The sequence below is a fragment of the Nonomuraea sp. NPDC003707 genome (assembly GCF_053587055.1).
This window is the reverse complement of record NZ_JBSFNK010000004.1, coordinates 223,929-447,584: the sequence shown is the minus strand read 5'-3', so window position 1 is coordinate 447,584 and position 223,656 is coordinate 223,929. Positions and strand designations below refer to the sequence as shown.

Here is a 223,656-nt window from a genome sequence, read left to right as displayed (position 1 = left end):
GTTGGCCGCGAGTGTAGAGATGCTCCGCGATGTGCTCCACATCGAGAACCTCGACGAGGTCCTCGATGCTTGCCCCTTTGCTCGCTTGCTCCTGGAGGAGTGAGCGCACCGCATCGGCAATCTCACGCCTTCCTCCATACCCAACTGCAACGTTCACAATCAGGCCTGGACGGTGTGATGATGCTTCCTTTGCGTTTTTCAGGACATTCGCCGTCCGGTCCGGCAGCAGATCCAGCGCGCCGACCGGGCTGATCCGCCAGCCCTCGTCCACCAGCTCCTGCGTCACGTCCTCGATGATGCGCAGCAGCGGCTCCAGCTCCTCCTTCGGCCGGTTGAGGTTGTCATTGGACAGCATCCAGACGGTGACGACCTCGACGCCCGTCTCACGGCACCAGTTGAGCAGCTCCGAGATCTTGTCCGCGCCCTTGCGGTGGCCGCTGGCGACGTCACGCATGCCCATCGCGCGTGCCCAGCGGCGGTTGCCGTCGATGATCACCCCGACGTGCCGGGGGATGATGTCCTTCGACAGCTTGGACTCCAGCCTGTGCTCATACAGCCGGTAGACCAGATCGCGCAGGCCCACGGAGTGCCTCCCCAGCGGTTGCCTTCGGTCGCATGACCCAACAGGCAATTATCACCGCGAATCGCCCGTGCCTGCTCCGTCTAGCGGATTCCTCGCCAGATCTCTACCTTCCAGACATCCTTCCGCCTCATCCACGAGGCTCCGGACGAACACCGACAGCTCCGACGACGTCAGCACCGCCCGCATGCCCACGCCCGTCGAGCCCCACGCCTCCACGTACGCCCTTCTGGTCAACCGCCACTCGCCCTCGGTGGCCTGCCACACGGGGATGGTCCTGAGCTGGCAGCGCAGCTCCCCACCGCCCACCAGGCCCGCTCTGGTGCGGTAGCGGAAGGAGAACAGCTCGCTGTCCGGGTCCTCGTCAGGGAACCTGTCGTCGGGGTCGGTCCACCGCCTGGCCGCTCCGCGTCCCTGCCGGGCCTCGTCCACGCCGCGTGCCAGGCGCGCGAGCAGCCAGCCGCACCGCTCCCCGACGCTCCCGTACGGCGTGCCGTCGCGACGCAGTTCGAGGGTGACCTCGTACGGCGTGCCGATGCTGTCCTTGCATGCCACTGGCGTGACGGTCAGATAAGAGCCGTCGACACAACGCAATCCCCCCATTCTCTGACGGTTTCCGGACGAATGCCTGCTAAACCGGCTATCCCTGATCCAACCCTGGCCGGTTGCGGCCACGCTCAGGGCAGGAATCGCGACCACCAGCGGGGTTTGGGCGGCGGATCGGGCATGCGGCCGCGCTCGCGCAGCCAGGCGGCGAAGTCGTCCGCGTCGGTGCGGTAGTTGGGCGGCGGCGCGCTGCGGGACCGCGCGTAGGCGGCGAACTCCGCGGGCAGGTCGGAGCCGGCCGCGGCGGCGGCGTCGGGCCGGATCCTGGCCACGATGCCGCGCCGCTTGGCGACCAGGCTCGACGCCTGCACCCGCATCCGCTCCGGGTCGAACCCCTGGGGCAGCTCCGCGCCGGCGACGAGCGCCGCCACGACCTGCCCCTGCGCCTCGGCCAGCCGCCGCCGCGCCGCCCCCAGCCCCTCGGCGCCCGCCACCGCCGAGGGGACGTCAGCCGTCACCGCGGCCGGGGCTTCGGGGGCCGGGGAGCGGCGCCGGTCCGTCATCCGGGCTCCCCGGCCGCGGACATCGCCGTGCGGATCCTGGCCAGCTCGTTCCCCAGGGCGGCGTCGCTCGGGTACTCGTCGTCCCACTCCAGCAGCACTCCCGGCGGGGTGGCGCGGGCGCACAGCTCCGTGAGCAGGTCGAGCACCGCCTCCGGCGCGGAGGTGGTGTGCGTGTCGTGCCAGATGCCGTGGTGCTCGTACCCGCCGGCCACGTGGACGTACGCGAGGTGCTCCAGCGGCAGCGCGTCGAGCGCGTCCGTGGCCGACAACCCCAGGTTGAACTGATTGGTGTAAAGGTTGGCCACGTCGATCAGCAGCCCGACCCCGGTGCGCTCGACCAGTTCGGCGAGGAACTGGGCCTCGGTCAGCTCGTCGTCCGGCCAGCCGAAGATGGCGGCGACGTTCTCCAGGGCGAGCGGCACCGGCAGCGCGTCCTGGGCCCTGCGCACGTTCGCGGTGATGACCCGCAGGGATTCGCGGGTGCGCGGCACGGGCAGCAGGTGCCCGGCCTCGATGCCGCCGCCCCGTACGAACGCCAGATGCTCGCTGACCAGCGGCGCGTCCAGCGCCTCCGCGCAGGCGGCCAGGTGGGCGAGCCGGGCCGGGGAGGGCGGCTCGGCGCCGCCGACGCCGAGCGACACCCCGTGCGGGACCACCGGCAGCCCCCTGGCGCGCAGCACGCGTAACGACTCGGGGAGGTCGGCGGGCTTGAGGTTCTCGGCGACGACCTCGAGGAAGTCGACGCCGGGCATCCGCTCGATGGACAGGTCCAGCTCGGCCCGCCAGCCGATCCCCACCCCCAGCTCGACCCCGGTACGCTGCCGTGCTCCCGGCTCGGCCATGTCAGCTCCCTCCTCCCCCGCAACCGCCGCCGCCGCAGCCGCTCGCGCCACCGCAGCTCGACGAGCCGCCGCCGCAGCCTCCTCCACTGCTACTGCATCCACTGGATCCGCTGTATCCGCTGTATCCGCCACCGTACGTCGCCCGCCGCCTGGGCCGGCGGGCCGCCCTGGCCGCGCGCAGGTCGGCCTTCACCTGCGCGCCCGGACCGTACAGCGCGGTGTGCACCCGCCCGCCGCCCGAGCCCAGCGGGTGCGTCTTCCTGGCGTTGCCGAGCCGCTCCACCCCGTGGGCGGTCAGCTTGTGCCGACGGGACTTCCGGCGGTTGGCGATCACGGCGGCCGCGCCGGCGCCGGTGATCGCCAGGGCGATCAGCGAGAACGCCAGGAGCGGCTTCGTGCCCTCGGTGAGCACGGTGACCACGGCCGCCACGACCCCCGCGAAGGCCAGCGCCGACACCACCTGAAGGCCGGCGGCCAGCCGGTCGAGCCGCCTGGCGCGGTCGCCGGGCAGGACCAGGCCGGCGTCCGTGAGGTGGCGCTTGAGCTCGTCCATCGCCAGGCTCCTGCGCACCTCGGTCTTGAGCGCGGACGCCGGGAGCCCGGAACGGTCGGCGACGGTGGCCAGCACCACCTGCTCGACGGGGTCCCGCGACACCGACCGCGCGTGGACGCTGTGCACGTGCCCCCCGCGTGCCACGCGCAGATCTCCCGAGCCGGTCAGGAGAGCGATGGCCGTGCCGGCCACCTGCTCCGGGCCGCCCGCCAGATAGGCGATCTCGTAGTGGCTCAGTTTCCGGCCCATGGCGCGAGTACGGGACGTCGTCGGGACGGCGCGCTCGCGTTTGAATGCGGAGGCGGTGGTTAAGGCAGTCGCGGCCAGAGCCACCGAAAGGATCAGCAGGAACAGGTCCATTTAGGCCTCCCTCCGTACAGCCGAATAAGGCTGGTTATCGGAAGGACGCGTAAGGCAGCGGTAAAGGTTTCGTTCTGCTCATTTAGATTATTCGAATTTCGTCGGCGGCTCCGTCGGGTCGGACGGAGCCGCCGTACCGCACGAGGGGATCAGCCGAGGCGGTCCAGCAGGGCGTTGTACTCGTCCCACAGCTCCTTCGGCAGATGCGAGCCGAACTTGTCGAAGTGGGCCGGGATCAGCGACGCCTCCTCGCGCCACACTTCCTTGTCGACCGACAGGAGCGTGCGCAGGTCCTCCTCGGTCAGGTCCAGGCCCTTGGTGTCGAGGTCGGCCGGCAGCAGGCCGATCGCCGTCGGCACGGCCTTGGCCTCGCCGTTGAGCCGGTCGACGATCCACTTGAGCACGCGGCTGTTCTCGCCGAAGCCCGGCCAGATGAACTTGCCCTCGGCGTTCTTGCGGAACCAGTTGACGTAGTAGATCCGCGGCAGCTTGGCGCCCTTGCGGCGGCCGATCTCCAGCCAGTGGTCGAAGTAGTCGCCCATGTTGTAGCCGCAGAACGGCAGCATGGCGAACGGGTCGTGGCGCAGCTCGCCGACCTTGCCCTCGGCCGCGGCGGTCTTCTCGGAGGCGACGTTGGCTCCGAGGAAGACGCCGTGCTCCCAGCTCAGCGACTCTGTGACCAGAGGCACGGCGGTGGCGCGGCGACCGCCGAACAAGATCGCTGAGATGGGCACACCCTTGGGGTCCTGCCATTCGGGTGCGATGGTCGGACACTGGGCGGCGGGAGTGGTGAAGCGGGCGTTCGGGTGGGCGGCCGGCTCGTCGCCGCCGGGCGTCCAGGAACGGCCCTTCCAGTCGGTCAGGTGCGCCGGCGGCTCCTCGGTCAGCCCCTCCCACCACACGTCGCCGTCGTCGGTGAGCGCGACGTTGGTGAAGATGCTGTTGCCCCAGAGCGTCTTGACCGCGTTGGCGTTGGTCACCTGGCCGGTGCCGGGCGCGACGCCGAAGAAGCCGGCCTCCGGGTTGATCGCGTAGAGGCGGCCGTCGTCGCCGAAGCGCATCCAGGCGATGTCGTCGCCGATCGTCTCGACCTTCCAGCCCGGGATCGTGGGCTGGAGCATGGCGAGGTTGGTCTTGCCGCAGGCGCTCGGGAAGGCGGCCGCGACGTAGCGGGTCTCGCCGGACGGCGGCGTGAGCTTGAGGATCAGCATGTGCTCGGCCATCCAGCCCTCGTCGCGGGCCATGGCGCTGGCGATGCGCAGGGCGTAGCACTTCTTGCCGAGCAGGGCGTTGCCGCCGTAGCCGGACCCGTACGACCAGATCTCGCGGGTCTCGGGGAAGTGGCTGATGTACTTCGTCGAGCTGCACGGCCAGGGCACGTCCTGCTGGCCGTGCTCCAGCGGCGCCCCGACGGAGTGGACCGCCTTGACGAACTCGCCCCTCTGCTCGATCAGGCGGAGCGCCCTGTCCCCCATCCTGGTCATGATCCGCATGGAGACGGCGACGTACGGAGAGTCGGTGATCTCGACGCCGAGCTGCGAGATCTCGCCGCCGAGCGGGCCCATGCAGAACGGCACGACGTACATCGTCCGGCCGCGCATGGAGCCCTTGAAGAGCTGCCGGAACGTCCGGCGCATCTCGTCGGGCGCGATCCAGTTGTTGGTCGGGCCCGCGTCCTCCTCGCGCTCGGAGCAGATGAAGGTACGGTCCTCGACCCTGGCCACGTCGCTGGGGTCGGACTTGGCGTAGAAGCTGTTGGGCCGGGCGGCGAGTCGCGTGAACGTCCCCTGATCCACGAGCAGGTTGGTCAGGCGCGTCCACTCCTCTTCGGACCCGTCGCACCACTCGATCCGGTCTGGCTGGGTCAGGGCGGCGATCTCGTTCACCCACGCGGCCAATTCGCCATTGCTGGTCGGTGCGGGCACTTCCACGGAAACGGACACGACTGCGACTCCTCCACTGTCTCAGGGCCCAGTCATCATTAACGACGAAGCGGCATGAAAGCCAATTGGCATAGACCTGTTGGCTTGACCGTCGCCGCAGGCAGCGGCCCTGACGATTGGTGGAGCCTACCCAGCCCGAGCAGATTTAAAAGAGAATTAACATGCAGTGGTCCAGTCCAATTCCGATGGTCTAAACCAATTTCCTCAGTGGTTTAGTCCATTTCCGCGCCCGTTTCCGCTGCGTGGTCTCAGGAATTGACGTCGGGTCCCTCGGAGCGAACGCGGTCGACGTGCTGGAGCGCGTCCCGCAGGTCGGCGAGCCATGTGTCAGTGTGCCTGCCGACCAGACGTACGCACCAGGCGAGCGCGTCGCTGCGACTCCTGGCCACTCCCGCGGCCACGAGCGTGTCCAGAACCTGCCGCTCCGTCTGACGCAGCCGGGTCATCACGGGCACGGAGAGTGTGGTGAACATCACAGTCTCGCCGCCGCAGACCACCCCCCAGGACACCTTCTGCCGGAACTTGCGCTCGGCCTCCCGGGCGATCTCGATCCGCCGCTCGCGCGTCTCCTCCCTGAACCTCCTGGCCAGCCCTTCGACCAGAGCGGCCCGCTCGGCCTCCGGCACGTCGTCCGGGGGGTCGGGGAGGGTGCCGAGCACCGCGATCTCCTCGCGGTCCCTGACGATCTCGGGCGCACCGGTGAACCAGCCCTCGGGCAGCCGTCCGGTGAACCAGCCGTGAATCTGCGCGGTGTCGTCGTCTGTTGCCATGTAATCACCATTACACAGTTGCACGCGAAATGCACGCCTCCGGGACCGCGTTTACGCACCCCACCGCCCCCTCCCCCCTCATGCCCACCCCCCGCCCCACTCGCCCCGGAAGGGCTACGCCGCGAGGTGCTCACGGGGGCCTGATCATGCGCACCCCACCCACCCATAGAGCGACAGGCGCGGGGGCGGGGGCACGACGCGGGCGGACCGTCGTCTTGCGGGCCTCGCGGGTGGGCCTAGGGATGCACGGCGCGGCGCGGCACGGGTGCGCGCACCGGGGCGGGCCCGTCGGTCGCTGGCCGAGCGCGTCATGCCACCACCCGCCCGCAGCATCGTGGCGCGGCCTCACGTGGTGCGACGCCGTGCGCGCGTCGGCGGCGTGCGGCGCCGGGCGGCCGGGGCCGGGCTGGTCGGGGCCGGGCTGGTCAGGGACGGGGGCGGGCTGGCCGGAGCCGGGCTGGTCGGGGGAGGGGCGGGGTTAGCGGACCTTGGCGGCGGCGACTGGGCTTACGCGGACGACGCCTGCCAGGTTGCGGGTGTGCACGGGCGAGATCTTGACGACATCACCGGTGCGCGGCGCCTGGATCATCTTCCCGTTACCCCAATAAATCGCTACATGGGAGATGTAGTCGGGATTGGTCGGGTCAAGGCGCCAGAAGATCAGATCGCCCGGCTGCGCCTGCGACAGCGGAACCTGCGGCCCGGTCACCCACTGCTGGTGCGTCACCCGGGGCATCCGTACCCCCGCCTGGGCGAAGGCCCACTGGACCAGGCCGGAGCAGTCGAAGGTGTCTGGCCCCTCGGCGCCCCACACGTACGGCCGGCCGAGCTTGGAGGCGGCGGCCTTCAGCGCCACGGTGATCTGCTCGCCCGTCATGAACGACCCGGAAGGCCAGGTACGGGTCGGGGTCTGCGGCTGCGGGAGGACCGGGTTGACCATGGCCACCTGCGTGCCCTTGGGCAGCCGCTTGAGGATGGCCCTGCGCAGCGTCTCGGAGTTGGTGTCGGGGGCGCTCACGATGAGGGCGTTGTCGCGCGGGAGTCCTAAGGTCCGCCCCACGTTCTTGGACACGACGGCGTCCACCGCGCCGAACCCGGTGGTGGCGTACGCGCCGATCCGCAGCGTCCCGGCCGGGCTCGCCACGCGCCGGTGCAGCGCGAGCCCGCCGTCGTTGCCGAGCACGAACGAGACCGCCACGTCACCCGCCGCGACGTTCTGCCAGAGCGCGTCGGACGAAGCGGTCACCTTGGGCGTGTACGAGCGGAACGTGGACGGATTGACCGCCAGCGTCTGCACCCGCTTGTCGTCGAGCATGACGGACGCCGCGTCGGCCAGCTCCAGGGCCCGCACCCCGCGCAGCTTGGCCACCTTCCGTAACAGCTCGTTGGTGAACGGCTTGCTGGTCAGCACGAACAGGTTGGGCTTGTGCAGCTTCTTCAGCGGCTCCACCGGCTGGACGGTGGTGACTGGTGGCGGTTGCTGCTGCCCCTGCTGCTGTTGCGGCCGGCGCTGCGCCAGCGGCGTCTGCTTGAGCGTGGCCTGCGCGCGTACGGGACCGACGTCCTGCCCGGATCGCGCGAGCAGCAGCACGTCGGCGGTCAGCACCGCGACCAGCGCCACCACGATGAACGGCACCAGCTTGTACGTGTTGCTCCGCTTACGAGAGTTGACCAGGAAGCTGAGATCCTGCCGGATCCCTGACGCACGCGAAAAATCCGCCGGGCCAGCGTGGGCCCGGCGGTCGTCCTGCGGGGGTGTCAGTTGCCGATGTACGGCACTGCCTCAAGGATCTCGACCGTGTTCTGGCGGCCGTTGGGCATGGAGTAGGTCGCCTTCTCCCCGATCTTCTTGCCGTTGATCGCCGCCCCCAGCGGGGACTTCGGCGAGTAGACGTCGATCGGCGCTCCGCTCTCTTCGCGGGAGGCGAGCAGGAAGGTGACCTCGTCGTCGTCGCCGACGAAGCGGATGGTCACGGTCATGCCGGGGCCCACCACGCCCTCGGCCTTGGGGGCCTCTCCCACCTGGGCGTTGTCGAGGATCTGCCGGAGGTGGAAGATCCGGGCTTCCATCTTGCCCTGCTCGTCCTTGGCGGCGTGGTAGCCACCGTTCTCACGCAGGTCGCCCTCTTCGCGGGCGGCTTCGATCTTCTTGGCGATGTCGACGCGCCCGGGGCCAGAGAGATATTCGTACTCCGCCTTCAGGCGGTCGTACGCCTCCTGCGTCAGCCATGTGACGTTCTCATCGCGAGAGTCGGCCACGGGTTCTCCTTGCTTGCCTAGGGGGCCCTGAGATCACTTGAGGTTACGTGTGGTTGAATTGCGAAAGGCTAACAAGTCAACCGCTCCACCGCTTCCCCAAACGTCTCACTATACGAGATTGCAGTACTGGATGTGGACGGAAGTGGCCTCACCACTGGTGTCGAGGCTTTCCTTGATCTGCTTACTACCCCCGCCAGCCGGGATTCTTACTTCCTTGCTGCCCACTTCCGCGTGATAGACGTCCAGCGCCCTGATCCGGCAGACAGCCACCCTATCGTCTGGCTTGTACACCTCAAAGGTGATCTCCGCGCGATTCGCGCTGACGACGTTGAACGTCACCACCTGCGACGGCGCCTCCGAACCGCCCGCCGTCATCGACCACATCACGTAACCCCAGCCACCCGCGATGATGGCCACCAGCACGCCGATCACGACGTGGACGACCAGCCGCCCGCCTCGTTTGGGGCGGTCGGGGAAGTCGTCGGGTGTGCCGAGAACTGGTTGGTTCTCGACATCTCTGGTCGCCATGGCGGAATCTCCCTGCACTCCCTGAGCGTTATCCGAGACAATTGTCGCCCGCGGGGGGTGTGCCCTCGCGACCGCCCAGCAGAAACTAACCTCTCTGGGTGAGTGACCGGTCCCTACTGAGGAGACATCGAGCCCGTGAGTGCACCGCTGAGGCTGATGGCCGTCCACGCCCACCCCGATGACGAGTCGAGCAAGGGCGCCGCCACGATGGCGCGTTACGTGCGCGAAGGTGTGGAAGTGCTGGTCTGTACGCTCACGGGCGGTGAGCGGGGCTCCGTGCTCAATCCGAAGATGGATCGGCCCGAGATCGTGGCGAACATCGCCGCGGTGCGCAAGGCCGAGATGGACCGGGCCCGCGAGATCCTTGGCGTGCAGCAGCGTTTCATGGGCTTCGTCGACTCCGGGCTGCCGGAGAACGAGGACGAGGCGCTGCCCGAGGGCTCCTTCGCCACGCAGAAGCTGGAGGACGCCTCGGCGCCGCTGGTGGCGGCCGTGCGGGAGTTCAGGCCGCACGTGATCATCACGTACGACGACGACGGCGGCTACCCCCACCCCGACCACATCATGACCAACAAGGTCTCGGTGGAGGCCTTCGAGGCCGCCGGCGACCCCGACCGCTACCCGGGCACGGGCGACCCGTGGCAGCCGCTGAAGCTCTACTACCAGATGGGCTTCACCAAGGAGCGGTTCGAGGCGCTGCACGAGGCGATGACCGAGCGTGGCCTCGGCTCCCCGTACGCCGACTGGATCTCCCGCTGGGAGGACCGCCCGGCCAAGTGGCCGGTCACCACGCGGGTGCCGTGCGGCGACTACTTCGAGATCCGCGACCAGGCCCTGATCGCCCACGCCACCCAGATCGACCCCGACAGCTGGTGGTTCGTCTGCCCGCGCGAGCTGCAGCAGGAGATCTGGCCGACCGAGGACTACCACCTGGCGCGCTCGCTGGTGGACACGGAGCTGCCGGAGGACGACCTGTTCGCGGGCATCCACGCCGAGGACGTCTCCCCCGCCTGCCACTGACGGGACCACGCTCCCCCAGTGGCAGACTGGAACTGTGAACGTTCTAGCAGCAGGTGATGTGAGTCCGGGCCTGCTCGGCTTCCTCGTCGTGGCTTTCCTCGGCTTTGCCCTGTACTTCCTGGTCAAGTCGATGAACAAGCAGATGTCGAAGATCCAGGTCCCCCACGAGGGCGACGTGGACGACAAGAAGGCCGAGTAGATGCCGATCGAAGTTGTCGACAACTCGACGGAGAGCCGGTTCGAGGTGCTCGTGGACGGCAAGGTCGCCGGGTTCGCCGACTACCGCCTGCTGCCCACCAAGATCGTCTTCACGCACACCGAGGTCCTGCCCGCGTACGAGGGGCAGGGGCTGGCGAGCAGGCTGGTCGCGTTCGCGCTCCAGGCGAGCGCCGACACCGGCCTGCGCGTCGTGCCGCTCTGCCCCTACGTGGCGAAGTACATCAAGCGTCACCCCGAGTTCCAGCACCTGGTCGACAGCTCATTCGGCAGCGCGTGACCAGGCCCGTTCCAGCGCCTTGGGCAGACCCCACCAGCCCAGCGGAGTGAGCACCTCGTCCTTGTCCACGATGCCGAGATAGCCCCACAGGCTCACCACCGAGCCGAACAGGCTCTCGGTCGCGTTGAGATCGTCGACGTCCTGCTCGTCGACGTCGATGTCCTCCGACTCGGCGATGAGCCGCGCCATCCGCTCGGGCGAGGCCAGCACCCCCGGGCCCAGCCTCGCCAGCGCCGCCACCCCGGCCAGCCAGTCGGCGTGCTGGATCGCGCAGAGGTTGGCCAGCGTCGCGTCCTCCAGGGTGAGCTCCCCGTCCAGGTCGACGAACTCCTCCAGCAGGTCCCCGCTCTCCGACAGGTCCGAGATCGGCCCCGCGATGCCCGCCGCCACCGCCAGCCACAGCTCACCGTCGTCGTCCGGCATTGGGCCTTCCTCGAACCCGGCGCAGGCCCGCAGCACGTTGGCGGGGTAGCCGGGCAGGGTGAGGAGCGTGCGCAGGCGCGCCGCCGCCGCGTCCAGCTCGCCGGCGGGCAGCTCGGGCTGCGCGGGCAGGCCGGCGACGATCCGCCGCAGCTCCGACAGCGCGAACGCCTCCTCCTCGTCCCAGATCGCGAACGACTCCTCGTCCAGCTCGTCGCTCACCGCGAACCCGGGCACCCTGCCGTCGGCCAGCGGCGTGCCGAGCCAGCGCTCCTGCAGCTCCTCGTACGCGCCGCGGGCCGCCCGATCGCCTTCCGCCAGCGCGTCGGGGTCGATCTCACCGGCCTCGACCCGTTCCTCCAGGTACGCGACCAGCCGGCCGAACATCTCCACCGCCACGGGCCCGCGCTCGTCCTCCTCCGGCCAGACGAAGTAGCTGGGCGTCATGAGGATCGGCTCGGTGCCGGTGGACTCGACCCAGCGCTGCACGTCGCCGACCGTGGCGACACCCGCCTCGATCGAGCTGAGCGTGGCCTTGGCGGACTCCCAGAACGGGCGGGAGAGCGGATTGCCCGCCGCCATCATCGCGCGCCGCAGGTCGGGCAGCGCCACCAGCGCCACCCCTGAGGGAACGGCCAGCAGGGCGCGTGCCACGTCCCTGCGGGTGACGGCGCCGACCGGGCGGCCGGCGTGTGCGCAGACGAAGTCCATATCCACGCCCCGTAACCTAGCCCGTCCCGGCCTCCCCAGTCAGCCGCCCCCGGCTCTCGTTCGGCGAGCGCCCCCTCCGAGCACCGGAGCAGCGGGCGGGCCGTGCGGCGGGAGAGGCCCGGGGCGGGGGCGGACTAGGCTGATCAGTGGAGGTCCTGATGAACCGCTTGAAAGACGCCACGAGCCCCTACCTGCTGCAGCACGCGGACAACCCCGTGGACTGGCACCCCTGGGGTGAGGAGGCGTTCGCGGAGGCCAGACGGCGGGACGTGCCGCTGCTGATCAGCGTCGGTTACTCAGCGTGTCACTGGTGTCACGTGATGGCACACGAGAGTTTCGAGGACCCCGGCACCGCGCGCCTGATGAACGAGCACTTCGTCAACATCAAGGTCGACCGCGAGGAGCGGCCGGACGTGGACGCTGTCTACATGGGCGCCACCCAGGCCATGACGCGCCAGGGCGGCTGGCCGATGACGGTGTTCGCCACTCCCGAGGGCCACCCGTTCTACTGCGGCACCTACTTCCCGCGCCCCCACTTCCAGCGCCTGCTCACCGAGGTCCACAACGTGTGGGTCGGCGACCGGCAGTCCGTGCTGCAGCAGGGCGCCAAGGTGGTGGAGGCGCTCACCACGAACACCGCGCTGCCCAGCGGGGCCGTGCCCAAGGAGGAGACGCTGGCGCTCGCCATGCGCAACCTGGGCCAGGAGTTCGACGGCGTCAACGGCGGCTTCGGCAGGGCGCCGAAGTTCCCGCCGTCCATGGTGCTGGAGTTCCTGCTGCGCTCGGGCGAGCGCGAGATGAGCGGCGAGACGCTCGGGTCGATGGCCCGCGGCGGCCTGTACGACCAGCTCGGCGGCGGGTTCGCCCGCTACAGCGTCGACGCGGAATGGGTCGTGCCGCACTTCGAGAAGATGCTCTACGACAACGCGCTCCTGCTGCGCGTCTACACGCACTGGTGGAAGGCGGGCGGCGGCGAGCTCGCGCGGCGGGTGGCGCTGGAGACGGCCGACTGGCTGCTGCGGGAGATGCGCACCGAGGAGGGCGGGTTCGCCTCCGCGCTCGACGCCGACAGCGAGGGCGTGGAGGGCAAGTTCTACGTCTGGACGCCCGAGGAGCTGCGTGAGGTGCTCGGCGAGGACGACGGGCGCTGGGCGCAGGAGCTCTTCGAGGTGACCGGCACGTTCGAGCACGGCACGTCCGTCCTGCAGCTCCCGCGCGATCCCGACGACCCGGCGCGCTACGCGAGCGTCCGCGAGCGGCTGCTGGCCGCCAGGGAGCAGCGCGTACGCCCGGGGCGCGACGACAAGGTCGTGGCCTCGTGGAACGGCCTGGCCATCGCGGCCCTGGCGGAGACCGGCGTGGTGTTCGAGCGCCCCGACCTCGTGGCGGCGGCCACGGCCGCGGCCGGCCTGCTCGCGAGCACCCACGTGGCGGACGGCAGGCTGCTCCGGACGTCCAAGGACGGCCGGGCGGGCACCAACGCCGGGGTGCTCGAGGACTACGCCAACCTGGCCGAGGGCCTGATCTCCCTGTACGGCGTGACCGGCGAGGCCAGGTGGCTCCGGCTGGCGGGCTCGCTGCTGGACACGGTGCTCGACAGGTTCGCCGACGACACGGGCGGCTTCTACGACACGGCCGACGACTCCGAACGCCTCTTCCAGCGGCCGCAGGACCCCACGGACAACGCCACCCCGTCGGGCCAGTTCGCGGCCGCGGGCGCGCTGCTCTCCTACGGCGCCCTGACCGGCTCCACGCGGCACAGGGAGGCCGCCCAGGCCGCGCTCGGCGCGGTGTCCGTGCTGGCCACGGGGCACGCCAGGTTCGCGGGCTGGGGCCTCGCCGTGGCGCGGGCGGCGCTGGACGGGCCCGTGGAGGTGGCCGTGATCGGCCCGGCCGACGACCCGCGCACGGCGGAGCTGCACAGAGAGGCGCTGCTGGCCGACGTGCCGGGGCTGGTGGTCGCCCGCGGCCCCGGCGACTTCCCCGAGCTGCTGGAGGGGCGCGGGCTGGTCGGCGGGGCGCCTGCCGCGTACGTGTGCAAGGGGTTCACCTGCCGCCTGCCCGTGACGACGGTCGATGACCTGCGGGCGGAGCTGGGCGCGGCGCGCTAACCCGACTGGGGGCGGCCCGTGGTGGCGTCGTTGATCGTGTCGCCCCCGGTCGTGGGCTGGTCGGGCGTCTGCTGCTGCGTGGACGGCGGGCCGGTCTGCTCGTCGGGCTGCTGCTGGTCCTGCTGCGGCCCGTTGTCGCTCGGCTGATCCGTCACCGGCGGGCCGTCCGTGGACGGGGGCGCGGTGATGTCGGGCTCGGGCGTGTTGTCGAACCAGTCGTTCGGGTCGGACGGCGGCGTGTACTCCTGCTGGGGACCGTCCTGGTTCTGGTCGGGCGACGAGTAGTCGGGGCCCCAGCCGTAGTCGGACGGCTCGGGGAACTCCTCGACCGGCTTGCCCGCCATCGCCTCGGTCATGAACGCCCGCCAGATCTGCGCCGGGAGCTGGCCGCCGAACTGCGTGCCGTACCCGGGGATCGTGACGGTGGCGTTGTCCTCCCTGAACATGTCGACGGCGACGGCCAGTTGCGGCGTGAACCCGTTGAACCAGACGCTCTTCGACTTGTCCGTGGTGCCCGTCTTGCCGGCCACCGGGCGGTCGTAGAGCCGGGCGCCGGTGCCGGTGCCGTACTTGACGACCTGCTGCATCGCGTACGTGGCGTCCCCGGCGGCCTGCTCGCCGACCACTCGCGTCGAGACCGGCTCGACGGTCTTCTTCTTGCCCTCGGCGTCTGTGACCGACATCACCACGTGGGCCTCCATGTGCACGCCCTTGTTGGCGAACGTGGAGAAGCCCGAGGCGTTCTGGACGGCGCTGACCGAGGAGACGCCGAGCGGGAAGGACGCGTAGCTCTGCTGCTTCTCGAGCTGCGTCTTGGGGATGCCCGCCTTCTCGGCGACGGCGGCGACCTTGTCCAGGCCGACCTTCTGGCCGAGGTCCACGAACGCGGTGTTGACCGAGTTCTGGGTGGCCTGCACCAGGTCGATCTCGCCGTAGGAGCGGTCGCTGTCGTTGGGGATCGGCTTCGGGTCGGACGCCACGCGCATCGGCGAGTTGCCGTCGACCCTGGTGGACAGGTCGAGGCCGTTTTCGAGCGCCGCCGCCAGCGTGTACGGCTTGAACGTCGAGCCGGCCTGGACCTTGGCCGAGAACGCGCTGTCGTACTGGGACTGCGCGGGGCTGCCGCCGTAGAACGCGACGATCTCACCGGTGGCCGGATCGACGGCCGCCAGCCCCGTGTGGACCTTCTTGGGCGTGGCGTCGGGCAGCACGTCCTTGACGGCCCGCTGGGCGGCCTGCATGAGCTTCTTGTCGAACGTCGTGACGATCTTCAGCCCGCCGCCGTTGATGTCCTCGTCGGAGTAGCCGCGCCGGTTGAGCTCGGCCGTGACCTGTTCCAGCATGTACTGGGCCTGCCCCTTGAGCTCGAACGGCTTCTTCGGCGCCGTGAGCTTGGGGAAGCGCTGGGCGGCGACCTGGGCGGGCGTCAGCATGCCGGTCTGGCCCATCGCGTCGATCACGGACTTCCAGCGCTCCTGGGCCGCCGCCAGGTCGGGGCCCTTGGGGTCGGCGAAGCGGCTGGGCTGCTGGATCACCGTCGCGAGGTAGGCGCCCTCGGCCACGCTGAGCTGGCCGACGTCCTTGCCGAAGTAGGCGCGGGCGGCCGACTGGACGCCGTTGGCGCCACGGCCGAAGTAGATCGTGTTGAGGTACTGCTCGAGCACCCAGTCCTTCGACTTGGACTGGTCCACCTTGATCGCGATGAGGATCTCTTTGAACTTCCGGGTGACGGAACGTTCCTGGCTGAGGCCGCTGTAGTAGTTGCGCACGAGCTGCTGGGTGATCGTCGAACCGCCCTGGAGCTGCTGCCCGGTGACGGTGGACCAGACGGCCCGCGCGGTGCCCTTGACCGAGACGCCGCCGTCCTCGTAGAAGGAGCGGTTCTCGGCCGCGATGACCGCCTCTTGCACGTGCTTGGGCACCTTGGCCAGCTCGACGCTCTTGCGGTCGATGCCCTGGCGGGCGAGCACGGTCTTGCCGTCGCGGTAATAGATCACCGAACCCTGCGCGGTGGCCTGCTTCTGCGTGGAATCGGGAATAGGCGTCAGCGCCCATGCGACGGCGAAAAGCCCGACGAGTACGAGGATTCCCGCGCCAAATGAAATCAGTAGAAGTCGGAGTACTCGTCGTTTTCGCATCCCGTTGCCACCGCCGCTCCGCACCCTCGACCCCCCTTGTCACCCCTCATGCGCTGGGCGAATGTCAAGGCTAAACGATCGATAACGGTGCCTCGTCCCCTAGCGATAGTACGGCTACCGGTCACCGCGGCGCGGAACATCGGCGACCAACGGCAGCACTCGATAGGGAACCGGGGTGTCCAGGGCGATGATCGAATTAGTCCGGAGCACACCCTGTACATCAACGATTCGGTCGATAACCCGCTGCAAATCGGCATTTGTCCGCGCCACCACGCGGCAGAGAAGATCGCTGTCGCCGGTGATCGTGTACACCTCCAGCACCTCCGGGATGGCGGCCAGCCGGTCGGCCACCGGGTCGTGCCCGGCGACCTGTCTAATCTCCATGCTGACAAACGCGGTGACGTCATAGCCGAGCGCCTCCGGCGACACGTCCGGCCCGAACCCGGTGATCACGCCCCTGGCGATCAACCGGTCCATCCGGGCCTGTACGGTGCCGCGGGCCACGCCGAGCCGGCGCGAGAACTCGAGCACCCCCAGGCGGGGCTCCTCCGTCATGAGGGCGATCAACCTGGCGTCCAGCTCATCGATCGTCATACTGTACAGATTTACCGGATATCTCGGAGCGCCGCTAGGCAGGTTGTCCACCGATTGAAGTAACTCTTGCGCACTGAGCTCAGGGATATCGAGAGTTGCCAGTATGAATGATGTCTTTCCGGTCAACGGCATGGACGCCGTCGTGTTCGCCGTGGGCAATGCCAAGCAGGCCGCCCACTACTACTCGACCGCGTTCGGCATGAGGTTGGTGGCCTACCGCGGGCCCGAGAACGGCAGCCGGGACGAGGTCGCGTACGTGCTGGTCTCGGGCGGTGCCACGTTCGAGTTCCGGGCCGCGGTCCGCCCGGGCACGGACCTGGCCAGGCACGTGGCCGAGCACGGCGACGGGGTGATCGACCTGGCGATCCAGGTGCCCGACGTGGAGGCGGCGTACGCGTACGCGGTCGCCCACGGGGCCGAGGGGCTGGCGGAGCCGTACACGATGGAGGACGAGCACGGCAAGGTGCAGGTCGCGGCCATCGCCACCTACGGTGAGACGCGCCACACGCTGATCGACAGGTCCAACTACGGCGGCCCCCACCTGCCCGGTTACGTGGCCGCCGAGCCGCTGGTGGCGCCGCCGGCGACGAAGGGCGGGCGGCTCTTCCAGGCGATCGACCACTGCGTCGGCAACGTCGAGCTGGGCAAGATGGACGAGTGGGTGGAGTTCTACCGGAAGGTGATGGGCTTCACGAACATGGCGGAGTTCGTCGGTGACGACATCGCCACCGAGTACTCGGCGCTCATGTCCAAGGTCGTCGCCGACGGCACGCGCAAGGTCAAGTTCCCGCTGAACGAGCCGGCCGTCAGCCGCAGGAAGTCGCAGATCGACGAGTTCCTGGAGTTCTACGGCGGCCCCGGGGTGCAGCACATCGCCCTGGCCACCAACGACATCCTGACCACGGTCGACCACATGCGGGCGGCCGGCGTGCAGTTCCTGGACACGCCCGACTCGTACTACGACGACCCCGAGCTGCGGGAGCGCATCGGCAAGGTGCGGGCGCCGATCGAGGAGCTGAAGCGGCGGAAGATCCTCGTGGACCGCGACGAGGACGGCTACCTGCTGCAGATCTTCACCAAGCCGGTGCAGGACAGGCCCACGGTCTTCTTCGAGTTGATCGAACGGCACGGCTCGCTGGGATTCGGTAAGGGCAACTTCAAGGCGCTGTTCGAAGCGATCGAGCGGGAACAGGAACGAAGGGGCAACCTTTAGTTTGTCCCGACTTAGTGGTGGTCATCAGGACATCATGGGATCACCACCGGGGCTGGCGGGACGCTGGCGACGGTTGTTCGCCGGCGTCCTCGACTGGCTCATAGTCAACGTCATCTCCGCCCCCTTCACCTGGTCGAGCTGGGAGTACGTCTGGGACCGGAGCAGAGGGGCCTGGGACCGCTACCCGGTGGAGCACACCTTCCTGGCCGGACTCGTGGCCTTCCTGTACTTCTGGCTCCTGCACGCCTTCTGGAACGGCCAGACCCTCGGCAAAAGGCTGTTCGGCATGCGGGTCGTGCAGGAGAACGGCGCGCGGATCACCGTGGCGCAGGCCGCGGTGAGACAGATCGTCGAGACCGCGCTCGCCTGGGTCTGCTGCGTAGGCTCGCTCATAGACCTCGGCTGGATTCTCTTCGACGCTCGCAAACAGGCGGTACATGACAAGGCCGCCAGGACGGTCGTGGTGAATGCCTGACTCAGCGTAAGATTTTGGTCACGATCCGAAGGGGCGTGTTGCCAATGCGTTTCGACAGACGCGGGGTGGCACTGCTGGCCACGCTGAGTGTGCTGGCCTGTGCGCCCACCGACGGCCGAGCGGCGAGCGCGGACGACCCGCCCGCCGTCACCGACTACCGACCGGGCGCCGCCGGCATCGGCGACCCCGACTTCCCCGAGGACGGCAACGGCGGCTACGACGTGTCCCACTACGACCTGGCCGTCGACTACACCCCGAAGACCAAACAGCTCGAAGGGCGGACCACCATCCAGGCCGCCGCCACTCAAAACCTGTCGAGCTTCAACCTCGACCTGGCCGGCTACGACGTGCGCCAGGTCACCGTCGACAACGCGGCGGCGAGGTTCAGGCGGAAGGGCGACGAGCTCACCGTGACCCCCTCCCGCCCGCTCGGCAACCGGTCCCGCTTCACCGTCAAGGTCGTCTACGCGGGGCGTCCCAAGGCCGCCGAGGACAGCGACAACCTGGGCACGTACGGGTTCATCCCGACCCCGGACGGCGCCTTCGTGGCCTCCGAGCCCAACGGCTCCAAGACCTGGTTCCCCAACAACGACCACCCTGCCGACAAGGCCACGTTCGACTTCGCGATCACCGTGCCCGCCGGGCTGACCGCCGTGTCCAACGGGGAGCTCCAGGGCCGGCCCACGACCGCCGGCGGCAAGACCACCTACCGGTGGCGCGAGCTCCACCCGATGGCGACCTACCTGGCGACCGCCACGCTCGGCAAGTTCGACCTGCGCCAGGGCCGCACCCCCGGCGGCATCCCGGAGTTCGCCGCCGTCGATCCCAAGTTCAAGAGCTCGCTCGGCAAGCTCTACCAGCTCTCCGGCGAGATCACCGACTACTGGTCGACGGTCTTCGGCCCCTACCCGTTCTCCTCGACCGGCGGCGTCATCGACGACTACATGGCCGGCTACGCGCTGGAAAACCAGACCAAGCCGCTCTACGGAGGCTTCGAGCCCGACGCGACCATCATCGCGCACGAGCTGGCCCACCAGTGGTTCGGCGACAGCCTCACCCTCAAGCGCTGGAAGGACCTCTGGCTCAACGAGGGCTTCGCCACGTACGCGGAGTGGCTGTGGCAGGAGCACAAGGGCACGAAGACCGCGGAAGCCATCTTCAAGGACCTCCACGCCCGCCCGGCCGACGACCCGATGTGGACCTACCCGCCGGGGCGGGCCAAGCCCTCCGACCTGTTCAACGCGTCGGTCTACACGCGCGGCGCCATGACGCTGCAGGCCCTGCGCGACGCGATCGGCGACGACACCTTCTTCAGGCTGCTCAAGACGTGGACCGCCGACCACCGCTACGGTCACGTCACGACGGAGGAGTTCATCGCCCTCTCCGAGCAGTTGTCGGGCAAAAACCTCCGCCCGCTCTTCGACGCCTGGCTCTTCCAGCCCCGCCGCCCCAGCTGACCTGCGGGGAAACGCTTCTCGTCGCTCGGTCCAAGTACGGATGTAAGGCGAACGACGAAGGGAGCGAGGCCAGTGCGCCTCAACGAAGACCCTGCGGCCTTTGAGGCCTTCTATCGCCGCCACGTGGATGCCGTCATGCGTTTCGTGGTCCGGCGGGTGAGCGACCCTCACCTCGCCGCCGACCTGACGGCGGACATCTTCCTGGCGGTGCTTGACTCGGCGCACACCTACGCGCCCGGCCGGGGCACCGAGATCGCCTGGCTGTACGGCGTCGCGCGCAACGTCGTGTCGGCCCGGCATCGGCAGGCCGCCCGGGAGGCGCGGGCGACCGGCCGCGTCGCCGGCCGGCGGCTGATGGACGACGACGACCTCGTGCGGATGGAGGAGCGGATCGACGCCGAGCGCCGGATGCGCGGCTCCCTGGAGGCCATGCGCGGCCTGCCGGAGGGCGAGCGCGCGGTGCTGGAGCTCGTCGCGATCGACCAGCTCACCGTCGCCGAGGTCGCCGAGGTCCTGGGCATCCGGCAGGTGACCGTACGAGTCAGGTTGCACCGGGCAAGACGGGCTCTTGAACGCGTCGCTTCGCCGTCGGCACCTGTGTACGTGGAGGGACAGGCATGAGCAATTTCGAGGAGCGCCTTCTCAGTGCACTCAAGGAAGAGATCACGACGAGAACGGCGGAGGACGACGTGACGACGACTGTGACACCGGCCAGGCGTGGCGGCTCCCGGCGGCGCTACGTGGGGCTGTCCGCCGCGCTGGCGGGGGTCGCGGCGGCCGCCACCGCGACGGTGGTGGTGCTGTCCGGGCTCGGCGGCAGCCCGGCGTACGCGGTGACCACGGGGGCCAACGGGGTGATCACCGTGCGGATCAACAAGTTCAACGACCCGGAGGGGCTGCAGGCCGACCTGGCCGACGCCGGGGTCAAGGCGATCGTCGACTACCTGCCCGAGGGGCAGACCTGCAAGATGCCGCGTGGCGCGAACGGGAACGGTCCGGGCGAGTTCGCGGTGAGCTTCGGCCGGTCGGACAACGTGACCTCGTTCATGATCGAGAAGGGGGAGGTGCCGGAGGGTTCGACGCTGGTGATGGCCGTCTCGAAGAGCAAGGCCGGCGACGACCAGCCGCCGTTCGGGATGTCGCTCACCATAGTGAAGGGGCCGGTCTCGCCCTGCGAGCCGACCGCGATGCCCGATCCCGACGCCCAGGACGGCGGGGGCGGCTTCCACACCGGCACCGGGGACGAGGGCCAGGGGCCCAGCACCGACTCGGCGACCGAGTAACCCACCCGCGCCAGGGGCCGGCCCTGTCCAGGCCCGGCGCCTCCTGGAGGCCGCCCCGGGCGGCTTGAGGCCCGGTGGCCCTCCCGAGCAGACGGGGCCGCCGGGCCTTCAGGCGTGTGTCACGGGCCTGGGCTGGAGAAAACCAGGACGGACGCCGTGAACCCGTGCACATGGTTGTGACCCGCTACCGGCCCGACCTCGCCGGCGGCGAAGAAGCCGGCCATGCCGATGGGCCCCAGCGTGTCACGCAGGGCGACCGGGTCGTGGTCGGCCGTGCCGAACATGGCCGAGCCCCGTCCGTTGCACGAGAACAGCAGCGCCCCGTCCACCTTGCCGAGCTGCTCCCGATGGGCGTCCAGCAGGTCGTACAGGTCCTCGTCGGCGGTGGCCGCGTCGCGTACCTGGAAGCGCACGGTCCTGCCGATCTCCACGATGTCGCCGATGGCCACGGCCTCGCGTTCGGGATCGATGCCGATGACTCCCCTGATGAGGAAGTCGCCGCGTTCGTGGCGCTCGGCGTACTCGTCCATGGCCACGCCGATCTGCAGGCCGGAGGCGACCAGCTCGCGGTCGTCCTCGTCCAGCTCGCTGACGATGTCCTCCAGCCGGGCCAGCGCGGGCTGTCCGGCCAGCTCCAGCAGCAGGTTGTCCTCCGACGCGGTGACGACCATGCTGGGCCCGATCGGGCGGCAGCCCTGGCTGACAACGGTGCTGATCCTGACCGGGCCGCTGATCAGCACGCCGATCGCGCCCTCGGTGTAGACCTCGCCGTCGGCGAACAGCCGTACGGAGCCCCGTCCCTGCAACCCGTTGGCCAGCCCGCCGATCAACGGCAGGTCGCCGAGCACATCGACGGAGCGCTCGACGAAGGCGTCGGTCGGAAACGTGTACGGGTCGGCCAGCAGGATCGCCACATGATCATCGGCGCCCCGCTCGGGCAGCCCGACCACCACGAACCTGTCCTCGGCCGCCAGCGTCTCCAGCTGGAAGGTCGTCAGCCGGGCGCCGTCCAAGGTCGCCGCCCACGCGCTCACCGCGGGCAGCAGTTCGACCCCTTGTCCGTCGCCGATCACCCCCGTGGCACTGCATCCGACCACGTGCGCGTCGGGCGCGAGCCTCATAGCGGCCTCACCGGCCCGCGCGACGTCCTCGGGATCATCGCCGCAGATGAAGAAACAGACCAGGTCGGCCCGGCCACTGAGCCTCGACAGGGCCTGGCCCACGGCGGTCTCCGCGGCCCCCACCAGGTCGGAACCCACGGCGAGGCCGTCGGCGAAGCGGCTAGTCATAACGGCCACGAGTCTCGCCTCCCTCGACATGTCAAAGTTCCCTAGGCCCGATTCTCCCCACTAAAAGGACAAGCACGCGCACGAAACGTCACGCAATGGTCGAGATCCGAAATCTGCGCCAGATGCGAAACTCTCTGCCGCATTGCTCGCGGGGGACGTAGTCTCGTTCCCGTGCATCAGCCACGTATTCTCCGCGAGTTGCGAGAGAGCGGCCACGTTCATCGCACCGTCAAAGCCGAAGTCCGGGAGAACCTGCTGGCCAAGCTGCGGGCAGGCGAGCCACGATTCCCCGGCATCGTGGGCTTCGACGACTCCGTCCTGCCACACCTGGAGCGGGCCCTGCTCGCCGGGCACGACCTGGTCCTCCTCGGTGAGCGCGGCCAGGGCAAGACCCGGCTCATCCGCACCATCACCGGTCTGCTGGACGAATGGACCCCAGTCGTCGAAGGTTGCGAGATCAACGACCATCCGTACGCGCCGGCCTGCACGCGCTGTCAGGCCCTCGCGCGGGAGCTGGGGGACGAGCTGCCGGTCGCGTGGAAGCACCGCGACGAGCGCTACGGCGAGAAACTCGCCACGCCCGACACCTCCGTGGGCGACCTGATCGGCGACGTCGACCCGATCAAGATCGCCGAGGGTCGCACCCTGGGTGACCCCGAGACCGTCCACTACGGCCTCGTCCCCCGTACCAACCGCGGTGTCTTCTCCGTCAACGAGCTGCCCGACCTGGCCGAGCGCATCCAGGTGTCACTGCTCAACGTGCTGGAGGAGCGCGACATCCAGGTACGCGGCTACAACCTGCGGCTCCCGCTCGACATCCTGCTCATCGCCAGCGCCAACCCCGAGGACTACACCAACAGGGGCCGGATCATCACCCCGCTGAAGGACCGCTTCGGCGCCGAGATCCGCACCCACTACCCGCTGACCGTCGAGGACGAGCTGACGCTCATCCGCCAGGAGTCCGTGCCGGACATCGGGGCCGACGTCCCCGAACACCTGATCGAGGTCATCGCCAGGTTCACCCGGCTCGTACGCGAGTCCACGGCGGTGGACGCCCGTTCCGGCGTGTCGGCGCGCTTCTCGATCGCCGCCGCCGAGACCGCCGCGGCCTCGGCCGTGCGCAGGGCGGCGCTGCAGGGCGAGGAGCAGGCCGTCACGCGCGTGGTCGACCTGGCCTCGGTGGTCCACAGCCTGCGGGGCAAGGTGGAGTTCGAGGTGAGCGAGGAGGGCAGGGAGACCGAGATCCTCGCCCACCTGCTGCGCCGGGCCACGGCGGAGACGTTCAGGACCCGGCTGGGCGGCATGGACCTGTCGGCGATCATCGACAAGTTCTCCGAGGGCACCCAGGTGGAGTCGGGCGAGCTGGTCCCCGCCGGCGAGCTGCTCCACCGGATGGGCCCGGTCACGGGCCTGGCGAAGGTCATGTCCAGGCTCGGCATGGGCGCGGGCGAGGAGTCGCCGGGGCACGCGGCAGCAGCCCTGGAGTTCGCGCTGGAGGGTCTTTACCTCATGCGGCGCCTGTCCAAGGAAGACCTTGACGGAGTGAGCGTCTACCGCACATGAACATATCGGCGGTCTTCCGCGTCATAGTGGATAGCTGATCACGCCGACCGGGAGGCCGCCCATGCGCCTGCTTGCCTGTGCCACCGCTCTTGCCATGGGTTTCATCGCCGTGCCCGCCTCCGCCGAGGCCACGGCGGCCAAGGTCGTGTACGGGTACGCCTGGGCCGACGGGAAGGGGCACCTGCGGATCGTCCCCAAGTCAGCCACTTTCGTGCGGAAGGGCGAGTTCCGGAGCTACCGGCTCAAGCCGGTGGCCGGGGCACAGGAGGTGCGGCTCGACTACACCGGCGCCTCCTTCGGCCGGGTCACGGTGGCGTGCGACCTGAAGGAGACCGAGGGCCAGGTGGCCCTCGACGCCAAGGGGCTGGGCCGGACGGCCTGCGAACCCGGGGATCTGACCGACGGGCTGGCCCGCGGGCCCGTTCCGCTCCGCGTCGAATACCGGGGCACGGACGCCGTCAAGATCAACGAGTTCCTGGTCACCGAGTGGCCGGGCACGCGTACCGCCCGCGGCACGCTCAAGCGCGTCAACGACACGACGGTCCTGTTCACGACCGGCGGAAAGACCGTCAAGCTCGGGTACACGCACGCCACGAGCTTCTACCGGGCCACCGCGCGCTGCCGGGACGGGTGGCTGGCGGGCAAGCCGGTCAACGCCGACAAGCAGGGGCTCGGCAAGAAGTCGTGCACCTCGGCGGACCTGACCAAGGCGCTCAAGACGGTCGAGCACCCCGTACTGGTGAAGATCGACTACACGCCCGAGGCGGGCGGCGTCAACGAGGTGTGGGAGGTCTTCGGGGACGCGTAAACGGGCGGATCGGGTTAGCGTGGGTGCGTGATGGCCTTTCGCTATGGTGAGTACCACGACGGCCCCGATCCCCTCGCCCCGCCCTACGACGTGCGGGCGGCCCTCGACGAGATGGGCGACGCGATCCTGTCCGGTTCGACGCCGGTCCACGCCCTGCGCGACCTGCTCAAGCGCGGCCTGCCCGGCGCGCAGGACCGCCGCGGGCTGGACGACATGCTCAGGGAGGTGCGCCGGCGCCGGCGCGACCTGCGCGAGCGCGGACGGCTCGACGGCACGCTGGAGAAGGCGCGGGCGCTGCTCGACAAGGCCATCGGGCAGGAGCGGGCCGAGCTGTTCCCCGACCCGTCCGACGACGCGCGGCTGCGGGAGGCCGAGCTCGACGCGCTGCCCGAGGACACGGCCAGCGCGATCCAGGAGCTGAGCACGTACGAGTGGCGCTCTTCGGCGGCGCGCCAGACGTTCGAGGAGCTGCGCGACCTGCTGCGGCGCGAGGTCCTGGACAGCCAGTTCAGGGGCCTGCGGGACGCTCTCGCCAACCCCGACCCCGAGGCGATGGAACGCGTCCGCCAGATGATGGCGGACCTGAACGAGATGCTGGACAAGGACTCCCGCGGCCAGCACACCCAGGCCGATTTTGACGACTTTATGGGGAAATATGGCGATTTGTTCCCCGAAAAGCCGCGCAACCTCGAGGAGCTCGTCGACATCCTGGCCCGCCGCGCCGCCGCCACGCAGCGCATGCTGGCCTCGATGACCCCGCGCCAGCGCGAGGAGCTCGCCGGCCTGATCAACCAGACCCTCGACCAGGCCGGGCTCTCCGATGAGATGCGCCGCCTCGGCGAGGCCCTCTACGCCCGCCGCCCCGACCTGGCGTGGAACGCCCCCGAACGCCTCACCGGCGAGGAACCCCTGGGCATGGGCGACGCGGTCACGGCCCTGGAGGAGCTGGCCGACCTCACCCAGCTGGAGACCGCCCTGCGGCAGGACTACCCGGGCGCCAGGCTGGACGACATCGACGAGTCCGCCGTACGCCGTGCGCTCGGCCGCTCGGCCGTGGACGACCTGGAGGCGCTCAAGCGCATCGAACGCGAACTGGAGGAGCAGGGCTACCTCCTGCGCCGCCGGGGCAAGCTGGAGCTCACCCCCAAGGCGGTCCGCCGCCTGGGCGAGACGGCGCTGCGCCGCGTGTTCTCCTCCCTCGACGCGGGCCGCCGCGGCGACCACGACCAGCACGACGCGGGTTCGGCCGGGGAGCTGACGGGTTCGACCCGGCCGTGGCGCTTCGGCGACGAACAGCCCATCGACGTGGTCCGCACGCTGGTGAACGGCGTGCGCAGCGGCGGCGTCGCCACCCCGGGCACCGGCCGTTCCGGTGGGCGCGTCGGGGTCCGCCTCTCGGTGGACGACTTCGAGGTGGCCGAGACCGAGCGCCGCACCGCCGCGGCCGTCTGCCTCCTCGTGGACCTGTCGTACTCGATGGCCCTGCGGGGCACCTGGGCCGCCGCCAAGCAGACGGCGCTGGCGCTCCAGGCCCTGGTGGCGTCCAAGTTCCCGCAGGACGCGGTCCAGATCATCGGCTTCTCCAACTACGCCAGGGTGCTGCAGCCCGACGAGCTGGCGGGCCTCGACTGGGACATGGTCCAGGGCACCAACCTGCACCACGCCCTCCTGATCGCCGGCCGCCACCTCGACCGCCACCCCGACTTCGAGCCGGTGGTGCTGGTGGTCACGGACGGCGAGCCCACGGCCCACCTCATGCGCAACGGCAGGTCGGCGTTCGAGTGGCCGCCGTCGCACGAGACGCTGGAGCTCACGCTGGCCGAGGTCGACAAGATGACCCGGCGGCGGGCGACGATCAACGTCTTCATGCTGGCCGCCGACGACCGGCTGAAGGAGTTCGTGGACGAGGTGGCCCGCAGGAACGGCGGCCGCGTCTTCTCGCCGAGTGCCGAGCGCCTGGGCGAGTACGTGGTCAGCGACTTCCTCCGCCTGCGCCGCGCCCGCTGAGTTTGTCGGTGCCGTATGCCAGACTCGCTCGCCATGAGCGATGATGTGCGGTTGCGGGACGTGGTGGAGGCCGATCTGGAGGTCTTCCTGGCACAGGAGCACGACCCGGAGGCGGCCCGGAGGTCCAGGTTCCCGCCCCGCCCCCGGGAGCGCTTCCTCCACCACTGGGCCACCCGGATCCTGGCCGACCCCACCGTCTTCGTGCAGGCGGTCCTCGTCGACGGCGAGCTGGCCGGAAACATCGTGGCCTGGTGGGAGGAGGAGCGGCGCTTCATCGGCTACTGGTTCGGCCGCGAGTTCTGGGGCCGCGGCGTCGGCACCCGGGCCCTGACGCTCTTCCTCCAGCAGGAGAAGGCCCGTCCCCTCTACGCCGACCCGTACGAAGGCAACACCGGCTCGGTCCGGCTCCTGGAGAAGGTCGGCTTCCAGCGGTCCGGCACGGTGCGGCACGGCGAGGACCAGCACATCCTGCTGACCCTCCACGCCCCGGCCCCACCCTCTCCCACGACCTGAGGGGCGCCGGCGTGCCCGTGCCGACCGCCTCGTCACGTCGTGCAGTACGCGTGAAGCACACCTCGCCTGTAGAAGAGGGCGTCATCGTTGCGCCAGCTGGCGGAGGCACCAGGACTTCCCGGAGTGTCCGAGAGTCCCACATTCACCAGCCCGGGCTCATGGATCTCTATGGCGTTCCTGAGCTTGGGATGACTCGGCGGGCACAGGATGAAGGTTCCCAGTGTTCCGAGGGGGTTCACATCCACCCGCTGCTTGACCATCGGCACAGGCGGCTGCGCCGGTTTCTCGTTCGAGCAGGCCAGGGTGACCGTGAGCGAGACATCGATCGGGTGGTGGGCCGCATCCTCGAATGACTGCGTATTGGAGAAGTAGACCTTCACCGACCGATTGGCGTCGTCGATTTCGAATTTGTTGAGGCTCGTGTGCTGCGCGTCCACCTCTGAGCTGATCGTCGTCTCGCCGGCGACACCGACGATGTACGGCAGCGTGGACGGGCACTTCACCGGCACGTACCCACTGGTCTGCGCGCCGAGGCTCTTACCGCTCTGGAACTCTCCGTAGGCCGCGCCGGCCCAGGCCGGACCGGTGACGCTCACCAATCCCGCCGTGGCCAGCGTGACCGCCGCGACGATCTGCGCGGATTTAGCGATTCGCATGTTTCTCCTTGCCGTGGTCGAGTCTCTGCGCCGAGTTGCCGGCGCGACGCGTTCCGTTCGAAACGGCACGTCGTCCGTCGTGGTCGCATGGACGAACCTAGGAATTCGTTCTTGGAGAGCGCTTGACCCCGGCCTTGGTGAGGGCTTGGTGGCAGCTTGGCCCCGCACCACGGCCATGGCCCTGGCCGGCTGATCTCCAGCGGGGCGATCCCCGGCTGCTGATTGACGCCCGCGGCGCCGCCACCGTCGCAAGCCGTCCAAGGCAGGCGATGCGCCGACCGCCCGAGGTACGCCCGCCGGGCTCGCTACGAATGATCCGCCCGCAGGCGGACTTTCGGCACCGGCTGGGCGCGGCGGGCGGCCTCGGCCCGGAGCCGGCGCCGCAGCTGCTTGCCGCGGCCGAGAAAGGAGCGGGTCCGCAGGCGGCGGTCCTCGGGCAGGCTCCAGTCGGGCAGCGCGCGGTCGATCGCGACGGTGAGCCGGCCGTCGCCGTGGACGGCGGCGGTGCCGAGCAGCACGACGTTCTCCTGCCAGCGCATGCCGAGATCGTGCCGGTGGAAGGTCAGGCAGACCGGCCCGGGCACGGCGGCCACGCCGGCGGGCAGATCCAGCTCGTACCCGGTCGTGGTGCGGGAGAAGGCACGCGCGGGCACGGTCACGGGCCGGCCGTCCGCCACCGTGGACACGATCGGCCGGCCCAGGTCGCGGGCCCGGCGGGCATACGGGCGCCAGTCGGCGGGCGACGCGGAGCGGCCGGGCAGGCGGGAACCCGACGGGGCCGGGTCCGAGGCGGGGGCCGTGGTGCCGGGCGGGCAGGTCCAGGTCAGCGGGTCGCGGGTCAGGTCGCCGCCCGGCCACCAGGTGATCCGCTCAGGGGTCACCTCGATGTAGATCCGCGCGAAGTACCAGGTCAGGCGCTTGACCAGGAACCACGGCAGCCCAGCGAAGGCGTCCGGGATCTTGGCCTGGGACTCGCGGACGTACCGGTCGGTGTTGGCCTGCAGGTCGGCGTCGCGGACGGTGGCGCGGCCCTGCACCAGCACCACCGGATCGCCCTCGAACAGCAGCGCGACACGCGGATCGCAGCGCGCCCGCTCGGCTTTGTCGGGATAGGTCAGGCCGGTGCTGACGTCGATGGTGCCGCGGGACCCGGTGTACGGGGTGACGGGCCAGGTGATGGGCCGCCCGTCGCGGGTGAGCGAGGTGTAGGCGCACACCACGGAGCTCCGGAACGTCGTGGTGGGGAGCGTGAGGGTCATGCCCGCGCACGCTAATGACGGTGTCTTGGGCCGTTCTTGGAGTCGGTTCTCAAGAACCGCCCAAGACCGGGAGGCCACGATGACGGCACCCTGACAAACCAGAAGGAGCACGACAATGCGCACCGCCGCACACCCGAACGTGCCGCAGATCACGCTGCCCGGTCAGGCCGCCGCCGCGCCGGGGCCGCTCGACATGACCAACATGTACCTGGCGCACTACGGCTTCCGCCGCGACCTCGGCCACCTGATCACCGCGATCGGCCGGGTCCGCCTCGGCGACCGCCGGCGCATCACCGCCCTGCGCGAGCACCACGCGTGGGTGCTGTTCGTGCTGCACCACCACCACACCGCCGAGGACGAGACGGTCTGGCCGCGGCTGCGGGAGCGGGCGCCGCAGGCGGTCGGCACGATCGACGCGCTGGAGGCCGAGCACGAGGCCTGCGACCACTGGATCCGCGAGAGCACCGACGCCTTCCAGGCGTTCGACGCCGACCCGTCCGAGGAGCGGCGCGAGCGGCTCATGACCGTTCTGCGCGCGCTGGCCGACACGCTCGGCGCGCACCTGGCGCACGAGGAGACCGACGGGATCCCGCTGATGATGGCCCACATCACCCCGGAGGAGGACGCGGAGGGGCACAAGACGATCATGAAGCAGTACGGTTTCCGCAAGCTGATCACGCTGGTCGGCTGGATCACCTCCGAGCTGCCGCCCGATGTCGAGGCCCATCTGCGCAGGACCTCGCCCCGGCCGATGGTGCTGCTCAACACCCTGGCCGGCGGTAGCTACCGGCGGCGCACGGCCTACCTGTGGGGGTGAGCCAGCTCGCGCTCCACGCTCTCGGCGTGCTCGGCATGCCGCCGCGCCGCCTCAGCATCGCCCAGTGCCTCGGCCAGTTGCGCCAGCGACCGGCTGACCGGCCACATCAGCAGGCTCAGCCCGGCGATCCCCATGCGGTCGGCGTACGGGGACGCCTCCTCGTACAGGTCGGCGCAGGCCTGCCGGTCGCCCAGCCCCGCCCAGGTCTCGCAGCGGATGACCAGCCAGAACAGGTAGACGAACGTGCGTGGGATCGGCGCTTGCCGCTCCCACGGCCCGAGCACCCGCCGCGCCTCCTCCAGGCGGCCGCTGACCACCAGGTAGTGGGCGTACCCGTCCAGGTTGAACTGGTCGAGCTGGTCGTGTGAGATCTCCTGCGGCGGCTGCATCGCATCCGCCTCCCCGCGGCGCAGGCGCATGAGCGCGACCTGGTAGGTGGCGCCGGCCGCGGTGCTCTCCGGACCCCACATCGAGGTGGCGCGCTGCTCGGCGGCGGTGGCCGCGAGCAGCGACTCGGCCGCCTCCAGGTCACCGCGGTGGACGATGGCGCCGAGCCGCAGCCAGTCGAGGATGATCCGCAGGTACGGCATGTGCGTACGGCCGATCAGCCGCTCCGCCTCGGCCAGCACGTCCAGGGCCTCCGGCACCCGGCACAGCTCCAGCAGCGTGCCGCCCTGGCAGGTGAGCCCGATCGTGCGCAGCTCGTCGTCGCCCGCCTCCAGCCCGGCGCGGGCCATCTCCTCCCCCGCCTCCAGCCGCTGACGCACCGAATCCGGGTCGAGCAGCGCGTAGTAGCGGGCGAACAGCACCCGGCCCAGCAGCGTCGCGTCGTTCTCCTGGCGGGCCAGCCGCGCCGCCTCGGCGCTCAACCGGTCCCGCTCCACGGGGTCGCACCCCGGCTGGTAGTACGCCTGGAGCGCCAGGCAGGCCAGCACCCGGGCCCGGGCCGACGGTTCCAGCCCTTCGTCGGCGGCCAGCTCCGTCAGGTCCGCCAGCAGATCGGCGTCGTAGTCGCCGTAGACCTTCCAGGGTTGCAGGATGCGGCCGCCGTACCCGGTCGCGGCCTCGATCCAGCGCCGCCGGTCGCCCTCCTGCTTGGCCAGGCGGCGCAGCCGCGTCAGCTCGGCCTCCTGCCCCATCGAGTCGCCCGCCCCGAACCTGGCCTCGGCCAGCGCGAACAGCAGGTCCATCCGCTCGGCCGGGCCCAGCTCGGGGTCGTCCTCGGCCACCTGGCCGGCCCGCTCCAGCAGCTCGACGGCCACGTCGTACGCGCGCAGCCGTTTGGCCTCCTCCGCCGCCCGCCACGCCGCCCGCCAGGCACGCGCGGTGTGGCCCGCGGGAATCGCCTGGAACCAGTGGTGGGCGGCGGCGGCCAGCCGGTCGGAGGCGGAGCCGCCGGTACGCGACTCGATCGCGGCGGCCACGGCGGCGTGCAGCCGGGCCCGCCGCAGCACCGGCACCACCTCGGTGAGCGCCTCCTGCACCAGCGCGTGCACGAACCGGAACCGGCCGGGCCGCCCCTCCGCGACCAGGGCGGCGGCCATGGCGGGCTCCAGCCGGTCCAGCGCCGCGTCCAGGTCGAGCCCGGCGGCCTCGGCCACGATCGTCACGTCGAACTCCCGCCCGGCCACCGCCGCCACCCGCAACAACTCGGCGGACGGCTCGGGCAGCCGGTTCACCCGGCCGAGCACGACGTCCCGCACGCCCAGCGGCAGCGTGCCGCGGCCCGGCGATCCGGCTTCCAGGTAACGCATCAGCTCCGTGACGAAGAACGGGTTGCCGTTCGTACGGTCCCTGATCGCCCACACGTCCGTGCCCGCCGGGGTCAGCTCGGCCAGGTCGGACGGCGAAAGGCCGGACAGCGGCAGCCGTACCGCCTGCCGGCGCGACAGCGCCTCGAACGCCTCGGCCAGCGCGCCCTCCGGCGGCGGCCAGTCGCGTACCGTGCCCACCACGGCCAGCCTGCCGTCCAGCACGTACTCGGCCAGGTAGCTCAGCAGCCGCAGCGAGGACCGGTCCGCCCAGTGCAGGTCGTCCAGCACCACCAGCACCGGCCGCCGGCCCGCGGTCAGCGCCTGTGCCGCCGCTCCGTAGGTGCGGAACCTCGCGCCCTCGGGATCGGTCCCGGTCGCGGAGCCGACTCCGGGCAGGTTCGCGCGTACGTCGGCGGGCAGTGGCGGCAGCGTGTCGGCCAGCCGCTCCAGCACCGTCACCCACGGCCAGAACGCCGGCGCGCCCTCCGTCGCCGCGCACCGCCCCACCGCGACCGTGAAACCCCTGGCACGGGCCCGGCTCACCAGCTCTTCGGCCAGCCGCGTCTTGCCGATCCCCGGCTCCCCGGTGATCAGCGAGAACCCCGTCCGGCCCGCCGCCGCCGCTTCCAGCAGCCCGTCCAGCGCGGCCAGCTCCTCCTGCCGGCCTGTGATCCCTCTCTCGGCCACCTGCGGCTCGGGCGGCTGCGGCGGCCGGTGGGGGAACAGGGCCGGGGCTTGGTCGAGGATGTCGCGTTCCAGAGCGCGCAACTCCTCGCCCGGGTCGATGCCGAGCTCCTCGGCCAGGATCCGGCGGGCCGTGCGCAGCGTCTCCAGTGCCTCGCCCTGGCGGCGGCTCCGGTAGAGCGCCAGCGCCCGCAACGCCCACAGCCGTTCGCGCAGCGGGTGCTCGTAGGTCAGGGCCTCCAGCTCGCCCAGCAACTCGCCGTGGCGGTCCTGCTGGATGACCGCGCTCACCCGCAGCTCGCGGGCCCGCTCCCGGGCCTCGGTGAGCCGCGCCCTGACGGCGGTCACATACGCCTGGTCGTCCAGCTCCTGGTACGGCTCGCCGCGCCACAGCGCCAGCGCCTCGCCCGCCAGCCGCTCCGCCTCGGCGGGCTCGGCCGCCTGCTCGGCCTGCCCGACCAGGCGCAGGAACCGCGTCGAGTCCACCTGCTCCGGATCGATCGCCAGCGTGTAACCCACCGGCCCGAACGTCAGCAACCGGCTCTGCGCCCTGGCCCGGCGTCCGGGCTCCAGCAGGCGGCGCAGGTTGGACACGTACGAGTGCAGCGACGCCATCGCCTCGGCCGGCGGCTCCTCGCCCCACAACCGGTCGATCAACGCACTCGGGGCCACCGGCCGGCCCTCCGCCAGCACCAGCCCGCACACCAGCGCCCGCATCTTCAGCGAGCCGATCTGACACGACCGCCCGTCGTCGCCGACGACCTCCAGCGGGCCCAGCACACGGATGTCCACAGCCCTACCACCCTCATGAAGTCGCCTGATCTTACGACAAGGAGGGCTGGTGTGGTTCACCACGGCGCTGCCTCGGGCCCCGGGGGCGGCTCCGTCGTGGCGTGCCCAGGCCCGGGAACGGCACGGGTCCTTGGCATCCGATCCGGCACGGTGGCGATGCCGATGCCGATCGTGGTGCGGGCGTTGGCTACGACCTGGGCGATCTGCCTGCGCGCCCACCCTAACCGGGCAATCGCCTCGACCCGCTCGTGAAGCTCACCCTCGGCGGCCCGCCGACCTGGCCTGGCCCGACCTTGCACGGATGGACGACCTGGTCCGCAGTCCGCCCTCGCCGTTGTCCAGACGGCCGGCGACGTGCCTGCTCAGCCGCTAGGGCGGGCTCCAGCAGGTCAACCACCCAATCGGTCAACGGGTGGGACAGCCCACCGGACGGTAACCGGCCGACCGCCGGGGGTCCGGGGTCGGGAAACCCCCGGCAAGGGGGCCCGGGGGAGCTTGGCTCCCCCGTAAGAGGAGCCCGCATCCGCGCGAAGCGCGCCACCTGGCGAAGGCCCGTGCAGTTGGGGGTCAGGCGTCGATGAGGCGGGAGTAGAAGTCGAGGGCCACGTCGAAGCCGTCGTGGCAGTTGCGGTGGGATCGGTAGCAGGGCCGCCAGGCCGAGCTGGCGCCGACTCCCGCCCTGGCGTCGCTGAGGGCCGAGGGGACGCGTTCCGGTTTGGGGAGGAGGCCGTGGCCCAGGTAGCGGATGCCGGTCAGCTCGGTGTGGGCCCCACGGCCGCCCGAGACGAACGTGCCCAGCCGCCAGCCGCTCTCCTCGTCCCAGACCAGGACGGCCCCGTCCGCGAGCTTCAGCGTCGCGTCACGCGGATCGCAGGGGCCCTCCCACCAGTCCGCCACCTCAGGTCCCAGTACGCCGATGACCTGCCGCACATAGCTCGTCGGCTGCTGCAGCCACTCGTCGGAGTACGGCTTGACGTGCCTGATGGCCACGGACGGCACCCCCTTGTGCCCTAACAGTAAGAAAAAATGACAGTGACCAACCATACCCGCGCCGAACTTATTCCGTTGCACAGCCGTCTAGTCATTACGGACGATATTTACGTCGGATACGGGGAAGGAGGGGTGCCCATGATAGCCACGGTTCTGCTCATCGTCCTGATGGTCGTCGCCGTCGCGGCCACAGAAATGATCATGTGGTGCTCCGAAAAGAGCAAAGAGAGTGTCGAGTCCGCTGCCGAGATCACCGGGGACTAGTCTCTCGGGCATGTCGTCCCTGCTTCTCTGGCTGCACATCGCCTTCGCGATCTTCACCATCGGCCCGGTCACCGCCGCGACGATGACCGCGCCGCGCGTCATCCGCAACAAGAACGTGCCCGCGCTGCAGATCATCCAGCGCATGACGAGGATCTACAGCCTCGGCACCCTGGGCGTGTTCGCGTTCGGGGTGGCGCTCGGCGCGGTGCTCGGCGGCGGACTGCTCGGCAAGTGGTACATGACGGCCTCGATGACGCTGTTCATCGTGGCCGCCGTGCTGCTCGTCATCATCGACCGCGACCTGCGCACCGCCCTGCGGGCGCTCTCCAGCGAGAGCCCCGAGGACGACGCGAAGGTGCAGATCGGGAGGATCGCCGCGATCAGCGGGCTCGTGTCCGTGATCTGGCTGGTGATCCTTTTCCTGATGGTGGTGCCTGGCTAGAGGCCGGGCAGCCGTTCAGGCGAGCGGGTGCCTGGCCAGAGGCCCGGGCAGCCGCTCAGGCGAGCGCCTGGGTGAGGTCGGCGAGCAGGTCGTCGATGGTCTCGATGCCGACCGACAGCCGCACCAGGTCGGCGGGCACCTCCAGCGGTGATCCGGCCACCGAGGCGTGCGTCATCCTGCCCGGGTGCTCGATCAGCGACTCCACCCCGCCCAGGGACTCCCCCAGCGTGAAGAGCTTCGCCCGGTTGCACACCTCCACGGCCTCCGCCTCGCCCCCGGCGACGCGGAACGACACCATGCCCCCGAACCGCCGCATCTGCTTGGCCGCCACCTCGTGCCCCGTGTGCTCGGACAGCCCCGGGTAGAGGACCTGGGTCACCCGCGGGTGCGCGAGCAGCAGGTCGACGACGCGTTCGGCGTTGTCGCAGTGGCGGTCCATGCGTACGCCCAGGGTCTTGAGCCCGCGCAGCGTCAGCCACGCGTCGAACGGCCCGGCCACCGCGCCCATCGCGTTCTGGTGGTAGGCCAGCTCCTCCCCGAGGCCGCGGTCGACGGTCACCAGCGCCCCGCCGACCACGTCGGAGTGGCCGCCCACGTACTTGGTGGTCGAGTGCACGACGACGTCCGCGCCCAGCTGGAGCGGCTGCTGCAGGTACGGCGACGCGAACGTGTTGTCCACCACCAGCAGCGCCCCGTTGTCGTGGGCCAGCTGCGCCAGCCCGGCGATGTCGGCGATGCCGAGCAGCGGGTTGGTGGGCGTCTCGACCCATACGATCTTGGTCTTCTGCGTCATCGCCGCGGCGACGGCGTCGAGGTCGTGCAGCGGGACCGGGTCGTAGTGCAGGTCCCAGCGCTGGTGAACCTTGGCGAACAGCCGGTACGTCCCGCCGTACGCGTCGTTCGGGATGACGACGTGATCCTGCGGCTTGCACACCGTGCGCAGCAGGGTGTCCTCGGCGGCCAGCCCAGAGGCGAACGCGAGCCCGCGCACGCCGCTCTCCACCGCCGCCAGCGCCTCTTCGAGCGCGGTCCTGGTGGGGTTGGCCGAACGGCTGTACTCATATCCGGAACGCAGACCGCCCACGCCGTCCTGCTTGTAGGTGGAGGTCGCGTAAATCGGCGGCACCACCGCACCCGTCGTGGGGTCGGGCTCCTGACCTGCGTGGATGGCCAGCGTCTCAAAACCGTTGCTCATACCCGCCACGTTAATGGAAGTCGGCCCGCGATCCGTCCCCTCCGGATCGCGGGCCGCTCGCGGGCACCGTCCCCCAACGGCCCCGCGATGGCTCGCGCACCATGCCCGCGCGAGCCAGGTCCTCAGGCCGCCCTGGACTCGTGGCCCTCTGAGCGAGGCCGGAGCCGTACGACATCCGCCTCGATGAACCGGCCGCTGCCGCCTTCCGCGGGCTCCCCGTTGATGCGGGAGAGCAGCACCGGGTCGGCCAGCGCGAGCAGCACCCCCACCAGCAGCCCGAGACCCAGCAGCACGAATCCGATGGCAACCATTTCCTGTCCCCTTCCGACATCTCCCAGCATCGGCGACACCCCATGGCTCCCGCCTCCGCTGAAGGACTGGTCTCCGGCCACCCGTCTCGGCCGAACGGCTGATACGAGATGTCCGACTTCCGGCCTAGGCTCGAGGCCGTGGTGGAGAGCAAGCGCATCGTGTACTGGATCCGGCGGCTGAGCGAGATCGCGATGATCGGCTGGCTGGGCATGATGCTGCTGCTCGACCTCGTGCTGGCCGGCGTCACCGGAGGCGTCCAGTGGCTCGTGCCGTTCTGCGGCGCGGCCGGCATCGCGGCCGTGGTGCTGCGGCGCCGCTACCGGATCGAGGGGTTCAGCATCATGCTGGCCCTGTCGTTCAGCGTGTCGATCGTCATCGGCAGCACCGAACTGCGGGGTGTGCCCGGCATGGCGGAGACGGGATCGCTGCTCATCCTGATCATCGGCGTGCTGCGGCACGTGGAGCCGGTGCGGCGGGCGGCCGTGCTCGCGTGCGTGGGCCTGATCGTGCTGCTGGCCGAGGCCGTCGGGCGCAAGTACAACGACTCGGGGCTGGCGTTCTCGTTCCTGCTGTTCGCGGGGTGGTCGACGGCGGCCGGGGTCGGCGGTTACCTCCGCTTCCAGCAGGAGCGCCGCACGGAGGCCGTCTATTCGGTACGGCGGGCCGAACGCCTCGAACTCGCCAGGGAGCTGCACGACCTGGTCGCCCACTACATCACGGGCATCGTGGTCCAGGCCCAGGCCGCGCGCACGGTCGCCGAGACCAAGCCCGAGGCGGTGGCGCCCGCGCTCGACGCGATCGCCACGGCCGGGTCGGAGGCGCTGACCTCGATGCGGCGCATGGTCACGGTGCTGCGCACCGAGGACGACGCGGCCCGCAAACCCGGCGTCACTCTGGCCGACCTGCGGATGCTGACCGAGCGGTTCTCCGCCGAAGGGCCGAAGGTGGCGTTCGAGATCGGGCAGGGGCTGGACGATCGCACGCTGCCGCCCGAGGTCATGACGACCCTGCACCGGGTGCTCCAGGAGTCGCTGACCAACATCCGCAAGCACGCCTCCCGTACCGCCTGGGTCGAGGCGGGTCTGCGGCGCTTCGAGAGGGTGGTGGTGCTGCGGGTGCGGAACTTCGGGTCGGGGTCAGATCCGAAGGTGTCGCGCCTCGGCGGCGGGTTCGGGCTGGTCGGGATGGCCGAGCGGGTGGAGGCGCTGGGCGGCAGGCTCTACGCGGGCCCGTCCGCCGAGGGCGCCTGGGAGGTGGTCGCCGAGTTCCCCCTCCCGTAGGGCCCGCTCGAACGCCTCGCCGCCCAGGACGGCCCGCAGCCGCCCGCCGATCCGCTCCACGTCCAGCCGCTCGCCCACCGGCAGGGGCGCCCCCGCCGCCGCCCGCATGGCCGTGGCCGCCCCGATCAGCCTGGCCGCCTCCACGGGCCTGCCCCCTTGGTCGAGCGACAGGTCGAGCGACAGGGCTCCCGCCAGGCCCTCGAGCGCCAGCGCGACCGCCCGGGGATCGCCGCTCGCCCGCGCGGCCTCGTACCCCTCGCGATGCCTGGCCAGCGCGAGCGCGGCGGCTCCGCGCTGCTCGGCCGCGAAGCCCAGCTCCGCCATGACGAACGCGATCCCGGGCGTCCCCCGCACCTGCCGCAGCCAGTCGAGCAGGGACAGCAGGTACGACTCCGCCTCCTCGTACCTGCCCTGCCGCCGGGCGCTCAGGGCCAGGCCGAGCACGGCGTTCTCCTCGGCGGACTTGTACGACTGCTCGACCGCCAGCCGCCTGGCGCGCTCGTGGTGGTCGTCGGCCCGCCCGTAGTCGCCGGACAACATCGCGATCCGGCCCAGCGCGGCCACCCTGAACGACACCTCGAACCCCAGCTCCTCCGCCAGCCGCAGCGCCTCCTCCCGCAGCCGGGCGGCCCTGGCGTAGTCGCCGCGGATCTCCGCCGCCCGGTCGAGCACGTCCATGGCCTCGATCTGCCCCCACTCGTCCCCGAGTTCCCTGAAGAGCGCCAGGCCCCGCTCGCCGTCGCGTTCCATCGCCGCCAGGTCGGCCCGGCCGACGGCGAGCTTCCCGCGCAGGCAGAGCGCCGCCGCCACACCCCACTGATCGCCCAGCTCCCGGTAGGCCGCCAGCGCTCGCTCCGCCGCCACCTCGTGCGCCCGCCGGTCGCCGTAGGCCCACCGGACGTGGCTCAGGAACCAGTCGGCCAGCGCCGCCCCCGCCGGGTCGAGCTCGGCCCGCCGGACCGGGGAGGCGGGCTCGCCGATCAGCAGCTCGATCCCGGCCAGCCAGACCGACGCCCGCGCCGCCTCCGCCCCGGAGGCGGCGTGCGTCCCCAGGGCCGCCGACAGGGAGCGGCGGGCCTCGCGCAGGCGGCCGCGCAGGAACCAGTACCAGGCCAGGGCGTTGGCCAGGCGCAGCGGCTCCGGTCCCGCGAGGGCGAGCCGGAGGTTGGCGCTCTCGGCGTCGAGCCGGGCGAGCCATTCCCGCTGCCCGGGGCCCTTGAGGTCCGCCCGTTCGGCCAAGGCCGTGTAGTGGCGGGCGTGGCGCTCCCTGATCGCGTCGTACTCGCCCGCCTCGCGCAGCCGCTCCACGCAGTACGCCGTCACGGACTCCAGCAGGCGGTAGCGCGGCCCGGCCACGCGCACCACCAGCGACCGGTCGACCAGCCTAGCCACCGTGTCGAGCACGTCCACGCCGGGCTCGGCGCACACTTCCTCGGCCGCGTCCAGCGTGCACCCGTCGGCGTGCACGGCCAGGCGCCGCAGCACGACGCGCTCGGGTTCGCTCAGCAGCTCCCAGCTCCAGTCGATCATCGCCCGGAGCGTGCGCTGCCGCGCCGGCGCGTCCCGCATGCCCGCGCTGAGCAGCCTGAACCGGTCGTCCAGCCGGTCGGCCAGCTCCCGCACCCCGAGGGCGCGTACGCGGGTGGCGGCCAGTTCGAGCGCCAGCGGGATGCCGTCGAGGCGCCGGCAGATGGTGGCCACGGTCTCGCTCGGCGGGACGTTCGCCCGGGCCGTGAAGAGCCGTACGGCCTCGGGTTCGGGCAGGGGCGGCACCACCCGTACGGACTCGCCCGTCACGCCCAGCGGCTCCTGGCTCGTGGCCAGCACGCGCAGCCCCGGGGCGGTGCGCAGGAGGGCGGCGGCCAGCTCGGCCGCCTGCTCCACCAGGTGCTCGCAGTTGTCGAGGACGAGCAGCATGCGCTTGCCCGCCAGCGCTCCTGCCAGCCTGGGCGCGAGCGGGGCGGCGTCGTCGTCCCGCACGCCGAGCACGGCCGCGACCGCCTCGGCGGGCTCGGCCGCCCCCGCCAGCTCGGCCAGCCACACTCCGTCGGGGAAGTCGGGCCCCGCGTCGGCGGCGGCGGCCAGGGCGAGCCTGGTCTTGCCGACGCCGCCCGGCCCGGTGAGGGTCACCAGGCGGGAGGCGGCGAGCAGCGCACGGACGTCGGCCAGCTCCCCCTCCCGGCCGACCAGGTCGGTGAGCGGCGCGGGCAGGTTGGTGGCGGGCGCCACCGAGGAGGCCGGCGTCAGGCCGGGGTCCTGGCGCAGGATGGCCTGGTGGAGGTCGGCCAGCGCGGGTGACGGGTCGAGCCCCAGGTCCTCCCCCAGCCGCCTGCGCAGGCCCTCGTAGGCGGCCAGGGCCTCGCTCTGCCGCCCGCCCCGGTAGAGCGCCGTCATGTGGGCGGCGACCAGCCGTTCGCGCAGCGGGTGGCGGGCCACCAGGTCGCCCAGGTCCACGGGCCGGCCCAGCTCCAGGCGTACCTCCGCCTGCTCCTCCAGGGCCGCGAGGCGCGTCTCCTCCAGGCGCGCGGCCTCCGGGAGCGCGAAGGCGGCGTCGGCGAAGTCGGCGTACGCGGGCCCGCGCCACAGCGCCAGCGCCTGCTCCAGCTCGGCCGCGCGCGTGCGCGGATCAGGGGACCGGCGCTCCACGAGGGAGCGGAATCGCCCGGCGTCGCAATCGTGGGCGGCCAGCCGGTATCCGGCGGGCCCGTGCACGACCAGGCCGGGGTCGCCGAGGGCCCGGCGCAGCTGGGAGACGCGGGCCTGGAGGGTGCCGACCGGGTTGCGGCCGGTCGCGGCGCCCCAGAGGTCGTCGATCAGCCGGTCCGCCGAGACCGGCCCGCCCCCGTGCGCCAGCAGGTCGGCCAGGAGCGCGCGTACTTTGGGCTCGGCCACCGGGACGGGCCTGCCGTCCTCGGCCCGGACCTCCAGCGGTCCCAGCACCCCGAATCGCACCACGTCAGTACTCAACCCGTGGCGGGGCCGAAGGATTTCCGTAGCGGCGTGTCCGAGGGTGTCGGGCATGAGTCAAGTGACAGTCGTGGGAATGGGCCCGATGGGCTCGAAGATGGCCGAGACGTTCCTGGCCGCCGGACACGAGGTGGCGGTCTGGAACCGTACGGCGAGCAGGACGGCACCGCTGGTCGCCCAGGGCGCCAGGCAGGCGGCGAGCGCGGCGGACGGCGAGCTGCTGGTGGTCAGCCAAATCAGCTACCAGGCGATGTACGACAGCTTCGGCGACGCCAGGCTGGACGGGAAGGTGGTGGTCAACCTCAGCTCCGACACTCCGGAGGCGCTGCGCCGAGCGGCCCGGTGGGTGGAGGAGCGCGGCGGCACGCTGATCACGGCGGGCATCATGGTGCCGCCGCCGGGGATCGGACAGCCGGGCGCGTACACCTTCTACAGCGGCCCCAAGGACGTCCTCGACCGGCACGCCGGGACGCTGGAGGCGCTGAGCGAGGTCACCTACGTCGGGGCGGACCGGGCGCTGGCGATGATGTACTACCAGGCCCAGCTCCTGATCTTCTGGTCGAGCCTGACCAGCTTCATGCACGCCATGGCGATGCTGCGCACGGCGGGGACCGCGCCGGCGGAGTTCCTGCCGTTCGCCCGGGACCTGTTCACCCAGCTGGGCGGCGACGGACCCATGGGGTACGCCAAGATCCTGGCCGAGGAGTTCGCGGCCGGGAAGTATCCGGGCGAGCTGAACTCCCTGCACATGCAGGCCGTCGGCATCGGCCACGCCGTGGAGGCGCTGGCCGACGCCGGGCTGGAGACCACGGTCCCGGGCGCGCTCAAGGCGTTGTTCGAGCGCGCCGACGCCGAGGGCCGGGGCCACGAAGGGCTCGGCACCGTGATCGAGTCGATCAGAAAGCCCTAGTGGTTCGCGAGGAAGGCGAGCAGGTCCTGGCGGGTGATCATGCCCGAGGGCTTGCCGTCTTCCAGCACAACGGCCGCATCGGCCTTCTCCAGCGCTTCGACCGCACGGGCCACAGGTTCACCACTGCCGATCATGGGTAGTGGCGCCGACATGTGATCACCGATCTGGTCGTCGGAGGAGAGTCTGCCGTGGTAGAGGGCTTCGAGGAGGTCGCGTTCGACGATGGAGCCGACCACCTCGGCCGCCATGACCGGCGGCTCCTCCTTCATCACCGGGAGCTGGGACACCGAGTATTCCCGCATGATCGAGATGGCCGTGCCCACCGACTCGTGCGGATGCGCGTGCACGAACTCCGGCAGCCCCGCTCCCTTCCGCGCCAGCACGTCGGCGACCAGCCCCTCCTCGGACGACGTGGTCAGGAAGCCGTAGTCGGCCATCCAGTCGTCGTTGAAGATCTTGGACAGGTAGCCGCGCCCGCCGTCGGGAAGCAGCACGACGATCACGTCGTCGGGCGCGGCCGTGGCCGCCACCCGCAGCGCCGCCACGACCGCCATCCCGCAGGAGCCGCCGACCAGCAGCCCCTCCTCGCGGGCGAGCCTGCGGGTCATGGTGAAGGAGTCCTTGTCGGACACCGCGATGATCTCGTCGCAGATCTTGGTGTCGTACGTGGCGGGCCAGATGTCCTCGCCCACCCCTTCCACCAGGTACGGCCGGCCGGTGCCGCCGGAGTAGACCGAGCCCTCCGGGTCGGCTCCGATGATCTTCACGCGGCCGCCGGAGACCTCCTTGAGATAGCGGCCGGTGCCGCTGATGGTGCCGCCGGTGCCGATGCCCGCGACGAAGTGGGTGATCCGGCCCTCGGTCTGCTCCCAGATCTCCGGACCCGTCGAGTGGTAGTGGGAGTCGGGGTTGTTGACGTTGGAGTACTGGTCGGGCTTCCAGGCGTTCGGCACCTCGCGGGCCAGCCGGTCGGAGACCGAGTAGTACGAGTCGGGATGGTCGGGCGAGACGGCGGTCGGGCAGACCACGACCTCGGCCCCATAGGCCCGCAGGACCGAGATCTTGTCCTGGGCCACCTTGTCCGGCACCACGAACAGGCACCGGTAACCCTTCTGCTGGGCCACGATCGCCAGGCCCACCCCCGTGTTGCCGGAGGTCGGCTCGACGATCACGCCTCCCGGACGCAGCGCGCCGGACGCCTCCGCGGCCTCGATCATCCGTACGGCGATGCGGTCCTTGACCGAGCCGCCCGGGTTGAAGTACTCGACCTTGGCCAGCACCTGTGCGGACAACCCCGCGTTGACTTTGTGCAGCCGGACGAGCGGAGTGTTCCCCATGAGATCAACCAGGGAATCGTAAACGCGCACCGCGGTGTTCACCTTCTTTACCGAAGCTTGGTCAGCTTGCCAGTGGCCGAGATCCAGTGGGGGTGGCCGGCACTCGGCTAGTTTTCAAGCAAACGCTACCGCTGAGTTCGACTAGGAGGGCACGTACGGTGGTCTGGCCAGCTGGTATGGCGCGCGCGGCACGCAAGATCGCCACGGCCGCGGCGCTCGGAGGTGGCGGGCTTACGGCCCTCGGCGCGACGGCGTACGGGCTGCTGGTCGCCGAAGGGCTGCTCGCGCGCCGGGCCATCGGGCAGCCGCACGGCCTGGACGGGCCGCCTTCCGACGGCACGTACGGCGACTTTCCCGGCGAGCCGCTCAAGATCGCCATGCTCGGCGACTCCACGTCGGTCGGGCTCGGCATGACCGACCCCACGCAGACCCCCGGCGCGCTGCTCGCGCACGGCCTGGCCTCGGTCGCCGAACGCCCGGTACACCTGCTCGTCGTCGGCAAGTCGGGCTCGCCCTCGTCCGAGCTGGGCGACCAGGTGGACAAGGCCCTGGCCATGGAGACCGACATCGCGGTGATCTTCGTGGGGGCCAACGACATCATCACGCAGACGCCGCCCGCCGTCGCCGTACGCCATCTGGCCAAAGCCGTGCGGCGGTTGCGGGACGCGGGGGTTGAGGTGGTCGTGGGCACCTGTCCCGACCTCGGCACGGTGCGGCCGATCGGGCAGCCGCTGCGCTGGGTGGCGCGGCGGTGGAGCCGCCAGCTCGCCGCGGCGCAGACGGTGGCGGTGGTGGACGCGGGCGGCCGTACGGTGGCGTTCGCCGACCTCCTGGGCCCCGAGTTCGCAACAAATCCGGCAGAAATGTTCGGACCGGATCGTTTCCATCCATCTGCCCGAGGTTACGCGCAGGCCGCTTACGCGGTGCTACCGTCAGTGTGCGCTGCGTTGGGGCTGTGGCCTGAGCCGCGCCCCGCACGCGGCGAAGCACTACAACCGATCTACCTTGCGGCGGCTACGGCCGCGGAGGAGCCCGGCACCGAGGTCACCGCGACCCGGGTCGACGGACGGGCGACGGGCCTGCACGGAAAGTGGGCGACGTTGTTCCGCCGACGGCTCGGCGAGACGTTCAACGACGCCCGGCGTCTGACGTCCCGGCTCGGCGAGACGCTCGACGACGCCTGACGTCCCCCGTCAAGGCCCGCCGAGTGCCAGTGTCGGTTACTCTGCGCGCCCGCGTCGCCACTCCTCGTCCCCTTTGGAGTGGATTGCCCGTGCAGCGACCCCTCTGGAAACCGACCGTAGCCCTCGCCGGAACCCTCGTCGGAGTCCTCTCCGCGGCCGCCTGCTCCGGCAGCGACGCGGCCACCACCCCGAACTTCCCGACCTGGCAGAACACCCAGGTCAACGCCGTCAGCCGGATGGCGGTGGCGGGCGGGGTCGTCGCCGCCACCTCCATGAAGCCCGACGGCTCGCTGGAGACCGTCGCCGTCGGCCTGCGGGACGGCAAGCGGCTGTGGTCCTACCCGGCCACGATCGCCGGCCGCCTGCCCGGCATGGGCGTCTCGGCCCCGGCGGTCGTCGAGACGTCCCCGGGCCAGGGCGTGGTCGTCGCGCTCGACCCGGCCAAGAGCGGCCACTGGAACGCCACGCTCATCGCCCGCGACGCCCGCTCGGGGGCGCAGAAGTGGAGCAGGCCGGTGCACTCGACGTTCGGGCCGCAGCGGTGCGGGCCGTACGTCTGCGTGTCGGAGCACACGGCCCTGGCCAAGGCCCGCATGGTGGTGCTCGATCCGGCCACCGGGAAGACCCTGTGGAAGCTGCCGGGGATCTCCGAGGTGGAGTGGTCGGACCCGAGCCGGGTCCTGCTGCTCAGGCTGGCCGCCAGCCCCATGATCGAGTCGTACGAGCTCAAGACCGGCAAGCTGCAGTGGCAGCAGCCGATCGAGCAGGCGCTCGGCCCGGGGATCGACATGTCGGGCGGGTGGGCGTTCGGGGCGACCGGCGACAATCTGGTCGGCTACGTCGCCCCCTACACGAACCCCCAGACGAAGAAGGTCTCCGCCTTCGGCCTCTTCTCCGTCAAGATCGCCAACGGGACGATCAACTGGATGCGGCCCTCGGTCGTACGCGTCTATCCGAGCGGCAGCCCCGGCTACGCCCCCGTCGTACGCCCCGTCGACCGCCAGGGGGCCTACGGCGGCTTCGCCCGGCTGGACTCGGAGAGCGGCCGGGTGGTCGGGCAGGTCACCGCGGCCGACGTGCCCGGGTCCGGCTGGTGGCTGGCCTTCCCCGACCGGATGGACAAGCTGGGCTTCCTCAAGCACGACGCCAAGGGCACGGCGTTCGACCTGGTCTCGGGCAAGCCGGTGCCGGTGGAGGAGCAGCACGGCTGGTCCTTCTGCGTCACCGACCCCAAGCCGCTGCCGCTGCGCGGGCAGGCGCCGGGCTTCTACTCGACGGCCGCCGTCTGCGAGTACGACCTCGCCACCGGCAAGCAGGTCAAGGGCCCGGTCGTGCCGCCTCCCTGGTTCACCGGCAGCCAGGACGGGTGGCGGCTGTGGCGCGACGAGAAGGGTGCCATCCACGCCATCAACGACCAAACCTCCACCGCACCCGGCATGTACGGATAGGACCGGAATATAGTTCTATCTGTAGCACCCGACAAAGGAGGGGCCATGCCCGAGGCAGTCATCGTCGCGACCGCGCGTTCCCCGATCGGCCGGGCCTTCAAGGGCTCGCTCCAGGAGATCCGCCCCGACGACCTGACCGTGCAGATGATCCAGGCGGCGCTGGCCAAGGTGCCCCAGCTCGATCCCTCGTCGATCGACGACATCATGCTGGGGTGCGGGCTGCCCGGGGGCGAGCAGGGGTTCAACATGGCCCGGGTGGTGTCGGTGATGCTCGGGCTGGACAACGTGCCCGGCACGACCGTGACGCGCTACTGCTCCTCGTCGCTGCAGACCACGCGGATGGCCTTCCACGCGATCAAGGCGGGCGAGGGGGACGTGTTCGTGTCGGCCGGGGTGGAGACCGTGTCCCGGTTCACGAAGGGCAACTCCGACTCGCTGCCCGACACGCACAACCCCGTCTTCCTGGACGCCCTGGCGCGTACCAAGTCCTTCGCCGAGGGCGGGAAGGTGTGGCACGACCCGCGCGAGGACGGCGTCGTCCCTGACATCTACATCGCGATGGGGCAGACCGCCGAGAACCTCGCCCAGCTCAAGGGGGTCACCCGCCAGGAGCAGGACGAGTTCGGGGTGCGCTCGCAGAACCTGGCCGAGAAGGCGCTGGCCGACGGGTTCTGGGCCAAGGACATCACGCCGGTGACGCTGCCGGACGGGACGGTGGTGGAGAAGGACGACGGGCCTCGGGCGGGGACGACGTACGAGAAGGTCTCCACCCTCCAACCGGTCTTCCGGCCCGACGGGACCGTGACCGCCGGCAACTGCTGCCCGCTGAACGACGGGGCGGCGGCCGTGATCGTGATGAGCGACGTCAAGGCCGCCGAGCTCGGGATCACGCCGCTGGCCCGGATCGTCTCGACCGGGGTCACCGGGCTGTCCCCGGAGATCATGGGGCTGGGGCCGGTGGAGGCCTCGAAGCAGGCGCTCTCGCGGGCGGGGATGGCGATCGAGGACGTCGACCTCGTGGAGATCAACGAGGCGTTCGCCGCCCAGGTGATCCCGTCCTACCGGGATCTGGGGATCCCGCTGGACCGGCTCAACGTCAACGGCGGGGCGATCGCGGTGGGGCACCCGTTCGGGATGACGGGGGCGCGGATCACGTCCACGCTGATCAACAGCCTGCAGCACCACGACAAGAGCATCGGGCTCGAGACGATGTGCGTGGGCGGCGGCCAGGGCATGGCCATGATCCTCGAACGCCTCTGACCACTTCCCATCCATTCTTTACGCGCTGCCCGGGCAACCACCCGCCGTACTCCGGCTGACGGAGCGGCGAGCCTGGGGCGGAGAACGGCAGCTTGCGTGACCAGCGGAGCCCCGTGCGAGCGCGACCATGAGCAGGGCCCTCCAGGAAACGGCCTCTGACCCTTCACCGGCTGAGCGCCGCTACGCGAGCCCATGGTTGCCCGGTTACGTTCCCCCGCCTTGCCCACCGCCCGTCTTACGCCGAGCACCACCGCACCCCGCTCCGCCGACCGGGTGCCCGATCGGCCGCGTCCCCGTCGCCGGGGAGATGGTCAGCCGTGGGTGTCCGGGCCGGCGTGGTGGGGGGTGATGCGGAGGAGGACGCGGCGTTCGCGGGTCATGGCGGCGCGGTAGTCGTCCCAGTCCGGGTGCTCGCCGGAGATGTCGCGATAGTACGAGACCAAGCCCTCCATGGCGTCCGGGAGCGACTGGATGTCGGCCGTCCCGTCCACCTGGATCCATTCGCCGTAGAAGCCGTCCGTGAAGACGCACAGCGAGACGTGCGGGTCGCGGCGGGCGTTGCGGACCTTGGCGGCCGTTTCGCGGGTGCTGACGATGACCTGGCCGCCCGAGACGCCGGCGGTCACCGGGGACATCTGCGGGCGCCCGTCGCGATGCTTGGTGAGCAGGACGGCGCGGTGGTGGGTGCGGAGGAAGGCGAGTGCCTTGTCGAGGTCCATCTCCTCATGATGACGCCCATGAGGACGCGCCCGCGCCTGGGGCACGGGCGCGAGGATGGATGGGCTTAGATGAAGCCCATGCGGTTACGGCGGTGCCGCTCGTGTTCGTGCACGATCGCGGCGGCGTAGCCGTGGGATAGCCCGTGCTCGTCGGCAAGCCAGTTGGCCCGCTCGTCACACCTCAGGAAAGCCGGGCCGTTGTCGATGGCTTGGAACCACTCTGGGAGTTCGCGCCCCGTTATGGACGGGACTCTTGCGATCAGCTTCGTCTGCGTCTCCGGTGAGTGGTTCAAGGACATGGGCACCTCCGCGAATAAGGGTCCTTTGCTCGACCCTGCAACACCAGCGTCCGAATGGCAAGCCCCCAACCAGGCATCATTTTGTGACGGCACGTAGATTTTCGGTCACACAAGGAGAGGGCCCCGCCTGAACGGCGGAGCCCTCGGGGGTGACGCAGGCGTTAACGATCAGTCACTACTGGTGAAATAGCTGACGAACCGCAGCACCTCGAGGTAGATCCAGACCAGGCTCAGCGTCAGACCGAACGCGCACTGCCAGGCGAACTTCTCCGGCGCCCCCTCCCGCACGCCCTGCTCGATCGAGTCGAAGTCGAGCAGCAGGAAGAAGCAGCCGATCAGGATCATGACGATGCTGAACGCCCAGCCGATCGGGCTGTCGGTGCGCAGGCCGAGGCCGCCGTCGACGAAGAAGCCGAGGATCAGGTTGACGAGCAGCAGCCCGAGCGCCGCGATGCCGGCCGCGAGGCCGAACTTCACGAGCTTGGGTGTGACCCGGATGATCCGCAACGAGTAGACCGTCAGCACCGCGCCGAACGCGAACGCCGTGCCGAGCACGGCCTGCAGCACGATGCCGCTGATCATGCCCTCGAAGACGGAGCTGATCTTGCCCAGGAACACGCCCTCGAAGACGGCGTACCCCAGGATGAGCGCCGGGTTGGTGCTCTGCGTGAACGAGGCGATCAGCCCGAGGATCAGCGCGACGACCGCGGCGCCGATGGCGACCCCTGGCGGGACGTTGAGGACCCAGGCCGCGGCGGCGGCCGCGACGAGAGCCCCAAGGGTGAGAAACCCGCGCACGACGACGTCGTCTAGCGTCATGGTGCGGTACGCGGGCCGAGTGGGTTGCGCGTACGACGGCGCGTCGTACATGTTCTGCAGCTGGTCGGGGCTCGGGGACGGTCCGGCCCAGCCCGCGGACTGCTGCCGCGACCTGCTGAAAACGGGGTTCTTGCTCTCCATCGCTGCCTCCTGTGACGCCGAGCCTACGGGGCGCGGCGACACCTTGGTCAACTGACGTGTTAGATCGATGTTCATTCGGGACTTCGGCAGCTTCCCAACGAACATGACCGGCCGAGAGTTCCCAAGGTCATCGAGCTCGTCCTTCAAGATCATCCGCAGCCCCGGGCCCAGGGCCTCGGCACGTCCTATTTACTGTGCGTCCACGAGAAAAGACCGGCAGTAATGGCGTAGTCAAGCATTCACAGAAAGAAACGTTCGGGAGAAGCCGGGAGAGGCAGAAAGACAGCCCGTTGTCAATATGCCGAAGGCGAAAAGTAAACGACGCCCACCTGAGCTTACTCGGCCGCTCCACGTCGGCCTCAACCGGTCCGGCGTCGGCGCCCACAGGCCCTTCCAGCAGGGGCGAAGCGCCCGGAGGCGGCGCGACACCGTAACAACTCGACATCGGCCGCAACAGGCCCGTCCGACGATCGCGGTAAACCTCCAGGTCAGGAACCCAAAGGCGATGAAGACGGCAAGTGCCCCCGGCGGGATTCGAACCCGCACGTCAACCCTTTTAAGGGGTTTGCCTCTGCCATTGGGCTACGGGGGCGCCGCAATCATACGAAACAGACCATGGTTAAGAGGAGCACAACTTCGCATCAGGCGTCACAACTGTGAAGTCTGCGGTGAAGTGAGAGGGCTCCAGGCACTCTGTCCAAGAAGAGTAGACCGTCCAGATGGTCCAGTTGGTGCTGAATGCAGCGGGCTTCGAAGGCGTCCGCTTCGATGGTGACGGGCTCCCCCGTACCTGGCAAATGCCCACGTACGGTGATACGGGTGGCGCGGAGGACATCTGCCGTGAGTCCCGTGATGGACGTGCAGCCCTCGCGCCCCGGGTCCCAGTGGGACGCTCTGGCGAGGCGTGGATTGGCCAGAACGAGCTCTCCGGCCCACGAACGGCTCCTGGGGTGGAGCCCGGCGTCAAAGGCGATCAGGCGCCAGCTCAGGCCGATCTGGGGGGCGGCCAGCCCGGTCGTGGCGGTCTCCCGGCGGAGGGTGGCCAGGAGATCGGCGGCGGCGGCCACGATCTCGGGAGCGGTGGGGTCGACCGGTTCGGCGGCGGCGGACAGCAGCGGGTGCGGGGCGCCGAGGACCTCGCGCGGGATTCCCACGCGGCCGCCGAGCACATCACTGCCGCCGGGCGCCCTCCAAGGCTCGCCGCCCCATCCGTTCATCTGTCCTCCTGCCCGTTCACAGCAGGTCCGGTTCGACGGGGCGGAAGGTGATCTCCGAGTCGAGTCCGGCGCCGACGGCCGCCAGCCTGCGCATGAGCGCCGCCACGTCCACCTCCTTCGGTAGCTCGACGTCCGCGATCAGAACGTAGAGACGGCCGGTGAGCCTGGTGCTCATCCCGGTGATGTTGCCTCGGTCAGCGGCGAGCACGGCGCTGATGGCCGAGATGATCCCGGGCCGGTCGGGCCCGTGCACGGTCAGTACGTAACCGAGACCGCCGCCCTCCTCGCAGAAGTGCCGCTGGGCCTCGATGGCGGAGGCGGTCACCACGAGATCGGGCGCGCACAGACGCTTCAGCAGCTCGGCCGAGTCCAGATCGCCCGACACCAGCAGCATCATCGCCACGTGACCGCCGAGCAACGTCATCGTCGAGTCCTGGATGTTCGCTCCGCAATCGGCGAGCGAACCGGTGACCGCGGCGATCACGCCGGGCCGGTCGACGCCGAGCACGGTCACCGCTGAGAGCCCCATCCGTGCTACCCCTTCCGCTTGCGACCAGGGGTGCCGAATACGCCCCGGCGAGGTTCGCCGGGGCGCTTGCCGTTCCTGGGCTAGCGACGGGTCGTCGCGACTGCGGCCCTGAAGTCCTCACGTGGGTGCTCCATCTCACCCAGCGAGATCGTCTCGCGCTTGAAGAACAGGGCCAGGGTCCAGTCGACGACGACACGGACCTTGCGGTTCAGCGTCGGCACCCGCGACAGATGGTAGGTCCGGTGCATGAACCACGCAGGGAATCCGCGAAGCTTGACGCCATAGACATTGGCGACGCCCTGATGCAGGCCCAAACCGGCAACCGATCCGACATACTTGTGGCGGTATTCGACCAGTTGCTGGCCACGCAGGTGGCGGACGATGTTGTCGGCCAGCACCTTGGCCTGGCGGACGGCGTGCTGGGCGTTCGGGGCGCAGTACTGGCCGGGGTTCGTGACGTCGGGCACCCCCGCGGCGTCTCCCGCCGCGAAGGCGTCGTTCGTGCCGGCGATGGTGAGCATGGCGGTGCACTTGATCCGGCCGCGCTCGTCGAGCGGCAGGCCGCTGTCGTTGACCACGGGGCTGGGCTTGACGCCCGCGGTCCACACGAGGGTCTCCGCGTCGAACTCCGAGCCGTCCGAGAGGATCACGTGCCCGTCGGTGCAGGACTCCAGGCGGGTCTCGAGCTTGACGTCGATGCCGCGCTCGCGCAGCTGCTCCAGGGTCCACTTGCCCATCTCGGGGCCGACCTCGGGCAGCACCCGGTTCGAGGCCTCCACGAGCACCCAGCGGAGGTCCGACGGCTTGATGTTGCGGTAGTAGCGCGTCGAGTCCTTGGCCATGTCCTCGAGCTCCGCGAGCGCCTCGACGCCTGCGAACCCGGCGCCGACCACGACGAACGTGAGCGCCTTGCGCCGCACCTCCGGGTCGTCGGTCGACTCGGCCACGTCGAGCAGGTGCAGCACGCGGTTGCGCAGGGCGATGGCCTCGCCCACGGCCTTGAAGCCGATGCCGATGTCGGTGAGGCCGGGGATGGGCAGCGTGCGCGAGATCGATCCGGCGGCCATCACGATCACGTCGTAGGCCACCTGGCGCGGCGCGCCCTCGGGCGGCTGGAACGTGACGGTGCGCTCGGCGTGGTCGACCTCGGTGACCCTGCCGTTGAGGATCCGCACCTTGGGCAGGATCCGCCGCAGCGGCGCCACCACGTGCCGGGGCGAGAGGTTACCCGCCGCCGCCTCAGGCAAGAAGGGCTGGTAGGTCATGTAGGACTGGGGGTCGATGATCGTGATGCGTGCCTCGCCGCCGCGCAGCTCCCGCTGGAGTCTGCGCTGCAGCCGAAGCGCTGTGTACAGGCCGACGTATCCACCGCCGACGATCAAGATGTGCTTGTTCATCCTGAGGCCCCATCCCTCGTGGAGTGCTTGTGAAAGCATTCACAAGCTTACGTCAAGCGCACTCGATGAATCCAATCCGGGGGTGGTGGAACGCGTCACACAGCCAGTGACCTGGCCCTGGTGAAGACGTCGTCGAGCATCTGGGCGGTCACCCGGCCGGTGAACGTGTTCTGCTGGCTGGGGTGGTAGCAGCCGATCAGCGTGACGGGGGCGCCGGCGTGGCGGACCTCCACCTCGGCCCCGTGGCCGAACGGCGGCCTGGCGCGCGGCAGCTCGTATCCGGCGTCCTTGAGCGCGGGCCACACGGCCTGCCAGGCGTACCCGCCGAGCGCCACGACCACCCGTACGTACGGCGCCACCAGCGCCACCTCCCTGGCCATCCACGGGAAGCAGGCGGCCTTCTCCGAGGGCAGCGGCTTGTTCGCGGGCGGCGCGCAGCGCACCGAGGCCACCACCCGCGTGTCGATGAGCCGCTGCCCGTCCCCGGCGTGGGTGCTGGTCTCCTGCGCGGCCAGGCCGGTGCGGTGCAGCGAGGCGAACAGCCAGTCGCCGCTGCGGTCGCCGGTGAAGATCCGCCCGGTGCGGTTGCCCCCGTGGGCCGCCGGGGCCAGGCCGACCAGCAGGATCCGCGGGCGCTCGGCGCCCCAGCCGGGGACCGGGCGGCCCCAGTACGTCTCGTCCGCGAACGCGCGCCGCTTCGCCTCGGCGACCTGCTCGCGCCACTCCACCAGGCGGGGACAGGCACGGCAGACGGACTGTCCGGCCGTGAGCTCCGCGAGGGTGTCACTGGTGGCGGCGAGGCGGCGCACGTCCGCGGGGTCGTGGGCGACCGGGGTGTCAGCGGTCGCCGGGTCTTCCGGCCAGCCGGTGCCAGGAGGTACGAAGCTCATGACACCGATGGTGCCCGATCACTTGGCGGGCTTCGGCGTGGGAGTGGGCGGCGGGGTCGGGCAGGCGGACCTCGTCGTGGTGGCGGCGTCCGGATCGGCCATCCCGTCCTGCTGGATCAGCGGCAGCGGGTAGCGGTTGAGTATGGGCTCCCCGCACGACCTGTCGACCGTGTATCCGAAGTCCTCGGGGTTGGTGGTCAGCGGCTTGCCGTCCTGGTCGTAGAGGTAGACGTCGCTCAGCGGGGTGCCGTCCTTGGCGTACGGCTTGATGTTGTAGACGTCGTTGTTGGACGACGCCGCGTCCACCCACACCGGCTCCGGGTTCGCCATGGCGATGCGCGCCCCTTCGGAACCGTACGACGCGGCCTCCACCATCCCGGCGAACAACGCCAGTGCCGCGACCAGGTTGAGCGCCCCGACGAGCCCCGCGGCCAGCCGTCCCCTGCGCCGCCTGCCGATCCAGACCGAGATCCAGACGCCCGCCGCGACCAGCGCCCAGCCGGCCAGGTCGGACGGGACGATGCCGCCCTCGCCGGTCAGCGCCAGCAGCAGCAGGGCCAGCAGGTAACCGCGCAGCACCCACCACCCGGGGCGCAGCTCCGGTAGGAAGCCCACGAAGCTCCGGTACGGCCCCTGGTCCATCAGCCGGGTGTGCGCGCCCAGCGCCCACGCCCGCGGGTCGATGCGGCGCTTCCCGCCGCTCTCGGGGCGGTCGCCGTACGCGGCCGCCAGCTCCTCGGCGTAGACCTCGGGCGGGCCCAGCCGGTCCTCCAGCGGCAGCTCCGACTCTGCCGCGATCTCGGCCAGGTGGTCGTCGAGGTCTTCGAGTAACTCGCCGCGCTCGGGATGGTCTGCCAGGGCATCCCGTACGGCCTGTGCGTACTGTTCGGGGGTCATGCTTGTCCCTCCTTGAGCAGGGATGCCATGGTCGCCGAGAACGAGGTCCAGGTCTTGGCCGAGGTGGCGTACATGGTCCGGCCGACCTCGTTGAGTCCGTAGTACTTGCGGTGCGGCCCTTCGTCCGAGGCGACCACGTACGACGTCAGCGCCCCGGCCTTGAACAGGCGGCGCAGCGTGCCGTAGACCGAGGCGTCGCCCACCTCCTCCAGGCCGGCCTCTCTCAGCCGGCGCACGACGTCGTAGCCGTAGCCGTCGCGCTCGTTGAGCACGGCGAGCACGGCCAGGTCGAGCACGCCCTTGAGGAGCTGGCTGCTATCCACGTAATGCACACTACTGTGCAAAGCGCAGTAGTGGCAACGAGAAAACCGGGTGGCGCCCACGAGGGCTGCCACCCGGTCCGGTCAGCCTAGGCTGCGGCCTTTGGCGGGCAGGTCGCCGAGTAGGAGGCGACGCCCGAGGACGCGGCGTTCGGGCTGGTGACGACGAGCTCTACGGTGCCCTCCGTCTTGGTGGAGTTCTGCGCTCCGCCGATGCCCCAGGTCACGTCGAGGCTGCCGTTGACCGTACGCTCGAGCGTGTTGTGGTCACGGACGCCGTTGACGACCCAGTAGTACTGCACGGTGGTGGGGCCGGTGCTGGTCAGCGTGGCCTTGAAGTCCACCCCGGGGCCACGGCCGTCGTTGCACATGTCAAGCCGGGTACCGGAGACCGTCGCGCTCGAAACCGAGACCTTGGGGGCGGGGGCCGGAGCCTCCGCGTCCTTGCACCAGACCTTGTAGTAGGCCCGGTTGGAGGAGGCGCCCTCGGGGCTCAGGATCTCGAGCTGCGCCCAGCCGCGCTGGCTGTGACGCGGGGAGATGCCGAAGCCGACCTTGCGCGTGTCGTAGACCTTGACCCTGCCGTAGTCGGCCACTTCACCGTTGAGAATCCAGCGGTAGCGAACCCACGTCGGGCGGTTGGCCTCGATCAGGCCGACAAAGTCGATCTTGTCGCCGGGGGTGCAGACGCCGGAGTACGAGTCGGGGCTGGCCCATGCGCGGGCGGACACCGCCACGTCGAGCTGCGTACGCCCCACGTCCTTCGGCTCCTGGCAGGAGACGGAGAAGTAGCCCTTCTTCGAGGTGACCTTCTTCGGACCGAGGACCTGAACGGCCTCCCAGCCCTTGACGTTCTCCTTGAAGGTGATGGACTGCCTGACCGTCACCGACTTGGTGCCCTTGCCCGAGAGCTTGAGCACCTTGACCTTGCCCTTGGACCCGTCGCCGTGGAGCCAGCGGTAGGCCAGCTCCGTCTTGCCCCGGACGGGGACCTTGATCTTGGCCGAGAAGTTGACCTTGACCGGGCAGGCTCCCTCGTAGTCGCCCGCGGACACCGCGGGCGTCGACACCGAGACCTTGGGAGCGGCCTTGGTGGCGGCCGTCGCCGCCTGGGCGGGGCTGGCGACCAGGCCCGCGGCCAGGGCGGCCAGCACCGCGGCGGACGCGCCGAACGCCGCCGCCTTACGTGCTAACCCAACAGACTTCATGTGAGAGTGCTCCATTCCTTTGAGGGAAGAGACGCGCTCGGGAACGGTCGCCACGCCGGCACCTTCCGTGCACAGCAATATGGCAAAGCCCCCGTAATGCCCCTTTACCTAACCACAATACTGATTGCACGCTCAACACAGGCCATAGACCTGAAATGTCCGGATTTCTTCAGCTATCGGGCGATAGACCAGGCGATACCGTCAAGGATGTCGTGTTCACTGACCACGACCTGCGAAAACGCGAAACGACGGACGATCCGGTCAAGAATTAGCGCGCCGGCGCCAATCACGTCGACCCTTCCCGGGTGCATCACCGGAACCTCGGCACGCTCACCATGGGTCATCGCCAGCAGCCGCCGCGTCACTTCATGTACCTGCCCGGCCGAAATCCGCGAGTGGTGAATTCTGGCCGAGTCGTAAGCGGGCAGATCGAGCACCATCCCCGCGACCGTCGTCACCGAACCCGCCAGCCCCACCAGCGTGCGGGCCCGCTGCACGGGCACCTCCGCCTCGACCCTGTCGAGCGCCGCCTCGATGTCGGCCACCACGGCCTCCAGCGCGGGCGCGGAGGGCGGGTCGCCGGCGTCCTTCAGGTGCCGCTCGGTCAGGCGCACGCAGCCGATGTCCACCGACAGCGCCGCCTCGGCGTGCTCGGAGCCGACCACGAACTCGGTGGACCCGCCGCCGATGTCCACCACCAGGTACGGCGGCAGCGGCCCCTGCGGCATCTCGGTCTCCGGCGACAGCCGGACCAGCCCCTTGGTCGCCCCCACGAACGAGAGCTCGGCCTCCTCCGCCCCCGACACGACCTCCGGCTCCACCCCGAAGATCTCGCGGACCCCGTCCACGAACTCCTGCCTGTTGGCAGCGTCCCGGGTCGCGCTGGTGGCCACCACACGGGTCCTGACGGCGCCGTGCCGGTCGATCAGCTCCCGGTAGACCCTCATGGCCTTGAACGTGCGCTCAAGGGCGTCAGGGGCCAGCCTGCCGGTCCTGTCGACGCCCTGGCCGAGGCGGACGATCTCCATCCGCCGCTCGACGTCGTCGATGAGATCGTCGCCCACGTCGGCGATGAGCAGGCGTACGGAATTGGTGCCGCAGTCGACGGCGGCTACACGCATGGTCCGTCACTCCACCAGTCGGGGAGGGCGTCGAGCGCCTCCCTGCCGAACGGGTTGCTCCCCGGTGCCGCCAGCTCGTGCGCGACGAGCGCGTGCAGGCACTTGACCCGCAGCGGCATGCCGCCCGTGCTCTGCATGTCGCGCGGGAGCGGCTCCATGCCCTCCTCCTTCGCCGCCTCGTCGCGCCTGGCGACGTAGTCGTCGTGCGCGGCGCGGTAGGCGGCGGCCAGCTCGGGATCGGTGGCCAGCCGGGCCTGCATCTCCCGCATCAGCCCCGAGCCTTCGAGCGTGCCGATGGCCGAGGCCGCCTTGGGGCAGGTCAGGTAGTAGAGAGTCGGGAAGGGCGAGCCGTCGGGCAGCCTCGGCGCGGTCTCCACCACGTCGGGGTTGCCGCACGGGCAGCGGTGCGCCACCCCGCGCAGCCCTCTGGGCGGCCGCCCGAGCTGCAGTCGCACCGTCTCGACGTCTTTACCGTCCAACACTTTCCTTCCCCGTCACGGCCCGGCGGCCGGTGCCCTTGTCGGCGGCCTCCACCGACTCCCAGAGCGTCTGGTACCACGGCGGCGGCGCCGGCGCCTGCTGCACGGTCGCCGGCTCCTTGATCTGCTGCTGGTCCATCACCACGTAGCACTTCTCGCCGGGCCCGCAGTAGTGCAGCCGTTCCTTGGCCGTCTTCTTGATCCAGTTGGGATCGTCGCTCTGCCGGTCGCGCTCCAGCAGCGTCTGCTTCTCCGCCTCGACCCTGGCCTTCTCCGCCCGATGCTCGGCGATGCTGCGGCGCAGGCTGATGTACTCGCGGACAGGGTAGGCCAGGCTCATCGCGATCGCGCACACCACGACGGCCAGGATGGCGGCCCGCCCGGTCAACTGCGGCCTTTTCGCCATTTTGGACACCCCCCTGCTTATGGCCTATACGGCGCGGAGGCGGCGTGGTCGCTTTGGAGCCGCCGCCTCGCGGCCGTATTCGAAACTAGCGCCGGAAGCGCGGGAAGGCGGCGCGACCCGCGTAGCGGGCGGCGTCGTCGAGGAGCTCCTCGATGCGCAGCAGCTGGTTGTACTTGGCCACCCGGTCCGAACGGGCCGGGGCGCCGGTCTTGATCTGGCCGCAGTTGACCGCGACCGCGAGGTCGGCGATCGTCGTGTCCTCGGTCTCGCCGGAGCGGTGGCTCATCATGCACTTGTAGCCGTTGCGGTGGGCCAGGTCCACGGCGTCGAGGGTCTCCGACAGCGTGCCGATCTGGTTGACCTTGACCAGCAGGGCGTTGGCGGTGCCCTCCTTGATGCCGCGCTCCAGCCGCTCGGGGTTGGTGACGAACAGGTCGTCGCCCACGAGCTGCACCTTGTCGCCGAGCGCCTCGGTGATGGCCTTCCAGCCGGCCCAGTCCTCCTCGTCGAGCGGGTCCTCGATGGAGACGAGCGGGTAGTTGGCGACCAGGTCCGCGTAGAACTCGATCAGCTCCTGCGCCGACAGTCCCTTGCCGTCGATCGTGTAGACGCCGTCCTTGTGGAACTCGGAGGCGGCCACGTCGAGCGCCAGCGCCACGTCCTCGCCCGGCACGTAGCCGGCCCGCTCGATGGCGACCAGGATCAGGTCGAGCGCGTCGCGGTTGGACGGCAGGTTGGGCGCGAAGCCGCCCTCGTCGCCCAGGCCCGTGGCGTAGCCCTTCTCCTTGAGCACGCCCTTGAGCGCGTGGTAGACCTCCGTGCCCATGCGCACGGCCTCGCGGAACGTCTCCGCCCCGATCGGCGCGATCATGAACTCCTGGATGTCCACGTTGGTGTCGGCGTGGGCGCCGCCGTTGAGGATGTTCATCATCGGCACGGGCAGCACATGGGCGTTGGGGCCGCCGACGTAGCGGAAGAGCGGCAGGTCGGCGCTGTCGGCGGCGGCCTTCGCGACGGCCAGCGAGACGCCCAGGATGGCGTTGGCGCCGAGCTTGGCCTTGTTGGGCGTGCGGTCCAGGTCGATCATGATCTGGTCGATGATGCGCTGGTCCTCGGCCTCGATGCCGTTGATCTCCTCGAAGATCTCGTCGGTCACGGCGAGGACGGCCTTCTCCACGCCCTTGCCGCCGTAACGCTTGCCGCCGTCACGCAGCTCGACCGCCTCGAACTGGCCGGTGGACGCCCCGCTCGGCACGGCCGCGCGGCCGGTGCTGCCGTCGTCGAGCACGATCTCGACCTCGACCGTGGGGTTGCCTCGGGAGTCGAGGATCTCGCGGGCGTATACGACCTCGATGGTAGCCACGGGATTGCGCTCCTAAGTGAAAGGCGATATGCCATCAGAGCCTATCGGTACACCCGGACGCGGGACCGCACGGTCACCGGACACCGAACCGGGCACCGCAGGGTCAGGCCGATTCCCAGGCGCGCACCCGGTCCCGGTACGTACGGGCGGCCGCCCGCAGCTCGGCCTCGGCGTCGAGACCGGCCTCCGCGGCCCGGCGGACCAGGTCGAACAGCTCCCGGGCCACCCCCTGCCCGACGGCCGCCGCGAGCGCGTCGGGCGCCCCGGCCCGCTCGGCCCGGCGCACCAGCTGGGCGGCCAGCGACAGCGCGGGCTGGCCCATGGGAACGCCGTCGAGCACCGACTCCCGGCCCTTGGCGGCCCGCTCGGCCGCCTTGATCGCGTCCCAGTTGTCGTTGACCTCGTCGGCGCTCTCCGCGCGTACCGAGCCGAAGACGTGCGGATGGCGGCGCACCAGCTTCTCGACGATCCCGGCCGCCACGTCGTCCATGTCGAAGTCCGCGGCCACCCGCGCGTGGAAGACCACCTGGAGCAGCAGGTCGCCCAGCTCCTCGCGGAGCGCCGGGTAGTCGCCCTGCTCGATGGTCTCCAGCACCTCGTACGCCTCTTCGAGCAGGTACGGCACCAGCGACTCGTGCGTCTGCTTGCGGTCCCACGGGCACTCGGTCCGCAGCCGGTCCATCACGGCGACCAGGTCGAGCACCCGCGCCCCCGGCAGGTCGTACGAGCCCGGCACCACCTCGATCAGCGGCGGCTCCTCGAGCGCGATCGCGGCGTGCCCGACCGCGCGCATGAACTCCTCGTCCTCCTTCTCGGAGGCCGAGGCGAGCCACACCACGCTCTCGCCGACGGCCCGCGCGGCCAGCCCGCGCGGGTCGGGCTCCACGACCTCGACCGTCACCCCCGCCTCCGCCAGGTAGGGCAGCTGCGGATGCGCGGCGGACCCGGTCAGCACCGGGCCCGAGCGCAGCACCTGCCAGGCCTGATGGCTCAGCAGGCCCGGCGGGACCCTGGGCGAGGTGGTGACGACGGTCAGCGGCACGGCTCAGCCCTGCGGCTGCTGCTGCTGAGGCGCCTGCTGCGGGGTGGCCTTGCCGAACCTGCCGGCGTCCACGAACAGCGACGGGTTCTCCTGCGACGGGTTGGCGTTGACCACACCGAAGCGGGGGTTGAAGATCGTCTTGATCGAGGCGAAGTCCTGGCGGAGCTTGTCGAGCCCGCCCTGGCCGGCCTGCTGCTGCAGCTTGGCCATCCCGACCGCCGTACGCGCGTACTCGCGGGCGTAGCTGGGCGCGACGCCCAGGGCCAGCAGGTTGATCTGGGGCGACTGGTACTGGCCGGGGTCCTGGAGCTTGGCGTCGATCTCCTTGTCGGTCACCTGGACGTTGTTGCGCGCCATCAGCTGCTTGGCGGCGCTGATGTCGGCCAGCCGCTGGAGCACGTACTGGCTGACCGGGACGCCGAGCGCCGTCTCGTCCAGCTTGTTCTGCTTCAGCGCGGCCTTGTAGGCCTCCGCGTCCCTGTTGAGCTGACCCGTCGAGATGCGCTCCTTGCCCACCACGGCCGCGGCGCCGGCCTGCATGGGGGAAGAGCAGGCGGTAAGCGCGATGCCCACCGCGGCAGCGGCCACAGCCACTCGTATCGACTTCACGTGCGTCCCTTTCCGACCGAAAACCGCCGCTAGCTTACCCGCGCTGGCTCGAGGAACATCGCCTCGACCAGGTCACCGCACCATTTGAGCAGGTCGAGATCCCGGAGCGGCTGCCCACCGAGCGGCTTGGTCTTGGGCACCGGCACCAGCAGCGTCTCGGCCGCCTGCTTGTATATCGCCTTCTTGTACAGCCGGTCGAGCCGGACCTGCTGCGACTCCCTCAGCCTGGCCGGGCCGAACTTGATGTTCTGGCCCTGCAGCGTCACGTCCGTGAGCCCGGCCTGGCGCGCCTTGATCCGGAACTTGGCCACCTCCAGCAGGTTGTCCACCTCCGCGGGCGGCTTGCCGTAGCGGTCGGTCAGCTCGGCGCGCACCTCGTCGATGTCGGCGGGGGCGGCGATGGCCGCGATCCGCTTGTACGCCTCCAGCCGCAGGCGCTCGGAGGTGACGTAGTCGTGCGGGATGTGGGCGTTGATCGGCAGCTCGACCTTGACGTCCTGCTGCTCCTCCTGCGCCTCGCCGCCTTCGAGCTTGGCCTTCTGCTCCTGCACGGCCTCGGCCATCAGCCGTACGTACAGGTCGAAGCCGACGCCCGCGATGAACCCGGACTGCTCGGCCCCGAGCACGTTGCCCGCGCCGCGGATCTCCAGGTCCTTCATGGCGACGTACATGCCCGCGCCCATCTCGGTGTGCTGCGAGATCGTGGCCAGCCGCTCGTGCGCGGTCTCGGTCAGCGGCTTCTCCGGCGGGTAGAGGAAGTAGGCGTAACCGCGCTCCCTGCCCCGCCCGACGCGCCCGCGGAGCTGGTGCAGCTGCGACAGGCCGTAGTTGTCGGCCCGGTCGACGATCAGCGTGTTGGCGTTGGGCACGTCGAGCCCGGACTCGACGATCGTGGTGGAGACCAGCAGGTCGTACTCGCGCTCCCAGAAGCCCACCATGATCTTCTCGAGCTGGTGCTCGTTCATCTGCCCGTGCGCCACCGCGATGCGCGCCTCGGGCACCAGCTCGCGCAGCCGCGCGGCCACGCGGTTGATCGAGGCCACCCGGTTGTGCACGAAGAAGATCTGCCCGTCGCGCATCAGCTCGCGCCGGATCGCCGCCCCGATCTGCTTCTCCTCGTACGGCCCCACGAACGTGAGGATCGGGTGCCGCTCCTCCGGCGGCGTGAGGATCGTGGACATCTCGCGGATGCCCGTCAGGCCCATCTCCAGCGTGCGCGGGATCGGCGTGGCCGACATGGCCAGCACGTCGACCTGCGTGCGCAGGTGCTTCATCGCCTCCTTGTGCTCGACGCCGAACCGCTGCTCCTCGTCGATGATGATCAGCCCCAGATCCTTGAAGCGGACCTCGGGGCTGAGCAGCCGGTGGGTGCCGATCACGACGTCGACGGCGCCCGACCTGAGCCCTTCGAGCGTGCCCTTGACCTCGCCGTCGGTCTGGAACCGGGAGACCGGCTTGAGCGTGACGGGGAAGCTGGAGAACCGCTCGGTGAAGGTGGACATGTGCTGCTGGACCAGCAGCGTCGTCGGCACCAGCACGGCCACCTGCTTGCCGTCCTGCACCGCCTTGAACGCCGCCCGCACCGCGATCTCGGTCTTGCCGTAGCCGACGTCGCCGCAGATCAGCCGGTCCATCGGGACGCCGCGCTCCATGTCGCGCTTGACCTCGTCGATGGCCTCCAGCTGGTCGCCGGTCTCGGCGTACGGGAAGGCGTCCTCCATCTCCCGCTGCCACGGCGTGTCGTCCCCGAACGCGTGGCCCGGCGAGGCCATGCGGGCGGAGTAGAGCCTGATCAGCTCCCCCGCGATCTCCTTGACCGCCTTCTTCGCGCGAGACTTGGCCTTGGCCCAGTCGGCGCCGCCCATGCGGTTGAGCGTGGGCGCCTCGCCGCCGACGTAGCGGGTGACCTCGTCGAGCTGGTCGGTCGGCACGTAGAGCCGGTCGCCCTTGGCGTATTCGATGACCAGGTATTCGCGGGTGGCGCCCTGGACCGTGCGCTGGACCATCTCGATGTAGCGGCCCACGCCGTGCTGCTCGTGCACCACGTGGTCGCCGACCTTGAGCTGGAGCGGGTCGACCATGTTGCGCCGGCGCGACGGCAGGCGCCGCATGTCCTTGGTGGACGCCTTCTGCCCGACCAGGTCGAGGTGGGTGAGCACGGCCAGGTTGGACGTGATGAAGCCGTGCTCGATCAGGCCCGTGCTGACGTGGACGACCTTGGGCTCGGGCGCCTTGTCCAGGAACTGCCGCAGCCTGGCGGGCACGTCGACGCCCTTGAGCAGCTCGACCATCCGCTCGGCCGGCCCGTGGCCCTCGCTGAGCAGCACGACGGCCTTGTCCTCGGCCAGCCAGCCCTTGATGTCGGCCAGCGCCTTGGCGGTGTCGCCCCGGTAGGCCTCGGAGTCCTGCGCGTCGAGCTCGACCCCGCCGCCGAACGGCGCCATCGTCCACCACGGCTGGCCCAGCGCGTCGGCGTGGTCGCGGATCTCCTCCAGCGTGCGGAACGCCGCCGCGCCCAGGTCGATCGGCGCCTCGCCGCCGGCCGCCGCGTTGATCCAGGAGGCCTCCAGGAACTCCTGCGACGTGCGTACGAGCTCCTCGGCCCGCCCCCTGATCCGCTCGGGGTCGCACACGAACACCGCGGACCTGACCGGCAGGTGGTCGAGCAGCAGGTCCATCTCGCCGGCCAGCACGGGCGCGAACGCCTCCATGCCCTCGACCGGCGAGCCCTCGGCGAGCTGGTCGAGCACCTCGGCCAGCGCCGGGTGCTCCTCGGCCAGCTCCGCCGCCCGGGTCCTGACCTCGTCGGTCAGCAGCAGCTCGCGGCACGGCGGCGCGAACAGCCCTTCCTCGGCCGCCTCCAGCGAGCGCTGGTCGGCCACCTTGAACCAGCGGATCTCCTCGACCGTGTCGCCCCAGAACTCCAGCCGCAGCGGGTGCTCCTCGGTCGGCGGGAACACGTCGAGCAGCCCGCCGCGCACGGCCACCTCGCCGCGCTTCTCCACCATGTCGACGCGGTGGTAGCCGTTGGTCACCAGGCGGTCGACGACCTCGTCGAGGTCGGCGTCGTCGCCCGCGCGCAGCCTGATGGGCTCCAGGTCGCCGAGCCCCTTCACGATGGGCTGCAGCAGCGCCCTGATCGGCGCCACGATCACGCTGAGCGGCCCGGCCGCGCTGTCACCCTTGATCGGGTGCGCCAGCCGCCGCAGCACCGCCAGCCGCTGCCCCACGGTGTCGCTGCGCGGCGAGAGCCGCTCGTGCGGCAGCGTCTCCCAGGCCGGGAACACGGCCACCGAGCTGGGCTCGATGAGGCTGGTCAGCGCGGCGGCGAGGTCTTCCGCCTCGCGGCCCGTCGCGGTGACCGCCAGCACGGCCCGCTGGTCGTGCGTGGCCAGCGCGGCCACGCCGAACGGCCGCAGCGCGACGGGCGCGACCAGCGCGACATCGCCGCCCTCTTCGAGAGCGGCGGTCAGTTTCGGGTCGGCGCGAACAAGGTCAAGTAGCCCGGAAAGACTCATCAGATACGCCCACAGCCCCACGACGGCAACACGACTACCCCCGGCCGGGTCAGGTCGCGGGGGTTCTCTCCAAGGGTACTCGCAGGCGCAGCTCAGCCGACCCGGTAACCGGCCACGGACGGCCAGCGGACGGTGAGCACGGTCGAGGCCTCCTCCGCGCGCCACGAATGGTCGACGCCCTTGCCCCAGACCACGTAGTCACCCGGCTCTGCCAGCAGCACGCTGCGGCCCGGCAGCTCCACCCGGAACCGGCCGCTGATCAGGACCAGCAGGGCCGTGCGCGCCTCCCCCTTGACCCACTCCGCGCGCTCCTCGCCGGGCGCGTGCACCCCCCATTTGATCTCCACGTCGTCACTGTGCCTTGGGTCGCCGAGGGGTTTGAAATGACCCAGCAACCAGCCCCGGTCCATGGCCGCATCTACGCCCGCATTTCCTACGTAAACCTCGCCGTTCACGGGGAAGGATGCTAGCGAGGAAATGGCTCACTGAAACCGTTCGAGTGATTACTGTAGGTGACATGTCTGAGGTGCGATCGGTCGCCCAGCGGGGCGACGTCTTCGGTCAACGGGTCCGCGAGCACTGGTCCGGGCTGCCAGGCAGGCGGCTCGACGTGCTGGTCGCTGGGTGCGCGCACGACGAACCGCTCAACCTGGAAGAGATCGAGACGAGGGCCACGGGGGCCGACGAGGAGATCCCCGCCATCCGGGCGGTGCTCGGGGAGCGGGCCGACCTGGTGTCGTGGTCGCTGGGCGACCTGCGCTGCGTGCCGCTGCCGCCCAGGTCGTACGACGTGATCCAGCTGTCCTTCCTGCTGGAGCGCATCAAGCATTCGGAGCTGGTCTTCGACCGGCTGCTGCAGTCCCTGCGCCCGGGCGGCCTGGTGCTGCTGCGGATGCGCGACCGCAAGTCGGCCTACGGGCTGCTCGACCGGATCACGCCGTCGCTGCTGCGCCGCGTGTTCTGGCGCATGTTCGTCACCCCTGGCACTCCGGGCCCGCTGCCCGGCGTGTACGAGCCGCTGGCGTCGAGCGACGGCATCTACGCCTTCTGCCTCAGCCGGGGCCTCATGATCACCGACGATCAGCGCAACACCAGCGGCCCGGCCCGCCGGCGCAAGCTCACCGTCGCCGCGGTCGCGCTGGCCTCCAAGCTGAGCAACGGCCGCTACCCTGCCACCCATGACGAGATCACCATGGTGATCAGGAAGCCGCAACACCACTTCGCCCGGGTCCTCTAGCGGCACACTTGCATCAATCGGTAGACTCCATCCCTACCAATTCAATCGGAATAGTTGGGATGTTGGAGCCGTGGAGTGGACCCCCGATGCGCGCGAGCTGGCCGACCTCGAGCTGCTGCTCTCCGGCGCCTTCGAGCCGCTGACCGGGTTCCTGGGCCACGATGACCTGCACGCGGTGCACGAGCGGGGCACTCTCGCCGACGGCACGCCGTGGCCCGCATCCGTCACGCTCCACGTGTCCGCCGATCTCTCACCCGGCGACGAGGTCACGCTGCTCGACCCCGAGGGCCTGCCGCTGGCCGCCCTCACGGTGGCCGCCCAGGAGCCCGACGGACTGACCTCGGGGCCGGTCAAGGGCCTCGGCACGCCCGAACACGGCCCGTTCGCGCGCCTGCGGCGCACTCCGGCCGAGGTCAGGGCGGAGCTCGGCGGGCGTCCCGCGCTCGCCGTCACCATGCGGGGGCCCCTCGACGACCTCTCCGAGATCGTCGCCACCGCCAAGGAGCTCGACGCGCTGATCATGCTGCTCCCCCTCTCGTACGGCGAGCCGGGCCCCGCGGTCGTACGCGCCGCGCTCCGGGCCAAGGAGAAGCTGCCGGCGGACACGATCGTCGTCTCCGTGCCCCTGGCGCCCCGCGAGGAGCCCGAGATCGACCTGGAGCTGCGCGAGCACGTCGCCACCGCCTACGGCGCCGCCGAGCACCTGGCCGGCCCCGAGCCCGTGCACATCCCGGGCCCGCCGCACCGCCGCGGCCTCGTGGTCTTCTTCACCGGCCTGTCCGGCTCCGGCAAGTCCACGATCGCCCGCGGCCTGCGCGACGCGCTGCTGGAGCTCGGCAGCCGCACGGTGACCTACCTCGACGGCGACGTCGTACGCCACCTGCTGTCCAAGGGCCTGACCTTCTCCAAGGCCGACCGCGACCTGAACATCCGCCGCATCGGCTTCGTCGCCGCCGAGGCCGCCCGCCACGGCGGCCTGGCCATCTGCGCCCCCATCGCCCCCTACGCGGCCACCCGCGAGGAGGTGCGCGAGATGGTCGAGTCGGTCGGGGCCGACTTCCTGCTCGTGCACGTCGCCACGCCGCTGGAGGAGTGCGAGCGGCGCGACCGCAAGGGCCTGTACGCCAAGGCGCGCGCCGGCCTCATCCCCGAGTTCACCGGGGTCTCCGACCCCTACGAGGAGCCGGACGACGCCGAGCTGGTGATCGACACCACGCACATTTCGATCGACGCGGCCGTCTCCCAGGTCCTGGGGACGCTGCGGTCTGGAGGCTGGGTTCGGTGATCGACTTCCCCCTGATCCTCGGGTCCTTCCTCGTCGCGATCGTGGTCGGGCTGACCGGGATGGGCGGCGGGGCGCTCATGACGCCGATGATGATGCTGTTCTTCAACGTCCCGCCGCTGGCCGCGGTCTCCAGCGACCTGGTCGCCTCGGCCGTCATGAAGCCGGTCGGCAGCGCCGTGCACCTGCGCCGGGGCACGGTCAACCTGCGCCTGGTCGGCTGGCTGTGCGCGGGCTCGGTGCCGGCCGCCTTCTGCGGGGTGTTCCTGGCCCGCGCGTTCGCGGTCACCGACGCGGTCAAGTACGCGCTCGGCGTGGCGCTCCTGCTGGCCGTGGCCGGCATGGCGCTCAAGAGCTGGCTCGGCGCGCGGGGAGGCACGTCGAGCGCCCATGAGATCGTCGTGCGCCCAATTCCGACCCTACTGGTCGGTACGGTGGGCGGACTGGTCGTGGGGGTCTCCTCCGTCGGATCCGGATCGCTGATCATCGTGGCCCTGCTCGTCCTCTACCCGGCGCTCAAGGCCAACCAGCTCGTCGGCACGGACCTCGTCCAGGCCGTGCCGCTGGTGGCCTCCGCCGCGCTCGGGCACCTGCTGTTCGGCGACTTCCAGCTGGACCTCACGCTGTCGCTGCTCATCGGCTCGATCCCGGGCGTCTACCTCGGCGCCCGGATCTCCTCGCGCGCCCCCGGCGGCCTGATCCGGGCGCTGCTGGCCATCGTCCTGCTCGCCTCCGCGCTCAAGCTGCTCAACGTGAGCAACACCCTCACCGTCTGGGCCCTCGTGGCCGCCGCCGCGGTCACGGTCGTCGGGTGGCGGATCACGGCCTCGGGACGGGTGTCGAGCGGAAGTAAGGATCCCGAGCCAGTTCGGTGAACGCCCGGTCGGCCCCCGAGCCGGTGTCGAAGCTGGTGTCGCCGCGCGGCGCCTGCGGCGAGTCGAAGTACAGCAGCGCCTTGATCTGCGGATATCGCTTGATCTGCCGCCGCACCGACTCGTAGAACGCCCGCTTGAACCCCCGGTCGTCGCTCCGCTCGAACACCCCCCACTCGGCCACCATGACCGGCTTGCCGGGGAAGCGCGCCTGCATCCACCGGTAGAACCCCGGCCAGTCCGGATACTCCTTGCGGGTCTTGTTCACCAGCCCCTCGAAGTCCTCGACCTTGCCGTCGGCGTACGGATCCATGGCCACCCAGTCGACCACGTCGTCACCCGGGTAGAGGTCCTCGAACCACGGCTCGGCCGCCCAGTTGGGCGCCCCCATGTACGTCATGACCATGACGGCGTTCTTCACCCCCTCGGCCCGCAGCCTGGCCACGACGTGCCGGAACATGGCCGCGTAGTCGGTGGCCTGCATGCCCGAGCCCGACGACTCGTCCACGTCGTTCTCCGGCTCGTGGTGGAGGGTGAGGAAGAACCGCTCGGGGAAGGTGCGCCTGAGGTATCCGGCCAGCCGGTCGATCCGGGCGTCGAGCGCCCCGTCGGCGATCTCGGCCCAGGTGTGGTCGAGCGAGGGCTTCCAGTTGACCATGAGCAGCCGGGGCCTGGCCGGGTCTCGGGCCAGCCTGATCTCGGCGGGCGTGGGGAACAGCTCGCTGCCCCGGTGGTAGACGTGCACCACGTCGGCGGCGGCGCCCATGCGCGACTCGGCGCTGTGCAGGGCCTGGTCCAGCGGGGCGCCGCTGAAGACCTCCGGAGCGAGGCCCCACCAGGCGCCGCAGGACGGGATGAGCCTGGAGGTGGCCGTGCAGGAGGGCGAGCCCGAGGCTTCCTTGATCGCCACGGGCGCGCGCGCGTTGGAGCCCTCCGCCGTGGAACAGGCGGCCAGCATCACGATCACGGCCAGAATAAGCGCCGCGTTGGTGGTGTTATGAGAAATTCCCCGTAGCTGCAAAGCCTTTCAACCCCCTCGTCGAACGACCCCCGCCTATCAAACCGGATCCTTGCCATGCCGTTCCGGGAACTTCAGCAAGTGTGCCGTGTCTCGGCAGCTCGCGATGGGTATATGACCCAAGGAATTTTCCGGACATTTCCTTTTATAGCTGCCTTTACCTTGTGCCGTTCTGCAGAAAATCTTGGGTATTAGGCTTGGCTGATAATCGTCCGCCCTATAGTGGGCGCACATCTCGACGCAATTCCAGGAGACCCTCCCCAATGAGCTCCGGCACGGACCTGGACGAGCACCTCTCACTGCTGCGCAGGCGATGGTTGCTGCTGGTGGGCTGCGTCGTGTTCGGCGGCACCGCCGGCCTCGCGCTCATGCGGCTCACGCCGTCCGCCTACACCGCGACCACGCAGGTGCTCGTCATGCCGGTAGGCCCGCAGGAGCCGGCCAACCAGGTGACCAGCCGCCAGCGCGAGGCGCTCAACCTCGACACCGAGGCCCAGGTCGCGCAGTCCGCCGTGGTCGCGGCGCGGGCGGCCAGGACGCTGCGGGTCGAGACCCCGGAGCCCGTCGAGGTCTCGGTGCCGCCCAACTCGGCGGTGATGTGGATCTCGGTGACGGCCGCCGACGCCGGCGTCGCCGCGGCCCAGTCCCGCGCGTACGCGCAGGCGTACCTGGCCAACCGCCGCGAGAGCGCGCTGGCCGCGCTGACCGCCCAGCAGCAGGTGGTGCTGGGCAAGCTCAAGCAGGTCAACACCGCGCTGGACGCGGTGATCAAGCAGCTCGCCGGACTGTCCAAGGGCACTCCCGAGCACACGATCGCCACCCAGCGGGAGAGCGTGCTCAACCGGCAGGCCGCCGGGCTCGCGCTGAGGTACGACGGGCTCAGGACGGTCGCGGTGACCCCCGGCACGATCATCAGCCAGGCCGCCCCGCCGACCGCGCCCAGCTCACCCAGCCTGCCCCTCTACCTCGGCACCGGGCTCATGGCGGGCCTGCTCGCGGGCTCGGCCGCCGCCTACACCCGTGACCGGCTCGACCGGCGGCTGCGCACGGTCGCCGACGTCGAACGGCTGACCGGCCTGCCCGTGCTGGGCGACCTGTCGAGCCCGCGCGAGCCCGGCGTGGCCCACGAGCTGGCCTGCGCCGCGGTGGCCGCGTGTCCCGGCAAGCGGCTGCTGGTCCGGATCCTGCCGCCCGACCTGGAGGAGTCCGCCGACCCGGTGGCCGTCAGCATGCCCCTGACGGTGCTCGACGGCTGCGACGTACGCGACCTGTCCAGGGCCGACGCGGCGCTGCTGCTGGTGGGGCTCGGGCGGGCCACCTCGGTCCACGTCGCGGCCGCCGTACGACGGCTCGCCAGGCACGACGTACCCGTCATCGGCGTGGTGACGGTGACCGACGCGCTGCCGTCGTTCGTGCCGCTGCTGGAGCCGCGCACGCACACCCCGCTCGGCAAGCTCGTCGCCACGGGCGAGCTGGACCTGGGCGAGACCACTCCCATGCCCATGCATCCGCGGCGCCCCGGCCAGCCGACGTGAGAGGGCCCGCGTGGCCGATCGCGGCGCTGCTCGTCGGCTATCCGGTGTGGTGGGCGCTGGGGTTCGGCGGGCTGTCGGTGATCGTGGTGGCGGTGCCGATGGCGGTGATCCTGTGGCGGCGCCGGCCGATCAGGGTGCCGCGCGGGTTCGGGCTGTGGCTGCTGCTGATCGCCGGCTACCTGGTGAGCGGGCTCATGCTGTCGGAGATGCCGCCGGGCACGTACGGCGAGATCGGGCCCGGCCGGATCGTCGGCTACGTCATGCGGCTGGCGCTCTACACCGCCATCCTGATCATGGTGCTCTACCTGGGCAACCTCACCGAGCGCGAGCTGCCGCAGCTGCGCCTGGTGCGGATGCTCGGCGTGCTGTTCGTCACGACGGTCGCGGGCGGGCTGCTCGGCGTGTTCGTCCCGTCGTTCGCGTTCACCTCGCCGGTGGAGCTGCTGCTGCCCGACTGGGTGGCCTCCAACTCGTTCGTTCAGAACCTCATCCATCCCACCGCCGCCCAGACGCAGAAGGTGCTGGGCTTCGCCTCCCCCAGGCCGGAGGCGCCGTTCGAGTGGGCCAACGCGTGGGGCAGCAACGTGTCGGTGCTGCTGGTGTGGTTCGTGGTCGGGTGGTGGGTGTACGGGGGGCGGCGGCGGAAGGTCTTCGTGGCCGCCGTGGTCGCCCTGGCCGCGATCCCCGTCGTCTACTCGCTCAACCGCGGCCTGTGGATCGGGCTCGGCCTGGCCGTGGCGTACCTGATCGTCCGGGTGCGCGGCCGGACCAGGGCAGCGCTCTGCGGGGCCGTCGCGGTGGCGGCGGTGGCGTTCGCGCTGAGCCCGCTCGCGCCGCTGGTCGCGCAGCGGCTGGACCGGCCGCACTCCAACGACATCAGGGCCTTCACCGTGACGGCCACCGTCGCGGCTGCCGGCCACTCGCCGCTCATCGGGTACGGCAACACGCGCAACGCCACGGGCAACCATCGCACGATCACCACCGGCCGCACCGAGTGGTGCGAGGGCTGCGGGCACCCGCCGCTGGGCAGCGACGGCCAGCTCTGGCTGCTGATCATCACGCAGGGGTTCACCGGGGCCGTGCTCTACGTGGCGTTCTTCGCGGGCGCGATCCGGCGCCACTGGGCCGACCGCAGCCCGATCGGGCTGGCCGGGGTGCTGGTGATGGGGCTGGTGCTGCTCTACATGTTCGTCTACGACGGCCTGGTCACCCCGCTCAGCCTCTATCTCATCTCGTTCGCCCTGCTGTGGCGCAACAGCCGAGGGGAAGTCACGTGAGCGACGCCGCCATCCGGCTCGACTATCTCGAGAAGACCGTGCGGCTGCTGTATCCGGGGCCGGGGTCGCCCCGGGCATACACCGTGCTGCCGCACTCCGCCGTGCCCCGCCGCATGGTGCCGCGCCGCTGGTGGCATCCCTGGTCCCCGGTCGTCGTGCCGGGTGAGGGGTCCATCGCCACGTACCTGGGCGAGGTCTTCGGGCAGCCCGTCGAGACCGTCCTGCACGTGCGGCCGGCCGCGCGGGCCAACCGCAAGCCCGTCCTGGAGGCCCGCTCGGGCGGGCGGCTGCTGGCGTTCGTGAAGATCGGCGACAGCGCCCGGGCGCGCGCGCTGATCACCGCCGAGGCGGCGGCCCTGCGCAGGCTGGCCGGTCTGGAGCTGGACACGGTGGTGCCGCCCGCCGTGCTGCACCACGGCAGCTGGCGGGGGCTGGCCGTGCTGGCGCTGTCGCCGCTGCCGGTGCGGCGCGGCCGGGTGCCGCGGCCGCTGCTGGTCGACGCGGTCAGGGAGATCGCGGCCACCGGCGGGCCGCGCGCGGCCTGGCACGGGGATCTCGCGCCGTGGAACATGTGCCCGTCCCCCGACGGCCGGCTGCTGGTGTGGGACTGGGAGCGGTACGAGCTCGGCGTGCCCTACGGCTTCGACGCCGTGCACCACTTCTTCCAGCGGGCCCTGCGCAGGATGTCCCCGCAGGTCGCGGCGCGGGCGTGCGTGGCGCGGGCCTTCCGCGAGCTGGCGCCCCTGGGGGTGTCGGCCGTGGTGGCCAGGCAGACCGCGCTGCGCTATCTCATCACGCTGGCCGACCGGCACGCCGCCGACGGGCACGCGCCGCTCGGGCCGCCGGACACCTGGCTCAACCCGGTCGTCGACCACGAGGAGCTGCTCACGTGAAGACCATGAAACGGTCGGTCCTGTCGCTGTCACGCGCCACGGGGAGGATCACGTCGGGGGTGCGGGTGCTGCCGTCGTTCCTGATCGCGGGGGCGCAGCGGTGCGGCACCACCTCGCTGTACCGGGCGCTGGCCCAGCATCCGCTGCTGCTCAAGCCGGTGCTGCACAAGGGGGTGCACTATTTCGACGTCGGCTACGCGCGGGGACAGCACTGGTATCAGGCGCACTTCCCGCTGCGGATGAGCGCCGGGCTGGTCGAGCACCGGTACGGCTCGCGGGCGCTGGCGTTCGAGTCGTCCCCCTATTACCTGTTCCATCCGCTGGCCGGTGAGCGGATCGCGGCCGACCTGCCCGAGGTGCGGCTGATCGTGCTGGTACGCGATCCGGTCGAGCGCGCCTGCTCGGCCCACGCCCACGAGCTGGCCAGGGGCTACGAGACGGAGTCGCTGCTCGAGCACGCGATCGAGCTGGAGCCCGAGCGGCTGGCGGGGGCCGAGGAGGCGCTGCGCGAGTCGCCCTTCTCCCTGCACCACTCCCACCGCCACCACGCCTATGTGGCCCGCGGGCGCTACGCCGACCAGCTCGACCGGCTGGAGGCCCTGGTCGGCCGCGAGCGGATCCTGGTGCTCGACAGCCATCGGTTCTTCGCCGAGCCGGAGACCGCGTACGACCGGGTGCTGGCGTTCCTGGGCGTGCCGCATCTCGGTTATCCGCTGTTCGAGCGGCACAACGGCCGCCCTCTGCCGCGGCCGGTGCCGCGGGTGCTGGCGCGGGAGCTGCGCGACCACTTCGAGCCGTACGACGCCCGGCTGGTGCGGTGGCTGGGCGGGGAGCCTTCGTGGCGGCGGTGACCGCGGTCGCGGACCGGCGGCTGCGGCGTGGCGGGATCGCGGGCGTGCTGGGGGCGGGCTGCGGGGCGGTCGCGCAGTTCGTCCTCGTGATGGTCGTGACCAGGGCGTTCAGTCCGGCCGACGCCGGGGCGTTCTTCACGGTCACCGCGATCGCTCTCATGGCGGCGGGGATCGCCAAGCTGGACGCGGGGAACGGGCTCGTGTTCTTCATCGCGCGGGCGAAGACGTACGACTATCTCGGCATATCCGGATATATCCGGGCGGCGCTCGTGCCCTGTGTGGTGGCCTCCTGCGTCGCGGGGGTCGTGCTCTACCCGCGGCTGGGGCCGCTCGCCGCGATCCTGCCCGTCATGGTGGTGGGGGACGTGCTGCTGGCCGCCACCCGGGGGTTCGGGGCCATGCGGCCCACCGTGCTCGTGGACGGGCTGCTGGTGCCCTTCTCGCAGCTCGCGCTGGTCACCTGCGCCGCGCTGGCGGGGGCGGTCTCGTGGCTGCCGGTGGCGTGGGGGGCGCCGTACGCGCTGGTGGCGGTCATCGCCTGGGCGGAGCTGCGGGGGCGGGTGCCGCGGAGCCCGTACCTGCCGGGGACGACCCGCGACCTGTGGCGGCACACGGCTCCCCGGTCGGTCGCGGGGGCGATCCAGGCGGTGTTCCAGCGGCTGGACATCGTGGTCGTCGCGCTGCTCGGCGGGCCCGCGCAGGCCGCCGTCTACACGGCCGCCACCCGGTTCAAGGTGGTCGGGCAGCTCGCGAGCCAGGGGCTGGCGCAGGCCGTACAGGCTCGGCTGGTGAGCGCGCTCGCGGACGGCGAGCGGGCGCGGGCCGGTGAGCTGTACCAGACCGCCACGATCTGGCTGGTGCTGCTGACGTGGCCGGTGTGGCTGGCGTACGCGGCGCTGGCGCCGTGGCTGCTGCGGCTCTTCGGCCCCACGTACGGGTCCGCGGTCCCGGTGGCGCTCGTGCTGGCGGGCACGATGATGGTGGCGACGGCCTGCGGGATGGTCGACGTCGTGCTGACGGCCGCCGGGCACACGGGCACGAGCCTGCTCAACCTGGTGGCGGCGATCACCTGCACGGTGGCGCTGGACGTGGCCCTGATCCCCGTCCACGGCGCGTTCGGGGCGGTCATCGGCTGGTCGGGCGGCGTGCTCGTCAAGAACCTCCTCCCGCTTTGGCAACTGCACCGCCGCTACGGCCTCCACCCCTTCGGCCGCCACACCCTGCCCGCCCTGCGAGGGAGCGCCGTTGCCTGGACTGAGGAGCGCCGGGAGCGGAGCGACCAGAGCGACGAGGGAAGGCAACGGACTTGAGCGACCGAGCCGCCTCCACGGAGTGGAGGCCATGGACACGGAGGGCCGTGTGACGGTCTTGGTGACGGGGTTGCCGAGGAGCGGTACGAGCTGGACCGGCAAGATGCTCGCCGCCGGCGGCGACCTGGTCTACGTCAACGAGCCGCTCAACCCGCAGCACCCGCCCGGCCGCTGCCCAGGGGTGCTCAGGGCCACCGTGACCCACCGGTTCCAGTACATCTGCGATGACAACGCCGCCGACTGGCTTCCCGCCTTCCGCGACACGGTGGCCCTGCGCTACCGCTGGCTCTCCGAGCTGCGCGCGAACCGCTCCCCGTACGACCTGGCCCGCCTGCTCCGCTACGGCACCGCCTTCGCCGTCGGCCGCCTGACGGGCCGCCGGGCGCTGCTGGACGACCCGTTCGCGGTGCTGAGCGCGGGCTGGTTCGCCGCCTCCCTGGGCTGCCGGGTGATCGCGCTGGTGCGGGATCCGGTGTCGTTCGTGGCGAGCTGGCAGCGGCTCGGCTGGACGGTCTACTTCCACGAGCTGCTCGAACAGCCGCTCCTGGTCCGCGACCACCCCGAGCTGCTGGAGCTGCGCGCGCTCGTCGGCTCCCAGGACCGCCTCGCCAAGGCGGCCGCGCTGTGGCGGGCGACCCGCGCGATCCTGGACCGCACGCCCGGCGTCCGCGTCACCTCGTACGAGTCGCTGGCCGCCGACCCGCTGACCGGCTTCCGCGGCCTGTACGCCTACGCCGGCCTGCCATGGACGCCCGCGGCCGAACGCCGCATCACGCGGGCCTGCACGGGCCCGTCCGGGGCGGGCACGGGGTTCGCCTGGTCGGGCCTGTCCCGCACGGCCTACCGCCCCATGGACTCCCGCCGCGCGCTCGACGACGCCGCCCGGGGGCTCAGCCCGCGGGACGCGGCCCGGGTCCGCGCCCTCACCTCATGAGGCGGGTGACCAGGCTGCCTCCCAGCAGCCGCACCGCGAACGGCAGGTCGTCGACCAGATAGCGGCGCGCCAGCCGCCCCGGCTCGCAGCCCAGCCGGTACGCCCACTCCAGCCCGGCCCTGCGCATCCATTCCGGCGCCCTGGACACCGTGCCGGCGGCGAACGCGATCGCCGCCCCGCACCCCACGAACCACGCCTCCGGCAGCTCCTCCCTCAGGTCGGCGATGAGCCGGTCCTGCCGGGGGAACCCGAGCCCGACGAACACCACCCTCGGCCGGGCCGCGGCCACCATCCTCCGGACGCGCGCGCTCCCCTCGGGGGTGGTGTCGAAGTGGTACGGCGGAGCGTGCACCCCGCACACCTGCAGCCGGGGATGACAGCTCGTGAGCTCCTTGCCGGCCCTGCGCGCCACGCCGGGAGGGCCGCCCAGCAGGTAGACGGGCCAGCCCCGGCGGGCGGCGAGCTTGCTGAGCGACCAGATGAGGTCCGCGCCCGTGACCCGCTCGGGCACCGGGGTGCCGAGCAGCCTGGCCGCCCACACCAGCGGCATCCCGTCGGGCACCACCAGCTCGGCGGTGCACACGAGCTCCCGGAGTGCGGGGTCGGTGGCGGCGGCGCGGCAGATGTCGACGTTCGGGGTGACGATCCGGCCGCCCCTGCCGGCCTCCAGCTCGGCCTCCACCCACCGGACCACCTCGTCCTCGGTGAGCGCGTCCACCCCGATCCCGCCCAACCGCACCCGATCCCACCAGCGGACGGACGCCGCCGCCCGCGCGCGCGGCGGCCCGTCGGGGAGGGTGGGTGGAGACGGGGTGGCGTCCTGGCGCGGGGCCTCGGGGAGGCGCTGGAGCGGGACGTGCGGGGTGGTGGTCTCGGTGCGAGTCAAATGCCGTGCCCCCTACGGTGAAGTGCGGAAAGAACCGCCGGCGCGGAGATGAGGCCGGCCGCCACCGCCAGGGCGATCGGGGCGCGTGGCTCCCCGGCCCGGGCCCCCATGGCGCGCACGGCCCAGCGGACGGCCTCGCGGCGGTGGCCGAGCGCCGCGTGGCCGAAGGCAAGCTGGCCGTAGACCCGTGCCGCGCCGCGCGGGTCCACGGCCAGTTCGGGGTGCCGGGCGAGCATCCAGTCGAGCCCGGCAATGCGATCCGCCCATCGGGCGACATAGTGGGATCCACCCCAGCGCACCCGGACGAGCGGGCGGTCCACATGGGTGATCGGCCGGCGTCCGGCGGCGCGCAGGGCCAGGTCCCAGTCCTCGTTCTGGCCGCCCGGGGCGCTCTCATCCACCCACAGCGCGCCGCGCTCGAACAGGAACGTCGACGAGTGCACCATCACCATGCGCGAGCGGACCAGGTCGTGCGCCGTCACCGTGTCGCAGCCGGCCAGGCGGGCCACGCGGCGGTGCCCGTACTCCACCTCGATGCCACAGCTCGCGAACTCGCCGCCGCGCTCGGCGAGCGCCCGCGCCTGGGCGGCGAGCTTGCCGGGCAGCCACACGTCGTCGTCGTCGCAGAAGGCGACGAGATCGGTGTCGCAGGCCGCGATGCCGGTGTTGCGGGCGCCGGGGAGGCCCGGGGTGAGCGTGTTCGGCAGGACCGGGACAGAGGACGGCACCTCGATGTCCCCAGGGGCGGCGCCGTCGGTGACCACGATCACGGACAGGCGCCCGGGGTGGTCCTGGGCCAGCGCCGACTCCACCGCCTCGCGCAACTGCGCCGGACGGTCGCCCCGGGTGGGGATCACCACGCCTACGGAGGGAGTCATGCGAACCCCCGATAGCCGTAGCGGGCCCTGAGCGGCCATGTGAGAGCGTTGACCACCCGGCGGTCGCCGTCCCGCAGGCCCGTCACCCACGCGTCGTCCCGGCGCAGCTCGATCCGCCCCACGTGGAAGCGCATCGGATTGCCGGACGCGGTGTGGGAGGGCCCGAGCCAGGCCGTGCGGCCGTCCAGGAACGGCAGCTCCGGCTCCGCCAGGCCGAGCCCGAGCGCCAGGGAGCTGAGCGTGGGCCCGGGCGCGGCGAGGAGGTCCTCGTAGCGGACCCTGGTGACGCGGGCCCCGCGTCCCGGCAGGAGCTCCAGCGCGGCGTTCTGGGCCGTCCAGTGGACGGCCGTGTGGGCGGGCCGCCACCGGGTCATGGGCCGCCCGTCCTCGGGGCGCCGCACCGTCCTGGCCCAGGAGTGGGCGACGGCGCGCGGGTCCCTGACCACGTGGACGATCCGTACGTCCACCCCGGCGGCCACCAGGCAGCAGGCCAGCGACGCGTGCTTGCTGGAGTCGATCACGACCGGCGCGCCCGCGGCCTCGTACAGGAGCCGGTAGGCCTGCACGTACTCGGCCAGGTCGGGATGCGCGATCCGCGCGATCCTGCGCGTGCGGTCGACCCGGCGCCGCAGCGTCAGGACCTTCCCGGCCAGCGCCGGGCTCCATCCGCCGAACGCCCGCTCCCCCACCTGCCGCCAGAAGGGGCAGTCGGGAAAGGCCACGCCGCACCCGCACAATTCCCCCGCGAGCACGCTCCGCTCCCAGAGGTGCACGACCTCACCGAGCGCGACCACTCCCGGCAGCTCGCCCAGGAGCCGCTCGAGCAGTGTGGTGCCACTGCGCCCGAGGCCGCCCAGGTAGATGACCCGGGTGGTGCTTTCGCGGTCGGTCACGAAAAAGGGCCTTCACGTCGTGAACACGGAACGCGAAGACCCTATCGCGGAGAGTAACCGAGGGTCGGGGAACCCGGAAAGATCTACCTAACGGGCGTCGATGACCATGCCGGCGCCGACGGTGCCGTTCGTGGCCTCGTCCACGAGGATGAAGCCGCCGGTGAGTCTGTTACGCGCGTAGTCGTCCACGAACAGCGGCTGGGTGATCCGCAGCGACACCCGCCCGATCTCGTTGAGGCCGAGGGAGGCCGCCTCCTCGTCGCGGTGCAGGGTGTTGACGTCGAGCCGGTAGTGCAGGTCGCGCACCATGGCACGGGCCGTACGGGTGGTGTGCTTGATCGTCAGCTTGGAGCGCGGCGTCAGCTTGAGCCCGTCGGCCATCCAGCAGATCATCGCCTCCAGCTCCTGCGCCACCTGCGGCTGGTTGTTGGGCCGCGCGATCATGTCGCCGCGCGAGATGTCGAGGTCGTCCTCGAAGCGCAGCGTCACCGACATGGGCGGGAACGCCTCCTCCACCGGCCCGTCGAAGGTGTCGATCGAGGCGATGCGGGTCGTGAGGCCCGAGGGCAGGTGCACCACCTCGTCGCCGGGCTTCAGCACGCCGCCCGCGACCTGGCCCGCGTAGCCGCGGTAGTCGTGGAAGGCCTGCTCGGTGGCCCGCTGCGGGCGGATCACGTACTGAACGGGGAAGCGCACGTCGACCAGGTTGCGGTCGGAGGCGATGTGGACGTTCTCCAGGTGGTGCAGCAGCGACGTGCCGAGGTACCACGGCATGTTCTCGGAGCGCGAGACCACGTTGTCGCCGTTGAGCGCGGAGATCGGGATGAAGGTGAGGTCGGCGACGTTCAGCTTGGACGCGAACGCCGTGAACTCCTCCTTGATCTCGTCGAACCGCTCCTGCGAGTAGCCCACCAGGTCCATCTTGTTGACGGCCAGCACCAGGTGGGGCACCCGCAGCAGCGTGGTCAGGAACGCGTGCCGCCGCGACTGCTCCAGCACGCCCTTGCGGGCGTCGATGAGGATGATCGCCAGGTCGGCCGTGGAGGCGCCGGTGACCATGTTCCGGGTGTACTGGATGTGGCCGGGCGTGTCGGCGATGATGAACTTCCGCCGGGGCGTCGCGAAGTAGCGGTACGCCACGTCGATCGTGATGCCCTGCTCCCGCTCGGCCCGCAGGCCGTCGGTCAGCAGCGACAGATCGGTGTATTCGGTGCCCCGGTCGCGCGAGGTGCGCTCGACCGCCTCCAGCTGGTCCTCGAAGATCGCCTTGGAGTCGAAGAGCAGCCGTCCGATGAGGGTGGACTTACCGTCATCGACACTTCCCGCTGTGGCAAAGCGAAGAATGTCCATTAGAAGTAGCCTTCCCTCTTCCGGTCCTCCATCGCGGCCTCCGACGCGCGGTCGTCGGCCCTGGTGGCCCCGCGCTCGGTGATCCGGGTGGCCGCGATCTCCTCGATGATCTCCTCGACCGTGGCGGCCGTGGACTGCACGGCGCCCGTGCACGTCATGTCGCCCACGGTGCGGTAGCGCACCACGGCCTCGAACAGCGGCTCGTCGTCACCCCGCTGCACGACCTCGGAGTCGGGCAGCAGCATGCCGTCGCGCTCGAACACCTTGCGGGTGTGGGCGAAGTAGATGGAGGGGATCTCGATGCCCTCGCGCCTGATGTAGTCCCAGACGTCGAGCTCGGTCCAGTTGGACAGCGGGAAGACGCGGATGTGCTCGCCCTTGCGGATGCGCGAGTTGTAGAGGTTCCACAGCTCGGGGCGCTGGTTCTTCGGGTCCCACTGGCCGAAGTCGTCGCGGAAGGAGAAGACCCGCTCCTTGGCGCGGGCCTTCTCCTCGTCGCGGCGAGCGCCGCCGAAGACCGCGTCGAACTCGTGCTCCTCGATCCCGTCGAGCAGCGTGGTGGTCTGCAGGCGGTTGCGCGAGGCGCGCCGCCCGGTCTCCTCGACCACGCGGCCAGCGTCGATGGAGTCCTGCACGCTGGCCACGATCAGCCGCGCGCCGAGCTCGGTGGAGCGGCGGTCGCGGAAGTCGATGACCTCGTCGAAGTTGTGGCCCGTGTCGACGTGCATGAGCGGGAACGGGATGGCCGCGGGCCAGAACGCCTTCTCCGCGATGCGGAGCATGACGATCGAGTCCTTGCCTCCGGAGAAGAGCAGACAGGGACGCTCGAACTCGGCCGCAACCTCGCGCATGATGTGAATGGCTTCGGCTTCGAGCACGTCGAGCTGCGACGTCGTGTAGTCGCGCTGGAGCATGGGAGCTTCCTCCGGCGGTTTTAGCGGTGCAGGTCCCGAATCCCGCTGAGCAGCGATGTCGCTAGCTCAGGTAGGGAAACCAGGATATCCGGTAGTGACGGGTCGGCTTGGTTGTAGGTCAGCTCGGAGCCGTCGATCCGGCTCGCGTGGGCCCCGGCGGCCTGGGCGACGGCGACCGGCGCGGCGGAATCCCACTCGTACTGGCCCCCGGCGTGTACGTAAGCCTCGACCTCGCCGGTGAGCACCGCCGAGATCTTCGCCCCGGCGGACCCGATGGGGACCAGGTCGGCTCCGAGGAGGTAGGCCAGCTTCTGCACGAACTCCGGCGGGCGCGTGCGGCTCACCGCGATGCGGAACCGCCCCCCGTCGAAGGAGCGCGGCCCGGGCGGCTCCGCGGTGGTCAGCGTGCGGCCCTGGGCGGGCAGCGCCACGGCGCCCGCGGTCAGCCTGCCGCCCTCCCACAGCGCCACGTGCACGGCCCAGTCGGACCTGCCCTCTTCGGCGAACTCGCGCGTGCCGTCGAGCGGGTCCACGATCCACACCCGGGACGCGCTGAGCCGGCGCGGGTCGAGCCGCTCCTCGCGGGTGGCCTCCTCCGACAGGACACTGTCACTGGGACGGAGCCTGGCCAGCGACTCCATGAGGAAGACGTGGGAGGCCCGGTCACCCTCCGCGCGCAGGGCGGAGGAGTCGCCGAAGCCGGTGCGCTCGCGAATGCGCAGCAGCCGCTCGCCCGCCTCGGTGGCCAGATCAGCGGCGAGTGCGTGGTCGTCGCGAATCGTCATCAATAAGCTCCTTGCCCGCGGGCGACGGCCGACCAAGTCTTCCACAGGATCTGGAGGTCGAGCGTGAGGGACCAGTTCTCCACGTAACGCAGATCGAGGCGGACGGATTCCTCCCACGATAGGTCAGATCTACCACTGACCTGCCACAGGCCCGTCATCCCGGGGCGTACGAGGAGCCGTCTGCGCACGTCGTCGCCGTAGCGCGCCACCTCCTCCGGCAGCGGGGGCCGGGGACCGACGAGCGACATGTGACCGCGTACGACGTTGATGAGCTGCGGCAGCTCGTCCAGCGAGGTGCGGCGCATCCGCGTGCCCAGCGGCGTGACCCGGGGATCGTTCCTGATCTTGAAGAGCACGCCGTCGCGGTCGCTGACCAAGGTGATCTTCTGCTGCTCGGAGCCGCGCCGCATGGTGCGGAACTTCAGGATCGTGAACAGCCGCCCGTCCCTGCCGACCCTGGTCTGCCTGAACAGCGCGGGCCCCGGACTCGTCACGCGTACGGCCACCGCCAGTCCCACCAGCAGCGGCGCGAGCAGCACCAGCAGCGCGGTGGCGACCAGCCGGTCGAAGATGTTCTTGACCAGTTTCCTGGCCCCGCCCAGCTCGGGATGCTCCACGTGCAGGAGCGGCAGCCCGGCGGCCGGTCTGATCATGGTGCGCGGGCCCGCCACGTCCATCAGCGCCGGGGCGACCACCAGATCGGTGTGGGTGCGCTCCAGCCGCCAGGCCAGCCGCCGCAGCGCCTGCCCGTCCATCTCGGGACAGGCCAGCACGGCCACGGTGTCGGCGCGGAACTGGTCGACCACTATCGGCACGTCGCTGAGGTCGCCGGCGACCGGCACCTCGCCCACGAAGTCGCCCGGCACGCCCCCCGGCAGGCAGGCGGCCACGACGTCCATGCCGTGATAGCGCTCCTTCCGGAACAGCCGCACCAGTTCCTCGACGGACGTCTCGTGCCCGACGGCGACCACCTTGCGCATGCACTCCCCCGCCGCCCTGCGCCGGTGCAGGGAGCGGCGTAGGGCGTACCTGAGGAGCAGCGTGAGCAACGTCACCAGCGGCAGCGCGAGCACGACGTAGCCCCGGGCGACGTCGGTCTTGGTCAGGTAGGAGCCGATGGCGGTGCCCGCCGTCAACGCGACACCCGACTGCACGACCCGGCGGAACTCCTCGGAGCCGACACCCAGCATGCGCGGCTCGTACGCGCGGTTGAGCGCCACCGCGAACGCCCACACCACCGGCAGGGCCAGGCTGACCAGCAGGTACGGCAGCACGTACGGCGTGAGCTCGCCGAAGCGAATGTAGAAGGCGAGCCCGGACCCCACCCAGGCCCCGCAGAGGTCGCCCAGCACCGCGCGGAAGCGGTAGGAGCGGACCCAGGTAGGCGTGCGCGGGCTGACTCGCCAGGAGGCCACATGGCCCGGTCCGACGACGGCCATGAAGCCCTCACCCCGCACGCATGCCTCCAGGTGACCATTCCTGAACGGACAGTCACAGATGGTAGCTGCGGGAGAGGCAGGGAACCGGCGAACGGACCTATGTGGCGATCAGCGTGGAGGGCCCGAAATATGCAGATCAGACCGGTGGAAGTCGTTCTGTGTGACTTCGAGGCTGCGGGACATCAGCGACTCCACGACGTCGGCCGCCCGGTCCACGAGGAAGGGCAGGTCCTTGCGCTCCATGGTGGCGAAGTCCCGCAGCACGAAGGAGGCCGCGTCCATGCGCCCGGGCGGGCGCCCGATGCCGAAGCGGACCCGCAGGTAGTCGCGGGTGCCGAGGACCTTGGTGATCGACTTGAGGCCGTTGTGGCCGTTGTCGCCGCCGCCGAGCTTGGCCCTGAGCGCGCCGTAGGGCACGTCGAGCTCGTCGTGGACGACGATCAGCCGCTCCGGGCCGATCTTGTAGAAGTCGGAGAGCGCCTTGACGGGCCCGCCGGAGAGGTTCATGTAGGTGAGGGGCTTGGCCAGGATCGCGGTGCTGGTCTCGCACACCTCAGCCCTGCTCTTGTGCGCCTTGAACCGCCCGCCGGCCCTGGCCGCGAGCTCGTCGAGCACCATGAAGCCCGCGTTGTGCCTGTTGCCCGCGTATTCGGGCCCGGGATTGCCCAGGCCGGCGATCAGCCAGCGATCCATCTGCACCCCTAACAGCGGAACGGGGCGGCTCGAGTCCGGCCGCCCCGTTCACGAATCGGACCGTTACTCGGCGGAAGCCTCTGCGGTCTCGCCCTCGGCGACCACACCCTCGGCGGCCTCGGCGGCCTCCTCCGGCGCCTCGACCGGCTTGGCGATCACCTGGAGCACGACGGACTCGGGGTCGGCGGCCAGCGTGGCGCCCTTCGGCAGCGCGAGCTGCGCGGCCGTGATGGCGGTGCCGACCTCCAGGCCCTCGACGTCGACCTCGACGCCGGTCGGGATGTGGGTGGCCTCGGCCTCGACGGCGACGGCGACGAGCTGCAGGTCGAGCAGGCCGTCGGTGTGGACGTCGCCGACCGTGTTGACCGGGATCTCGACCGTGACCTTCTCGCCGCGCTTGACCAGCAGCAGGTCGACGTGCTCGACGAAGCCCTTGATCGGGTCGCGCTGCACGCCCTTGGGCAGGGCCAGCTCGTCGACGCCCTCACCCTTGAGGTGGATCAGCACGTTGGGCGTGCGGAGCGCGAGGAGCACCTCGTGGCCGGGCAGGGTCAGGTGCTTGGGGTCGATGCCGTGCCCGTAGAGAACCGCGGGCACCTTGTCGGCGCGGCGGATCTTGCGAGCGGCGCCCTTGCCGAACTCGCTGCGCGGCTCGGCGGCGATACGTACTTCGGACATGACATCTCCTAGGGATGCTTGGAGTCTGGTGGGTGTCGCCGCTCTCCCTCACCCGCCCTAGCGGAAGGCGTTACGAGCGCAACCGGGCCAGTCTACAGCGCTATCTGCCGAGCTCCGCTCGGAAGGCTGTGATGGATGTCCTCGCTTCGCTGCGGATCCATCACAGCTTACGTATCGCCCTCGAACAAGCTCGTGACCGAGCCGTCCTGGAAGACCTCGGTGATCGCGCGGCCGATGAGCGGCGCGATCGACAGCACCGTCAGCTTGTCGAACCTGTTGGCCTCCGCCAGCGGCAGCGTGTTGGTGACGATGACCTCGGAGATCCGGGAGTTCTTCAGCCGGTCGACGGCCGGGTCGGAGAAGACCGCGTGGGTGGCGGCGGTGATCACGTTGGTGGCGCCCTGCTCGTAGAGGGCGTCCGCGGCCTTGCAGATGGTGCCCGCGGTGTCGATCATGTCGTCGATCAGCACGCAGGTGCGGCCGCGGACCCGTCCGACGACCTCGCTGACCTTCACCTGGTTGGCCACGTCGAGGTCACGGCGCTTGTGGATGAACGCCAGCGGCGTGCCGAGCGTGTCGGCCCAGCGCTCCGACAGCCGGACGCGGCCGGTGTCGGGCGAGACGACGGTGGTGTTCTCCAGGTCGAGCTTGTTCTTGAGGTAGCTCTCCAGCACCGGCATCGCGAACAGGTGGTCGACCGGGCCGTCGAAGAAGCCCTGGATCTGCGAGGTGTGCAGGTCGATCGACATCAGCCGGTCGGCGCCCGCGGTCTTGAACATGTCGGCCATCAGCCGGGCCGTGATGGGCTCGCGGCCCCGGCCCTTCTTGTCCTGGCGGGCATAGCCGAAGAACGGCATGACCACGGTGATGCGCTTGGCGGAGGCCCGCTTCAGCGCGTCGACCATGATCAGCTGTTCCATGATCCACTTGTTGATGGGCGCGGTGTGGCTCTGGATGACGAAGGCGTCGCAACCGCGTACGGACTCCAGATAGCGCGCGTAGATCTCGCCGTTGGCGAAGTCGATCAGCTTGGTGGGGGTGAGGGAGACGCCGACGTGATGAGCCACCTCGTCGGCGAGCTCAGGGTAGGCCCGGCCGGAGAAGAGCATGAGGTTCTTCTCGCCCGGCTGTTTGATACTGCTCACGTGCCACTCTCCTGCTGCTCTTGCTCGGCCAGCGCCCGCTGGGCGGCCGCGGCCGACTTCGTGCCCGCGCGCCTGCGCAAGACCCATTTCTCGATGTTGCGCTGCCGCGCACGCGCCACGCCGATGGCGCCGGGAGGCACGTCGTCGACGATCACCGAGCCCGCCGCCGTGTAGGCGCCGTCATTGACCGTCACCGGGGCGACGAGCATGGTGTCGCAGCCGACGAACACCCCGTCGCGAATGGTCGTCTGGTGCTTGTTGACCCCGTCGTAGTTGACGAAGACGGTGGAGGCGCCGATGTTGACGTCGTCGCCGATCGTGGCGTCCCCCGCGTAGGACAGGTGCGGCACCTTGGAGCGCTCGCCGACCTTGGTGTTCTTCATCTCGACGAACGTGCCGGCCTTGGACTTGCGGCCGAGCACCGTGCCGGGGCGGAGGTAGGCGTAGGGGCCGACGCTGACCTCGGGGCCGATGTCGGCGCTGTCGCAGACGGCGTTGCGGACGACGGCGCCTTCGCCGACGCGGGTGTCGGTCAGCGTGGTGGCGGGGCCGACCTCGGCGCCGGACTCGATCACGGTGTCGCCATGGAGCTGGGTGCCGGGGTGGATGACCGTGTCGGGCGCGATCCGCACGCCGACGTCGATCCAGGTGCTGCCGGGGTCGATGATCGTCACCCCGGCGCGCATGTGGTCTTCGAGCAGGCGCAGGTTGAGCACCTTGCGGGCGGCGGCGAGCTGCACGCGGTCGTTGACGCCCTCGACCTCGACGAAGTCGCCCGCGACGCAGGCGCCGACCCGGTGGCCGTCGCCGCGCAGGATGGCCAGGACGTCGGTGAGGTACTCCTCACCCTGGGCGTTGTCGGTGGACACGCGCTTGACGGCGTCGGCGAGCAGCGAGCCGTCGAAGGCGTAGATCCCGGAGTTCATCTCCTTGATCGCGCGCTGCTCCGGGCTGGCGTCCTTCTCCTCGACGATCTCCAGCACGGCGCCGCTCTCGTCGCGGATGATCCGCCCGTAGCCGGTCGGATCGGGCACGTTGGCCGTCAGCACGGTGACCGCGTTGCCTTCGGCCTCGTGCCGTTCGAGCAGCTCGGCGAGGGTTCGCGGGCGCATGAGCGGCACGTCCCCGTACGTGACCAGCACGGTGCCGGAGATCACGCCGACCTCTTCGAGCACGGTGCGGACCGCGTGACCGGTGCCACGCTGCTCATGCTGGACGACGGCGCGCGCGTCGGGGCTGGTGGCGGCCAGGTGGCCGCCGACCTGCTCCAGCGCGTGGCCGATGACGACGATCAGCTGTTGCGGATCGAGGTCGCGGGCGGCTGCGAGCATGTGGTTGACCAGCGAACGGCCACATAGCTCATGCAGGACCTTGGGGGTCTGACTCTTCATCCGGGTACCCTCGCCCGCGGCGAGGACGATGACGGCTGCCGGGCGCGGCACACTCACGGACTGAGGCTCCCTGTGACTGGACGGATCAGGGCATTTGGTACGTCTACCGCACCGCTACCCTCCCGACACCGTGAGGATACCTGGACGCACCCCGAACATTCTCGCCGGGGGAGCAGGTCACAGCTCCCGGAAGAGGACTCGAACCCCTACAAAGTGGACCAAAACCACTTGTCCTGCCGATTAGACGATCCGGGACAGATCGGACACGTGGCGTCCGACACATCCCTACGATACCGATCCCGAACCCCGGCGCGCGCCCGTAATTGCGTCCCACACCCGGCTCGGGCGCGAAGTCCCAGGTAACGGCAGGTACGCGGCACGCCGACCATATAACAGACCGCCCTAAAAGGCGCAAGGCGCAAACCCCACCCACCTTGTTCTGCAGAGCGTCACGTTCCCCCCATTAACGGCTTAGGGCTTCCTTACTTACGCTAGCGTAGGTTACGGTGGCGTAGCCCGGACATACATCCTCATACATGCCGTTGGAGGTCGTCCATGACCGTTGTCGCCGAGCGTTCTTCCCCGACGCCGAAGCCCGAATTCGAACCCGAGCCCCGATCCAAGGCAGAACTGGTCACCTTCACGCTCGTCGTCGGGCTGCCGCTGATCGCGATCGCGGCCGCGGTGCCGTTCGCATGGGGATGGGGTCTCGGCTGGTCGGACATCGTCATCTCCTTCGTCTTCTACGTGATCTCCGGGCTCGGCGTGACCGTGGGGCTGCACCGCTACTTCACCCACGGCTCGTTCAAGGCCAAGCGGCCGCTGAAGATCGCGCTGGGCATCGCGGGCAGCCTGTCGCTGGAGATGTCCGTACTCGACTGGGTGGCCACGCACCGCAAGCACCACAAGTTCTCCGACAAGGAGGGCGACCCGCACTCGCCGTGGCGGTTCGGCCCCGGCTTCAAGTCCCTGTCCAAGGGCCTCCTGTACGCCCACATGGGCTGGCTGTTCGAGAGCGAGCGGACCAACCGCGAGAAGTACGCTCCCGACCTGGTCAAGGACCCCGACGTCATGAAGCTGCACAAGTGGTTCGGCACGATCGCCATCACCTCCATCGTGCTCCCCGGCGTGATCGGCGGGCTCGTCACCTGGTCCTGGCAGGGCGCGCTGACCGCGCTGTTCTGGGGCTCGCTCATCCGCATCGGCCTGCTGCACCACGTGACCTGGTCGATCAACTCCATCTGCCACGTCTTCGGCGAGGAGGAGTTCCAGGTACGCGACAAGTCGCGCAACGTCTGGTGGCTGGCCATCCCGTCCTTCGGCGAGTCCTGGCACAACCTGCACCACTCGGACCCGACCTGCGCCCGGCACGGTGCGCTCAAGGGCCAGATCGACCTGAGCGCCGGGTCCATCCGGATCTTCGAGAAGCTGGGCTGGGTGTACGACGTCCGCTGGCCTACCCCCGAACGCCTGGCGGCGAAGCGCATTGCCTGACGTAGATCAGCCGGTGAGCGGCCGCGCACCCGTGGCCGTCATTATGGAGACCGTGACCGAACCCCGATCTCGCAGGCGCATGTCCGGTAGCGAGCGCAGAGAGCAGCTGATCAGCATCAGCCGCACCCTCTTCGCGGAGAAGGGGTTCGACGGGACCTCTATCGAGGAGATCGCCGCTACCGCACAGGTGTCGAAGCCCGTGGTCTACGAGCATTTCGGCGGCAAGGAAGGCGTCTACGCGGTCGTCGTGGACCGCGAGATGCAGAAGCTCCTCACCATGATCACCGAGGCGCTGGCCGCGTCCCATTCACTGATCAAGCTGGAGCGGGCCGCGCTGGCGCTGCTCCAGTACATCGAGGAGAGCAGCGAGGGCTTCCGCATCCTGGTGCGCGACTCCCACGCCGCCTCGGGCACCGGCACGTTCGCGAGCCTGATCAACGAGATCGCCAGCCAGGTCGAGGACGTCCTCGCCGACGAGTTCGCGGCCCGGGGCTACGACCCCAAGCTCGCGCCGATGTACGCCCAGATGCTGGTCGGCATGGTCGCGCTGACCGGTCAGTGGTGGCTCGACGTACGCAAGCCGGGCCGCGAGGAGGTCGCCGCCCACCTCGTCAACCTGGCCTGGAACGGCCTGACCGGGCTCAACCCCGACCCGGCGATCACCGCGGCGACCCGCGACCAGCCCGTCTCCGTCCCCGCCCCGGCCCCCGTCCCCGCCAAGCCGCGCACGAGCGAGAAGGAGCTGCGCGAGCTGGAGAAGGCGCGGGACAAGGAGCTCAGGGAGGCCGAGAAGGCACGGGTGCGGGAGTTCAAGGAGGCGGAGAAGGCGCGGGTCCGGGACCTCAAGGAGCGGGAACGGCTGCTCAAGGAGGCCGAGAAGGAGCGCGAGCGGGTGCTGAAGGAGGCGGAGAAGGCGCGGGAGCGCGAGGAGAAGATCCGTCAGCGTGAGGCCCGCCTCGCCGAACGCACCGCCCGCCTCGAACAGGCGGACCACCAGGAGTAATCCGCCCTTGGGACCCCGGTCCGGAAGGCGTCGGCGGGAGGGGCGGATGTGGGAAGACTGTCCGGCGGTGGGCTTGAACAGGGGGGATGTCTTGAGTGACGATTGGGTAGAGCGTGGTTGACTTTCCGGGATAAGCCGTTGCGACCGCGTTAACGTTCTGTTCAACCAAACGGGGCAATATAGGCCATATGTCCGCGGAACCGTTCCAACCCGCCAACGACCTGCCCCTGCCTCAGGAGCGGTTTCTCAATCGCGAAGAGAGCTGGCTCCAGTTCAACGAGCGCGTGCTCGATCTGGCCGAAGATCCATCGACCCCTCTCCTGGAGCGGGTGCGCTTCCTGGCGATCTTCGCCAGCAACCTCGACGAGTTCTTCCGCGTACGGGTCGCGGGCCTGAAACGGCGCATGGCCACGGGCCTGCTGCTGCGTACCAAGAGTGGGCTGAAGCCGCGCGAGGAGCTGGCCAGGATCGCCACGATCGCGGACGATCTGGCCATCCGGCACGCCGCGGCCTTCCACCACCACATCTCCCCTCAGCTGGCCGCCGAGGGCATCGAGATCGTCCGGTGGGACGAGCTGGGCCGCGAGGAGCGTACGGAGCTGCGAAAGCTGTTCAGGGAGCGGATCAGGCCCGTGCTGACGCCGCTGGCCGTGGACCCCGCGCACCCCTTCCCCTACATCTCCGGGCTCAGCCTGAACCTCGCGGTCCTGGTGCGGAATCCGGCCACCGATCACACGGTGTTCGCGAGGGTCAAGGTGCCGTCGCAGCTGCCGCGGTTCGTGCAGGCCTCGAAGGACCGGTTCGTCCCTCTTGAGGATGTCATCGCGGCCCATCTGGGGCAGCTCTTCAAGGGCATGGAGATCCTCCAGCACCACGTCTTCCGCGTCACCAGGAACGAGGATCTCGACGTCGACGAGGACGTCACCGAGAACCTCATGCAGGCTCTGGAGAAGGAGCTGCTCAAGCGGCGGTTCGGCCCGCCCGTGCGGCTCGAGGTCGAGGACACGATCACCCCGGAGGTGCTGGCGCCGCTGATCGAGGAGCTGGAGCTGGCGCCGCACGAGATCTACCGGCTGCAGGGGCCGCTCGACCTGTCGGGCCTGCACGCCATCGCCGACCTGGACCGGGGCGAGCTGAGTTACCGGCCGTTCGTGCCCGCCGAGGTGATCAGCGCCGAGGACGACCTCTTCTCGATCCTGCGCGAGCGCGACGTGCTGCTGCACCACCCGTACGACTCGTTCGCCACCAGCGTGCAGCGCTTCATCGAGGTGGCCGCGGCCGATCCCAGGGTCCTGGCGATCAAGCAGACCCTCTACCGCACCAGCGGCGAGTCCCCCATCGTGGACGCGCTGATCGACGCGGCCGAGGCGGGCAAGCAGGTCGTCGTGGTCGTGGAGATCAAGGCCCGCTTCGACGAGCACGCCAACATCTCCTGGGCACGCAAGCTGGAGCGGGCCGGCTGCCACGTCGTCTACGGCGTGGTCGGGCTGAAGACCCACTGCAAGCTCGCGCTCGTGGTCCGCCAGGAGGCCTCGGGCGAGCTGCGCCGCTACTGCCACATCGGCACCGGCAACTACAACCCCAAGACCGCCCGGCAGTACGAGGACTTCGGCCTGCTCACGGCCGACCCGCTGGTCGGCGAGGACGTGACGGACCTGTTCATCCACCTGACCGGCTACTCCAACCACTCCGCCTACCGGCGGCTGCTGGTCGCGCCCCACTCGATGCGCAGCGGGCTGCTGGCCAGGATCGAGCGGGAGATCGCCCACCAGGAGGCGGGGCGCCCGGCACGGATCAGGATCAAGACGAACTCCCTGGTGGACGAGCCGATCATCGACGCCCTCTATCGGGCGTCCAGGGCGGGCGTCCCGGTGGACCTGTGGGTGCGGGGCATCTGCAGCCTCCGCCCAGGCATTCCAGACTTGTCCGAAAATATCCGCGTAAGGTCGGTCTTGGGGCGCTTCCTTGAGCACTCCCGGGTGTACGAGTTCGGCCTGGGCCGCCGTCCCGAGATCTGGATCGGCAGCGCCGACCTCATGCGCAGGAACCTCGAGCGCCGCGTCGAGGCCCTGGTCAAGGTGACCGCGCCGCAGCACAAGGCGTACCTCATCGAGCTGATGGACCTGGCCATGGCCGAGACCACGAACGCGTGGGTGCTGCACTCCGACGGCACGTGGGCCCGCCACCCGGGCGAGGACCCGCAGAGCCATCTCATCAGCACGCGCCGCTGGAGGACCGTTGATGACTGACCTGCTCCGCGCCGCCGGAGCCGTGGTCTGGAGGGGCGAGGAGAGCCGCCCCGAGGTCGCCGTCATCCACCGTCCCAACTACCACGACTGGACCTTCCCCAAGGGCAAGCTGAAGTCCGGCGAGCACGTGATCGCCGCCGCCCTGCGCGAGGTGCGGGAGGAGACCGGGCTGACCGTCCTGCTCGGCCGCGCGCTGCCACCGGTCCACTACCTCAGCTCCGGGCGGCTCAAGCGGGTCGACTACTGGACGGCGCGGGTGGCCGCCGACGACGGCTTCTCCCCCAATGACGAGGTGGACGAACTGCGCTGGCTGCCGTTAGAGGAGGCCAGGCGGCTGCTGACGTACGAATGGGACGTGGGGCTGCTGCGCGCGCTGAAGGCTGCGCCGCTCGAGACCGTGCCCCTCGTCCTCGTACGGCACGGCTCGGCCGGCTCCAGGAACGAGTGGCAGGGCGACGACGAGCTGCGCCCGCTCGACACCGACGGCCGGTCGCAGGCGGCGCACCTGGCCACCGCGCTGCCCGCCTACCGGCCCGAGCTGCTGATCAGCTCCCCCAGTGCCCGATGCGTCCAGACCCTGGAGCCGTACGGGGCCGAACTCAAGCTGGAGCCCCTCCTCAGCGAGGAGGGGCAGGACCCGCAGAAGACCCCCGCCATGGTCAGGGAGATCACCGTGCCCGCGGCCGTGTGCAGCCACCGCAAGGTGCTCCCCGACCTGATCAGGACGTTGAGCGGAAAGGACCTGCACCTGCGCAAGGGCGCGTTCGCCGTGCTGCAGCGGGCGGGCGGGCACGTCGTCAGCGTCGAGCGCTACGCGGCCTGACCGAGCGCCTGGAGGCCGCGCCGCTCACCAGGTGACCTCCAGCTTCGCGAAGCCGTCGGCGATCCTCCCCTCGCTGCGTGGCAGCTCCTCGACGGGTACGGCCGTCCGCAGGGTGGGGAAGCGCTGGAACAGCCTGCCGAACACCGCCACCAGCTCGACCCTGGCCAGGCTGGCGCCGATGCAGAAGCGCGGGCCGTACCCGAAGCTCAGATGCGGGTCGGCCGACGGACGGCGGATGTCGAACACATCCGGATCCGGATAGATCCGCTCATCCCGGTTGGCCGCTCCCGGGGTGAGCACCACGGCCTCGCCCCGGCGGATCGTGTGGCCGCCGATCTCGATGTCCTCGTGGGCGTACCTGGGCAGGCCGTGCAGGCTCGGCGTGGCCATCCGCAGGATCTCCTCGACCGCGCCGGGCGCCAGCCCCGGGTCGGCGATGAGCAGGTCGCGCTGGCCGGGGTTGGCGAGCAGGAGCAGCACGCCGAAGTCGATGCGGTTGACCGTGGTCTCGTGGCCGGCGAACAGCAGCCCGCCGGCGAGCTCGGCGATCTTCCCGTCGTCGTCCAGCTCGTTCGCCAGGTCGGACAGCACGTCCTCGGCCGGCTCGCGCCGCTTGCGCTCGATGAGCCCGGCCATGTACGCGCTCAGCTCATCGCGCGCCGCCTGGCCCTTCTCCAGGTCCAGCATGTCGCCCAGGCGGAACGACACGCCCCCGAAGTACTCCCTGTCCTCGTACGGAACCCCGAGGAGCTGGCAGATGACCAGCACGGGCAGCGGGAAGGAGAGCTCGGCGTGCAGGTCGACCGGCGGCGTCAGCTTGGCCAGGTGGTCGAGCCGCTCGTCCACGAGCGAGCCGACGTGGTCGCTGAGCGCCTTCATCCTGCGGGCCGAGAAGGACGGCATGAACAGCTTGCGCATGCGGTCGTGCTCGGCCTTCTCCGTGGCGATGTCGCCCTGGGGGCCGCCGAGTATGGCCGATCCCGACAGCCTGGCGGCCTTGTCCGGCTCGGGATGCGAGCGCCCGAGCCGGGGGTCGTTGAACAGACTGCGCGCGTCCTCGTAGCCGCTGACCAGCCAGACCTCGTCGCCCGTCTGGGTGCGTACCTTCGCGATGCCCGCTTCGGCCCGCAGGTCGCGGTACGCGGCGGGCACCTCCAGCAGGTTGCCGCGTTCGAAGGGGATGGTGGGAAGGTTCCTCATAGAACCTTCATAACCGCCCCGACCGTCTCTGCCCAGACTCTGGGGAACTCCGCGTACGCCCGCTCGGCCGCGCTGCGCTCGATGCCGATGAGCACTCCGTACGTGAACGTGTCCTCGCCTGCCTGGCGGGCGCTCTCGGCTTCCTTCGCCAGCGTCTCCTGCGCCACCACGCCGTCCTGGTGCGTGCCCAGGATCTCCTGGACGTTCTCGGAGAGTTTGGCCAGCTTGCCCATGTTCGCGCCGAGAGTGGGTTGGAGCGCTTCGGCGGTGTAGCGAGCGCGTTTGGCGGCCTTGCGCACGTCGTGCATGGCTATTTCACGACGTTCCGGGTCTTCTATGGCCTGAGCGGTTTCGTAGGCCTTCGTCACCCGGTTCCAGCCGGCCGCCGCGATGGCGCTGAGCTTCTCCTGGGCGGGCTTGGCCGCCGCTTTCTCCAGCTTCGGGGCGGAGACGAGCTGATCGAGCGCGTTGAGGAGGGTGTAGTAGCGGTCGCCGCTGAGTGCCTCCTTGATGCGGCCATACGCCTCCTGCTCGCGTTCGTACAGATCCGTACCGAGCCGGGTCTGGATGGGGCCGTGGACCAGCTCGGGCTCCAGCCTCGCCAGCTCCTTGGCGAACCTGGCCCTGATCACCTCCAGGTCGCGGGCCTCGCCGAGCACGTTGCCGAGCCAGCGCAGCTCGTCCTGCACCTGGGCGGTGTCCGCGATGACGCTCTTGAACGCCTTGAGCGCGCTGCGCATCCTGCGGGCGGCCACGCGCATCTGGTGCACGGCGTCGTCCTCGGCCCTGCGGACCCGCGGATCCTGCGCGAGGAGGGCGTTGACCTGCCCGGCCAGGTAGGCGACGACGATCTCGCCCGCCGTGTCCGGCTCGGTGGGGGCTTTGGGGAGCGGAGCGGGTTCGAGCAGTTTGGCGAGTTTGCTGGTGGCCGCCGAGGGCGTCGCGCCGGCCTTCCTGAGGCGCTTGCCGACCTTGGCGAGAACGCCCTGGCGATCGGGGGCGAGCAGCTCGGCCTCGACCTCGCGCCACCGTACGATCGTGGGCTCATCCCCGTACACCGTGCCCTTGACGCGGTCGTCGGCGACCTCGACGAGCTTGACGTCGCCGTCGAGCAGGACGGTGACGCTCCTGCGGGTGTCCAGCTCGGCGACCGGCACGAGCGGGGCGCCGCGGGTGTAGGCGCGGACGAGCTCGGCCAGTTCCGCGGGCACGACTTTGGCGCTGCGGGTGAGGGGACGGGTGATCTCCTGCCGTACCCCCTTGGCCTTGGGCAGCTTCAGGTGCCAGCCGGCGTCGTCGCCGCCTCGTCGCCGCCTGAGCGTGACGCCTCGCGTGGCCAGCCGCAGGTCGGCGGTGTCGTAATAGAGAGCCACCAGCTGATAGCTCTTCGGCCCCATGACCTCGGCCACACGGCTCAGGTCCGGAATCGCGTAGTCGGGAGGAACGTCAAATTTGTCCTCGATCTCGATGCCCACTACACCTCGCAAGAGTCCGATTTCGGAACATCATGCCACTTTGAGGTGAACATCACACGACCTGCAGGAGCTCGATTCTGTTGCCGACGGGGTCCGAGAGATAGGTCCGCCGGTAGCCGGGGAAGAGAAGGTCGGGCTCCATGCCGGGGGCGTACCCGTCGAGGTCGTCCACCAGGAAGGCAGGATGTGCCTTGCGCGCGGGCCTGAAGTCGTCCTCGATGCCGAGGTGGACCTCCACACCCTCGCCCCTGAACCATACCCCACCGCGTTTGGCCAGCTCAGGCGGCTTGGGCACCTCCCGCAGCCCCAGCACACCCTCGTAGAAGCGCCTCAGCTCCGGTTCGCTGCCCCTGGGCGCGGCGAGCTGGACGTGGTGCAGCGCTTGGATCATTTCTGCATCACCACGAAGATCCGCCGGAACGGGAAGGGGGTCCCGTAGCTCCTGGCCGGGTACACCTCGGCGAGCGACTTGGCGAGGTCCTGCTTGAACCGCCGCTGCTCGTCCGGGTCGAGCCGGTCGAAGACCGGGCGCAGGGCGGTGCCGGAGACCCAGTCGAGCACCGGGTTCTCACCCTGGAGCACGTGCATGTAGGTCGTCTCCCACGCGTCCACCTGCGCGCCGCCGTGGTTGAGCAGGTCCAGATAGTCGATCGGGTCGTCGACCGGGTGCGCCCTGAGGACGCCGTCGAGCCTGTCGGACCAGGCGCGGGAGGCGCACAACTCGTGGATGGCGACGTGGCTGGGCGCGCCGAAGTTGCCCGGCACCTGGAACGCCAGCCAGCCCCCCGGGGCCAGATCCTCTACCCAGTGCTCCAGCACCTCGCGATGCTCCGGCACCCACTGCAGGACGGCGTTCGAGACGATCACGTCCATCGGCCGGTCGGGACGCCACGTGGCCACGTCCGCCACCGCGAACCGCACCCTGGACCCCAGCCCGCGGGCCTTGGTGATCATCGCGGGCGAGGAGTCGTAGCCTTCCACGGTCGCGCGGGGCCAGCGATTGGCCAGCTCAACGGTGAGTTCACCACTGCCGCAGCCCGCGTCCACGACATAATCGGGGTCGACCGCCCCCACTCTGGAGATCAGCTCGATGAACGGCCGCGACCGCTCGTCGGCGTAGACCGCGTACGTTACCGGGTCCCAAATATCTCTTGACATGAAGATAATTGATATCGAGAGAGATATCTCGATGTCAAGACAGTACACTCTTGTGTCATGACGGAGGATGCTAGAGACGAGGTGGACCGCCTCGTCGCGGCTTGGCGCGCGGAGCGCCCCGACCTCGACGTCGAGCCGCTCCAGGTTCTCTCTAGGGTGTCACGGCTGGCCAAGCATCTCGACCGGGCCAGGCGGGCGGCGTTCGCCGAGCACGACCTGGAGCCCTGGGAGTTCGACGTGCTGACGGCGCTGCGGCGGGCCGGCAAGCCGTACGAGCTCAGCCCCGGCACCCTGCTGCGGGCCACGCTCGTCACCTCGGGGACGATGACGAATCGCATCGACCGGCTCGCCCAGGCGGGCCTGGTGCGCCGTCGGCCCGACCCCGAGGACCGGCGCGGCGTCCTGGTGTCCTTGACGGACCCGGGCCTCGCTCGCGTGGACGCGGCCTTCGCGGACTTGTTGCGGCGGGAACACGAGCTCCTGTCCGGCCTCGGCTCCGATGATCAGCGCGCCCTCTCAGGCCTCCTCCGCACCCTCCTCGCCCCCTTCGACTCCCCCCACTAGCCCACCAGCTCTACGCCCGGCAGGCATCCCTGCTCATACGACCCCAACCCGCCCTCCATCGGGCGGGTGTGCTGCTGCTGCGCGTCAGTCACCCAAGCGATCGACCGACCCAAGCCACTTCACCCCAGGCGACGCCAAGCCTCAGCCACTTCGAGCCACTCCACCTCGGGCGACGCAAAGCGATGGTCGCCCTCCGCCCCGGGCGCCACGAAGCCTCAGCCACCCGAGCAATCGACCAATCCAAGCCGCTCCATCTCGGGCGACACGAAGCCCCAGCCACCCACACGATCGACAGCCCCAAGCCGCTCCGCCCCCGTGTGACGGGAAGCCTCAGTCGCCCAGGCGGTCGGCCACCTCGAGCCACTCCGCTTCGATCGTGTCCTTCTGGGTGTTGATCTCGCGCAGCTGGGCGTCGAGGGAGCCCAGCTTCTCGTAGTCGCTGGCCGCGTCGGCCATGGCCGCGTGGAGGCGGGACTCCTGGTCGCTCAGCTTGTCGAGCTGGCGTTCCAGACGGTTGAGCTCCTTGCGCAGCTCGCGCTCCTCCTTGGCCGACAGCCCCTCATCGGGCGTGGACGTACCCGCGACGCCCCCCGATGCGGCGGCGACACTGGGCGCCTGCGCGATCGTGGCGTTGGCCGAGGTGCCGACGCGGGCGGTCAGGGCCGTGCCGGCCGCGCGGCGTTCGAGGTATTCGTCCACCCCGCCGGGCAGCAGCGAGAGCTTGCCGTCACCGAGCAGCGCCACGCAGCGATCGGTCACCCGCTCCAGGAAGTAGCGGTCGTGGCTCACCAGGACCAGCGTGCCGGGCCAGGCGTCCAGCAGGTCCTCGAGCTCGTTGAGCGTCTCGATGTCGAGGTCGTTGGTGGGCTCGTCGAGCAGCAGGACGTTGGGGTCGTCCATGAGGAGCCTGAGCAGTTGCAGCCGCCGCCGCTCACCGCCGGACAGGTCGCCGACGACCTTCCACTGCGCCTCGCCCTTGAACCCCAGGCGTTCGAGCAGCTGAGAGGCCGTCCACTCCCGCTTGCCGACCTGGAGGTACTTGCGTACCTCCTCCACCGACTCCAGCACCCGCCGCGCCGGATCCAGCTCGGTCAGCTCCTGGGACAGGTGCGCGAGGCGTACCGTCTTGCCCTTGATCACGCGCCCGGAGTCGGGCACCACCGTGCCGGCCAGCAGGCGCAGCACCGACGACTTGCCGGAGCCGTTCACCCCGATCAGCCCGATGCGGTCTCCGGGGCCGAACTGCCACGTGAGATCGTCGAGCACCAGCGGCCCGCTGTCCGGCCCGCCGGCGTGCAGGGTGACGTCCTCAAGATCGTAAACGGTCCTGCCGAGGCGGGCAGCGGCGAACTTCATCAGCTCGACGGTCTCGCGCGCCGGAGGCTCGTTCGCGATCAGAGCCTGAGCGGCCTCGATGCGGAACTTCGGCTTGGACGTGCGGGCAGGCGGACCACGGCGCAGCCAGGCGATCTCCTTGCGCATGAGGTTCTGGCGGCGCTCCTCGGCGGCCTGCGCGATCCGCGCCCGTTCGGCCTTCGCGAGCACAAATGCGGCATAGCCACCCTCATACCGCTCGACCCGCCCGTCCACGACCTCCCACGTACGGCTCGACACGGCGTCGAGGAACCACCGGTCGTGCGTCACGGCCACCAGCGCGCTCTTGCTCGCCGCCAGATGCCCGGCCAGCCAGGCGATGGCCTCGATGTCCAGATGGTTCGTGGGCTCGTCCAGCATGATCAGGTCATGGTCGTCGATGAGCAGCTGCGCCAGCGCCGTACGCCTGCGCTCCCCACCGGACAGATCGCCGACCCTGGCGTCGAGGTCGAGATCGCCGATCAGGTTGGCGAGGATCTCGCGTACGCGCTGATCCCCCGCCCACTCGTGCTCGGCCCGCTCGCCGAGGACGATCTCGCGTATGGCGGTGCCGGCGTCGAGCGTGTCCTGCTGCGACAGGAACCCGACCCGCAGGCCCCGGTTATGGGTGACCCGCCCCTTGTCGGGCTGTACCGCTCCCGCGATCACGGACAGGAGGGTCGTCTTCCCGCCCCCGTTACGACCGACGACACCGATGCGCTCGCCTGCCTCGACACCCAGGGATACGTCGCTGAGGAGCGGCTTGGGCCCGTACGCATGGGAAACCGACTCAAGATTGACCAGATTCATGACCTCCCCAGGGTATCGGCTCCCCGCCCACCTGACGCCCGACGATTCGCCCACCTCCGCCCCTCGTAACACCCGGCAGCACTTCCGGCCAGCCGTACACACGCACGACCCGCTCATGAGGCGTACGTCGCAGGCAACGTCCCCACCGCAGAGGACGTCCTCGCCACAGGAGACGTCCATCCCGGGGACAGTCCACGTCCCTGCCGGTACCCGTCACCGCAGGAGGCGCTCACGTCACGACGAAGCACCCGCATCGCAGGAGACATCCACGTCCCATGAGGCATCGCCATCGCAGGAAGCGTTCACATCCGACAGGGGGCATCCGTCACCGAAGGAGACGTGCGTCGCAGGAGTCCACGCCGCGATGAGGCGCTTATCGCAAGAGGCGCTGAGGCCGCGTTCGGGCGGCCGTTGCTGGAAGCGTGCGTCGTAGGGCCGTCCCCGTCACGGGAGACGTCCATCGCGGGGGACGCCTATGCTCCAGTGAGGATCTGGGGCAAATGTCTACGAACTTGACTCTGCGTGTTGAAGAGTTGGGCGTTCCCGAGGTCATCTTTCGAGAACCGCATGTCAGGGCGGCGGGCCTCGATAACATCGAGTGTCCTTGACCCCGGCAAGTGATGAGAGTGGCAGAAGATCGATGAGTTCGGTGACCGTACGTGTGCCCGCGAAGGTCAACGTACAGCTTTCTGTCGGCCCGCTCAGGGAAGATGGCTACCACGACCTGGTGAACGTCTTCCACGCAGTATCGATCTTCGATGAGGTGGTGGCCAAGGAGTCGGAGTCGATCACCGTGGCGGTGAACGGGAAGTGGTCCGACCAGGTGCCGACCGACGAGAGCAACCTGGCGATCCGGGCCGCCCGGGCGCTTGCCAAGCACGCGGGTCGCACGTACGGCGTCGATCTGATCATCCAGAAGGACATCCCCGTGGCGGGCGGGATGGCGGGCGGCAGCGCCGACGCCGCCGGTGCGCTGGTGGCGTGCAACGAGCTGTGGGGTCTGGGGCTGCCGTTCGAAGACCTCATGGAGATCGCCGGTGACCTTGGCAGCGACGTCCCGTTCTCCCTGCTCGGGGGCACGGCGGTCGGCACCGGTCGCGGTGAGCAGCTGAGCGAGCTGCCCACCGGGGGGACGTTCCACTGGGTGTTCGCGCTGGCGGACGGCGGGCTCTCTACGCCCAGCGTCTACGCCGAGTGCGACCGGCTCAGGGCGGCCGAAGGGGCCGAGGTGCCGTGGCCTCAGCTGGACGGCTCCCTGATGGAGGCGCTGGGCACGGGCGACGCGTACTCCCTGGGCGCCCACCTGAGCAACGACCTCCAGTCGGCCGCGCTCAGTCTGAGGCCGGAACTCGCGCCCACGCTGGACGCCGGTCGTCAGCACGGGGCCCTGGGCGCGATCGTCTCGGGATCGGGCCCGACGTGCGCCTTCCTGGCCATCGACGCCCTCCACGCCCGCGACCTGGCCCTCAGCCTGACCACCACCGGCGCCGCACACACGGCCGTGGCTGCTCACGGCCCGGTCCAGGGCGCCACCTTGGTCTGATCCCCGGCCTCTCGCATAGCGCCCACGCCCACGTCTAGGACGCCGCCCTGGTCTGGTACTCGGTCTCGCATAGCGTTGGCGCCCACGCTCCGGTCTTGGATGCAGCCCTGGTCTGGCTCTCGTCCTCCCACGTAGCGCTGGCGCCCACGGGCCGGTCCAGGACACCAACTTGGCCTGATCCCCGGCCACCCACACAGCGTTGACGCCCACGGGCCGGTCCAGGACGCCGCCCTGGTGGCGCTCTCGTCCTCCCGCGTAGCGTTGGTTTGCGGGGTATCGGCTTGAGCAGCCGGTCTCCCGTGAGTGACCAATGAGGCTGAGGTGACGAGGGGGCCGCGATGGCCGGGGTGACGGTGGTTGAGGTGGGGCAGTGGCGGGGGTCCGGGGCTCCCACGGCTGAGCGCCTGCGGGAAGGGGCGCGGTTGCTGGCCGAGATGGTGGGGGCGGCGGATCAGCGGGTTCGTGTCGAAGTTGATGACGATCTTCGCTCGACGGCTGTGAAGGTTCGTGCGGCGGTCGGGCAGGCTCAACATGGGCTCCTGGTCACCGTTGGCGGGGATTGCGGGGTTGAGCTCGAGCCGGTTGCGGCGGCTCGGGAGCGGTACGGGGATCGGCTCGTTGTGGTCTGGTTCGATGCCCACGGGGATCTGAACACGCCTGAGTCGTCGCCTTCCGGGGCCTATCACGGGATGGTGCTGCGGGCGCTCACCGGGGAAGGGCCCGAAGGGCTGGTGGCTCGGGAGCCGGTGGCGCCTGGGCGGATCGTGCTCGTGGGAGTGCGGGACCTCGATTCGAGTGAGGCCGCCTTTGTCGAGGAGCACGGGGTCCGGCATCTTCCGGTGGTGGACGGCGCGGGGCTGGTCGCGGCGATCGAGGGCTGTGGTGCTGGGGCGCTCGGGGATGACGGCCCTGAGGGGTGCGAGCCTGTGGTCTACGTTCATATCGATCTCGATGTGCTCGATCCTCTGGTCTTCCGGAGTGTGGGGTGTCCTACGCCGGGCGGGCTGCAGCCTGAACAGTTGCTCTCGCTCGTCGCCGCCGTTGCCGAGCGGTTCGAGGTGGCGGGGTTGGGGCTCACGGAGTACGAGCCGTCCAGGCAGGAAGATCAGGAATTGCTCTCCGGGTTGGTCGGCGAGCTGGTGAAGGTCTGTGCTCAGCCTGGACGTACGACGCCGCGGTAGACGGAGCGGAAATACGGCGAGGCCAGGAAGTTGGTCCTTCTGACCACGTCGCCGGTTCTGGGGGCGTGGATCATGAGGCCATCCCGGAGGAACAGGGCCACATGGGTCGGGTCGCCCGTGCCGCCGCCGAAGAAGAGCAGGTCGCCTGCGCGTCGCGCGCGGAACGGGATCCTGCGGCCCTGGCGGAACTGGGCGCCGGTGTAGTGGGTGAGGGCGATGCCGGCTTTCGACCAGGCGTAGAGGGTCAGGCCGCTGCAGTCGAAGCCCCTTGTGCCGGCGCCCCTTCCGATGCCGATGGTGGGGCCTTTCGCTGAGCCGCCGCCCCAGGAGAAGGAGACTCCCAATTGGTCCAGGGCGGCCGAGACGGCGATCTGGCCCCTTGTGAGGGTGGTGATCCTGCCGCCGGGGGTGCGTAGGAGTGAATCGAGCCCGGTTGTGGGATCCGTGGCCCTCCCGTCTGAGGTGCGTTGAAGGGGCTCGGCTTCGGGGTTGACGGTCAGGATCCTGCGTTGGGGTGGGGTCGCTGCGGTTTGGGCGGAGGTCGGGACGGTGGCCAGAGTCCTGGGTTGGGGCCGGGTTGCTGCGGTTTGGGCCGAGGTCGGGAGGAGGGTCGGGGTCCTGGGTTGGGGCCAGGGCCGGGGCCGGGTCGCCGCTGCTTGGGCGGAGGTCGGGAGGGGGGTCAGGACTGCGATGAGCCCGCCGAAGAGGACGCCGCCGAGGGTGAGCCTGAGGAAGGTGGGGAGGGTGATCATGGTGGCCTCCTGACCGTGTGGTGGGTGTGGAGGCCAGGATCATTCGGTGGCGGGAGATGGGGTTGGGCCGAGCGTGGTTCTGTGGAAAACGGGAGGCTGGGTGGGTGGGGCTGTGGACAACGACATCGGATCGGTGCACCGCGGGTGAATGGGGTGCTGGCCGGGAGGGAGTACCGAGCGGGGTGGGTCGGGCACCGGTCGGGAGGGCGGTTGGGCGCCGAGCCGGAGAGTCGGTTGAGGCACCGGATGGAAGCGCGGGGTTGGGCACCGGACGGAAGGGGCGCCGTGGGGCATCCCAGAACGGCTGGTTGGGCACCTGCCGGAACGGTGGGGCAGGGCACCCGGGCGGAAGGGTGGGGTGGGGGGTGGTGGGCCGGAGGCGCCGGGCCGGAGGGTGGCGGCACGGGTGGCGGATGGGAAGGGGACGCGGGACGCGGGGAGGGGACGCGGAGGGGGTTACGGCTTGAGTTCGGCTATGCGGGCGAAGGATGTGATGTCCAGTTGCTCCCCGCGGGCCGAGGGGTCCACGCCGGCCGCCCTCAGTGCCGCCTCCGCCTGGGCCGCGCTGCCCGCCCACCCCGCCAGGGCCGCGCGCAGGGTCTTTCTGCGCTGGGCGAAGGCGGCGTCCACCACCGCGAACACCTCCTTGCGCGACGCGCTCGTCGTGGGCGGCTCGCGGCGGACCATGGAGACGAGGCCGGAATCGACGTTGGGGATGGGCCAGAAGACGGTGCGGCCGACCGGGCCGGCGCGGCGTACGTCCGCGTACCAGGCGGCCTTGATCGACGGAATCCCGTACACCTTCGAGCCGGGGCCGGCGGCGAGGCGGTCGGCGACCTCCGACTGGACCATGACCAGGCCCTTGCGCAGGGACGGCAGGACCTCGAGAAGGTGGAGCACCACCGGGACGGCCACGTTGTAGGGGAGGTTGGCGACGAGGGCGGTGGGGGCGAATCCGGACAGATCGTCCGGGGTGATCCTCATGGCGTCCGCGTTCACGACCGTGAGCTTGTCGAGCCCGCCGCGGTCTGCCACCGTGATGGGGAGCTGGCCCGCCAGCACCGGGTCGATCTCGACCGCCACCACGTGCGCGGCGGAGGGCAGGAGGGCGAGGGTGAGCGAGCCGAGGCCCGGCCCCACCTCGATGACCACGTCGTTCTCCGAAAGATCGGCCACGCGGACGATGCGCCGGACGGTTCCTGCGTCGATCACGAAGTTCTGGCCTAGCTTTTTTGTCGGACGAAGATCTAGCTTGTCCGCCAAAATACGTATTTCTGCAGGGCCCAACAGCCTCATCATCCAACCAGTCTCTCGCATCGAAGAACCATCGATGGCGCTTGGGGAGACCAAAGGAGAGGATGGCGTGGAACAGGAAGGGACGTCCCTCATGGAGCCAACGGGCGCCGCGCCGCTCCGCCCGACGGACTTGCGGGAAATCGGACCGTACCGGCTGCTCGGCCGGCTCGGCGAGGGCGGGATGGGAACCGTGTTCCTCGCGCGGGCACCGACGGGTCGATTCGTCGCGCTCAAGGTCGTCAAGGCGGAGTTCGCCAACCAGGAGGGTTTCGCGGCCAGGTTCCATGCGGAGGTCGAGAACGCTCGCCGGGTGGCGTCGTTCTGCACTGCCCAGGTGCTGGACAACGGCAACACCGGGGACGGACGTCCGTACATGGTGACCGAGTACATCGCGGGCACCCCGCTCTCGGATCAGATCGCGAAATACGGCTCCCTCGAACCGGGGCCGCTGCACGGCGTCGCGCTGGGGGTCGCGGCGGCGCTGGCGGCGATCCACGTGGCCGGGCTCGTGCACAGAGACCTCAAACCGGCGAACGTGATCCTGTCGTTGTCGGGGCCCAGGGTGATCGACTTCGGCATCGCCAGGGCGCTCGACCGGGAGACCGGGTTCACGCTCTCCGGCGAACTGCTGGGCAGCCCCGGATGGTGGGCCCCGGAGCAGGTGCGTGGCGAGGTGGTCAGCCCGGCGGCCGACATCTTCGCCTGGGGTTGCCTGGTGGCGTACGCGGGCAACGGACGGCACCCGTTCGGCCGCGGCGACCCCATCACGCTGGCCACGCGCGTGCTGAACGCCCCGCCCGAGCTGGGCGTGCTGCCCGCGCCGCTCAACGAGTTAGTACGGCGGGCCACCTCCATGGACCCGGCCGTGCGCCCGTCGGCGCAGGATCTCCTGATCGCCCTGGTGGGAGGCAGTACGCCGGCGCGCCCCGCCGATCCGCCCACCTTGGTCGCGACCGAGATGCTCAACGAATGGCAGCCGCCGCAGAATGTCGTGGATGAGCCGGATATCACGGCTACTTTCACGACACCGCCGCCGAGCGATGCCACTGGTAGAACCCCGAGTATCCCCGGCAACGCGGGTAATCCGGCAAACCCGGCCAACCCGGTCAGCCCGCCCAACCCGAGCTTCCCTGGCGCCTCCAGCGCCTCGAGCGCGCCCAGTGTGCCGGGGGTTGTCCCAAGTGTGCCGGGCTCGTTCGGAAACGCGGGCGCGCCCCCTCAGCCGTCGGTCGAGGAGCTGGCGCGCAGGGAGGAAGAGGCCGCCAAGGAGGAGTTCGCGCGCTGGGAGGCGCAGGCGCGGCAGCGGGAGCAGGCTCAGGCCGAAGCCCTGGCCAAGAAGAAGGAGCAGGCCCGCTCGGGTGGACCGGAAGCCCAGGTGCAGCCGCGTCAGGGCAGCCTGCCCGGCGACAACACCCGGCCGCCCGAAACCCTGGCGGGCAACGACGAACCCGACACCCTCGGCGGCTCCAGGACGAAGGGCACCCGGTGGCTCATCGCCGCCGCGGCCGCCGTGCTGGCCATCGTCGTGACGGTGGCCGTACTGATCGTCACCTCCGCCCGCAACACGCCCACCACCGCCACCCCCGGCACCCCGTCCCAGACGACCGGCACCGCCGGCCCGAACGACGTGGGCCGCCGCTTCGCGCTGGGCGCCAACTTCGACGACCCCGTCGCGATCGTCGCGTCGGCACCGGAATGCGGGCTGAAGGAGTACGAGGGCAAGACCGCGACCCAGGGCCAGCTCTGCGTGATCCGCTGGACGATGCTCAACCCCGGCGGCGAGCGCAGGCAGCTGATCCAGCCCGTCGTCACCATGGTCGACGACCGGGGCGGCGAACACGACCCGGCCGCCCTCACCCTGCCCCCGGCCATCCTGCCGGGCGGGCGGGTGGACAGCGCGTTCGTGTTCGACCTGGCGATGTACCGCAAACCCGTGAAGCTGACGGCGACCATGCTCGAGAACGGCAAGCAGATCGAGGTCGCGCTGTGATGATCCGATCCGCGCTCATCGCGCTCATGCTCGCGACGGGGACACCGCTCATGCACACCGGCGCGGCGGCCTGCGCCGGAGCCGCCGACTTCGACGGCGACGGCGTGGACGACGTCGCCGTGGGCGACCCGTTCGCGGACGACCAGAAGGGCTCGGTGAGCGTGCTGTCGGGCGACAAGGTCGTCCCCGTCACCGTCCCCGACCTGGCCAGGGGCGACGCCTTCGGCTGGTCCGTACGGCTGGCCAAGGTCGACGCCGACGCCTGCGCCGACCTGGTGATCGGCGCGCCGTACGCGGACGTGGACGGCACCGAGGACGCCGGCGCCGCGTACGTCGTCTACGGCGGCGGCGCCACGCCTCCCCAGCGGCTGACCGCGGCCCAGCCCCAGCGCTTCGCGCACTTCGGCTGGTCGCTCGCCGCGCGCGGCGACCTGCTGGCGATCAGCGCGCCGTACGAGGACGAAGGACGGCTCCCGGACGTGGGCGCGATCTACGTACGCCAGGGCACCGGCCAGTTGCGCAGGATCAGCCAGGAGTCCGACGACGTGCGGGGCAACAGCGAGGTCGGCGACCAGTTCGGCTGGTCGATGGCGTTCGGGCCGAAGAACGAGCTGGTCGTCGGCGTCCCGTACGAGAACGACGACGGCGCCGGCCGCCAGGTCGAGACCGGCAAGATCGACTCGGGGTCCGTGGTCTTCATCGACGACGTGCTGGCACCCAAGATCACCTCGTTCAAGCTGGACTCGCCGACCGACGTCTCCGGCGACAGGTTCGGCTACTCGGTGGTGTACGGCGAGGGCTCCGGGTACGCGGTGAGCTCCCCCGGCCCCGGGTACGTGCAACTGCTCGACCCCGGCAGGAAACCGACGCGGAGGGTCACGCAGGGGGGCAAGCAGGCGTTCGGGTTCTCGATGGCGGCGTCGGCGGACGGCAGGCTGGCCATCGGCGCCCCGTACGGGGGCGGTGTCCGGGTGGTCTCCTGGAAGAACGCGGCCGAGGATCGGCAGCTGGCGACCGGCGACGGGCTGTCCGGGTGGTCGGTGGCGTTCAGCGGCAACAAGCTGTTCGTGGGGCAGCCGGACGCGCGGCCGTTCGGGAGGGTGGCGGTGGCCGGGCGGAACGCCGAGACGCTCCAGCCGGTCCAGCCGACCAAGGGCGCGGATTTCGGGGTGTCCCTATCGGGATGACCCCCTACTAGGCCGGGTCGAAGAGGCGGTCGGCGCAGTTCGGCCACTGGGTCTGCCAGCGGCTGCCCATCTGCTGGTAGAGGACCTGCGCCCGGTACGTCTGCTCCTCCGCCGGCCACGTGCTGGGGATCCCCATCCCGCCTGCGGCCTGCCACACGGGCAGGCTGAACTGGTACATCCCGTAGTACGGCCCGTCCGGGTTGTAGGCCTGGGGGTCGCCCAGAGCCGCGCACACGGCCAGGGCCTGCCAGTTGAGCCGCAGGACCTCCGGGCGGATCGGTACGGTGTGCGATGGTGTGACCGTGATGACCGTCCCGTCCTTGGGGAAGCTGCCGAGCGGCGGGTTCACCACGTAGCCGTGGCGCAGCGGGATGCGCTTCTGCCTGAGCACCTCGCGTACCGTCCTGGCGGTGGTGCGCGAGGCGATCCGACTCGTGCCGGCGACCACGTACACCCTGCGCCGGGTGTAGACGGTCAGCTCCATCCCCGACAGCGGCACCGCGCCGTCCGGCGGCGCGGAGAGCTTGCCGGCGGCCGGGGTGAGGTCGAGTTCGGCGAGGGCGTCGCCGACGTTCGTGGCGGTGACCAGGTGCCGGCTGGTGCGGCCGTCCAGGGTCAGGGTGATCGGGCGGGCGTGGCGAACCTCGATGGTGGATCCGTCGGTGACGTCCTCGTGGGCGGGAGGTCGTACGAGGTCGCCGTACCCCACCGAGACCCCCGCCTCCGCGAGCACGTCGTGCACGGTCCCCGCGAACGCGCGGACCTGCGACTGCCTGCCGTCGACGATCACGACGACCTCTTTGACCAGGGACGACACCGACACGAGCGCCCCCAGCGCCACCATGCCCGCCAGGCACACGACCGGCGTCCACGGCGAACGCCACGGGATCGGGGGACGAGGCGCGCGCCTCTTACCTCGCACGAAGCACCTCCGGGTGCGGCCACGGGCCGCCCGATTCCGGTAACGGTCAGGACCGCCCGAACGTTAGCGTCGCGCTCGTCCCCGCAGCCGCGGGTTCAGCAAAAGATGGTCACCACTCGCCGAAGACCATGACTCCGTTGGCACTGATCGCCTCGCACAACTGATCCGGATGGACCCCTTTGACCTCCGCCAGGCAGCGCAAAGTGAGGGGGATGAGGTAGGGGGCGTTGGGCTTGCCGCGGTGCGGGACCGGCGGCAGGTAGGGGGCGTCGGTTTCGACCAGCATGAGCTCCTGCGGGGCGGTCTGGGCGGCCTCGCGGAGGTAGGCGGCGTTCTTGTACGTCACCGGCCCGGAAAAGGACATGAAATATCCGGCTTCGACACACTTTTTCGCCATTTCGGCGTCGCCCGAGAAGCTGTGGAAGACGACCTTGTCCGGCGCACCCTCCTCCGCCAGCACCCTCAGCACGTCGTCATGCGCGTCGCGGTCGTGGATGACCAGCGCCTTGCCGGTGCGCTTGGCGATCTCGATGTGCGCGCGGAAGCTCGCGTGCTGGTCCTCCTTGCTCGCCCAGTCACGGAAGTAGTCGAGCCCGGTCTCCCCCACCGCCCGCACCTCCGGCCGCCGCGCGAGGCTCTCGATCTCGGCCAGGACCTCCGCCGTGGCCTCGTGGGCCTCGTTCGGGTGGATGGCGACCCCGGCGTACACACCCTCCTGCTCGGCCGCCACGTCGGCGTTCCACCTGGAAGATCTCAGGTCGTAGCCGATGGTGACCAGCCGCGTCACGCCGACCGCCCTGGAGTCCTCCAGGATGCTCCGAACACTGGCCTCCGACGCCTGCGCGGCCTGCGCCACCGGATCGCCGGATGACGCCTGCCTGTTGCCGACCATGATGTCGAGATGGCAGTGGCTGTCGAACACCGGTGCGGAAAGCGGCTCGGGAGCGGCGGGAAGCTTGGTCACGAGTTCTAAAGTAGCGTCCATGCGGTTCGGCATCCTCGGCAGCACCATGGCCTGGCGCGCGGACGGGGGCGAGGTGCCGCTCGGCGGTCCCGCGCGGCGGGCGCTGCTGGCGCTGCTGCTGCTCCGCCCCGGGGAGGTGGTCTCCCGGGATCGGCTCGTCGAGGTCCTCTACGGGGACCGGGCCCACGGCGACGCGGTGCACGCGCTGCACTCGCAGGTCTCCCGGCTGCGGCGGGACGGGGTCGCGATCGAGCTGACCGAGCTCGGCTACCGGCTGCTCGCCGCGCCCGACGACATCGACGCCCACCGTTTCCTGCGCCTCGCCGACGCGGGCCGGGACGCCTTGGAGGGTGGCGGGGACCCCGTCCGGGCAGCGGGGCTGCTGTGGGAGGCGCTGGCGCTGTGGCGAGGGCCGGCGGTCGCGGACCTGGACCCCGAGCACGGGGCCTTCCTGGAGGAGCGGCGGCTGGCCGCGCTCGAAGACCGGATCGAGGCCGACCTGCGGCGCGGCGCCCACCGGGAGGTCGTGGCGGAGCTGGGCGAGCTGATCGAGCGGCACCCGCTGCGGGAACGGCTGCGCGGCCAGCTCATGCGTGCCCTCCAGGCGGACGGGCGGCCCGCGGAGGCGCTGGTGGTGTTCGAGGGCACCCGGCGGCTGCTGGCGGACGAGCTGGGCGCGGATCCGTCGTCCGAGCTGGCCGACCTGCACGGCCGCCTGCTGCGCGGGGCGGCCGATCCTGTCGCGCCGGTGCGGCGCGCGCTGCCCGCCAGGCTGACGAGCTTCGTCGGACGGGACGCCGACGTGGCGGCGGTGTCCGCGCTGCTCGGCTCCGCGCGCCTGGTGACCCTGCTGGGGCCGGGCGGCGCGGGCAAGACCCGGCTGTCGGTCGAGGTCGCCCGGTCGCTCGCCGAGCCGCCGCTGGGCGATACCCGGGAGCCGGTCGAGGTGGTGCTGGTCGAACTGGCCTCAGCGCGCGCCGGCGCGTCGAGGACGAACACAGCGGTGCCAGAGGCGGCGGGGGTAGGTGCGGATCTCGCGCAGGTCGTGCTCGGCGCGCTCGGCGTGCGGGAGAGCGGCCTGCTGGGCGGCCGCGCCATCGGGCCGGGCGACCGGTCCGCGCCGACGGACCGGCTGGTCGCGGCGCTGGCCGGGCGGCCGATGCTGCTGGTCCTCGACAACTGCGAGCACGTCGTCCACGACGCCGCCGAGCTCGCCGAACGCCTGCTCTCCGCCTGCCCCGACCTCCGCGTCCTCGCCACCAGCCGCGAGCCGCTGGCCATCACGGCCGAGCACGTCTGGCCGGTGCACCCGCTCGCCCCCGCCGACGCCGTCCGGCTCTTCACCGACCGGGCCGCCGCCGCGAGCCCGGGTTTCACCCCGGACGAGTCGGTCGAGCGCATCTGCGCGGCACTCGACGGCCTCCCCCTGGCCATCGAGCTCGCCGCCGCCCGCCTGCGTACGCACGGGGCCCACGAGCTGGCCGTACGGCTGGCGGACCAGGATCGGTTCAGCCTGCTGTCGCGCGGCAGCCGGACGGCCGACCCCCGGCACCAGACCCTGCGCGCGGTCGTCGCGTGGAGCTGGGAGCTGCTCACCGACCGGGAGAAGGCCATGGCCGGGCGCCTGACCGTCTTCTCCGGCGGCGCCACGGCCACGGCCGCCGCCGAGGTGTGCGGGCTGGCGGACGCCGAGGACCTCCTGGTTTCCCTGGCCGACAAATCGCTCCTCCAGCCGGGCGGCGGCCGTTATCGCATGCTGGAGACCATCCGCGCGTTCTGCGCCGAGCAACTGGCCGGCGAGGCGCACACCGTACGGAAAGCACACGCCGCGTACTTCCTCGGCCTGGCCGAGCGCTCCGACCCGCACCTGCGCGGCGCCGACCAGCTCCACCACCTCGACCTGCTCGCCGCGGAACACGACAACCTGCAGGCGGCGCTGCGCTGGGCGGCCGAATCCGGGGAGGTGGCGCTCGGCATGCGACTGCTGGCGGCCCAGTCGTCGTACCTGTGGATGCGCGGCATGCGGGCCGCCGCGACCGCCCCGGCGGTGGCGCTGCTGGAGGCGGCGGGTCCCGCGCCGGATCCGGAGCTGGGCGAGGCGTACGTGCTGTGCCTGCTGTCCGCGCTGGCCGGGAGCACCGGCAGGGACGCCTGGGAGAGCCACAAGAGCCTGGCCGAGACGATGGTCACCGACGGCTCCGGGGCGCGGCGGTACCCGCTCGTCACGTTCCTGTGGCCGATGATCACGGCGGGTTCGATCGATCCGACGGTGGCGCTCACGGTGCTGCGGCGGGCCGCGCGGGACGGAGACCCGTGGGAGCGGGCGATGGCCCGGTTCATCTGGGCCTATCCGCAGATGACCGCCGGGGAGTTCGCCTCGGCGGAGGCCGATCTGACGGCGGCGCTCGATCAGTTCAGGGTGCTCGGCGACCGCTGGGGCATGACGCTGGCCCTGGACGGGCTCTCGTGGCTGGCGGGCACCTGCGGCGACGACGCGACGGCCGTGGCGCGCATGGAGGAGGCGATCGCGCTGGCCGAGCAGCTCGGGGCCGAAGAGGATCTGCCCGACCTGCTGTGCAACCGGGGCGATCACCGCGTCGCGACCGACCCTGCCGGAGCGCGGGCCGACTACGAGCGGGCCGCCGAACTGGCGGGGCGGGCGGGCCTGCCGACGTACCTGGCCTCGGCGCTGCGCGGGCTCGGTGACGTTGCCGCCGCGAAAGGCGACCTGGCACGGGCGCGGGAGCTGTACGAGCGGGCGCTGCGGCAGTCGGACCCCGTATGGGTCAAATCGGCGGGGAACCTGGCCCGGCTCCACGTCGGCCTGGGCCGGGTGGCCGAGGCCGAAGGGGATCGGAAGACGGCCAGAGAGTCCTACGAGCGGGCGATGGCGGGCGCGGTCGAGGTGGGCGCGCTGGCCGAGACCGCCCGGGCGTTCGAGGCGCTCGCCGCGCTGGCGTTCGGTGACGACGACGCCGAGCGGGCGGCCACGCTGCTGGGCGCCGCCGTCGCCATGCGGGGCATCGAGCTGCCCCAGGAGCCCGAGGTCGCGCAGCGGGTGCGGGCGGCGCTGGGCGACCAGGCCTACGCGCGGGCCCGGCGGGCGGGCGCGCGGCTCTCCCACCGGGAGGCGCTGGCGCTCGCCGGGGTGCCCGACGAGGCCGTCGACCGCTCACCGCTGAGCGCCATCGCCGCCGTCACCGATCAGCCGACCCCGTGGTGAGAGTCCGGTGAGGATGCGGTGAGACCGGATCGGCAGGGTCAGGGGCATGGACATCCTGATCTCCGGCGCGAGCGTCGCCGGCCCCGCGCTCGCCCTCTGGCTCACCCGGTACGGCCACCGCACCACCGTCGTCGAACGCGCCCCCGCCCTCCGTGAGGGCGGCTACGCCGTGGACTTCCGCGGCGAGGCGCACCTGACCGTCCTTCGCAAGATGGGCATCCTGGACGCCGTCGAACGCGAGCAGACCCACATGGGCGCCATGTGGAACGTCAACGAGGCCGGCAGGAAGCTCGTGGCCATGCCCGAAGACCTGTTCGCGGGCGACATCGAGATCCTCCGCGGCGACCTGGCCCGCATCCTGTACGACGCCACCGAGGCCCACACCGAGTACGTCTTCGGCGACTCCATCACGGCCGTCGACCAGGACGCGGACGGGGTGACGGTCACCTTCGAGCGGAGCCCGGCCAGGCGCTTCGACCTCGTGGTGGGCGCGGACGGCCTGCACTCGAACGTGCGATCCCTGGCCTTCGGTCCCGAGCGGGACTACCTGTCGTACCTGGGGCTCTACTCGGCGGTGTTCACGATCGACAACTACCTCGGGCTCGACCACAGCGGTCACGCCTACAACGTCCCGGGCAAGATGGCCGCGATCTACAGCGCGAGGGGGAACGCCGAGGCCAAGGCCGTGTTCTGGTTCGGCTCGCCGCCGCTCGACCACGACCGGCACGACGTCGCCCGCCAGCAGGAGCTCCTGGAGCAGGCGTACGAGGGCGTCGGCTGGGAGGTCCCGGAGCTGATGCGCAGGATGCGGCGGACGGACGACTTCTACTTCGACTCGGTCGGCCAGATCCGCCTGGACTCCTGGTCACGCGGCCGGGTGGTGCTGCTGGGCGACGCCGCGTGCTGCGCCTCGCCGCTGTCCGGCATGGGCACCGGACTGGCGATGGTGAGCGCGTACGTGCTGGCGGGCGAGCTGGCCGCAGCAGAGGGCGACCACCGCGCCGCCTTCGCCGGCTACGAGCGGGAGGTGCGCGCCTACGCCGAGGGGTGCCAGCGGTCGGCCGTAGGCGTCAGCAAGTTCATGGTCCCGGAGAACAGGTTCATGGCCTGGTTCATGAACCAGAACTACCGGCTCCTGCCGTACCTGCCGTGGAAGGGGCTGATGGCGAAGTCGGTCAGGAAGACCGCCGGCGCCATCAGCCTCAAGGACTACGCGGCCTACGAGGTCACTCGCCCAGCCGGGCCAGCTCCTCATCCACGACCTTCGGGTCGAGCTTCTTGAACAGCGGCACGGGCGGCGCGAGCGGCGTGCCCGGCTTGATCGGCCGATGCTCCCACCGGGCCGCCCCGTCGTACTCGCCGGTGATCACCGGGTAGGGGGTGCCGCCGTCCTCGTCGACCTCGCGGATCTCCGGCATGCCCGACCACACGCCCTCGCCGCCGAGCATGGTGAAGACCTTGTTGGACGAGCTGGGCAGGAACGGCGTGAGCATCGTCTTGGCGTCGTCGACGACCTGGAGCGCGACGTGCAGGATCGACTTCTGCCGCTCCGGGTCCTCCTTGAGCTTCCACGGCTCCTGCTCGGCCAGGTATTTGTTGGCCTCGCGGACCACGTCGAACGCCTCGTTGATCCCGTTCTTGAAGCGCGACCTGCTCAGCTCCTCGCCCACCGGGGCGAACGCCTTGCGCGAGCGCTCCAGCAGGGCCCGGTCAGCGTCGGTGAGGTCGCCCGGCTCGGGCACGGCCCCGAAGTTCTTGGCCGCCATCGAGATCGACCGGTTGACCAGGTTTCCCCAGGCCGCGACCAGCTCGCCGTTGTTGCGGTTGACGAACTCCTGCCAGGTGAAATCGGTGTCCTGGTTTTCCGGTCCGGCCACCGCGATGTAGTAGCGAAGGGCGTCGGCGTCGTAACGCGCCAGGAAATCTCTTACGTAAATTACTACTTGCCTGGACGAGGAGAACTTCTTGCCCTCCATCGTCAGGAACTCGCTGGAGACCACCTCGGACGGCACCTGGAGCCCGCCGAGCGAGCCCGGCGTGCCGGCGCGGTCGCCCTGCCCGCTGTAGCCGTACAGCATCGCCGGCCAGATCTCGGCGTGGAAGACGATGTTGTCCTTGCCCATGAAGTAGTAGCCGCGGGCATCGGGGTTCTGCCACCACTGGCGCCACGCGTCGGGGTCGCCCGAGCGCCTGGCCCACTCGATGGACGCCGACAGGTAGCCGATCACCGCGTCGAACCACACGTAGAGCCGCTTGTTGGGCTGGTCGCGCCAGCCGTCGAGCGGGATCGGCACGCCCCAGTCGAGGTCGCGGCTGATCGCGCGCGGCTGCAGGTCGCCGAGCAGGTTGAGCGCGAACTTCAGCACGTTGGGCCGCCACTCGCCCTGCTTGGACTGCAGGTAGGAGCCGAGGACCTCGGTGAAGGCGGGCAGGTCGAGCATGAAGTGCTCGGTCTCGACGAACGTGGGCGTCTCGCCGTTGATGCGGCTCTTGGGGTTGATCAGCTCGATCGGGTCGAGCTGGTTGCCGCAGTTGTCGCACTGGTCGCCGCGCGCGCCGTCGTAGCCGCAGATGGGGCAGGTGCCCTCGATGTAGCGGTCGGGCAGGGTGCGGCCGGTCGAGGGGGAGATCGCCCCCATCGTGGTCTTGGGGAAGATATAGCCGTTGTCGAAGAGGCCCTTGAAGATCTCTTGTGTGACGGCGTAGTGGTTTTTCGTCGTAGTCCTGGTGAACAGGTCGTACGAGAGCCCGAGTCCGGTGAGGTCCTCGGCGATGACACGGTTGTAGCGGTCGGCCAGCTCCCTGGCGGTCACGCCTTCCTTGTCGGCCTGCACCTGGATGGGGGTGCCGTGCTCGTCGGTGCCTGACACCATCAGCACCTTGTTGCCCGCCATCCGCTGGTAGCGGCTGAAGACGTCGGACGGCACGCCGAACCCGGAGACGTGCCCGATGTGGCGGGGGCCGTTTGCGTACGGCCACGCGACGGCGGTCAAGATGTGCTGGGACATAGTCCTTAGCCTACGGGGCTCCCTGTCCGTCTCGGACCCAATCCCCCGTGTCGGCGGGGCCCGTCAGGACCCCGCCGTAGGGGACGGCTATCGCTTGGACTCCTCCAGGGAAACCGCCTCCGCGGCTTCCTCCGCGGCCTTGGCGGCCACGTCGATGGAGGTCTCGCGCGTGCGGCGGATGCCGAGGATGCTGATGAACAGCGCCGCGAAGATCGTCTGGAAGCTCATGACCAGAGCGGTCGCGGAGGGCACGACGATACGCAGCGACTCGCGCGGGTCGAGCTCGCCGAAGCTGCGCACCTGCCAATGGGACAGCGACATCACCAGGCCGATCACACCGGCCAGCGCCAGCAGGCCGCCGACCACGAGCCCCTTCTCCAGGCTCACGATGTCGATCAGCCGCCGGATACGCGGCGACTCGGGCAGGAAGCCCTCCTCGGCCGCGTAGACCTTGGTGAACACGGCGAACAGGGCCGCCTGGAACCCGATCACGACCAGGGCGGACGACCCGACGAGGGTGTCGACGTCGAAGGCCAGCTCCCCGATCTCCACCGGGCCGAACGTCAGCGCCGTCCCGGCGACGAGGCCGATGACCATCATCAGCACGCCGGGATAGAAGAACAGCCACTTCGGGCTGTAGAGGAGCAGGAAGCGCAGGTGGCGCCAGCCGTCGCGCCAGGAGCGCAGGTGCGGCGGGCGGGAGCGGCCGTCGGGCGAGAGCGTGGTGGGCACCTCGCGCACGTCGAGGCCCGACAGCGTGGAGCGGACCACCATCTCGGAGGCGAACTCCATGCCGCCCGTCTGCAGCTGCAGCTTGAGGATCGAGTCGCGCCGGAACCCGCGCAGCCCGCAGTGGAAGTCGCCGATGGCCGAGGGGAAGAACAGCCGGCCAACGAACGACAGCACGGGGTTGCCGAGGTAGCGGTGGAGCGGGGGCATGGCGCCCGGGGCGATGCCGCCCTTGAAGCGGTTTCCCATCACCAGGTCGGCGCCGTCGCGCAGCTGCTCGACGAACGGCAGCAGCGCGGTGAAGTCATAGGAGTCGTCGGCGTCGCCCATGATGACGTATTTGCCGCGCGCCGCCCTGATTCCGCCCATGAGGGCGTTGCCATAGCCCTTCTCGTCGACGTGGACCACGCGGGCTCCGGCGTCGCGGGCAAGCTGTTGTGAGCCGTCCGTGCTGCCGTTGTCGGCGATCAGGACCTCGCCCTCGATGCCGTGCTCCTCCATGCACGCCAGCGCCTTGCGTACACAGACTTCCACGGTCTCCGCCTCATTGAGGCAGGGCATGACCACCGTCAGTTCCACGTGTCTACCCTTCAGTTAAGACTCTTCCAGTGAACCATCATGCCCTGTGCCCAACCGTGCTCGGGTCAAGACCCAAAAACGACTGGCATTCTTTACAGCATGGTGAGCGTCGCGGAGATTACCCCTGTGGACCACTCCGCTCCTGGCCGGGCAGCTCGTTGGCTGTCGTTCGTGCGCCGGCATCGAGTGTTCGCCGCGGTTTTCGGCGTTGGCGCCGTGCTGCGGCTCATCACCATGCTCGGCTACGGCCCGGCCATGTGGTTCAACGACTCCTACGAGTACGTCTCGGTGGCGCTGCACCCGCGGCCGCACCCGATCAGGCCCGACGGCTACAGCTTCTGGCTCATGCTGCTCAAGCCGTTCCACAGCTTCGCACTGGTGATCTTCACGCAGCACCTGATGGGCCTGGCCACGGCCTGCCTGATCTACGCGTTGCTGCGGATCAAGTTCCGGCTGCCGAAGTGGGGCGCCACGCTGGCGGCGGCGCCGGTGCTGCTGGACGCGTACCAGATCCAGCTCGAGCAGCTGGTGATGTCCGACAGCATGTTCACGCTGCTCGTGGTGGGCGTCATCACGCTGGTGCTGTGGAAGCGGCGGCTGTCGTGGCAGGCGGGCGCGGTCGTCGGCCTGCTGCTGGCGGTGACGTGGCTGACCCGCTCGATCGGCCTGCCGATCCTGGCGCTGGTGGTGCTCTACCTGCTGGTCAAGCGGACCGGCTGGCGCCCGATCGTCGCCGTGATCACGGCCTGCGCGGTGCCGGTGATGGCGTACATGGGCTGGTTCGCCTCCGCGTACGGCAAGTTCGCGATGACCAACAGCGACGGTCTCATCCTCTACATGCGCACGGCCATCTTCGCCGACTGCAACAAGATGAAGATCGACAAGTACAAGGAGGTCCAGCTCCTCCTGCTGTGCATCAACGACCCGGTCAGCCAGCGCAAGGACTACGCGCAGTGGTACCTGTGGGGCCAGGGCAACGGCGACGGCACGGGCACCGGCGAGGTGCTGCACCGGTGGGGCATCAACAAGAAGTGGAGCGAGATCACCAACGACGCGGCCAGCGCGTTCGCCACGCGGGCGATCCTGTCGCAGCCCGGCGACTACCTCAAGGTGGTCACGCGTGACTTCTTCCGCTCGTTCCACTGGGGCCGGCCGATGTTCCCCGACCCGTCCACATACGGCATGTACGAGTTCAAGCCGTACGTCGAGCCGGACGAGAGCGGCCAGCCCAAGCGGCTGCCGAAGTGGTCGTCGTACGCGGGCGGCCGCACCGACACCGACGCGTTCAGCTACGAGCAGGGCCCGCCGGAGACCCGCATCGTGCACCCGTGGGCCGACATCATGAGCGGCTACCAGAAGGTGTTCTACCTGCGCGGCATCATGCTCGGCGGCATCCTGCTGATCGGCCTGTACGGCGTCGCGGTCAGGTGGCGCAAGTTCGGCGGCCCGGTGGCGCTGCCGTGGCTCGGCGCGGTGGGGCTGCTGCTGGCCCCGGCGGCGACGGCGGAGTTCGACTACCGGTACGTGCTCCCGGCCGTCCCGCTGGCCTGCGTCGCCGCGGCGATCACGCTGCGCCGCGGCGTCACTTGGGCGCGGCGGTCACCCAAGAACGCATCAGCATCCGAGCCCACCAGTCTGCGTGTGTGATCGTCTCGGCGGTCAGCACCGGATAGAGCCACCAGAAGTTGATCAGCACGATGAGCGCGAACGCCCCCACCAGCGCGGCCCCGGTCGCCCGCCGTGGCGCGGGGGCGTCCTGCCTGCCCAGCACCAGCCCCGCCACCAGCACGAGCGCCAGCACCATGAACGGCACGACGGGGATCATGTAGAACAGGTACATCGTCCGGTTGTCGGCGAGGGCGTAGTAGAACCACGGCAGCCAGCCGGCCGCGACGCCCAGCAGCGCCGCCCCCGCCCGCCAGTCGCGCGTGGCCACGTACCAGGCGACGAGGCCGACCAGCGCCAGCACGGCGGCGTACCAGAGGGCGGGGGTGCCGACCCCGAGCACGGCCTGTGAGCACTTGTCGGCCCCGCACGCCGACGGCGGGATGTCCGACGGGTAGTGGAACGAGACGGGCCTGATCAGCAGCGGCCACTGCCACGGCTCCGACATGTACGGGTGGTATTCGTGCAGGTTGCTGTGATAGCCCAGCACCTGCACCTGGTACTGAAGCCACGACCGCACCGAGTCGACCACGAAGAACACCGGCCCGGACGAGGCGGCCTGCGTCCAGTTGCGCCCCCAGCCGCCGGAGGCGGCGAACCACCCGGTCCACGAGGCCACGAAGGTGACCGCGGGCACGAGCGCCATGGCCGCGAACGCGCCCGGCAGGTCGTACGAGAACGCCCCCCGGTACGGCTGCCGCAGCCCCAGCGCCCGCCTGGCCCCCAGGTCCCACATGAGGCTCATGACCGCGAACGCGATCAGGAAGAAGATCCCCGACCACTTCACCGCGCACGCCGCCCCCAGGCAGAGCCCGGCCGCGAGCCGCCACGGCCGCAGCCCCAGACGCGGCCCCAGCTCGCCGATCGGCCCGCGCTCGTGCCAGTCCGCCAGCCGTCGCCGCGCCCAGTCCCGGTCGGTCACCAGGCAGGCGAACCCGGCCAGCACCCAGAACATCAGGAAGATGTCCAGCAGTGCCGTGCGCGACAGCACCAGGTGCAGGCCGTCGAGCGAGAGCAGCAGCCCGGCCAGGCAGCCCAGCAGCGTCGACCGCGTCATCCTGCGCGCCACCCTGGCCATGATCAGGATGGACAGCGTGCCGATCAGCGCCGCCGCGAAGCGCCAGCCGAACGGGTCCATCCCGAACAGCCACTCGCCCACGCCGATCATCCACTTGCCCAGCGGCGGGTGCGCCACGAACGAGGCGCAGTCGTCGGGCTGCGGACATTGCTTGAAGATGTCCAGGTTGCCGGTGATGAGGCGTCTGTCGGCGATCGGGTCCTTGGCGTCGCCGAGCATGGTCCGCTCGACGCCGTGCGTGATCAGCGAGTACGCGTCCTTGGCGTAGTACGTCTCGTCGAAGACCACGGCCTTGGGCTCGTCGAGCCTGATGAACCGCAGGAGGCCGCCGAACAGCGCGACCAGGATCGGCCCGGCCCAGCCCAGCATGGGTGTCCCCGGCATCGGCGGGACCAGTCGCTGAGCGGAAACCCCCCAGTTCCTCACCATGCGCACCCTATGGCGTAGGGGATCTCCTGTGAACCAGGTCATACAGCTCGCGTTTGGGGATGCCCGCCTGCCTGGCCACCTCGGCGACGGCGAGCTTGCGCTGGACGCCCTCGGCGACCCTGCGGTCCACCTCGGCGACCAGCTCGTCCAGGTCCGGCTCGCCCTCCCCCGGCGCATATCCGGCGACCACGAGCGTGATCTCGCCCTTGACGTCCTTCGCCGCCCATTCGGCCAGCTCGCCGAGCCCGCCCCGCCGTACCTCCTCGTACGTCTTGGTCAGCTCGCGGCACACGGCGGCCTGCCGGTCGGGGCCGAACGCCTCGGCCATGGCCTCCAGGGAGCTCGCCAGCCGGCGCGGCGACTCGAAGAAGACCATCGTGCGCTCCTCGGCCGCCAGGGAGGCCAGGCGGCGGGCCCGCTCGCCCGGCTTGCGCGGCGGGAAGCCCTCGAAGCAGAACCGGTCGCTGGCCAGCCCGGACACGGCCAGCGCGGTCGTGACGGCGCTCGGCCCCGGCAGCGCGGTGACCGTGATGCCCTCCTCGACCGCCAGGCGCGTCAGGCGGTAGCCGGGGTCAGAGACGCCCGGCATGCCCGCGTCCGTGATGACCACGACCGTGCGGCCCTCTTTCAGGGTCTCCAGGAGCTCCTTGGCCCGCGCCACCTCGTTCTGGTCGTAGTAGGACACCACCCGGCCCTCGATCTCCACGCCCAGCTCGGTCGCGAGCCTGCGCAGCCGCCTGGTGTCCTCGGCGGCCACCACGTCGGCGCTCCCGAGCACCTCGCGCAGCCGCGGCGAGACATCACCCGCCTGGCCGATGGGGGCTCCTGCCAGCACCAACCTGCCGTCTCCAGTCACCTGACCATTGTGGCAGGGCATCCCAAATAACCGTGTTTCTGCGTTTGCGATCGGCTTGGGGCCCGTACGATGTCCGAATGGCGGTGACCGATTCCCCATACCAGGCCTACGAGAGCTCGGAGGTCGGCGACAGCCTTCCCAAGACGATGTCCGTACGCGAACGGCTCGTGCCTCCCATGCACGGCAGCATCCTGTGGGGCTGGATCGGCCCGCTGCTGGTCACCCTTTTCGGCGCCGTCCTGCGCTTCATCAACCTGGGCCATCCCAAGGCCGTGGTGTTCGACGAGACGTACTACATGAAGGACGCGTTCTCGCTGATCACCTGGGGTGTCGAGCGGACCACCATCAAGGACGCCGACAAGGCGATCATCGCCGGCAACACCGACATCTGGCAGTCGTGCACGTCCGAGACCCTCGACAAGTGCGCCTCCTACGTCGTCCACCCGCCGCTGGGCAAGTGGATGATCGGCGCGGGCGAGTGGCTGTTCGGGCTCAACCCGTTCGGCTGGCGCTTCGCCGCCGCGCTGATCGGGTCGCTGTCGATCCTCATCCTGGCCAGGGTGGCCCGCAGGATGACGCGGTCGACGCTGCTGGGCTGCTTCGCCGGCCTGCTGCTGGCCCTCGACGGCCTGCACTACGTGCTCTCGCGCACGGCGCTGCTGGACATCTTCCTGATGTTCTGGGTGCTGGCCGCGTTCGCCTGCCTGGTGGTCGATCGCGACCAGGCCCGCGAACGGCTCGCGACCTGGTACGAGAACTCGCCGCTCTCGCCGCACGGTCCCTCGCTGGGGATCAGGTGGTGGCGGATCGCCGCCGGGGTCTGCCTGGCCTTCGCGATGTCGGTCAAGTGGTCGGGGCTGGCGTTCGCCGTGGCGTTCGCGATCATGTCCGTGATGTGGGACTTCGGCGCCCGCCGGGCCGTCGGGCTGCGGAATCCGTACGTCGGGGCGTTCAACAAGGACGTGCCGCAGGCGTTCCTGGCGTTCGCCGTGGTGCCGTTCGTCACCTACATGGCCACCTGGATCGGCTGGTTCGCCAACGCGACCGGCTACGGGCGCGACTGGAATCAGGCCACCTCCGCGGGCAACCCGATCTTCTTCGTGGTCGACTCGATGCGGTCGTGGATCAAGTACCAGTGGCAGGTCTACACGTTCCACAGCGGGCTGGAGACCTCGCACCCGTACATGTCGGAGCCCTGGCAGTGGCCGCTGCTGCTGCGTCCGGTCGCCTTCTACTACGAGGGCAAGCAGAACACGTGCGGCGTCAAGGACTGCTCCGAGGCTGTGCTGGGCGTGGGCACGCCGGTGATCTGGTTCGGGGCGGTGGCCGCGCTGGTGGCCCTGATCGCGTGGTATGTCTCCTCGCGCGACTGGCGGGCGGGGGCCGTGCTGCTGTCGTACGCCATGGGCCTGGTGCCGTGGATCTACTTCGCCGTCGCCGACAACCGGACGATGTTCCTGTTCTACGCCATCCCGATGGTGCCGTTCATGGTGCTGGCCATCACGCTGTGCGCCGGGCTGCTGATCGGGTCGTCGAAACCGACGATCACGGGGGCGATGCCGCTACGGCGCACCATCGGGGCCGCCGTGGTCGGCGCGTTCACGCTGCTCGCGCTCATCAACTTCTGGTGGCTGCACCCGATCCTGTCCGCCGAACTCATCCCGTACACCGAGTGGAAGGCCCGCATGTTGTTCGAGAAACGGTGGATATGATCTGCTTACCATCCGCCCCATAGTGGTTTCTTAGGGTTATCGCTGTGCAAGACCCAATACGCACCGGATTCGGCCATCGTCAGGCCCGGGGTCGATACGGCAAACTTCGAGGCATGAGTGCACCGGATGTCACCGCCCTGCTCGCCGAGTTGGAGCGCTCTCAGCCGGAGCTGGCCGAGGAGGCCAGGACCGCCGTCGAATGGCTGACGGGTGGAGAGCCGCTGGAAACGGTGACCCAGCTCGACGTCTGCGAGTTCCTCTGGTACACGTTGCCGCTCAAGGTGGGCGGCGACCACGAACGACTGGCACGTTCGCTGGGCCGGCTGCTCCAGCTCGGCGGGATGGAGCGCTATGCCGCTCTGTGCGTGTCAGCTACGACCCTCCAGATCCTCCGTACCTACGCCCGTGAGGGCGAGGACGCCGGCACCAGCGCCTACCAGCAGGCGCTCGAGGCCACGGGCGTGCTCCCGCCCGACGTCCCCGAACTGCAGTGGAGCATGATCATGGGGCCCGAGGAGCTGGGCGCGCACCTCGCCTGCTCCGCCGCCCTCGAACTGGCGATCGTCGCCGGTGAGACCGTCGACCGCACCGCCCTGACCCGCCGCTGGCTCACCGAGCCCCGCTCCGAGCTGGGCGGCGACAGCTGGCTCAACCGGGTGCACGGCGAACGCCTCAACCGCTGGGTGCTGGGCCGCGGCCCGGCCAGGCGCGAGCTGGCCCAGCCGTTCGAGGTGCGCCTGCACGCGCCCATCACCCCGCAACCCCTGCCCCCGTTGCACCGTCTCCTCACCCTGGCCGCCTCGGAGGAGAGCCTGCCGCTGCGGCTGGCACCCTCGCCCGAGGCGCTCAGGCTGCGCGAGCTGGCCGAGCGGGAGCTCGGCGCGATCAGTCGCGACGGCACGAAGCTGGCCATCACCGACTACGGCCGGCGGCTGCTCAAGTCCAAGTCGGCCATGTGGTCGGCGGTCACGAGGCTGCTGCTGGCCAGGGGAAAGCACGAGTTCGAGGTTTCGGCGCGGGAGGCCGCGCTGATGCTGATCGCCGACGGCACGCTGATGTCACCCACCGAGCTGCGCGAGCGGGTGGCGGAAGTGGTCGGCGGCGAGGGCTGGCATCCCACCACGACCGTTGAGGACGTCGCCGCGCCGGTGGCCGACCTGATCTCACAACTCACCGCGCTGGGGCTGGCCTTCAGCGACGAGCTGGCGGTGCGGATGGACCGCTCCGGCCAGCTCGCCGCCCTGGCGGCCCTGCGCGCCCACGCCCTGCGACCGAGAAAGTACGTCAACCCGAGCTGACGAACGTGCTCAGCCCAGCGGCACGCGGCCCACGGCCTGCTTGAACTCAGGACATTCCACAAGCGGGTCGTGGTCGCAGGTCACCGCGTGCCGCAGGCTGTCGCGCAGCCGGGTGAGCTGCGCGACCCGCTCGGACACCTCGCGCTCCTTGGCCGCCATGCGCTCGCGCAGCCTCGCGTCGGACGGCCTGGCGCGCAGGAACTCGGCGATCTCCGACAGCGTGAACCCCGCGTCCCGGGCGCACGTGATCAACGCCAGGCGCTCCAGCGTCTCGGGACGGTACGCGCGGCGCAGGCCGTTGCGTCCTTCCGCCTGAATGAGCCCCTTGCGCTCGTAGAACCGCAGCGCCGACGCGGCCAGCCCGCTCTGCCTGGCCACCTCGCCTATGTCGATCAACGTGTCTTCCACGACCTGGCCCCTTGACTTGAACCGCGCTTCAAGTCGCAGTCTAGTGCGTATGCGAATTCACCACCTGAATCTCGGCTCCATGCGCGAGATCGAATCCCCGGACGGGCAGCCGGCGGCGCCCGCGGTGTGCCACGCGCTGCTGATCGAGACGCCCGCCTCCGGGCTCGTCCTGGTCGAGGCCGGGCTGGGCCTCGACGACGTGGCCAAGCCCGAGGAGATGCTGGAGCGCGAGTGGGCGGAGCTCGTCGAGCCGCTGCTCTCGCCCGACGAGACCGCCGTGCGGCAGGTCGCCGCGCTCGGTCACGACCCGCTCGACGTACGGCACATCGTGCTGACCCACCTGGACGTGGACCACAGCGGCGGCCTGCCCGACTTCCCGCACGCCCGGGTGCACGTCATGGAGGTCGAGCTGGAGGACGCCATCGCCCAGGCCCCGAACCGCCGCTACCGCCCGGGTCACTGGGCTCACTCACCCAAATGGGTGACTTATCCGGACACGGGCACCCGGTGGCTGGGTGTGGACGGGGTGCGGCCGCTGACGGGGCTGGGTGAGGACTTCCTGCTCGTGCCGCTGGACGGGCACACCCGCGGGCACGCCGGAGTGGCGGTCAACGACGGCGAACGCTGGCTGCTGCACGCCGGGGACGCGTACTTCTACCACGGTGAGCTGGACCGCGAGCCCCAGCCGCACCCGCTGATGGACCTCGTGCAGGTCGGCGCCCAGGTCGACGCCGAGCGGCGCCTGTCCAGCCAGGAACGCCTGAGGTCGCTCGTACACGACCACGGCGTCACAGTCTTCTCCGCGCATGACCCTTGGGAACTGTCCCATTACATACGGTAGTTACCATTGGTCTCATGGAGCTGTTCCCAGCAATGCCGCTCGCGGAGTGGGCGGAGGCCAAGGAGACCTTTCACAGGTTCGCGCAGATCGTGGGGAAGATCCGGTTGTCGTCGAGCAACCGGCGCAACCACTGGTGGCAGGTGCCCTTCCACCCGACCGGGCGCGGGCTCACCACGCGCCCGATGGGCGGGCTGGGCGAGCAACCGCTGTTCAGCATCGACTTCGACCTGGTGCGCCACCGGCTGGTGGTGGACGTGCTCGACGGGCGCAGCGCGGAGTTCACCCTGATCGGGCGGTCGGTGGCGTCGTTCCACGACCGGCTCTTCGAGACGCTCGCGGGGCTGGGGATCCGGCCGGAGATCTGGGCCGTGCCGTTCGACCTGGGCGACGACACGCCGTTCGCCGACGACACCCTGCACGCCCGGTACGACCCCGTCCTGATCAACCGCTACTGGCGGATCCTGTCCCAGGTGGTGCAGCTGCTCGACCGCTTCGCCGCCGACTTCGCCGGCAAGACCTCGCCGGTGCACCACTTCTGGCACACGTTCGACATCGCCGTGACGCGCTTCACCGGCCGCGTGGTCCGGGTCTCGCCCGACGCCGACCCGGTCACGCGGGAGGCGTACAGCTGGGAGGTCATCAGCGCGGGGTTCTGGTTCGGCGACAAGGAGCGGCCGTGGCCGGCGTTCTACTCCTACACCGCGCCGGAGCCCAAGGGCCTGGAACTCGAGCCGCTGCGGCCCGTCGAGGCCGAGTGGCTGCCCACCCGGGGCAGCCACCTGGCCATCCTCCGGTACGACGACGTGCGCGCGATGGGTGATCCGGTCGCGTCCGTGCTGGAGTTCCTGGACAGCGCCTACCATGCGGGGGCCCGGCTGACCGGGGTCGACATGGAGGCGCTGAACTCGCCTGGGGGCGTCACGGACCCGTACTACGGAAAGTACTGAGCGGAAAGTATTGAGCGCCCGCCCTCCGAGGAGGGCGGGCGCTCAACGTATGCGAACCGGTGTGCAGGTCGCCTCTCGGCGAAAGGCACAACGCGGCTCCAGCCGAACGGTATTCCGCGAAGGCAATAGGTGAGGCCCGGGGACACTGGACACACCGGCCACGATCTATGTAACCACACCCGCCCCCCGAACATTCCCACCCCGACACGAATTTCCGGCCACCAGGAGATGGCCGCCCCTCTCTCCCCCGCCGCGCCCGTTCCCCTCCGAAGGATCCCAGCCGAAGTACGGCGGGTCGCTACGAGCGGGCCGGGGCCATGACGGCGGTGTCGCGCATGGCGAGGAGGGCCGCGAACGCCAGCACCCCCGCCACCCCACCGATCCACGCCACCGTCGCCCCCACTCCACCGGCCGTGACCCTGGGCCCGGCGAGCAGGGATTGCGTGCAGGCCAGGCTCAAGGTGCCACCGAGCTGCTTGGTGAGCGCCGATCCGGCCGTGGCGGTGCCCATGTCCGCGTGCGGGACGCTGCTCTGCGTGGCGATCGTGATCCCGCCCATGGCGGGACCCGTGCCGAGGCCGGCGAGCAGCAGCCACACCCCGGTCAGGATCGGCGGGGTATCCGGACCGAGGGCGAAGAACGCGCCCGTGCCGATCGTGACCAGCGCCGCGCCCGTCAGCAGCGCTGGTTTCGGATGCCCGGAACGCAGGATCAGCACCGCCGTCATCCGGTTGCCCACGGTCATCCCGATCAGGAACGGGAGCAGGACCAGCCCGGAGGCCGTGGCCGAGTAGCCGCGTACGTGCTGGAGGTAGAGCGGCAGGAGCACGCCGACGGGCAGGACCGCGAACTGCATGAAGAACCCGCCGGCGAGCAGGGCCGCGTACGTGCGGCGGCGCAGCAGGCGGAGCGGGAGCACCGGGGTGGCGGCCCGGCGTTCGACGCGCACGAGGGCGGTCAGCAGGGCCAGACCGGCCAGCAGGGTGCCGAGCACGGCGGGGTCGGCCCACCCCAGGGCGGTGTTGCCCTTGAGGCTGAGCCCCACCAGGACCAGCGACAGGCCGCTGGTGAGCAGGACGATCCCGGCCACGTCGAGCCTGCCGGGCGCGGCGCCGGGGAGCCGGCGCTCGGGCAGCAGCACGGCGATCATGGCGGCTCCGGCCACGCCGAGGGGCAGGTTGATAAGGAACGCCCAGCGCCAGCTCGCGTGGTCGGCCAGCAGGCCGCCGAGCAGCGGGCCGCCCACCATGCCGACGATCATCATGGCGGCCAGCAGGGTCTGCATGCGGATCATGCCCTCCGCGCGGGAGGGCGGGTGCAGGTCGCGGATCATGGCCATGCCCAGGGTGAGCAGCGCGCCCGCGCCGAGGCCCTGGAACGCCCGGCTGGCGATCAGGAACGGCATCGAGCCCGCCACACCGCAGGCCAGGGATCCCGCCAGGAAGACGGCCAGGCCGGCGAGCAGGAGCCGGCGGCGGCCGTACAGGTCGGACAGGCGGCCGTAGACGGGCACGGTCACCGAGGAGGTGAGCAGGTACGCGGTGACCAGCCACACGTACCACGAGCCCGACCCGCCTAATTGCTCGACGATGCGCGGCAGGGCGGTGCCGACCACGGTGCCGTCCAGCATGCTCAGGAAGGCGCAGCCGAGCAGGGCGTACGTCACCGCCGTGCGACTGCCGGCCGGGAGGTCCTCGTAGAGGTCCGTCACCCGGCCTCGCCGCCCTTCAGCGCGCCGTGCAGGAACAGGTCGACCAGTTCCTCGGAGGTGAGCGGGGACGACCCGCCCCGCCCGGACGCCAGGATCAGGAACTGGAACGCCTCGGCCAGCCGCTCCGGGGGCAGCCTGAGGTCGTCGCGCTCGGGCTCGAACAGTCCGGACAGCACCTCGCGGGTGGCCGCCATCGACGCCTCCCGCCCCGAGAGGGCCCGCCCTGAGCCCTCCTGCGGCCTTTCGGAGGCGCCACGCCCCTCTTCCGAGGCGCCGGAGGGCGCGCCTCCGGAGGCTTCGGAGGGTGCGCCCAGGAGGCGGGGGTCGCGGCGGAGGCCGCCCGAGGCGGCCAGGGCACCGGCCACGGCGCCCATCCGGGCCAGATAGCCGCGCAGCGTCTCCGCGGCCTCGATCAGCCGCTCCTCCAGCGGCATGTCCAGCGCGATCGCCGCCACGTGCGCGAGCGTGTCGTCGGGCCGCGCCGCCTCTGCCATGCAGGCGGCGAGCAGGGTCTCCTTGTCGCCGAAGGCCCGGAAGATCGTGCCTTCGCCGATGCCCGCGGCGCGGGCGACCTGGGCGGTGGTCACGGAGGTGCCGTACTCCACCACCAGGGGAAGCGCCGCCCGGACGATCATCTCGCGGCGCTGTTCCGGGCTCATCGCCGGCGCGCGTCGCCGGCCTGTCGGGTTCGTCATGGCTTTCACGTTACGGAGTGAGTACTCACTCCGTCAATGGAATATAGGGTGACCGGCTATGGCGACACTCCTGGCTTTTCACGCGCATCCGGACGACGAAGTGCTCCTGACCGGCGGCACGCTCGCCCGCGCCGCCGCCGAGGGCCACCGCGTGATCGTCGTGGTCGCGACCGACGGCGTCATGAAGTCCGTCGCGGAGGGCGGCACGACCAGGATGAACGAGCTGCGCGCCGCCACCGCCGAGCTGGGCGTGGCGCGCGTCGAGCACCTGGGCTACGCCGACAGCGGGCACGGCAAGGACCTGTATCCCGACCCGCCGGACCGGATGCGGTTCGTGCGCGCGAGCACGGAGGAGGCCGCGGCCAGGCTCGCCGCGATCCTGCGCGAGGAGAAGGTGGACCTCCTGCTCAGCTACGACCCCAACGGCGGGTACGGCCACCGCGACCACGTCAAGGTGCACGAGGTCGGCAAGCGGGCCGCCGAGCTGGCCGGGGTGCCCCGCGTGCTGGAGGCCACGGTCCCGCGCGATGCCGCCGTCCGGCTGGTACGCCTGATCCACCTGCTCCGGATCCCGCTCCGCTACGACGAACGCGAGCTGGCGAAGGCGTACAGCCCCGGCAAGGCCATCACCCACAGGATCGACGTGCGCCGCTACGCCGGGCAGAAGCAGCGGGCGCTGGCCGCCCACCACTCCCAGATCAGCGGCGGCGGCCGGGGGGCCGCCGTCGCGAGAGTGCTCGTGCGGCTCCCGGCGCCCGTCTTCGGCCTGCTGCTCGGCCGCGAATGGTACGTCGAGGCGAAAACAGGCTAGACCCGCACCCGCTCACCGGCCCCCTACGATGCCAGACATGCCATTTGCGACAGCCGTGGACGGCGTCAAGCTGTCCTACCAGGTCCGCGGCGGCGGGCGACCCCTCGTCCTCCTCCAGGGACAGGCCAACGAGCACCGCTGGTGGGATCCCGTACGCCCGGACTTCGAGCAGGAGTTCCGCACCGTCACCTTCGACTACCGCGGCACGGGCGGCAGCGACAAACCCGACGAGCCGTACACCACCCGCGGGTTCGCCGCCGACGTGCTGGCCGTCCTCGACGAGCTCGACGTGGAGAAGGCGCACGTCTACGGGACGTCGATGGGCGGGCGGGTGGCCCAGTGGCTGGCGGCCGACCATCCCGAGCGGGTCGGGTCGCTGGTGCTCGGCTGCAGCTCGCCGGGCGGCGTCCACGGGCTCGAGCGGGACAACGACGTGCGCAGGTCGCTGGCCCAGCCGGACCGGGCGGCCGCCGAGCGGGCGCTGCTGGAGCTCATGTACACGCCCGCCTGGCTGGCCACCCACCCGGGCCCCCACCACACGGTCGGCGACCCGGCCATGCCCGCGTACGCGCGCCGCCGCCACCTGGCAGCCAGCGCCGGGCACGACAGCTGGGCCGCGCTGCCCTCCATCGCCGCGCCCACGCTGGTGGTGCACGGCACCGACGACGTGTTCAACCCGGCGGCCAACGCCCCGCTGCTGGCCGGCCGCATCCCCGGGGCGGAGCTGCGGATGATCGAGGGGGCGCGGCACGCGTACTTCGAGGAGTTCAGGGAGGTCGCGAGCCCTCTGGTGCTGGATTTCCTGCTCGCGAACGCAAGTAGGACATGATCTGGCCTACTTCCTGAATAGCCTGCGGGCATGAACATTCCTGAGGGATACACCACCGTCACGCCGTGGATCATCGGGCCCGACACCGCGGGCCTCATCGACTACCTCACGGCCGCGTTCGACGCCGTCGAGCTGTCCCGGGTGACCGACGACGAGGGGCGCATCGGGCACGCGGAGGTGCGGATCGGGGACGCCGTGGTGATGATGTTCGACTCGGCTCCCGGCTGGCCGCCCACGCCTGCCTTCCTGCGCCTGTACGTCCCCGACGCCGACGCCGACGCCATCTACCGCCGGGCCGTCGAGGCGGGCGGGACGTCGGTGACGGAGATCACCCACCTGTTCTGGGGCGACCGGGTCGGGCGGGTGCGTGACCCGTTCGGCAACCTGTGGTGGATCCAGGCGCGCGTCGAGGAGCTCTCTCCCGAGGAGATGGAGCGCCGCATGACCGACCCCGTCTTCACGAAGGCGATGGAGTACGTCCAGGGCGCGGACTTCTTCCCTAGGCAGTGACAAGCCTCGCCAGCGAGACCAGGTCGGGGGCCGACAGGCGCGGGGCGCTCATCACGCTCGGGTACGGCGTGCCGCGCCGCTCCAACCAGGCCCCTGACAGCCCGGCCCGCTGGGCCCCGTCGATGTCCCACGGATGCACCGCGACCAGGACCGCCTGGTCGGGCCGGACGCCGGCCTGGCCGGCCGCGTACTCGTAGGCCGCGCGGGCGGGCTTCCACGCGCGGGGGCCGCTCACGTCCAGCGTGGCCTCCACCAGGTCCGACAGCCCTTCGCGGCGCAGGATCCCCTCGGTCATGGCCGCCGCCCCGTTCGTCATGGTGAACAGGCGGATGCCGCCCTCGCGCAGCAGTCGCATGCCTTCGGGGACGTCGGGATGCACCCGCAGCTCGGCGAACCCCCTCAGCACGTGGCGCACCGCCTCGTCCCCGGCCCCCATCTCCCTGAGCACGTCGTCGGCGATCCGGCCGAACTCGGCGAAACCGCCCGCCGCCGTGAGCGCGAACCCGTCGCGCAGCACGCTCGCGAACCACATCCCCATCTGCTCGCCGGACAGCCCCACCTCCTCGAACCTGCCCCGCATCGGCTCCATGTCGGTCAGCGTCTCGTTCACATCGAAGATCACTACCTGCGGTTTCATGACCGGTCCCTTCTGAGAGAGTCGAGTGCGGCGGACGCGCCCCTGCGCAGGGCTGCCGGGTCCGCGCCGGCGCGCGAGCGGAGGTTCACCCCGTAGGCCAGCAGGGTCAGGGACTCCGCGGTCGCGTCGAGGTCGAGGCCGTCGGCGAGCTGCCCCTGGGCCCTGGCCGCCTCCAGGGCCGCGCGCATCGTCGCGCGGAGCCCGTCGTGGTGCTGGTCCAGCACCTGGCGCACGGCCGGGTCCGCGCCTTCGGCGTTGGCGTTGGTCGCCATGCAGCCCCAGCGCGCGTGCTCGCCCGCGCACCTGATCCGGATCAGGCGGTCGAAGAACGCCTCGACGGCGGGCAGGCCGCGCCCGTCGTCGGCCAGGGTCTGGAACATCGGCTGCGAGCGTTGCTCGACGTAGCGGCGCAGCGCCCGCACGTACAGGTCCTGCTTGCCGCCGTAGGTCGCGTACAGGCTGGAGCGGCTGAGGCCGGTCGCCGCGATCACCTCCGCGATGCCCGTGGCGGCGCCGCGCTGCCAGAACAGGCGCTCCACCTGCTCCAGCACCGCGTCGGGATCGAAATGCTTCACGTCCGGCATCGGCACCTCCGCGGCCTATCTTGGAACGACTGGTCCAAGATAGCAAATCATTTGCGTAGGTCTCCGCGACCTTGCTACGTTCGCCGTCATGTCCAGCCCCGAAGCGTCAAGACGCTAGCCACCGGTCATCCGGTGGCTGTCTCGCGCTGACGCCGGGCTCCCCGCGAGCCGTGCGGTTCTTCGTGATGCGGCCGATTCCCCAGCGGGGCAGGACCTTCCTCCGGCCTGCCCGCTTCCTTGTCGATCCTCGATACGGTCGCGGAGTTCTCTCATGCCTTTCGCTGTCTACCTGCTCGGACTGGCGGTTTTCGCCCAGGGGACGTCCGAGTTCATGCTGTCCGGGCTCATCCCGGGCATCGCGCGGGACCTGCGGGTGTCCATCCCCGCCGCAGGGCTGCTCACCTCGGCCTTCGCCGTCGGGATGGTGGTGGGGGCGCCGCTCATGGCGGTGCTCAGCCTGCGCTGGTCCCGGCGGTTCGCGCTGCTGGCCTTCCTGGTCACGTTCCTGGTCGTGCACGTGGTGGGCGCGCTCACCACCAGCTACGGCGTGCTGCTCGGCACGCGGGTGATCGCGGCGCTGGCCAACGCCGGGTTCCTGGCGGTGGCCATGGCGACCGCCGTCGCGCTCGCGCCTCCCGACGCCAAGGGGCGCGCCACCTCCGTGCTCCTCGGCGGCGTCACCATCGCCTGCGTCGCGGGCGTGCCGGGCGGAGCGCTGCTGGGCGAGGTGTGGGGGTGGCGCTCGGCGTTCTGGGCGGTGGCCGTCGCGCTGGTCCCGGCCATCGTCGCGGTGCTCAAGTCCGTGCCGTCCGGCGCCCCCGGCCCGGCCGGTCCGCGGGCCCGCGGGGAGCTGCGGGCGCTGCGCCGGCCGCGGCTGCTGGTCTTCCTCGTGCTGGGCGGTCTGGTGAACGGCGGCACCTTCTGCACGTTCACCTACCTCGCGCCCCTGCTCACCGGGGACACCGGGATCGGGTCCTCCTGGATGCCCCTGATGCTGGCCCTGTTCGGGCTGGGCTCGTTCGTGGGAGTGACCGTCAGCGGGCGGGTGGCCGACCGGCGGCCGATCCGCCTCCTGGTGATCTGCGGGCCGGCGCTGGCCGCCGGGTGGGCCCTCTTCGCGCTGACGGCCGGCGCGCCGGTGCCCGCGGTCGTGCTCGTCTTCGTCCAGGGGACGCTCTCGTTCGCCGTGGGCTCCACGCTGATCTCGCAGGTGCTGTACGCGGCCACCGGCGCGCCCACCCTGGCCGGCGGGTTCGCCACGGCGGCGCTCAACGTGGGCGCGACGCTCGGCCCGTGGCTGGGCGGCCTGACCATCGGGGCCGGGCTCGGGCTGCGCTCGCCGCTCTGGGTGAGCGCCCTGCTGGTGGCCGCCGCCCTGGTCACCGCCGCCGTCGCCCACGCCGTCGAGCGGCCGTCATCGGCGAAGTCGGTGGAGCGGGACCAGCCGGCTGAGGCACAGTGAGGGGAATGGAACCCGCTTCGCGCTTTCGCCGAGAGGTCCGAGCATTCCAGGACGCCGCCCGGCAGGCGGCGGAGACCGGCGCCGCGCCGCCGGTGCCGTCCTGTCCCGGCTGGTCGGTCGCCGATCTGCTGATCCACCTGGGCTCCGTGCACCGGGGCGTGTTCAGCATCATCGACGACCGGCGGGACGGGCCGCCGGACGGCTCCGACCTGTCCTTCGCCGGGCTGCCGCAGGACCTCACGGGGTGGCCCGATCCGCAGCACGCGCCCAACCTCGGGCCGATCCCGGACGGGGTGCTCGACTGGTTCGAGGAAGGGGCGGCCCGGCTGGCGGCGCTGTTCGACGAGCGCGACGCCGGCGATCCGGCGTGGACGTGGTCGAAGGAGCAGACCGTCGGGTTCTGGGTGCGGGTGCAGACCATCGAGGCCGCCGTGCACCGCTGGGACGCCGAGACCACCCTTGGCGTCCCGCGCCCGATCCACGAGGACGTGGCGGCCGACGCGGTCACGCAGACGTTCGAGGTCATGATCCCCGCCCGGCGGGAGTGGACGCAGGCGCCCGCCGGAGCGGGCGAGCGCTTCCGCTTCCGTCGCACGGACGGCGAGGGCGACTGGGCGGTCCACTTCGACGGCCCGGACGTACGGCTGTCCTCCGGGGCGGACGGCGGCGATTTCGACGTCGAGCTGGCCGGGAGCGCGTCGGACCTCATGCTGTTCCTCTGGAACCGCATCCCGGCCGACGGCCTCGACGTGCGTGGCGACAGGAGCAGGCTCGATCGCTACTTCGTCCTGGTGCCTCCCGTGTGACCCCCTCCTACGAGCTTCGGGCGACGAGGCCCATCCCCAGGACCAGCCCGTTGCGCGCCCACATGCCCAGGTGGGTCTTCGGCACCATCATGCGGACGTTCGGCCCGATCTGCTGCTTGCGCTTGACCAGCTCGCGGTGCCCCTCCTCGTACCGCCGGAAGGCGACCCGGTGGTCGGAGGTGCCCGCGAGCTCCTCGGCCAGCCGGTACGCCCCCACGACGGCCAGCTCCGCCCCGGCTCCCGACGCCGGGGAGGCGCAGTAGGCGGCGTCCCCCACGAGCGCCACCCGCCCCGACGACCACGAGGGCAGGCGCACCTGGCTCAGCGCATCGAAGTAGAAGTCGGGGTCGGCGAGGGCCCCGTCGAGCAGTTCGCGCACCCGCCAGGACGTCTCGCCGCCGAACGCCTCCTTCAGCAGCCTCCTGTGCTGCTCGACGTCGCGATGGTCATAGGCCAGCGGCTCCGACCTGAAGATGAAGTACGCCTTCGCCTGGGCGTGGTTGCCCGACCGGTAGAGCCCCGCCATCTTGCCCGGAAGGTTGTACATCGTCACCCACCGGTCCTCCCCCAGCGCGGAGTCGGCGTTCGCGAACGCGAAGTAGTGCCCCATGTGCCGCAGGGCCCCCTCCTCGGGCCCGAAGGCCAGCCGCCGTACCGAAGAGTGCAGCCCGTCGGCCCCGACGACCAGGTCGAACCGCCGCGTCGCGCCTGACTCGAACGACACCGTCACGCCGCCGCCGTCCTCCTCCATCGACCGGACGGAGTCGCCCAAGACGTACTCCACCTCCGGCCCGGTCACCTCGTGCAGCAGCGCCACCAGATCACCCCGCATGATCTCGGTCTCGCCGTTCCTGCTCATGTTCACGCGGGCCACGGCCCGGTCCGCCGCGTCGACGAACTTCATGCCCCGCACGTCCGCCGCCGCGGCCCTGACCCGCGGCATGATCCCCATCCGCTCGGCCACCTCGGTCGCCTCGTCCCGCAGGTCCACCCCGTTGCCACCCGTGCGCAGCCGCGGCGCCCGCTCGACCAGCGTGGCCCGCATCCCGTGCCGGGCCAGCCAGTACGCCAGCGTCTGCCCGGCGATGCTCGCCCCGACCACCAGAACCTCAGTCATGCCTCCGCCTCTCCTGACCGTTGGTCAGTTCAGGACTATAGGCTCCCGACCAACGGTCAGACAAGGTCTAGAATCGGCGGCGTGACGGACGACACCCGCTCGCGGATCCTCCAGGTGGCGCAGGACCTGTTCGCCGCGCAGGGCTATCACGCCACCTCGATCCGCGAGATCGCCGAGCGGCTCGAGCTGACCAAGACAGCGGTCCTCTACCACTTCCCCAGCAAGAAGGAGATCATCGCGGCCCTGGCCGAGCCGCTGCTGGCCGACATGGAGGCGGCGATCGACGCGGCCAACCGCGCGCCGGGGAGCGACGAGCGACAGAAGCGGTGGGCGGTGATCGAGGGCCTGCTCGACGTCTGGCTGACGCACCGCGACCTGCTGAGGCTGCAGATGCGCGACCTCGCGCTGGCCGCGGAGGGGTCGGTCTTCGACCGTTTTCGAGACGCCGCCTACCTGGCCCAGCACCTCATCGCCGGCCCGCTCGCCGACCACGTGGACCGCATCCGGGCGGCGCAGGCGTTCGGCATGCTCAGCGACCCCGTCGTGATGTTCGCCGACCTGCCGGCGGAGATGCTCCGCCCGGCCGTGCTGTCCGGGGTGGAACGCCTGCTGGAGGACCGTCCCGAGCCTCCGGCGCAGGAGGCGCGCCGGCGCGGCAGGCCGGGGGCGATGACGCCGGAGGCCATCGAGCGGGCCAGGCGCATGCACGCCTCGGGCCGGCACACCGCCGCCGAGATCGCCCGAGCCCTCGGCGTCTCCCGCGCCACCCTCTACCGCCACCTGTCCGCATAATATTGAGACACTATGTGAGACGTTTTCGAGACAGCGCAAGGGTGGCCGGCGGGGGAATCCTCCGCGCACGGGCGTTTAATTCGGTGGTGTCCGGACAGTCGGCGAAGCTACTGTTGCTGCAGGTCAGCGAGTGGGCACGCGGTTGTCAGCGCGCTGTCCCCTGCGGACCCGCGGCTCACCCGTACGGAATCGACCGACGGCGAGGCGATGGTCACCACTGGCGCCGTCCTAACGCCCCAGACGATCGCGAGCCGCGGGTCCCGCCCCCTTACCGCCCGGCGAAGCCGTCGAGCGCGGCGGACAACTCCTTGGAGAGCGTGCCGCTGCCGGTGTGCCCGGAGTCGTCCACGACGACCAGCTTGGCGTCCGGCCAGGCCTTCGCCAGCTCCCAGGCCGTCTCCAGCGGGCCGCCCAGATCGAGACGGCCGTGGATCAGCACGCCGGGGATCCCGGCCAGCCGCCCCGCCTCCCTCAGCAGCACGCCCTCCTCCAGCCAGGCGGCGTTGGAGAAGTAGTGGGAGCAGATCCGGACGAGCGCCATCACCGCCTCGGCCGGGCGGTCGCTGTAGGCGTTGGGCTTGCCGTTGGGCTCCATGGAGATCACCGCGTCCTCCCAGGTGACCCAGTCTTCGGCCGCCTTCGCGCGGACCTCGGGATCGGGGTCGGCCAGGAGCCGCGAGTACGCCGCCAGCAGCGCGAAGGTGTCACCGTCGCCGTCGGCCTCGGGGACGCCCCGCCTGAAGCGCTCCCACTCCTCCGGGAAGAACCGCCCGACGCCGCGGTAGAGCCAGTCGATCTCGGAGCGGCGCGTGGTCGTGACGGCCACGATGACCATCTCCGACACCCGCGCCGGATGGGCCTCGGCGTAGGCCAGCATCAGCGTCGAGCCCCACGAGCCGCCGTAGAGCAGCCACCTGTCGATGCCGAGGTGCTCGCGCAGCCGCTCCATGTCGGCGACGAGGTGGTGGGTCGTGTTGGTGCTCAGGTCGACGGACGGGTCACTGGCGTGCGGGCGGCTGCGGCCGCAGTTTCGCTGGTCGAACAGGACGATCCGGTAGCGCTCCGGGTCGAAGAGCCGGCGCACCCCCGTCTTGCACCCCGATCCGGGGCCGCCGTGGACGACGAGCGCGGGCTTCCCCTCCGGGTTGCCGCAGACCTCCCAGTAGACGAGGTTGCCGTCACCGGTGTCGAGCAGGCCGTGATCGTACGGCTCGATGGGGGGATACATGGAACGATCGTATCGAGACGGCCGCGGTGGACCCGGTGGACCACCGCGGCCGTACCGTCAGGCGACCTTGGACGAGGGGGCCGACCAGGTGTTGCACGAGCCGGGGTCGCCGGCGGTGAAGCCGCGCTTGAGCCAGTGGCGCACCGCGGCCCGGCTGCCGAACTCACGCACCTCGGCGGGGTCCTCGCTCCACCGGAAATTGACGAGCGCGTTCCAGTCGCTCAGGTTCCTGCCCTCGATCGGCCAGACGCTCTTGATGAAGGCGGCGGCGAAGCATTCGTTCTGGAGACTCACGCGGCGCTGCTGCTCATACAGCTCCGTCTTTTTGTCATAGGGCAATTTGTCGTAGGCCTTGGCGATTCCGACCAATTTCTGCACGTGGTAGCCGTACATGGAGGCCGCCGTCTCGAACAGCCAGAGGTCGTCGGCTTCGTCGAGCCAGTCCTTGCCGAGCTGGAAGACCAGTGTCTCGGTGCGGTCGCAGTACCAGGCCTGGGAATTCAGTTTCTCGATGTCATAGCCGCACCACTTCTTCGGAATCCGGTCCATGTGCCGCACCTTGACCGGCCTGTAGGTCAGGCCGGCGTTCGTGAGGTGCTGTTCCCAGGTGGTTTCCAGGCAGGCGATGACCGCGTCGAGGTAGGCGCGGGCCTGCTTGCGATTGTTCGGCTTGAGCGACGGCTCCGCACAGGTGGTCGTCGGCAGTGCGCCTGCCTCATAGAGCGGATTGGCGGTTAGTTGGGAGGATTTGACGGGGTATGCAGCTGCCTGGGCGGTAGCGGTACCCGCTAAGGGCATCATGAGGGCGCCCGTAAGCGCCGCGAACATGAGAAGTTTCACGAGTCGTGAGAATAGGACCTCCCGGTAAAGAGGGCTAGATACAACTATGAAGTAATTCAACCACCACTAAGGGTAATGATCTCTGCGGATAACCGGATTACCATCCGCAGGGAGCACCATGTACAAGCACGCCATTGCCGCATTCGCCGCGACTTCCGGCCTGCTGCTGGCCGCCGGGCCGGCCGCCGCAGAAGAGGGGGCCGTGGACACGGTCCTGTGCGGCAACAACAACGTCGTCAGCTACAACGGGCAGTCGTCCTGGACCGAGGACTTCCAGGCCCTGGCCGAATCGGTCTTCAACGAGTCGCCGCTGGGGCCGCCGTGGTCCGGGCGTCCGAGCCCCGTCGACGGCCTGACCTGGGTCAACCGAACGACGACGTGCAGCCAGAGCATCCCCACGTACAAGGCCGGTGGCGTCGTCGGCCTGGTCGACGGGCTGCTCGGCCCCGCACCCGCGGCGCCGTGCACGACGACGACGAGCACGTCGTCCTCGTCGCTGCTGGCCGCCCTGGGACTCACGCAGGTCGTCGACTCGCTCTGGCTGGGCGCGGTGCCCTGCGCCACGACGAGCACCTGGTCCCCGACCACCTGGTCCCCGACCAGCTGGTTCCCGACCTGGTCCCCGGCCACCGGGACCTGGACGTTCGAGTCGCCGGGCGATCTCACGGTGGAGCAGCCCGTGACGCTCCTGGACACCACCGGGGTCTCGTCGCTGGTCAACCAGATCCTCGGCAACTGACGCGCCTCTGGCCTCATCGTCAGAGGGACGGGGCGAAGGGACTTCGACATGGACAGCGAGCACCCCGCACCGGCTCAACCGAAGACGGACGGACTCGGCATCGCGTGAACCGAATGCGCCTGGCAGGAGGACACCATTTCCTCTGCCGGCGCACACCGATGCCGAGCCGTCCCCCGTGGACGCGTTCCTGGGAGTTCACGATGCTGTACGCCGACACGCGCGGCGTACAGCGGGTGCCGCTGAAGCGGCCTGCGATCAGCGGAATTCGTCCGCGTGATCGGCGGCCCATCGCCCGAACGTACGCGCCGGCGCCCCCGTGATCTCCTCCACCGTCGAGGTGATCAGCTCCGACCGCGGCCGCGCCTCCGCGCTGGCCAGCAGGGCCTCCACCAGGGCCGGCGGCCTCCCGTCCGCGAGCATCTGCGCACGCGCGGCCTGTACGGCCACCTTCTCGAACCGCAGCGGGCGCCCGATGGCCTCCCCGATCGCGCGCACCTGCTCGGCCCGGCCCACCACCTGCGGCCCGGTCAGCACGTACGTCGCGCCGTCGTGCCCGTCGCCGGCCAGCACCCGTACCGCCACCTCCGCGACATCGCGCGGGTCGATCACCGCGGTGGCGGCGATCTCCGGCCCGCGTACGGCACCGGTGGCACGGATCTGCGCCGCCCATCCCCGGGTGTTGGAGGCGATGGTGTTCGACCGCAGGATCGTCCACCGCAGCCCGGACCTCTCGATCAGGCCCTCCATGTCGGCGTGCAGCTGGTTGATCGGGTCACCCTGCCGCTGCGCCCCGTCGTCCACCCCCGACGACGAGAGGTAGACGACCCGGCGGGCCCGGCTCTTGATCACCTCCAGGACGGCGGAGGCGCCGTCGGCGGTGAGGAAGGGCCAGACCAGGAACACCGTCTCCACACCCGCCAGCGCCCGCTCCAGCGTGCCGGGCACACCCAGGTCCCCCTCCACGGCCGCCACTCCCCCTGGAAGCCGCGCCGCCCGCGCGTCCCTCACCAACGCCCGCACGGAACCACCGGCGGACACCAGCCCGGCCACCACCTGCCGGCCCACGTTCCCGGTCGCCCCGGTCACCAGAATCTCGGTCATGACCGGGTCAGCCCGGGCGCGGACGGCGATATTCCGGCCGCGGCGGGCTGCGGCCGGGCCGGCGCGTGCCGGACCGTCCGGACGGCCTGTCGCCGGCGGGCGAGCTCCAGCGGATCGTGCTCGAGGATCCGATGCCGTTGCAGGACTACGGCTGCTTCCTCCCCGAAGATCCCTTCGCCCTGCCACCCGGCTCCCAGCCCTGAGCAGGACCGGCCGCGCCGGTGTCAGCGCCGGACGCGTGCCGCCCAGACGATCGCGTACGCGACGGCCAGGAGCCCGAGGAGACGGGTGGTGTCGGCCATGCCGATGGCCGCGGTCATGGGCGCGACCGCGAGCGTCGACACGCCTTGGAACGCCGCCGAGAGGCTGAACACCAGCACCATCACGCGTCCCCGTACATGGTCAGGCGTCGCCAGTTGCAGGCCGTTGAGGGCGAGGATCGCGCACGCGCCCACCCCGAGGTGGCCGACGAACGCCGCGGCCATTCCCGGGCCGAGTCCGGAGACGTGGGCGAGGACCAGGTATCCGAGGCCGAAGAGGGCCAGGGCCGCCGCCGCCACGTACAGCCGCCGACGCGTCGAGCCGCCGGCGAGCCGCCTGCCCGCGAAGGGGCCGAGCACGGCGCCGAGGCCCTGCGCCAGGTACAGGGCGCCGACTCCCGCGTCGCCGACGTGGAAGCGATCGAGGGCGTAGACGGGCAGGAGTCCGACCATTCCGTAGCAGAGACGCAGCCCCGCGGTCAGCCACAGCAGGGCCGCGGCGATGGGGGTGGTTCGCAGGAATTGCCAGAGTTCGGCGGTGTCAGCGCGTATCCGGATCCGGCGCGTCGACACGGCGCTGGAGAAGGGCCGCTCGATCCGCGCGACGAGCAGCGCGGAGACGATGAACGAGGCGCCGTCGAGGAGGAGCGTCGCCGAGGTTCCCCAGGCGGCGGTGACCAGGCCTCCCAGGCCGGCTCCGACGAGCAGGCCGGCCGAGTACAGGCTGCCGAGCACGGTCTGGGCCAGTGAGAGGTCTCGGCCGGTGACGAGGTTGGGCAGCGCGGCCTCGGGGATGGGACCGGCCACCGCGGCGAGCACCGACAGGACGGCCAGGCATCCCAGGGCCAGCGGTACCGAGCCGGTGTGGAAGGCGACCAGCAGCCCGCCCACCGGGACCACCGAGCCCAGGTCGCAGAGGATCCGAAGGCGTCGCCGGTCGAACCGGTCGGTGAGCGGGCCGATCAACGGGAACAGCAGCACTCCGGGAAGGGAGTTGATCGCGAACAGCAGCGCCGTCCACCCCGGCGAGCCGGTGCTGTGGTAGACGAAACCGCTCAATGCGACGAAGGCGAACCAGTCGCCGGTCAGGCTCAGCGCGCAGGCGCCGATGAGGCGTCGGAAATCGGCGTTGCCGCGCAGCAGTGTGAAGAGGTCGCCGGAAGATCGGCGCCATGCAGGGAACACTCGGTGACTCCAGCGGTGCGTCCTTCCGGAGAAGGACCGGAAAGGGATGACGTCGTCGGCGCATCCGCTGGTCAGGCACAAAGGTGCTGCATGGCAGCATGGTAGCGCCTGTTCCTGCCGCAGGGCCTCGCATCTCGGGCGCCTGCCTGCTGGCACGCTCGCGGGCTGAATGAAAGTTTCACCGGCGGTGGAGCCCGCGGTAAATCCCTGGCCAGCGGCGATGGTTTCGGGGTTGACGCGTTTGCAGTGGCGCATTGACGCCGGGGAAAGCGCTTTCCTACTGTGGCGACGTTTCGCCCGCGCCTCCGTACCCGACACCTTGGAGAACGATGATGCGCCTGAAAGCCATCCTCACGTGCGCCGGCCTGTTAGCCGGCGCGTTCGTCGCACTGTCACCGACCGCCGCACAGGCCGCGCCGACGCGGTACGAGGCGGAGACCTCGCCCGCGGTCTGCACCGGCACCATCGACAGCAACTGGTCCGGCTACTCCGGCAGCGGATTCTGCAACGGCAACAACGCCACCGGCGCCTCCGCCCAGTTCACCGTCAACGCCGGCGCGGCCGGGACGGCGACGCTGAGCGTGCGGTTCGCGAACGGGACCACGACCGCCCGCCCCGCCGACCTGATCGTCAACGGGTCGACGGTCCAGAACGTCTCGTACGAGGGCACCGGCACGTGGGACACCTGGGTCACCAAGACGCTCACCGTGTCGGTGCGGGCGGGCAGCAACACCATCCAGTTCAACCCGACCACCTCGAACGGCCTGGCCAACCTCGACTACATCGACGTCGACGCGGGCGGCACGACCCCGCCGACGGGCAGCACGCTCTACGTGGCGCCGAACGGCAGGGACGGCGCGACCGGAACGCAGTCGGACCCGACGACCCTCACCTCGGCGATCACCCGCATCACGGCCGGCGGGACGATCTACGCACGCGGCGGGACCTACAACTTCTCCCAGACGGTCACCATCGCGGCGGGCAACAACGGCACCTCGAGCGCCCGCAAGAAACTGTCCGCCTACCCGGGCGAGACCCCGATCCTGAACTTCTCCGCTCAGAGCGAGGACCCGGCCAACCGCGGACTCGCCGTGAACGGGTCGTACTGGCACATCTACGGCATCGTCGTCGAGCGTGCCGGCGACAACGGCATCTTCGTCGGCGGCAGCAACAACATCTTCGAGCGCACGGAGACGCGGTTCAACCGGGACACGGGGCTGCAGCTCTCGCGGATCGCCTCCGACACGCCCCGCGACCAGTGGCCGTCCAACAACCTCATCCTGAGCGCGTTGTCGCACGACAACGCCGACTCCGACGGCGAGGACGCCGACGGCTTCGCCGCGAAGCTCACCGTCGGCTCCGGCAACGTCTTCCGCTACTGCGTGTCCCGCAACAACATCGACGACGGCTGGGACCTCTACACCAAGACGGACACGGGCGCCATCGGCCCGGTGACCATCGAGGACTCCCTGTCGTACAACAACGGCACGCTCAGCGACGGCAGCCAGGCCGGCAACGGTGACCGCAACGGCTACAAGCTCGGCGGCGAGGACATCGCGGTCAACCACACCATCCGGCGCAGCATCGCGTACCGCAACGGCAAGCACGGCTTCACCTACAACCGCAACCCCGGCACGATGACGGTGTCGGACAACGTCAGCATCGACAACACCGAGCGCAACTACTCGTTCGACGCCGGCACCTCGGTGTTCCGCAACAACACCTCGTGCCGCAGCGGCAGCGGCACCAACGACCGGATCGTCGGCAACTCCGACAGTTCGAACCAGTTCTGGTCCGGCTCGAACGGGTCCCGGTGCTCGTCCTACAGCGGCGCCCTGCGCTGGTCCTTCGCCTCGGACGGCCGCCTCGTCGTGACCTTCGGGTGACGCCGTGACAGAGGGGGCGAGTACGCCACCGTACTCGCCCCACTCCCGGCGTTCAGCCGAAAATAATGGAGCACGCGCTCTAGAATTGTGTATCGTGGGCATGCATTCCGTTCCTTCGACGACAGTGCAGGAGCTTGCGCATGCCCTCGTTCTCCCATGCCCGCCATATCGGCGCCGGTGCCGTGCTCGCCTTCGCGCTCGTCGGCTTACCTGCCGGGGCCGCGTCCGCCGAGCCCGGCGCGACCGGCGTCACCTTGACCGCCCAGGAGCAGCCCAAGCCGGCCCGCCCCACGCTGGAGGCCATCAAGCAGCGGGCCGCCCAGGACGGAGTCCCCCTGGAGCAGGCCGTCAAGGACTACATCAGCGCCACCGCCGCCAAGCAGGCCTTCTCGGCCGCCGCCCAGCCCGACGGTCCCGTGGACACCCCTGACGTCATGGTGGACGACCTGCACGCGGGCGAAATCGAGGACCTCACGCGCATCGCCGCCGCCGAGGGCATCGGGCTGGCCGCCGCGATCGACGCGATCTCCTGGCAGCCGCAGTTCGAGAAGGTGGCCGCTGAACTCGAGACCGGCTTCCCCGCCGAGTTCGCCGGAGCGGTCAAGTACGACGACAGCGCCTGGTTCGGCTTCAAGGGAGAGGTTCCGGCCAAGGCGGTCGAGCTCGCCAGAACCCTCCCCGTACGCGTCGACCTGGTCGGCGACCGCGGCTTCTCCGAGCAGGAGCTGTCCGCCGCCGGCACGGCCACCCACGCGACCGTCCTGGCCAACCCCGCCGTGCAGGACGCCACCACCTCCTACGACGTACGCACCGGGACCGTCATCGTGGAGGCGCAGTCGAGCGCGCCTCTCACCGCCCAGGGCCTGCTGCCCCGGCAGGCGTCGGAGGCCGGGATCCAGGCCCAGGTCACCCTGGTCGACAAGGTGTCGCAGCCGCAGGACAAGTACATGCGGGGCGGCGGCTCACTCAGCAACTGCACCTCGGGCTTCAACCTGAAGTACATCCACAGCAACACCAAGCGCCACGGGACCGCCGGCCACTGCGCGCAGAACTACCCCACCCGCACGTACTCCAACCACAGCACCCACGGCGGCTCGACCACGGTGAAGCGCGTCTGGTGGGCGGTCGGCGACTGGGGCGACCTCTCCTACTACACCGTCGGCTCCAAGACCGCGGGCCGCACGTTCTACCACGACTGGAACAAGACGAGGTACGCCGACGACCGTTCGGCCATGCCCTCCATAGGCACGCGTATCTGCCATTTCGGCATCACCAGCGGCGGGAGCTGCGCCAAGGTCGCCCGCCGCGACGTCTCCGCCGGGGGCATGAAGCACATGGTGGTCATGGACAAGAACATCAGCGAGGCAGGCGACTCCGGCGGACCCTGGTACTACGCCGGGACCGCGTACGGCATCCACTTCGGCCTGATCAGCGGGAAGTCGGCGTTCACGCCCGCGTACCTGTACCAGAACCGCGGCTACGACGTCTGGCACCGCTGACGGACACGGCGTGAAGGAGGAGGCAGCATGAGCCGGGCCGCCGTGGCGCTGGCCGTGACGCTCCTGACGGCCGCCACCGCCTGCACCGGCGGTGGCGGCACGGGGGCGACCACACCCGGTCCCGACCGGTTCGCCGTCACGGGCGACGACCCCTCGATCGTCGTCCACACCCTCACCTACGGCGCCGACATGAAGGCCGGCGGCACCCTGAGGTACCAGGCCGCGGGCCGGTGCCTGACCGTCTCCGCCACGAGGGGCGGGAAGGAGGCCGTGTTCACGCCGATCTGGCCGGCCGGCACGAGCCCCGTGAAGGACGGCGGGCGGCGGGGCGTGGACGTCCCCGGCTTCGGCCGCGTCATGGACGGTGACACGGTCGACGCCGGAGGTGACGAGTGGCCGGCGGGGGACGGCCGGCTGGGCGACGCGAGGCTCTGCCCTCCGGGCGGCAAGGTGATGGTGTTCAACGCCGGCTCGTTCCGGCGCTGACCACGCGATCCGCCGCGCCCAGTTCCAGGTGGGAGCCGGTGAACGCGGCCCGCAGGCGCCGATCGTGCGTCACGACCACCAGCGCGCCCCGGTAGGCGGCCAGCGCCTCCTCCAACTGCTCCACGAGCGTCGGCGACAGGTGGTTGGTCGGCTCGTCGAGCAGGAGCAGGTCCACGGGCTCGCTCACCAGCCGGGCGAGCTCGATCCGGCGCCGTTGCCCGTAGGAGAGCTCCCCCAGGCGCAGCCCGAGGTCCGACGGCCGGAAGAGCCCCAGGGCGAGCAGCGCGTCCGCGTGCTCGTCCAGGCTTCCGGGACGCCCGTCCGCGTAGGCCCGCAACACCGTCCGGTCCGCCGGCCCGACCCGGCCGAGGTCCCCCTCGTCCTGCCGGAAGAACCCGACCCGGCCGGCCCGCCGTACCTCTCCCGCGTCCGGACGCAGCTCCCCGGCGAGCACTCGCATCAGCGTGGTCTTGCCCGCCCCGTTCGGGCCGGTGACGAGCAGCCGCTCACCGGCGCCGACGGCCAGGGAGTCGAGGCGAAGCCGGCCCGCCACCACCACGCCGTCGAGCGCGGCCACCTCGGCTTCGGAAGCGGTCCCCGCGGTGGCGAAGGTGGCGGTGAAGCGCAGCGGCTCGGGAAGCGGCGGCGCCGGGTGCTCGGCGAGCCACCGTAGCCGCTGCTGGGACTGCCGGATGCGCCCGGCGGCCCCGTGCGTACGCGAGCGCGCCCGCCAGGCGCCGGTGCCCATGCCCGCCTTGGCGACCTTGCGCGGGATCCCGGCCAGCCGGCCCGCGTTGGCCGCCACCAGCGTGGCATGCCGATCCAGCTCCGTCTTCCACTCCTCGTGGGCCCGCGCCTGCGCGGCGCGTTCGGCGGCCTTGGCGACGAGGTACCCGGCGTAGCCGTCGCCGTAGCGGCGCACCTGCCCGTCGGCGACCTCCAGGATGGCGGTGGTCACCCGCTCCAGGAACATCCGGTCGTGCGTGATCGCCACCACCGTGCCCCGGTGAGCGCGCAGGCGCTGTTCGAGCCAGGCCACGGCCTGGTCGTCCAGGTCGTTGGTCGGCTCGTCGAGCAGCAGCAGCTCGGGAGCGGACGCCAGCGTGGCGGCCAGAGCGAGCCTGGCGCGTTCGCCGCCGGAGAGCGTGCCCAGCGGGCGGCTCCGGTCGAGCCCGGGCAGCCCGAGCCCGTGCAGCGCGATCTCCACCCGGACGTCGGCCTCGTAGCCGCCCCGTGCCTCGAACTGCGCCACGAGCCCCGCGTACGCCTCCGTGTCCGCCTCCGTGTCCGCCTCTTCGAGCGACCGTTCGGCCGCCCGCATCCGGGCCTCGAGCTCTCGCAGATCGGCCAGCGCCAGATCGACGGCGTCGGCCACCGTCGCGTGCGGCGGCAGCGCGAGTGACTGCGGCAGGTGTCCGACGCCGCCGGGTGCGACGGCCAGGAGCTCGCCGTTGTCCGGCCGCTCGGCGTTCGCCATGAGCCTGAGCAGGGTGGACTTGCCTGACCCGTTGTCGCCGATCACTCCGATCCGCTCGCCGGGTCTGACGGTGAGCGACACCCGGTCCAGGACGACGCGGGTGCCGTAACGCTTGGTGATTTCGGTGAGTGCGAGTTGGGCGGCGGTACGCAAAAGGCATGCCTCCTTTTCGAGGATGAACAAACGGGGTGGGGTGGTCAGCCCGGCGCCTTGCGGCTGAGGTGCTCCCAGGCCCGGTACTCCTCCGTGCGGGCCCGCTCCATCTGCTGGACGATGTCGTACGAGGCGCCGCCGACGATCAGCCGCGGCGGCGGCTCCGCCAGCTCGACCAGCTCCATGATCACCGGCGCCGCGGTGCTCGGGTCGGGACCGGCGTCCTCGCCCCACATCTCGGCCAGCTGGGCGTGCAGCGGCTCGTTCTCCGGGCGCCGCTCCGCGAGCGTGGTGCCCCGCGTGAACAGGTCCGTGCCGTACCCGCCCGGCTGCACGATCGTCACCTTGATCCCGAACGGCGCCACCTCCATCGCCAGCGCCTGGCTCACCGAGTCGAGCGCGGACTTGCTCGCCGCGTAGAACCCGACGGACGCGAACCCGCCGCCGGACCCCATCGAGGTGACCTGCAGGATGTGGCCGGACCCCTGCGCCCGCAGGTGCGGCACCACGGCCTGGGCCACCCAGATCGCACCGAAGAAGTTGACGTCGAACTGGGCGCGGATCTGCTCCTCGGTGGCCTCCTCCACCATGCCGAACAGCAGCGTGCCGGCGTTGTTGACCACGACGTCGAGCCGGCCGAACGCCGCCGCGGCCTCGTCCACGACCTTCTGGACGGCCGCGCGGTCGCGGACGTCCAGCGTCAGCCGTACGAGGCTGTCGGGGTGGGCGGCGGCGAGGTCGGCGAGGGGGCCGAGGTCGCGGGCGGCGGCCACGACGCGGTCTCTGGCGGCGAGCGCCGCCTCGGCGAAGGCCCTGCCCAGGCCCCTCGACGCGCCGGTGATGAACCAGACTCGGGCAGTCATCACACGGACTCCTCACCATCATGAGACGATACGGTCCGTCTCGTGATGACAAGGTATACAGGGACTCCGCTTCTACGTCAAGACGGACCGTCTCGTCTCGCAGTGGCGGCATGCGGCTGCCCGCACCGTCACCGGGTTCGCCAGGTCAGGCGCCGGGCACCGGGCGTGCGCGGGGCCGGCGCATCAGCAGCACCGCGACCAGCAGGAACAGGAGCCCCACACCGGCGGCCGCGCCGCCCACGACGACGTAGGTCATGTCGATCGGCGGGTTGGTGGTCGGCGCGGCGACCGGCCCGCCACCGAGGTACTCCTTCCCCTTGTACGGGGCCGCTTCGATCTTCGTGTCCTTGGCGGCGCCCGCCGCCCGCACCGCCGCCGCCGCGTCGATCAGCCCGAAGCCGAGGAACACGTTGTAGCCGGACGGCGGCTTCCTGGCGGTCCGCACCAGGATGTCGCGTACCTGCCGGGGCGTCAGATCGGGATTGCGGGACAGCATCAGCGCCGCGGTGCCCGCCGCGAGCGCGCAGGCCGGTGAGGTGCCGTCCCCCGCCCGGTAGCCGCCGCGGTTGTCTGCGGCGTAGATGTCCACGCCGGGTGCGGTGATCGTGTTGTACGTGTGCACCTGGGAGAAGTCCGCCCGCGCGCCGCCCGGCCCCATCGCCGCCACCGCGATCACTCCCGGGTAGGCGGCCGGGTAGGAGACGACGTTGTTCGCGTCGACCTCCAGCGGGTCGGTGGATCCGCCGTTGCCCGCGCTGGCCAGCAGGATGGCCCCCTTGCCGAGGGCGTAGTCGACGGCCGCGGCCGTCGTCTCGTCGTAACCGCTGCCGAGGCCCCACTCGTCGGTGCCGAGGGACATGGAGATCACGCGGGCGCCCTTGTCGACGGCGTACCGGATGCCCTTGGCCAGCGCGGTGGCCGCCTTGATGCTCTCCTTGTCGGCGGCGGTGCCGCCGGACTTGGCGGCGGACTCCGCGCGCTTGCGCGCCGGGTCCTCCCGGTCCCAGATCACCCGTACCGAGAGCACGCGGGCCTGCGGGGCGACCCGCAGCACGCTGGAGGCCATGGCGGTGCCGTGCGCGCCCCAGTACGACTGCCCGGGCTTCGCGCCGCCGCCGATGAAGTCGGGGCCGTTCGTCACCCGTCCGCGGAACTCCGGATGGTTCTTCACGACCCCGGTGTCCAGGACCGCGACGGTGATCCCCTTGCCCTGTCCGAGCCGCTGCGCGGCCGGCACCTTCATGATCTGCTGTTCCCAGCCCCGCGGCGCCTCGGCCACGGCCGGCGCGGCGGTGGCCGCGACCAGTCCGGCGACCATGACGGCCGCACAGGTCAGCCTGCGAATCATGCCCCCACCTTCCGAGCCTCCGCGTACAGCCGGGTGGCCAGGCTCTCCGCGAGCCCTTGCGCGGTGTACGCCCACGCCTCACGGTCCTCCCGCTGCGGGTACTCCCTCCTGCCCCACGGTTCGGGCAGCCGTCCGGGCCTGCGGCCGTCCGCCGGCCCCGTGGTGACCGCCACGAACATGGGCACGTCCCCAACGGTCCTTCCGCCGTTCCCGGTGCGCGCGGAGTCCTTCCACTGGGTGCCTGGCGCGGCGAGCGCGCGCACCGCGTGGTCCGGCTTCCGCTGCGCCTCACGCACGATGCCCTCCAGGTCGACACGGGGCTGCGACTCGCGGAAGGCGACCAGGGCCACGGTGGCGGCCGTCCCTCCGGTGTCGTCCACGTACGTGGCGCGCACGGCCGCGACGCAGCCCCGCTCAGTGGCGACCCGGGCCAGCTCGCCGGAGAGCGCCGTTCGGCAGGAGGTGTCGGAGGAGATCGCGGCCCTGGTCCAGCCGCGCTCGTCGTTCGGGGAGGAGTAGCCCTTGTCGGGGTGCTCCCGGCCGAGCCGCGGCGGTAACAGCTTCTCGACGGGCACGTTGCGCCACAGCTCCTTGGAGTACGCCGAGTTGTGGATGACCTGCCGGCTGTTCGAGTAGGCGTGCGCGATGAGCGCGCCACCGCCGAGCACGGCCAGCAGACCGAAGCCCGCGACGACCAGCCCCACGAGGACCCGCCAGGCGCTGCGCGGGGGCCGCACCGGCCCGGTCGGCGGTGGCGGCTGCTGGTAGGGGCCGGGCGGGTACGGCTGGGGAGGCCCGGGGGGCGGCTGAGGGGGATGGAACCCCGGCCCGGAGCCGGACGGGGGGTACATCAATGTCTCTCCTGTCGTGCGAGCGGGCCGATCAAGGTTCCGTTTAAGCCCCTCTGATCGATTTGCGCGTTCTGACCCTATCGGTGCTCGGCGGATCACCTCCCCGGACTTCCTTGACCTCAAGTGCGATTCAGCTTCTAGCGTCGTCGGCGACGGACGAAAGGAGTTCGACTGTGACGACACTTGTCACGGGTGCCACCGGGAACACCGGCCGCCACGTGGTGACGGAGCTGCTCCGCCGCGGAGAGCCCGTTCGGGCGCTGACCCGCGATCCGGTCGCGGCGGCCGGGACGTTGCCGGCCGGGGTGGAGCTGGTGGCCGGCACGCACCACGAACCGGCGACGTTGGACACCGCCCTCAACGGCGCCGGCCGATTGCACATCACGGTGACGACGGGACTCGCCGAGGTCGGTCCCGAGTTGGTCCGGCGGGCGGTCGCCGCAGGTGTCCGGCGCATCACCGTGGTGTGGGGCGGCTGGGTGGGACCCGTCGAGCAGGCCGTGGCCGACTCGGGCGTGGAATGGACGCGTCTGGAGCCGCAGGAGTTCATGTCCAACACGTTGACCTGGGCCGGATCGATCCGGGCCGAGGGAATTGTCCGGGAGCCGTACGACTTTCCCAGTGCGCTGGTCCACGAGGCCGACATCGGGGCCGTGGCGGCCGTCGCACTGCTCGACGACGGCCATGCGGGACGCGCGTACAACCTCACCGGTCCCGAGGCGCTGACCCCGCGCGAGCGGATCTCTCGCCTGTCCCGGGCCGTCCACAGCGACATCGCCTTCATGCCCATCACCCATGAACAGGCCGTCGACAGGCTGATGGCCACCGGCGTCTCCCGTGCGGACGCCGAGTATGTCATCGGCTGGTACGCCACCCCCAGCGATTCCGCCACGACCGTGGACGACACCGTTGAACGGGTGATCGGCCGTCCGGCGCGTACGTTCGCGCAGTGGGTGGCAGAGCACGCCGAACGTTTCAAGATCAGCCGTTAGGCCGCCCGCCGAGATCGGGCGGGGTCTCGCCGGGCGGCTTCAGTTGAAGAATCGCGTCAGGTGCTCGACGACGATCTCGGGCTGCTCCTCGGGGATGTAGTGGCCGCTGTCCGGCACCAGCACCACCTCGACGTCGGTGCCCTTGTCCGGCAGCACTTGAGCACGGCGCCGGCCACGCATTTGCCCTGACACTGACGTCAAGGATGTAGCGTGCCCGCGGACTCTGACCTCGAGGATGACGATGAAATTCGCGATCAACTACTCCGCGGCCGACGGGCTCGACCCCGACGGGCTCGTAACGTATGCCCGCCATGCCGAGGATTGCGGCTTTGAGGGGCTGTACCTGCCCGAGCACGTCGTGCTGTATCCCGGCGCCGCGGTCGGCCCCTTCGAGTTGCCGCCGTCCCTGCCCTTCCCCGATCCGCTCGACTGCCTGGCCTTCGTCGCGGCGGCCACCCGGCGCATCCTGCTGGGCACCGCTGTGCTGCTGCTGCCGTACCACCACCCCGTGGTCCTGGCCAAGCGGCTGGCGACCATCGACGTGCTGTCCAAGGGACGGATGCGGCTGCTCACCGTGGGGCTGGGCACGCTGCCCGGCGAGGCCAGGGCGATGGGAGTCGACTTCGCCACCCGCGGACGCCGTACCGACGAGGCCATCGACGTGCTGCGGCTGCTGTGGGGAGGCGACGAGAAGGGCGTCAGCTTCGACGGCGAGTTCTTCGGCTTCGACGACGTGACCAGCTACCCGAAGCCGTACTCGGGCACCCACCTGCCGATCCACGTCGGCGGGTCGAGCCGGGCGGCCGCGCGGCGCGCCGGTCGGCGCGGCGACGGCTACTTCCCCGGCGGCGCCCTCACCCCGGAGGAACGCGCGATCCAGTGGGAGCTGGCCCGGGCCGCCGCCGTGGAGGCCGGCCGTGACCCCGGCGCGCTGGAGCACACCCGATGGGGCTCGATCGACATGTCCGCCGAACGGGTCGAGGCCTTCGCCGCGCAAGGCGTGACCCGCATCGTGGTCGGCCCCACCTCGGCGGATCCGGAACAGCAGCGCGATGAGATGTCCGCGTTCGCCGAGCGGTTCGCGCTCCTCAGCGCCGGCTGACCCCCGAAACGGCACCGGGCGCGCGCAGGTTGGTGATGATGGCGGTGGACTTGCCGGCGAGGGCGCCGGCAACGTACCGGTCGATGACCGGGAGCCGGGCCAGTTTGAGTGCGGCTCGCCGGAGGTGCAGCTGCCGGGTGGTGGCGGGGATGAACCAACGTGTCCCGTCGCGGGCTACCTGCTGCTTGTCGGTGACCACCGGTCGCAGTGCCTGCTCGTAACGTTCCAGCGCGATGTCAAGGGTGTCGGTACGTGACAGGTGCTCGGCCAGGACGTACGCGCCGGTGATGCCCAAGGAGGCACCCTGGCCGGCGAGGAGGGACACCGCGTAGGCGGCGTCGCCGATGAGCACCACGCGGCCCCGTCTCCAGGCCGGCATGTCGATCTGGGCCACCTGGTCGTAGTAGACCTGCTCCGGCGGTGGACAGGCGGCCAGAGCGCGTGGCGCGACCCAGCCGAGGGCGCCGTATTCGTGGCGGATCGCCGCACGTGGATCGGCCGGCAGCGTGGGGTCCGGGGTGCGATGCACGGTGAAGACCGCCACGCGCCTGTCTCGCAGCCCGTAAAGGCCCATCTGCCGGTTGACGGTGTCGGTCAGGCAGAACTGCCGGGCCACCTGGGCGTGGATGTCGGCGTCGTCGAACGAGTACGCGGCGGTGTGGAATCCCAGGTATCGCAGGAATTGCCGTTCGGGCCCGAAGACGTGGTCGCGGACGGTGGAGTGGATGCCGTCGGCACCTACCAGGAGATCGGCCTCGATGGTGCTGTCGTCGGTGAGGGTGACGGTGACGCCGTCGGCGCGGTTGTCGATGCGGGTGAGGGTGGTGGCGTGACGCACATCGACGCGGTCGGAGAGGTGTTCGCGCAGAGCACGTTCGAGGTCGGGGCGCATGATGCTGGTCAGCCGGCCGTTCACGATCTTGGCGAACCGGGCGAACCGCACGCCGGAGCGCCGGCGGCCGTGGTGATCCCGGTAGGTCATCTCATCGATCCGGTAGCCCAGCTCCCGGATGCGCGGCAGCACGCCCATGGCCTCGGCGGCGTCGTAGCCGGGGCCGAAAAAGTCGATCATGTAACCCTGGGTACGAGGGCCGGGCGCCTTTTCCAGAACCACGACCTCGGCCCCGAAGCTGTCGAGGCGCTGGGCGAGGGCCAGTCCGGCGATTCCGGCTCCACAGATGACCACTTTCACGACATTTCACCATTCCTTACTCGGCGGGCGTGATGAGCCGCTCCAGGACGGTTGTCAGCTCCGTGGCGTCCGGTCCCGGGCCGAGCGCGCGGTGCAGCATGATGCCGTCGAACGCGGCGGCCAGCACCGCGGCGGTCGCCTCGGGCGCGGCCACCCCCTGCTCGGCCAGCCGGCCGGCCAGCAGCCGCCGGAACTCGTCGACGACCGCACCCACTGAGCGGCGCAGGCTCTCGTCCCGGCCGGCGGCCAGGTACGTCTCGGCGAACAGCAGCGAGGTCGGATCCCGGCCGTCGTAGTCCTTCAGAAAAGCCACCATCAGCTTCAGCGCTTCGCCGGGCGTGTGCGCCTGCTCCAGGCCCGCGCCGATCTGCTCGATCAGCGCGCGCATCACGCCGAGCGCGGCCTCGGCCAGCAGGGCCTGGACGGAGGCGAAGTGATAGTGCACCACGCCGGGGGCCACTCCGGCCCGGTCGGCCAGCATCCGCGTACTGACCGCCGACCAGCCTCGCTCGGCGATCAACTCGGCCGCCACCCCCAGCAGACGCCGACGCGCCTCCCGCCCCCGTTCCGCCGCCGTCGCACTCACTCGTCCACACTCCTGGTCAATCGCCCTGGACGATCGCCCTGGACGTATGTCCAAAACGTAGCACGCGATCTACTCCGGCAAAAGCCTCTTGTGGAGCGGATGGGGCGTGATCGCGCGATCAGTTGCCCACGCCGAGGCCGGACATGAACACGGACGGGTATCGGTCGCCGCGCGCCGAGCCCGGCGGCACCGCCTTCTCGATTTCGGCGAGGTCGTCCGCGGTGAGGTTCAGGTCCATCGCGGGCAGCGCCTCGGCCAGCCGCTCGCGGGTGCGGGCGCCGACCAGCGGCACGATGTCCGCGCCCTGCGCGGCCACCCAGGCGATGGCCAGCTGGGCGACGGTGCGGCCCTTCGCCTCGGCGACCCGGCGCAGAGCGTCCACGAGGGCGAGGTTGTGCTCCACGTTCCCGCTGGAGAAGCGCGGGCTGAAGCCGCGGCTGTCACCGGAGCCGGCGGTGTGGCCTGCGGTCCAGTGACCGGAGATGAGGCCGCGGCCGAGCACGCCGTACGCGGTCAGGCCGATGCCGAGCTCCCGCAGTGTGGGCAGGACGTCCGCCTCCACCGCGCGGGAGATCAGCGAGTACTCGATCTGCAGGTCCGCGATCGGGTGGACGGCGTGCGCCCGGCGGATCGTCGCCGCGTCGACCTCCGATAGGCCGATGTGCCGAACGTACCCGGCCTCGACCAGCTCCTTGATCGCGCCCACCGTCTCCTCGATCGGGACCGCCGGGTCCAGCCGGGCGGGACGGTAGATGTCGATGTGATCGGTGCCCAGCCGGGCCAGCGAGTAGCCCAGGAAGTTCTTCACCGCCTCGGGACGGCCGTCATGCCCGCCGAACTCGTGGCCCGGCCCCCGCAGCATGCCGAACTTGACGCTCAGCCGGTAGCTGTCGCGATCCCGGCCGCGCAGCGCCTCGGAGAGCAGCAACTCGTTGTGGCCCATGGCGTAGAAGTCGCCGGTGTCGATGAGCGTGACGCCGGCCTCCAGCGCGGCGTGCACGGTGGCGATGCTCTCCGCCCGGTCGGCCGTGCCGTACGCGCCCGACATGCCCATCGCGCCCAGGCCCAGCGCGGAAACGGCCGGTCCGGTGCGGCCCAGGGTTCGTCTCTGCATCACGTTCTCCCTCGTTCTCGATGTCGTCCCCAACCATGCGCCCGAACCGGGACGGGCGGGAGCGGAGCGTTCATCGTGGGAGAGCCGCTCCCTGGCTCGGCTCGCCGGGCGCGAGGCAGTATGAAGCAATGCAACGTGACCAGCTCGCCGACTTCCTGCGCCGCCGCCGCGAGGGGATCCGGCCGGCCGAGGTGGGCCTCGCCGACGGCCCCCGCCGCCGCACCACCGGCCTGCGCCGGGAAGAGGTGGCGCTGCTCGCCGGCATGTCGGTGGACTATGTCGTACGCCTCGAGCAGGGCCGCAGCAGCCAGCCCTCGACCCAGATGCTCGGCGCGCTGGCCCGGGCGCTGCGCCTGTCCGACGACGAGCGCGACCACCTGTTCCACCTGGCCGGCCACCGGCCGCAGCCCGCCGACGGGGTGGCCCGCCTGGCCCGCGCCGGCCTGATCCGCATGCTCGATCTGCTCGGCGACACCCCCGCCCTCGTGCTGTCCGACCTGGGCGAGATCCTCGCCCAGAACCGCGCGGCCGTCCTGCTGACGGGCGACCACACCGGCTTCTCCGGCGACCGGCGCTACATCGTCTACCGCTGGTTCACCGACCCCGCCACGCGCGCCGTCTGCCCGCCCGAGGAGCAGGAGCACCGGGCCCGGCAGTTCGTGGCCGACCTGCGCGCGGCCGCCGGCCGCCGCTCCGGCGACCCCGTGGTCGCCGGGCTCGTCGACCGGCTGCAGACCGCGAGCGCCGACTTCCGCCGGCTATGGGCCGAGCACGAGGTGGCCGTACGGCGCGGCGACCGCAAAACCCTGCTGCACCCGCGGGTGGGCCGCCTGGTGATGGACTGCGAGACTCTGGTCACCCCCGATCAGGGTCAGGAACTGCTGGTGCTCACCCCGGCGGACGCCGAATCCCGCGAGCGGCTGGAGCTGCTGCTGGTGCTCGGCATCGAGGAGTTCCCCACGGGCACGCACGTACGGTGAAAACCGCTTCCTCCCTGCCTCAATCGGATAGAAGGGCCCGGCGCCGTACTCGCCGCGTGGCGGCCAGTCCTCCCGCCAGGCCACTCACCGCGCAGACCAGCACCAGCCCGGCGTACTGCGGCAGAGAGTAGGCGAACCACGGCTCGCCGGTCGCGGCCTTGCCGAGCATGGTGAGCGAGGCGGCGGCGATGCCCGTTCCGAGCAGCGTACCGATGCATGTCACGATCAACGTCTCCCAGCACACCGCTCTCGCGAGCTGCCGCGGCTTGGTCCCCACCGTGCGCAGCAGCCGGATCTCTTCGGTCCGCTCGGCCATCGTCATGGCCGTCGCGTTGAGCACCGAGATCACCGTGTAAGCCACCGCCGATCCCACCAGCACCGGGGCCGCCCACGCCGACGGCCCGGTACGGGTCACCCCCGCCACCGCATCGGTGGTCGCCACGGCGAACAGGAAGGTGCACGCCAGCGCCACGGTCAACATCACCGGCGACGCCGCCGCCATCGCCCGGCGCGGCTGGGCGACCAGCGAGGACCTGGCCAGCATCCCGGCGCCCGGATCGAGCCGGGCCGCCAGGGCTCCGAGCAGCCATCCCATCCCCCGCACCGCGACGGGGCCCAGCGCGGACGCGCCCACACAGAGCGCCATCGTCGCCCCCAGCGCAGTCGGCGGCGCGTCCTTCGACGTGACCTGCGGCACGAGCCACAGCAGCACTCCGCCGCCGGCCAGCGCCGCCCCTCCGACGACCGCCCTGGACCAGGGCAGCAGCCGCCGCTGCGCCGCGCTGTCCCGCAGCACCTCCAGCGGCCCCACACGCACCGCCTTGCGCGCCGCGACCCGGGCCGCCAGCAGCGTCACCGCCAGCCCGACCACCAGCGCCACGACGAACGGCCCCGTCGTGACCTCCACCGGGACACCTCCCGGCGCCAACCCGGTCATGCGCATGAACGCCGCCATCAGCGCGGCGTACGGGACGGCCAGCGCGCAGCCCGCCACACCCGCCAGCACGGCCACCACCAGCGCCTCCGCCGTGATGAGCCGGCTCACCTGCCGCGGCCTCATGCCGACCGACCGCAGCAGCGCCCAGGTCCTGCGCTGCCGCAGCACGTGCAGGCTCAGCGTGCCCGCCACCACGAAGATCGACACGAATCCCGACACCACGGCCGACAGCACCAGCAACCCCATGACGCCGTTCAGCTCGTCACGTGCGCCCGCGCTGGCGACCACCAGGCCGCTCCCGCCGATCAGCATCACGGCCAGGACCACCGCCGCGAACGAAGCGGCGAAGCCCATCCGATTGGTCCGTACGTTGTTCCAGGCCAGGACGAGTGTCACCGGCGGCCGCCCAGCCGCAGGCCGATCTGGTCGGCCGAGGGCCTGTCCAGAACCTCGATGATCCGCCCGTCGGTCAGGAACAGCACGCTGTCCGCCCGGGCCGCCGCCTCCGGATCGTGCGTGACCATGACCACCGTCTGGCCGAACGCGTCGACCGCCTCCCGCAGCAGTGCCAGCACCTCGTGCCCGGTACGGCGGTCCAGCGCCCCCGTCGGCTCGTCGGCGAACAGCACCTCCGGCCTGCCGAGCAGGGCGCGCGCGATCGCCACCCGCTGCTGCTGGCCACCGGACAACTGCGACGGGCGATGCCCCTCCCGCCCGGCCAGCCCGACCCGGTGCAGCAGCTCGCGCACCCGTGACGGGTCGGGCCGCCGCCGGGCCAGCCTGCTGGGCAGGACCACGTTCTGCCAGGCGGTCAGCGACGGCACCAGGTTGAACGCCTGGAAGATGACGCCTACCCGGTCGCGGCGCAGCACCGCCAGTTCGTTCTCCCCGAAGCGGGTGATGTCCTGCCCCGCGATGCGAACCGCCCCCGAATCCGGCCGGTCCAACCCCGACGCGCACTGCAGCAGCGTGCTCTTGCCCGACCCCGACGGGCCCATCACCGCGGTGAAACTGCCGCGCGGGAATCCGATGCTGACCTGCCGGAGCGCGACCACTTCGGTGGCGCCTTTCCCATATGTCCTGGTCACTTCCTCAAGGTGGACCGCATGGTCGATCATGATCAACAGCGTGGCGGAACGCGTACGCCCCGCCCATCCGGCATCTCCCTGATCGGCCCCTGACATCTCACGTCTTGGTCAGCACCGCGTCCGCGGGCCGTATGATCATCGGCCATGACGCGAGCTGAGCCCGCCGATCACCGGCGGTTTCTCGACGCCGTTGCCCGAGCGATGTCCGAAGAGGACGACATCTGGCGGTTCCAGGCGCCGGCGGGCGGGTCCACGCTGGTGGCCCGCGCCGTCGACGACGAACCGGAGGTGGTGGCGCTCATCGACGCGGGGTCGCTGGACGCGAGGGTCACCGTCGACGACGTCGCGCGCGTGGCGGACCTTGCTGCCCAGGTGGGAACGACCGCCGCTTCGGAAGGGCGGCCCGCAGCGTTCGTGTGCTCGCGCCGCGCACCGACCGAGGAAGCCGTCAAGGCCGCCTACCTGCGTAACCTGCGGATTCTGAGCGTTCATCCAACGGGTGAGGACTCCTGGGGCTACGACATGGCCATCCTGTCCCACCAAGAGTTCACGCAGCCGCCGAACGCCCCTACCCTCAGCGAGCAGCAGTGGAGAGCCGTACACGACGGCAGTGACGGCGCGGTCTTCCGCGACGCCCGGCAGAGCCCGATCGCCTCGTTCGCGGGCCTGTGCGCCGTGCTGGCCTGGCAGGAGGAGGTGGCCTCGTGGGGGTCCCGGCGTTTCGACCTGCCCGCCGGGACGTCGATGGTCGTCCCTGACCAGCCGCCTCTGCCCGTCGCCGGTGTGACCCTGCGGTTCCACAAGGAGACCCGTCCGCTACGAGGCACACGGGAGGAGAGCGCCTTCGCGGATCTCCTGACCGAGTGGCTGTGGGGCTGACGAGCCGCGATCTTCGGTCGTACTGCCATCCCCAGGGCGGAAGACCTCACCCGCGTCGCCCGGTACCCGGGCGCCGACCCGCCAGCCGTACTCGCTCACCCAGCTGACTTGGCTTCGTACCATCGGGTCGAAGGCTGGAGGCCGGCGATGATGGGGCGAAGAATTGTCGGTTGCTGATGGCAGCCTGAGCCGATGCCCTCAACGATCTCAGGCTTCGACGAACACACGGTCCGGGTGGACGGCCTTGACCTCCATGTGGCTTCAGGAGGAGAGGGACCGCCGCTGCTGTTGCTTCACGGCTTCCCACAGACCCATCTGACCTGGCGGCATGTCGCTCTGGCGCTGGCAGACGGCTTCCGCGTCATCTGCCCCGACCTGCCCGGCTACGGGGCCAGCGCCAAGCCGGAGGGTGGCCACGCACAGTACGCCAAGCGTGTGACCGCGGCGACCATGGTGGCACTGATGCGGCAGCTCGGCCACGACCGTTTCAGCCTGGTCGGTCATGACCGTGGAGCGCTGGTCGCCTTCCGCGCCGCGTTGGATCACCCCGACGCCGTCGCTCACCTCGGCGTGATCGACGTCATCCCCACTGTCGACATGTGGGCGTCGCTGACGGGCGTGGGTGGCGTCTTCGGCTTCCACCTGTATTTCCTCGCGCAGCTCAACGACCTGCCCGAGCGGATGATCGGCGCTGACCCCGACACGTTCTTCGGCCACTTCCTCGATGCCTGGGCCGAGCCCGGCACATTCGACGCCGACGTCCGTGAGGCGTACCTGGCCGCGACGCGCAATCCGGAAACGATCCACGCCATTTGCCAGGACTACCGGGCCAGCGCCTTCGTCGATGCGGCCCACGACAGCGAGGATCGGCAGGCCGACCGGCGCGTCAAGCCTCCTACCCTGGCGATCTGGCAGGACCCCGGCGACATGGTCCTGCCGTTCGACCCCTCGGCGATCTGGCACGGCTGGGCGCCGGATGTCCGCACCCTGATGCTGCCGGGTGGGCACTTTCTACCGGAAACTCAACCCGACGCCGTCGCCGCGGCGATCAGAAGCCTGATCAGTTAGTCCCTGGCACTCCAGTGTCACCTCGCGATCAGGAGTGACATCGGCGGGCCATCACGCGATCTCCACATGCGGCCGTCTCCATGCCACCTCAGCCCGGAACGCGCCCGACCTGCTTTTCCTCGTCGTCCCCGACCGGGCGGAAGGCGAGTCGCCCTCGGGGTGCAGGGTGTCGGACGTCCAGCGGTAACGGAACCGCCGGTACGCCGCGCCGCCTCGATGCGGTCCCTTGAGACCTCCCGGCGGCCGGCGGGGACAGGCTTACGGCTCAGAGCATCCGCCGCAGGGCGGTCTCCACAGCGTCGATCAGCGCATCACCTTCGGTACCGGGGTGGCGGGCAAGGCCGAGTTCGACGTCCGGCAGAGCAGGCAACGCGGCCGCGTCGTGGCAGGCCATGGCCGGCTCGAGGTTGGCGGGCAGGAGTGCCGCGACTCCGAGCCCGGCCCGTAGCGCGGCGAGTACTCCGGCGAGACTGTTGCTCTCGAACGCCACCCGCCAGCGGCGCCCTGTGCCTTCCATCGTTTCCAGCACGGACGTTCGCCAGGCGCACGCGTTCGAGAACAGCACCACCGGCAGCGGATCGGCGTCGGTGGCGACACCTTGCCCGACCGCCCAGACCAGCGGGAGACGCACCGTCCAGCGCGGCGGCCAGGGAAGAACCGCGGCCTCGTCGAGCACGAGTTGGACACGGCCCGTGTCATAGGCCTCCCGCATCGCCGCGTTGGAGAGGCTGAGGACCTCCAGTGTCGCGTCGGGGTGCAGCCGTGCGAGGTCGGCGAGTGCCTGAGGAAGGCGGGAAGCGGCGAGATCTTCGAGGAGTCCCACCCCGCAATGCCCGGTGAGCGTACGTCCCGTTTCGGCGAGTGCCTGTGCCGACAGCGCGAGAATGCGCTCGGCGTAGGGCAGCAGTTCCTCACCCGCCCGGGTCAGCGAGACGCCGGACGGCGCCCGGTGCAGCAGCGGGCTGCCGACATCCCTCTCGAGCTTGCGCAACTGCTGGCTGAGCGCGGGCTGGGTGCGGCCGAGCGCCGCCGCCGCACGGCTGATGCTGCCCGCTCGTACGGCGGTGACGAACGATCGCAGCAGTGCGGTCTCGAGATCACGTGCCATAAGCGTTCATTATGTCGGTTCCAATGAATTCACGACTTCCTATGGCACAACGGGTGATCTAGCGTCAAAACGGTGACCAGATTTCGCCAGGTGCTCGCAGTGCCGGGGATGACGCCGCTGCTTGGCATCTCGCTGCTCGCGCGTACCGCGATCACGGCGGACGCGATGGCGTTGACGATGTACGTCGTCGTTGCCCTCGACATGAGTTACGCGGCGGCGGGAGCCGTGGTGGCGGCGCTCACCGCCGGTGTCGCGCTGGGCGGGCCGCTGCTGGGGCGGATGATCGACCGGCGGGGCCTGCGGACCGTGCTGCTGGCCACGGTTGTGCCGCAGCTCGTGTTCTGGCTGACCGTGCCCGTGCTGCCGTACGTGATCTTGCTGGGCGCCTCCTTCGCCGCCGGTCTGCTGATGGTGCCGGTCCAATCGGTTACCAGGCAGGCGATCGCCGCGATGACGACGGCAGGGCAGCGGCGGGCAGCGTTCGCGCTGGAGTCGGTGGCGGGCGAGCTGTCGTACATGGTGGGGCCGGCGGTGGTCATCCTGTGCGCGGCGACGGCGTCCCCCGGCGTGGTGGCATGGGGAGTGGGCGCCGCGATCGTCGCCGGCGGGGCAGGGATCGCCCTGCTCAACCCGCCGCTGCGGGCCGGGGACGAGGTGGACGGCGAGGCAGCGGGCCGGCCCCGGCGCCGGGAGTGGCTGGGAGCGCGCATGGTCGCTGTTCTGACGATGGGGTTCGGCGTCGCGATGCTGCTCAGCGGCGTCGACCTGGCCATCGTCGCCACTCTTCGAGAAGCCGGCCAGGTCTCGTGGGCGGCCGTGGTCATCGCCGTGCTCGGGGTGTCGTCCGTCATGGGCGGTCTGGTGTACGGAGCGCTGCCCCGGCCGATGCCCACCTGGCTGCTGCTCAGCCTGCTCGGGCTGGTGACGATTCCGGCCGGACTCGCCCATGACTGGCCTTGGCTGTGCGTGGCCGTCATCGGCGCCGGGCTGCTCACCGCACCGACCCTTTCCACGGTCTCCGACGCGGTGAGCCGACTGACGCCGGCCGGTGTACGAGGTGAGGCGACCGGCCTGCAGTCCTCGGCGGCGAGCGCGGGGTTCGCGCTCGGCTCCCCGGTCGTGGGAGTGGCGATCGACGCGTCCGTGCCGGCGGGCGGCTTCGCGGCGGCCGGTCTGGCCGGCCTGCTCGCCGCGCTGACGGGATACCTGCTCTCGCGCCGGTCACCCGCCGCCGCGCCGTCTCCGTCGTCCTCATCGCAGGCACTCGAGCCCTGCGACACCGTCGCGCCGACCTGAATCCGGCGTTTCGTCGGCTCCTCACCGGCGCCCGGTGAGGGCTGCGGACTGCAGGTCCGGTGACCCTGCCGTCCTGCCCAGTCGGCGTTATGCGTCGTTGCTGGATGTGGCGAGCAACTGGAACTGGTCCCACTGAACCCGGGGCCGGGGCAGGCCGCGCCGCTCCAGGTAGCGGAGTGTGGAGCGGCGGGCGTTGCGCAGGGTGTGGAGCGCGTCGCTGATGCGGCCGGATCCGGCCGGCTCGATCACTTTCCGCGGGACCATCGTCCATTGGTCGCCGTCGGCGTGAAGTTCGCCGCGGATCAGTGCATTGTGCATGGCGTTGAGTCGTTCGTCGTGCCGGTGCACGAGCAGGCTGGCCGTGCCCGGCACGATGTCATCGGCGGCGTCCGTCGCAATGGTGAAGCCGTCGGTGGTGGCCTTTGGCCGCGTCCGCACCAGCAGCGGTGCTCCGGAGTCGTCCCGGGCGCCGAGGACCGCGCTCGGGAAGCGGGCGATCAGGTCAGCGCCGGGCAGGTCCGTGCCGGCTGGTGCCGCGGGCTGCTCGGCGGCGGTCAACTCGGCGAGCGGTGGCCGTACCTCGACCCGGGTCGGTGTCACGGTGATGAAGAGCCGCAGGTAGTACCAGTCCATGAACCACCGGCCGGGAGCCCGGACGTAGCTTCGGCTGTGCGGCTGCCGTTCGAAGAGCGTACGCCAGTAATCGGCCGCCTCGTCCGGCCCGGTCCGGATCTCATCGGGGCAGGTCGCGGTTCCGCTGACGAAGACCTGAGGCGCGTCGGCGCGGCCGCTGCCGGTGGGGTCGGAGAAGAGCAGTGCGACGCGTCCGTCCCGGCGGACGTTGAGCGCCTTCTGCGCGAAGGCCAGGCTGGTGGTGACGAGCAGCGTGCCGTCTGCCCGGCGCCAGGCCGCAGTGGGCCAGGTCAGCGGGGTGCCGTCAGCCCCGAGGGTGGCGAACTCGCAGGTCCGGTAGGCATCGATGATGGCGCCGACCTCGAGGTCGATCGGTGTCGTGGTCACAGGGCTGCTCCTGAGGGGAGGCGGTGACGGCGTAAGCGCATGCGCGTGATCTTCTCGTCATTCGGCAAGGGATGGTGGAAAACGGAGAAGAGCGTCGCAATCCGTGGTCCGTCACCCGGCGGACGCGGGCCGGCTGGAGCCCAGCACACGGGCTCGCCGCTCCACGGACCCGCAGGGACGACGAGCTTCCCCGGCAGCAGATGTGTACCTTTCAGCGGGCCGGCGATTGTTACGGTGGACGCTCTGATCGGCGGGAGGGCGGCGGTAGGACATGCGGGTAGCCATGGCGAGCGCTGCCGCGGGGCGGGCCGACCGCGCGAACGAGGACTTCACCGGGGCCTTGCCGACGGCGGCCTTGTTGGTCGACGGTGCCGGCATCCCCGGCACGGAATCGATCTGCCGGCACGGCGTGGCCTGGTATGCCAACCGCTTAGGAGGCAGTCTCCTCGGTCTCCTGTCACTCGCACAGGACCGCGACCTTCCGGCAGTGCTCGCCGATGCCATCGAGCAGGTGACGGACGATCATCGGGACACCTGCGACGTCGCCGACCGCATAAGCCCGTCGGCGGCGGTAGCCATCCTGCGCCTGTCCAATGGCCTCGTCGAGTACCTGGTGCTCGGCGACGCGTACGTCGTGCTCGACAAAGCAGACAGCGCGCCGCTCGTCGTCTCCGATCCCCGGGAGGTCGTGATCAGCCGCTCGTACGAGCCCGCGCTGGAGACCGCCGCCAAAGGCAGCGACGAGTACCACCGGATCCTCGGCGACCTACGCTCGAACCTGAACCAACCGGGCGGCTTCTGGGTGGCCAAGGACGACCCGCGGGCGGCGGACGAGGCCATCACCGGCAGTTGCCCGATCTCCGAGCTGACCGATGCCGGCGTCGTGCTCCTCAGCAATGGCGCCAGCGGCATCGTGGACCGGTTCGGGCTCACCGACTGGCCAGGGGTCATGGCCGTCCTGGCGTCGAGCGGACCAGACGAGATCATTCGCCGTGTCCGGCAGGCGGAGGCACATCACGCGATAGCGGCGGACGATGCGACGATCGCACACTGCACCGACTTCGGGCAGGCTTGACGACACTTGCCCTGCAACCTCGATGGGGAGTCCGATCACCCGTCCGCGGTATGCGTCTGGCCTTGCGGACCGGGGACCCCAAGCCACTTCGTACGCTGAGGCACTCCGGCAACACCACACCGGCCAAGATCACCACCTGGTCCTCAGCACGGGCGCCGGCACCCCACCGAACGCCTCGAACGTGCGGGCCGGCATTCCGCAAGATCACCAAGCGACCGGGCCTCGGAACCGCCGCAGAAAATCCGACGAGATGGCTCCCAGACATGAGAGAAGGGCCCCCGGATTACTCCGAAGGCCCTTCTCACTTGCATCTTCCTGGTGGAGATGAGGGGATTCGAACCCCTGACCCCTTCGATGCGAAGGAAGACAGGCAAGTCTGATCATGTCGATCTGAGTCGATCGGGCGCCTCTCACCTTACAGAACGCTCCGGGGAGGACGCGGGCAGTCTGAGGGAGCCGCAAGGCGGTGGCTCCCAAAATTGGCTCCCGCGGCTCCCCCGGAGTGGGAGAGGAACTCCCATGATCCAGTACCCCCCCTGACGACAATGACGGACGTTTCCCCGAGGACACTCCCGTCCTCGTCAGGTATCCCCTACGCGATGACCAAAACGATGACCGCGACTTGTGGCCGTGGCTACCGGGCACCGTCCTGGCTCAATGCGGTCCCGACGAGTGGCGGATCGTCGTCGAGGTGCCAGCGCTCGCCATACCTGACCCCAGCGGTGACGCCCTGGAGAACCTGCTATACCCTTTCCTGCTTCCGCGACGCGACCGAGATTTGCGCCATCAGCATGCACGTGTGGCAGCGTGTGCCGTACAAGGTCGAGCACGGCGAGCTCGGGTAAGCAGGCCCACCGCCATCCGTCGGCGGTGGGCCTGCTTACCCGACCACCTTCGTCGTCGGTAGCGGAACCGACCGGTCCACGGCGGGGTGTCTGGACCACCCTCGCAGAAGCTGCCATTGAGCAGACCTCATTACGGCTCAAACAACTTAACATGGCCAAATGCAATAAGGCCGAATGCCAGTATCCACAAGGCAGCAAAAAGCAAACTAAGGATAGTTTTTCCTCTCCTTGTGGACTGGCCACTCAGTGTTGATGATTCTCGAACAAGAATAAGCGATACAGCGAATGTTGTTGGAACTAGAAGTACGGTCATGACTTGCGCACGAATATTATGATGCCATATTGGCCACCACGACCACGATGCAACCGAAATCCATAGAAGGGTAGCCAGAGCCGCCAGTGTGCCACCTAGAATCAGCAGATGAGCGCTGCGAACAAAATGAGCGGGTCGAAGTGGGCACTTTATCCATATCCGATCGACCCGTCTCTTATTTCCACAAAGCGTTGTAAACGTCTCTGCCGTATTAGACAGTTGGTCGACCGTTATGCGCTCTTTTAGTTTACCACTTTCGCTGCGTACCTTGCATTTCCCTAGCTCAACGTTGGTGTCAGTGACTCGGATATACACATGGTTAGATACGGCGTCTTTGAACACAACCCACTGCCACGCCTTCGAACTGAGCAACGGTCTATCGAATTCGCGTCCGCCCTTGCGTGGATGTTCAAAGTAGATCGCGCGCCGATCCGACATTTTGATTGTGAACGCTTTGTTCAGCGGAACAACACAGTCCACCAAGAGCTCCCAACGTCGCCCATATCCTGCATAGGTGGCAACCAGTCTTTGTGCTGCCACCCCTTCCTCGTCGGGCGTGTTGAGAACTGAATCGTCAACGTCTGCAGGTGCTTGAAGAAATTTCAGCCTCCGCCTAAAGCGGCGCCATTTTTCGCAAACCTTCTTTCCGAACCCGGGAGTTAGCTCTTTTTTTGGAGCCTTTTTGGCAGCCGCGTCTAGCACCTGGTGAAGATTGTCAAGCAGCTGGTAGACCTCACCTCTGAGGACCTCACCGCCTCCGCTCTGACCAGCTGCCACCACGTCGTCCGCAATGACTTTGCCCGCATTATCGAAATACTCTGGTAGAGCGATCAAGGGATTCTCGGACACGCTTCCAAAGTATGGCGGCACTTCACTTCTTACCAGTTTGCGAAGTTTTTCTACCACCTCATTCCATTTATCATAAGTTTTGTATGTCAGATAAGAGTGAAGATTGCTTGCCTTCAAGCCACCCTTAAGATATCTATACTCTCTATTCTCGACCATCCAAACCTCTGCGCAAAGATGCTTGAACCAATGCCAATACCTCTTAGTGCGCTGTCGGCCATATTTGCCGGTATTATAGAGAAACTTTCTCCATGGGCCCGGAGCAAGGCCAAACATTTCTGCCAAGAACTTCTGCAGCTTTTCTAGCTGCGCCTCCGCCTCTGCGTCGTCATAAGGTTGACCTGGTTTCAAGCTTGTTGCTACGCCAGCTTCAGAGATGAGATGCAAAATGTAGTCGGCCTGTAGCTTTCCGGATTTGACGCCTGGAATGCGGTGAACAGGTATGTCTGCGACTGCGATCGAAAGATCAATCACGGGGACCCTAGGGAGAAGTGTGACAGGAAGAATCAGCCGTATCGACTTCTCCTCTCCTGACATTGCACGATCTCCCAATATCCCGGCTATCTCCGGAATACTCAGGAGCGGCAACACCTCGGTGATGCGTTCTCGCTCAGACCATGCGGCACTAGAAAGCTTTATTCGCTCAACTGAGCGCTGGCGCCACTTATGCGGATTGTCAAGAAGAAAGAAAAGCATCGTCTTCAGCGTTTCCTCATCTTCCGTCAAGTCTATAAGGTCTTCCATGCCACTTCCCAATTCTCGAGTTATAGCCTTGCACAGCTCGTTCCCCTAAAGCCCCACCATAAACGTTGTTGATTCTACGCAGAACGACATCTACAAAGCTTCCCTGAGATCACATACAACCGGTTGAGGGCGCTGGTTTGTAGCCTCTTGACTCAGTGGAAGTTTACTTTGAAGTTTGTTAACGAAAGCCGCGCAGCAGGTCGGAGAGGAAGTTGTCGGAGTTAAGCGAGCAATAAAGAGATAGAATCTTTCCCAAGTTTCAAGTATCAGCGTGAGGGAATAGTTTACGTTTCAGCGAGAAACAGTGGAGGGAGCAAAGTGGTCCAAAGGAGGCGCCAGGAAGCACGGTCGCCTAACGAAACAGTTCCTCAACCTGAAGTTTCTGAAGAGGATCAGGCGCGTTGGGCCGAAGCTTTTAGAAGAGCAGCGCATAAGATCAGCCTGCAGGATTACGGCTTCGAGCCGGGACGTCCGGACTTTGGGCCGGAATATGATCTTAACGAACTTGACTGATACCCAGCCTATTGGCTCCCCACACGGAGGCGAGTGCGAGCGAGTCCGAACAAACAAGCTCCCTGCTGCTGACGCTATTAGGAGACAAGCGCGGTTCAAACGGTCAGGAGGTATCATATATCCCTGACTGTTCCCCCGACCCTGCTCGTATGCCGTCGTGTTATCCCGAGCGGAACGGTCTGGGCATAGAGGGTCGGCGACTCTAGCGGCCACTCCAGTCTGCCGATGGCTCTACTGTGGGGCCTAAGTGATTACCACCTTCGGCTCAAGGGGAACTGGGTTGTGAAGGGTTACGTCCAGGTCATGACCACTGTGCCAAGTGCAGACGAAGGCGCTGCTCTGGCACGTAGCATCACCTCGCAGCGCCTGGCCGCTGGAGTGCAGATCGTCGGGCCGATTCGGTCCCTGTACTGGTGGCGAGGTTCTTTGCGTGACGAGCAGGAATGGCAGTTAGTCATAAAAACCACACATGCTTTGCTCTCCGCGCTTGAGAGCCACATCAAGATCAATCACAGTTACGAGACGCCAGAAATCATCGCAACTGAAATTATCGCAGGAAGCGGCGATTACCTGGATTGGATTAGCGAGGAGACGCAGAGAATTGACGCTTCGTGACAGCCAATTCTTCGAGGAACGCGCGGACTGGTGGTTGAGTCTGCCAGCGCCTGAGCGATTCCGCTAGGACAATAAATCGCGGCAGCCAGATGCCGGACTCCGTTTCACGAATGATCGCGAGACCCTCCCTGGCTGCTTTGACAGCTTCGCTCACCGAGCCGTGCACGAGATGGGCTGTGGCGATGTCGCCAAGAATGATGCCTGCGCGCTTTCGTTCCACCTCGGGCAAGCGTGCTATGACGGCACGGGCTACGTGCTCGGCTTCGTCCAGTCGGCCGATTTGGGCATAGGTGGAGATCTGGAAGGAGTCGAAGCGGTCTCGGTCTAGGAATCTTGTCCATACGCGATCTTCTTCTGGATCCGCGATATTGAACGCCTCGTTGGCATGAGCCCACGATTGAAGGGCTGCTTCCTTTTCTCCTAGTGCGGCGCTCTCTTCCGCGTGTCTTGCGGCCAACCACGATGTGGTTCCAGGCGATGTCTCCCTGGGCAGGTGCTGTAGCGCGGTGGACAGGAGGGCGCGCGCCCGCCCATGGTTTCCTTTGCCGCTTGGTATGTAGCTCCTGTATCCAAACGCGCACGCGATGATAGCCGGGTCGTTAGCCTCCTTGGAGGCTTTCTCTGCAGTGTCGTAGAAGTTCCGGGCTGCAGATACGTTTCCTAGATCTGTTGCGATCCAGCCGGCCAGTACGCTGCTTTCTCCCGCTACGACGATCAAGCGTTGGCGAAGCTCGTCTTTGGGATCGGTCGCTGTGCCGTTCAGGATGGTGCCGACCTCGTTCAGGTGGGCTGCAAGCCCTTTGAAAATCGTATGTGCGGGGAGCATTTCTTCGAGACGATGGAAGCCGGCGGATCTGGCCTCCAACTCCCGCACTACCGCTTCGTCAAGTGCGCTCGGCCTGGACAGGGCGAATGCGACCTTCTCCCATGCCTCACTTTGAGCTAGAGCTGACTGGGCACCGAGTTGTGCGACCATGGCTAGCAGTTCGCGGCGTTTCAACGGCTCGCCCCTTTTCCCGATCGCTTCAGCGAAGAGCTGCAAGTCGAAAGTGTCTGTGGGGATCTGGACCCCATCACTGACGACCTGTGCACCGGCCCTGCCGCCAGAGGACGACAGTCCCAAATGGCGACGCAAGTGGGCAGGCATGCCCAAACCATCAGCGAACGCCTCAAATGTATGCTTTGCGGTCGGGATGCGCTTGCCGCTCTTGTACTCGCTGATGCGGCCCTGGGGCCTCCCGGTGAGATGGGCGATCTGGCCTTGGGTGATGCCGTACTTGGTGAGGATGCGGATTAACCCGCCCAGATCACGGCGTTTGCACGCGTCTTCCACGTCTTGACGTGCGAAAACAGTCTCAAGAACTTGTCGTGCCCGCTCTTGATCCATAGTCATGGCGGCGTTCCGTTTCCCTGGTAGCGCAGCCTTTCGAGAGAAGTGGAGCTCTTCAAGTCCATCACACCGTGAGATATCACGGTGAGATTCTGCGGAACCGGTCTACTTGGAAACCTCACATCAGTTCGTGGCGCAGGTCAGGGCTGATCTGAGGCAGAGCCGACGATCCGCATTTGTCTGGCTTCCGCCTGTTCTTTGCTCGGAAAGCGGAGTTGCGGGAGGGCCAGAGCATGACCGGGGAGCACGAGGCGTATCGCCTCAACCCCATCGTCGCCGTGGCCGATCAGCTACAGCGGGAGCTGGCCGTGCACGGGATCACAACCGATGTGCACGACGGCTATGGGCTGGCTGTGGTGTCGGTCTGGCGTGGCCTGCTCGTATGGACCAACGGTGATCTCTTCTGGTGGCTGGCCGGCTGGAATGACCGCCGCGCCCGCGCCATCTACGCCTGGCATTCCACGACCGACCCGAAGAGGGCTGCGCGACGTATCGCCGCCCGGTACAGGGATCTTCGCGGCGTGCTGGACGGGTCGTGATCGAGATGGGACAGAGCAAGTGGAGCCGAGCCCATCCGGTGGCCGATGAAGCGTCCGAGCTGGGGAAGAGTCACGCATGGTGCAGCCCGCTTTCGAAGGCCGCGTTCCTCGACCTTTTCGATCTGAATATCGATGACTGCCGTCAGGGTTACACCGCCGCCTCGCTGTATCACCTGTACTTGGATTCTCGTATCTGTACGCGAGTCCGGGCCTGGACCGAAGCGGAAGCCGCACGGTCGGCGCTTGCCGAGAATGCCGCTCTGCCGCCGCCCTGACGTGCGACGGTGCGGTTGATCGTGGCTCGCTCACACCTGTGCCACCGCGTCCCGCATCGTCGCGTCAACGCCCCCGGCAGAGCCCTCTGCGCTCGAAAGAGTGCCAGTTCCCAAGGGCTCTGTCGGGGGTCCCTTTGCGTCTGGCGTCGTGAGCTGGGGTTTATCTCACAGCGGGATCTGATCCATCTCATCGCCGGATGTTTTTGATCTCACTAGACGATCACATCGCGCGATGGGTTCCCCCTTCCCTGAAACCTACCTTCGCCTCGTAGGTCACCGGAAACGGAAGGGAAGTGATCTAGATGAGCCCAGCTCAGCGTCACCAGCGCCGCGACGTGATCGCGGGACTGCGCACGCTCGCCGCTTTCCTGGAAAGTCACTCGCAGGTGCCCGTTCCCAGGTACGGAACGGTGCGGGTGTCGGTCCACACGCTCTACGACACCGACGCCACCACGGAGGCGGAGGCGATCGCCGAAGTCGGGCGGGTGGCCGCGCTGTTGGGCGTCGCGCCCACGATCCAGGGCGGACATCACGTCGCCTGTGCGACGTTCGGTGCGGTCTGTTACGAAGCTCTCCACGTCACGCACGCGGCCATGGCACGTATCCAAGCCTTGGACTCCTACCGCGACGCGATCACCCTCGACGAGATCGAGGGGGTGTGAGCGATGGACCTCGGACTGTTCGTCGTGTTCCTGGGCCTGGCCCTGTCCGTCGGCACGCTGACGCTGTTCGCGGTGCTGGTCACCGTGATCCGTGTCGAGGACCGCCGCCACGCCCCCACCGGAGTCCTGAGCCGCCGCCTCCTGGGCACCCACGCTCACCACTGCCCGCCGGCCGCCTGTCCCGGGAGGAGGTGAACCCCTGATGCGAGCCCTCCCATTGCAGCCTGGCCGATGCCTGTGCGGAGCCGCCACGCCCGGAACCCTGCGCTGCCGCAAGTGCCGCGCCCGCTGGCGCTGGTGCCGCCGCAAGTCCCGCCACGACGGCATCTAGCACCGCCCCCAGTCCCCCGCGAGATCCCGAGAGAGGAGGTGAAGCCCTCATGACGGTAACTGTCCCGCTGGTGCTCGTGGTCGGTGCGGTGGTGCTCATCGCCTGGCGCTATCTGGGCCTGCGCTGGTGGCACGCGCTGCTCTGCCTGCTGTTCGGTTTCCTGCTGGCCGCCACCACGCTCGCACCCGACATCCGCGCCGCTATACGCGCCGCCCTGAGCTGGATCACCGGCCCATGAACTGCCCGCCAACCGAAGAAGGTGATGCTTAATGACCCAACGCCACCCCTACCCACACGCTGACCTGCAAGGAGCTGCCACCCGCAACACCACCGCCGCCGAACTGCTGACGGCATTCGCCAAGTCCGCCCCCGCCCTCGACCATCTGTGGCGCCATATCTTCGACGCCCTGGCTGACACCCCCGCCCTGATCACCGATATCGACCGCCTCCGCGCCGAGCTGGCCACCGCCCGCTACCAGCGCGCCAACCTGATCGCCGCCATCCGCGCCACCCTCGCCGCCCACGACGAGGGCGAACACGATCCCCTGTTCTACGTGCGCGACGAGCTGCACGCCCAGCACCGCACCGACACCCGACGCACGGCGGGTGGTGGCCGGTGAACCGTCATCGCGCCTCGCGCTACCAGATGCGGCGCAACGCCCGCCGCATGCGCCGCTACGGCGTCGAACCCATCGGCCTGATCACCGACGACCTCGAATTCGCGCCACTGGTCATCGCCGGCATCGCCCGCGCCATCTGGCGCTACCGATCCGAACTCGCCCCCCTCACCGCCGCGTTGGTCACCGTGGCGGTGGGGGTGACCCTGCACACCTGGTACCCGACCTGGTGGCCCATCGTCCCCCTGCTAGCCGCCGCCGTGGCACTGGTGCTGCTCGTGTGGGGGCGGTGGGGCAACCTGACCCGCCCGGTCGAACGCGGCTATGCGGCGATCACGACGGCGTTTGTGGGCGGGTGGCTGACCGCCGCCTCCCGCATCGGCCCCTTCACGCCGCCGCTACCGGCGATCCTGCTGATCGGCGGGGTGCTGCTGGCCGTTCCGTGGTGGGCGCACCGCCGGCGACGTGCCCGGGTCCGCGTCGAGCGGGCGCTGGCTGCCTGGCCCGACATCGCCAAAGCGGCCGGCCTGACTGGATCACGCGTCCAGTCAGCGATCGTGGACCTGTGGGGCTACCGCTTCCGCCTCGGGCTAGGACTCGGCCAGACCGTAGAAGACGCCATCAGCGCCGTCCCCCGCCTGGAATCGGCGCTCGGCACCACACGCGGCGGCATCCGCGTCCAACCGGTGGCCACCAAGCAAGCCAACCGAGCCGACGTACGGGTCATCGAAACCGACCCCCACGCCGACGCCATCGCCTGGCCGGGCCCCTCCATCACCTCGATCACCCAGCCCGCCAAGCTGGGCCTGTTCGAAGACGGCGCACCCGTCCGCGTCCCCCTGCTGCGGCGACATGGGCTGTTCGCCGGCATGTCGGGGGCAGGCAAGTCAGGCGGTGTGAACGTGCTTCTCGGAGACCTGTCCGCCTGCCAAGACGTCATCTTGTGGGCGGTCGACCTCAAGCGCGGCATGGAGCTGATGCCCTGGGCATCGTGCATCGATCGCCTGGCCACTACCCCGCAAGAGGCAGAGAACCTGCTGGCCGATGCCGTGGTCATCCTCGACGGATGGGCCGACGACCTCACCAAACGTGGCGAACGCGTCTGGGAGCCGTCACCCGACAGGCCCGCGCTGATCATCGTCATCGACGAGTACGCCGAACTCGCCGGCGAGGCACCACGAGCCATCGACTACGCCGACTCGATCGCCCGACGTGGCCGCGCCCCAGCCGTCAACCTGATCGCCGCCACCCAACGCCCCTCCAAGGACGCCATGGGCAAGAGCGCGGTCCGCTCTCAGATGGATGTCCGGCTGTGCTTCCGCGTCCGGGAACCCCGCGACGGAGATCTCATCCTGGGACAGGGCATGGTCAAAGCCGGCTGGCACCCCCACAAGCTGGACGCCCCCGGCAAGTTCCTGATCAGCTCCCCAGAACACGACATCCCCCGCCGCGCCCGCACCTACCTCCTCGACGACGAGGGCGTACAGGCAACCGCCGAACGGCACGCCGAACACCGCCCGTCCCTCGACGAGGTATCGACCCAAGCCCTGCAACGCGCGACTGAGACGCCCGCCCCGCCGCCACAACCCGCCGTCCGACCGTCACCTCGGCACGCCCGCGACAACGCCGTACGGGAAGCCGAGGAGGCCCTGACAACCGCGCTGAGGCAGGCTCCCGACGACGGGACAAGCGTCGGTGATCTCATACGTGCAACCGGCATGCGTCGCACCTGGGTCTACCAACGCCTCCAAGAACTAGGCCATGCGCGCCAGGTCGAACAGGTCGCGCGGGGACGCTGGCGCGCCCTCCCCGAGATACACGATCCGTAATCGTCCGCGTCCGTTGTCCGCGTCCGTCCGCGCGTCTGCGCGTGTATAGGGCGTGACAGACACGGACGGACGAACGGACGGACCATCACAGTCCGTAACCAGAAACACGCGAACCCCGCGAAGGAAGAGAGCCGCCCACGACCAACCGAGAGGGGGGATGCACATGCAGGCATACACCGTCGAACAGGTCGCAGAGATGCTGAGCATCGGACGCGACAAGGTCTACTACCTGCTCCGCACCCAGCAGCTCAAGAGCATCAAGATCGGCAAGCTTCGCCGGATCACCGACCAACACCTTGCCGACTTCATTTCCTCGCTGGAACCGATGGACGAGGCGTAGAACGCTGTGCTACACCGTTCTCTATAGGCCGGATGCGCAAGTCCGGCCGGCGCCTCTTGATAACTGCATGACACGAAAGGAAGCCGTCAATGACGAGCGACCGAACGACCCTGCCTCCCGTACGGGTGGACACGGAACTGAAGGACCGTCTCCGCAGGTACGCCGAGTCGCAGGAACGAGATGTGTCGTGGGTGATCAGGAAGGCGATCGAGGAGTACCTCAACCGTCACGAGAAGGGGTGATCCCTTGGCCAAGATCCTGATCGGCAAGTACGAAGCGACCATCTATCCCGAGGGGGACGGCTACACCGGAGCCATCTCCCTCGGGTTCGGCCCCGACGGCAAACGCCAACGCCTCAAGCGCAAGGCCAAGACCAAGACCCTGGTCAAGGACAAGCTGATCAAGGCAGTTAAGGCCCTTGAGGCGGGCGTCACCGCATCGGAGACCTACACCGTGCGCGATGCCGTCAATGACTGGCTCAGCAAGGGTCTCAAGGGCCGGTCCGAGAACACTGTCACCAAGCTACGCATCCTCGCCGAGACGCACGTCATCCCAGGACTGGGGAAGATCAAACTCCAGCACCTACGTGCCGACCACGTGGATGAGTGGCTTGACCAGCTCGCCAGCAAGCTGGCCACCACCACGCTCCGAGAGATCCACAGCGTGCTCAAGAGAGCCATCCGACAAGCTCAGGCACGCGACATGGTCCTCAGGAACGTTGCCGCGCTGGTCACCACACCCACCGGTACGGATGGACGCCCCAGCAAGGCGCTCACGCGGCAACAGGCAGAGGCCGTGCTCAAGGCCGCCGAGGTCTCCGAACTCCACGCCTACGTGGTGATCAGCCTCACCACGGGAGTCCGCACCGAGGAGGCACGGGCGCTGCGCTGGGATCACGTCGTCGCCTGGATACCGAGCCTCAAGACCTGGCATCCGGTGACGGAGGTGGGTTTCAAACACAGGAAGTTCGCCATCTACGTATGGCGTGCCGATCGAGAAGGAGGGGACACCAAGACCCGCAAGTCACGCCGCACGCTCGAACTGCCCAAGCTCGCGGCGCAGGCGCTCCGGCAACACCACACCCGCCAAGCCGTGCTCAAGCTCAAGGCCGGCGAGGCTTGGCAAGATCATCAACTGGTGTTCTGCACGAGCGTCGGCACCCCGTTGAACGCCTCGAACGTACGACGGGCATTCCGCAAGATCACCAAACGAGCGGGACTCGGAACCGCCTGGAGTCCCCGCGAACTACGTCACTCGTTCGTCTCGATCATGAGTGACCAGGGCGTACCGATCGAGACCATCGCCGATCTCGTCGGGCACGCGGGCACCAGCGTCACGGAAGCGGTCTACCGGCACCAGCTCAGGCCGGTGATCACCAAGGGTGCCCAGACCATGAACACCATCTTCGGCGAGAAGCCCACGGGTTGAGAGTCCGACTGAGATGGCTCCCCGATTGGCTCCCATCGACTTCCAGACATGAGAAAAGGGCCTCTGGATTACTCCAAAGACCCTTCTCACCTGCATCTTCCTGGTGGAGATGAGGGGATTCGAACCCCTGACCCCTTCGATGCGAACGAAGTGCGCTACCGGACTGCGCTACATCCCCAAGGACTCGACCAGATTAGCAAACTCTGAGGGGTCCTCGCGCCACCGTTTCAGTCGCCCACCGCCCGCTTGGGCGGTTCGGCGTACTGATCGAACAGAACGTCCGCCTGCAGCGCCGCGAGATCGATGACCTCAGCCTGGGCGGCCTCCTCCGCGGCCCGCCGCCGCTCACGTACGCGCCGCAGGCGCTCAGCGCGCGCCTGACGGCCCCGTTCGCGACGTTCCCTATCGACTTGTACGGCGATGCGGAGGAACGCCATGTACGCGAACATGATGACGACCGAGGGAGCCACTCCCCACCACGGGATCATCTTGACCGCGGCCGTCACGACAGAGGCCAGCACCAGCAGCGTGGTGAAGAACAGCAGCCGCCGCCGGCGGGCCACGATGATGGCGCGGCGCCGGAGCCGGAACTGGCGCACATCGACCTTCTCGACCTCGGCAGGAGACGACCCGTCGTCCTCGTCCGCGTCCGATGGGTCCAGGTTGTCGAGATCGGGAAGCTGGTGTTCGCCGGTGTAGTGCTCTTCCAGCTCGGCCAGCTCGGCCAGGTTCGTCTTGTCCTTGCGCAGCCACATCGGGATCAGGACGCAAAGCCACATCACGACGATGACCAGATAGAGGAAGGCGCTGCTCATGGGCACCTCCGGGCAGCACAAAGACGCGAGTGTGCTCGTCGCGCCTTCAATGTGCTCACGTCACGCACCGTAAGACCGCGTGTCACTAATTGACGAGCATTCGGTGCGGTGTGTCGCGAGATCGTCAAACCTCTTCGACGGAAGGCCCCCCGTGAGCAGCTGACTCACGCGCGCGACGCCACTGCACGAGCAGGCCGCCAGGAATGTCCTCAGCGGTCAACGCGTAGCAAATGTGGTCGCGCCAGGCCCCGTCGATGTGGAGTTGGCGCCGCCGAATGCCTTCTTCCCGGAATCCGAGCTTCTCAACCACCCGTCGGCTGGCTTGATTCTCGGGACGGATGTTCGCTTCCAGCCGGTGCAGCCCCGTGGTGAAGAAGCAATGGTCAACGGCCATGGCGAGGGCGGTGGGGGTGATCCCCTTCCCGGCGAGCGCGCCGTCGATCCAGTAGCCGACCTGGGCGGAACGGGCGGCGCCCCACACGATCGCGCCCACGGTCAGCTGCCCCGCGAAGCGCCCTCCGTACGTGATCACCCACGGCATCGCCAGGCCCTGCCGGGCCTCGCGGCGCAGGGTGCCGACCATGGAGACGTACGGGCCGAGCCCGGTCCTGAACAGCGGCGTCTCGGGATTGCTGGGCTCCCAGGGGCGTAGCCAGTCGGCGTTTCGCAGCCGGGTCTCGCGCCACACGCGCACGTCGCTCAGCCGCAGCGGCCGGAGGCCTACCGGACCTTCGTTCAGGGTCACCGGCCAGCCACGAAGTCGATCCACCCACTCATCATCCCCCCATCGGGCATGATGTCGCCACGCATCAGGGAACCGCGATCAGCGCGGGTGATCGCCTCCCCGGATCTGATCGACCGCGTGCTGAAGAATCGGCGCGAGTACGGCGACGCCATCGCGTACGCCACCCGACGATCCGGGCAAATTAACGATCAAGGTAGCGCCCGCCTGGCCGGCCAGCCCTCTGGACAGAATCGAGGTCGGGACCTTTTCCCGATTCGCCAGCCGAATGGCCTCGGCTATACCGGGAATTTCCCGAGAAATTACTCGGGCGGTCATCTCCGGGGTCAGGTCCATAGGCGTCAACCCGGTCCCCCCGGTGGTCACGATGACGTCGAACCCCTGCGCCACCCCGTCACGGAGCGCTCCTTCGACCGGCTCTCCGTCGGGCACCACCAAGGGGCCCTCCACGACCTCGCAGCCCGCATCGCGGCGCAGCAGGTCAACGAGCAGCGGCCCGGATTTATCCGCATAAACCCCGGCCGACGCCCGGTTCGACACCGTGATCACGAGTGCGCGGATCATTCCGGCTCCCTGGTCCAGCGGCCGGTCTTGCCGCCCAGCTTCTCCTCCACCCGGACATCGGTGATGACCGCGGCCGGATCGACCGCCTTGACCATGTCGATCAGCGCCAGCGCGGCCACGGAGACCGCCGTCAGGGCCTCCATCTCCACACCGGTGCGGTCGGCCGTCTTCACCCGGCAGGTGATCGCCACGCCCCAGTCCTCGACGTCCAGCGTGACCTTCACCCCGTGCAACGCGATCGGATGGCAGAGCGGGATCAGGTCGGGCGTCCGCTTCGCCCCCATGATCCCCGCGATCCGCGCCACGCCCAGCGCGTCGCCCTTGGGCACCTCGCCGGACCGCAGCAGCTCCACGACCTCGCCCGACAGCAGCACCCGCCCGGTCGCCGTGGCGGTGCGAGCCGTCACGTCCTTGGCGGAGACGTCCACCATTCGAGCGGCCCCGGTCTCATCCACATGGGTCAGCCCCGATTCGCTCACAGCCGGATCACCTCGACAGTCGCCCCCTCGGGCATCTCGGTCACGTCCTCCGCCACCACGATCAGCGCGTTCGCCGAGGCCAGGGCGGCGAGTTGATGCGAGCCCTGCCCGTGCACCGGCGACACCGTGCCGTCCGAGGCCAGCACGCCGCGCAGGAACGACCGCCGTCCGGCGGGCGAGCGCACCGGCCTGGTCAGGCGGGCGGTCACCGATTCCGGCATGTCCGCGGGGAGCCCGCGCATCCTGTCGAGCGCCGGACGTACGAACAGCATGAAAGACACATAGGACGACACCGGGTTGCCGGGCAGCGCGAAGATCGGCACCTGGTCCTCTCCCAGCACGCCGAACCCCTGCGGCATCCCCGGCTGCATCGCGACCTTCTCGAACCGGACGGTTCCCAGCGGGGACAGAGCCTCCTTGACCGGCTCGTACGCCCCCATGGACACACCACCGCTGGTGATGATCGCATCGGCCCGCATCAGGTGGGTGTCGAGCCGATCGAGGAGCACGCGCGGATCGTCCCCGACGGACCCCGCCCGGAACCCCTCGCCTCCGGCCTCCCGCACGGCGGCGGTCAGCGTGAAGCTGTTGGAGTCCCAGATCTGCCCGGGAGCCAGCGGACCGCCCGGCTCGACCAGCTCCGCGCCCGTCGAGATGACGACGACCCTGGGCCGGGGCCGCGCCCAGACCCGCCGCCGCCCCACCCCGGCGATGATCCCGAGCTGGGAGGGCCCGATCACCGTGCCCGGCTTGAGCACGACCTCGCCGGCCTGCACGTCCTCGCCCGCGAGCCGGATCGCGTTGCCGGCGCTCACCGGCCGGGAGATCTGTACGGTGACCGTCCCCCCGTCCGTCCACTCGACCGGCACCACGGCATCGGCCCCGGCGGGCATGGGAGCACCGGTCATGATCCGTACGGCGTGCCCGGGCCCCACGGCCCGCAGCTCTTCGGACCCGGCCGCCACATCGTCCGTCACCGGCAACGTAACCGGAACATCCGAAATATCGGCAGACCGTACGGCATAGCCATCCATGGCCGAGTTGTCGAACGGCGGCAGCGGCACCGGCGAGACAACCTCCTCGGCCAGCGTCGCCCCCAGCGCCTGCTCCAACTCCAGCTCCAGCGGCGCCAGCGGACGAACAGTGGCCAGGATCTCAGCCAGATGCTCGTCAACCGATTTCATCGAGGAACTCCCGCAGCCACGGCACGAAATCGGGCGCCAGGTCCTCCCGGCCCGCCGCGAACTTCACCACCGTCCGCAAATAGTCCAACTTGTCGCCGGTGTCGTACCTGCGCCCTCTGAACAGCACCCCGTGCACAGGCCCGCCGTCCCCGGACCCGCGTCCGGCGAGCGTGCGCAGCGCGTCGGTGAGCTGGATCTCGCCCCCGCGCCCCGGCGGCGTGTTCTCCAGCACCTCGAACACCGCGGGGTCGATCACGTAGCGCCCGATGATCGCCCAGTTGGACGGCGCCTCGTCGGCCGGCGGCTTCTCCACCAGGTCGGTCACGCGTACGACGTCGTCGTCGGCGGTCGCCTCGATGGTCGCGACGCCGTACAGGGAGACCTGCTCCTTGGGCACCTCCATCAGCGCGATCACGCTCCCCCCGAACGTGTCACGCACCTCGATCATGCGCTTGAGCAGCGGATCGCGGTAGTCGATCAGGTCGTCGCCGAGCAGACAGGCGAAGGGGTGGCCGCCGACGTGCTGCTTGGCGCAGAGCACCGCGTGGCCGAGCCCCTTGGGCTCGCCCTGACGTACGTAGTGGAGCGTCGCCAGCGAGGCCGGCTCGCGTACCTGGGACAACCGGTGCTCGTCGCCCTTGGCCTCAAGGGCCTCCTCCAGCTCGAACGCGCGGTCGAAGTGATCCTCGATGGAGCGTTTATTCTTGCCGGTGACCATGAGGACGTCGAGGAGCCCAGCGGAGGCTGCCTCCTCGACGACATACTGGATCGCGGGCTTGTCGACGATGGGCAACATCTCCTTCGGTGTCGCCTTGGTCGCCGGAAGGAACCGGGTGCCCAGACCCGCGGCGGGCACGACGGCTTTCGTCACAGGGTCGAAGTCAGCCATGAGTAGACCCTAGTGGAGGTATCTGTGGACAAGCTGAACCTGCGTCGCGAGCTGAGCTCGGCACGTGCCTCCCTCTCCCCCGAACAACAGCGGGCAAACTCCATCAAGATCCGCGAAACGCTGCTCGACCAGCCGTGGGTCCAGATGGCCGGTCTCGTGGCCTGCTACTGGTCGACGGGGTCGGAGCCGGATACGCACGGGCTCGTGTTCGCTCTCTGGAAACATGGAGCCACCGTTATCCTCCCCGTCCTGCTTGAGGACAATGACCTGGATTGGGCGGTGTACGACGGGCCGGACTCGCTCACCCCGGGCCGCTTCGGGATCATGGAGCCGGTCGACACCCGCCGCGGCGTCGACGCCATCCGCACCGCCGCCCTCGTGATCGTCCCGGCCCTGGCGGTGGACAGGGCGACGGGTGTACGTCTGGGGCGCGGCGGCGGCTCGTACGATCGTGCCCTGGCCAGGGTGGGCCCCAACGTCCCGACGGTCGCCCTGCTGCACGACGGCGAGCTGATCGACGGCATCCCGGCGGAGCCTCATGACCGGCACGTCCGTTTTGCCGCGACCCCGGAGGGACTCACTAGGCTTATGTGACCGCAGGTACGAGAGGGGGCCAGATGACACTAGATGTCTGGCTTCTTCTTGGTGCCGCAATTGTCATCGCGGCCATCGCGTCCGTACGCGTCGCGCACCGTACCGGCCTGCCCAGCCTGCTCGTGTTCCTCGGCTTCGGCCTGGTCCTGGGCGAGGCCGGGTTCGGGATCCCCTTCGACAACCCCCAGCTCGCCCAGCAGATCGGCCTCACGGCGCTGGCGGTGATCCTGGCCGAGGGTGGACTTACCACGAACTGGTCTCACGTACGGCGTTCTGTCCCCTTGGCCGTGATCATGGCGACCGTGGGCGTGACGGTCAGCATCGTCGTGGTGGCGCTGGTCGTCCAGGCGCTTCTCGGCATAGACCAGACGACGGCGCTGATCCTCGGCGCGGTGCTGGCCTCCACGGACGCCGCCGCCGTCTTCTCCGTGCTGCGCAGACTGCCGCTCCCGCCCCGGCTGGCGGGCGTGCTGGAGGCCGAGTCCGGCTTCAACGACGCCCCCACGGTGATCGCCGTGATGCTGCTCAGCGGGGCGGGACGCTCTTCGGCGTCCCCGGGAACGTTCCTCCTCGAGACCTCGGTCGAGCTGATCATCGGCGCCGCGGTCGGCCTGGCCGTCGGCCCCGCGGGCGCGTACGCGCTGCGCCGTGTCGCACTCCCCGCCTCCGGCCTCTATCCGCTCGCCGTGCTTTCGCTCACATTCGTCTCGTACGGCGGGGCCGTGCTGATACACGGCTCGGGGTTCCTGGCCGTCTACCTGACGGCGTTGATCCTGGGCAATTCGCGGTTGCCGCACCGGGCGGCGACCAGGGGTTTCGCGGAGGGGGCCGCGTGGCTGGCGCAGATCGGGCTGTTCGTCATGCTCGGTCTGCTGGCCAGCCCCAAGGAGATGCCGTCGTCCATCGTGCCCGGCCTGATCGCCGGCACCGTCCTGGTGCTCCTGGCGCGGCCGCTCTCGGTCATGGTGAGCTCGCTGCTGTCGTGGGCGCTGCGGGCGGGCAGGGTGAGCTGGCGTGAACAGGCGTTCCTGTCGTGGGCGGGGCTGCGCGGCGCGATCCCGATCGTGCTCGCCACCATCCCCTGGGCGTCGAACGTGGAGGGATCCAAGGAGATCTTCAACGAGGTCTTCGTGATCGTCATCGTGTTCACGCTGCTGCAGGGGCCGACACTGCCCTTCGTGGCCCGGCTGCTCGGAGTGGCGGCGCCCGGGGAGGCGCACGACCTGGAGGTGGAGGCGGCGCCGCTCGAAGAGCTCAAGGCGGACCTGCTGCAGGTCAAGGTGTTTCCCGGCTCGCGGCTGCACGGCGTGGAGATCTTCGAGCTCCGCCTGCCCGCCGGGGCGCAGGTGACCCTGATCGTGCGTGACGGCAAATCCTTCGTCCCCACCGGAAATACCAGGATCAAGGTGGAGGACCAGATCTTGCTGGTCACCACCGCCTCCTGCCGTGACCAGGTCGAACGCCGTCTGCGCGCCGTGAGCCGCAGCGGAAAGCTGGCCGGCTGGTACGGAGAGCGGGGACTGGAATAGGCGTTTGACCTAATCGGTTACCATTAGCAGTCGCATCCCTCGAGTGCCAGACCTTAAGGAGGAGCGCGTGCCGACGTACCAGTACGCCTGCAACGACTGCGGCGAGCAGCTCGAGGTCGTTCAGAAGTTCACTGACGACGCGTTGACGATTTGCCCTGCTTGCGAGGGGAACCTGCGGAAGGTCTTCTCGGCTGTCGGCATCGTGTTCAAGGGCTCGGGCTTCTACCGGACCGACAACCGCTCGTCGTCTGCCTCGACTTCCCCGACGCCCTCTTCTTCCTCGTCGTCGAAGCCCGCGGAGAGCAAGTCCGCGGACACGAGCACGTCCACCCCTGCCGCCGCCCCCGCCGCAGCCTCCAACTGACCCTTCCGTCAGCGACCGCGGCCTCCCGCGGATCTTTTCAGTAGCCGCCCCCAGGACCTGGCCGCCCAGCGCCGACCGCCGCGGCCATGGACACCTGGGTGGGTTTCACGCGCGTACGTTTCCGCGTGCGCGCACCGACCTGGGACACAGACCCACGGTGGACCCCACACCCAGCCCTCACACGGGACCGACGTCGGCCCCGCACGTGCGCCTGGTGTAGCCTCACGTCGGCCTCACGCCCGCACCTCACGCGGACCCACACCGATCCACCGCGACCAACCACACCTCGCGCGGACCCACACCGTCCACCACCGCGGCCACGTGATGCGTCGGCCCTCACATGCACGCCTCACACGCGCACCTCACCTGAGGCCCAAACCCGCGCACCACCACATCGAGACACAGGCGTCTGCCCCCACACCTAAGCCTCACGCGGGCCCACGTCACCCTCAGCCGGACCGCACTTGCGCGCCACCGCACCCATGCCCAGCCCACGCGAGTCTCCTCGTCCTCATCGGCGTCGACGGCCCCAGTAACCCGCCCGCATGTGCACCGCCGCCGACGGCAGAAATTTGAGGCGGCCTCCACCCATCAGGGATACCGAATCCCCGCGCACCAGCCACCCCGCTCTCCCCCTGCTGGGACCTCTCGGATCCACCGGAGCTTCCGACCCCCTGGACACCAGGCCGGCCGAACCCCTAAAGCCGGGACCCTCGAGCAGCAGAAATCAAGTTATCCACAGAACGGAATTCGGCTCACCCTGGCCCGTCCCCGATCCGGCTACTCTCTCGGCCATGGTCCCTCGCGCAGACATCGGCGTCATCGGCGGTTCCGGCTTCTACTCGCTGCTCGACGACGCGGAAGAGATCAAGCTCTCCACCCCCTACGGCCCTCCAAGCGACGTCGTCACCGTCGGACGCATCGGCACCCGTTCGGTGGCGTTCATCCCCAGACACGGGCGAGATCACCGTTTCCCCCCACACCGCATCCCCTACCGCGCCAACCTCTGGGCTCTGCGCATGCTCGGCGTGCGCCAGGTGCTCGCCCCCAGCGCCGTAGGCTCACTGAGAGCCGAGTACGGCCCCGGCGCCATGGTCATCCCCGACCAACTCGTAGACCGCACCTCAGGCCGTGTCCAGACGTATTACGACGTGGACGGTGCGGTCCACGTCTCCTTCGCCGACCCCTACTGCCCCTCAGGCCGTGCCGTCGCGGTGGAAACCGCCCGCTCGACCGGCTGGGAGACGGTCGACGGCGGCACCCTGGTGGTCATCGAGGGCCCGCGTTTCTCGACGCGCGCGGAGTCCCAGTGGTTCGCGGGCAACGGGTGGTCGATCGTCGGCATGACCGGATTCCCCGAGGCCGTCCTGGCCCGCGAGCTGGCCCTCTGCTACACCTCGCTCTCCCTGGTGACCGACCATGACGCCGGCGTCGAGGCCGGCCAGGGCGTCACGCACGACGAGGTCCTGGAGTTCTTCGCGCAAAACGTCACCCGCATGCGCACCTTGGTGGCGGAAACCGTACAAGCCCTCCCAGACGAGCGCACCTGCCCGTGCGGGGCGACTCTTGACGGCATCAAGCTCCCTTTCGAGCTGCCGTGATCCGGGCCTGGCTGATCCGCTACGGCCGTCGCCGCCGCCTCGTCGCGGCGGCGCTGGCCGCCCTGGCCGTCATGTCGGCCTTCATCGCCACCCGCCCCGAGCCGGCCCCGACGGTCCTGGTCGCGGCCCGCGACCTGTCTCCCGGCCCTCTCGGCCCAGCCGACCTGACCCCGGTGGCCCTCAACCATCCACCCACAGGTGCCGTACGCGCAGCCGCGGCGGGCCAGATCCTGGCGAGCCCCATGCGCAAGGGCGAGCCGCTGACGGATGTCCGCCTTCTCCACTCCTACCGGCTCCCACCGGGCATGGTCGCCGCTCCGGTCCGCATCGCCGACGCCGCGACCGCGAGCCTCCTCACCCCAGGAGCCACGATCACCATCCTGGCATCCGACGAGGAAGTCCATCCGGCCCGCACAGTAGCCGAGGACGTACGGATCATCACGATCCCGCAGACGCCCAAGACGACGAGCGAAACTCACGGCGCCTTAGTCGTGCTCGCCACCACCCCGACCCAAGCCGCCGAACTCGCCTCCGCCCAGACGACCGGCCGCCTTTCGATCACCATCAAAGCTAACTCAACGTAATCGCTCAGCTACGATTTTCCCCATGAGCGGATTCAAGAGGTTCCTCATGCAGGGGAACGTCATCGACCTGGCCGTGGCGGTCGTCATCGGGGCGGCCTTCAACTCGATCGTGCAGTCGTTCGTGGCCGACCTCCTCACCCCGCTGATCTCGGCGTTCGGTGGCCTGCCCGACTTCTCCTCACTCAAGGTCACGGTCGGCCGATCCAACTTCATGTACGGCAACTTCATCAACGCGGTCATCTCATTCCTGATGGTCTCCGCGGTGGTCTACTTCCTGCTGGTGAAGCCGTACACGCACCTCAAGGACCGCAGCGTCGCCAAGATCGGATCGAAGACCCGTGACTGTCCCGAATGCCTGTCGGAAATCCCCAAGGCCGCGTCCCGCTGCGCCTTCTGCAGCTCACAGGTCGCCTAGGGAGCTAGAGCAGCGAATCGATCTTGGGATCGTACTCCCAGTGCCATGGCTCGAACGGGCCGGTGTAGGCCCAGGAGGGATGGAACCACCCGTACCTCTTCGAGTTCTTCTCCATCCAGACGAACTCCGCCGACCCGGACCTCTCCACCCCGCCACACAGGTCCGCGGCCAGCCCGAGCCCGTGGTTGCTCCGCCCCGGCACGGCGGCGAACCCCGGCCGCCGGTAGTACACCGACTGCTGCTCGGCCAGGCTCCGATAGGCGTCGGTGACGCATATGCTCTTCCCGAACCGCTTCCGATAGGCCTCGTTCAGGCTCACGAACGCGATGGTGGCGTCGGCCCTCAGACTGAAACCCTTCTGCTGCAACGGACAGAGCATGCTCTTCGGAATCAGCCCGTTGGGATAGTCGTTGGCCGTCGCCGCCCGCAACGGATTGCATCCCAGCGCCGCCCGCCCGACCTTGTCGATCTTGATGCCCATCTTCACGAGCGCGGCGGTCAGCGACTTCACGATCTTGTCGGAACGCTGCCGGAGCGTGTCCACCTCGACCGCCAGCTGTGCCTCGGCCAGCAGGTTGCCGGCCCGCAGTTCCTGTGCCTCCGCGGCCAGCCCTTCGGCCTGCTGGTACAGCACACTGGTCTGCTCGACGGCCTGCTGCCGCACGGAGACGATCTGAGTCACGTCGCTGAGCGCCCGTAGCGTCGTCTCGTCCGCGGTCCCGGACAGGAACGGCACGATCCCGTCCGCCATGATCGGCTGCTCGTACAGCAGCTCGGCCATCTGCGACACCGGCTGCCGCATCACCGCGACCCGCTGCTCCAGATCCTGCAGAGCCGCCAGCTTGGTCTTCAGCTGCTTCTCGGAGGCGGCAATGTCCGACCGCCGCTTCTCCAGTGCCCTGGTGGCGTCCTCGAGCTCCTTGGCCGACCGCTCGGCCTCTTTGCGCAGAGCCGCCAGGTCGCCCGGCGCCTGCCGCTCCTGCTTCTGCGCCACCTGCGCCTGAGCGCGCCCCTGCCCGGAAGGCACGAAAAGAGAAGCCACCGCCATGACTACCGCGATCAGACCCGCTGATCGAGGGGCTGGCACGTTCGACTCCTCCGTTTGCAAACTCGTTACCTGGGTCAGGCACGCACGTTACTACAGCCCCCCGAGTGCCCGGACCGAACTCGGGAGAGCTGTTATGAGACAAAAAGCGCACTCTGTCCGCCCACCCCCCACGACCAGCCAGATCCCGCCACCCGAAACAGGGCCTATCAGATGCCAGGCACCAAACTCCCACCGACCTTCAACCCCACCCCTTCCTCCTCGTCCCGGCACAGATCCCACAGCCAGGTGTTCACCCACTCCCCCGAACACCCCACCTGAGTCTGAGTCCGCACCGGAGCCGGCATAACAGGCTCCTCCACCCCAGGCTCCACATCCCCGACAGGCGGCACCGCCGCCGGGACAACAGCCCGCGGCCGACTCACCACACGAACGGGAGCCGGCACGCTCCCCTCGTACAGCCGATCCGGATGCGCCGGCGCCCGAACCACCATCGGCCCAAACCCCACCCGCACGACCCGCTCCCGAACCACCGCCGGGACACTCCCCTCAAACCCCCGCATCTCCCCAGCCAACAACCCCCCAGCAAGGATCGCCGGCGCCAACAACGCCCCGAACAACACGACAGGCCGCCGCCGCGCCTGCTTGCATCGCCTCCTGGTCACAGGCAGACGCTATCCACGCCGGATCCACAAGATTCCAACCACTTGTCATGCCTTTACCGCAGCTCAGAGCACCCATAACCAACCCCACCAAACTCACCCCGGCTCCACGTCCCACGCAGTGCCAGACTTTCGCTAGGCTTACGAGAGTCCGCCTCCGTAGCTCAGGGGATAGAGCACCGCTCTCCTAAAGCGGGTGCCGCAGGTTCGAATCCTGCCGGGGGCACCAGGTTCGACCAGCAGCAAAGCGCCCTTGACCAGCGGAAACGTCGGTTGAGGGCTTTTTGGTGTGTCCGGTGGTGTCCGACTGCCGTCGATCGCTTGCGGCCACCCCTTCCCAATGCCTTCCCAGGGCAGTTTCAGCTCTCACAGACTCTGGGACTTCGCCCATGCGTAGCAAAGAGAATGGAGATGGCACTCGGGGTCGGGTTCAAGCAGGAAGGCGGCCTGACGATGCTCTCTCGGCGGTCGACACGGTGGAGCGGATATGGCAGCGCTGTGCTGCTGCTGGCGGTCGCGATCCTGGGCAATCAGGTGCTCGACGACAGCGGGTGGAGCTGGGGATGGGGAGCGGCCGCACTGACCGCAGCCTTAGCAACTGGTGCCTGGGATAGCTGGAGGTCCCGGTCCGAACCGGCCGGGAGGCTGCGGCTGGCGGATCCGCGTGGGCGACCATTACCGCTGGAGCGCGTCAGTCTTGCTCAGCTTGGCGTTGCCGACTCGCGTTTCGCCCGTCCTGATCGGATGGCTCCACACATCAACCGACCGATCGACAGACAGCTCGGTCAGGCGCTAGATGCTCTCGCCGGTGGACGAGAGCGTGTGGTGGTGGTGCAGGGAGAGCGCCTCGCCGGCACTACGCACGCGCTGGCTCATGCGGCACAGATCCACATACCGCAATGGAAGGTGGCCGCCTTCGAACGCGAGCAGGAATTGACGCTGGCGGCGATGTTAGAGCGGGCCGCCGAGTGGGTGGAACCGCAGGCCGGAGTGGTGGTATGGCTAGACGCCATCAGCTTGGAGCATCTAGGCCAACTCACTGAGACACTGCTGGCCAAGCTCCCGCCTCGGGTCGGAATCTTGGTCACACTGCACACCGAGGAGATCACCGGTCTACACGGGGAACCAGCGGCCCGGCTGCCCTCCCATGTGATGCATGTTCTGGCCGAGCGCACCGTACACCTCGTCCTGGGAGTGATCACACCTGGCGAGCGTGAACTGATCCGCGCCGAATCCAGCTACCAGGCTCTGCAGCCGTCCATAGATGACGTGGCAACCGAAGTGCTGATGGGTCGCCTGATGGTCTCTCTGAAGCAACTACGCAACGCGCTGACAACCGGCGACTCCGAACAGGCGACCGACCGTGTGGCGTTGCTGCGTGCAGCCACAGACTGGCACCGCGCGCAGATCCCAGAGCGGCTAACCAGACAGGTTCTTCAGAAGCTGTGGGCAGACTACCGGCGCCACTTGACATGCCTACCGTCACGCACTCGGCTTCCAGCCGACAACTTCGTTCGCGCACTGGAATGGGCGAAGGCGCCCGCCTCCGCAGGCCGTCCGCAACTGCTCAGTGCCACCGCCCCGTACAGGCCGCACTGCCTATTAGCTGTAGTCGCCGCAGAAGACGAGCCGATCGGTTGGCGTATTGCTCCGCACCTATGGGACTACGCCCTCCATCACCTTGACGACGGCAACCTGCTCAAACTCGGCTACACAGCACTCGACCACGGCGAAATCGAGGCTGCAGCCAAGCTACTGGAGCGCCTCTCAGCCGATGACATCACCCTGCCCGTACTCATGACCATCGCTGATCACTTCTACGCCACGCAGGACTCCGGCCATTGCCGTCAGTGGTTGACGCGCGCTGCTATATCTGGTCATCCTGACTCCCCGAGGGCGATGTACAACCTGGGCATCCTGCATGAGGAGCAGGGCCAAGTGGAGGAAGCCCGTGAATGGTTCTTGCGGGCGGTGGAGTCCGGCCACCAAGACTCTGCACCCCAAGCCATGGTGGTCCTCGGCATCGTGGAGAACGAGCAGGGACGGACGCAAAAGGCTGGCGAGTGGTTCCTGCGAGCTGCGGAGTCGGGTCATGCTGAGTACGCACCGAAGGCGATGGTCAACCTCGGCGTCATCGAAGGAACGCAAGGGCCAACGGACGAAGCCTACCGCTGGCTGGTGCGAGCAGTTGAGGCTGGCCATCCCGAGCACGCGGCAGCGGCGATGATCCATCTCGGCCTATTGGAGGCGCGGCGAGAGCGGGTAGAGGAAGCTCGCCGCTGGTGGGCTAACGCGGTGGAGTCGGGGCACCCCGACTCAGCACCCCGCGCCATGGAACACCTGGGAATGCTGGAGGCGGACCACGATCAAGTAGACCAGGCTCGCGAGTGGTTCGTGCGCGCAGCGGAGACCAATCATCCTGAGTATGCATCAGAGGCGATGGTCAACCTTGGCATCCTAGAGAGAAGGGAAAACCGGATCGAGGAGGCCCGCAGATGGTTTGTACGGGCGATTGATTCCGGCCACTCTGAGCACACGCCGACAGCAATGTTCAACCTGGGCCACTTGGAAGAGGAACAGGGGCGGGTGGAACAGGCTCGTCACTGGTATGAACAGGCGGTTCAGTCCGGCCATCTTGAGCAAGCCCCAAAGGCGATGGTCAACCTCGGCCACATGGAAGGGAGACTTGGACAGATGGAGGAGGCCCGCAAGTGGTTCTTGCGAGCCATCGAAACCGGCCATTCTGAACAAGCACCGAAGGCTATGCTCGACCTCGGCACGTTAGAGGCAAGCCTCCAACGAGTAGATCAAGCTCGCCACTGGTATGGGCTAGCGGCCGAATTCGGGCATGCAGAAATTTCACCCGTAGCAATGGTTGACCTTGGTGGGCTAGAGGCGGATCAAGGCCGGATAGTCGAATCGCGAGCATGGTTAGCAAGAGCAATTACCAGCGAGTACGCCTACGCATCGGACCTAGCGCAACGCCGGCTGCGCGACTTAGACCGTAAAGAGGCAGAGTTGCGTCGAGCAGCATGGTATGCAAAGTACGGCTATTTGGGTTCTGCCGCTCATCCCGTCACCGCACATCCCCCCACTGCTTCGGAAGATGATGACGACACTTGACCAATCGGCAAGAAACCTCTCGATCCGCCGCTATCAATCGGCCTCAAGATTTCGCGTCCCACACCAACATAGGCAAGCACCTGCCATCCGCCTTGCACTTCCACTTAGATCGCTATAACTGCGATTTGCGATGCCGCAAAACAGTCGCAACAAGACGATTTCCTTCAGAGGAAGGCGAGCGATAAGCGACAGATGCTTCCATGACGAAGATGAATCCGGGAGGATCGCCATGGGTAAACCCTGGGACTGGGTGAACGATCGCTCCTATATAGAGCGCCTGTCAGAAGTGATTGGGATCAGTCTCGGCTTGGCAGCGACTAGAGAACAAATACAGCTAGCGACTAAGGAGAACTTGCACCGAGTGGAGCGGCACCTAGGAACTAGTGCCGAATATAAAGTCGTGAACGGCACGCTAATGGCGGCCGTGCTGGAAAAGTTCGGATTCCATGGCGCTCTGCGGGCAACCGACCAACCAATAGTCGCCGGGATCAAGGAACGACTCGGCGACCTGGACCTAGCAGTCCAAGCAGCCGAGTTCGTGATTGGGCGCATATATTATCCCGCCAGACAGCCCCACCTGGTAGATTTGGGCCCGTCTCCACTAGCTGTGATCATCAATCCAATCCACGTCGAGCCAAATCGTACTCGCGAACTCATCGAAGAAGCCCGAGAACTTGCAGGACAGGCGCTGGCAGGCGCGGTCTCGGTAGCTCTGGACGAAATAGCGTTTCGATACGCCAGAAGTGTAATCAGACTGGGCGCCTCCGAGAAGGTTTGGGGAGATTCGCTAGAACTTTCCGAGCTCTTCGATTCAGAATCTACTATGGCCACATATGGTAGATTTTTTGACCAGCGCTTCATAGATTATCTAGTCGCTAATTTCGATCAGATCGGCGATATCAATTGGAGGAAGTTCGAAGCTCTTACGGCCGAACACTTCTATCGACAGGGCTTTGAGGTCGAACTTGGTGCGGGCAGGAATGATAATGGGGTCGACCTAAGGATATGGGAATCTGGAGCGAGAGATGAGGGCGCGACACCAACAATCATTGTGCAGTGCAAACGCGAGAAGCATAAGATCCAGAAAGTCGTCGTTAAGGCGTTGGCGGCAGACGTAGAGTGGGAAGGCGCCAAGCAGGGGCTACTGGTAGCTACGGCTGAATGGCTGCCTGGAGCGCGAGAAGTAGCAAAAACCAGAAGCTATCCAGTGAGAGAAGTCAATCCGACCACTCTCAGGGAATGGCTGGCTACGATGAAGACCACCGGAAGTGGTCTCTGGCTACCGTGATCAATGTGATTTAGCTGGGTAGGCATGAGTGGCGAGGGGAGTCCGACACTTTCATCGGACTCCCACTCGCCGTCTTATTCTGCAAGGGCATCAGCGATTCGGGCCCTGGCCGCCTCATCCTGACCGACAATGCACTTGGCGTAGATGCGCAGGAGCACGTCAACACTGTGCCCGGCCCATTCCGCCACCTGCGGCGCAGGAACGCCAGCGTTGAGCCACATGGACACGCAGGCATGACGTAGGTCGTATGGTCGCGCGGCCAGAGCTGAGGCGAACTCCTTCTCTGTGAGGGCTGTCTTGCGGGCGGCCTTCCAGGCGCGGCGGTAGGTGATGAATGGCAGCTCGCTCACCTTGACGCCGTAGAACAGGCGGCCCTGCGGTCCCTGGTCGAACTTTGCGAGATGGGCTCGCAGGATCCGCACCAGAGGTGGCGGGATGGGCACCGTACGGCTGTGCCCGACAGCGCGGTGCTTGAGCGCGCGTTCCTCTCGCGCCTTGCCGCTGTCCGTCCAGTCCCGACCGGCGTACGGTGCGGCCTTGACGAGGTGAAGTTCCCCCCAGGCGTTGGCCGATTCCTCCATCTCGCCCTTCTCCGCGTTCTCGCAGAGAGGCGGGAGGGTGACGTTGTCTCGGCGTAGGTTGACGGCCTCCTCCGGACGCAGGGCCGCGTAGTACATGAGGGCGAAGAACGCCGCGAGACGTTCGCCGCTCGGCTTCTGTGCAGCCACGGCCGCGAGCAACGCCTTGGCCTGGGTGTGGTTGACGACGCTACGCCGGTCCACCTCGTAGGCGTTGGCCGGCGGCTTCCACTTCAGTGTCTTGAGTGGGTTGGCGGGCAGGAGCTTGAGTTCTACGGCGTAGTCGAGGGCGTTGGACAGCAGCATGCGGTGCTTGCGCACGGTGCTGGGAGCGGCGCGCGTACCGTCCAGCAGAGATGTGGCGGACTCCAGTAGGTCGCGGACGAGACCGGCATCGTCGATGAGCGCCGAGAGCGGCTTGGTGTTGTCGGCCAGCCAGCTCAACGCGGCGGCGGCCTCCTCGGGTGCCTCCTGACGTTGCTTGGTGTTGAAGCCCCAGCGATGCATCGCTGAGCGCAGGACTCGATCATCTGGCTTGGCTCGCGTGGTGGTGTACATGGCGGGTGTGGCGGCGGTGAGGGCGCGGGCGATGTCCTGGCGGTACTTGGCGGCGGCGTTCTTCCACTTCATGTCGGCGAACTTGCAGGCGAAGTCGTACCAGCTCATCTCGGGGCGGTCGGTGCGTCCCCAGGAGACGGGCTCACCCGTGAGGGTGCTGAAGGCTTCGCCGCTGCGGGCGGCGGTGAGCAGGGAGCCGCGGAAGGTGTCGGCCTGGGCGGCGTTCTTGAAGGAGCGCTTCCAGGTCTTCGTGGTGGTCTGCCAGGCCACGCGGTAGGAGGTGACCTTGCCGGCCGCGTTCTTGCGGATCTCGATCGCGTAGACGCGGACGTTGTAGGTGATGTCCTTCATCAGGCGGCCTCTTCCATCGTGGTGAGCCAGCGGTCCAGGTCGGTGCGACGGATGCGGAGATCGCCGTTGGGCAGCTTGAGGCAGCGTGGGGCACGGCCTTTGGCTCGCCAGTCGTAGAAGGTGGAGCGGGAGATCTGGAGTTCGGTGCAGAGGTCGGCGAGGGTGAGCATTCCTCGTTGGGTGGTGCCGGTGGCCAAGTGCGGCTCCTTGCCGGTTCAGGCGGTTGGGTGTGTTCGGCCCCGTGCTTGGTGGCTGTGGGCCGGGTGGTGATCAGGACGAAGAAAGAAGAAAGAACGGGCCGGTACGTGCTGGGGCTGGGATGGTGGTGATCGGCTTTGTTCATGGCCGACGAAAGAAGGTCGGTCCTGCGGCGATCGCGTCTCTGCTGCCGCGTGGTGGGTTGTGCAGCTCATGAGGGCTTGTTTCTTCTTTCTTCGTCGGGGCTGGTGCGGCGGTAGCGGACGGATGGTCGGCCCCCGGTGGGCGTGGTGAAGGTCTCGTACTGGCCGGTGGCGGTGAGGCTGGTCAGTAGCTCGTCGAGGGTCTGCTTGGGCACGTTGCGGCTGAACAGGGCGGAGAGCTCCGAGCGGGTCAGGCCGGTGTCGGCGGCTTGGTCGAGGGCGCGGCGGATGCGGTCGATCTTCGGGTCGCGCATTTGCTTGTCCAGGACGAACACGGCTGAGGCGATGGAGTAGCGGACCAGCGCAGCGGCGGCTCCGAGGTCGGTGGTGGTGATGTGGGTTCGGGCATCCAGGGCCGCGTACAGGGCGGCGATGCGCAGGCAGTACGGAGCGGAGCGGCGGGTGAACTCGGTCCAGGCGTGGTCTTCGTCGTCGGCGGCGGTGAACTCCTCGTACAGCTCGGCCGACCAGAGGGCGCGGGCGTTCTCGTCCAGGGCGATGCGTTTGATCTGGCGGGCGGCCTTGACGGCGTCGTGCAGTTGGCTGCTGAGGCTGGCAAGGAGGTCGGGTGCGACGCCTTCCGGAATGGGCAGGCGCTTGGAGCGCTCGACGTAGATGGGCAGGAAGCGGTTGTAGGAGCCGCCGGCCATGTCCGCCTCGGCCAGGCGCATGCGGAACTCCTTGGGTGTGATGTGGCCGATGATCGCGATGTGCGGGTTGGTCGCGCGGTAGGCGTTGCGGGTCAGTACGGCGAGCGTGCGGCCGTCCCATGCCTGGCGGAGCATCGTGCCGAGGGTGGATCCCTCGCGCTTGGCGCGGGCCATGACGGTGGAGAACTCCGGCTCGGTGACCGACAGGCGCTTGTCCATGGTGCCGCCGGAGTCGTCCGGGCTGTCGGGGTCGCGGATGCGCTCGATCAGCCCTTCGCCAGAGGACAGGCCGGTGACGCAGAGGTCGCCGTAGCCGATCCCGGCGTGATGCAGGAAGATCTCGGCGGTGTCGGTGGCCTGGCCCTTGCGGCCGGAGCCGGTGCGGCCGAACAGCAAGGGCCAGATCAGGAGCGGGTGGCGGGTGTTGCCGATCTGGACGAACGGGCCAGGGCCGATGACCGCGCCGCACGCGGACAGGGCGGAGACCAGGACGCCTACGGGGTCGGCTTCGGTGGATGGGTCGGCGGCCTTCACCAGTTCGCCGGGCAGGCCGTAGAACATGGCCGGGTCGGCGGCGGGTGGCGGGACCGGTAGGCCGAGGGCCGGGTCGCCGGACTGGTCGCGGTGGAGGCGGGTGATGGTGGCATGGGCGTCGAGGTTCTCCAGGATGGTGTTGGCGTCGAGTGGGTTGGTCATGCGATCCCCCGGCGTGGCTGGCGTGCTCCGGCGTTCAGGCCGGAGCGGATGGTTGCGGTTGCCTCTCGGGGAGACAGGCCGGTGGCCTGGGCGGCGGTGTGCAGAGCGTCCTCGGTCAGGCGGTGCGGGAGCAGGCCGGTGGCGATGAGCTGGCCGAGGGCGAAGGCGGCGGCGTTCAGGGTGTGGTTGCGGGTGCCCGACCTGGCGTCGAGGACGTGCTGCAGCTCGTTCTGGAGTGCGGCCAGGGCGTAGCCGGTGGACTGGTCGCCCAGCGCCGCCAGAACGTCGGAGACCTGCACGGGGTGAGAGGTGTGTTCGGGTCGGGTGAGTCGTTCGGCCAGCCAGGACGGCAGCGGTGCGGGGGCGGCGGTGTGGATGGCGTCGTAGGTACCGGTGCCGTCCGGGAGATCGACGTAGCTGCCAGGCGCGACGACGTAGCCGCCGGTGGCGCGGGTATCGATCAGCCAGCCGAGTCCTTGGCCCTTGGCCCCGGAGGTGTTGCCGAGTGTCAGGCCCTGCGGGGCGGTGAAGTACAGGTGCGTTCCGCCGCGCCGGGTGCGGACCTGGAAGGTTTCCAGGGGTAGCGGCTGGTCGGCCTGCTCGCACAGCAGGGCCAGGACATCCGCCCCGTCGTTGACGCCGGGCTGGTTCCACGGTGATGGCGGCTGCTCGTCGTTCTTCGGGGTGTCGAGGTCGATGACGACCAGGCCAGACGGGCCGGTGGCGATGCCGATGTTGCAGGCGGTGCCGGTCCAGAAGCGTCGGATGATGTCGGGGTCGATGGTGTGGTGTTCCTTCCACTTCCAACCCTTGAGCGGCACCTTGTCCCCCGGCATGAGCGGGAAGACGTGCCAGCCTCGGGCGGCGGCGGCCAGCGCGTAGGTCAGCGTCTGGCGGGACGGATGAGGTGTCATGCTGGTGGTTGCTCCTTGAGTCGGCCCTGCGGGGCCCGTGATCGGTTGGGGCATGGGCCCCGGCGTCGTGCTTGGTGGCTGTGCGCCGGGGCCGTTCATGGTCAGCGGCCGTCCTGGTGGAGGCGGCGGAAGTAGTTCCAGGCGTGGCGGCCGAGGCGTAGGCGCAGGCCGGTGGCGTCGCAGCGGCGGCAGTAGCGGGTGCCTCGGCGGTGCGGGATGCGGCCTTTGCCCTGGCACTTGCGGCAGCGGCCGAACGGGCTGACGTAGCATCGTGAGGCGTAACAGAGTGTGCTGATGATCGTGGTGATAGCGGCGAGCAGGGCAGGGTGCACGATGGCCTCCTGGGCCGGTTCTTGGGTGTGGTCGAGGAAGGCCGCTAGCGTGCTAACCGCCTGGCCAAGGCTTGTTTCTGGTGCTAGCGGGGCTGCTAGCGATAGCAAGGTCAGGTGCTATCGCTAGCAGCCTCCTGACGGGTCAGCCGGAACGCTTCTGGCGGTTACGTTCGGCGATGGCCTCGGTGAGGTCGTCCAGGCGGATACCGCGTCGGGTGACGGGCTTGCCGTCGATGCGGCGGCCGATGTCACCCACGCGCAGGCCGTACGGCTTGAGGGCACTGGTGAGCTGTTCGGACTTCCAGCCGGTGTAGACGCCGGGTCGGAGTTCGGTCAGGCGGGTGCACAGGGCTTCGTTCCAGGCCGCGTTCTCCCCGACCGGCCAGATTTCGGCGAGGTCGGCCAGGACGTCGAAGACGGGTGCGTCCTCGCGGGCCTGGGTGCCGGGCTCGGGCAGGGTGCCGGCCAGGCCGCGGAGCCGCTTGGCGCGTTCGATGACCTTGTCGGCGTCGTTGGTGTCGAGGTAGTAGGAGCGGCGGGCGGCGGGCTTGCCGAGACCCGCGAGGATGCCCCATCCGGCCTCCACCACCGGCTGGAACACCGTGGCGCGGTAGCCCTGCTTGTACATGGAGGTGCCGAGGATCATGTCGTTGGCGGTCTGGTCGGCGACGCTCATGCAGTAGCGGGTGTTGACGTTGCGGGTGATACCGGTCGGCAGGCTGTCCTTGTCCGGGATCTGCGTGCCCAGGAGCAGGATCACGCCGAGGGCGCGGCCGAGCTTGATGACCTTCTCGCAGATCTCTCCGGCTTCCTTGCCGTACTGCGGGTGCAAGAACAGCTCTTGGATCTCGTCCACGGCCACGATCAGCGGATGCAGCCCAGAGCCCTTGAGCGAGGCCAGTTCGGGAGTGACCTTGTTCTCGGGTGCCTTGCCGAGGGCGTGGTAGTGGGCGATGCGCTTGGAGCGGCGTTCGCACTCCTTGTACAGCCAGGCGAACATCGCGGCGCAGCGGGCGATCGTCTCGTCGTCGAAGCCGTTGCCGTACTCGGTGCAGACCGGCTCCAGGACCTTGAAGTCGCCTACTCCCTTCAGCTCGTAGATGCGCAGCTCGGCGCGTGGATCGAGGGCGGCGGCCAGGACCGCGAGCCTGAGCCCGAACGTCTTACCGGAGCCGGGCTGTCCACCCACGAGCCAGTTGCGGAACACCAGCTCGGCGTTGACGGTCTCCATGCGCGGTGTCGTGGCGAACGGGAACGGCTTGAAGACGTCCACCTGGCCGTCGCGCAGCAGCGGCCAGGGCGGCTGCTTCATCTGCGAGGCGGGCTCGTACCCGACCCACAGGGCCAGCCGTCCGGGATGGCCGGCGGCCGGTTCAGGCCAGACCTGATCGAGCGGGAGCCGCATCGCCGAGGCCAGCCGTCCCCGGCGAGCCACCACCTCGGCTGCCTCCACGCCGTAGGGCAGATCCACGATCGCGAGATGGCCAGGGCCGTCGCGGTGAATCTCCTGCGGGAAGCTGATGGCGTTCGGATCCTTGCTCACTGCCTGGGTGATGCCGGAGATCCCGCAGGACAGCAACGCCCGCCGTACCAGCTCCGCGGTGAGCTTGCGGTAGCGCGGCGCTTCGCTCACGCGGTCGGTGATCGGCTTGTCGCTCGGTCGTCCGACGCGCGCCAACATCGGTATGGCCAGGGCCGCGGCGGCGAGGCGCACCCAGCCAGGCACGCCGGCCACCAGGACGACCAGCAAGCCACCCAAAGTCAGTCCGCCGGACGCGATCAGGACCGACCAGCGCCAGCGGGATTGGCGTTGGCGCTGCTTGTCGAGCTTGAGCCATGTCTCGGCGTCGTTGCGGTCGGCGGCGTACTGCCGCAGTGCCCAGTTGCCCTCTTCCGCCGTCGCCCAGTGCAGCAAGCGCCCGATACCGGTGAACAGGCCGGGAAGGGCGTACCACAGCATCTTGGCCAGGTACTTCGGCGACCGTGCGGCGTGGTAGCCGAGGATGTATGCGGCGTCACGGGTCTGCCAGACGGCCATCGCACGGACGGACTGCCAGGTGCGCAGCCAGACCGGGATGATCGGTGCCCGGCGCCGTGCGGCCCGCGTGGTCGGCGGGATCGTGTCCTCGTCCGGCAGGTCGACTGGCGGTCCGAGAACGCGGTCGGCGATTGCGACCGTCTCGCGGTCGAAGAACTCGTCCTCCGGTTCATCGGCCGGAGTGGCGTCCTCATGCGGACGGACACGGCGCCGGGAGTCGAGCGGAACGACCTCGGCTGCGCCATCCCCTGCTGGCTCCGGGCGGACCGGCCACTCGAAGCCGTCCAGCTCACGCCCGGGTACCGGACGGCTGTCGGACTCGTGCGGATCGTGGGTCATGATGAGTACACCTCGTGTGCCTTGACGGTTGCGGGGTTGCCGGGCGCGGCCACTGTTCTTGGCGGAGTGGGGGCCGCGCCCTGCGTGTTGGTCAGGACCGATTCGCGGTCAGGCGGCGTCCCGACGGCGGTCGGGCCATCCGGTCGGTCCGGGTCGGTGCCGGCGGTCCGTCCGGCGGTCGAGGACCGTTCGGGAGGTACCTCCGTCCGCAGGCGGGCCAGCAGCGTTCCGGCGCGGTCGGTGGATATCGACCGACCGGTCTGCCTGATGGCGTCGCGGAGCCGGTCGCGGGTGAGCTGTACGCCTTGGACCTCGTGGTCGGCGGCGACCTGCCAGCCCAGTTGCATCAGGTCGTCCACGTCGGTACGTGGTGCACGGCGACGTCGTCCACCTTTCCGTGTCGTTCTGGTGACGGGCTTGGGCACCTGAGGGGAAGGTAGGGCGGGGCGTTCGGCCGGAGGAGGGAGCAGTACTCCCTCAGGCACGAGCTCGCCGAGCCGGTACAGGGCGCGCTCGCGACGAGTGGCCTTGAACCGCCACAGCCAGCCGTACTGGTCCTGAAGGTCGGTGCGGGTGAGGATACGGTCGCGCTCCCGCTTGAGGGCGTTCGGGTAAGAGCGGATCTCCCACAGGACCATCCGCCGCCAGAGGGCGAAGGTGGACGGGAAGGCCAGCAGCCAGCGGGAGAGCCGGATGGACTCCATACGGTCAGGTCTGGCCAGATCGGCGCGCTTGCGGACGGCGTACGCGCCCACCTCCACGGCCACCACCCACAGCAGCGGGAGCATGGCATGGGCGACCATCCCGAACAGGGTGTCCTCGCCGGCCACATTCAGGTACACGGTCGCGCCCGTCAACGACCATGGGACCAGCCTGAGCAGACGTATCCGCATGCCGAGCCGGGCCAGCACGATGTCCAGTGCGGAGAAGACAGCGATGCCCAGGTCGATGCCGAGCGGCACCATCCAGGCCATCGCGCCGAACGACGGGGCGGCCGCTCTGGCCACGGTGGCGAAGCTGATGACGAATCCGAGCAGGCCCAGGGCGGCTACGGCGACGGTGGTCACCGAGACGGCGGTGTGCTCGCCCTCGCTCAGCGGGCGCGGCCCGTAGCTCATGGCGTCGGTTGCGGTCATCGGCCCCACCGCCTCCGGCACCGCGGGCAGTCGGGCCGGGTGCACCAGTTCGCCACATGGCTGGACCACCTGCGCAGTGCCATGTCAGGCGATCCCGCAACCAGGACCGCGGACCGTACGACCTGGCGTAGACGGTGGCGTTCTTGAGCGATGCGCACCAGCTCGGCGCCGAGCCATCCGGCGCCGAACGTGATCAGGTAGAGCAGGACTGAGATCATGCGGCCCTCCTCAGCGGGGCGTGCATTTCGTTGTTGATGTCGGCGGCGAACACCGCTCGGCGGCAGAGCGCGCAGTAGAACTGCACGGGGCCGCCGTCGAGCTGCGCCGTGCAGCGCGGGCAGTGCTTGGCAGGCCACGGCGACAGGCGGGTTGTGTGGTGCATGGCTCCTCCTTTCAGAGGCCGGACCGGGAACGGGCGAGGATGCGGCACAGGCGACAGCCGGGCAGTCCGCGCGTGCCGTGTGAGGCGCAGGTCTCGACCTGGCGGCTGGTCCCGCAGCGGCGGCAGCGGTAGGCGCTGCGCGAGCGATCGCCGCAGTCAGCGCACTGGAAGCGCGCCATCAGGCGGCCCTCCTGCGGGCGGCACGGATCTGGGCGGCGGTCAGACCGGCCCAGATGCCGTCCTTCGGGCGTACGGCGAGCGCGTACATGAGGCAGGCAGTCCGCGCAGGACACCTGGCACACACGGTCTTGGCCTTGGCCTCACGCGCTCTCCGCTCCTCTTCCGGCTCTTCCTCAAACAGGTCGGGACCGGTGAACAGCTCCGCGTCGCTGGTCTCGCAGGCTGGGTTGGAGTTGAGCAGCTCGTCCCGGAGGTTCGAAAGTTCCCTACCGCTGAGGGAGGCCGCCGTTGGATTGGTCATCGCCGCACCCCCCGCAGAGCGGCCAGCGCTTCGGCGACCGCGAGCCTGTGGCACGAGGGGCAGATCGGCGGGACCGGCGCCTCCTCGTCGGATGCGATTTCCTCGATGCCGCCGCAGACGAGACAGGCCCACTGCGCGTACAGGCAGGTGATCGGCTGGAGGTCGGACTTGGGCAGTGCGTGGTTCGACCCGTAGGTCATGATGGAGACACCTCTCTAAGGGGTGCCGGGGCGTGGATCAGGTTTGGCGACTTTGGGCCACGCCCCGGCTTCTTCTGTTTGGTGGTTCAGCCGAGACCGTTGCTGAAGGTGGTCATGGCTTTGGCGATCGTCTGGATGCCGTCCACGGCTGTGTTCACCGCTATCGCGGCCTTGTGCGGCTGAGTGACCACGAAGAAGGCCGCGAGGATCATCAGCACCGTGGGCAGGAAGCGTCGGGGTCGAAGAACAGGCATGTGGTGATCCCTTCTTGGTCTTGGCTGGCCTGTTCTTCCTGGTGACAGGCCCTTTATTGAAGTCCTGTCCTGTACAGGTATAGAACAGGACTGGCGAGTCCGTCAAGCTCCTTTCGGGGCTCGCCGTGTTCGTGGCACAAGGAAACCGCGCAGGTCAGAGGGTGCGGCAGCGTTCAAAGGGCGGTGCAATTCAGCAAAGGGGGGTGCACGGCGGCGCGGAGGGGGTGCAAACTGACAGCGATACAGCGATCACTCAGGGTTGTCAGCCCTCTGTCGTGCCGGGGGTGCCATGAAGCTCCGAGAGCCGAACCACCAGCTCGCGGCGGTGATGGCGAGGGCCGACGTCTCAAACAAGGGGCTCGCACGACGAGTACAGGACGTGGCCGCCGGCCACGGCGAGGACATCCGCTGTGATCACGTGTCGGTGAAACGCTGGCTGGACGGAATGCACCCCCGCGGCACGACCCCGCACTTCATAGCTGAGGCGCTCAGCCGCAAGCTCGGCGAGCGGGTCAGCGTGCGCGACATCGGCATGATGTACGCCGAAGCCACACCATTCGTAGCGAGCCCCCAGAAACAGGCCGATTCCTTCGCTGACGGCGTGACGGTGCTGATCTCAGGCGACCTGTCGGGGAATCCCCAGGTGGTCGAGCGCGATGTGTCCTCGAACGCCTGGAACGACTCCATGGTCACGTGGCTGGTGGCCCCTGGCAGTGGGGTTCGGCCACACGCCGGCGGGCGGCTGATCACTGCAGGCAGCGTCGAGGCCGTACGGGAAACAACCGCTCTGTTCGCCAAGCTCGACTATCGGTTCGGCGGCGGACACGCCAGATCCACGGTCGTCCAGTACATCGCCATGGAGATAGAGCCGCTGCTCAAGCATGTCCGCCCGGACACGGTGCTCGGCCGGCAGTTCCTCTCGGAGACGGCGGCCATGCTGCGACTGGCCGCGTGGATGGCCTATGACACCGGACGTCACGGCCTGGCCCAGCAGTACATGACCAAGGCGCTCATGCTGGCCCGCGAGGCTGGGAATCGGATGCTTGGTGGCCGCATCCTGGCGGGCATGAGCCACCAGGCGAACTACCTCGGCCACTACGGCATGGCAGCGAACCTTGCCCGTTCGGCTCGCATGGGCGCCGAGGGTGCGGCCACGCCTACAGCCATGGCCCTGTTCAACGCGATGGAGGCTCGCGCGCTGGCCTCCCAGGGCGACGAGGCCGGTTGCAGTCGCGCGCTGGGCGAGGCAGAGCGGTGGTTCGAGCGCCGGAATGCCGAGGACGATCCGGTCTGGCTCAAGTACTTCGACGAGGCCGAGCTGGCGGCTGAGTTCGCGCATTGCTATCGCGACCTGGGACATCATCACCGGGCGCGCGATCGCGTGCTGGAGAGCGTGGCACTCTCGGAGACCCTTTACGTCCGAAGTCTGTCGTTCGTACGGACCATTCTCGCCACGAGTCATATAGCCGGCGGCGACCTGGAACAGGGCATCGCGGTGGCACGTGAAGTGGTGACCACGGTGGCCGATCTCCGATCGGCTCGCACCAGGCGCTACGTGCGGGAGTTCATGAGCCAGCTCATGAACTACCAGAACGATCCGCTCGTACGCGACTTCAAGACCTACGCCGAGGCGCGACTAGCCCGCGCACGCTCGGAGACCGCCACCGCCGTATAGCCGTGGGGCTCCGTCGCAGCGCCCGCCATCGCATGATGCGGGCCATCAGAGCGTTCTGGTGGAGGGCCCTTAGAAGGGGCGCCAGACGCGCGGCAAGTCGTCATGCCGCAGCGATGCCATGCGACGGTCGAATTCGGCGCGGATGTCGGGGCTGTGGTCCACGTTTTGCATGAGCCACGTGGTCATGGCGACCTCGCGAATGCGGCGCATCGTGTGGAGGCCAGGCCACCCTGCGATATCGAAGCCATAGGCCTCCACAGCCTGTGCATACTCCTCGTCCTCGATCCACCGGAAACCCTGGAAGGGAATTCCGACAGCCGTACTGAGATCCCACTCGCGTGGGCCGAACGCGAACCTCTCGAAGTCGATAAGGATCACACTGCCATCCGTGCGGCGCATCAGGTTGCCCCTATGGGCATCGCCGTGGATGTGGCCGGCAGGCAGGGCGAACTCCAACGCGTTGTACTCCGCGTAGAGCTCCTTTATTCGCTGACGCAGGAACTCGATATCCCTGTCCGAGACGCTCTGAGCGCAGTCCAAGCGATCCTCTACACGCCCCAGCGGGTCGAAGAGCGGCAAGACGAGGTTCACCGGCTTGGACAAGCCGTGCAGCTCCCGCAGCACCACCGTCAGGTCTCCGAAGTCGGGAGACGGGCCGCCGCTGTCCACGTGAAGCCAGAATGTCACCACGCGGCCCTCGCAGATGATCGCCTGAGGACAGTCGGGAAAGAGCCGAACACCAGGAAAGCCGACCGCTTCGAGCCATTGCGCGATGGCCACCTCCTTGTGGACATCAGCCAGGAGATCCACGCTCCTCGCGATCCTCACCACCACCGGAGCCGACGCGAGACGGAACAGCTTGTTCTCCCCTACACGCAAGGGCAGCGCGTCTTCGCTGTCCAACCCAACGTGCGCGCAGGCCGCGACGAGCGCCTTATGCGCGTGCTGCAGGGAGAAGCCTCTCGCGGTGTGGGTCTCCGTCATGGACTAGCCCTCGCTGTTCGTATCGGGAGGTGGCGGCTTCGTGGCCACGAAACGGCCCTTGCTGGGGACGACGACGATCAGGCCTTCTTGCTGAAGCAGTTCCAGAGCCTTGCGTACCGTGATGCGTGCCGTGCCGAACCTTCCGGCGAGGACAGGTTCCCCAGGCAGACGGGCATCAGGAGGAAACTCGCCGGCCTTGATGGCGGCGCGGAGCTGGTTGGCCACGTCTTCATAGCGGGTGCTCGGCTGCGCATCCGGGGTCGCCTCACCCTGAACCCTGCGGCCTCGGCCCATTTGGCTGACGACCAGGCCCTCGCGTTCGAGCTCTGCGAGAGCTTGGCGTACCGTCCCACGGGCCACGCCGAACTCGGCCATCAGAGTCGCCTCCGATGGGATCATCGCGCCCGGTGGGTACTTACCCGTCGCGATCCGCTGGCGGAGATCATTGGCCAGCGTGGCGTACGCGGGCTGAGCTTTGCCTTGACTCATGGGGCTCCCTAACCGAGCAACAACAGACACAAGGCTAGGACGACAGAGCCCCGGCAGGGGCTACCACGGTCACGCATGCTGACTTACTGCTCCCGACCTGGGGGAGGAACATAAGCTCGCCTCGCCCGCGAGAATCTTCTCCCACACGCGTTCTGCCGCTCGGCGACGCCACGGACCAGCGTATGACTCCCGCAGTGCCATGGTTTGGTCCGTACGGCGGATCCAATAATTGCCGCCAGACGCCAGGAACTCGTAAAAGATCGTGAGGCATGAGCAGGTGTATTCGAGCGTCCGGCTCTGAGCTGGCCCGTCCGCGGCCCACTTGAGGGGAATCTTCTGGCCGCCAGTCCGGCGGGGCGGGTGGGGAGCAAATCCGGGACATGGCCATGTGTCGTTTTCTAGACGGCTTGATTCAGCTGCACCTTTCTCTTCGGTGTGAGCCTCAACGTACGTCACCAATTGCTCCAGGTTTCTGTCCCGACTTCTGTCGGCGGCGATGAAGACGGGCTCGCTCATCGTGCGTGGGCCTCCTGGGAGAGGATGCGCCGGTACGCCTCGTCGAACCAGATCATGAAGTCGGCTGCGGCATCGGCGGAGTTGTCGCTGGTATGGACGAGGTTGCGGATGAACCGGCCCTCGGCGGCGGCTTTCTCGGCGCTGTCGTTGCCGTAGTAGCCGCGGATAGTGGTGGATGGCGCGCGGGACGGGTCGTAGTGGCCAAGCAAGTCCCGTACGCGCTGCGCGGTGTCGCTGGTGTAGCCACGGGCGAGTGCCACGGTCACGGTCGAGCCCACATAGTGGTCGATCAGGTCGGCACGGACGTCAAACGGGAAGCGGTGCTGCAACTCCAGCATGTCGGCGTAGTGAGCGAAGATCTGCTGGGCAGTGACGACCACTTCGCGAGTCTGGACGATGGTCACGGTGCCGGCGATCCATTCGAGGATCGGCCTGACTAGCCTGCGGTCGGTCGCGTCGGGCTTGCACATGACGACCGTCCAGTAGTCCCACCCGCCCGGCGGCCTGAAGCGCGCCCCGTCGGCCGTACGCGCGGTCACGTCGCCCCCTCCAGCAGGCGCTCCGGACAGCGTCGCTCGACTCGCCACCGGTAACCCGGATCCAACGCTTGGAGTACCTCTGCGCTGAAGGGCCGGTCAGTGTGGGTGATCTGTCGATATGCCTCCCGCACCAGGAGGACCTGCAGCCAGTACTGAGCTAGCTCGGTTGAGGTGGTGCCCCGCATGGAGATCCGGCGGTCGGGACTCGTCGTCGTCGGCCGCAGCACCCTTATGCACACCTCGTGGAAGGTCTGCACGTGCTCAGGTGTCATAGGGGATCCTTCGGTCGCGGTCCGTGCTCGTGCGGCCGGCGCGGTGGACCGGGTGCGGTCGTGAGGGCGAAAGAGCGCCCTCCGTAGCGTGGGCTGTCACGGGGTCGGGACCGCTCGGCACGTTCGTCGCCGGCCCGCCCACCCGCAGTTGCCACGCGGAGTCGCCCGTGGCATTGCCCTCAAGGTCGAGATGAGGTCGCATGGGGTCGAACGCAAGAATCCGTTCCCACAGCCCTTGGGGAGTGTCGGCCGTCCGGTAGGCGCCGCCCTCGGTCGTGTCGCCGAGGTAGAAGGCGGTGAAGTGTTGGCTGCCGGGCTCCCAGAGCACAAGCCACCAGCCGCAGGTGTGGCGCTGCAGGTGGGCGGCCCACGCCCATCCGAGTTCATCCGGGACGAACCGTAGGCCGCTCCTGATCGGCGGAGAGTTGGTGGTCATTAGATTCCCTCGGGCAGGTGTCAGGGGGGTGGAAGCCGACGGGGAAGGTCTGCATTCGAGGGCTGACCATCGCTGCGTAGCGACACGAGCGGAGGCGTGTCGGAAGGGATCTCCTTGCCTTCGCCAATGGCCCACGCATGTGCCTGCCACACCACGTTCGTGGCATCATCCTCGGCCGCCATGCTCATTGCGGTCATGAGGAAGAGCCGTGCTGCGGTCTCGTACCGGACGGTGGGGAGCTTGAGCGTGCCACTGACCCGCCACGTCCGGCCCTGGTCGAGTGACACGAGAAGGGTGACCAGGACCAACTCACCCGGTAACACGGGCGTCATGGCGGGCTGGGTGAAGACGTGGTGGGGTTCCGCGTCAAGGGTCTGCATCGTGTGCCGCTCCTAACGTACGGTGACGACTTGCTTCCACTGTGGATTCGCACGACTCGGGCGGGAACACCAGATAGCCAGGCAGTCAAGAGTCAGGCCACGGTCAGATCGCGGTCAGGTTGGCGACCCTTCAGGCAGGCTGCTGTGCGACGATGCGGACGGAGGGAGACAGCCAATGTCCGAGCCCAATCTGCGCTTGCAGCAGGCGCGAGAACGATTGCCGTCCCCTGCCGACCCTGGCGAGCACGCCTCGCGCCAGGAGCTGGCAGACCTGGTCAACGCCTGGTTGTTCGAAAATCGCCAACGTCAGGGCGGCCTGTCACAGGAGTACGTGGGGAAGCTGGAACGCGGCGAAGTGCGCTGGCCCAACCGCGACTATCGGGAGGCGTTCCGTACCATTCTCGGCGCCGAACATGACCGGGACCTCGGATTCACTCGATCGCGACGTACCAGCTCGGTCGTTACCGTGACAGATGTGGATCGGAAAGGCTTCATTCGCACTGCTCTGGGGGCGGCCGCCGCTGTCCCCCTCGCCGAGTTGGCCATGCCTGCCCAGGCCATCACCGCACCTCCAGTCGTACAACCTTCCGACATCGCCGAGCTACGAACCATCGCCAACGTCTTCACCACTTGGGATCACACCTACGGCGGCTGTCTGGTCCGCGAAGCGGTCGCCGGCCAACTGCGCTTCGCAGTAGGACTCCTGAAGCAATCCCGCTGCCCGACCAAGCTGCACGATCCTCTGTACTCCGCGGTCGGCTGGCTGGCACACGCGGCGGCGTTCATGGCGTTCGACGCCTACGCGCACGAGGACGCCCGCAGGATGTTCACCCTTGCACTCACGTGCGCGGAGCAGGCGAACGACTGGCATCTCCGGGCCAAGGTGCTCTCCTCGATGGCGCGGCAGGCCATCTGGTGCGGTGACGCGGACAACGGGCTGACGCTGGTGGAGTTCGCCATGGTGCGGGCGGACCGGCTGACCCCAGCCGAGCGCGCGATGCTGCGGTCGGCCCAGGCGCGAGCCTTCGCCAAACTGGGTCGGGCGCAGGAGGCTTGGAGGGCCGTCGAGGAGGCGGACGCGGAATTCGGCCGCATCCGTCCCAGCGAAGAGAAGCCCTGGATGCGCTACTACGACGCCGCGCAGCACTCGGGCGACACTGGGCACGCGCTCTTCGACCTGGTCGTCGACGAGTGGGCGACACATGGCACGTCCCCTGGCGAAGCGGTCAACGAGACGTACTTGGGCGAGGCGTCCACGAGGCTGGCCAGCGCGGTGGCCGGGCACAGCGCAGCCTATGTTCGCTCTCGCGCGATCAGCGGAATCAAGCTGGCCTCACTCACCATGGCGACAGGAGATCCCGAGGAAGCCGCCTCTATCGGAGGGCGAGCGGTCACTGACGCGGGGACGGTGCGTTCTCGTCGAGCCCAGGACGACATGAAGGACCTCGCCAGGCTCGCCCTCCCCCACAGGAACCGGACGCCCGTAGCCGTCTTGCGCCACCGTATCCGGGAGGCCCTCCACGCATGACCCGGATCAGCGACGCCGAGAGGTCCGCCTGGGCCGTGCTCGGCATGGCGAGCCGCCGCATCGGGCTCGACCCGACCGATGCAGAGCTGATGCGGCTCGGGGAGAACGCCCTGTACCGGTTCCCCGGCGGCATCGTCGCCCGCGTCTCCCGCGCCGGCCAGCTCGGCGCCGCGGCGCGCGAAGTGGCGGTGGCTCGCTGGCTCGAAGCCAACCAGGTACCAGCCGTCCGGGCGTGGCCAGATGTGGACCAGCCCATCGAGGTCGACGGCCGAGCGGTTACCTGGTGGCGAGAGCTACCGCCCCACCGGCACGGTACGGCGCCGATGGTCGCGACCGCTCTGCGCCGCCTCCATGACCTCCCGCCACCGACTGGCTTCGAAATCGGCCGCTTGGATCCGTTCGTACGACTGGCTGAGCGGATCGACCGTGCCGTCACCCTCAACGAGACGGACCGGGACTGGATGCGCGCCCGCTTGGCTGAGCTGGAGGCGCGGTACGCAGAGCTGCCCAAGGGCCTGCCGGAGACCGTCGTGCACGGCGACGCGTGGATCGGCAACGTGGTGAGCACCGACGGCGGCGAGGTGGTGCTGCTCGACCTGGAGCGCTGCTCAGTTGGACCGCCTGAATGGGACCTGACCTCCACCGCGGTGAAGGCGTTCACCTTGGCCGGCATCACCGCCGAGGACTACGACGCCTTCGTCCGGACGTACGAGCACGACGTCACCTCGTGGGACGGATTCGAGACGCTGCGGGACATCCGCGAGTTTCGTATGACTTGCATGGCCGCTCAAGTGGCTGCGGAGAATCCCGCTCGGCGCGACGAAGTGATGCTGAGGTTGGCATGTCTACGTGGTGAGCGTGGACCAAGGCCCTGGTCCTGGACAGCCGTACCGTAGCCTCACAGCATCCTGTTGGCAGGGCCGAAGCATCAGCCACATGGCGACGGCCTGGGCATCGTCCGTCAGGGACCGCCGCTGCCGGTCCATCGGTCCTCAGTGCAGGGATCGGCTATCAGAGTGCAGAAGCTCTTCATTCACGTAAGCGGTCCAAGATTCTTTGCACATTAGGTAGCGCAGCTTCAGCAGCAGCACGATCCACCTTCCCCGCTATTCCTCGTCGGAGTTCCCAGACCTCCACCCCAAGGACCGGACGCTCATCGAAAAGGCCGCCCTCCAACTCGTTTATGAGGGCCAGTGTCGCAGGACACGCCAAGATGGCACGCTGGGCATCCGTAAGCGGAGCAGGAAGTGGGCCAGGTATCACCATTCGCCCCCAATACCCATCATCACAGACAAGTAGCCCATCGATCCCTGCAGCAACCACGTCGCCATCGATAGTTACCTCTTGGCGGTTACCAGGCGCCCATATCCTCTCGTCATCTTCGGCCAGATCGATATAGCTGCGAAGACACTCATGCGCAGTAAGTGCCATAGGTTTTCCTTTGTCCTGCCAGTAATCTGCAGCCAGAGCTTGACTTAAAGCATCTATCGCAGCCTGGGGCCCGTTCTCATGGACGATCCGAAGCACCTTCCGCAGAGCAGAATCTGTTGAAGGGCCGCCACCAGACTTCTTGGGAAGGCGATATTTAGGGTTGGTCGCCGCATCGCGCAACTGACTTGCCGATATCCTCATGACACGTTCCCCTCAAGAATGGAACGGGAGTAGGGATGGCTAGTGGCGACGGTCAGGCACTGGTCGGCCCACCGCTTATGCATATCAATACTCTGGCCCACCGATAGGCCTGGACCCGCATCTAAAAGCTCCGGTTGATCAAGCACTAGATCATCTTCATCTGCACGGCCTAAAGCTACCGCGTGCATTAGGAGATGAAATACGTTGTCCTTTGCAGTGGCACCCCATGGGACGCCCTCTGGAATTGCATCAAAGGGGCGGGTAAGGTAGCTGCGGTCTGCCGTATTGCAGTATTCGTGACTTATTTGGCGTATTAAACACGGAACGCACCGTCCGCAATGCTCGGGGTTGTGCCCGATCTGCCAGCAGCTTACCGTATGCATCAGCATCGGATTGATGCGCAATTCGCCCGCAAGTGCGGTTACCTCGGGCTTGGTGAGTGCAACCAGCTTATTCGACACGGTAATCGCTGTCCCGAGCGCGGCCGAGGCTAACTTGGAGAATTGAGCAAGAACACGAGGACTTGCAGTTCTAGTGCTTAGGGAACCCGACCGTGCAGCCGTGAGGGGAACATTAACAGCCATAACACCGTTTTCATTCAGCCACACGTCGTGCAGACCCATACCGTCTGCGACCAGACAAGCTACGCCCATGTATAGCATTGAGCGAGCGCGTTGGCTGCTCTCGCCACTACGATCTCTCTCTACATTACCGGCAGTCACAGAGACGGGCTGCGCTGGCGCCCCCATCCTACGCAAGGTCGGCATAATTGCATTGATAGCAGCACTAGCCGAAGAGGTATTCATATGCGACACAAGTAATGGCTTTGATCCTCCGTCGAGGAGAAGCGCGGCACCCACGAAACTGTCGACACCGCCAGAAAGAAGTGCAACACCGTCCGCGTCAGGGAAAGCTTTTCGCGACTGTCGTGGAGGTTGGCCCATATCGACGCCCAGCACAAAGTTCGGCTTTAGTCGGTCATACGTTAGCGCAGCAAACACGTTCACGATTTGGGGAGTGAGACTGTTCCATAGATCGGGATCACGCACGGGGATCCATGCCTCAATATCTCTATGCCAGTCGACACCTTCGCCACGCTTACATCTCAAATCTATCGCATATATCGCTCCTAAGACATCTGCCCAATCCTGCTGACGAGAGCTGAGCCTCTCAGGAAAGCCCTCTACAAGCCGGTCGTATTTGTACTTATGCGTGATGCCTGGCCCCGTACCACAGCGCACTTGAGTCAGATTTGTAAATGAAGGCGCCGCGCATGCGTTGACTACAACTTTGTAATCAGGCATCGTCCGGTCCATCGCCCTGCGACCGGATCGCAGCTGACAGAGAAACCCTTACCGCCTGAGGCCATGCTGACGAGCCCTGCTCAAGGAGCATATTTTTTCCTGCTGCTGCAGACTCCACCGCGACAGCGCCAACACTATTCGTTAGATCGTTAGCCTCACCTGCCGTTATCTGCACTCGATCTCGCGCCAGAGCTATAGCCGGTAGATCTCGTGATACTAGGTAATGAGCTACTTGTCTAAGAGCTTCTCCAAGAAACTCTGCGACCATAGATTCCGCGGACACACTCCTTGCGGCTCGCCATGCATCCGCCGCGTCTACATCGTCTGGCACCTGTCGAGCGGCTGCAAACAACACTCGTGAGAGCGCTCGCTCAGCAAGCGGAAGGGCTACTCCGCCTCCTCCAGCTTCTAGTCCATCCGCACGTACTTTGTCGATGTATATCCGTACAGCCTGCGCCGGCCCAGCCTCTTCGGAGAGGAGATCTCCCATCTCAGACCATGCACGGTGAGCAGCCGTGGCGTAAGAGTTCAGTGCTGGGCTCGTTAACATCAGTAGCCACTCATCATCGCCACGAGCGGCCTGAAATAGCTCCGTCAGGATCCGTTCCGGGGTTGCATTGGAAGCCAAAACTGCACGAGCGGCCCCCCACCTAAGACTGCCTCTGGGTGAGCTGCGACTCGTTGAGGTTCCCATTGGTCGTCAGCCCTCCTCGGCTAGCTGCAACCCTTGCTTAGCAAGATTTATGCCATCGAGCAGCGTTTTTCGTTGGATCAGACCTTCGCTAAGGATCTCGGACCAGTTAATTCGCCCCGCGATCGAGGTGTCGTCACTAGCTTCTTCTAGCAGCAGGCGTGTAACCGCCGCCAAATCGTCTGCCCGCAGGTAGGCAAGGTTCGATCCGACTTGGAGGAATTTCTCTCTCCGGACATAGAAGGGATGCCTTGGGCCATCAACTCCCGGGAACTCGCTGCTAATTATTAGAACGCATGAGACAGGCAGCGTTTCCCCGAGCCATTCTTGAGGAGATTTGACATACTCAAGAAGACGCCGCTCATCATCGACATCCATGACATAACCTGCTGCTGCAGCCTTACAGTCAGTCAGAACAAGGTGCTCAGCCCTGAGCCTGGTGAGAAGCGCGTCACCGACGCGACGTCCTCGACTTGCTGTCCCAAATCGTTTGCCTTGCAAGCCGAGAGCGGTGGTTGCAAGCCTGAAGAAGTACCTTTCAAACAGATCCTCAGGCTTCCCTTGCCCTTCTAATTCAGCTGGTAGTCGATTTTTAGCAAAAATTGGCAACCATAACAACCCAATACGATCGAGCATAAATGCTTCAGCGAGCTGTTTTATCGACTTGTAGCCGGTCCTGTCGACCGTAGGCTCACCTTCCGCATTGGGGACAACTAAGGCCGATCTCGATAGAAGGCCAGCGAGCCGCTCCACTGAAAGCACCCGATCGTCTTCGGCAAGCGTCTGATCATCCAACCGCATTGCCACGAGTAACGCATCCGCGCATCCCTCGCGAGCCGCATCAGTGCTCACGGCTTCAACATGGCTCCAGTGTGCAGGCACGTGCAGAACTCGAATCAGGACCTCTCGATCGGATAGGAAGACCCTCTTGGTGAACACGAGGTCCTCGTGATCACCCTTGGGCACCACTACCTTAAAGGTCAGTCCGAAATCCGTAGCGATGGCGATCACTAATCGACGCAACGCCTCAGCGGACAACGAAGTGAGGCTGTCCGGCTCGACACCGACCGTCCTGAAGTCGGGCATTGAAGCCTCCTCAGAGTTCCACCCCGACGCTAACTCAGGGGCACTATCTGATCAACGATCCAGTCCAGAATCGTTCTGCCGGACCATCCGTCATTACCTGCATGAATGCTCCTAGCAGTTCGTGTGTCGCTCAGCGACCTCAAGACAACACGTGTTACTCGATCGACACCGACCCTTCACCGGGCTAGCGGCTCTGCACTGGAGTCTCTGGTGTCATCCCGGTGAGGCATATCAGAATCGAGTAGGTGGCCTGTAGCGCACGCTGTGGTGCCCACTGTCTGCCTTGTGCTGAATGTGTATTTAGGCATATCGCTGGCCCTTACAGTGAGGCGCGCAAGGCTTTGGCCCGGCTGTCGGGCGGTCGGGGGTCTTGGGGGCCGTATTGGCCGTGCTGGAGACAGCCCGGGAGGATGGTCAAGAGAGCGGCTGAAACATGCGGCGCAGCTTGCAACGAAAGGCAAGTAGTTCGGCATCGGGACCGCCCTTGACTGTCCGCCAGCGGCAGACTAGGCGTGTGAGTAACCCTGCGCGCCGCAAGCCGATCAAACACCCCGCCCCGGACGCTCGTACCGTGCGCGAACTGTTTGGGAGTGCGGTGCGGTGCGGTTACAAGGGGTGCCAACAGCCGCTGTACCGGACGAGCGAAGGGACCGGCCTCCGGAACCTGAACGTCGAGATCGCCCACATTCACGCCCGCAGCGAAAACGCCGCGCGATGGGATGCCGGCATGACGGCTGAGGAGAACCGGAGCTTCGACAATCTGATCCTTATGTGTCTGCCTCACCACGAGGAGATCGACAGCAGCCCTGACCTGTTCCCTGCGGATCTGTTGCGCCATTGGAAACGCCGCCAGATCGCGGAGGCCGAGTCCGCTGCTGCGGCGGTGGTGCTGACCGAAGAGGAGGTCGCTGAGGTTTCCCAGATGTCGTTCGGCTTGGAGGAACTGGTTGAAGCGGTCTCCCCTTTGATGCCGTTCACCGCGCGCTCGAGATCTCGGGCTCAGGCATTGGACGTGGCGTTCCGGGAGGCGAAGGCGCGCAGGAAGCGCCGGCTGGTTATCGTCCCACCTTCTCGGAGGGAGGCGGTGCTGGACTGGATGCAGGAACGGCCAGCAGCACCGGTTGTTGTACCAGAGGGGCAACTGCGGGTACTGGTTGCGCCGATGGGCACGGGGAAGAGCGAGCGGGCAGCTCGCTGGTGGCAGGACGGTCTGGACATCTGCGCCGACCGCGATGAGGTGGGGATCCCGCTGTGGCTGGAGGCCCGCACCCTCGGTGGTAAGGGCCTGGCGGGCGCAGTCACTGAAGCGCTCGGCGGCGACCCCCACCGGCCCCTCCGGGTCGTTCTCGAAGACGTAACCTGGCTTCCCGTCAAAGACGCCAACCGGCTGCTGGACGAGGCCCGAGACCTCGTGGGGATTTGGGAGCGTATGCGGATCCTGGCGACCAGCCGGCCCGGGCCCATCGTGACCGAGGACGAGCGCGTTGACATGGCCCCCTGGCCGCCCGCCCAAGGAGCTGAGCTCGTCGACCTCATCGTCACCGACGGCTTGCGCGGCGTTTGGACGCCGGAAATCGACGACCTGCTGACCAGTCCCCTGCTCGCGCTCGCCCTCGCCGCCCGCCTCGCCACTGGCCGCACCGCCAAGGTATCGCCCTCGCGGTTACTGGCCGACTTGGCCACGACCATCCTCGAGCGCGAACGCCCTCAGGACCTCGAACAGAGCTGGGATCTGCTCACCCGACTGGCCGCCCGCGCCATCGCCACCCAAGCCGCCGTTCCGGTGACCGCTTTGGGCGCGCGGGAGCCGCAACTGTGGGCGCTCACCGACAGCGGCTTGGCTGTCGCCGACAACGACGGTCTACGGTTCACGCTGCCCGTCTTCGAACATCACTTCGGCGCCGAAGCGCTCCGCGCCGGCATCATCGAGGTCGAAACCGCCGCATCCGGCGCGGCGTTCCCGCTCTGGCGCTACCCCCTCACCCAGTTCCTCACCGAAGACCCGCATGGCGGCGACGAGGTCGTGGCAAGGATTGCCCGCACGAACCCCGGCGCCGCTTCCTGGCTCCTCGACGAGGTCGCCCGCTCCCAACTCACCCCGCCGTCTGCCAGCCCCCGCCCGTGGGAGACAGCCCCGGCCCGCCCAAACGAGACTGATCCCTCGGTGCGCGCTGGTAGGTGGCTCCGCGACGCCGTTGAAGCGCTGCTCGCGGGTTTTGGAGACTGCGGAACGCAACTGTCCCGCCATCACGACGGCCTGCTCGTCCAATGGGGAACGAGGATCGTCGAAGATCCGGTGTATGGCGCCGGCCTGATCCTCGCAGAGGCCAACGCTAAGGTAGCCCCCGATCTGGTCGCCCACAACATCGAGATTCACAGCGACATCCGGCGCCACGGCTGGAACAGGTGGACGTCGTTCAGCTTGCCGACCGGTCCTCTTGGCCGCTGGTACTGGGCCCGCGACCGCCTACGCAACGCCTTGGCCAGTCTGGTGCGGCAGCAGCGGCTCCCTGTCCCCGACACCTCACCGCTGGCCACCGAACGCGAATGGGGCCTTGCCCAGCACATCATTCGTATTTTCTACCGCCGTACCGTGCCCAGCCGCATCCCACTTGACGAGCTCACCACGGCCATCGAGGAGATGATGGTCAAGGTCAATGGCTCCGTCCGCTCGACCTGGAGCAGCGGCACCGCGCGGCTGGACTCTGACGACATCCGCTGGATGCAGGCCCGCCTGTCCCGTCACCACGACGACCTAACATCTCCACGCCCCGCTCCAGACCTGTCCCCCTCCGGCACCACGCGCTGGCGGTGGCGGCAGTATTCACCCGACCTGACCCGCACAATCGTCACTCACGTGTTCCAGGACGCTCTCACCGGATACCACGATCTCGTCACCACCAACTTTCCCGCGTTTGGCTCCGCGCTCGGCCTGTTCAGCAGCCTGCCTCTTCGTGCCGAGGGCAACATCATCATCGACGTGCAAGACCCGGGCGACGACGACGCGATCTGGTATGCCCTCAAACCCGATCCCGCATCCTCGCCACAGACCCCTCGCGCGGACTTCACCTTCACCCAATCGCCGCAGCCCTTGCGCGACCACGCCTCTGCCGCGGCATTCCGACACCGCCGATCCAGCTTCCATCGCCCGGCTAGCCACCTCAGCGAACTGCCCACCGGGAACGAGCTGGCCGCCACCGACCTCGCCTACCACTGGCTGGCCACCGACCTGCAAGCTCTCGGCTGGTGGACGGGCGCACTTCCAACCCGCCACTAATCCCACCGCGGCCGGAAGGGTTAACGCGTCATCCCAGGGCGCACGCGTGATCGTTCCCAATGTGCTCCCAGAGAGGGCCACGTCCCCCGATGTCAAGCACAAAACTGCAGGTAGACAGCGAGATTGGGCTCTGTTGCTCATCGGACTCCTAAAGCGGGTGCCGCAGGTTCGAATCCTGCCGGGGGCACTCTTCTCCACCAGGCGCTTCGCCTTCTGACCTGCGGCTTCTTAGCCGCAGGTCTTTTGCTTTCCAGGCCCGCGACAGGTCGCCGAGGGCACCCCGTGTGCAGCCGTAGGACCATGATCACGGGATATACATGGGATGATCTTGGGGGCGTTTCCCGAGGTCAGTTAGGGATTCTCAGACGACCCTTGTTGCAGCACTGGTGATCGTCTTTAGGCTGGAGGCCGTGCAGCTCCTCGCCCTCTTCGATCTCGACAGAACGCCCATTGACCTCGATGCAGGCTTCCTGCGATGGGCCGAGGAGTTCACTGAACAACGGCGATTAGGACCTGAGGACGTTGCCTGGCTCGTCGCTCTGGACCGTGACGTACATCCTCATCGAGACATCTTCTTCGCCAGGGTTCGCGAACGCTACAAGCTGGCCGCGCCGGTCAAGGAACTCCTGGCTGCCTGCCGGAGGCGTATGCCCTACCTCGTGCAGTGCTACCCGGGCGTGCCGGCCGGCCTGGCGGAGTTGCGGACGCGGGGATGGGGAGTGGGCGTCATCACGAACGGCATGCCAGACAGCCAACTCGGCAAGCTACGGCGGACCGGGCTGGCCAACGTGATCGACGGTCATGCCGTTCAGGAGCCGAGGGTATTCGCAAGCCCGAGGTCGATCTTTTCCGCATAGCTGCTCAGCGTTGTGGAGGCACTCTGGGCAAGGGCGGCTGGATGATCGGCGACAACCTCATAGCTGATATCCAGGGCGGCCAGATGGCAGGCCTGCGCACTATTTGGATCAATAGGGGAACCTGGTCAGGCCAAGAGCATCATGTCGACCATGCGGTCACCGACGTCATCGACGCAATAGCCATCCTGCGATCAGTACACGGGGAAGCCTGATCACGCTGGCTTCGTGCACATTTTCAATACATACGCCAACATTCTGCGAGAGGTGCACCTGCTGGACTTCCACATGACCACCAGTAAGCCGGGCGGCTTTGCTGTCAGCCTGCCGAAGTCGCCGTTGATCACGCCCGATCGGCGTACGAGGAGCTCGACAGGGTCATCGCCATTGCGAAAGAGACAGGGCAGTGGCCGGCCCGGCGATGGGAGACACCTACGGCTGTCGGATGACCCACGGCCTTGGTGCTGCTGAAGTCATCCCGGGCGCGGGTCTTCAACGAAGAGATCCGCTCGCTGGCCATGGAGCTCCAAAAAGCAGCCGGGGACTCGATCTGGGCCAAGAGCATGGATGAGGCAGAACAGCACAGCAAGCGTCTCGAACCACTGCTCGACCGCTTCAATGATGCGGTCGCACGAACACTGCCTTCGCTCTACTGACGTCCTAATCGTGACCCGGCGTCGCGCCCGCGACCAGGGGTTATGCAGCGTTTTCCACCTGCCTTGATACTTGTCCCCCGGATCGGTTGTCATCGGAGAGAGGAATCAGCTTCTGCAGGCCCATTAGCCGCCTGGGTCATGCGTAGTCGCATCAATCCATCTCCACTCAACCCGGGGCACACCAGAGCCTCCATCAGTCCCGGAGCGGTTCAACCGTCCACCGGAGATATCCGCTATACCTGGTCCACATGACGGCCTGCGCTGGTCAGGCCGCTTAAATGTGACCGCTGGTCCTCTCCCCGGAGGCCAGCCCCCGGAGTATCTCGATATCGGCGATGTCCTTCTGCCGCCACGGCCGGCCGTTGCGCAGGTGTGGGAACTGCTCCTTCATGGCGAGCATGCCGGAGACGCTCATGGCCAGCACCGGCGTGCCATCGAGTATCACGGGCTCGTCGCCGAAGGATCCTGGCGGGAACAGCCAGTCGGACCATCGCCCAAGGGGCTGACTGAACGATCCGTCCGGCCACCGGTCAAAGTAAGCGGTGCTGAACGGCACATCGTCCAGCGTGAACTCGCAGGCCTCCTCTGGCGGCTGAGTCGTCAGCCCCGTGGCGCCGGCTCCTACGAGCACTGCCTTCGACCGCTCGGCGTGAATACGCTCAACCCAGAATTCAACGTCGCCGTGCTCGCGCGTGATCCGGCCGATCCTCGCATCGAGTCCCCAGCCCCCGAACAGCCACGCTGAGATATCGACTGCCTGCAGGACCGCGATGACTTTGCGGATAACACGCAATTGCCCTTCCGTCTTCTCGTCCATGGTTTGATCCTGCCATCCAGGGTGAACTGCCCACCCTCGCCCGCTGGTGCCAGGCTCGAGGGCTACCTGGACTCCGCCGCCGCCCACGGCATCAGCGCAGTCGACGCCATCCGCGACGCCATCGAGGGCAAGTCCTGGCTACCGCCGCTCCCCGCGCTCGCCTGGCATCAGATCACGGGGCCCTGTGAATGGACACTACGAACGGCCCCGATGGGCTGCTCTCTCCACGATCTCTTCTCCTCTTCGGCGGAGGATCCTGAGGCGGCTCATACTCCTCAATTTCATCAGCCGCACTTGTCCGGAAACCACATTGGTTACGTACCCGCCGGCGCTCCCCCATTGCCCTGGATAAGGTCCCGCTCAATATCAGGCATGCGGCAATCATGCCCGCGCTGACGCGTGGATGAGAGGGCCCGAATCGCGGCATGAGAATCTACTCATCCGCCATGGTCTCAGCGTGTCACCCGCACGTCGTTGGGTGAGGGTGCGTGCAGGCGTACAGGCCCGTACGACCCGAAAATCGCTTGCCTCGCGTGGTGAGCTCAGGGGAATGTGGTGTCCATGATGCTCTGACGGACGCACCCCGCCATTTGAGTGCCGCGGCGCCGACTCTCGCCGTGATGCCGCCCGCCCATAACCTGTTCAGCGAAGAGAGCGTCTTTGTCTCAACAACACTCCCGGCAGGAGTTCCTGCCGGCGGCCACGTCGGCCAGCGTCACCGTGTTCGCCTCCCCCACGAGCTGGATCGAGTCCGATGCCGTTGCGCAGTGCCATCAGGTGGCCGCTCTCGACGGCATGATGCACGTCGCCGCCATGCCGGACCTGCACCCCGGCAAGGGCGCTCCTATCGGCGCCGCCATGGCGTCGACCATCTTGTACCCGTTCCTGGTGGGCTCCGACATCGGTTGTGGCATCGCCGTGTTCCCCGTCAAGCTCAAGCGGGCCGTACCCGAGAAGCTTGCCGCCCGGTTTCCCGATCTCGATCGCGCGCTGCATCCTGAGCAGGATGCCGACGATCCGGCCTGGGCCGTGGTGAAGGGTGATATTCCCGCTGGGTACGTCGAGGGCCTCGGGACGGTCGGCCGGGGGAACCACTTCGTCGAGCTGGCGCGCATCGGGACCGTTTTCGAGCCGGACCACGCGAGCCGGCTCGAACTCGCCGCCGGCGACCTGGTTCTCATCGTCCACAGTGGTTCCCGTGGGCTGGGGGAACGGATCCTGCGGGCGCACACCGAGGTCCATGGAGCGGGCCCCGCCCCTGATCCGGGCGCCTATCTGGCGATGCATGACGACGCCGTACGCTGGGGATCGCTCAATCGGCGGCTGCTGGCCGCCCGGGTCGCCCATGCCCTGGGGTTCGAGCCCACCGAGCCGATCGTCGACCAGTGCCACAACCTCGTCGAGGTCCGCGACGGGATCTACCTGCACCGCAAGGGGGCGGCGCCGGGTGACGGCCGCGACGTGCTCATTGCCGGTACGCGAGGCACCCCGTCCTACCTGGTGGCCGGTCACGCCGGGCCGGACGCCGGCCATTCCGTGGCGCACGGCGCAGGCCGCAAGATGTCGCGTGCGGACGCTCTGCGCCGGGGGCGGGCCAAGCACACGGTCGAGGAGCTGCGCCGTACGCCGATGGGGTCGTTGGTGGTGTGCGGCGACCGGCAACTGCTCTTCGAGGAGGCGCCGACGGCCTACAAGCGCATTGAGCAAGTGATCGCCGACCTCGTCGACCATGACCTGGCCACGCCCGTGGCCACCACGATCCCTCTGGTCACCTACAAGACGCCCGACCTCGGGTCGGCGCCCCAGAGGGACCATCGGGAGCAGCGCCGCAAGCGGGGGCGGCCGTGAGCGTCCACCTGCTGCTGTCGGCCGGGCGCGGCCCGCAGGAGTGTGCCTGGGCGTTGGCCCAGCTGCTGCACCGCATGGAAACTGACGCCACCCGGCAGGGTCTGGAGACCCATCGGGCCCAGACTGTTCCCGATGATCGGCCCGGCACCTATCGATCGGTTCTCGTCCGGATCGCAGGTGACGGCGCCGAGGCGTTCGCCGCTTCGTGGACCGGAACTCTGTGCTGGCAGGCCCCCAGTCCGTACCGGGCCGGCACCGGCCGGAAGAACTGGTACGTCATCGCCGAGCCGTGCCAGGTCGACACCCCGCGTACGACGTTCGCGGAAACGGACGTCGACATCGTCGCCTGCCGCACCGGCGGCCCCGGCGGTCAGCATCGGAACAAGGCCAGCACGGCCGTACGGGCGACCCACCGGCCCACGGGGATCGTCGTCGTGGTCGATACCGAGCGGCAGTTCAGCCTCAACCGCCGCATCGCCATGCGGCTGCTGCGAGAGCGCATCGAGCACGGCGACGAGGTGGCGGGACGCGCCGTCACCACCGCCCGCTGGCGCATCCACGATGAGCTCGTACGCGGCAACCCCACCCGCATCGAACGCCCGGGAACGTCGGAGCAGAACCTGGCCCCGCAGGCGCAGAAGCGTCGGCGACGGCAATCCACGCCGATCACGCCCACCGTGAAAGGAGGATCGCATCAGTCGACATGAGGTCGGTGGGGCAAAAGCGTGCAGCGTCGGGGGCTGGCGCGGACGGCCGCGCTTGCCGCCTACTTCCGGGATGGCCTGGAGCGGGATGAGCTGGGTGACGTCGTGGCGGTTGGGACCGGTGAGGATTGCGGCAAGGGTGGTGTCGGTGATCAGGTGGCGCTTGCTGCTGGCCCGTCCGCGATCGACCGGGGACGGGCCGGCCTACGGCTCCCTTTTAACGCCCTGATCTGGGAAGAGTCCGCTGCGGCCCGAGAGAGGTCGAGCGCGTCCGCCGCGCGCAGGCGGTCCGGCATCACCTCGTGTAGGCGCTGCCAGACGCCGCAGGCGTTCCACACGGCCAGGCGTCGCCAGTGGGTCATGCCTGAGCCGTAGCCCAGCTCTTGTGGCAGGTGCTCCCAGGCGATGCCGGTGTGCAGGACGAACAAGATGCCCCGTAACGCCGGGCGGTCATGTAGCCGCTCGCGTCCCGGATGGCGGAAGCGCCGCTGACGCTGGGGCAACAGCTGCTCGATCATCGCCCACAGCTCGACGCTGACATCCCACGGCTTCAGCTTCGCCCCCCCCGCGCTCCCTCTCGCTCGGCTCCGGCGAGAGATCAAAGCGCAACAAAATCATTCTGTTAGGACTTCTTGGAAGGTGCCATGGAAGATCTTTTGGTCTTCTCCTGACCGTTCGTTTGACGACCCCCCACACTGAAGGCCGTGACGAACGATCTCACCGACGCGTGGGACCGCCTGGTTCCTCTCGGCCGGCTTTACCAGGTGGCGGCCCTGCTCAACATGCCGCGCCTGGATGAGAGCGCCGCGGGCGAAGACGCTCCGCAAATCAACCAGCAGGCGGTGCTGTACGCCGGCATCGCTGACTGGGCTCGACTATCGGCCCGGGCGGCCGAACAACTCGGCAGGCCGGATGCGGCCGACACTGCCGATGAATACACCTATCTCATCGAATACACCGACCTGCACGCCAAAGGCTGGAACCCCGCTCCTAGCGAGCACTCCCAGGGAATCATCCTGGCCGACACGGCCGAGGCGGTCGCGCATACCGTCCTCACTCACTACATCACCCACCTGGCCGAACACCGCGACGACTACCAACTGTGGCTGGTCGACTCGCTATCCCTGCGCGCGAGTGTGTGGCACATGAAAACCGCCGCCGCGCACCCCTGCGGCCGCCACTTCAGCTATCCCTCCTCAGCGCACATGTTCAAGAGCGCGATGATTCTCCCCCACGCCGTCGAGATCCGTATGCCTGTGCAAATACACCGGTTCATGAACCACTACATCGCCCCGTAACTGAGAGCCGGAGTCATGGAAACGACGTAACCCCTGCCCCGTACGGCTCGAGTTCTCCCAAAGCGGGGGCCGCAGATTGAATCCTGATCGTTCAGGGTTGTGATGTCTCAGGGCATCGAAAACCCTCGAACTTACGGGTTCGGGGACTTCGTCGTTTTGGGGTTTGCCTGGGGTTGGTAGTCACGGCTGAGGTCGATGGTCAGCTCACGGAGAAGCTCTCCGGTGACAGCGTCGACGACGCGGGCGTGCAGGTCGGCGACCAGGAGGATGACGTGGGTTCGGGCGACGCCGATGTGGTGAAGCCGGCCGTCCACGTGCACGGTGACGGCAGCCAGTTCTTCATCGTCTTGCCGTTGTCGGTCAGCGTGGGGACGGGCACGCCATGGGCGGCGACGGCTTGGCTGAAGGTGTCGCGCACGATAGGCCCAGTGACCCGGCGCCGGTAGGTGACGAGCAAGGCGTAGCGGGAGCGGCCGTCCAGCCAGTTGAGTATCTCGGCGTCGCTGCCGTCGGCCAGCCGGTAGTGGGTGACGTCGGCCTGCCAGGTCTCGTTCGGCAGCGCCGCTTCAAAGCGGATGCAGGACGAGCGAGGCTGCTTCTTCGGCTTGGGGACGACCAGGCCGTGCCGCGTCAGGTAGCGGCTGATCGTGGCTCGCGACACCGTCCGCTGATGGTGGTGCCGCAGCCACACCCGGCTGGAGTTTCCTATGTTCTTAACCAGCACACTGATCGTTCAGGGGTCGGCGAGCGTGTCGTCACTTGTTCCAGGCCACCAGGAACTCCGCCAACGAGATGCGTCCGTCCACGTCCCCGTCGTGCTCGTCCGAGACCTTGAAGATCGAGTCGAGCTCGGTGGTGGTGACCTGCTCGCCGCGCGCGTTCATGGCGAGCGTGAACTCCTCGCGCGTGATGTATCCGTCCCCGTCGCGGTCGAACTCCTGGAACGTGGCGGCCGGGTCGTTGAGATCTGGCATGGGTGACCTCTCATCGTGCGATTCATTCGATGTACTGGCAAAGCAACATCGAAGCACGAGCTTGTGCCCTCACGCGAGGAATGACGGGGCGAAAGCGCCGGTCGTGGCGCCCTGTTTCGGATCCGCGACGGCAGGAAGTCGATCAAGCTGATCGCTACCGTCTGCTCGCACGAACCGGCGTAGATCGGACGTGCCGAGGTGACCGGGTGACCGGGTGACCGTGGATGGCCAGCCAGGGGGAGCGGATCACGGCGTTGCGGACGCTGGGCTGCGGGTGCAGGTTGCGGGGTGCAGGTCGCGGGGTGTGGGGTGCGGGGTGCTCGACAACGGCGTGTGCGTGGACGAGGCTCGGAGGCCTCCGTGACGATGCCGTGTGCCTGCGTATGAAGACCAGGGTGGTGTCAGCCGCGGGCGGGGGTGCGGAAGACCTGGCGGCTGTGCCAGCTGATGTGGTCAGGCTCCACCGCGTCCAGGCCGGGCTGAGGGCTTCGGGCGGGGTGGCCGGACAGGGAGAGGACCAGGTCGCGGGATGCCTGTGACCGGCCCACGAACCTGGCGGAGACGGCGATGGTGCGGTCGATGGTCAGGCCGAGGACGCCCTTGTCGAACAGTTTGTGGTGGATGGCGCACAGGCACAGCCCGTTGGTCAGGTCGTCGGGTCCGTCGAAGGCCCACCAGCGTACGTGTGCCGCGTCCAGCCCCACCGCCGCGCCGTCCAGCCACCCGTCGTAGGAGCAGAACGCGCAGCAGTACTCGTACGCCATGAGCACCCGGTCGCGGAAGCCCGGGTCGCGGCGCAGGACCGGCGGTGTCCTGAGCTCCTCGCCGGATTCCAGGTCGAGGCCGGTCAGCAGGCACAGGTCCGGATGCAGGGACGGGGCGAAGTTGGCGTCCAGGAGGTGGCGGGCGATTCGCCCCAGCAGGCCGGGCTCCTCCGACAGGGCGCGGGCCAGGTCGGGGTGGAGGCGGCCGGCGGCCTGGCTGTCGCGAAGGCGGCCCAGCTCAGGGCCCGGGGAGCCCGGGCCGTGGCGGGTGTCGACCAGCCAGAGGCCGTCGTTCGTCAGATGGTGGAAGGGGTAGCCGGGGCTGGTGTCGCGGGGCGGGCCGTACTCCTTGAGCAGCTCCTTGAGCTCGGCCTCGGCGGCGCTGAACGTGATGGGCCGGTTGCCGTGCCGTTGGAAATGGCCCAGGGCGTACAGGAGGAGGAGCGGCTTGTGCGGTGCGCGCTCGCCGCCTCTGGTCCAGCGCCGGATCTCAGCGACCCGCTCGATCCAGTCCACGATCGGCCAGTGTAGAGCGATTATCCGCCTGTCGCGGTGGCCGGCCGCGCCCTATAGTCACCGAGTGAGCGATCTCCAGCCGGGCGTTTACCAGCATCTGATCACTCGTGAGCTGGACGGCCTGCTGCGTGCCGTACCCGATCGCGACCTGGTCGACCGGCGGGCGCTGGACATCGCCGATTCCCACGAGACGCTGGCCCGGCATCTGGCCGCGCTCACCCGCCGGGCGCTGCGCTCCGTACGGGGCGAGAACGACGCGGTACGGCTGGCGCGGCAGGTGGAGATCGTCAACAAAGTCGCCGACCTCATCGGCGACCTGGTGCCCGAGGCCGCCTCGCCCGAGGAACTCCTGGAGGCCGCCGAGGAGCTGCTGGGCGTCGCCAGGAGCCGGGATCGGGATGCGGCCGGTCGGGTACGGTTTCCCGCGCGGCCCGTGATCCCCCTCACCGGTAGCGCGTTGCTGGTCAACGGCCGTGGGCAGCCGGAGATCGGCCATGAGCTCAAGCGCGAGCTGGCCTCGGCCGATCGGGTGGATCTGCTGTGCGCGTTCGTGAAGTGGAACGGCGTGCGGGTGCTGGCGGAGGCGATCGAGGAGTTCGTGGCGCGGGGCGGCCGGCTGAGGGTGGTGACCACCACGTACATCGGCGCCACCGACCGCCTGGCCCTGGACCAGCTGGCGGCCATGGGCGCCGAGATCCGCGTCTCCTATGACACGCGGATGACCCGGCTGCACGCGAAGGCGTGGTTGTTCCAGCGGGACAACGGCCTGTCCACGGCCTATGTGGGCTCCTCCAACCTGTCGCGCACCGCCCTCAGCCATGGGCTGGAGTGGAACGTACGCCTCGCTCAGGCCGAACAGCCGCATCTGATCGACACGTTCGCGGCCACGTTCGACGATTATTGGGGCGATCCGTCGTTCGAGCCCTACGATCCGGCGCAGGACGCGGAGCGGCTCGACCGAGCCCTGTCCGCCGAGCGGGCCGGGGGCCGGGCGGTCGTGCTCGACTTCGCGCACGTGGACGTCCGCCCGTACTCCTACCAGCGGGAGATCCTCGACGAGCTCGCCGCC

General features: G+C 69.1%; 215 protein-coding genes, 4 tRNA genes and 1 pseudogene (2 of these 220 running past the window's edge). 95 read left to right on the top strand and 125 right to left on the bottom strand.

What is annotated here, in order from left to right; all coding sequences use genetic code 11:
* The 10 genes from ACWDRB_RS12925 to ACWDRB_RS12880 all read right to left on the bottom strand — a co-directional run.
* A protein-coding gene (locus tag ACWDRB_RS12925) for an isoprenyl transferase (RefSeq protein WP_350725689.1) crosses the window boundary here: on the bottom strand, positions 1-583 show its 5' portion. It extends 179 nt beyond the left edge of the window; 583 of the gene's 762 nt are visible here — the first part of the coding sequence; its start codon is at positions 581-583; its stop codon lies beyond the left edge, outside the window.
* 51 nt (positions 584-634) lie between these two features.
* Positions 635-1,135, bottom strand: coding sequence for a hypothetical protein (locus ACWDRB_RS12920; protein ID WP_449893405.1), 501 nt, complete (start codon positions 1,133-1,135; stop codon positions 635-637).
* Between the two features lie 122 nt (positions 1,136-1,257).
* A complete protein-coding gene (locus tag ACWDRB_RS12915; RefSeq protein WP_449893402.1) occupies positions 1,258-1,689 on the bottom strand; it encodes a hypothetical protein in 432 nt (143 codons plus the stop codon).
* Positions 1,686-2,531, bottom strand: a complete 846-nt coding sequence (locus ACWDRB_RS12910; RefSeq protein ID WP_449893400.1) for a DUF692 domain-containing protein — start codon at positions 2,529-2,531, stop codon at positions 1,686-1,688. The genes ACWDRB_RS12915 and ACWDRB_RS12910 overlap by 4 nt, the downstream gene beginning before the upstream one ends.
* Position 2,532: 1 nt before the next feature.
* Complete coding sequence (locus tag ACWDRB_RS12905; RefSeq protein ID WP_449893398.1) at positions 2,533-3,444, bottom strand: TIGR04222 domain-containing membrane protein; 912 nt, start codon at positions 3,442-3,444, stop codon at positions 2,533-2,535.
* Between the two features lie 149 nt (positions 3,445-3,593).
* Positions 3,594-5,387: a phosphoenolpyruvate carboxykinase (GTP) gene (locus ACWDRB_RS12900; RefSeq protein ID WP_449893396.1), complete on the bottom strand. Its 1,794-nt coding sequence runs from the start codon at positions 5,385-5,387 to the stop codon at positions 3,594-3,596.
* Between the two features lie 248 nt (positions 5,388-5,635).
* Entirely contained in the window at positions 5,636-6,157 is a 522-nt protein-coding gene (locus ACWDRB_RS12895; RefSeq protein ID WP_449893394.1) for a hypothetical protein, read from the bottom strand.
* Between the two features lie 478 nt (positions 6,158-6,635).
* Positions 6,636-7,793 carry a C40 family peptidase gene (locus ACWDRB_RS12890; protein WP_449893391.1) on the bottom strand — a complete coding sequence of 386 codons (1,158 nt, stop codon included), beginning with the start codon at positions 7,791-7,793 and terminating at the stop codon, positions 6,636-6,638.
* Positions 7,794-7,915: 122 nt separating this feature from the next.
* Positions 7,916-8,416, bottom strand: coding sequence for a transcription elongation factor GreA (greA, locus tag ACWDRB_RS12885; protein ID WP_148437100.1), 501 nt, complete (start codon positions 8,414-8,416; stop codon positions 7,916-7,918).
* A 108-nt stretch (positions 8,417-8,524) separates the two neighbouring features.
* Positions 8,525-8,944 (bottom strand): DUF4307 domain-containing protein, encoded by a 420-nt coding sequence (locus ACWDRB_RS12880; RefSeq protein WP_355197352.1) that lies wholly within the window; start codon positions 8,942-8,944, stop codon positions 8,525-8,527.
* 135 nt (positions 8,945-9,079) lie between these two features.
* On the opposite strand from ACWDRB_RS12880, the gene mca reads away from it, so the two are divergent.
* The 3 genes from mca to ACWDRB_RS12865 are packed head-to-tail and all read left to right on the top strand — an operon-like array spanning position 9,080 to position 10,460.
* A complete protein-coding gene (mca, locus tag ACWDRB_RS12875) occupies positions 9,080-9,964 on the top strand; it encodes a mycothiol conjugate amidase Mca (RefSeq protein ID WP_350725707.1) in 885 nt (294 codons plus the stop codon).
* Between the two features lie 34 nt (positions 9,965-9,998).
* Positions 9,999-10,163: a hypothetical protein gene (locus ACWDRB_RS12870; RefSeq protein ID WP_192788033.1), complete on the top strand. Its 165-nt coding sequence runs from the start codon at positions 9,999-10,001 to the stop codon at positions 10,161-10,163.
* Positions 10,164-10,460, top strand: a complete 297-nt coding sequence (locus tag ACWDRB_RS12865) for a GNAT family N-acetyltransferase (protein ID WP_350725709.1) — start codon at positions 10,164-10,166, stop codon at positions 10,458-10,460.
* Here the strand turns inward: ACWDRB_RS12865 and ACWDRB_RS12860 are convergent.
* Positions 10,443-11,591: a hypothetical protein gene (locus tag ACWDRB_RS12860; protein ID WP_449893729.1), complete on the bottom strand. Its 1,149-nt coding sequence runs from the start codon at positions 11,589-11,591 to the stop codon at positions 10,443-10,445. The genes ACWDRB_RS12865 and ACWDRB_RS12860 overlap by 18 nt on opposite strands.
* Positions 11,592-11,749: 158 nt before the next feature.
* Between ACWDRB_RS12860 and ACWDRB_RS12855 the strand changes: the two genes are divergently transcribed.
* Positions 11,750-13,702 (top strand): thioredoxin domain-containing protein, encoded by a 1,953-nt coding sequence (locus tag ACWDRB_RS12855; RefSeq protein WP_449893387.1) that lies wholly within the window; start codon positions 11,750-11,752, stop codon positions 13,700-13,702.
* On the opposite strand, the gene ACWDRB_RS12850 is transcribed toward ACWDRB_RS12855, so the two are convergent.
* Positions 13,699-15,699 (bottom strand): transglycosylase domain-containing protein, encoded by a 2,001-nt coding sequence (locus ACWDRB_RS12850; RefSeq protein WP_449893384.1) that lies wholly within the window; start codon positions 15,697-15,699, stop codon positions 13,699-13,701. The genes ACWDRB_RS12855 and ACWDRB_RS12850 overlap by 4 nt on opposite strands.
* Positions 15,700-15,954: 255 nt before the next feature.
* Positions 15,955-16,434 (bottom strand): Lrp/AsnC family transcriptional regulator, encoded by a 480-nt coding sequence (locus tag ACWDRB_RS12845; protein WP_397373949.1) that lies wholly within the window; start codon positions 16,432-16,434, stop codon positions 15,955-15,957.
* Between the two features lie 103 nt (positions 16,435-16,537).
* On the opposite strand from ACWDRB_RS12845, the gene hppD reads away from it, so the two are divergent.
* From hppD to ACWDRB_RS12820, 5 genes are all read left to right on the top strand, one after another.
* The gene (hppD, locus tag ACWDRB_RS12840) at positions 16,538-17,647 is read left to right on the top strand and encodes a 4-hydroxyphenylpyruvate dioxygenase (RefSeq protein ID WP_449893381.1); all 1,110 of its coding nucleotides are present in this window, start codon (positions 16,538-16,540) and stop codon (positions 17,645-17,647) included.
* Positions 17,648-17,681: 34 nt separating this feature from the next.
* Complete coding sequence (locus tag ACWDRB_RS12835; protein WP_397373893.1) at positions 17,682-18,122, top strand: RDD family protein; 441 nt, start codon at positions 17,682-17,684, stop codon at positions 18,120-18,122.
* Positions 18,123-18,166: 44 nt separating this feature from the next.
* A complete protein-coding gene (locus ACWDRB_RS12830; RefSeq protein WP_449893379.1) occupies positions 18,167-19,579 on the top strand; it encodes a M1 family metallopeptidase in 1,413 nt (470 codons plus the stop codon).
* A 72-nt stretch (positions 19,580-19,651) separates the two neighbouring features.
* Entirely contained in the window at positions 19,652-20,200 is a 549-nt protein-coding gene (locus ACWDRB_RS12825; protein ID WP_449893377.1) for an RNA polymerase sigma factor, read from the top strand.
* Positions 20,197-20,862 (top strand): hypothetical protein, encoded by a 666-nt coding sequence (locus ACWDRB_RS12820; RefSeq protein ID WP_449893375.1) that lies wholly within the window; start codon positions 20,197-20,199, stop codon positions 20,860-20,862. The genes ACWDRB_RS12825 and ACWDRB_RS12820 overlap by 4 nt, the downstream gene beginning before the upstream one ends.
* Positions 20,863-20,981: 119 nt before the next feature.
* Here the strand turns inward: ACWDRB_RS12820 and ACWDRB_RS12815 are convergent, their stop codons facing one another.
* Positions 20,982-22,151, bottom strand: coding sequence for an FIST signal transduction protein (locus ACWDRB_RS12815; RefSeq protein ID WP_192793806.1), 1,170 nt, complete (start codon positions 22,149-22,151; stop codon positions 20,982-20,984).
* Between the two features lie 171 nt (positions 22,152-22,322).
* Between ACWDRB_RS12815 and ACWDRB_RS12810 the strand changes: the two genes are divergently transcribed.
* From ACWDRB_RS12810 to ACWDRB_RS12795, 4 genes are all read left to right on the top strand, one after another.
* Positions 22,323-23,714, top strand: a complete 1,392-nt coding sequence (locus tag ACWDRB_RS12810; protein WP_350725727.1) for a sigma 54-interacting transcriptional regulator — start codon at positions 22,323-22,325, stop codon at positions 23,712-23,714.
* Between the two features lie 61 nt (positions 23,715-23,775).
* On the top strand, positions 23,776-24,522 hold the full coding sequence (locus ACWDRB_RS12805; protein WP_449893373.1) for a hypothetical protein: 747 nt from the start codon (positions 23,776-23,778) through the stop codon (positions 24,520-24,522).
* Positions 24,523-24,552: 30 nt separating this feature from the next.
* Positions 24,553-26,529, top strand: a complete 1,977-nt coding sequence (locus ACWDRB_RS12800; protein WP_449893727.1) for a vWA domain-containing protein — start codon at positions 24,553-24,555, stop codon at positions 26,527-26,529.
* Positions 26,530-26,562: 33 nt separating this feature from the next.
* Positions 26,563-27,042 (top strand): GNAT family N-acetyltransferase, encoded by a 480-nt coding sequence (locus tag ACWDRB_RS12795; RefSeq protein WP_449893371.1) that lies wholly within the window; start codon positions 26,563-26,565, stop codon positions 27,040-27,042.
* 32 nt (positions 27,043-27,074) lie between these two features.
* Here ACWDRB_RS12795 and ACWDRB_RS12790 read toward each other — a convergent pair whose 3' ends face one another.
* A complete protein-coding gene (locus ACWDRB_RS12790; protein ID WP_449893369.1) occupies positions 27,075-27,698 on the bottom strand; it encodes a hypothetical protein in 624 nt (207 codons plus the stop codon).
* Positions 27,699-28,003: 305 nt separating this feature from the next.
* Complete coding sequence (locus tag ACWDRB_RS12785; protein WP_449893367.1) at positions 28,004-28,957, bottom strand: hypothetical protein; 954 nt, start codon at positions 28,955-28,957, stop codon at positions 28,004-28,006.
* Positions 28,958-29,072: 115 nt separating this feature from the next.
* On the opposite strand from ACWDRB_RS12785, the gene ACWDRB_RS12780 reads away from it, so the two are divergent.
* Positions 29,073-29,774: a hemerythrin domain-containing protein gene (locus ACWDRB_RS12780; RefSeq protein WP_449893365.1), complete on the top strand. Its 702-nt coding sequence runs from the start codon at positions 29,073-29,075 to the stop codon at positions 29,772-29,774.
* On the opposite strand, the gene ACWDRB_RS12775 is transcribed toward ACWDRB_RS12780, so the two are convergent.
* Positions 29,759-33,004, bottom strand: coding sequence for a BTAD domain-containing putative transcriptional regulator (locus ACWDRB_RS12775; protein WP_449893363.1), 3,246 nt, complete (start codon positions 33,002-33,004; stop codon positions 29,759-29,761). The two genes, ACWDRB_RS12780 and ACWDRB_RS12775, sit on opposite strands and share 16 nt — an antisense overlap.
* Before the next feature lie 567 nt (positions 33,005-33,571).
* On the bottom strand, positions 33,572-33,994 hold the full coding sequence (locus tag ACWDRB_RS12770) for a DUF6292 family protein (RefSeq protein ID WP_350725745.1): 423 nt from the start codon (positions 33,992-33,994) through the stop codon (positions 33,572-33,574).
* Between the two features lie 36 nt (positions 33,995-34,030).
* On the opposite strand from ACWDRB_RS12770, the gene ACWDRB_RS12765 reads away from it, so the two are divergent.
* The gene (locus ACWDRB_RS12765; protein WP_449893361.1) at positions 34,031-34,258 is read left to right on the top strand and encodes a hypothetical protein; all 228 of its coding nucleotides are present in this window, start codon (positions 34,031-34,033) and stop codon (positions 34,256-34,258) included.
* 10 nt (positions 34,259-34,268) lie between these two features.
* Positions 34,269-34,700, top strand: coding sequence for a hypothetical protein (locus ACWDRB_RS12760; protein WP_350725749.1), 432 nt, complete (start codon positions 34,269-34,271; stop codon positions 34,698-34,700).
* A gap of 55 nt (positions 34,701-34,755) precedes the next feature.
* Here the strand turns inward: ACWDRB_RS12760 and ACWDRB_RS12755 are convergent, their stop codons facing one another.
* Positions 34,756-35,895, bottom strand: a complete 1,140-nt coding sequence (locus tag ACWDRB_RS12755) for a cystathionine gamma-synthase (protein WP_350725751.1) — start codon at positions 35,893-35,895, stop codon at positions 34,756-34,758.
* 122 nt (positions 35,896-36,017) lie between these two features.
* Positions 36,018-36,206, bottom strand: coding sequence for a hypothetical protein (locus ACWDRB_RS12750; protein WP_350725753.1), 189 nt, complete (start codon positions 36,204-36,206; stop codon positions 36,018-36,020).
* Between the two features lie 108 nt (positions 36,207-36,314).
* On the opposite strand from ACWDRB_RS12750, the pseudogene ACWDRB_RS12745 reads away from it, so the two are divergent.
* Positions 36,315-37,421: pseudogene (locus ACWDRB_RS12745) on the top strand (sensor histidine kinase); the annotation flags it as partial.
* Here ACWDRB_RS12745 and ACWDRB_RS12740 read toward each other — a convergent pair.
* Positions 37,344-40,442, bottom strand: coding sequence for a BTAD domain-containing putative transcriptional regulator (locus ACWDRB_RS12740; RefSeq protein WP_449893357.1), 3,099 nt, complete (start codon positions 40,440-40,442; stop codon positions 37,344-37,346). The pseudogene ACWDRB_RS12745 and the gene ACWDRB_RS12740 sit on opposite strands and share 78 nt — an antisense overlap.
* Before the next feature lie 64 nt (positions 40,443-40,506).
* Here ACWDRB_RS12740 and ACWDRB_RS12735 point away from each other — a divergent pair, with 64 nt between their 5' ends.
* Positions 40,507-41,364: an NAD(P)-dependent oxidoreductase gene (locus ACWDRB_RS12735; protein ID WP_355197387.1), complete on the top strand. Its 858-nt coding sequence runs from the start codon at positions 40,507-40,509 to the stop codon at positions 41,362-41,364.
* Here the strand turns inward: ACWDRB_RS12735 and ACWDRB_RS12730 are convergent.
* Positions 41,361-42,731, bottom strand: a complete 1,371-nt coding sequence (locus ACWDRB_RS12730; protein ID WP_449893354.1) for a cystathionine beta-synthase — start codon at positions 42,729-42,731, stop codon at positions 41,361-41,363. The two genes, ACWDRB_RS12735 and ACWDRB_RS12730, sit on opposite strands and share 4 nt — an antisense overlap.
* Before the next feature lie 146 nt (positions 42,732-42,877).
* Here ACWDRB_RS12730 and ACWDRB_RS12725 point away from each other — a divergent pair, with 146 nt between their 5' ends.
* The 3 genes from ACWDRB_RS12725 (at position 42,878) to ACWDRB_RS12715 (ending at position 46,593) form a co-directional block, all read left to right on the top strand.
* Positions 42,878-43,885, top strand: a complete 1,008-nt coding sequence (locus tag ACWDRB_RS12725; protein WP_449893352.1) for an SGNH/GDSL hydrolase family protein — start codon at positions 42,878-42,880, stop codon at positions 43,883-43,885.
* 89 nt (positions 43,886-43,974) lie between these two features.
* Positions 43,975-45,333 carry an outer membrane protein assembly factor BamB family protein gene (locus tag ACWDRB_RS12720; protein WP_449893350.1) on the top strand — a complete coding sequence of 453 codons (1,359 nt, stop codon included), beginning with the start codon at positions 43,975-43,977 and terminating at the stop codon, positions 45,331-45,333.
* A gap of 45 nt (positions 45,334-45,378) precedes the next feature.
* Positions 45,379-46,593 (top strand): acetyl-CoA C-acetyltransferase, encoded by a 1,215-nt coding sequence (locus tag ACWDRB_RS12715; protein ID WP_350725764.1) that lies wholly within the window; start codon positions 45,379-45,381, stop codon positions 46,591-46,593.
* A 311-nt stretch (positions 46,594-46,904) separates the two neighbouring features.
* Here ACWDRB_RS12715 and ACWDRB_RS12710 read toward each other — a convergent pair whose 3' ends face one another.
* The 19 genes from ACWDRB_RS12710 to ACWDRB_RS12620 form a co-directional block, all read right to left on the bottom strand.
* Positions 46,905-47,312, bottom strand: a complete 408-nt coding sequence (locus ACWDRB_RS12710; protein WP_363970710.1) for a PPOX class F420-dependent oxidoreductase — start codon at positions 47,310-47,312, stop codon at positions 46,905-46,907.
* 65 nt (positions 47,313-47,377) lie between these two features.
* Positions 47,378-47,611: a DUF4287 domain-containing protein gene (locus tag ACWDRB_RS12705; RefSeq protein WP_185068609.1), complete on the bottom strand. Its 234-nt coding sequence runs from the start codon at positions 47,609-47,611 to the stop codon at positions 47,378-47,380.
* A 168-nt stretch (positions 47,612-47,779) separates the two neighbouring features.
* Positions 47,780-48,571 (bottom strand): Bax inhibitor-1/YccA family protein, encoded by a 792-nt coding sequence (locus ACWDRB_RS12700; RefSeq protein ID WP_449893345.1) that lies wholly within the window; start codon positions 48,569-48,571, stop codon positions 47,780-47,782.
* Between the two features lie 519 nt (positions 48,572-49,090).
* Positions 49,091-49,163 (bottom strand) — tRNA-Leu (locus ACWDRB_RS12695).
* 49 nt (positions 49,164-49,212) lie between these two features.
* Positions 49,213-49,788 carry a peptide deformylase gene (locus tag ACWDRB_RS12690; protein ID WP_449893343.1) on the bottom strand — a complete coding sequence of 192 codons (576 nt, stop codon included), beginning with the start codon at positions 49,786-49,788 and terminating at the stop codon, positions 49,213-49,215.
* Positions 49,789-49,804: 16 nt separating this feature from the next.
* Positions 49,805-50,317: a glycine cleavage system protein R gene (locus ACWDRB_RS12685; RefSeq protein ID WP_350725772.1), complete on the bottom strand. Its 513-nt coding sequence runs from the start codon at positions 50,315-50,317 to the stop codon at positions 49,805-49,807.
* A gap of 80 nt (positions 50,318-50,397) precedes the next feature.
* Positions 50,398-51,714, bottom strand: a complete 1,317-nt coding sequence (locus ACWDRB_RS12680; RefSeq protein WP_355197395.1) for an NAD(P)/FAD-dependent oxidoreductase — start codon at positions 51,712-51,714, stop codon at positions 50,398-50,400.
* Between the two features lie 95 nt (positions 51,715-51,809).
* Positions 51,810-52,604, bottom strand: coding sequence for a uracil-DNA glycosylase (locus ACWDRB_RS12675; protein ID WP_449893340.1), 795 nt, complete (start codon positions 52,602-52,604; stop codon positions 51,810-51,812).
* Between the two features lie 18 nt (positions 52,605-52,622).
* A complete protein-coding gene (locus ACWDRB_RS12670) occupies positions 52,623-53,501 on the bottom strand; it encodes a hypothetical protein (protein ID WP_449893338.1) in 879 nt (292 codons plus the stop codon).
* Positions 53,498-53,824, bottom strand: coding sequence for a PadR family transcriptional regulator (locus tag ACWDRB_RS12665; RefSeq protein ID WP_364242371.1), 327 nt, complete (start codon positions 53,822-53,824; stop codon positions 53,498-53,500). Before ACWDRB_RS12665 ends, ACWDRB_RS12670 begins: the two co-directional genes overlap by 4 nt.
* An 86-nt stretch (positions 53,825-53,910) precedes the next feature.
* Complete coding sequence (locus ACWDRB_RS12660) at positions 53,911-55,029, bottom strand: hypothetical protein (protein ID WP_449893336.1); 1,119 nt, start codon at positions 55,027-55,029, stop codon at positions 53,911-53,913.
* Between the two features lie 173 nt (positions 55,030-55,202).
* Positions 55,203-56,150, bottom strand: coding sequence for a Ppx/GppA phosphatase family protein (locus tag ACWDRB_RS12655; RefSeq protein WP_350725782.1), 948 nt, complete (start codon positions 56,148-56,150; stop codon positions 55,203-55,205).
* On the bottom strand, positions 56,141-56,629 hold the full coding sequence (locus ACWDRB_RS12650; RefSeq protein ID WP_355197405.1) for a DUF501 domain-containing protein: 489 nt from the start codon (positions 56,627-56,629) through the stop codon (positions 56,141-56,143). The genes ACWDRB_RS12655 and ACWDRB_RS12650 overlap by 10 nt, the downstream gene beginning before the upstream one ends.
* Positions 56,619-57,035, bottom strand: a complete 417-nt coding sequence (locus ACWDRB_RS12645) for an FtsB family cell division protein (RefSeq protein ID WP_350725786.1) — start codon at positions 57,033-57,035, stop codon at positions 56,619-56,621. The genes ACWDRB_RS12650 and ACWDRB_RS12645 overlap by 11 nt, the downstream gene beginning before the upstream one ends.
* 85 nt (positions 57,036-57,120) lie before the next feature.
* Positions 57,121-58,398 carry a phosphopyruvate hydratase gene (eno, locus tag ACWDRB_RS12640; RefSeq protein ID WP_363970698.1) on the bottom strand — a complete coding sequence of 426 codons (1,278 nt, stop codon included), beginning with the start codon at positions 58,396-58,398 and terminating at the stop codon, positions 57,121-57,123.
* Positions 58,399-58,501: 103 nt separating this feature from the next.
* Positions 58,502-59,440 (bottom strand): MazG family protein, encoded by a 939-nt coding sequence (locus ACWDRB_RS12635; RefSeq protein ID WP_355197407.1) that lies wholly within the window; start codon positions 59,438-59,440, stop codon positions 58,502-58,504.
* 3 nt (positions 59,441-59,443) lie between these two features.
* The gene (locus ACWDRB_RS12630; RefSeq protein ID WP_350725791.1) at positions 59,444-60,049 is read right to left on the bottom strand and encodes a SurA N-terminal domain-containing protein; all 606 of its coding nucleotides are present in this window, start codon (positions 60,047-60,049) and stop codon (positions 59,444-59,446) included.
* 29 nt (positions 60,050-60,078) lie between these two features.
* Positions 60,079-63,567, bottom strand: coding sequence for a transcription-repair coupling factor (mfd, locus tag ACWDRB_RS12625; protein WP_449893332.1), 3,489 nt, complete (start codon positions 63,565-63,567; stop codon positions 60,079-60,081).
* Between the two features lie 92 nt (positions 63,568-63,659).
* Positions 63,660-63,914 (bottom strand): cupin domain-containing protein, encoded by a 255-nt coding sequence (locus tag ACWDRB_RS12620; RefSeq protein WP_350725795.1) that lies wholly within the window; start codon positions 63,912-63,914, stop codon positions 63,660-63,662.
* 170 nt (positions 63,915-64,084) lie between these two features.
* On the opposite strand from ACWDRB_RS12620, the gene ACWDRB_RS12615 reads away from it, so the two are divergent.
* The 3 genes from ACWDRB_RS12615 to ACWDRB_RS12605 all read left to right on the top strand — a co-directional run bounded on the left by ACWDRB_RS12615 (position 64,085) and on the right by ACWDRB_RS12605 (position 66,961).
* Positions 64,085-64,804 carry a class I SAM-dependent methyltransferase gene (locus ACWDRB_RS12615; protein ID WP_397372117.1) on the top strand — a complete coding sequence of 240 codons (720 nt, stop codon included), beginning with the start codon at positions 64,085-64,087 and terminating at the stop codon, positions 64,802-64,804.
* Positions 64,805-64,874: 70 nt separating this feature from the next.
* Complete coding sequence (gene cysC, locus ACWDRB_RS12610) at positions 64,875-66,089, top strand: adenylyl-sulfate kinase (RefSeq protein ID WP_449893328.1); 1,215 nt, start codon at positions 64,875-64,877, stop codon at positions 66,087-66,089.
* Entirely contained in the window at positions 66,086-66,961 is an 876-nt protein-coding gene (locus ACWDRB_RS12605; protein ID WP_350725801.1) for a sulfite exporter TauE/SafE family protein, read from the top strand. Before cysC ends, ACWDRB_RS12605 begins: the two co-directional genes overlap by 4 nt.
* Here the strand turns inward: ACWDRB_RS12605 and ACWDRB_RS12600 are convergent.
* Positions 66,906-67,916, bottom strand: coding sequence for a glycoside hydrolase family 26 protein (locus ACWDRB_RS12600; protein WP_350726204.1), 1,011 nt, complete (start codon positions 67,914-67,916; stop codon positions 66,906-66,908). The two genes, ACWDRB_RS12605 and ACWDRB_RS12600, sit on opposite strands and share 56 nt — an antisense overlap.
* A 323-nt stretch (positions 67,917-68,239) precedes the next feature.
* Here ACWDRB_RS12600 and ACWDRB_RS12595 point away from each other — a divergent pair, with 323 nt between their 5' ends.
* The 6 genes from ACWDRB_RS12595 to ACWDRB_RS12570 are packed head-to-tail and all read left to right on the top strand — an operon-like array spanning position 68,240 to position 74,776.
* Positions 68,240-69,511, top strand: a complete 1,272-nt coding sequence (locus ACWDRB_RS12595) for a Wzz/FepE/Etk N-terminal domain-containing protein (RefSeq protein ID WP_449893324.1) — start codon at positions 68,240-68,242, stop codon at positions 69,509-69,511.
* Positions 69,508-70,788 (top strand): hypothetical protein, encoded by a 1,281-nt coding sequence (locus ACWDRB_RS12590; protein WP_449893322.1) that lies wholly within the window; start codon positions 69,508-69,510, stop codon positions 70,786-70,788. The genes ACWDRB_RS12595 and ACWDRB_RS12590 overlap by 4 nt, the downstream gene beginning before the upstream one ends.
* A complete protein-coding gene (locus tag ACWDRB_RS12585) occupies positions 70,785-71,681 on the top strand; it encodes a hypothetical protein (RefSeq protein ID WP_449893320.1) in 897 nt (298 codons plus the stop codon). The genes ACWDRB_RS12590 and ACWDRB_RS12585 overlap by 4 nt, the downstream gene beginning before the upstream one ends.
* A gap of 5 nt (positions 71,682-71,686) precedes the next feature.
* Positions 71,687-72,532, top strand: a complete 846-nt coding sequence (locus ACWDRB_RS12580; protein ID WP_355197837.1) for a sulfotransferase domain-containing protein — start codon at positions 71,687-71,689, stop codon at positions 72,530-72,532.
* Entirely contained in the window at positions 72,520-73,842 is a 1,323-nt protein-coding gene (locus ACWDRB_RS12575) for a lipopolysaccharide biosynthesis protein (RefSeq protein ID WP_449893318.1), read from the top strand. The genes ACWDRB_RS12580 and ACWDRB_RS12575 overlap by 13 nt, the downstream gene beginning before the upstream one ends.
* A gap of 49 nt (positions 73,843-73,891) precedes the next feature.
* Positions 73,892-74,776, top strand: a complete 885-nt coding sequence (locus ACWDRB_RS12570) for a sulfotransferase (RefSeq protein ID WP_363970679.1) — start codon at positions 73,892-73,894, stop codon at positions 74,774-74,776.
* On the opposite strand, the gene ACWDRB_RS12565 is transcribed toward ACWDRB_RS12570, so the two are convergent.
* The 12 genes from ACWDRB_RS12565 to ACWDRB_RS12510 form a co-directional block, all read right to left on the bottom strand.
* Positions 74,766-75,662 carry a WecB/TagA/CpsF family glycosyltransferase gene (locus ACWDRB_RS12565; protein WP_449893315.1) on the bottom strand — a complete coding sequence of 299 codons (897 nt, stop codon included), beginning with the start codon at positions 75,660-75,662 and terminating at the stop codon, positions 74,766-74,768. The genes ACWDRB_RS12570 and ACWDRB_RS12565 overlap by 11 nt on opposite strands.
* On the bottom strand, positions 75,659-76,540 hold the full coding sequence (locus tag ACWDRB_RS12560) for a glycosyltransferase family 2 protein (protein WP_449893314.1): 882 nt from the start codon (positions 76,538-76,540) through the stop codon (positions 75,659-75,661). Before ACWDRB_RS12560 ends, ACWDRB_RS12565 begins: the two co-directional genes overlap by 4 nt.
* Positions 76,537-77,433: a sulfotransferase gene (locus ACWDRB_RS12555; RefSeq protein WP_449893312.1), complete on the bottom strand. Its 897-nt coding sequence runs from the start codon at positions 77,431-77,433 to the stop codon at positions 76,537-76,539. The genes ACWDRB_RS12560 and ACWDRB_RS12555 overlap by 4 nt, the downstream gene beginning before the upstream one ends.
* Before the next feature lie 87 nt (positions 77,434-77,520).
* Positions 77,521-78,783 (bottom strand): sulfate adenylyltransferase subunit CysN, encoded by a 1,263-nt coding sequence (gene cysN, locus ACWDRB_RS12550; RefSeq protein WP_363970672.1) that lies wholly within the window; start codon positions 78,781-78,783, stop codon positions 77,521-77,523.
* The gene (gene cysD / locus ACWDRB_RS12545) at positions 78,783-79,697 is read right to left on the bottom strand and encodes a sulfate adenylyltransferase subunit CysD (RefSeq protein ID WP_350725820.1); all 915 of its coding nucleotides are present in this window, start codon (positions 79,695-79,697) and stop codon (positions 78,783-78,785) included. The genes cysN and cysD overlap by 1 nt, the downstream gene beginning before the upstream one ends.
* Positions 79,698-79,717: 20 nt before the next feature.
* Positions 79,718-80,482, bottom strand: coding sequence for a 3'(2'),5'-bisphosphate nucleotidase CysQ (locus tag ACWDRB_RS12540; RefSeq protein WP_364242417.1), 765 nt, complete (start codon positions 80,480-80,482; stop codon positions 79,718-79,720).
* Positions 80,482-81,921 (bottom strand): sugar transferase, encoded by a 1,440-nt coding sequence (locus ACWDRB_RS12535; RefSeq protein WP_449893310.1) that lies wholly within the window; start codon positions 81,919-81,921, stop codon positions 80,482-80,484. The genes ACWDRB_RS12540 and ACWDRB_RS12535 overlap by 1 nt, the downstream gene beginning before the upstream one ends.
* Positions 81,922-82,029: 108 nt before the next feature.
* The gene (gene pth / locus ACWDRB_RS12530; RefSeq protein ID WP_449893307.1) at positions 82,030-82,614 is read right to left on the bottom strand and encodes an aminoacyl-tRNA hydrolase; all 585 of its coding nucleotides are present in this window, start codon (positions 82,612-82,614) and stop codon (positions 82,030-82,032) included.
* Positions 82,615-82,677: 63 nt separating this feature from the next.
* A complete protein-coding gene (locus ACWDRB_RS12525) occupies positions 82,678-83,292 on the bottom strand; it encodes a 50S ribosomal protein L25/general stress protein Ctc (protein WP_364242423.1) in 615 nt (204 codons plus the stop codon).
* Positions 83,293-83,459: 167 nt separating this feature from the next.
* A complete protein-coding gene (locus tag ACWDRB_RS12520; RefSeq protein ID WP_350725830.1) occupies positions 83,460-84,437 on the bottom strand; it encodes a ribose-phosphate diphosphokinase in 978 nt (325 codons plus the stop codon).
* Positions 84,434-85,885, bottom strand: a complete 1,452-nt coding sequence (gene glmU, locus ACWDRB_RS12515) for a bifunctional UDP-N-acetylglucosamine diphosphorylase/glucosamine-1-phosphate N-acetyltransferase GlmU (protein ID WP_449893304.1) — start codon at positions 85,883-85,885, stop codon at positions 84,434-84,436. Before glmU ends, ACWDRB_RS12520 begins: the two co-directional genes overlap by 4 nt.
* A 126-nt stretch (positions 85,886-86,011) precedes the next feature.
* Positions 86,012-86,083: transfer RNA gene (locus ACWDRB_RS12510), tRNA-Gln, on the bottom strand.
* 300 nt (positions 86,084-86,383) lie between these two features.
* On the opposite strand from ACWDRB_RS12510, the gene ACWDRB_RS12505 reads away from it, so the two are divergent.
* From ACWDRB_RS12505 to ACWDRB_RS12490, 4 genes are all read left to right on the top strand, one after another.
* Positions 86,384-87,322, top strand: coding sequence for an acyl-CoA desaturase (locus ACWDRB_RS12505; protein ID WP_397372104.1), 939 nt, complete (start codon positions 86,384-86,386; stop codon positions 87,320-87,322).
* Between the two features lie 43 nt (positions 87,323-87,365).
* Positions 87,366-88,325, top strand: a complete 960-nt coding sequence (locus tag ACWDRB_RS12500) for a TetR family transcriptional regulator (RefSeq protein WP_449893302.1) — start codon at positions 87,366-87,368, stop codon at positions 88,323-88,325.
* Between the two features lie 188 nt (positions 88,326-88,513).
* Positions 88,514-90,574 carry an RNA degradosome polyphosphate kinase gene (locus ACWDRB_RS12495; protein ID WP_449893300.1) on the top strand — a complete coding sequence of 687 codons (2,061 nt, stop codon included), beginning with the start codon at positions 88,514-88,516 and terminating at the stop codon, positions 90,572-90,574.
* Positions 90,567-91,397, top strand: a complete 831-nt coding sequence (locus ACWDRB_RS12490; RefSeq protein WP_449893298.1) for an NUDIX hydrolase — start codon at positions 90,567-90,569, stop codon at positions 91,395-91,397. Before ACWDRB_RS12495 ends, ACWDRB_RS12490 begins: the two co-directional genes overlap by 8 nt.
* A gap of 24 nt (positions 91,398-91,421) precedes the next feature.
* Here ACWDRB_RS12490 and ACWDRB_RS12485 read toward each other — a convergent pair whose 3' ends face one another.
* Genes ACWDRB_RS12485 through ACWDRB_RS12470 form a run of 4 tightly spaced genes read right to left on the bottom strand, consistent with a single transcriptional unit; the run spans position 91,422 to position 95,230 of the window.
* Positions 91,422-92,597 (bottom strand): cytochrome P450, encoded by a 1,176-nt coding sequence (locus ACWDRB_RS12485; protein WP_355197454.1) that lies wholly within the window; start codon positions 92,595-92,597, stop codon positions 91,422-91,424.
* Positions 92,594-94,072, bottom strand: a complete 1,479-nt coding sequence (locus ACWDRB_RS12480; protein WP_397372100.1) for a CYTH and CHAD domain-containing protein — start codon at positions 94,070-94,072, stop codon at positions 92,594-92,596. Before ACWDRB_RS12480 ends, ACWDRB_RS12485 begins: the two co-directional genes overlap by 4 nt.
* A gap of 52 nt (positions 94,073-94,124) precedes the next feature.
* Positions 94,125-94,463: a glyoxalase gene (locus ACWDRB_RS12475; RefSeq protein ID WP_449893294.1), complete on the bottom strand. Its 339-nt coding sequence runs from the start codon at positions 94,461-94,463 to the stop codon at positions 94,125-94,127.
* Positions 94,460-95,230 (bottom strand): trans-aconitate 2-methyltransferase, encoded by a 771-nt coding sequence (locus ACWDRB_RS12470; protein ID WP_350725846.1) that lies wholly within the window; start codon positions 95,228-95,230, stop codon positions 94,460-94,462. The genes ACWDRB_RS12475 and ACWDRB_RS12470 overlap by 4 nt, the downstream gene beginning before the upstream one ends.
* A 57-nt stretch (positions 95,231-95,287) precedes the next feature.
* Between ACWDRB_RS12470 and ACWDRB_RS12465 the strand changes: the two genes are divergently transcribed.
* Positions 95,288-95,794 (top strand): MarR family winged helix-turn-helix transcriptional regulator, encoded by a 507-nt coding sequence (locus ACWDRB_RS12465; RefSeq protein WP_355197462.1) that lies wholly within the window; start codon positions 95,288-95,290, stop codon positions 95,792-95,794.
* 330 nt (positions 95,795-96,124) lie between these two features.
* On the opposite strand, the gene ACWDRB_RS12460 is transcribed toward ACWDRB_RS12465, so the two are convergent.
* The gene (locus tag ACWDRB_RS12460) at positions 96,125-97,957 is read right to left on the bottom strand and encodes an ABC-F family ATP-binding cassette domain-containing protein (RefSeq protein ID WP_449893291.1); all 1,833 of its coding nucleotides are present in this window, start codon (positions 97,955-97,957) and stop codon (positions 96,125-96,127) included.
* Between the two features lie 640 nt (positions 97,958-98,597).
* Here ACWDRB_RS12460 and ACWDRB_RS12455 point away from each other — a divergent pair.
* Positions 98,598-99,500: a 4-(cytidine 5'-diphospho)-2-C-methyl-D-erythritol kinase gene (locus tag ACWDRB_RS12455; protein WP_449893289.1), complete on the top strand. Its 903-nt coding sequence runs from the start codon at positions 98,598-98,600 to the stop codon at positions 99,498-99,500.
* Positions 99,501-99,922: 422 nt separating this feature from the next.
* Positions 99,923-100,681 carry an arginase family protein gene (locus ACWDRB_RS12450; protein ID WP_449893287.1) on the top strand — a complete coding sequence of 253 codons (759 nt, stop codon included), beginning with the start codon at positions 99,923-99,925 and terminating at the stop codon, positions 100,679-100,681.
* Here ACWDRB_RS12450 and ACWDRB_RS12445 read toward each other — a convergent pair.
* Both ACWDRB_RS12445 and rsmA read right to left on the bottom strand, forming a co-directional pair.
* Positions 100,654-101,433, bottom strand: a complete 780-nt coding sequence (locus ACWDRB_RS12445) for a C40 family peptidase (RefSeq protein ID WP_449893285.1) — start codon at positions 101,431-101,433, stop codon at positions 100,654-100,656. The two genes, ACWDRB_RS12450 and ACWDRB_RS12445, sit on opposite strands and share 28 nt — an antisense overlap.
* 456 nt (positions 101,434-101,889) lie before the next feature.
* Entirely contained in the window at positions 101,890-102,729 is an 840-nt protein-coding gene (gene rsmA, locus ACWDRB_RS12440; protein ID WP_449893724.1) for a 16S rRNA (adenine(1518)-N(6)/adenine(1519)-N(6))-dimethyltransferase RsmA, read from the bottom strand.
* 67 nt (positions 102,730-102,796) lie between these two features.
* On the opposite strand from rsmA, the gene ACWDRB_RS12435 reads away from it, so the two are divergent.
* The gene (locus ACWDRB_RS12435) at positions 102,797-104,719 is read left to right on the top strand and encodes a protein kinase domain-containing protein (RefSeq protein ID WP_449893283.1); all 1,923 of its coding nucleotides are present in this window, start codon (positions 102,797-102,799) and stop codon (positions 104,717-104,719) included.
* A complete protein-coding gene (locus ACWDRB_RS12430) occupies positions 104,719-105,906 on the top strand; it encodes a hypothetical protein (protein ID WP_449893281.1) in 1,188 nt (395 codons plus the stop codon). The genes ACWDRB_RS12435 and ACWDRB_RS12430 overlap by 1 nt, the downstream gene beginning before the upstream one ends.
* A gap of 7 nt (positions 105,907-105,913) precedes the next feature.
* On the opposite strand, the gene ACWDRB_RS12425 is transcribed toward ACWDRB_RS12430, so the two are convergent.
* Together ACWDRB_RS12425 and ACWDRB_RS12420 are read right to left on the bottom strand one after the other, a co-directional pair.
* Positions 105,914-106,828, bottom strand: coding sequence for a ubiquitin-like domain-containing protein (locus ACWDRB_RS12425; protein ID WP_449893279.1), 915 nt, complete (start codon positions 106,826-106,828; stop codon positions 105,914-105,916).
* Between the two features lie 109 nt (positions 106,829-106,937).
* The gene (locus ACWDRB_RS12420; protein ID WP_363970629.1) at positions 106,938-107,813 is read right to left on the bottom strand and encodes a TatD family hydrolase; all 876 of its coding nucleotides are present in this window, start codon (positions 107,811-107,813) and stop codon (positions 106,938-106,940) included.
* Between ACWDRB_RS12420 and ACWDRB_RS12415 the strand changes: the two genes are divergently transcribed.
* Together ACWDRB_RS12415 and ACWDRB_RS12410 are read left to right on the top strand one after the other, a co-directional pair.
* On the top strand, positions 107,812-111,015 hold the full coding sequence (locus ACWDRB_RS12415) for a BTAD domain-containing putative transcriptional regulator (RefSeq protein ID WP_449893277.1): 3,204 nt from the start codon (positions 107,812-107,814) through the stop codon (positions 111,013-111,015). The genes ACWDRB_RS12420 and ACWDRB_RS12415 overlap by 2 nt on opposite strands.
* Positions 111,016-111,061: 46 nt before the next feature.
* Positions 111,062-112,297 (top strand): FAD-dependent monooxygenase, encoded by a 1,236-nt coding sequence (locus tag ACWDRB_RS12410; RefSeq protein ID WP_449893275.1) that lies wholly within the window; start codon positions 111,062-111,064, stop codon positions 112,295-112,297.
* Here ACWDRB_RS12410 and metG read toward each other — a convergent pair.
* Both metG and ACWDRB_RS12400 read right to left on the bottom strand, forming a co-directional pair.
* Positions 112,242-114,023, bottom strand: a complete 1,782-nt coding sequence (metG, locus tag ACWDRB_RS12405; protein ID WP_449893273.1) for a methionine--tRNA ligase — start codon at positions 114,021-114,023, stop codon at positions 112,242-112,244. The genes ACWDRB_RS12410 and metG overlap by 56 nt on opposite strands.
* Before the next feature lie 87 nt (positions 114,024-114,110).
* Positions 114,111-115,331, bottom strand: a complete 1,221-nt coding sequence (locus ACWDRB_RS12400) for a glycosyltransferase family 2 protein (protein WP_449893271.1) — start codon at positions 115,329-115,331, stop codon at positions 114,111-114,113.
* 171 nt (positions 115,332-115,502) lie between these two features.
* Between ACWDRB_RS12400 and ACWDRB_RS12395 the strand changes: the two genes are divergently transcribed.
* A complete protein-coding gene (locus ACWDRB_RS12395; RefSeq protein WP_355197484.1) occupies positions 115,503-116,978 on the top strand; it encodes a hypothetical protein in 1,476 nt (491 codons plus the stop codon).
* Here the strand turns inward: ACWDRB_RS12395 and ACWDRB_RS12390 are convergent.
* Together ACWDRB_RS12390 and rsmI are read right to left on the bottom strand one after the other, a co-directional pair.
* On the bottom strand, positions 116,914-118,458 hold the full coding sequence (locus tag ACWDRB_RS12390; protein ID WP_449893268.1) for a dolichyl-phosphate-mannose--protein mannosyltransferase: 1,545 nt from the start codon (positions 118,456-118,458) through the stop codon (positions 116,914-116,916). The genes ACWDRB_RS12395 and ACWDRB_RS12390 overlap by 65 nt on opposite strands.
* Positions 118,459-118,510: 52 nt before the next feature.
* The gene (gene rsmI, locus ACWDRB_RS12385) at positions 118,511-119,380 is read right to left on the bottom strand and encodes a 16S rRNA (cytidine(1402)-2'-O)-methyltransferase (RefSeq protein WP_397372087.1); all 870 of its coding nucleotides are present in this window, start codon (positions 119,378-119,380) and stop codon (positions 118,511-118,513) included.
* 56 nt (positions 119,381-119,436) lie between these two features.
* Between rsmI and ACWDRB_RS12380 the strand changes: the two genes are divergently transcribed.
* On the top strand, positions 119,437-121,071 hold the full coding sequence (locus ACWDRB_RS12380) for a dolichyl-phosphate-mannose--protein mannosyltransferase (RefSeq protein ID WP_449893266.1): 1,635 nt from the start codon (positions 119,437-119,439) through the stop codon (positions 121,069-121,071).
* A gap of 113 nt (positions 121,072-121,184) precedes the next feature.
* The gene (locus tag ACWDRB_RS12375) at positions 121,185-122,369 is read left to right on the top strand and encodes a hypothetical protein (RefSeq protein ID WP_449893264.1); all 1,185 of its coding nucleotides are present in this window, start codon (positions 121,185-121,187) and stop codon (positions 122,367-122,369) included.
* Positions 122,370-122,378: 9 nt separating this feature from the next.
* Here the strand turns inward: ACWDRB_RS12375 and ACWDRB_RS12370 are convergent, their stop codons facing one another.
* On the bottom strand, positions 122,379-122,777 hold the full coding sequence (locus ACWDRB_RS12370; protein ID WP_313043208.1) for a MerR family transcriptional regulator: 399 nt from the start codon (positions 122,775-122,777) through the stop codon (positions 122,379-122,381).
* 79 nt (positions 122,778-122,856) lie between these two features.
* Here ACWDRB_RS12370 and ACWDRB_RS12365 point away from each other — a divergent pair, with 79 nt between their 5' ends.
* Together ACWDRB_RS12365 and ACWDRB_RS12360 are read left to right on the top strand one after the other, a co-directional pair.
* Complete coding sequence (locus ACWDRB_RS12365) at positions 122,857-123,618, top strand: MBL fold metallo-hydrolase (protein ID WP_449893261.1); 762 nt, start codon at positions 122,857-122,859, stop codon at positions 123,616-123,618.
* A 14-nt stretch (positions 123,619-123,632) separates the two neighbouring features.
* On the top strand, positions 123,633-124,565 hold the full coding sequence (locus tag ACWDRB_RS12360; protein ID WP_449893259.1) for a DUF5996 family protein: 933 nt from the start codon (positions 123,633-123,635) through the stop codon (positions 124,563-124,565).
* 298 nt (positions 124,566-124,863) lie between these two features.
* Here ACWDRB_RS12360 and ACWDRB_RS12355 read toward each other — a convergent pair whose 3' ends face one another.
* On the bottom strand, positions 124,864-126,276 hold the full coding sequence (locus ACWDRB_RS12355) for an MFS transporter (RefSeq protein WP_449893257.1): 1,413 nt from the start codon (positions 126,274-126,276) through the stop codon (positions 124,864-124,866).
* Positions 126,273-126,971 (bottom strand): TetR/AcrR family transcriptional regulator, encoded by a 699-nt coding sequence (locus ACWDRB_RS12350; RefSeq protein ID WP_449893255.1) that lies wholly within the window; start codon positions 126,969-126,971, stop codon positions 126,273-126,275. The genes ACWDRB_RS12355 and ACWDRB_RS12350 overlap by 4 nt, the downstream gene beginning before the upstream one ends.
* Positions 126,972-127,029: 58 nt before the next feature.
* Here ACWDRB_RS12350 and ACWDRB_RS12345 point away from each other — a divergent pair, with 58 nt between their 5' ends.
* From ACWDRB_RS12345 to ACWDRB_RS12335, 3 genes are read left to right on the top strand one after another with little or no spacing between them, the layout of a single operon-like run.
* Positions 127,030-127,782, top strand: coding sequence for a PIG-L deacetylase family protein (locus tag ACWDRB_RS12345; RefSeq protein ID WP_449893253.1), 753 nt, complete (start codon positions 127,030-127,032; stop codon positions 127,780-127,782).
* Between the two features lie 37 nt (positions 127,783-127,819).
* On the top strand, positions 127,820-128,611 hold the full coding sequence (locus ACWDRB_RS12340; protein ID WP_449893251.1) for an alpha/beta fold hydrolase: 792 nt from the start codon (positions 127,820-127,822) through the stop codon (positions 128,609-128,611).
* A 30-nt stretch (positions 128,612-128,641) separates the two neighbouring features.
* The gene (locus tag ACWDRB_RS12335; RefSeq protein WP_449893249.1) at positions 128,642-129,121 is read left to right on the top strand and encodes a VOC family protein; all 480 of its coding nucleotides are present in this window, start codon (positions 128,642-128,644) and stop codon (positions 129,119-129,121) included.
* Here ACWDRB_RS12335 and ACWDRB_RS12330 read toward each other — a convergent pair.
* Both ACWDRB_RS12330 and ACWDRB_RS12325 read right to left on the bottom strand, forming a co-directional pair.
* Complete coding sequence (locus tag ACWDRB_RS12330; RefSeq protein ID WP_449893247.1) at positions 129,111-129,758, bottom strand: haloacid dehalogenase type II; 648 nt, start codon at positions 129,756-129,758, stop codon at positions 129,111-129,113. The genes ACWDRB_RS12335 and ACWDRB_RS12330 overlap by 11 nt on opposite strands.
* Positions 129,755-130,342: a TetR/AcrR family transcriptional regulator gene (locus ACWDRB_RS12325; protein ID WP_449893245.1), complete on the bottom strand. Its 588-nt coding sequence runs from the start codon at positions 130,340-130,342 to the stop codon at positions 129,755-129,757. The genes ACWDRB_RS12330 and ACWDRB_RS12325 overlap by 4 nt, the downstream gene beginning before the upstream one ends.
* A gap of 271 nt (positions 130,343-130,613) precedes the next feature.
* Here ACWDRB_RS12325 and ACWDRB_RS12320 point away from each other — a divergent pair, with 271 nt between their 5' ends.
* Together ACWDRB_RS12320 and ACWDRB_RS12315 are read left to right on the top strand one after the other, a co-directional pair.
* Positions 130,614-131,804: a Cmx/CmrA family chloramphenicol efflux MFS transporter gene (locus ACWDRB_RS12320; protein WP_449893243.1), complete on the top strand. Its 1,191-nt coding sequence runs from the start codon at positions 130,614-130,616 to the stop codon at positions 131,802-131,804.
* A 5-nt stretch (positions 131,805-131,809) separates the two neighbouring features.
* A complete protein-coding gene (locus tag ACWDRB_RS12315) occupies positions 131,810-132,610 on the top strand; it encodes a maleylpyruvate isomerase family mycothiol-dependent enzyme (RefSeq protein WP_449893241.1) in 801 nt (266 codons plus the stop codon).
* A 7-nt stretch (positions 132,611-132,617) separates the two neighbouring features.
* On the opposite strand, the gene ACWDRB_RS12310 is transcribed toward ACWDRB_RS12315, so the two are convergent.
* Positions 132,618-133,727: an FAD-dependent monooxygenase gene (locus ACWDRB_RS12310; protein ID WP_449893239.1), complete on the bottom strand. Its 1,110-nt coding sequence runs from the start codon at positions 133,725-133,727 to the stop codon at positions 132,618-132,620.
* A gap of 81 nt (positions 133,728-133,808) precedes the next feature.
* Between ACWDRB_RS12310 and ACWDRB_RS12305 the strand changes: the two genes are divergently transcribed.
* On the top strand, positions 133,809-134,519 hold the full coding sequence (locus ACWDRB_RS12305) for a TetR family transcriptional regulator (RefSeq protein WP_363970587.1): 711 nt from the start codon (positions 133,809-133,811) through the stop codon (positions 134,517-134,519).
* 268 nt (positions 134,520-134,787) lie between these two features.
* Here ACWDRB_RS12305 and pip read toward each other — a convergent pair whose 3' ends face one another.
* Together pip and ACWDRB_RS12295 are read right to left on the bottom strand one after the other, a co-directional pair.
* On the bottom strand, positions 134,788-135,747 hold the full coding sequence (gene pip, locus ACWDRB_RS12300) for a prolyl aminopeptidase (protein ID WP_449893237.1): 960 nt from the start codon (positions 135,745-135,747) through the stop codon (positions 134,788-134,790).
* Positions 135,748-135,804: 57 nt separating this feature from the next.
* Entirely contained in the window at positions 135,805-136,587 is a 783-nt protein-coding gene (locus ACWDRB_RS12295; protein WP_449893235.1) for a neutral zinc metallopeptidase, read from the bottom strand.
* 118 nt (positions 136,588-136,705) lie between these two features.
* Between ACWDRB_RS12295 and ACWDRB_RS12290 the strand changes: the two genes are divergently transcribed.
* Entirely contained in the window at positions 136,706-137,326 is a 621-nt protein-coding gene (locus tag ACWDRB_RS12290) for a hypothetical protein (protein ID WP_449893233.1), read from the top strand.
* Positions 137,327-137,581: 255 nt separating this feature from the next.
* On the opposite strand, the gene ACWDRB_RS12285 is transcribed toward ACWDRB_RS12290, so the two are convergent.
* Positions 137,582-138,427, bottom strand: a complete 846-nt coding sequence (locus ACWDRB_RS12285) for an NAD(P)H-binding protein (RefSeq protein WP_449893231.1) — start codon at positions 138,425-138,427, stop codon at positions 137,582-137,584.
* A 65-nt stretch (positions 138,428-138,492) separates the two neighbouring features.
* Between ACWDRB_RS12285 and ACWDRB_RS12280 the strand changes: the two genes are divergently transcribed.
* Positions 138,493-138,630, top strand: a complete 138-nt coding sequence (locus tag ACWDRB_RS12280; RefSeq protein WP_449893229.1) for a hypothetical protein — start codon at positions 138,493-138,495, stop codon at positions 138,628-138,630.
* A gap of 21 nt (positions 138,631-138,651) precedes the next feature.
* Here ACWDRB_RS12280 and ACWDRB_RS12275 read toward each other — a convergent pair whose 3' ends face one another.
* The gene (locus tag ACWDRB_RS12275; protein ID WP_449893227.1) at positions 138,652-139,872 is read right to left on the bottom strand and encodes an MFS transporter; all 1,221 of its coding nucleotides are present in this window, start codon (positions 139,870-139,872) and stop codon (positions 138,652-138,654) included.
* A gap of 329 nt (positions 139,873-140,201) precedes the next feature.
* Between ACWDRB_RS12275 and ACWDRB_RS12270 the strand changes: the two genes are divergently transcribed.
* The 3 genes from ACWDRB_RS12270 (at position 140,202) to ACWDRB_RS12260 (ending at position 143,743) form a co-directional block, all read left to right on the top strand.
* The gene (locus ACWDRB_RS12270; protein WP_363970573.1) at positions 140,202-141,758 is read left to right on the top strand and encodes a carbohydrate-binding protein; all 1,557 of its coding nucleotides are present in this window, start codon (positions 140,202-140,204) and stop codon (positions 141,756-141,758) included.
* A 140-nt stretch (positions 141,759-141,898) separates the two neighbouring features.
* Positions 141,899-143,257: a hypothetical protein gene (locus ACWDRB_RS12265; RefSeq protein WP_449893225.1), complete on the top strand. Its 1,359-nt coding sequence runs from the start codon at positions 141,899-141,901 to the stop codon at positions 143,255-143,257.
* 27 nt (positions 143,258-143,284) lie between these two features.
* The gene (locus ACWDRB_RS12260) at positions 143,285-143,743 is read left to right on the top strand and encodes a hypothetical protein (RefSeq protein ID WP_449893223.1); all 459 of its coding nucleotides are present in this window, start codon (positions 143,285-143,287) and stop codon (positions 143,741-143,743) included.
* Here ACWDRB_RS12260 and ACWDRB_RS12255 read toward each other — a convergent pair.
* From ACWDRB_RS12255 to ACWDRB_RS12240, 4 genes are all read right to left on the bottom strand, one after another.
* On the bottom strand, positions 143,718-145,373 hold the full coding sequence (locus ACWDRB_RS12255) for a TlrC/CarA/OleB/SrmB family ABC-F type ribosomal protection protein (protein ID WP_449893221.1): 1,656 nt from the start codon (positions 145,371-145,373) through the stop codon (positions 143,718-143,720). The genes ACWDRB_RS12260 and ACWDRB_RS12255 overlap by 26 nt on opposite strands.
* Positions 145,374-145,417: 44 nt before the next feature.
* A complete protein-coding gene (locus ACWDRB_RS12250; protein ID WP_449893218.1) occupies positions 145,418-146,236 on the bottom strand; it encodes an SDR family NAD(P)-dependent oxidoreductase in 819 nt (272 codons plus the stop codon).
* A gap of 145 nt (positions 146,237-146,381) precedes the next feature.
* On the bottom strand, positions 146,382-147,584 hold the full coding sequence (locus tag ACWDRB_RS12245; RefSeq protein WP_355197538.1) for a S8 family serine peptidase: 1,203 nt from the start codon (positions 147,582-147,584) through the stop codon (positions 146,382-146,384).
* Complete coding sequence (locus tag ACWDRB_RS12240) at positions 147,581-148,435, bottom strand: hypothetical protein (RefSeq protein ID WP_449893216.1); 855 nt, start codon at positions 148,433-148,435, stop codon at positions 147,581-147,583. The genes ACWDRB_RS12245 and ACWDRB_RS12240 overlap by 4 nt, the downstream gene beginning before the upstream one ends.
* Before the next feature lie 173 nt (positions 148,436-148,608).
* Here ACWDRB_RS12240 and ACWDRB_RS12235 point away from each other — a divergent pair, with 173 nt between their 5' ends.
* The gene (locus ACWDRB_RS12235; protein ID WP_449893213.1) at positions 148,609-149,427 is read left to right on the top strand and encodes an NmrA family NAD(P)-binding protein; all 819 of its coding nucleotides are present in this window, start codon (positions 148,609-148,611) and stop codon (positions 149,425-149,427) included.
* 39 nt (positions 149,428-149,466) lie between these two features.
* On the opposite strand, the gene ACWDRB_RS12230 is transcribed toward ACWDRB_RS12235, so the two are convergent.
* Positions 149,467-149,607: an alpha/beta fold hydrolase gene (locus ACWDRB_RS12230; RefSeq protein WP_449893210.1), complete on the bottom strand. Its 141-nt coding sequence runs from the start codon at positions 149,605-149,607 to the stop codon at positions 149,467-149,469.
* A 61-nt stretch (positions 149,608-149,668) separates the two neighbouring features.
* Between ACWDRB_RS12230 and ACWDRB_RS12225 the strand changes: the two genes are divergently transcribed.
* Positions 149,669-150,529 (top strand): LLM class F420-dependent oxidoreductase, encoded by an 861-nt coding sequence (locus ACWDRB_RS12225; RefSeq protein ID WP_449893208.1) that lies wholly within the window; start codon positions 149,669-149,671, stop codon positions 150,527-150,529.
* Here ACWDRB_RS12225 and ACWDRB_RS12220 read toward each other — a convergent pair.
* From ACWDRB_RS12220 to ACWDRB_RS12210, 3 genes are all read right to left on the bottom strand, one after another.
* Positions 150,516-151,721 (bottom strand): FAD-dependent monooxygenase, encoded by a 1,206-nt coding sequence (locus ACWDRB_RS12220; protein ID WP_449893206.1) that lies wholly within the window; start codon positions 151,719-151,721, stop codon positions 150,516-150,518. The two genes, ACWDRB_RS12225 and ACWDRB_RS12220, sit on opposite strands and share 14 nt — an antisense overlap.
* A 16-nt stretch (positions 151,722-151,737) precedes the next feature.
* Complete coding sequence (locus tag ACWDRB_RS12215) at positions 151,738-152,307, bottom strand: TetR/AcrR family transcriptional regulator (protein WP_449893204.1); 570 nt, start codon at positions 152,305-152,307, stop codon at positions 151,738-151,740.
* Positions 152,308-152,425: 118 nt separating this feature from the next.
* Positions 152,426-153,421 carry an aldo/keto reductase gene (locus tag ACWDRB_RS12210; protein ID WP_449893202.1) on the bottom strand — a complete coding sequence of 332 codons (996 nt, stop codon included), beginning with the start codon at positions 153,419-153,421 and terminating at the stop codon, positions 152,426-152,428.
* Positions 153,422-153,549: 128 nt separating this feature from the next.
* Between ACWDRB_RS12210 and ACWDRB_RS12205 the strand changes: the two genes are divergently transcribed.
* Positions 153,550-154,401, top strand: a complete 852-nt coding sequence (locus ACWDRB_RS12205) for a helix-turn-helix transcriptional regulator (RefSeq protein ID WP_449893200.1) — start codon at positions 153,550-153,552, stop codon at positions 154,399-154,401.
* Between the two features lie 19 nt (positions 154,402-154,420).
* Here the strand turns inward: ACWDRB_RS12205 and ACWDRB_RS12200 are convergent, their stop codons facing one another.
* Positions 154,421-155,734, bottom strand: coding sequence for an FtsX-like permease family protein (locus tag ACWDRB_RS12200; protein ID WP_449893197.1), 1,314 nt, complete (start codon positions 155,732-155,734; stop codon positions 154,421-154,423).
* Positions 155,731-156,456, bottom strand: coding sequence for an ABC transporter ATP-binding protein (locus ACWDRB_RS12195; RefSeq protein ID WP_449893195.1), 726 nt, complete (start codon positions 156,454-156,456; stop codon positions 155,731-155,733). Before ACWDRB_RS12195 ends, ACWDRB_RS12200 begins: the two co-directional genes overlap by 4 nt.
* A 114-nt stretch (positions 156,457-156,570) precedes the next feature.
* On the opposite strand from ACWDRB_RS12195, the gene ACWDRB_RS12190 reads away from it, so the two are divergent.
* Together ACWDRB_RS12190 and ACWDRB_RS12185 are read left to right on the top strand one after the other, a co-directional pair.
* Positions 156,571-157,305 carry a hypothetical protein gene (locus ACWDRB_RS12190; protein ID WP_449893193.1) on the top strand — a complete coding sequence of 245 codons (735 nt, stop codon included), beginning with the start codon at positions 156,571-156,573 and terminating at the stop codon, positions 157,303-157,305.
* Between the two features lie 192 nt (positions 157,306-157,497).
* Complete coding sequence (locus tag ACWDRB_RS12185; protein WP_449893191.1) at positions 157,498-158,373, top strand: alpha/beta fold hydrolase; 876 nt, start codon at positions 157,498-157,500, stop codon at positions 158,371-158,373.
* Between the two features lie 265 nt (positions 158,374-158,638).
* On the opposite strand, the gene ACWDRB_RS12180 is transcribed toward ACWDRB_RS12185, so the two are convergent.
* On the bottom strand, positions 158,639-159,481 hold the full coding sequence (locus ACWDRB_RS12180; RefSeq protein WP_363970544.1) for a LysR family transcriptional regulator: 843 nt from the start codon (positions 159,479-159,481) through the stop codon (positions 158,639-158,641).
* Positions 159,482-159,553: 72 nt separating this feature from the next.
* Between ACWDRB_RS12180 and ACWDRB_RS12175 the strand changes: the two genes are divergently transcribed.
* On the top strand, positions 159,554-160,777 hold the full coding sequence (locus tag ACWDRB_RS12175) for an MFS transporter (RefSeq protein ID WP_449893189.1): 1,224 nt from the start codon (positions 159,554-159,556) through the stop codon (positions 160,775-160,777).
* Positions 160,778-160,864: 87 nt separating this feature from the next.
* Here the strand turns inward: ACWDRB_RS12175 and ACWDRB_RS12170 are convergent, their stop codons facing one another.
* Positions 160,865-161,797, bottom strand: a complete 933-nt coding sequence (locus tag ACWDRB_RS12170; RefSeq protein ID WP_449893186.1) for a pyridoxamine 5'-phosphate oxidase family protein — start codon at positions 161,795-161,797, stop codon at positions 160,865-160,867.
* 283 nt (positions 161,798-162,080) lie between these two features.
* Here ACWDRB_RS12170 and ACWDRB_RS12165 point away from each other — a divergent pair, with 283 nt between their 5' ends.
* Entirely contained in the window at positions 162,081-162,872 is a 792-nt protein-coding gene (locus tag ACWDRB_RS12165) for an integrase (RefSeq protein WP_449893184.1), read from the top strand.
* Between the two features lie 975 nt (positions 162,873-163,847).
* Here ACWDRB_RS12165 and ACWDRB_RS12160 read toward each other — a convergent pair.
* The gene (locus ACWDRB_RS12160) at positions 163,848-165,620 is read right to left on the bottom strand and encodes a hypothetical protein (protein ID WP_449893182.1); all 1,773 of its coding nucleotides are present in this window, start codon (positions 165,618-165,620) and stop codon (positions 163,848-163,850) included.
* A 795-nt stretch (positions 165,621-166,415) separates the two neighbouring features.
* Here ACWDRB_RS12160 and cutA point away from each other — a divergent pair.
* Entirely contained in the window at positions 166,416-166,748 is a 333-nt protein-coding gene (gene cutA, locus ACWDRB_RS12155; protein WP_449893180.1) for a divalent-cation tolerance protein CutA, read from the top strand.
* On the opposite strand, the gene ACWDRB_RS12150 is transcribed toward cutA, so the two are convergent.
* Positions 166,714-168,141, bottom strand: coding sequence for a helix-turn-helix domain-containing protein (locus tag ACWDRB_RS12150; RefSeq protein ID WP_449893178.1), 1,428 nt, complete (start codon positions 168,139-168,141; stop codon positions 166,714-166,716). The genes cutA and ACWDRB_RS12150 overlap by 35 nt on opposite strands.
* Before the next feature lie 230 nt (positions 168,142-168,371).
* Between ACWDRB_RS12150 and ACWDRB_RS12145 the strand changes: the two genes are divergently transcribed.
* From ACWDRB_RS12145 to ACWDRB_RS12100, 10 genes are all read left to right on the top strand, one after another.
* Positions 168,372-168,677, top strand: coding sequence for a hypothetical protein (locus ACWDRB_RS12145; protein ID WP_449893176.1), 306 nt, complete (start codon positions 168,372-168,374; stop codon positions 168,675-168,677).
* Positions 168,674-168,952 carry a hypothetical protein gene (locus ACWDRB_RS12140; RefSeq protein WP_449893174.1) on the top strand — a complete coding sequence of 93 codons (279 nt, stop codon included), beginning with the start codon at positions 168,674-168,676 and terminating at the stop codon, positions 168,950-168,952. Before ACWDRB_RS12145 ends, ACWDRB_RS12140 begins: the two co-directional genes overlap by 4 nt.
* 302 nt (positions 168,953-169,254) lie before the next feature.
* The gene (locus ACWDRB_RS12135; RefSeq protein WP_449893172.1) at positions 169,255-169,614 is read left to right on the top strand and encodes a hypothetical protein; all 360 of its coding nucleotides are present in this window, start codon (positions 169,255-169,257) and stop codon (positions 169,612-169,614) included.
* 3 nt (positions 169,615-169,617) lie between these two features.
* On the top strand, positions 169,618-169,809 hold the full coding sequence (locus tag ACWDRB_RS12130) for a hypothetical protein (RefSeq protein WP_449893170.1): 192 nt from the start codon (positions 169,618-169,620) through the stop codon (positions 169,807-169,809).
* A gap of 185 nt (positions 169,810-169,994) precedes the next feature.
* Positions 169,995-170,183: a hypothetical protein gene (locus ACWDRB_RS12125; RefSeq protein ID WP_449893168.1), complete on the top strand. Its 189-nt coding sequence runs from the start codon at positions 169,995-169,997 to the stop codon at positions 170,181-170,183.
* Positions 170,184-170,214: 31 nt separating this feature from the next.
* A complete protein-coding gene (locus ACWDRB_RS12120) occupies positions 170,215-170,565 on the top strand; it encodes a hypothetical protein (RefSeq protein ID WP_449893166.1) in 351 nt (116 codons plus the stop codon).
* The gene (locus ACWDRB_RS12115) at positions 170,562-172,391 is read left to right on the top strand and encodes an FtsK/SpoIIIE domain-containing protein (RefSeq protein WP_449893164.1); all 1,830 of its coding nucleotides are present in this window, start codon (positions 170,562-170,564) and stop codon (positions 172,389-172,391) included. Before ACWDRB_RS12120 ends, ACWDRB_RS12115 begins: the two co-directional genes overlap by 4 nt.
* A gap of 163 nt (positions 172,392-172,554) precedes the next feature.
* Positions 172,555-172,731, top strand: coding sequence for a helix-turn-helix domain-containing protein (locus ACWDRB_RS12110; protein WP_397224010.1), 177 nt, complete (start codon positions 172,555-172,557; stop codon positions 172,729-172,731).
* An 89-nt stretch (positions 172,732-172,820) separates the two neighbouring features.
* Positions 172,821-172,973, top strand: a complete 153-nt coding sequence (locus ACWDRB_RS12105) for a CopG family ribbon-helix-helix protein (protein ID WP_347624618.1) — start codon at positions 172,821-172,823, stop codon at positions 172,971-172,973.
* A 4-nt stretch (positions 172,974-172,977) separates the two neighbouring features.
* Complete coding sequence (locus ACWDRB_RS12100) at positions 172,978-174,159, top strand: site-specific integrase (RefSeq protein WP_449893160.1); 1,182 nt, start codon at positions 172,978-172,980, stop codon at positions 174,157-174,159.
* A gap of 101 nt (positions 174,160-174,260) precedes the next feature.
* Here ACWDRB_RS12100 and ACWDRB_RS12095 read toward each other — a convergent pair.
* The 7 genes from ACWDRB_RS12095 to galU form a co-directional block, all read right to left on the bottom strand.
* A tRNA-Ala gene (locus ACWDRB_RS12095) sits at positions 174,261-174,337 on the bottom strand.
* A 49-nt stretch (positions 174,338-174,386) separates the two neighbouring features.
* Entirely contained in the window at positions 174,387-174,974 is a 588-nt protein-coding gene (gene sepX, locus ACWDRB_RS12090) for a divisome protein SepX/GlpR (protein WP_449893158.1), read from the bottom strand.
* 124 nt (positions 174,975-175,098) lie between these two features.
* A complete protein-coding gene (locus ACWDRB_RS12085; protein WP_192788162.1) occupies positions 175,099-175,743 on the bottom strand; it encodes a GNAT family N-acetyltransferase in 645 nt (214 codons plus the stop codon).
* 54 nt (positions 175,744-175,797) lie between these two features.
* The gene (locus ACWDRB_RS12080) at positions 175,798-176,280 is read right to left on the bottom strand and encodes a MogA/MoaB family molybdenum cofactor biosynthesis protein (RefSeq protein WP_350725956.1); all 483 of its coding nucleotides are present in this window, start codon (positions 176,278-176,280) and stop codon (positions 175,798-175,800) included.
* A complete protein-coding gene (gene moaC / locus ACWDRB_RS12075) occupies positions 176,277-176,759 on the bottom strand; it encodes a cyclic pyranopterin monophosphate synthase MoaC (protein ID WP_449893155.1) in 483 nt (160 codons plus the stop codon). Before moaC ends, ACWDRB_RS12080 begins: the two co-directional genes overlap by 4 nt.
* Complete coding sequence (gene glp / locus ACWDRB_RS12070; protein WP_449893153.1) at positions 176,756-177,943, bottom strand: molybdotransferase-like divisome protein Glp; 1,188 nt, start codon at positions 177,941-177,943, stop codon at positions 176,756-176,758. Before glp ends, moaC begins: the two co-directional genes overlap by 4 nt.
* The gene (gene galU / locus ACWDRB_RS12065; protein ID WP_350725960.1) at positions 177,930-178,832 is read right to left on the bottom strand and encodes a UTP--glucose-1-phosphate uridylyltransferase GalU; all 903 of its coding nucleotides are present in this window, start codon (positions 178,830-178,832) and stop codon (positions 177,930-177,932) included. The genes glp and galU overlap by 14 nt, the downstream gene beginning before the upstream one ends.
* Positions 178,833-178,856: 24 nt before the next feature.
* Between galU and ACWDRB_RS12060 the strand changes: the two genes are divergently transcribed.
* The 6 genes from ACWDRB_RS12060 (at position 178,857) to mscL (ending at position 183,919) form a co-directional block, all read left to right on the top strand.
* Positions 178,857-179,426: a 5-formyltetrahydrofolate cyclo-ligase gene (locus ACWDRB_RS12060; RefSeq protein WP_363970524.1), complete on the top strand. Its 570-nt coding sequence runs from the start codon at positions 178,857-178,859 to the stop codon at positions 179,424-179,426.
* Positions 179,427-179,449: 23 nt separating this feature from the next.
* Positions 179,450-180,955, top strand: a complete 1,506-nt coding sequence (locus ACWDRB_RS12055) for a potassium/proton antiporter (RefSeq protein ID WP_449893149.1) — start codon at positions 179,450-179,452, stop codon at positions 180,953-180,955.
* 67 nt (positions 180,956-181,022) lie between these two features.
* On the top strand, positions 181,023-181,319 hold the full coding sequence (locus ACWDRB_RS12050; RefSeq protein WP_449893147.1) for an FmdB family zinc ribbon protein: 297 nt from the start codon (positions 181,023-181,025) through the stop codon (positions 181,317-181,319).
* Positions 181,320-182,113: 794 nt separating this feature from the next.
* Positions 182,114-182,920, top strand: a complete 807-nt coding sequence (locus ACWDRB_RS12045; RefSeq protein ID WP_449893145.1) for an S-methyl-5'-thioadenosine phosphorylase — start codon at positions 182,114-182,116, stop codon at positions 182,918-182,920.
* The gene (locus tag ACWDRB_RS12040) at positions 182,917-183,504 is read left to right on the top strand and encodes an RcpC/CpaB family pilus assembly protein (RefSeq protein ID WP_449893143.1); all 588 of its coding nucleotides are present in this window, start codon (positions 182,917-182,919) and stop codon (positions 183,502-183,504) included. The genes ACWDRB_RS12045 and ACWDRB_RS12040 overlap by 4 nt, the downstream gene beginning before the upstream one ends.
* A 22-nt stretch (positions 183,505-183,526) precedes the next feature.
* Positions 183,527-183,919, top strand: a complete 393-nt coding sequence (mscL, locus tag ACWDRB_RS12035; RefSeq protein WP_397372040.1) for a large conductance mechanosensitive channel protein MscL — start codon at positions 183,527-183,529, stop codon at positions 183,917-183,919.
* Positions 183,920-183,923: 4 nt separating this feature from the next.
* Here mscL and ACWDRB_RS12030 read toward each other — a convergent pair whose 3' ends face one another.
* Entirely contained in the window at positions 183,924-184,967 is a 1,044-nt protein-coding gene (locus ACWDRB_RS12030) for a D-alanyl-D-alanine carboxypeptidase family protein (RefSeq protein ID WP_363970511.1), read from the bottom strand.
* Between the two features lie 812 nt (positions 184,968-185,779).
* Here ACWDRB_RS12030 and ACWDRB_RS12025 point away from each other — a divergent pair.
* From ACWDRB_RS12025 to ACWDRB_RS12015, 3 genes are all read left to right on the top strand, one after another.
* Positions 185,780-185,855 (top strand) — tRNA-Arg (locus ACWDRB_RS12025).
* Between the two features lie 182 nt (positions 185,856-186,037).
* Positions 186,038-188,749, top strand: coding sequence for a tetratricopeptide repeat protein (locus ACWDRB_RS12020; RefSeq protein ID WP_355197587.1), 2,712 nt, complete (start codon positions 186,038-186,040; stop codon positions 188,747-188,749).
* 400 nt (positions 188,750-189,149) lie between these two features.
* Complete coding sequence (locus ACWDRB_RS12015; RefSeq protein WP_449893140.1) at positions 189,150-190,037, top strand: restriction endonuclease; 888 nt, start codon at positions 189,150-189,152, stop codon at positions 190,035-190,037.
* Between the two features lie 74 nt (positions 190,038-190,111).
* Here the strand turns inward: ACWDRB_RS12015 and ACWDRB_RS12010 are convergent, their stop codons facing one another.
* The 12 genes from ACWDRB_RS12010 to ACWDRB_RS11955 form a co-directional block, all read right to left on the bottom strand.
* The gene (locus ACWDRB_RS12010) at positions 190,112-191,524 is read right to left on the bottom strand and encodes a tyrosine-type recombinase/integrase (RefSeq protein WP_355197591.1); all 1,413 of its coding nucleotides are present in this window, start codon (positions 191,522-191,524) and stop codon (positions 190,112-190,114) included.
* Positions 191,524-191,721 (bottom strand): helix-turn-helix transcriptional regulator, encoded by a 198-nt coding sequence (locus tag ACWDRB_RS12005; protein WP_355197593.1) that lies wholly within the window; start codon positions 191,719-191,721, stop codon positions 191,524-191,526. The genes ACWDRB_RS12010 and ACWDRB_RS12005 overlap by 1 nt, the downstream gene beginning before the upstream one ends.
* 212 nt (positions 191,722-191,933) lie before the next feature.
* On the bottom strand, positions 191,934-193,271 hold the full coding sequence (locus ACWDRB_RS12000) for a YfjI family protein (RefSeq protein WP_355197595.1): 1,338 nt from the start codon (positions 193,269-193,271) through the stop codon (positions 191,934-191,936).
* On the bottom strand, positions 193,268-194,185 hold the full coding sequence (locus ACWDRB_RS11995; RefSeq protein WP_355197597.1) for a bifunctional DNA primase/polymerase: 918 nt from the start codon (positions 194,183-194,185) through the stop codon (positions 193,268-193,270). The genes ACWDRB_RS12000 and ACWDRB_RS11995 overlap by 4 nt, the downstream gene beginning before the upstream one ends.
* A gap of 101 nt (positions 194,186-194,286) precedes the next feature.
* Positions 194,287-194,517: a hypothetical protein gene (locus ACWDRB_RS11990; RefSeq protein ID WP_355197599.1), complete on the bottom strand. Its 231-nt coding sequence runs from the start codon at positions 194,515-194,517 to the stop codon at positions 194,287-194,289.
* 142 nt (positions 194,518-194,659) lie between these two features.
* Entirely contained in the window at positions 194,660-196,894 is a 2,235-nt protein-coding gene (locus ACWDRB_RS11985; protein ID WP_355197601.1) for a cell division protein FtsK, read from the bottom strand.
* A complete protein-coding gene (locus tag ACWDRB_RS11980) occupies positions 196,891-198,030 on the bottom strand; it encodes a DUF2637 domain-containing protein (protein ID WP_355197603.1) in 1,140 nt (379 codons plus the stop codon). The genes ACWDRB_RS11985 and ACWDRB_RS11980 overlap by 4 nt, the downstream gene beginning before the upstream one ends.
* Positions 198,027-198,248 (bottom strand): hypothetical protein, encoded by a 222-nt coding sequence (locus tag ACWDRB_RS11975; protein WP_355197605.1) that lies wholly within the window; start codon positions 198,246-198,248, stop codon positions 198,027-198,029. The genes ACWDRB_RS11980 and ACWDRB_RS11975 overlap by 4 nt, the downstream gene beginning before the upstream one ends.
* Positions 198,245-198,412 carry a hypothetical protein gene (locus tag ACWDRB_RS11970; RefSeq protein ID WP_355197607.1) on the bottom strand — a complete coding sequence of 56 codons (168 nt, stop codon included), beginning with the start codon at positions 198,410-198,412 and terminating at the stop codon, positions 198,245-198,247. Before ACWDRB_RS11970 ends, ACWDRB_RS11975 begins: the two co-directional genes overlap by 4 nt.
* Positions 198,413-198,590: 178 nt before the next feature.
* Positions 198,591-198,893, bottom strand: coding sequence for a WhiB family transcriptional regulator (locus tag ACWDRB_RS11965; RefSeq protein ID WP_355197609.1), 303 nt, complete (start codon positions 198,891-198,893; stop codon positions 198,591-198,593).
* Positions 198,890-199,093, bottom strand: coding sequence for a hypothetical protein (locus ACWDRB_RS11960; protein ID WP_355197611.1), 204 nt, complete (start codon positions 199,091-199,093; stop codon positions 198,890-198,892). Before ACWDRB_RS11960 ends, ACWDRB_RS11965 begins: the two co-directional genes overlap by 4 nt.
* Positions 199,094-199,179: 86 nt before the next feature.
* Complete coding sequence (locus ACWDRB_RS11955) at positions 199,180-199,347, bottom strand: hypothetical protein (RefSeq protein ID WP_355197612.1); 168 nt, start codon at positions 199,345-199,347, stop codon at positions 199,180-199,182.
* A gap of 289 nt (positions 199,348-199,636) precedes the next feature.
* Between ACWDRB_RS11955 and ACWDRB_RS11950 the strand changes: the two genes are divergently transcribed.
* Positions 199,637-201,022, top strand: coding sequence for a hypothetical protein (locus tag ACWDRB_RS11950; protein ID WP_449893134.1), 1,386 nt, complete (start codon positions 199,637-199,639; stop codon positions 201,020-201,022).
* A gap of 69 nt (positions 201,023-201,091) precedes the next feature.
* Here ACWDRB_RS11950 and ACWDRB_RS11945 read toward each other — a convergent pair whose 3' ends face one another.
* From ACWDRB_RS11945 to ACWDRB_RS11920, 6 genes are all read right to left on the bottom strand, one after another.
* Complete coding sequence (locus ACWDRB_RS11945) at positions 201,092-202,006, bottom strand: phosphotransferase enzyme family protein (protein WP_449893132.1); 915 nt, start codon at positions 202,004-202,006, stop codon at positions 201,092-201,094.
* Between the two features lie 3 nt (positions 202,007-202,009).
* Positions 202,010-202,495 (bottom strand): GntR family transcriptional regulator, encoded by a 486-nt coding sequence (locus ACWDRB_RS11940; protein ID WP_355197618.1) that lies wholly within the window; start codon positions 202,493-202,495, stop codon positions 202,010-202,012.
* A 512-nt stretch (positions 202,496-203,007) separates the two neighbouring features.
* Complete coding sequence (locus ACWDRB_RS11935) at positions 203,008-203,550, bottom strand: nucleoside-diphosphate kinase (RefSeq protein WP_355197620.1); 543 nt, start codon at positions 203,548-203,550, stop codon at positions 203,008-203,010.
* Positions 203,547-203,822, bottom strand: a complete 276-nt coding sequence (locus ACWDRB_RS11930; protein ID WP_355197622.1) for a hypothetical protein — start codon at positions 203,820-203,822, stop codon at positions 203,547-203,549. The genes ACWDRB_RS11935 and ACWDRB_RS11930 overlap by 4 nt, the downstream gene beginning before the upstream one ends.
* Positions 203,812-204,258 carry a hypothetical protein gene (locus tag ACWDRB_RS11925; protein WP_355197624.1) on the bottom strand — a complete coding sequence of 149 codons (447 nt, stop codon included), beginning with the start codon at positions 204,256-204,258 and terminating at the stop codon, positions 203,812-203,814. The genes ACWDRB_RS11930 and ACWDRB_RS11925 overlap by 11 nt, the downstream gene beginning before the upstream one ends.
* A 20-nt stretch (positions 204,259-204,278) precedes the next feature.
* Positions 204,279-204,638 (bottom strand): hypothetical protein, encoded by a 360-nt coding sequence (locus ACWDRB_RS11920; protein ID WP_355197626.1) that lies wholly within the window; start codon positions 204,636-204,638, stop codon positions 204,279-204,281.
* A 175-nt stretch (positions 204,639-204,813) separates the two neighbouring features.
* On the opposite strand from ACWDRB_RS11920, the gene ACWDRB_RS11915 reads away from it, so the two are divergent.
* Both ACWDRB_RS11915 and ACWDRB_RS11910 read left to right on the top strand, forming a co-directional pair.
* Entirely contained in the window at positions 204,814-206,166 is a 1,353-nt protein-coding gene (locus ACWDRB_RS11915) for a hypothetical protein (RefSeq protein WP_449893128.1), read from the top strand.
* Between the two features lie 44 nt (positions 206,167-206,210).
* Positions 206,211-207,062 carry a phosphotransferase family protein gene (locus tag ACWDRB_RS11910; RefSeq protein ID WP_355197843.1) on the top strand — a complete coding sequence of 284 codons (852 nt, stop codon included), beginning with the start codon at positions 206,211-206,213 and terminating at the stop codon, positions 207,060-207,062.
* Positions 207,063-207,195: 133 nt separating this feature from the next.
* On the opposite strand, the gene ACWDRB_RS11905 is transcribed toward ACWDRB_RS11910, so the two are convergent.
* From ACWDRB_RS11905 to ACWDRB_RS11895, 3 genes are all read right to left on the bottom strand, one after another.
* Positions 207,196-207,798 (bottom strand): hypothetical protein, encoded by a 603-nt coding sequence (locus tag ACWDRB_RS11905; RefSeq protein WP_355197629.1) that lies wholly within the window; start codon positions 207,796-207,798, stop codon positions 207,196-207,198.
* A complete protein-coding gene (locus ACWDRB_RS11900) occupies positions 207,795-209,102 on the bottom strand; it encodes a 7-cyano-7-deazaguanine synthase (RefSeq protein ID WP_355197631.1) in 1,308 nt (435 codons plus the stop codon). Before ACWDRB_RS11900 ends, ACWDRB_RS11905 begins: the two co-directional genes overlap by 4 nt.
* Before the next feature lie 700 nt (positions 209,103-209,802).
* Positions 209,803-210,879: a hypothetical protein gene (locus tag ACWDRB_RS11895; RefSeq protein ID WP_355197633.1), complete on the bottom strand. Its 1,077-nt coding sequence runs from the start codon at positions 210,877-210,879 to the stop codon at positions 209,803-209,805.
* Positions 210,880-211,450: 571 nt separating this feature from the next.
* Between ACWDRB_RS11895 and ACWDRB_RS11890 the strand changes: the two genes are divergently transcribed.
* The 4 genes from ACWDRB_RS11890 to ACWDRB_RS11875 all read left to right on the top strand — a co-directional run bounded on the left by ACWDRB_RS11890 (position 211,451) and on the right by ACWDRB_RS11875 (position 215,666).
* Complete coding sequence (locus tag ACWDRB_RS11890) at positions 211,451-214,156, top strand: hypothetical protein (protein ID WP_449893125.1); 2,706 nt, start codon at positions 211,451-211,453, stop codon at positions 214,154-214,156.
* Between the two features lie 410 nt (positions 214,157-214,566).
* Positions 214,567-215,013, top strand: a complete 447-nt coding sequence (locus tag ACWDRB_RS11885; protein WP_449893122.1) for an HAD family hydrolase — start codon at positions 214,567-214,569, stop codon at positions 215,011-215,013.
* Complete coding sequence (locus ACWDRB_RS11880) at positions 214,980-215,225, top strand: HAD family hydrolase (protein WP_449893721.1); 246 nt, start codon at positions 214,980-214,982, stop codon at positions 215,223-215,225. The genes ACWDRB_RS11885 and ACWDRB_RS11880 overlap by 34 nt, the downstream gene beginning before the upstream one ends.
* Before the next feature lie 243 nt (positions 215,226-215,468).
* On the top strand, positions 215,469-215,666 hold the full coding sequence (locus ACWDRB_RS11875; protein ID WP_449893120.1) for a hypothetical protein: 198 nt from the start codon (positions 215,469-215,471) through the stop codon (positions 215,664-215,666).
* 274 nt (positions 215,667-215,940) lie between these two features.
* Here ACWDRB_RS11875 and ACWDRB_RS11870 read toward each other — a convergent pair whose 3' ends face one another.
* Complete coding sequence (locus ACWDRB_RS11870) at positions 215,941-216,483, bottom strand: nucleotidyltransferase domain-containing protein (protein ID WP_449893118.1); 543 nt, start codon at positions 216,481-216,483, stop codon at positions 215,941-215,943.
* A 660-nt stretch (positions 216,484-217,143) separates the two neighbouring features.
* Here ACWDRB_RS11870 and ACWDRB_RS11865 point away from each other — a divergent pair.
* Both ACWDRB_RS11865 and prfH read left to right on the top strand, forming a co-directional pair.
* Positions 217,144-218,331 carry an RNA ligase RtcB family protein gene (locus tag ACWDRB_RS11865; protein ID WP_449893116.1) on the top strand — a complete coding sequence of 396 codons (1,188 nt, stop codon included), beginning with the start codon at positions 217,144-217,146 and terminating at the stop codon, positions 218,329-218,331.
* A complete protein-coding gene (prfH, locus tag ACWDRB_RS11860; RefSeq protein ID WP_449893114.1) occupies positions 218,328-219,038 on the top strand; it encodes a peptide chain release factor H in 711 nt (236 codons plus the stop codon). The genes ACWDRB_RS11865 and prfH overlap by 4 nt, the downstream gene beginning before the upstream one ends.
* A 149-nt stretch (positions 219,039-219,187) precedes the next feature.
* Here prfH and ACWDRB_RS11855 read toward each other — a convergent pair whose 3' ends face one another.
* Positions 219,188-219,553 (bottom strand): transposase, encoded by a 366-nt coding sequence (locus ACWDRB_RS11855; protein WP_449893112.1) that lies wholly within the window; start codon positions 219,551-219,553, stop codon positions 219,188-219,190.
* 186 nt (positions 219,554-219,739) lie between these two features.
* Between ACWDRB_RS11855 and ACWDRB_RS11850 the strand changes: the two genes are divergently transcribed.
* Complete coding sequence (locus tag ACWDRB_RS11850; RefSeq protein ID WP_449893109.1) at positions 219,740-220,333, top strand: hypothetical protein; 594 nt, start codon at positions 219,740-219,742, stop codon at positions 220,331-220,333.
* A 199-nt stretch (positions 220,334-220,532) separates the two neighbouring features.
* Here the strand turns inward: ACWDRB_RS11850 and ACWDRB_RS11845 are convergent, their stop codons facing one another.
* The 3 genes from ACWDRB_RS11845 to ACWDRB_RS11835 form a co-directional block, all read right to left on the bottom strand.
* A complete protein-coding gene (locus ACWDRB_RS11845) occupies positions 220,533-221,057 on the bottom strand; it encodes a DDE-type integrase/transposase/recombinase (protein WP_449893107.1) in 525 nt (174 codons plus the stop codon).
* A 31-nt stretch (positions 221,058-221,088) separates the two neighbouring features.
* Positions 221,089-221,307: an EF-hand domain-containing protein gene (locus ACWDRB_RS11840; protein ID WP_449893105.1), complete on the bottom strand. Its 219-nt coding sequence runs from the start codon at positions 221,305-221,307 to the stop codon at positions 221,089-221,091.
* Positions 221,308-221,708: 401 nt separating this feature from the next.
* On the bottom strand, positions 221,709-222,587 hold the full coding sequence (locus tag ACWDRB_RS11835) for a phosphorothioated DNA-binding restriction endonuclease (protein WP_449893103.1): 879 nt from the start codon (positions 222,585-222,587) through the stop codon (positions 221,709-221,711).
* Positions 222,588-222,651: 64 nt separating this feature from the next.
* On the opposite strand from ACWDRB_RS11835, the gene ACWDRB_RS11830 reads away from it, so the two are divergent.
* Positions 222,652-223,656: the beginning of a DUF3427 domain-containing protein gene (locus tag ACWDRB_RS11830; protein WP_449893101.1), read on the top strand. Its footprint extends 2,067 nt past the window's final position; 1,005 of the gene's 3,072 nt are visible here — the first part of the coding sequence; its start codon is at positions 222,652-222,654; its stop codon lies beyond the right edge, outside the window.

What these genes read in the sequence shown, in the direction of transcription:
- ACWDRB_RS12285 (WP_449893231.1), bottom strand. Translation starts at nt 138,427, where the DNA reads ATGACCGAGATTCTGGTGACCGGGGCGACCGGGAACGTGGGCCGGCAG.
- ACWDRB_RS12755 (WP_350725751.1), bottom strand. Translation starts at nt 35,895, where the DNA reads ATGAGCAACGGTTTTGAGACGCTGGCCATCCACGCAGGTCAGGAGCCC.
- ACWDRB_RS12910 (WP_449893400.1), bottom strand. Translation starts at nt 2,531, where the DNA reads ATGGCCGAGCCGGGAGCACGGCAGCGTACCGGGGTCGAGCTGGGGGTG.
- ACWDRB_RS12320 (WP_449893243.1), top strand. Translation starts at nt 130,614, where the DNA reads ATGCCTTTCGCTGTCTACCTGCTCGGACTGGCGGTTTTCGCCCAGGGG.
- ACWDRB_RS12845 (WP_397373949.1), bottom strand. Translation starts at nt 16,434, where the DNA reads ATGACGATCGATGAGCTGGACGCCAGGTTGATCGCCCTCATGACGGAG.
- glp (WP_449893153.1), bottom strand. Translation starts at nt 177,943, where the DNA reads ATGAAATCGGTTGACGAGCATCTGGCTGAGATCCTGGCCACTGTTCGT.
- ACWDRB_RS12505 (WP_397372104.1), top strand. Translation starts at nt 86,384, where the DNA reads ATGACCGTTGTCGCCGAGCGTTCTTCCCCGACGCCGAAGCCCGAATTC.
- ACWDRB_RS12830 (WP_449893379.1), top strand. Translation starts at nt 18,167, where the DNA reads ATGCGTTTCGACAGACGCGGGGTGGCACTGCTGGCCACGCTGAGTGTG.
- ACWDRB_RS12000 (WP_355197595.1), bottom strand. Translation starts at nt 193,271, where the DNA reads ATGACCAACCCACTCGACGCCAACACCATCCTGGAGAACCTCGACGCC.
- ACWDRB_RS12110 (WP_397224010.1), top strand. Translation starts at nt 172,555, where the DNA reads ATGCAGGCATACACCGTCGAACAGGTCGCAGAGATGCTGAGCATCGGA.
- ACWDRB_RS11985 (WP_355197601.1), bottom strand. Translation starts at nt 196,894, where the DNA reads ATGACCCACGATCCGCACGAGTCCGACAGCCGTCCGGTACCCGGGCGT.
- ACWDRB_RS12030 (WP_363970511.1), bottom strand. Translation starts at nt 184,967, where the DNA reads ATGGCGGTGGCTTCTCTTTTCGTGCCTTCCGGGCAGGGGCGCGCTCAG.
- pip (WP_449893237.1), bottom strand. Translation starts at nt 135,747, where the DNA reads ATGTATCCCCCCATCGAGCCGTACGATCACGGCCTGCTCGACACCGGT.
- rsmI (WP_397372087.1), bottom strand. Translation starts at nt 119,380, where the DNA reads ATGCCCTGCCACAATGGTCAGGTGACTGGAGACGGCAGGTTGGTGCTG.
- ACWDRB_RS12760 (WP_350725749.1), top strand. Translation starts at nt 34,269, where the DNA reads ATGTCGTCCCTGCTTCTCTGGCTGCACATCGCCTTCGCGATCTTCACC.
- ACWDRB_RS12835 (WP_397373893.1), top strand. Translation starts at nt 17,682, where the DNA reads ATGGGATCACCACCGGGGCTGGCGGGACGCTGGCGACGGTTGTTCGCC.
- sepX (WP_449893158.1), bottom strand. Translation starts at nt 174,974, where the DNA reads ATGAGCAGCGCCTTCCTCTATCTGGTCATCGTCGTGATGTGGCTTTGC.
- ACWDRB_RS12105 (WP_347624618.1), top strand. Translation starts at nt 172,821, where the DNA reads ATGACGAGCGACCGAACGACCCTGCCTCCCGTACGGGTGGACACGGAA.
- ACWDRB_RS12790 (WP_449893369.1), bottom strand. Translation starts at nt 27,698, where the DNA reads ATGCGAATCGCTAAATCCGCGCAGATCGTCGCGGCGGTCACGCTGGCC.
- ACWDRB_RS12350 (WP_449893255.1), bottom strand. Translation starts at nt 126,971, where the DNA reads ATGACGAACCCGACAGGCCGGCGACGCGCGCCGGCGATGAGCCCGGAA.
- ACWDRB_RS12915 (WP_449893402.1), bottom strand. Translation starts at nt 1,689, where the DNA reads ATGACGGACCGGCGCCGCTCCCCGGCCCCCGAAGCCCCGGCCGCGGTG.
- ACWDRB_RS12185 (WP_449893191.1), top strand. Translation starts at nt 157,498, where the DNA reads ATGCCCTCAACGATCTCAGGCTTCGACGAACACACGGTCCGGGTGGAC.
- ACWDRB_RS11980 (WP_355197603.1), bottom strand. Translation starts at nt 198,030, where the DNA reads ATGACCGCAACCGACGCCATGAGCTACGGGCCGCGCCCGCTGAGCGAG.
- metG (WP_449893273.1), bottom strand. Translation starts at nt 114,023, where the DNA reads ATGTCCCAGCACATCTTGACCGCCGTCGCGTGGCCGTACGCAAACGGC.
- mscL (WP_397372040.1), top strand. Translation starts at nt 183,527, where the DNA reads ATGAGCGGATTCAAGAGGTTCCTCATGCAGGGGAACGTCATCGACCTG.
- ACWDRB_RS12615 (WP_397372117.1), top strand. Translation starts at nt 64,085, where the DNA reads ATGTCTGAGGTGCGATCGGTCGCCCAGCGGGGCGACGTCTTCGGTCAA.
- ACWDRB_RS12470 (WP_350725846.1), bottom strand. Translation starts at nt 95,230, where the DNA reads ATGTCAAGAGATATTTGGGACCCGGTAACGTACGCGGTCTACGCCGAC.
- ACWDRB_RS12250 (WP_449893218.1), bottom strand. Translation starts at nt 146,236, where the DNA reads ATGACTGCCCGAGTCTGGTTCATCACCGGCGCGTCGAGGGGCCTGGGC.
- ACWDRB_RS12500 (WP_449893302.1), top strand. Translation starts at nt 87,366, where the DNA reads ATGGAGACCGTGACCGAACCCCGATCTCGCAGGCGCATGTCCGGTAGC.
- ACWDRB_RS12420 (WP_363970629.1), bottom strand. Translation starts at nt 107,813, where the DNA reads ATGGACGCTACTTTAGAACTCGTGACCAAGCTTCCCGCCGCTCCCGAG.
- ACWDRB_RS12245 (WP_355197538.1), bottom strand. Translation starts at nt 147,584, where the DNA reads ATGATTCGCAGGCTGACCTGTGCGGCCGTCATGGTCGCCGGACTGGTC.
- ACWDRB_RS12240 (WP_449893216.1), bottom strand. Translation starts at nt 148,435, where the DNA reads ATGTACCCCCCGTCCGGCTCCGGGCCGGGGTTCCATCCCCCTCAGCCG.
- ACWDRB_RS12455 (WP_449893289.1), top strand. Translation starts at nt 98,598, where the DNA reads ATGAGTTCGGTGACCGTACGTGTGCCCGCGAAGGTCAACGTACAGCTT.
- ACWDRB_RS12895 (WP_449893394.1), bottom strand. Translation starts at nt 6,157, where the DNA reads ATGGCAACAGACGACGACACCGCGCAGATTCACGGCTGGTTCACCGGA.
- ACWDRB_RS11960 (WP_355197611.1), bottom strand. Translation starts at nt 199,093, where the DNA reads ATGACCTACGGGTCGAACCACGCACTGCCCAAGTCCGACCTCCAGCCG.
- ACWDRB_RS12225 (WP_449893208.1), top strand. Translation starts at nt 149,669, where the DNA reads ATGAAATTCGCGATCAACTACTCCGCGGCCGACGGGCTCGACCCCGAC.
- ACWDRB_RS12265 (WP_449893225.1), top strand. Translation starts at nt 141,899, where the DNA reads ATGCCCTCGTTCTCCCATGCCCGCCATATCGGCGCCGGTGCCGTGCTC.
- ACWDRB_RS12390 (WP_449893268.1), bottom strand. Translation starts at nt 118,458, where the DNA reads ATGCCGGGGACACCCATGCTGGGCTGGGCCGGGCCGATCCTGGTCGCG.
- ACWDRB_RS12270 (WP_363970573.1), top strand. Translation starts at nt 140,202, where the DNA reads ATGATGCGCCTGAAAGCCATCCTCACGTGCGCCGGCCTGTTAGCCGGC.
- ACWDRB_RS12815 (WP_192793806.1), bottom strand. Translation starts at nt 22,151, where the DNA reads ATGACTAGCCGCTTCGCCGACGGCCTCGCCGTGGGTTCCGACCTGGTG.
- ACWDRB_RS12725 (WP_449893352.1), top strand. Translation starts at nt 42,878, where the DNA reads ATGGCGCGCGCGGCACGCAAGATCGCCACGGCCGCGGCGCTCGGAGGT.
- ACWDRB_RS12145 (WP_449893176.1), top strand. Translation starts at nt 168,372, where the DNA reads ATGACCGGGGAGCACGAGGCGTATCGCCTCAACCCCATCGTCGCCGTG.
- ACWDRB_RS12700 (WP_449893345.1), bottom strand. Translation starts at nt 48,571, where the DNA reads ATGGAGAGCAAGAACCCCGTTTTCAGCAGGTCGCGGCAGCAGTCCGCG.
- ACWDRB_RS12765 (WP_449893361.1), top strand. Translation starts at nt 34,031, where the DNA reads ATGACAGTGACCAACCATACCCGCGCCGAACTTATTCCGTTGCACAGC.
- ACWDRB_RS12345 (WP_449893253.1), top strand. Translation starts at nt 127,030, where the DNA reads ATGGCGACACTCCTGGCTTTTCACGCGCATCCGGACGACGAAGTGCTC.
- ACWDRB_RS12130 (WP_449893170.1), top strand. Translation starts at nt 169,618, where the DNA reads ATGGACCTCGGACTGTTCGTCGTGTTCCTGGGCCTGGCCCTGTCCGTC.
- ACWDRB_RS12335 (WP_449893249.1), top strand. Translation starts at nt 128,642, where the DNA reads ATGAACATTCCTGAGGGATACACCACCGTCACGCCGTGGATCATCGGG.
- ACWDRB_RS11945 (WP_449893132.1), bottom strand. Translation starts at nt 202,006, where the DNA reads ATGACGGAGACCCACACCGCGAGAGGCTTCTCCCTGCAGCACGCGCAT.
- ACWDRB_RS12560 (WP_449893314.1), bottom strand. Translation starts at nt 76,540, where the DNA reads ATGACTCCCTCCGTAGGCGTGGTGATCCCCACCCGGGGCGACCGTCCG.
- ACWDRB_RS12290 (WP_449893233.1), top strand. Translation starts at nt 136,706, where the DNA reads ATGTACAAGCACGCCATTGCCGCATTCGCCGCGACTTCCGGCCTGCTG.
- ACWDRB_RS12535 (WP_449893310.1), bottom strand. Translation starts at nt 81,921, where the DNA reads ATGGCCGTCGTCGGACCGGGCCATGTGGCCTCCTGGCGAGTCAGCCCG.
- ACWDRB_RS12045 (WP_449893145.1), top strand. Translation starts at nt 182,114, where the DNA reads ATGGTCCCTCGCGCAGACATCGGCGTCATCGGCGGTTCCGGCTTCTAC.
- ACWDRB_RS12685 (WP_350725772.1), bottom strand. Translation starts at nt 50,317, where the DNA reads ATGGGGCTCTCAGCGGTGACCGTGCTCGGCGTCGACCGGCCCGGCGTG.
- ACWDRB_RS11920 (WP_355197626.1), bottom strand. Translation starts at nt 204,638, where the DNA reads ATGCAGACCCTTGACGCGGAACCCCACCACGTCTTCACCCAGCCCGCC.
- ACWDRB_RS12190 (WP_449893193.1), top strand. Translation starts at nt 156,571, where the DNA reads ATGACGCGAGCTGAGCCCGCCGATCACCGGCGGTTTCTCGACGCCGTT.
- ACWDRB_RS12645 (WP_350725786.1), bottom strand. Translation starts at nt 57,035, where the DNA reads ATGGCGAAAAGGCCGCAGTTGACCGGGCGGGCCGCCATCCTGGCCGTC.
- ACWDRB_RS12495 (WP_449893300.1), top strand. Translation starts at nt 88,514, where the DNA reads ATGTCCGCGGAACCGTTCCAACCCGCCAACGACCTGCCCCTGCCTCAG.
- ACWDRB_RS11930 (WP_355197622.1), bottom strand. Translation starts at nt 203,822, where the DNA reads ATGACACCTGAGCACGTGCAGACCTTCCACGAGGTGTGCATAAGGGTG.
- ACWDRB_RS12805 (WP_449893373.1), top strand. Translation starts at nt 23,776, where the DNA reads ATGCGCCTGCTTGCCTGTGCCACCGCTCTTGCCATGGGTTTCATCGCC.
- ACWDRB_RS12860 (WP_449893729.1), bottom strand. Translation starts at nt 11,591, where the DNA reads ATGGACTTCGTCTGCGCACACGCCGGCCGCCCGGTCGGCGCCGTCACC.
- ACWDRB_RS12315 (WP_449893241.1), top strand. Translation starts at nt 131,810, where the DNA reads ATGGAACCCGCTTCGCGCTTTCGCCGAGAGGTCCGAGCATTCCAGGAC.
- ACWDRB_RS12375 (WP_449893264.1), top strand. Translation starts at nt 121,185, where the DNA reads ATGAGTGCACCGGATGTCACCGCCCTGCTCGCCGAGTTGGAGCGCTCT.
- ACWDRB_RS12595 (WP_449893324.1), top strand. Translation starts at nt 68,240, where the DNA reads ATGAGCTCCGGCACGGACCTGGACGAGCACCTCTCACTGCTGCGCAGG.
- ACWDRB_RS12465 (WP_355197462.1), top strand. Translation starts at nt 95,288, where the DNA reads ATGACGGAGGATGCTAGAGACGAGGTGGACCGCCTCGTCGCGGCTTGG.
- ACWDRB_RS11955 (WP_355197612.1), bottom strand. Translation starts at nt 199,347, where the DNA reads ATGCCTGTTCTTCGACCCCGACGCTTCCTGCCCACGGTGCTGATGATC.
- ACWDRB_RS12460 (WP_449893291.1), bottom strand. Translation starts at nt 97,957, where the DNA reads ATGAATCTGGTCAATCTTGAGTCGGTTTCCCATGCGTACGGGCCCAAG.
- cysD (WP_350725820.1), bottom strand. Translation starts at nt 79,697, where the DNA reads ATGCTCCAGCGCGACTACACGACGTCGCAGCTCGACGTGCTCGAAGCC.
- ACWDRB_RS12655 (WP_350725782.1), bottom strand. Translation starts at nt 56,150, where the DNA reads ATGCGTGTAGCCGCCGTCGACTGCGGCACCAATTCCGTACGCCTGCTC.
- ACWDRB_RS11940 (WP_355197618.1), bottom strand. Translation starts at nt 202,495, where the DNA reads ATGAGTCAAGGCAAAGCTCAGCCCGCGTACGCCACGCTGGCCAATGAT.
- ACWDRB_RS12055 (WP_449893149.1), top strand. Translation starts at nt 179,450, where the DNA reads ATGACACTAGATGTCTGGCTTCTTCTTGGTGCCGCAATTGTCATCGCG.
- ACWDRB_RS12705 (WP_185068609.1), bottom strand. Translation starts at nt 47,611, where the DNA reads ATGTCCTTGAACCACTCACCGGAGACGCAGACGAAGCTGATCGCAAGA.
- ACWDRB_RS12800 (WP_449893727.1), top strand. Translation starts at nt 24,553, where the DNA reads ATGGCCTTTCGCTATGGTGAGTACCACGACGGCCCCGATCCCCTCGCC.
- ACWDRB_RS12260 (WP_449893223.1), top strand. Translation starts at nt 143,285, where the DNA reads ATGAGCCGGGCCGCCGTGGCGCTGGCCGTGACGCTCCTGACGGCCGCC.
- ACWDRB_RS12120 (WP_449893166.1), top strand. Translation starts at nt 170,215, where the DNA reads ATGACCCAACGCCACCCCTACCCACACGCTGACCTGCAAGGAGCTGCC.
- ACWDRB_RS11910 (WP_355197843.1), top strand. Translation starts at nt 206,211, where the DNA reads ATGGCGAGCCGCCGCATCGGGCTCGACCCGACCGATGCAGAGCTGATG.
- ACWDRB_RS12160 (WP_449893182.1), bottom strand. Translation starts at nt 165,620, where the DNA reads ATGGAAGACCTTATAGACTTGACGGAAGATGAGGAAACGCTGAAGACG.
- ACWDRB_RS12780 (WP_449893365.1), top strand. Translation starts at nt 29,073, where the DNA reads ATGCGCACCGCCGCACACCCGAACGTGCCGCAGATCACGCTGCCCGGT.
- ACWDRB_RS12865 (WP_350725709.1), top strand. Translation starts at nt 10,164, where the DNA reads ATGCCGATCGAAGTTGTCGACAACTCGACGGAGAGCCGGTTCGAGGTG.
- ACWDRB_RS12670 (WP_449893338.1), bottom strand. Translation starts at nt 53,501, where the DNA reads ATGACCCCCGAACAGTACGCACAGGCCGTACGGGATGCCCTGGCAGAC.
- rsmA (WP_449893724.1), bottom strand. Translation starts at nt 102,729, where the DNA reads ATGAGGCTGTTGGGCCCTGCAGAAATACGTATTTTGGCGGACAAGCTA.
- ACWDRB_RS12715 (WP_350725764.1), top strand. Translation starts at nt 45,379, where the DNA reads ATGCCCGAGGCAGTCATCGTCGCGACCGCGCGTTCCCCGATCGGCCGG.
- ACWDRB_RS12750 (WP_350725753.1), bottom strand. Translation starts at nt 36,206, where the DNA reads ATGGTTGCCATCGGATTCGTGCTGCTGGGTCTCGGGCTGCTGGTGGGG.
- galU (WP_350725960.1), bottom strand. Translation starts at nt 178,832, where the DNA reads ATGGCTGACTTCGACCCTGTGACGAAAGCCGTCGTGCCCGCCGCGGGT.
- ACWDRB_RS12125 (WP_449893168.1), top strand. Translation starts at nt 169,995, where the DNA reads ATGACGGTAACTGTCCCGCTGGTGCTCGTGGTCGGTGCGGTGGTGCTC.
- ACWDRB_RS12600 (WP_350726204.1), bottom strand. Translation starts at nt 67,916, where the DNA reads ATGCTGGCCGCCTGTTCCACGGCGGAGGGCTCCAACGCGCGCGCGCCC.
- ACWDRB_RS12415 (WP_449893277.1), top strand. Translation starts at nt 107,812, where the DNA reads ATGCGGTTCGGCATCCTCGGCAGCACCATGGCCTGGCGCGCGGACGGG.
- ACWDRB_RS12010 (WP_355197591.1), bottom strand. Translation starts at nt 191,524, where the DNA reads ATGAAGGACATCACCTACAACGTCCGCGTCTACGCGATCGAGATCCGC.
- ACWDRB_RS12710 (WP_363970710.1), bottom strand. Translation starts at nt 47,312, where the DNA reads ATGGACCTCGACAAGGCACTCGCCTTCCTCCGCACCCACCACCGCGCC.
- ACWDRB_RS12475 (WP_449893294.1), bottom strand. Translation starts at nt 94,463, where the DNA reads ATGATCCAAGCGCTGCACCACGTCCAGCTCGCCGCGCCCAGGGGCAGC.
- ACWDRB_RS12080 (WP_350725956.1), bottom strand. Translation starts at nt 176,280, where the DNA reads ATGATCCGCGCACTCGTGATCACGGTGTCGAACCGGGCGTCGGCCGGG.
- ACWDRB_RS12660 (WP_449893336.1), bottom strand. Translation starts at nt 55,029, where the DNA reads ATGAAGTCTGTTGGGTTAGCACGTAAGGCGGCGGCGTTCGGCGCGTCC.
- ACWDRB_RS11925 (WP_355197624.1), bottom strand. Translation starts at nt 204,258, where the DNA reads ATGACCACCAACTCTCCGCCGATCAGGAGCGGCCTACGGTTCGTCCCG.
- ACWDRB_RS12135 (WP_449893172.1), top strand. Translation starts at nt 169,255, where the DNA reads ATGAGCCCAGCTCAGCGTCACCAGCGCCGCGACGTGATCGCGGGACTG.
- ACWDRB_RS11995 (WP_355197597.1), bottom strand. Translation starts at nt 194,185, where the DNA reads ATGACACCTCATCCGTCCCGCCAGACGCTGACCTACGCGCTGGCCGCC.
- ACWDRB_RS12785 (WP_449893367.1), bottom strand. Translation starts at nt 28,957, where the DNA reads ATGACCCTCACGCTCCCCACCACGACGTTCCGGAGCTCCGTGGTGTGC.
- ACWDRB_RS12485 (WP_355197454.1), bottom strand. Translation starts at nt 92,597, where the DNA reads ATGAGGAACCTTCCCACCATCCCCTTCGAACGCGGCAACCTGCTGGAG.
- ACWDRB_RS12735 (WP_355197387.1), top strand. Translation starts at nt 40,507, where the DNA reads ATGAGTCAAGTGACAGTCGTGGGAATGGGCCCGATGGGCTCGAAGATG.
- ACWDRB_RS12205 (WP_449893200.1), top strand. Translation starts at nt 153,550, where the DNA reads ATGCAACGTGACCAGCTCGCCGACTTCCTGCGCCGCCGCCGCGAGGGG.
- ACWDRB_RS12310 (WP_449893239.1), bottom strand. Translation starts at nt 133,727, where the DNA reads ATGACTGAGGTTCTGGTGGTCGGGGCGAGCATCGCCGGGCAGACGCTG.
- ACWDRB_RS12680 (WP_355197395.1), bottom strand. Translation starts at nt 51,714, where the DNA reads ATGAACAAGCACATCTTGATCGTCGGCGGTGGATACGTCGGCCTGTAC.
- ACWDRB_RS12340 (WP_449893251.1), top strand. Translation starts at nt 127,820, where the DNA reads ATGCCATTTGCGACAGCCGTGGACGGCGTCAAGCTGTCCTACCAGGTC.
- ACWDRB_RS12430 (WP_449893281.1), top strand. Translation starts at nt 104,719, where the DNA reads ATGATCCGATCCGCGCTCATCGCGCTCATGCTCGCGACGGGGACACCG.
- ACWDRB_RS11975 (WP_355197605.1), bottom strand. Translation starts at nt 198,248, where the DNA reads ATGATCTCAGTCCTGCTCTACCTGATCACGTTCGGCGCCGGATGGCTC.
- ACWDRB_RS12360 (WP_449893259.1), top strand. Translation starts at nt 123,633, where the DNA reads ATGGAGCTGTTCCCAGCAATGCCGCTCGCGGAGTGGGCGGAGGCCAAG.
- pth (WP_449893307.1), bottom strand. Translation starts at nt 82,614, where the DNA reads ATGGATCGCTGGCTGATCGCCGGCCTGGGCAATCCCGGGCCCGAATAC.
- ACWDRB_RS12880 (WP_355197352.1), bottom strand. Translation starts at nt 8,944, where the DNA reads ATGGCGACCAGAGATGTCGAGAACCAACCAGTTCTCGGCACACCCGAC.
- hppD (WP_449893381.1), top strand. Translation starts at nt 16,538, where the DNA reads ATGAATGATGTCTTTCCGGTCAACGGCATGGACGCCGTCGTGTTCGCC.
- ACWDRB_RS12365 (WP_449893261.1), top strand. Translation starts at nt 122,857, where the DNA reads ATGCGCGAGATCGAATCCCCGGACGGGCAGCCGGCGGCGCCCGCGGTG.
- ACWDRB_RS12540 (WP_364242417.1), bottom strand. Translation starts at nt 80,482, where the DNA reads ATGACGATTCGCGACGACCACGCACTCGCCGCTGATCTGGCCACCGAG.
- ACWDRB_RS12855 (WP_449893387.1), top strand. Translation starts at nt 11,750, where the DNA reads ATGAACCGCTTGAAAGACGCCACGAGCCCCTACCTGCTGCAGCACGCG.
- ACWDRB_RS12165 (WP_449893184.1), top strand. Translation starts at nt 162,081, where the DNA reads ATGGCGAGCGCTGCCGCGGGGCGGGCCGACCGCGCGAACGAGGACTTC.
- ACWDRB_RS11965 (WP_355197609.1), bottom strand. Translation starts at nt 198,893, where the DNA reads ATGACCAATCCAACGGCGGCCTCCCTCAGCGGTAGGGAACTTTCGAAC.
- ACWDRB_RS11915 (WP_449893128.1), top strand. Translation starts at nt 204,814, where the DNA reads ATGTCCGAGCCCAATCTGCGCTTGCAGCAGGCGCGAGAACGATTGCCG.
- ACWDRB_RS12410 (WP_449893275.1), top strand. Translation starts at nt 111,062, where the DNA reads ATGGACATCCTGATCTCCGGCGCGAGCGTCGCCGGCCCCGCGCTCGCC.
- ACWDRB_RS12325 (WP_449893245.1), bottom strand. Translation starts at nt 130,342, where the DNA reads ATGCCGGACGTGAAGCATTTCGATCCCGACGCGGTGCTGGAGCAGGTG.
- cysN (WP_363970672.1), bottom strand. Translation starts at nt 78,783, where the DNA reads ATGGACATTCTTCGCTTTGCCACAGCGGGAAGTGTCGATGACGGTAAG.
- ACWDRB_RS12330 (WP_449893247.1), bottom strand. Translation starts at nt 129,758, where the DNA reads ATGAAACCGCAGGTAGTGATCTTCGATGTGAACGAGACGCTGACCGAC.
- ACWDRB_RS12675 (WP_449893340.1), bottom strand. Translation starts at nt 52,604, where the DNA reads ATGAGCTTCGTACCTCCTGGCACCGGCTGGCCGGAAGACCCGGCGACC.
- ACWDRB_RS12525 (WP_364242423.1), bottom strand. Translation starts at nt 83,292, where the DNA reads ATGTCCGAAGTACGTATCGCCGCCGAGCCGCGCAGCGAGTTCGGCAAG.
- ACWDRB_RS12905 (WP_449893398.1), bottom strand. Translation starts at nt 3,444, where the DNA reads ATGGACCTGTTCCTGCTGATCCTTTCGGTGGCTCTGGCCGCGACTGCC.
- ACWDRB_RS12795 (WP_449893371.1), top strand. Translation starts at nt 26,563, where the DNA reads ATGAGCGATGATGTGCGGTTGCGGGACGTGGTGGAGGCCGATCTGGAG.
- ACWDRB_RS12820 (WP_449893375.1), top strand. Translation starts at nt 20,197, where the DNA reads ATGAGCAATTTCGAGGAGCGCCTTCTCAGTGCACTCAAGGAAGAGATC.
- ACWDRB_RS12150 (WP_449893178.1), bottom strand. Translation starts at nt 168,141, where the DNA reads ATGACTATGGATCAAGAGCGGGCACGACAAGTTCTTGAGACTGTTTTC.
- ACWDRB_RS11870 (WP_449893118.1), bottom strand. Translation starts at nt 216,483, where the DNA reads ATGGACGAGAAGACGGAAGGGCAATTGCGTGTTATCCGCAAAGTCATC.
- ACWDRB_RS12580 (WP_355197837.1), top strand. Translation starts at nt 71,687, where the DNA reads ATGAAACGGTCGGTCCTGTCGCTGTCACGCGCCACGGGGAGGATCACG.
- ACWDRB_RS12195 (WP_449893195.1), bottom strand. Translation starts at nt 156,456, where the DNA reads ATGATCGACCATGCGGTCCACCTTGAGGAAGTGACCAGGACATATGGG.
- ACWDRB_RS12230 (WP_449893210.1), bottom strand. Translation starts at nt 149,607, where the DNA reads ATGCGTGGCCGGCGCCGTGCTCAAGTGCTGCCGGACAAGGGCACCGAC.
- ACWDRB_RS11905 (WP_355197629.1), bottom strand. Translation starts at nt 207,798, where the DNA reads ATGAGGATATCGGCAAGTCAGTTGCGCGATGCGGCGACCAACCCTAAA.
- ACWDRB_RS12210 (WP_449893202.1), bottom strand. Translation starts at nt 153,421, where the DNA reads ATGCAGAGACGAACCCTGGGCCGCACCGGACCGGCCGTTTCCGCGCTG.
- ACWDRB_RS11855 (WP_449893112.1), bottom strand. Translation starts at nt 219,553, where the DNA reads ATGATCGAGCAGCTGTTGCCCCAGCGTCAGCGGCGCTTCCGCCATCCG.
- ACWDRB_RS12690 (WP_449893343.1), bottom strand. Translation starts at nt 49,788, where the DNA reads ATGAACGGATGGGGCGGCGAGCCTTGGAGGGCGCCCGGCGGCAGTGAT.
- ACWDRB_RS11840 (WP_449893105.1), bottom strand. Translation starts at nt 221,307, where the DNA reads ATGCCAGATCTCAACGACCCGGCCGCCACGTTCCAGGAGTTCGACCGC.
- ACWDRB_RS12490 (WP_449893298.1), top strand. Translation starts at nt 90,567, where the DNA reads ATGACTGACCTGCTCCGCGCCGCCGGAGCCGTGGTCTGGAGGGGCGAG.
- ACWDRB_RS12445 (WP_449893285.1), bottom strand. Translation starts at nt 101,433, where the DNA reads ATGATCACCCTCCCCACCTTCCTCAGGCTCACCCTCGGCGGCGTCCTC.
- mfd (WP_449893332.1), bottom strand. Translation starts at nt 63,567, where the DNA reads ATGAGTCTTTCCGGGCTACTTGACCTTGTTCGCGCCGACCCGAAACTG.
- ACWDRB_RS11895 (WP_355197633.1), bottom strand. Translation starts at nt 210,879, where the DNA reads ATGCCCGACTTCAGGACGGTCGGTGTCGAGCCGGACAGCCTCACTTCG.
- ACWDRB_RS11970 (WP_355197607.1), bottom strand. Translation starts at nt 198,412, where the DNA reads ATGCACCACACAACCCGCCTGTCGCCGTGGCCTGCCAAGCACTGCCCG.
- ACWDRB_RS11950 (WP_449893134.1), top strand. Translation starts at nt 199,637, where the DNA reads ATGAAGCTCCGAGAGCCGAACCACCAGCTCGCGGCGGTGATGGCGAGG.
- ACWDRB_RS12020 (WP_355197587.1), top strand. Translation starts at nt 186,038, where the DNA reads ATGGCACTCGGGGTCGGGTTCAAGCAGGAAGGCGGCCTGACGATGCTC.
- ACWDRB_RS12380 (WP_449893266.1), top strand. Translation starts at nt 119,437, where the DNA reads ATGGCGGTGACCGATTCCCCATACCAGGCCTACGAGAGCTCGGAGGTC.
- ACWDRB_RS12180 (WP_363970544.1), bottom strand. Translation starts at nt 159,481, where the DNA reads ATGGCACGTGATCTCGAGACCGCACTGCTGCGATCGTTCGTCACCGCC.
- ACWDRB_RS11900 (WP_355197631.1), bottom strand. Translation starts at nt 209,102, where the DNA reads ATGCCTGATTACAAAGTTGTAGTCAACGCATGCGCGGCGCCTTCATTT.